Here is a 230,686-nt window from a genome sequence, read left to right as displayed (position 1 = left end):
ACTATTGAATACGAAAGGCCTACTATCGAGCTTGTGCAAGCAGTATTAATATAACGTATGAATTTCATTAGGTTTGCTTTGTCCCTACTATTATTTCCGATTCATGGCAACTGATATCGCGCGCTACAACGGGATTTACGGCGACAGCAAGGCGCAGATTTCGCACGATTACCTCCAAAGCCAGCTCATTGTACCCCGGCAGCGCCTCACCGACTGGGGCCTGAAGCCCCACCTGCACGAAAACCTGTTTCAGCTGTTTTTTCTTGAAGCGGGCCGCGCTTCCTTCAAAGCCCCGGAAGTGGTGGAGCTGACCACGCCCTGCCTCGTCATCATCCCGGCCAATACGGTGCACGGTTTCACCTTCAGCCCGCAGGTGAAGGGCCGCACGCTCACGCTCTCCGAAGCCCTGCTCGATACCATCCTGCAGGCCGCGCCCGGCGTGCTGGTGGAGCTAAACACCGTGCACATCCTGTCCGATTTCAGCTCCGAAGTAAGCTTTGCCGATTTGCTGGCGCTGGAGCAGCAGATTCACGAGGAAATCTACTCGGAGCTGCCCGGCAAGCAGCTGGCGCTGAACGGCTACTTCAAGCTGCTGTTTGTGAAGATATTCCGGCTGCTGCACCACAACCGCCGCAAGGAGGAAAGCCCCAACCGCGCCCTGCACTACTTCCGCGAATTTCAAAAAGCCATTGAGCGCACCGCACCCTTCGACAAGAAGATTTCAGAATTTGCCCGGGAGCTCAAGATTACGCAGGTGCACCTCAACCGCATCTGCCAGGCCGTGAAGGGCAAAACGGCCCAGCAGATTGTGCAGGCCCACACCATTCGCAAGGCCCACAATTACTTGCTCTACACCTCGCTCTCGGTGGCCGAAATCGCCTACGAGCTGCAGTTTGTGGACCCCGGCTACTTCACCCGGTTTTTCCGCAAGCAAACCGGCCTGTCGCCCGGGGCTTACCGCGCCAAGGCCTACCGTAGCGAGAGCCCCGCCAAAGCGGCTACCCTGAAGCCCCCCGAATCAGCCGAGCCGCCCACGGGCTTCATAATGCCGAAACTTTCCTAGATTTACCGTGCCCGTATTGCATTGCTTGCGCATGGGGGCTGGTTTTTTTCGCTTCCCACCTCATTTCTCACCCTAGTTTTCCTCATGCAAACCATTCCTGCTCAAACCGAGCAACCGCTGTCAGCGGAATCCACGAGCCACCCGCGCGGGCTGTACCTGCTGTTCGCGACCGAAATGTGGGAGCGGTTCAGCTACTACGGCATGCGGGCCGTGCTCGTGCTGTTCCTCACCAAGGCCATGATGATGGACAAGGCCTTCGCGTCCAAATTCTACGGCGGCTACACCAGCCTGGTGTACCTCACCCCGCTCATCGGTGGCTTTATATCTGACCGCTACTGGGGCAACCGGCGCTCCATTCTCACGGGTGGTTTGCTCATGGCGCTGGGGCAGTTCACGCTGTTCTTCTCGGCTTCGAACTATGGTCCCGAGAGCACCCACGCCCTCAGCCACTGGCTGCTGTACCTGGGCTTGGGCGTGATGATTGTGGGCAACGGCTTTTTTAAGCCTAATATTTCGAGCATGGTGGGCTCCCTCTATTCCCCCGCCGACAAGCGCAAGGATGCGGCCTACACCATTTTCTACATGGGCATCAACCTGGGCTCGTTCATTGGCAACACCATCACCAGCCTCATCGGCGACACCGGCAATCCGGCCGACTTCCGATGGGCCTTCTTAGCCTGCGGCATTGCCATGCTGCTGGGTACCGTGGTATTCAATTGGGGCAAAGACAAGTATCTGCGCACGCCCGAGGGGGTGCAGGTGGGCGAAACGCCGGCCATCTCGGGCGGCATCATGGGCGTGTATGCCTTGCTGCCGGTGCTATTGGCCATTATTCTGGGCATCCTGTGGCTTGATTCAGCCAAATTCCCCACCATTGCCCCGCTGCTGGGCGTAGCAGTGTTGGGCATCACTTACATGATTTTCAGTGATAAATCGTTGAGTGGGGCCGATGTCAAGGGCATTATGGTCATTTTCATCGTGTCCTTCTTCGTGGTATTCTTCTGGGCGGCTTTCGAGCAGGCCCCGGCCTCGCTCACGTTCTTTGCCGATGAGCAGATGAACCGTACCATCTTCGGCTTTACCCTGCCGGCCAGTATTTTCCAAAACCTCAACGCCATCTTCGTGGTGGTGGGCGCGCCGCTCATGGCCATGGTCTGGACGGCCCTGGGCCGCCGCGGTGCCGAGCCGCCATCCCCCCTCAAAATGGCCATGGGCCTGGCCTTCCTGGCCGCCGGCTACCTGGTGATGTGCTTTGGCGTGCACAACCTGCAGCCCGGCGTGAAAGTGAGCATGTTTTTCCTGGTAGCGCTCTACTTCCTGCACTCTGTTGGCGAACTGTGCCTGTCGCCCATCGGCCTGTCCCTCGTAAACAAGCTGGCCCCGGTGAAATTTGCTTCCCTGCTGATGGCCGTATGGTTCTTGGCCAACGCCGCTGCCAACTACCTGGCCGGCTACATGAGCAGCCTGTACCCCGACCCCAAATCGACTGCTCCGGCGCCGGTGTTGCTCGGCTTCCACATCACCAACCTCTACGATTTCTTCATGGTCTTCGTAGTATCGGCCGCGGTGGCTGCTGGCATTCTGTTCCTTATCAGCGGCAAGCTGGCCAAGATGATGGATGCCCGCAACTACCCTGCACCTGTCCCGCAAGTGTAAGGTTAGCTCGGTATTCTTTGCAAAAAAGCCCCCGGCGCTGTAGTGCTGGGGGCTTTTTTGTGGCTTTTGGTTCTTCGTTTTAACTCGCATGGCTTACACAAATCGTTGCTGAGGCGAATGGCTACAATTCTTTCCCAATGCACTGTCATGCTGAGGCACGAAGCATCTTCTCACGTTAGAACCTGTCGTGCAGTCGTGAGAAGATGCTTCGTGCCTCAGCATGACAAACGAATGAATTTAGCCCAATAAAAAGCCCCGCTGGCAACGCCAGCGGGGCTTTTCTATACTCACAGCGAAGGGCTGCAAACGGCTTGACTTACATCATGCCGCCCATGCCACCCATACCGCCCATGCCACCGTCACCGCCGTGGGCATGGCCGTTGTCCTTGGGCTCGGGCTCGTCCGAAATCACGGCTTCGGTCGTCAGCAGCAGGCCGGCAATAGAAGCAGCATTTTCCAGCGCGAGGCGGGTTACTTTGGTCGGGTCGATGATACCAGCGGCCACGAGGTTTTCGTAGCGGTCTTCGCGGGCGTTGTAGCCGTAGTCGCCGCTGCCTTCGCGCACCTTCTGCACCACTACCGAGCCTTCGCCACCCGAGTTCTGCACGATGCAGCGCAGGGGCGCCTCCAGGGCCGTGCGGATGATGTTCACACCCGTGCGCTCATCAGAGTTGCGGGTTTCCACAGCGGCCAGCGCCTCGATGGCACGCACCAGGGCCACGCCGCCACCGGGTACCACGCCTTCCTCAACGGCGGCGCGGGTAGCGTGCAGGGCATCGTCAACCCGGTCTTTCTTCTCTTTCATTTCCACTTCCGTCGAAGCACCGATGTAGAGAATGGCCACACCGCCGCTCAACTTAGCAAGGCGCTCCTGCAGTTTCTCCTTGTCGTAGTCCGAGGTAGTGGTTTCCATCTGCGCCTTAATCTGGCTGATACGGCCGGTGATGGCCTCTTTCGAGCCCTTGCCGTTCACGATGGTAGTGTTGTCTTTGTCGATGATGATTTTCTCAGCCGTGCCGAGGTACTCCAACGTCGCGTTTTCGAGCTTGTAGCCCTGCTCTTCGCTGATAACGGTACCGCCCGTGAGGGTGGCAATGTCTTCCAGCATGGCCTTGCGGCGGTCGCCGAAGCCAGGAGCCTTTACGGCCGCGATTTTCAGCGAGCCACGTAGTTTGTTTACCACCAGCGTAGCCAGGGCTTCGCCGTCAACATCTTCGGAGATGATAACCAGGGGCTTGCCGGTCTGGAGCACTTGCTCGAGCACGGGCAGCAGCTCCTTCATGGTGCTCACCTTCTTGTCGTAGATAAGCACGTAAGGCGAGTCGAACTCAACCTCCATTTTCTCCGGATTGGTTACGAAGTAAGGGGAGAGGTATCCACGGTCAAACTGCATGCCTTCCACCGTTTTAACTTCGGTTTCGGTGCCACGCGCTTCCTCAACGGTGATAACACCTTCCTTGCCCACTTTGTCCATAGCATCAGCAATCATCTGGCCGATTTCCATGTCGTTGTTGGCCGAAATGGCACCCACCTGGGCAATTTCAGCCGAGTTCTCAATCTTTTTCGACTGAGCCTTCAGGTTGGCTACCACGGCGTGTACCGCCTTGTCGATGCCGCGCTTGAGGTCCATCGGGTTAGCCCCGGCGGCTACGTTTTTGGAGCCGGCGGTGTAGATGGCCTGGGCCAGTACGGTAGCCGTGGTGGTGCCGTCGCCGGCCTGGTCGGCCGTTTTCGAGGCCACTTCTTTCACGAGCTGGGCGCCCATGTTCTCGATGGGGTCGCGCAGCTCAATTTCCTTGGCTACGGTCACGCCGTCTTTGGTAATGGAAGGCGCGCCAAATTTCTTGTCGATGATGACGTTGCGGCCTTTCGGACCGAGGGTCACTTTTACGGCGTTGGCCAGTTTGTTCACACCGGCTTGCAAGCGGGCGCGGCCTTCGGTATCGAATTGGATGTTCTTAGCCATTTCTGGGGTTGGAGTATTTGGGAGGGTGAAATGATGGGTTTTTCGGTCTGTCTAAGCGCGTAGCTTAGAGCACCGCGAAAATGTCCGACTCGCGCATGATGAGCAGGTCTTCGCCGTCGACGGTGATTTCGGTGCCGGCGTACTTGCCGTACAGCACCTGGTCGCCCACCTTCACCTGGGGCTTGATGAGGGAGCCGCTGTCAGCGGTTTTGCCTTCGCCCACGGCTACAACTTCACCGCGCTGGGGCTTCTCCTTGGCCGTGTCAGGGATGATGATACCGGATTTGGTTTTCTCCTCGGCGGCGGCGGCGCGTACGATGACGCGGTCGGCCAGCGGTTTCATGCTAAGTGCCATTCTGTGTGTGTTTGGATTGAGTTGGATGAAAAATCAGCGTTTACGGCCTTCTGTCACTTCCCGTGCCAGGGCCATAAACCTGACAAAATGGGCAGAATTGGAGACTGCTATATGGCAGACCTGACGTGTAACCATGGCCGGCAAGCCGCCAATAGCAGCCACTGCCGAGCCGCAATTAGCTCCGGCCGGAATGGTTAAGCACGAAAAAGCCGGTGGCTCCTCTGCAGGAACCACCGGCTTTAGCAGTGTAATAGCGGCGAATGCGCTGGAATTACTTCTTGTCAGCAGGTGCTGGCGTAGTGGCTGGGGCCGTAGTAGGCGCCGTAGTTGTGGCAGCAGGAGCGGTAGCATTCCCGGCGGGAGTAGTAGCAGCACCGGGAGCGTTGGTAGCAGGAGCCGGTGCGCTGGGAGCGGGAGCAGGCAGACGCGTCTCCAAAGCGCGCTGTTGGTTTACGCTGCGTACGGGGCCAGCCGACGTGGAAGTGAGCATGTGGGTGCCCAACGACAACACTACCAGGCCAATTGCAAAGCCCCAGGTCAGTTTCTCAAGCAAATCACCGGTGCGCTTCACGCCCATCATGCTGGCGGCGCCACCGGCGCTGAACTGGCTGGAAATTCCGCCGCCTTTGGGGTTTTGGGCCAGAACCACGAGGGCCAGCAGAAAGCACACAAGAAGAATTAAAATGATGAGGGCAGTGTACATGAGGAGCAAAGAAGCTGAAAAGGCGAATTACGCCGGGGGTTGCAATTGTTGTATTTGGGAGGCAAAGTACGCCATTTTTTCCGGCTGTTTCACCATTAGCTTCTCATAAATCTCAATGGCTCGGGCAGTTTTGCCCTGGCGCACCAGGATACGGGCGAGGCTTTCGGACGCCAGGTCGGATTCGGCGCGGGTGCTGCGGATGCTCAGGTCGGCCTGCGTGCTGGCGGCCGGTGGCAGCATGGCAGGGCGTGTCAGGCGCGGCTGGCGGCGCAGGAAGTTGTTGATGAGGTCGAGCGACGAAGGCACGACCGGCGCGGGCGGGCTGTGGGTAGCCCAATAATCCAGCAACAGGGGGTCCGGCTCAAAGAACGCGCCCACGGGCGGGAGCGGAGATGCTGGGGCCTGGGCAGCTGCCAGGGCGGCAGCGGCTGCGTCGGCTTCTGCCTTGTCGGTCAACAGGTTCAGCAGTTGCATGGAGTAGCCCAAGCGGCTGCTTTCACCGAAGGCATACCCCACGGCTTCATCGCCGGTGAAAGCGGCCGGGGTAAAGGCTACCGCAGCAGCGGCAGGAGCTGCGCCGGTAGCAGGTGGAATCTCAAGCAGCGACTCCAGGCTGCCCAAGCTGCGCGTTACTGCCGAAGCCGCCCATTCGTCTACCAAGCCCGGCAACTCATAAGTCGGCACCGCCGGTGGGGGCGGGTCTGCCAGGCCAAACTCAAAGCGCGCTTCCCCAACCTCTACCGGAGGGCGAATGGCGGGGGCCTGAGCTGGCAGGTCTTCCTCAATCTCAGGTTCGGGCTGAAGCTCAGCTTCGGGAATGAATTCGGGGGCAGGCTCCCCAACGGGAATGTTTACGCCTTCAACGTCGAGCAGCAAAGCCGAATCGGCCTCCGGAAGCACGGGGACTGCTACTTCTGCTTGTAGTTCCTCAGCGGGTGGAGCGGGATTTACTGGCGCATCCTCTGGGGCTACTACACTTTCAATTACTGGCTCAACAACTTGCTCAGGTTCCGCAATTGCTGCAACGGCTTCCTCAATCGGCGCGCTTACCGTTGGCTCAACGAATGGTTCGGCCTCAGCAACAACTATTGGCGGAACTGCCGCTACTGGTGCCGCAGGTGGCTCAACTACAGTTTCTGCTGGTGCAATAACCGCAATAGGCTCAGGTATTGCCGGTGCCTCGACAATTGGGTCAACTACTGTGGGCAGCTCAACTTCGGAGGGTTTGGCTGGCTCCACTTCCTCAATGAGGCGGCGCAGCAGGGTGCGGTCGGCGGCGTAGGTGGCAGCGCGGCGCAGGCGCTGGCCGGCCAGCATGGTGCCCTGGTCGTGGGCCGCTTTGGCCAGCAGGAGGTGGGCCGTCTGGCAGTAGGGAAAAGCCTGGGCCAGCTGCTCCAATTCGCGCACTTCTACCGGGCCAAGGGCAGAGGTGTTGTCCAGTACATGCAGAAGCGTGGCGCGAGTCACGGGAAATGGGTGGCTTTAACGACGAGCAGATTCAGGAGTCAATTCCTAAAACCTGAACCCCGAACGGAGTAATGGGGGCGCAACATTACGCTATTTTACGCAAATACCCACGCAGTTACTGCGGAGCTAATCCGTAATTCCCCAAATTATTAGCAGTAAACTCGCCCTGGCCCGGCTCAACTTATTCGAATCTTACCAGTTAGCCACCGACTTGTTGAAAATGTCGGTGATGATTTTGTTGGTCGTGGTGCGAACGGCGTTGGGGTCGCTGTTGATGGTGGCAATATTCCGGCTGGCCGCGTAGTCGTCGAAGCCCTGGAAGGTTTGCTCAAAGCTCTGCTTGTCGTCCTTGGTGTTGGTAAACCGGATTTTCACCTGGATGGTCAGGCGGTTGGAGCCGGCCTGGTCGATGCCGTCGATTTTCTGAATCGAAGCTGGGGCAAAATCATAAGCCACGATGTTGCCGTCGAACTGCAGGTCGCCGTCGCGCGGTACCAGCTTCAGGTTGGTATTGCGCTGGAAATAGTCTTTCAGGTCCTCGGTGAAGCGCTGGGTAAGGAAGGCCGGGCCCTGGGGCGCGTTGTTTTGAATGGTAGCAATGGAAATGGTCCGCACCGTCGGGTCAATGTTGGTGCCATTGAATGAGTACACCCCGCAGCCGCTCAGGCTCATTACTAAGCAGATAGCCAGTAGCGGAAAGCCGAAGGCTAGTTTACACTTGCTCCAAATCATACTGCTTGAGTTTACGGTACAAGGTGCGTTCAGAAATGCCTAGGTCGTGGGCGGCGTACTTGCGCTTGTTGTTGTGCTTTTTTAACGCCTTGAGTATCATTTCCCGCTCCTTGATATCCAGCGAGAGGGTTTCCTCTTCGGTTTCGTGCGGAATGTCTTCTACGGGCGCCTCATCGTCGTAGCCGCTGGCGGGCTCGTTGTTGTAGGGGCTCGACGCTGGCGGCAGGTAGTACTCAGAAGCGGCGCCGGTTTCAAACGCGGCGGGCTGGGCCGTATTGTTGAAGAGGTGGCTGTTTTGCCGCAGCAGCTCCTGGGCTTCGTGGGGGCGCTGGCCGGTGGCTAGCTCCAGCACCATTTTCTTCAGGTCCGTCATGTCGCGGCGCATGTCGAACAGGATTTTGTAGAGCAAGTCGCGCTCCGAGTAGCCGGCCGTGGCGCTGTCGGGCGTGCCCGGGCCCAGCAGCATGGGCAGGCGGCTGGCCTGGTCCTGCGGCAGGTAGGGAGCCAGCCGCCGGGCGTCGACTTCGCGCTCGGTTTCGAGTACCGACATCTGCTCGGCGATGTTCTTGAGCTGGCGTATGTTGCCGGGAAAGCGGAACCGTGTGAGCGCCTGCACCGCGTCGGGCAGCAGGGTGATGGGCCGGGTGCGGTAGCGCTCCGCCGCGTCGGAGGCAAACTTGCGGAACAGCAGGTAAATGTCTTCGCCGCGCTCGCGCAGCGGCGGCACCGTGATGGGCACCGTGTTGAGCCGGTAGTACAGGTCTTCGCGGAACGTGCCGGCCTGCACGCGGTCGAGCAGGTTCACGTTGGTGGCGGCCACCACGCGCACGTCGGTTTTCTGCACTTTCGACGAGCCCACGCGGATGAACTCGCCGTTTTCGAGCACGCGCAGCAGGCGGGCCTGGGTGCCCAGCGGCATTTCGCCGATTTCGTCCAGGAAGATGGTACCGCCGTTGGTTACTTCAAAATAGCCTTTGCGGGCGTCGTTGGCACCCGTGAACGAGCCTTTTTCGTGGCCAAACAGCTCAGAATCGATGGTGCCCTCCGGAATGGCGCCACAGTTGATGGCAATAAACTGCCCGTGCTTGCGCGGCGACAAGGCGTGGATAATTTTAGAAAACGACTCCTTGCCCGACCCGCTTTCGCCGGTGATGAGCACCGTCATGTCGGTGGGCGCGACCTGCGCGGCCACCTGGATGGCGTAGTTCAGCGCCGGCGCATTGCCGATGATGCCGAACCGGAGCTTGATGGATTGAATTTCTTGCGTAGTCATTAGCACGACTGAATCAGGGAAATCCAGTCATTTAAAAATCATTTTTTGGGGAAATTCATCCGCCACAACAGGCGAATAACCAGGAAAGCAATAAACCCGCCTACTAAAAGCTGCGCGGCCTGCCAAATCATCAACGTGCTTCCTGGTTTCATGGGGCGAGATTAAACAAGTAAAACAGGGTTGTGATTAATGCCGGACCCACGGTAGAGGACAGCGAAAGGTAGATTTCACTGGGGCGGGCTTACACTGCCTCGCCCAGCATGGTGCTCGCACTGGCGCTGTGCACCAATACATTCACGTAGTCGCCTTTCTTGAAGTTTTGCTTTGGGAAGATGACGACTTGGTTCTGGCTGTTGCGGCCGCTCAAATGCTCCTTCGAGCGCTTGGAGAAGTTCTCGACCAATACCTGGTGAACCCGGCCCACACCGCGCTGGTTGCGCTCGCCGCTGTGAAGCTGCTGCAAGTCGATGATTTCCTGCAGGCGGCGCTTCTTCACTTCCAGCGGAATGTCGTCGGTGAGCTTGCGGGCGGCCAGCGTGCCGGGGCGCTCAGAGTAGAAGAACATGTAGGCCATGTCGTAGCGCACAAACTCCATCAGACTCAGGGTGTCCTGGTGCTCTTCCTCGGTTTCGGTGCAGAAGCCCGAAATCATGTCCGAGCTGATGGCGCAGTCCTCGCCCAGAATGCGGCGGATGGCGCGCACCCGGTCCTCGTACCAGGGCCGGTCGTAGGTGCGGTTCATGAGGGCCAGCACGCGGGAGTTGCCGCTCTGGGCCGGCAGGTGGATGAACTTGCAGATGTTGTCGTAGCGCGCCATGGTGTGGAGCACTTCGTCGGTGATGTCCTTAGGGTGCGAGGTGGAGAAGCGCACCCGCAGCTCGGGGCTAACCAGAGCTACTTTTTCCAGGAGTTGGGCGAAGTTGACGTGCTCGGTACCATCGGCCGAGGCCCACTTGTAGGAGTCCACGTTCTGGCCCAGCAGCGTCACTTCCTTGTAGCCAGCGGCCACGAGGTCGGCGGCTTCGCGCAGAATGCTGTGGGCGTCGCGGCTGCGCTCGCGGCCACGGGTGAAGGGCACCACGCAGAACGAGCACATGTTGTCGCAGCCCCGCATGATGCTGATGAAGGCCGACACGCCGTTGGAATTCAGGCGCACCGGCGTGATGTCGGCGTAGGTTTCCTCGCGGCTCAGCAGCACGTTCACGCCCTTCTGGCCGCCGTCTACCTGGCTGATGAGCTGGGGCAGGTCGCGGTAAGCGTCGGGGCCCACCACCAAGTCCACGATTTTCTCTTCTTCGAGAAACTTGCTTTTCAGGCGCTCGGCCATGCAGCCCAGCACGCCCACCAGCAGGCCGGGGTTGCGCTTCTTGTGCGAGTTGATTTGGGAAAGGCGCATGCGCACCGTCTGCTCGGCCTTCTCGCGGATGGAGCAGGTATTGAGCAGCACCAGGTCGGCGCTGGCCAGGTCGTCGGTGGTATCAAACCCCTCGTTGAACAGGATGCTCGACACTATTTCGGAGTCCGAAAAATTCATCTGGCACCCGTAGCTCTCAATGTAAAGCTTGCGCTGCCGGCCCGTGCGGGTAGCGGCGCTCACGCGCACCTCTCCGCTGGGCGTAGCCTCGGGGGTTGGAGCGGCTTTATCTAAAAAATCAAGGGTTAACAGGGCTTGGGACATAATAAAAGCGCGTTTCGGCGGGCTACAAAGATACGGCAGCGCGGGGCAAAATGACAGAATGGCAGATTGTATTCTGCGTCAATGACTGGGTAACAGCCAGAAGCAAACGAGGATTTGTTTACAGAAAATAGAGCTGGATTGCCAACCGAGCTCAACACATGAACCCCCCGACCTCAGCAGCTCAATCCTCGCGGATGGTGGTGCCCAGTACTTCCAGCAGCGCTTTGGCCTTGAGCAGGCACTCCTCGTATTCCCGCTCCGGGTCAGAGTCGTAGGTGATGGCCGAGCCAACCTGGAAGCTGAGGTAGCCGGTATCCTGGCGGTACTGGAGCGAGCGGATGACGACGTTAAATTCGAACTCGCCATTGGGCCACACATACCCAAAGCTGCCGCTGTAGAGGCCGCGCCGGCTGTTTTCGTAGTGCTCGATGAGCTGCATGGCCCGGATTTTTGGGGCACCGGTCATCGAGCCCATCGGAAAGGTAGCGCGCAGTACCTCCACCAGGTCGGCATCTGGCCGCAGCTCGGCCGATACGGTCGAAATCATTTGCCAGAGGTGGCGGAAGGGGTAGAGGCCAAACAGCTCGGGCACCCGCACGGTGCCGGTTTGGGCTATGCGGGCCAAGTCGTTGCGCACCAAATCCACAATCATTAGGTTTTCGGCGCGTTCTTTTTCGTCGTGCAGTAAGGTTTGGCGCTGGAGCTCGTCGGCTTCGGGCGTGGCCCCGCGCCGGATGGTGCCTTTGATAGGCTGGGAAACGATTTGCGTGCTCCGGTGCGACAAAAACCGCTCGGGTGAGGCACACAGCAGAAAATGGTCGTGCCACCGCACGAAGCCCGCAAAGGGCGCCGGCGATGCTTCCATTAGCCGCCAGAACACGTCTGCCGGGTTTAGCCCAATATTTTCTGCATAGAACTCCTGGCACAAATTGAGCTCGTACACCTCTCCATTGAGAATGTCTTCCCTAATGGAATCCACGGCGCGCAAGTACTCAGCTTTGGGCAATCGTGGGCGCATGGCTGGCAGCTTTGGCGCTGCAAAAGCCAGAATGTGTTGAGCTAAAATCTGTTCCAAGACGCCCTCTGCCTGCCCGTGGATTTCTAACGAATCTTCGCGCCAGCAAAGCCAGGTCTTAGGCGTGAAAAAATGGAGCTGGGGCCAGCTGAACCCGTCGAAGTTGTGGCTTGAAAGTGCCTCAATATCGTTTTTGGTGTCGTAGCTGATGAAGCCGCAATGCGGGCCTGGGGCCAGCTGATTGGCTACGCTTCCCAGTTCCGTAAGTGAGCTGACTGCTACGGCTTCAGCAGATGCTACTGCAAGAATGCGGTCAAACGGACCATTAGGGTATTCCAGTCCGTTGGGCTCGAAATAAGTGCAGTGCGGAAATCTGGCCGCCCAATGCAGGGCACGCACGCGGAAATCGGCAGGCAAGTCGGCCAGTGGAATGGTGAACTGGGCAGACGTATTAGGAGAAGCGGACACAGGAAAATATCAAAGAGCAGACCAACTAGCGCCCGCCCAAAAGGGTAACAAACAACTCCAATAAAGTGGCTATCTCAGCTCGCGCAGGGCCAGGTTGGCTTTAGCATCGGTGCTGTTTTTATACTCGTGCCACGGGTAGTGCAGGGCCTTCTCAAAGTAGGTGCGCGCCAGGGCCTTGTTGCCGGCTTCCTGGGCCATGTAGCCCAACTGTAGGGCGGCTTGCGGGGCAAAATAAAACGGCGCCGTTTCGCCCGCCACGGCCAGCGTGCGCTCATACGCCAGCTTGGCCGAGTCAAGCTGGCTCAGGCCCTGGTAGGCGCGGGCGCGGCGGTAGGGCTCTTCGATGCGGTCGCGCAGGAGCGTGGCCGGGGTAGCATGGAAGCCGCGCAGGGTAGCCAGCGCCAGGCGGTTGTAGCCGCCATCGATTTGCAGGCGGGCCCGGGTCAGGGTGGGGTTGAGGGCCTGGGCCTCGTGGTAGTAGTGCTGGGCGTAGTTGTCTTCCTCGACATCGGTGGGCCCTGGCTGGTTGATTTGCTCCCGGTAACGCAACGCCACAGCCGCCGGCTGCCCACTCAGCCACACGGCGAGATAAAGCTTAAAAGCAGTGTCCTTGCGGTAATGCTGGCCTTTGTACTCGCGCAGAAATGCCAGATTTTCGCGCTCCGAGCCCGCATAATTTCCCTGGTAAAGCAGCAAGTCGGCAGCCATGTGGCGCAGGTAAGCCACCGACAGGTAGCCCGGGCCAACCGGGCGCGCGCGGTAGGCAGCCAACGCCGCCTCGCCGTGGTGCTGGCGCTTGTACACGCTGATGAGCAGGTAGGAAAAGAGCAGGTTGTCGGGCTGTTGGGCGTGGAGGCGCTCTACCAGGCGCACGGCTTCCTCGGGCTTTTTGTAGTAGCCTTCGCGAATGAGCGTGAGATATAGCTGGCTTTCGGTTTGGAAGTCGTTTGGCTGGGCGGCCGAAAATGCCAGGTTCTTCAGTCCGGTATCAACATTCGCCGTGAGGCCCAGTAAGCTCAGCAGCCAATGGTAGCCTTCCGGCAGCGAGCCCACCGCAAACTGGCAAATTCCCAGCGTTTTGCGTGCCGGAGCAAAAGACGGGTACCGCTTGGCCACCGCCTGCATTTGCTGAAAGCCACGCCGCAGGTGAAACCCACCCATTACCAGGTGCCGGAACACCAGCTGGCTCAAGCCTAGGTGCAGCGTGATTTCGGCGCGGGCGTAGTCGCGCAGGGCACTGGCCGGCGCCCGGTCCAAGGCAGCGAGGTGCGCTTCCTGGGCGCCCACCAGGGCGTCGTAGCGGCTGGCATCCTGGGTGATGATGAGCTCGGCAAAGTCAGCACAATTGGCCACCAGCAGGGGCGCCGGCGCGGTGGGAGCGGTGGCCAGCTCGGGGCGGAGCAAGTCGCGGGCCGCGCCCAGGCGCAATTTCAGCACTTCGGCGTAGGCGCGGCGGCTGTTGGTCGTGAGTTGGTCAACGCCGGCCGCCTCGGCGATAGTGGGCTGGGCGGCTGGGCTGGCCAGCCGGGGCGGCGGGGCGAAAGCAGACAGCAGCAGGCAGCCGGCTAGCAGGAGCCCGGCCCGGTGCCGGCCATTGCGTGGTGCCGGAGCCACCGGGTAGCCACCAGAAAAAAAATCAGCCCAGGACGCCATTAGCGATGCAACAAAAAAGGAACGGCACGGGGCCGTTCCTTTTACGATTTCAATCAGCAAATCAGATTTTTGGATGGACCAAATGCTCCGCTTATACTGCGCGGGCTTCCACGTCGGCCAGGATACGGCCGCAGTGCTCGCACACGATGATTTTCTTGTGGGAGATGATGTCGGCCTGGCGCTGCGGGGGCACCGTGTTGAAGCAGCCGCCGCAGGCATCGCGCCGCACCAGCACCACGGCCAGGCCGTTGCGCACGTTGCCGCGAATGCGGGTGTAGGCCGTCAGCAGGCGGTCTTCTACCGGCTTGGTGGCTTCCTCGCGCTGGGCCATGATGGCGCGCTCTTCTTCCTCGTTCTCGGAAACGATGGTTTCCAGCTCGCCTTTCTTGTTGTCGAGGTCTTTGCGACGCTCTTCCAGCTTCGACTTGGTACCGCTGATTTCGGCGTTTTTCACGTCAATCTGGTACTGCGACTCTTTGATTTTCTTGTCGGCAATCTGGATTTCCAGGCGCTGCAGCTCAATTTCCTTGGCAATGGCTTCGAACTCGCGGTTGTTGCGGACGTTCTGCTGCTGCTCGTCGTACTTTTTAATGAGCGACTCGGCGTCTTTGCTGGCCTGCTTGCGGCTCTTGATGAAGTCGTTCAGACCCTGAATTTCTTCGTCAAATTTCTTGACGCGCACTTCGTAGCCAGCAATTTCGTCTTCCAAATCCCGGACTTCCTCGGGCAAATCGCCGCGCACGCGCCGGATTTCATCGAGCTGCGAGTCGAGGTGCTGCAGGGTGAGCAGGGCTTCGAGCTTGGCGGCTACGGGAACGTCGGCGGGGGCCACGGCGGCACTTTTAGCAGTCATACTGAACGGGGTTCGTAGGGGTTTCGGCGATTAAGACCGCAAAAGTACGTCCAAATCCGGCCGTTAGCAAATCCCTGAACACCTCCCCGGTGAACTGTTCGCTCTCAAAATGACCCACGTCGCAGAGCATGAGCTGCCCTTCGGCCCCAAAAAACTCGTGGTATTTCACGTCGCCGGTCACGTAGGCATCTGCTTCGGCCCCCCGGGCCGCGCCAATGAGAAAGGCGCCCGCCCCGCCGCAAATGGCCACGGTCTTGATTTCTTTTTGAAAAGGAGTGAACCGCACCACCGGCACCAGCAGCTGCTGCTTGAGCATAGCGCGAAAAGCCGCAGGAGCCATGGCCGTAGGTAGTTCTCCCACTAGCCCGGCGCCTACTTCCTGGTGCGTGTTTTCGAGCTTAATCAGCTCGTAGGCCACTTCTTCGTAGGGATGCGCGGCGCGGAGAGCCCGCAGCACCCCAGCCTGCCGGTGCAAGGGGAGCAGCACTTCCAGCCGCAGCTCGGGCACGGTTTCGGGCTGGTGTGGGGCGCCAATGGCCGGCTGCGTGCCCGCGCCGGGCGTAAAGGTGCCGGTGCCTAATGCCTGAAAGCTGCATTCCGAATACTGGCCTACCTGGCCGGCGCCGGCAGCATACAGCGCCGTTAATACCCGGCCGGCTACGTCGTGCTGCTGGTCTTCTGGGCGGTGCGGCACATAGGTGATGAGGCGCGCCAGAGTGCCGCTTTGAGGGGCCAAAACCCGGGTTTTTGTCAGGCCTAATTTTTCAGCTAGCTTGTCGTTGACTCCGCCGCGCACGTTGTCGAGGTTGGTGTGAGCGGCGTAAATGGCCACGTCGTTTTTGAGCGCCGCGATAAGGGTTTGCTCAACTTCGTTGGCTCCGGTGAGCCGTTTGAGGGGCCGGAAGATGACCGGGTGGTGGCACACCACTACGTTGCAGCCCCGCCGCAGGGCCTCGGCAATGACGGCCGGCGTGCAATCGAGCGAAATCAGCACGCCTTTAACCTCGGCTTGCGGGTCGCCGCACTGCAGCCCGGCGTTGTCGTAGCTTTCCTGGTAGGCGAGGGGGGCGGCCGCTTCCAGCAGGCGGGCAAGGTCTTGAACGGTAGGGATTTTCATTTATCAATTAACATTTAGCAATTATCATTTAACAATCCGTTGGCTTGGGCGGGGCGAATGCAGCCAGTGCCGTGTTGAGATGGATTTCGGCTCAAAGTAGGCTGTTAAATGATGAATGGTAATTGATAATGGAAATATCAAAGCAAGCTGCCTAACGTTTTCACGTAGTGGTCCACATTTGCGGCCAGGTCGCGGCGGCGGTACTGCATGAGGTAGCGCGGGTGGTCGAGCACGATGATTTTCTCAAACAGGCCCAGCTCGTCGTTGAGGCGCTGGAGGAACGTGCCATTTCGCTTGCCCAGGCTCACAGCCACGTCGGTTCGCAGGCCCAGTTCCTGCACCTGCTGGCGTATGGATAGCCGCATATCGGGCCACAGGGCTTTAATGACCGCCGGCGAATCGTAATAATTATAGTTGAGCCCCTCGCGGACCAAGACCAGCGGGTACACCGAACCCAGATAGAAATGTTGGTAGAACGCGGCCGGCCCACCCATCTCGTTCACCACCTGGTAGATGAACTGGGTTGATAATTCCGGCCGCGCCCGGGGCAAGTCGTGCGCAATGCCGCAGTATTCGGTAAGGGCGCCGGGGTCGGTGAAGGCGACGCCGGTCCGGCCCATGCCCAGCCGGCCGGGGTTGATGCCCAACACCGCCACCCGCGGCTGCGCATCGGCATAATATGTTGTGGCAAACTGGCGGAGCAGCTCGTACACGGCCGGCTCGCGAAAAGGGCTCAGGGATTCGACGCCGTCCGGCAAGGACGCGGGCAGGGGAAAGGTGCTCAGGAAGTGCAGCAGGCGCTTGGCGAAGTGGGGCATATTTAGGATAAGATAACCGGCGGTTTCCTGGGGCTTACGAGCTCAACCAGGACTTTGGGTAGCTGGCCGCAGCGGGGCAGTACTTTTACGGGCCGTTGCTTCGGCCTTTACTCGCGTATGCATTCCGTGTTGGCTTATTTGCTGCTGCCTTATTCCTGGCTCTACGCTGGGGTGCTGGCCGTGCGCAACTGGCTGTATGACGTGGGTTGGAAGGAGTCCGAAGCCTTTGCGGTGCCCCTCATCAACGTGGGCAATTTGCGCGTGGGCGGCACCGGCAAAACGCCCCACGTGGCTTGGCTGGTCGAAGAAGTATTGCGCCAGGGCCACCGGCCGGCCGTGTTGAGCCGGGGCTACGGCCGCAGCACCCGCGGCCCGCGCCTGGCCGGCCCGACCGATTCGGCAGCAACCGTGGGCGATGAGCCGTGGCAGTATTTCCTGCAGTTTGTTTTGCGCCAAGTCCCCGTTGCGGTGGCCGAAGCGCGCCGCCTCGGGGTCCGGCTGTTACTACAGGCTCACCCGGAAATTACGGTTATCGTGCTGGATGATGCCTACCAGCACCGCGCCGTGCGGCCCACCCTGAACGTGCTGCTCACGGAGCTGGCGCGGCCATTTTACGCGGACCAGGTGCTGCCCGCCGGCCGCCTGCGCGAAAGCCGTAGCGGGGCCCGCCGGGCCGATGTCGTTATCGTAACCAAATGCCCGCCAGAATTATCGGCCGTTGCCCAAGCGGAAGTTGAGCAGCACATTCGGCGCTATAGCCAGCCCAATATTCCAGTTCTTTTTTCGGCTTACGAATACGCCGAACCCCAACCATTATCCGCCGAAATTGAGCTGGCCGTTGAACCGTTATCAACCCCAACCGTTAGCTCAATTGCGAGCCCCGCACTGCTGCTCACCGGAATTGCGCAGCCCGGCCCATTGCGGGAGCACCTCGAAAGCCGCGGGTATACCATTCAGCATCATGCGGTTTTCGCCGACCACCACGCCTTTCAGCCCGCCGATTTAGCGGCCCTGCGCACGCATTGGCAGTTGGGCTGGCCTATTTTTACGACTGAGAAGGACGCTACCCGCCTGCTGGCCCCCGCACTGCGGGCCGGCCGGAGCGGATTACCGTTCTATACCATTCCGGTGCGGGTGGCGTTTCTGGGAGATGGTGGCGCGGCCCTGCGCAGCCTATTGCCACCGTTACCCGCTTCGAACACCTGATTTTTATTTTGACACAGCTGGCTGCTCCCTGAGCTCCGGCGTTTTGTTTTACTTGTTTGAAGGCTCAGCAACGAGGATTCTTAATGGCGTGGCCGCGGCTGCAGCCCTTGGCCGGGCTGGTGGCGTTGCTGGTGCTGCTGGCCGCCCCCGCCGCCCGGGCCCAGGTGGTCGACGACTCTACCAAGGTGCTCTACGGCCCCAAAACCACCCGCGTCATCTACGAGGCCGAGGTGCTGCGCGACTCCACTTCCGGCACCCCGCTCGATACCACGCTCACGCGCTGGCCGCAGGCGCGGTTTTGGTTTCACGACACCACCTTTCAGCAGGATTTGGGCGCCGTGGGCACGGCGTCGCGGCCCTTGCTGTACCAGCCAAATTTGCAGCTGGGGTCTCGTTTTGGCCGCAACGTGTTCGACAAGTACGCCCGCGATGCCACCAAGGTGCCGTACTACGATTCCCGGTCGCCGTATTCGTTTTTCCGGGTGGTGCAGTCGGGGGCCGGCGAGCAGGAATTTGAGATTAGCTACAGCCGCAGCCTGAAGAAAAACTTCAGCGTGGGCATTGCCTACGAACGCATTGCCTCCAACAAAATACTGGCCTCCCGGTCGACCCGCGATGGCCTGGTAGAGCATTCCAACCTGCTGCTCTTTGGCCGGTACCAGAGCGAGGACGAGCGCTACCACCTGCTTTTCAACCTGAGCAATGTGCGCCACCGGGCCATTGAGCAGGGCGGCATCTGGCCCATCACCTCCACGGTGCGTTCCACCACCGGCCAGGACAGCCTCATTGGCCAAACGCGGCCTCAGGACCTGTTCAATTATGCCCGGCAGCGGGTGTACCTGACCCAGGCCGCCAACAAAGAAGACCGCGACGAGGTGTATTTCACCCAAGCCTACCGCCTGCTCGGCCGCGGCCTCACCGCCTACCACACCTTCGATGCCAAGCGCCAGTACAACAGCTATTCCGACTTGGCGCTGAAACGCCAGGACAATGGCAGCTTGCTGTTCTACCCCGGCGAGCCGCTCCGCAACTCCTTCGCCACCATCGACCGGGCCGAGTACCGGCAGGTGGAGAATACGGTGGGCGTGCTGGGGCGCACCAAAGTAGTGGAATACCGGCTCTATGCCCGCGACCGGGTAGCCTCCCTCAGCGCCCAGCGGCTCGATTCGTCGGCTTCGGCCACAACCTTGCCGTTGATGCAGGCCGCGCCCACCCGCAACTTCAACGAGCTGTTTTTGGGTGGGACCGCCGCCTTTAATTACCGCACCATCTACGCCATCGAAACGGCGGGCGAGTTGCATGCCCTGTCCTTGGGCAGCCCCTATTCCAACTACCCGGAGTACTGGCTGCGGGCGTCCATTCGCACCGGCCCGCTTTCGGCAGAGGCCCTGCGCAGCTCGTATTCGCCCACCCTTACCCAGCAGGAGTTCGTGGGTAACCACTACGAGTGGCACCACCTACCCGGCACCAACAGCGAGTTTCTAAACACCAACACCACCCAGCTCACCGGCCGCCTGCAGCTGAAGCTGCCCAACCTGGGCCGCGTTACCCAGCACCGCTTCGAAGCCAGCGCCAGCGCCGTGAACATTGCCAACCTGGTGTATTACAACACAGCCGGCGTGGCCGCGCAGATTGAAACGGCCCGCAACTTATTCATTGCCTCGGCGCGGCACCAGGTGCGGGTAGGCCGGGTAGGCTTTGATAACCAAGGCACCTACACCAAGGGCGGCGACGTGGAGGGAATTCGTATTCCCGCGCTCGTGGCCAATTCCCGGATTTTTTACGAAAGCTATATTTTCCGCAAAGCCATGTTTACCCAGGTGGGTGCGGAAGTGTATTATCAGTGGAATTACCAGGCATTTAATTACAGCCCCAGCACGCAGCAATTTTACCAGCAAGACCATTTTGCCATTCGTGATTATCCGGTGGTAGACGTGTTCTTTACGGCTGATATTAAAACGGTTACGGTTTTCCTGAAGGCAGCTTATGTCAATCAGGGCGTGTTTGATAATGGCTATTTCACCACGCCTTACTACACGGGTTATCCGCGTCGGTTTCAATTAGGTGTGAAATGGGATTTCTTTAATTAATTAACTGCAGATGAAAGAAAAAACCATTTTAAAACTGAAACTGAATACCGACCCGCGCTGGGTAGATATTGCCGGTAAAAACATCGAGGATATCCTAGTTGACCACGCCTGGTGCGAGCAGAAAGCAGCCAGCACCGGCATCAGCATGATTATCCATTACCCGGAGAAAACTCGTCTGGTAGATGAATTGACCGACCTGGTTGCCGAGGAGTGGAGCCATTTCGAGCGCGTGCTGTTGGAACTGCGCAAGCGCGGCTTTCAGTTGGGCCGCCCGCGTAAAGATGAATACGTAGTGCAGCTGCTGGCCCACGTGCGCAAAGGCGGTGCCCGCGAGCGCCAATTAATGGACCAACTATTAGTATCGGCGCTAATTGAAGCGCGCAGCTGCGAACGATTTAAATTGCTCTGGCAAAATATTGCCGACCAGGAATTAAGTAAATTCTACTACGAATTAATGGTGTCTGAAGCCGCTCATTTTGTGAGCTATGTGGACTTAGCCAAAGAATATTGCGACCCCATAATGGTAGAGGAAAGGCTGCAGGAATTACTGAAAATAGAAGGCGAAATTGTGACCAATCTACCGGTGCGAGACGACCGAATCCACTAAGCGCAAGGTTCCGCGAAGTTTAAAAAGGGAAGTCCCGCAAAGTTTGGCAGAACGTCAAACTTTGCGGGACTTCCCTTTTTAAACTTCGCGGACCTTTGCGCGTAAACTTTGCGCGCTAGTCGGCGGGCAGGATGGTGCCGCGCACTTCGCCAAAGCCGATGCGCACGCCTTCCTTTTCGGCATAGCCGCGCATGGTCACGGTGTCGCCGTCGAGCAGGAACTTGCGCTCCTCGCCATTGGCCAGATGAATGGGTCGGGTGCCGCGCCAGGCCAGCTCCAGCATCGAGCCCAGGGAGTCGGGCGTGGGGCCGCTGATGGTGCCGGACGCGTATAAGTCGCCCGCTTCGAGGTTGCAGCCATTGGAAGCGTGGTGGGTGAGCTGCTGGGCCATGCTCCAGTACATCAGGCCGAAATTGGCGCGGCTGATGATGGTTTCGGGGCCGTTGGCGGGCGTGAGGGCCACTTCGAGGTTGATGTCAAAGTTGTGCTCGCCGGCCTGGTCCAGGTAGGGCAGGGGTGCGGGTTGCTGCGCAGGGCCGGCGATGCGAAAGGGCTCCAGGGCATCGAGCGTGACGACCCACGGCGAGATGCTGCTGCCAAAATTCTTGCCCAAGAATGGCCCCAGCGGTACGTATTCCCAACTTTGGATGTCGCGGGCGCTCCAGTCGTTGAACAGGCACAGCCCGAAGATGTGCTCTTCGGCTTCGGCAATGGGCACCGTCGTGCCAAGCTCAGTGCCGGTGCCTACCACAAAGGCCATTTCCAGCTCAAAATCGAGCTGGCGGCTGGGTCCGAAGGTGGGCGCAGCTTCGTCGGGGGCCTTGCGCTGGCCATTGGGGCGCTTGATGGGGGTGCCCGATACCACGATGCTGCTGGTGCGGCCGTGGTAGCCGATGGGCAGGTGGCGCCAGTTGGGCAGCAGGGCATTGGCCGGGTCGCGGAACATGGTGCCCACGTTGGTGGCGTGCTCGATGCTGCTGTAGAAGTCGGTGTAGTTGTGGGGCTTCACGGGGCGCAGCATGCGCACCTCGCTCTGGCGCCGGAGGCATTCGCGCACGGCTTCCTCGTTGTCGCGTAGCTGGGAGGCATCGTGGCGCAGCAGCTCGCTCACGCGCTGGCGCACCGCCCGCCACGCCGGGCGGCCCAGGCGCAAAAACGCATTGAGCGAGCCGCGCCGGAACACCTTGGGCTGAGCCGCCCCCAGCTCCGTCAAATCTTCGAAAAAACCATACTGGCTGGCCGCATACAGGTCGAGGACGTAAAGGCCGATGGCCACGCCCAGGCGCGGGCCGTGCTGCTCGGTTTCGAACACCCCGAAGGGCAGGTTCTGGATGGGAAAGTCGTTGCCGGGCGGAATGTCAATCCAGGAATGCAGGGCAGGCGAATTGGGCGAGGTGGCCATGTGGGGAGGGTGGGGTACGGGCGCAAAAGTAGGGCGGTGGGTGCCCACCGCGCTGTTCAGCTTTTTTTGGTGGTCTTTTTTTTCAACATTGCTACCCCTTTCCACCATTTGCAGCATGATTCACCCCGATACCGAATTGCGGTTTATCAGTCCCGAAATCGGCTTTGGCGTCGTTGCGACCAAGCTTATTCCCAAAGGCACCATCACTTGGGTGTTTGATTCGCTCGACCAGATTATCTCGCCCGAAAAGCTGGAGCGGATGGACTCCATGCAGAAAGTGTTTTTGGAGAAATACTGCTACCGCGACCACACCGGCAATTACGTGCTTTGCGGCGACCACGCCCGGTTTGTGAACCACAGCTTTCGCTCCTCGTGCATGAGCACGGCCTACGACTGCGAGGTGGCCGTGCGCGACATCCTGCCCGGCGAAGAACTGACCGACGACTACGGCTACCTCAATCCCTCTGAACCCTTCGACTGCGTGCCGGAGGAGGGCTGCACCCGCACCCGGGTCCTGCCCGATGACTTATTGAATTTTCATCCCGAATGGGATGCCCAACTGCGCGAAGCGTTTGAAAACTTCAGCTCAGTTGAGCAGCCGCTGCTGCACATGCTGGCCTCAAAGTACCGGGCCAAGGTGCTGGCCGTAGCCGCCGGCCAGGCCTCTATGGACTCCATTCTGAACTGCTACTACGACGCCAGCAAAGTGCGCAAAGAATGACACCGCCGCATGCCCAGCCCGCCAAAAACCCCAACCGTGGGGCGTCATACAGCACGCTGTTGCGGGTGGCGGGGCCGGTGCTGCTCGGTAGCCTCACCCAGAGCATTATCTATCTCACAGAGTCCCTGTTTGTGGGCCGGCTGGGCGAAGTGTCCCTGGCGGCCATTGGCATGGGCGGGCTGCTATTTTACCTGCTCACTACTGTGGGGGCCGGGCTTGGGCTGGCGCTGCAAGTGGTGGTAGCCCGCCGCATGGCACAAGGCCGCCCGGGGGCGGCCCGGCGGCAGTTTGCGGCAGCCGGGCACCTGGCCTTGCTGCTGAGTGGGGGGCTGGCGGTACTGCTGTGGCTGCTGGCCCCGCCGCTGAGCGCGGCCTTGCTGCCCACGCCGGCCGCTGCCGCGCAGGTGGCGCGCTACCTGCGCGTGGTATCCCTGGCGGTGCCGGCCAGCTTTGGCTGGCTGTGGCTAGTGGGCTTGTATACTGGGTTGGGCCAAACGCGCCTGATTCCCTGGAGTGCGCTGGGCATCACCGTGGCAAATATTCTGGGCTCTTATGCGTGGATAGGCGGCGGGTTTGGCGCGCCCCGGCTGGGCATTGCGGGGGCGGCGTGGGCCACGGTGCTTTCCGAAGGCGTAGGTTTTGTGGTGCTGCTGGTGGGGCTGCTTTGGCCCGCGCAGGCCGGGCTGGGCGGCTGGCTACGCAAGTGGCGGTGGCATCGGCGGGCCACGCGCCGGCTGTTGCGCTTTGCCGGCCCGGTGGTGCTGCAGCAGGTAGTGGAAGTGAGCAGCTGGCTGGCTTTTTTTGTGCTGGTGGGCCAGCTGGGCATTCGGGCGCTGGCCTTGTCCAACATTGCCCGCAGCCTGTACACGTTCGCCAGCTTACCGGCCCTGGCGCTCGCCGCTGCCCTCCAAACGCTGGTGAGCCGCTACGTGGGCCAGGGCCGGCAGGCTGCCGTGCTACCCACCGTGCGCCGGGCCACCGTGCTGGCGGCCCTGCTGGGACTCGGGCCGGCCCTGGCGCTGCTGGCGGTGCCAGCCCAACTAGCCGGCTGGTTCAGCGACGAGCCGGCACTGGCCGCCGCCAGCGTACCGTTATTACGGCTGCTGGCGGGGCTGCTGCTGGCCTTCTCGGCCGGTACCATGCTGAGCAACGCCGTAGTGGGCGTGGGCGGCTCCGACCGCGCGCTGGGCATGGAAGTCGGCGCTACCGCCACCTACCTGCTGGCCGCGTGGGGCACCGTGCACCTGGGCCTGCCGCTGGCAGCCGTATGGGCCACCGAGTTTGCGTACTGGAACCTGCTGGGCGTGTTGGGCTGGCGCTACCTGCGGCGCGGGCGCTGGCAGCCGCTGCACTAGCTGGTAGTTAAGTTTTACCGGGCTTCCACGGCCGTGATTTCGGGCACGGCTTTCTTCACGGTGTCTTCCAGGCCGGCGCGCGTCATCGGCGACATGGGGCAGGCCCCGCAGGCGCCTTCCCATTCGAGCTGCAGCACGCCTTCGGGGGTGATGTTGGCCACGCGCACGTTGCCGCCGTCGGTGGCCAGGTAGGGGCGCAGGCTATCCAGGGCGGCCTCAATGCGGGGCATCAGCGGATGGTTGAATACAGGGGCAGAGGTTGGCGTTTCCACGGGCTTAGGGATTCATCTGCACGACGGCCGTTTTGGGGGCCACGTTGTTTCGAATACTAACTTGCCGGGCTACGGCTTCGGCCAGGTCGGCAAACATCTTGCCTACGGCCGATTCGGGGTCGAGGACGGCGGGCTGGCCCTGGTCCCCGTTTTCGCGGATGCTTTGCACCAGCGGCAGCTGGCCCAGGAGCGGCACGTCGTGCTGCGCGGCCAGGCGCTGGCCGCCGCTTTCACCAAAAATAAAATACTTGTTGTTAGGCAGCTCGGCCGGGGTAAACCAGGCCATGTTTTCCACCACGCCCAGCACGGGCACGTTGATTTGGGGCTGCCGGAACATCTGCAAGCCTTTCTGGGCATCGGCCAGCGCCACCTTCTGGGGCGTGGTGACGATGACAGCCCCGGTCACGGGCACGGTTTGCACCAGCGTGAGGTGAATGTCGGAGGTGCCGGGCGGCAGGTCGAGCAGCAGGTAGTCGAGCTCGCCCCAGTCCACTTCGGTGATAAACTGCTTCAGGGCCGACGACGCCATGGGGCCGCGCCACACAATGGCGCTTTCGGCCGGCGCCAGGAAGCCAATGCTCATCAGCTTCACGCCGTATTTCTCAATCGGCTGAATCAGGTTCTTGCCGTTGGGGCCCTGAAATACGTGGGGTGCTTCGTTTTCCACGCCGAACATGGTGGGCATGCTGGGGCCCGAAATGTCGGCATCGACCAGGCCTACTTTGGCGCCGGTAGCGGCCAGGGCCACGGCCAGGTTGGCGGTGACAGTGCTCTTGCCCACGCCGCCCTTGCCCGAAGCAATGGCAATAATATTTTTTACGCCGGGCAGCAGGTCGCCGCGGTTGTTGCGCAGGGTGGTCACGCGCGAGGTCATGGTAATCACCACGTTGGCGTCTTTGTCCACCATGGTGTGGATGGCGCGCTCGCAGGCATCGTGGATGAGCTGTTTGAGCGGGCAGGCGGGCGTGGTGAGCACCACCGTGAAGGCGACGGTGAGGCCGTCAATCTCAATGTTCTCAATCATATTGAGCGTCACGAGGTCCTGGCCCAGGTCGGGCTCTTCCACGTAGCTCAAGGCTTTAAGAACGGCTTCTTTCGTTATAGTCATATTGCGGGCAATGCGCCGGGAAATGGCGTGCTGCAAAGATAACCCCGGAAGCGGCGGGCAGGTTCGAGCCGAGTTAAATTGCTATTTTATAATGTAAGACGCTCATTAGCAATTATTCCGATTTACCTCCCATATTTACCGTCGCTTAAATTTTCTCCTTATTCTACTGATTTTATCCGCCACCATTCGTGTATGGAAAACCTTGACAAAACACCAAGCAACAGCACGTTAGCAATGTGTTGCTTTCCCGACGCTGACGACGACTCCGAGCCCCTGGTCATTTTTGAACTCCTGGTGCCGGTGGCAGCCAAGGTTCCCGCCCCTCGCCAGCACGTGGAATTTGAAAAACTTATGGTGCAACAAGGTTCTGTTACCAGCACCGTGCCCGGCACGGTTATCACCCAACTGAGTGCGAACAATACCGCGTCGGGCTCGGCGTGGTGCGTCACGGCCACGCTGGTGGCGCCGCGCACGCGGCGCCACTCGTTGATATACTAATGTGGCCGCCGCGGTAGCGGCTACTGCAGGTACTCCATTTGGCGCGATGCCAGCAACCCTTCGGGCACACTGAGGGCCCCGGTGTGCGGGTCAATGAGTCCGTTGCGCTCGTCTTCGATGTTTGTGGCCTGGGTATACACGTCGCCGGCAATGGGCCGGCGGCGTAGCTCCTGCTTAAAGGCGCGAATGGTATTGGTGCGGGCCTCGGCATCTTCGGGCCCACCGTAGCCGGAAAAGCCAAAGCCGCCCCACTCGCTCACCACCAGCGGCACCTGGTGCCGGTAGAAAAACGGGTCGCCCACCACCAGCGGGAAGGCGGCGGTGCCTTCCATCTCGCCGCCCACCAGGCGGTCGAGCAGCTCGCGCCAGCGAGCCAGGTCCGGGGTGTAGAGGTGGGCCGTGAGTAGATCCGACTTTAGGCGGCCGGTGTAGGAAATGTGGTGCCAGCCGTCGTTGTCCACCACCAGAAACTGCGGGTAGGCAATTTGCATGAAGTGGTAAGTGTCGATGATGTACTTGCGGGTTTCGGCGTTGGTGGCAATGTCCTGGGCGCCCCAGTCCTCATTATAAAGGCTCCAGATGATGATTGACGGGTGCGTTTCGCTGAGCGTAACGAGGCGGAGCAGCTCGGCGCGGTGGTTTTCGCGGCTGCGCGGCGTCGAGCTGTGCGGGCTGGGCACTTCCACCCACAGCAGCAGGCCCAGCTCATCGGCCAGGTTGTAGATGCGCGGGTCGATGCCGGCAATGTGCACCCGCACCAGGTTGCAGCCCAGGGCCTTCATGGCGTGCATGTGGCGCTGCATTTCCTCGTAGGTGGCCTGACCAGGCTGGTACAGGATGCCGTCGAGGTAGATGGGTTGGTTGTTGAGGTACACGTAGCGGCCCCGCGCCTCAATCTTGCGCAGGCCGAACAGCGTCTCGATTTGGGCCGGGTAGCCTTCGCTATCAATAAGTTGGGCTACGAGCCGGTAGCGGTGCGGGGCTTCCGGTGACCACAGCTCGGCGCTGGGCACTTCCAGCACCACGCGCTGCTGCCACTGCCCGGCCTCGAGGTGCAGCGGAAAATCGGAAGCCGCTAGGGGCTCTTTCCGGTTCGGGGTCACGGGGTCAAAAACCTGCAGGCGAATGGTGTAGTCGCCCGGGTCGTGGATGCGCAGCGTCAGGTTGAAGCGCACGAGGTGGTCTTCCACCACGCTTACCACGCCCACGCGGGAGCGCAGCCGGTTGCGCTCCACCACTTCCAGCCACACGCTGCGCACGGCGCCGGTGTAGGTCTGGTACCAGATGCCGCCGCGCTTGTACACGTAGGACTCCTGCTTGCCCCGAGGCGTTTCGGCGTCCATGTTGTCGGCAATGCGCACCGTGAGACGGTTCACCAAGTGCAGGTTGCTCTCGTCCAGCTCGTACGTAAACGAGGTGTATTCCCCGTAGTGCACTTCTTCGCCCTCGATGGTCTTCAGGGGCTGGCCGTTGAGCCACACGCGGGTTTCGTAGCCGCAGGCCCCAAAGGTGAGCTGGAGCATCGACCGGGTCTGGGGCTCGGCTACTTCGGGGAGGTTGAATTCCCGCTCGTACCACACCACTATCTGGTCTTTCCAGGCCGCGGCGCCCTGGTGGCCGCGGGCCATGGCCAGGTGCTCTTCCACCGAGCCCGGCCATTGGGCGGTTTCGCGGTACGTGTGGCCCGAGGCCCAGCCCTCGCGCAGGCCCTCGTCGTCATCGTCGAGGGCGAAGCGCCACTGGCCGTCGAGCAGCATGTGGTTGTTCATGCGCAACACGGCCCGGGGCAGCGGGTTGGCAACTTCGTCGATGGGGCCCTCTTCGGGGCGGCTGGTTGAAAAGGAGAAGTTTGAAGGATTCAGGTCTTCCATGCGGGGCGGTGGAAAGAAGGGCGGCCGTGCACTAAAAGCTGAGCCTAAAGTACTGCTAACGGGCCTGACCACGGGAATGATGCAATATGGCGCTATCAACCGCAAATACCAATTCACCCAACGATTTCGAAGGCCCAAAAATTCAGCTGATAATCAGTCCAATTGCAGGGACATTACCTATGCCTAAATAGCCTCAGGGCTGAATGGCCAGGGCCAGCCCGGCCCCGCCGCCCACGTAGGTGGGCACGAGCAGCAGCTTGTGGGCCAGGCGCGGGGGAAGGAGCCGGGTGAGGGCCGGATAAACGTGCCAAACGGTTTCAGCCGAGAGAAAGCCCACGGCCGCGCCCGCCAGCACGTCGGTGGCCCAATGCTTGTTGCCGAGCACGCGCATGGTGCCGGTGGCGGCCGCCACGGCGTAGCCGCTCACGCTCAGCCACGGGTATTGGCGCCCGTACTGCTCGTGCAGCAGCGTGGCCGTGAGAAAGGCCTGCGAGGTGTGCGACGAGGGGAAGGAACTGAAATCTTGCGCATTGTTGGGCCGGGCTTCGGCGCTCATGCGTTTCAGGTTGCTCACGACGCCATTGTCAAGCTCGTGGGCCAGCAAGTAGATGAGCGTGAAGCCGACTGCCGTGCGCTCGCCGGGGTGCCCGGAAGCCATCATGGCGTAGGCGGCGGCCAGGGGCACGTGGCGGGTGTAGTCGTCGAGGCCGTGGGCATCAAACGCCGGGAATTCCTCAAGGGTCTCTTCCTGTATCTCTTGCTTGGCCTGACACAGCAGGGCACTATACCGGGGGCTGTGGGCCATTACGCCAACCCCCAGCAGCGCCGAGGGAATGGCAATGCGCAGGGCCGCCGCCCGCAACGGTTTCTTAGGCAGCGTTGGTGCAGTAGTGACAGAATCAGGCGCGGGAAGTGGGGCCAGTACCTGAGCTTGCCCCTGACACTGGAAACTATTCCAGCAGGCGAACAAGAATAAAAAACGTCGCCAGGACATAAAACCGGTGCAGGGAATAATTAGGGGCCCTGAAAGTTATGCATTTACCCGCGCAACCCAACCATTTTCCCCTGCCCGTTGGCACCAAAAAATCAGCTCAATTTCCAAAAAAGGCCCGCTTGACTGCAAGCGGGCCTTTTTTGGAAATTGAGCTGAATTATTCGGGTTGAGCTAAGCAGCGGCAAGAGGCCAGTGAAGCGCGGTGCCGCTGGGGCTTAGGTTTTCTGCTTCTTTTTCTTGGCCGCCGGAAATAGGATGTTGTTCAATATCAGCCGGTAGCCGGGGGAGTTGGGGTGCAGCGACAAATCGGTGGGTTCTTCGCCCACGAGGTGCTGGTAGTCTTCCGGGTCGTGGCCGCCATAAAAGGTCCAGGTGCCCTTGCCAAGGGTGCCGTGGAGGTAGCGCGCCTCGCCGGTTTGCTTGGTTTCGCCCATTATCACCACATCCGACTTGATGAGGCTTTTGCGGAAGGCCGTGGTTTGGCCCATAAAGCCGTGGATGGTCTTTTCGTGGTTCTGGCAGAGCATGGTGGGCACCGGGTCGTACTTGGCCGAGAAGGTGAAGAGCGAGAAGTAGTCATTCTGCTCGCCCAGGCCCCGCTCGCCGGGCTGCATGTCGATGTTGGAGTATTCGTACTCGAAAGGGTTGCGTACCAGCTGGAAGTTCTGGAAGGCCAGGCAGCGGTTGAAATTAAGCTTGGATTGCGCGTTGGGGTCGGCAGGGTCGCCGTCGTACATGCTTTCCACCATGTCAATGCCCAGGCCCGCCAGGGCAATGTCGTAGCTGTCGGTGGCCGAGCACATGGCAAACAAAAAGCCGCCACCCGCAATGAACTCCTGCATCTTGGTGGCCACCGTGCCCTTCATCACGCTCACTTTGGCAAAGCCGTTGCGCTTGGCGGTGGCTTCGGCGTCGCGCTGCTGCTGCTGGTACCAGGGGTAGTTGCGGTAGGAGGCGTAGAACTTACCGTATTCGCCGGTGAAGTCCTCGTGGTGCAAGTGGAGCCAGTCGTACTTAGGCAGCTGGCCGGCCAGCACTTCGTCGTCGTAAATCTGGGTGTAGGGGATTTCGGCGTAGGTGAGCACCATGGTCACGGCGTCGTCCCAGGGCTGCTTGCCCTTGGGAGTATAAACCGCGATTTTGGGCACCTTCTCCAGCTTCATCACGTCCATGTTGGCGTTGGGGTCGGCGATTTCCTGCAGGATGCCGGTGTACTGGGCTTCGCTGATAACCTGGAACGTAACGCCACGCACGGCCAGCTCGTTTTCGGCGGCACTGGAGGTTTCGAAGGCGAACGAGCCGCCGCGGTAGTTGAGCAGCCAATCGACGGGTACCTCGCGCTGGAGCAGCCAGAAGGCCACGCCGTACGCTTTGAGGCACTCCTTTTGTGTGTTGTCCATCGGAATGAACACGTGGTTGGCACGCGCCGCCAAGGGGGCAGCCACGCCGGCCACGGCCAAGAGCAGAAAGAGCAGAAGACGCTTGAACAGCATAGTTTTTAGGAGAAAGAGACGCATCGAATCAACGAGGTTGCGGCGCCGGTGGTTCAAGTTAAGCGCCGGTCGCCGAACTTTGGGCAGCAGCTCCCGCTGTGAGTTGAAACCCCGGCTGCGCCGTCAGAATTAACAGCTTTGGTTGGGCTGAGTTTCAACCCAAACTGCCTCCACATTAAAGTTAGCTTTGCTGTCCTTCGATCAGCAATCCAGCCCATGAATCCTTTTGAAAACGTTCGCGAAGCCTTCCGCTCCATTCGTGCCAATTTGCTACGCACGATACTCACCGCGCTTATTCTGAGCATTGGGCTGTTTGCGCTGGTGGGCATTCTCACCGGCATCGACGCGATGAAAAACTCATTGTCGGAAACCTTCGCCAGCTTGGGGGCTAACTCCTTTGAAATCCACGCCAAGGGCTACAGCAACCGGGGCCGGCGCGGCGGCGTGCAAGCCAAGCAGTACCAGCCCGTGAGCTTTCTGGAAGCCAAGCAATACAAGTCGGCCATGGGCGACGATGCCCAGGTGGGCGTTTCGGCCTTCATTGCCGGGGCCGTGGAGATGAAGGCCAACGGCACCAAGACCAACCCCAACATGCAGGTGGTGGCCGGCGACGAAAACTACCTGAAAATTCAGGGCTACAATTTGGCCGAGGGCCGCATCTTCTCGCAATCGGAGCTGAACAGCGGGGCCAACGTGCTGATTGTGGGCCAGGAAATCCGGTCCAAGCTATTTCCCAAGCAAACCCCGGTGGGCAAGTACGTGTCGGCACTGGGCCGCCGCTTTCTCATTGTGGGGCTGCTTGAGAAAAGCGGCAGCAGCATGGGCGGTGGCGGAGCCGACCGCCTGGCTCTGGTGCCCCTCGAAACCGGTAACCAGCTGCCCCGCCAGCGCGCCCTGACCTACGACATTAAAACCGCAACCGACCAGCAGGGCACGCTCAACTTTCTCATCGGCCAGGCCACCGGCGTGATGCGTGCCGTGCGCCACGATAAGTTGGGCCAGGAAGACAGCTTCGTGGTTGAAAGCAGCGAGTCATTGGCGTCGGACCTCGAAGCTATTTCGGGCAAGGTGCGGGCCGGGGGCAGCATCATGGCGTTTATCACGCTGCTCGGGGCCAGCATTGCCCTCATGAACATCATGCTGGTTTCGGTGACGGAGCGCACCCGCGAAATTGGCATTCGCAAGGCCCTGGGCGCTACGGCGGTTCAGATTCGCCAGCAGTTTCTGATTGAGGCCATTGTAATCTGCCTGCTCGGCGGCTCGTTTGGCATCCTCCTCGGCGTGCTCGGCGGCAACGGCGTTGCCAAGTTCGTGGGCTCGGGCTCGTTTTTGATTCCCTGGATGTGGATGATGATTGGGCTGGTGATTTGCGTAGGAGTGGGGCTGGCGTCGGGTTACTATCCCGCCAGTAAAGCCGCCGCGCTGGACCCCATCGATTCGCTGCGCTACGAGTAGCGCGGGAGAAGCTGGGCATCCGCTTTGTACTTATTCGAAAAGGCCGCTTGACTTGGAGTCGAGTGGCTTTTTCTTTTTTACGCTAGGCACGGCACGGTAAATAAGTCTGCTGCTATACATTTGTGCAACTACTCATTTGTGCAAATACTATGGTTGCTCCCATTGCCGTCCCCATTGATCAGCGTTTTGCTCAACTCATTCAGCAGTTTGGGCTGACAAAAAACTCCTTTGCCATATCGTTGGGCAAGACGGCAAGCGTGGTGCAGCACCTCATCGATGGTCGTAATAAACCTGGTTATGACCTGCTGTGCAAAGTTTTTGAAGTATACCCAAATGTATCAAGAGACTGGTTGCTGCTCGGCCGCGGGCCCATGTTGGTAAGCAGCGGGCCTGGCCTGAAGACAACCACGGTCCCAGCAGCTCCCGCGCCTGAACTGCCGCTTGAGCCGTTGGATTTGTCCGAAATCGAGGTGCCGCCGCATCGCCGGCCAAGCCCCAGCATTGCAGGCTCGCGCCTCCAGCCCGCCGAAATTGCTGCCACTTTGGCCCTGGCTGCAGCAGCCACCCAGCCCGTTCGCACCACAGCTCCAACGCCTGCCGAGATACCAGTGGAACCCACCACTGCTACTCCCGAAACTCCAGTTGCGCCCGTCGCTATACAACCGCCGGTGGTGCCCGTACTAGCTGCCGCCCCCGTGCCTCAGGGTGCTCCAGTTCCTCAACCGCAAATTGCCACGGCTGCCCCCGTTACGGTTGCGCCCATCGTGGAACAACCCACTGTTGCTGTTGCGCCGGCGCCAGTTAGCGCGGCCCCCGAGCAGTATATAACCGCGGCTTTGCACGCCCAGCACCTGCAGCACCAGCTGGCCATGGCCGAAATGCGGAACCAGCACCTGCTGGAGCAGCAGCAAATGCTGCGCGAAATGCTGGCCATGGCCCGGCAGGCCATGGTTTAAGCTAGGATACCGACTTCTTCTGCTTCCATGAGGCCCAGCACATTCACACCAGAAAGGCGCAAGGTCTTCATTTCTCCCACCAACAGCGGGTCATACTTCACCGCCACCCGGATATAGTTGGGTGTGAAGCCTTCCATGCGGCCATCGGTTACGTCATCCTCAAACAGCACGGCGGTTTCCAGCCCCAGGTGCTGCTCGTAGAAGTAGCGCTTTTTCTTTTCAGATAAGCTGCGGAGCTGGGTGGTGCGCTCGTGGCGCACCCTGTCCTGCACCCGGCCGGGCAAGGTGGGGGCCAGCGTATCGGGCCGCTCCGAATAAGGGAAAACGTGCAGATAGCTGATGGGCAGCTCGTTCAGGAAATTGTAGGTGTCGAGAAAATCCGCGTCGGTTTCGCCCGGAAAGCCCACAATTACGTCGACGCCGATGCAAGCATGAGGCATCAGCTCCTTGATGCGCGCCACCCGGCTGGCGTAAAGCGCGCGCCGATAGCGGCGGCGCATCAGGCCCAATATCTTATCCGAACCGCTTTGCAGCGGAATGTGAAAGTGCGGCATGAAGCGCTCGGAAGCCGCGACGGTGTCGAGAATTTCGTCGGTCAGCAAGTTGGGTTCGCAGCTGCTGATGCGGAAACGGCGAATGCCGCTCACCTCATCCAGCGCCTTCACCAGCCGCGTAAAATCTTCGCGGCGCTCACGCTCCGGGCCCTGCAGGCCAAAGTCGCCGAGGTTAACGCCCGTGAGCACAATTTCCTTCACCCCGGTTTCGGCCAGCTTTTCTACCCGCTCCACCACGCTGGTTACACTGCCCGAGCGGCTGCCGCCACGCGCCAGCGGAATGGTGCAGAAGGAGCAGGAATAATCGCAGCCGTCCTGCACTTTCAGGAAGGTGCGGGTGCGGTCGCCAAACGAGTGCGCCGCGTGAAATTCCGTGGCTTCGGAAATGGGCGAGGCATGAACTTGGCCGGGCTGTCCTACTTCAGGCTTCTTAAAATCAGCTAGTATATCCACCAGCTGGAATTTTTCGGCCGCCCCAAGCACGGCGCTCACGCCGGGAATTTGCGAAATTTCCTGAGGCTTGAGCTGAGCGTAGCACCCCACAATAGCCACAAAGGCGTCAGGATTATGCTTCAGGGCCTGCTGCACCACTTTGCGGCACTTCCGGTCCGCATGGTCCGTGACAGAGCAGGTATTGATAACGTAGAGGTCGGCGCCGGCTTCAAAGGGGAGTTTCTGAAAGCCTTTTTCCTCAAACTGCCGGCCAATGGCCGACGTTTCGGAAAAGTTCAGCTTGCAGCCGAGGGTATAAAAAGCAACGGATTGGGGGGTAGGCATAGCGCCGCAAAGGTACGGCCGGGCCTAGCAACCTGCCAGCCCTGGTGGCCACTGCCCGTTGAGCTACCAAAAGCCTCGCTTTCAGCTCAACCAGCACCCGGACCAGGAGCCTGACTATTTACGGGCGAAATCCTCGAGGGAAACCTGTTGCATGGCCTTGCCCAACTTAACCTGGTCTTCGGGTACGTGCACGTCGCGGTCCCATACTTTTCGGCTCACGTTATCAAACGTGACGGCCCCGGCCGGAGACACGGCCCCAAACCCATTATTGAAGCAGTAGTACGCAAATGGGATGGGGTTGGGGGCCAGCAGGTCGCGGCTCCATACATAAGCGGTAGCTGGCAGGTTGAGCTGTCGCAGCAACGTGGCCGCCACATCGGTCTGCGAGCCAATGGTGCTAATCACCTTCCCGCGGGCATCGGGCCGCAACGCGCCACCCGCCAATACCAGCGGGATGTGAAACTTTTCGGGGCTTTGGTTGGAGGAGTGGCCGGGGAGCTGATGGCCGTGGTCCGCTACCAGCACCAGTAGCGTGTGCGCGTACCAAGGCTGCTTTTGGGCTTTCTTCAGAAATTTGCCCAGCTCGGAGTCGGTGTAATAAACGGAGTTGCGGAACAGGTCCTCCTCGGTCGTGCCGCGAAACTTGGGGCTGATGGGCACCTCGAAAGGCTCGTGACTACTCAGAGTGAACGCCGTGACGAAAAAAGGCTGTGACTGCTGCTGTAAGTCGCCCAGCAGGCGGTGGAAAAGCACGCCGTCGTGGGCGCCCCACTTCGAGTTTTGCTCGGCCATGCTAAAATCTCCCCGCTCGGTGAGGTGCTCATAGCCGGCCGTCTGCAGGTAGCTTTTCATGTTGGCAAACGCCAACTCGCCGCCGTAGTAATAGTGCGAGTGGTAGCCCACCTGCGCCAGCGAACGGGCCAGGTGCGGCAGGTGCTCGGTTTTGCGCGGAAACTTGATAATGCTGGTCGTGGGCTGGTTGGGGTAGCCCGACAGCAGCGACACCAGGCCTTTTTGGCTGCGGTCGCCAGCTGCGTAGATATTCGTAAACACGATGCCCGTGCGGGCCAGGCTGTCCAACGTCGGCGTGACGCCGGCCTCCCCGCCCACGCTGCCCACCAGCTTGGCCGTAAAGCTCTCCAGGATGATAAACAATACGTTTGGGCGCGGCTCGGCCAGGTAAGGCGCCGTGGCCTCAGGCAATACCGGGGCACCCACGGCCCGCGGGTAGAGGCCGGCTACTAGGCGGCGGGCCGTGCTATCGGGCATAAATGCCCTGGGCTTATCCTCCTCAGCCCGCAAAATGAGCGCACTCATCAAGTTCCACGGCGAATTGATGGCGGCGTGGTTGGCAAAGGCGATGCGGGAAAAATAGACGTCGCTCTGGTTTACCGGAATCTGCTGGGTGCCGCCGCGCAGGGGTACCACCAGCAGCGCTGCGTAGAGCAGCCCTGCCAATGCCGCCCGCCCGCGCCCAAACCAAGCCGGCAGGGGCGAGGGCCGGCCCACCACTACCTTATAGAGGCCCCAGCCGCTCAGCAGCAGCAGGGCCAGCAGCCCCACCAGGAGCAACAGCGGCGCACTGCCCGCCGATGCCGCCATTTCGGTAGGGGAGTTCAGGTACTGCAGCGGCGTATCGTCGAGCCGAAAGCCCCAGGTGCGGTAGAGTTCTAAGTCGGCCGTTATTAAAACCGTCAACAGGGAGCCAATGGCAACCGAATAACCCGCTACCAGCCCCCGGAACGGCAGCCGCGGCAGCAGGCTGCTAACCACAAAGAGCAGAAACGGCAGCAGGCATACGTAGGCCGCTGCCGAGGCATCGAGCCGCAGGCCGTAGCCAAAAGTGCCTAACAGGGTGCTAAAAGGCAGTTTTGCGGCGCCGCTGTGGTGATAGGCCAAAAAAACGGCCCGGGCCAGGCCAAAGAATAGAAGCCAGAATAGAAAGTAGCGTGGCTGAAACGCAAAGCGGTTTTTCACGCCGTAAAGATACAGGTCTTCCCAGCGGGCTGAAAAAATGCCGGCCTAACTCGTCTATATGCTGTTTTAAAAGCAGTTTAAAAATTGGGCTATAATTACAAGGGGGTAAGCGGAGAAAAGAAAGAGTTTTCTGAAAAAGCCTATTATTTTTGAGGTAGTGGTGAGGATAAATTGATTCGTGATTTATCTTTGCCTCCATAATTACAAGTGCACAAGTCCCATCTCGTTTAAATCGGTTTCTTCTACACATGGCCATCCTACGTTTTAAAGCTTTAGAACTCGTTAACCAGCGCCGTCCTATTACGGTAGTTCCCGCCGCCGCGCGCCGCTCCGACAGCTTTGGGCAAAACGTGTTTAACCTGGAAGCCATGCGGGCTACCATGCCCGGCGATTATTTCAAGAAGCTGCAAGGCGCCATCAAGCAAGGCGCTACCGTGGAACGCAACGTGGCCGATGCCGTGGCTTCGGCCATGAAAACCTGGGCCATGGCCAAGGGCGCCACGCACTACACCCACTGGTTTCAGCCGCTGACCGGCTCCACCGCCGAAAAGCACGACTCGTTCTTCGACCTCAACTCCGACGGTCGGCCAATCGAAAACTTCAAAGGCTCGGCGCTGGTGCAGCAGGAGCCTGATGCCTCGTCGTTCCCCAACGGCGGCATCCGCAACACGTTTGAGGCCCGCGGCTACACTGCCTGGGACCCCACGTCGCCCGCTTTCATCATCGAGACGGTAGGCGCCAAGACGCTCTGCATCCCCACGATTTTTGTTGCCTACACCGGCGAAGCGCTCGACTACAAAGCCCCGCTGCTGAAGTCGCTGGCCGTGCTGGAAAAGGCTGCTCTGGAAGTGTGCCACTACTTTGACAAGGACGTGAGCCGCGTGAACACCACGCTGGGCATCGAGCAGGAGTACTTCCTGGTGGACAAGGCGCTGTACGACGCCCGCCCCGACCTCGTGATGACCGGCCGCACCTTGTTTGGCCACGCGCCGGCCAAGGGCCAGCAGCTCGACGACCACTACTTCGGCTCCATTCCGGCCCGGGTGCACGGCTTCATGCTCGAGTTCGAGGAAGAAGCCAACCTGCTCGGTATTCCGCTGCGCACGCGCCACAACGAGGTGGCCCCCAACCAGTTTGAGTGCGCCCCCACGTTTGAGGACGCCAACCTGGCCATCGACCACAACCAGCTGTTGATGGACGTGATGGACCGCGTGGCCGAGCGCCACAACTTCAAAGTATTGCTGCACGAGAAGCCGTACGCTGGCGTAAACGGCAGCGGCAAGCACAACAACTGGGCAATGAGCACCGACACCGGGGTGAACCTGCTTGCCCCGGGCCGCCGCCCCAAGGAGAACCTGCAGTTCTTGGCCTTCCTCATCACCACCATTCAGGCCGTGCACCGCCACGCCGACCTGCTGCGCGCCAGCATTGCCTCGGCCAGCAACGACCACCGCCTGGGCGCCAACGAGGCTCCTCCGGCCATCATGTCGGTGTTCCTCGGCTCGATGCTGGATTCGGTGCTTGATGAGCTGGAGCGCACGGCCAAGCTGCCGCTCGACAAAGGCGATAACATTTACCTGAAGCTCGGCATCGATAAGATTCCGGCCATCCTGCTCGACAACACCGACCGCAACCGCACGTCGCCGTTTGCCTTCACCGGCAACAAGTTTGAGCTGCGCGCCGTGGGCTCGTCGGCCAACTGTTCCTCGGCCATGACGGTGCTCAATACCATCGTAGCCGACCAGCTCATCGACTTCAAAGAGTCGGTTGACGCGCTGATTGACCAAGGCAAAAAGAAGGAAGTGGCCATTGTGGAAGTGCTGCGCGAGTACGTTATCAGCTCCAAGGCCATCCGCTTTGAGGGCAACGGCTACTCCGACGAGTGGAAGGAAGAAGCGGCCCGCCGTGGCCTGAACAACATCGCCACCACGCCCCAGGCGCTTGATGCGCTGGTGCGCGAAGACGCGGAGGAACTTTTTGCCCGCCACGGCATCTTCTCGCAAGTTGAGCTGCATGCCCGCCACGAAATCTTGCTGGAGGAGTACCAGAAAAAAATTCAGATTGAAAGCCGTGTTCTGGGCGACCTGGCAATCAACCACATAATCCCGACGGCGCTGGCTTACCAGACCAAGCTCGTGAATAATGTGTGCGGCCTGCGCGACCTGGGCCTCGATGATACCCACAGCCAAGTAACTTTGGAAATGATTAAGTCGATTTCCAACTACGTAACGACTATTAAAACCAATGCCGACGCCATGACGGAGGCACGTAAGCAAGCAAACAAAATCGGAGACGCCCGGGCTTTGGCCGTGGCCTACTGCGACGATGTAAAACCGAAATTCGACCCCATCCGCCGCGCCGTTGACAAACTGGAGCAGATGGTGGCCGACGAGGACTGGCCCCTGGTGAAGTATCGCGAACTGTTGTTCAGCCGGTAATCAGGGGGCGGAATCGGGTCCGGTGTTGGGTGGGAATTCTCGCCGCGCCCCGGTTGGGAAAGAGGTGCCTCAGTGAGGTGCCTTTTTTTGGCAAGCGCCTGCAAACGTTTGCGGAATTGCCGAAATCACTTGCTTTTGGCCGTTTTTGGGGCAACTGGGGCCTTGGGGTGTTTAGGCTTGGCTGCGGGCGCTGCCAGCAATAGCGGAAGCCGCGGCGTCGGGAGGTCTTCGTCCTCATCCACTACTTCGGCGCTGGTGCCAGGGTCGGGTACCAGTATTTTCCAGGTGGCCCGGCGCAGCTCGTCCAGCTTGGCGAGCGATTCGCTCACGGTGGCATTGGCTTTGAGCTTGTCGAACAAGCCGCTTTTGTTGCCCGCTACAATCAAGCGTTCGATAACGAAGGGCAACACCCAACCCACCACGTTAGAGGCCAGCGCGCCGCGCAGGCCCAAGCGCATGAGCAGGCGCACCGTCATTTGCTCCACGAGCAGGGCCCGGGTGGCGGGCAGCGCTTTATCAGCCAGAAAGTCGGCCACCAGCTTGAGGTTGCCTTTCTCCACTTCGGCGCGCAGCACATCCTGCACGCTATCGAGGGCGCGGGCGGCGAGCTGCCGGAACAGGCGGCCGGTTTGCCAGGCAGCCAGGCCCGTGACGCGGGCGGCCCCAAGCAGGGCCGGGAAAAAGCGGGTTTTCTTCATGCAATGGAAGCCAATAATTTGCTTCAATAAGTAAGTTGGAGTAGAAACGAGCCAGTCGGCATAAGGGTTAAGCGCTACAGTTAGCCCAAGGCCTGCATCTGGCGCTCAGCGGGTGCAGATTGGCCTGTTGCCTTTTTCATTGTATGTCTGATTTGCTAATTGATATAAATTTACAACAGCTGCCCGACGATTATTTCAGTGGTGCATGGCAAGTAGCCAACCGCGTGCTGAACCGCAACGACCCGGGCAGCTGGAGGCGCAAGCCACGCGCCTGGTGCTCACGCCCGGCCAGCTGGAGGCGCAGTCGCCGGCTCCCGGCCCCAGCCACACCGGCAACTGGACCGTGATGCGCGACGAAATTCTAAACCGGCCCTACCTCAGCTTTGAGCTGCCCAATGAGGCCACCCGCGCCTTGGTGACGCGCCTGCGGCGCTCGGACGACGGCCTGCGCAGCCAGCTCAACCTGTATTTTGCGTCAAGGATGGAAATGCAGCTCGACCTCGATTAACCTTTTGTTTCGGACTTTTTATCCTGCCTTAATTTGTGAGTAATTCTTCTTCTGATAACCCATTGCCCGCTTTTGCAATCTCCGCGGCCGCCAAAAACGGTTTGGTAGGGCACGAGCAGTTTGCGTTTTTGGCCGATGTAATTCCGCCGCTGGTTTGGATTACCGACGCCAACGGCTTCCACATCTACTTCAATCATCGCTGGATTGATTTCACCGGCTATGACCTCGCCGGTAGCGTGGGACCGGACGTGTGGAACAACCTGCTGCACCCCGATGACCAGGCCCGTGCCCGGCAGGTGTGGGGCCACTCGCTGGCCACCGGCGAAGACTACAACATTGAATACCGCTTTAAAGCGAAAGACGGGTCCTACCGCTGGTTTCTCGGACAGGCCCTTCCCCGGCGCGGCGCCGATGGGCAGATTATAGCCTGGTTTGGCACCTGTACCGACATCCAGGAGCAGCGCCAGATGCGCGAACAGCTGGAAGCCGCGTATTCGGACTTAGAAGCAAAAATTACTTTCCGAACGCTGGATTAAGAGCGCGAAATGCAGGCACTGAAGCAGCAGCTTAGCCAGCGCTAAATAGTTAGCTCAATTTATGGTTTACAGTATAGCGGCTCTTCGGAGCCGTTTTTCGTTAGTATCCATTTCAAGTCCACGCGTCAGTGCTATTCGCTGGTGCGTACGTGTTTTATTCATTCGCATGAATGTCATCATTATTCAGCAGCCCGGCGGCCCCGAGGTATTGCAGCTCCACCAGCAGCCCAAGCCCCAGCCCGCCGCACATGAAGTTCTTATTAAAGTGCAGGCCGCCGGGGTAAACCGCCCCGATGTGCTCATGCGCCAGGGCAAGTACGCAGGCAGCGGCGATGTAACCGGCCTCGTGCCCGGCCTGGAAATAGCGGGCATCGTGGAGCAATGCGGAGCAAGTGCCGAACGGTGGCAGCCCGGCGACGCGGTGTGCGCGCTGTTGCCGGCAGGAGGCTACGCCGAATACGGGGTAGTCGATGCCCGCCATTGCCTGCCCGTGCCCGCCGGATTGAGCATGATTGAAGCCGCTGCGCTGCCCGAAACCGTGTTCACGGTATGGCACAACGTGTTTCAGCGGGGCGAGCTCCTGCCCAACGAAACGCTGCTGGTGCACGGCGGCAGCAGCGGTATTGGCACCATTGCCATCCAATTAGCCAAGGCATTGGGCAGCCGGGTGGCCATTACGGCGGGCGATGCCGCCAAGTGCGACGCCTGCCGCCAGCTGGGTGCCGATTGGGCTATCAATTACAAAACGGAGGACTTTGGGCAAGTGCTGCAAGCCCAGGGCGTCGACGTGGTGCTTGACATGATTGGCGGCGACTACATCGCCAAAAACCTGCGGCTGCTGAAAGACGACGGCCGTCTGGTTTTCATCAATGCCATGAAAGGTGCCACCGGCGAATTCAATGCCCTGGAAGTGATGCGCCGCCGGCTGCACATCACGGGCAGCACGTTGCGCCCCCGCTCCGCTGATTTTAAAGCCGCGCTGGCGGCTCAAGTGGAGCAGCAAGTCTGGCCTTTAGTGGTAGCTGGGAAAGTGCGGCCGGTTATTTATAAAACCTTTCCGCTAGCCGAGGCTGCTGCCGCACACCAATTGATGGAGAGCAGCGCACATATCGGCAAAATCGTGCTGGAAGTGGGAGCGGGCGTTACTAAGTAATTATAGTTGCTCGTGGGTGGGGAACCTCACCCCCGGCCCCTCTCCCGCGGAGAGGGGAGCCTGTTGTCAGGGATTGTGGTAAAAGCATGTGCCGTGGCTCCCCTCTCCGCGGGAGAGGGGCCGGGGGTGAGGTTCCCCACGGCAATAAAACCCTAAGCTCGCTACCATTTAATGGTGCACCCAACGGCTTTGGTTGAGCTGGGAGAAGCGGGCTTGCCGGCAATGATATCGGCCATGGCGTTCTCCACGTATTTAGTTTTCACCTGCTTGGTGTCTTCGGAATTGTCATCGATGGCCCCGATGTAGGAAACCACAAAGTCGGCGCCTTTGCGCGTGAGTACGAAGAGGTGTGGGGTGCGCGTGGCCCCGTAGAGCTTGGCTACCTGCTGCGATTCGTCCTGCAAGTAGGGGAAGGAATATTTCTTGGCTTACATGGCGGCGTAGGAGTCGCCGGGCGCCACGGCGGGGTCGTTGGGGTTGATGGCCACCACGGGGTACCCTTGGGGCGCGTATTTCTCGTTCAGAGAGACTGTACGGCTTTCGTAGGCCTGCGCAAATGGGCAGATGTTGCAGGTGAACACCACGATAAATCCTTTGGCGGTCTTGTTATCACCCAACGACACCATCTTGCCATCCACATTCTTGAGCTTGAAATCAGCGGCTTTATCGCCCACTTTGTACCCCTCGGAAGCAGGCCGAAAAACGAAGCTGCTCAGCAGCAAGGCGAAGCAAAGGGTGAGGAAAGGAATTGCTTTTTTCATGGTGCGGATTAAATAAAGGGTGACAAAATGAAATCTGCTACAGAAAAGGCTGTATAGCCGCTTTCAGCTTAACGGCCGAAAGCTCTTTCTCGAATGTAACCCGTTTTTTGGTCTTGTTGTTGACAATCAGGGTGAAGGGCAGGGCGCCCGACCATTTGGGGTCAACTTTGTCGAGCCAGGAATTGGGGTCGGGTTCGTTGAGAATCACCACTTCCGATTTCAAGCTGCGCTGCTTAACGAAGGGTTTGACTTTTTTATCCAGCTGCGAGGCGTAGTCCAGGCTCACGAGCAGCACTTTTACCTTTTTGTTGGCATAAGTGGTGCGGAGCTGCTCAAAGTTGGGCAGCTCCTTCACGCAGGGTGCGCACCACGTTGCCCAGAAGTTAATAACGTAGGTGGTATCAGTGGGCCGCGTAAGCCACTTTTGCAGCTCAGGAAATTTGATAACGGCTACCTGCTGGGCAAAGCTCGGCGCTGCTAACAGCAGGGCGAGAACTAGTGAAAAGGCTTTCGTGGGGACCATATAAGTCGATATGAAGAATAAGTTGTTAGGAGACTTTAAGCAGTCAGCAATACGTTTGTTTTTACCCTCGCTAGGTAAGGCTGCTGCTTTGCTACGACCGGTGAGAATCAAATAAGATGCTTCGTTGAGCTGATTATGCGGTGCGAGCATTGCAAAAGACGCATATTCCCAAATACAGGCAGCGAACAATGGCTTGAAGTTGCTGGCCGGCAGGGGTAGCGTCCACGCCGTACGGCTTTACCTTTGTGCTACGGCGCAACTTTCGCCTTCCGACCATAGTTTTTGGTTTATGAACAAAACGTATTGCCCCAGCCTGACCGAATACAAGCGCCGCGTAGCCCGCGTAGTTAACATTGGCGACTTGCCCTTGGGCGGCAATTACCCCATTCGGGTGCAGAGCATGACCACCGTGGACACCATGGACACGTTGGGTTCCGTGGAGCAGACGTTGCGCATGGTGGAGGCGGGCTGTGAGTACGTGCGCATCACAGCGCCCAGCATGAAGGAGGCCCAGAACCTGCTCGAAATCAAAAAGGAACTGCGCAAGCGCGGCTGCACCGTGCCGCTCATCGCCGATATTCACTTCACACCCAATGCCGCCGAGCTGGCTGCCCGCATCGTGGAGAAAGTGCGCGTGAACCCCGGCAACTACGCCGACAAGAAGAAGTTTGAGGAAATCGAGTACACCGATACCACCTACGCGGCCGAGGTAGACCGCATCCGGGAACGGTTTCGGCCGCTGGTGAAAATCTGCAAGCAGTATGGCACGGCCATGCGTATCGGCACCAACCACGGCTCGCTGTCGGACCGCATTCTGAGCCGGTACGGCGACACGCCGCTGGGTATGGTGGAGTCGGCACTAGAATTCCTGCGCCTCTGCGAAGAAGAAAATTACTACGACGTGGTGCTAAGCATGAAAGCCAGCAACACCCAGGTGATGGTGCAGGCTTACCGCCTGCTGGTACAAAAGCTTGACGAAGAAGGCCTGCAGCCCTACCCGCTGCACCTGGGCGTGACCGAAGCCGGAGAGGCCGAAGATGGGCGCATTAAGTCGGCCGTGGGTATCGGCACGCTGCTGGAAGACGGCCTCGGCGATACTGTGCGCGTGAGCCTGACCGAAGCGCCCGAAGCCGAAGCGCCAGTAGCGAAAATGCTGATTGACCGCTACACGCACCGCGCGGCAGCAGCCCAACCCTTTGCCCCGCTGGTAGGCGAGGAGCCGATAAACCCGTTCCAGTATTTCCGCCGCGTCACGCACGAAGTGGCCAACCTGGGCGGACAGAACGTGCCCCGTGTCATCACCGACCTTTCGCGCTTGCCCAACCTGGAGTATGCCGATTTGCGCGCCGCCGGGCAATTGTACTCGCCGTTCCTCGACAAGTTTCAGATGTCGGACTTAGGCGCTGACTACATCTACACCGGCCAGCGCCCGGCACCATTCATGCTGCCCAATGGCCTGAAGGAAATTGTGGACTATGCCGCCTGGCGCGACGCCGGGCACCGCGCCGACCATTTCCCGGTGTTCACCCAAGCCGAATACGCGGTGACCGCCGTGCGCCACCCCGAGCTCAACTTTGTGTTCCAGAACCTGGCTTCGCTCACTGCGCCCGCGCTCGACCAGCTGCGGGCCGACGGCACGGCCGTGGTCATTCTTTACACCGATAATGCTCACGCCATGCCGGAGATTCGGCGTGCCTTCTTCGAGCTGATGAACGCCGGCGTGACCTGCCCGGTCGTTATCAACCGCCAGTACCCGGCCCTTTCGCCGGAAGAAACCCAGCTCTACGCCGCCACCGATGGCGGTGGGCTGCTGCTCGATGGCCTGGGCGATGGCATAGTACTCAGCACCGAGTTGCTGCCGGAGCGCCCGAAGCAGGAATGGCTCAATACCCTCGATGGCCTCAACCAGCTGTCGTTTGGCATCTTGCAGGCGGCCCGCACGCGCATGAGCAAAACCGAGTATATCAGCTGCCCCAGCTGCGGCCGTACCCTTTTCGACCTGCAGGAAACCACGGCCATGATTCGCAAGCGCACCGACCACCTCAAGGGCGTGAAAATCGGCATCATGGGCTGCATCGTGAACGGCCCCGGCGAAATGGCCGACGCCGACTACGGCTACGTGGGCGTGGGCAAGGGCAAAATCTCGCTCTACCGCGGCCAGGAAGTCATCAAGAAATCCGTGCCCGAAGAAGCGGCCGTGGATGAGCTAATTGAGCTGATGCGCGAGGATGGCCGATGGATTGAGAAGGAAGTGGTGGAAGAGCCGGTAGGAGCGTAGCTTTAGAAAAAGTTAAGTATAAGAAAATATGAGCTTCAATGCGACGGTGTTTAATGTTATGATTGCATCTCCCGGCGATGTTCCCGAGGAAAGGCAAGCCGTCCGCGAATTGATATATGAATGGAACGCACTACATGCGGATGAACGGAAACAAGTCCTTTTGCCAGTAGGTTGGGAAACACACTCTGCACCGGACATGAAAGGTCCTGCACAATCAATTATTAATGAGCAAGTGCTGGCTCATTGTGATTTATTAGTTGGGATTTTCTGGACTCGAATTGGAACTGCGACCGCCGAATATCAAAGTGGGGCTGTCGAAGAAATTGAGATACATATAGCGGCTGGTAAACCAACAATGCTTTATTTCTCAGAGGCTCCAGTTAAACCAGATGCAACTAATAATAAGCAGTATCGCCAATTAAAAAAGTTTAAAGAATACTGTAAGCCGAAGGGGCTTTATGAGGGGTTTGATAGCATTGCTGATTTTAAAAATAAATTCAGACGACAACTTCAAATAACAATAAAGAATTATTTTGCGCCGAGTCAGAATGATGTCCTTGACAGTAGTATTTTCCTTGAATCAGCTGTGAATGAGCGAATAACACTTTCCGCTGATGAACAAGAGTTGCTTAAAGCGGCAAGTATTGATTCAAGAGGTTTAATACATCGTAGTAAGATAAGTGCAGGAACTTATGTTGAAACGAATAAAAAACAATTCATCAATATTCAATCTGCTAGGGAAATCGCAAAATGGAATGCTGTTTTAGAGTCCCTTTTGAATAAGGGATTAATAAAAGCTGTAGGTTATAAAGGCGAGGTATTTGAGATTACAGCTGAAGGTTTTGATGTAGCAGATGGTATCTTAGAATCAGCGTAAGGCTCTTACTACTTACACTTCTCCTTGCGCCGGGTGTCAATAATGTGCGCAATTTTCCAGCCATCGGCCAGCTTCACTAGCTGAAAAGAGTCGTAGCCGCAGTGGCTGAATTTGCTGCCTAGGTAGAACTCATAAGGCGCCCAGACGCTGGCCAGGTTGGCGTCGATAAGAACTCGCTCGAATTGCACCCGCTCGTCCCAGATTTCGGGGTGGGGCGTGCTTACGGCCTTTAGGAAACCGTTGATGCTTTCTGTTTCCAAAGTGGACGGCTGGCCGGGCTTGCCGCCGATGCCGTGGAAGACCGCGCCCGGCGCCAGGGTGCGGCGAACCATAGTGCTGTCGCCGCGCCGCATGCCGTCGAAAAACGACGTTACGGTTTGCCTGACGGCAGCAGTTTCGGACGAAACTTTCTGGGCAAAAGCGGAGCTGGTGGCAGCAGCGGATAGCAGCAAAGCGAAAAAGTGATTCAAGGGAAGCGGTAATTAGTTTCGTGAACGACGCCGTGAGGCTGACGGAGTTGCAAACGTAGTACGGCGCAACTAATCCGGCTGCTCTAAATCATTCTGCCGCGCTTGGTGTTACCTTTCTGAACCAAAACACCACGTGCCATGAACGGTAAGAACCTATTTAATTTTGGTCCGGTCCTCGGTTATTACTTCCGCCGTAACGACCCCAATCGCAAGAGCAACTTCAACTTGAAGACCATGCACTTTATCAATAAGCTTAGCTTAGCGATGTTTCTGGTGTGCCTGGTGGTGATGCTGTTTCGCTACGTTCTGTAACAGCTTTGCGATGAATATTGAGGACTTTCGCGACTACTGCCTTGCCAAGCCCGGCGTGACGGACGGAACCCCGTTTGGCCCCGAAACCCTCGTGTTCAAAGTCGGCGGCAAAATGTTCGCCCTGACAGACATTGACACTTTCGGCAGCATCAACCTCAAATGCGACCCCGAGCGGGCCGTTGAGCTGCGCGAAGCCCACGATTACGTGCTGCCCGGCTACCATATGAGTAAGACTCATTGGAACACGGTGCTGATTGGCACCGGCATTCCAGAGCGCCAGCTACGCGAGCTGATTGACCATTCGTATGACTTGGTGCTCGCGTCTTTGCCCAAAGCTACCCGGGCGATGCTGGCCCAATAACCGACTAGCAAGTTCTGAGTTAGTAATCAGAATAAGCCCGTCATGCAGAGCGCAGCGAAGCATCTTATAACTGTTGAACGACTGGTTCGAACGTGATAAGATGCTTCGCTGCGCTCTGCATGACAAACGATTATTAACAGCCGATTGAATTACTTACGCAGCCAAGATGCTTCGCTGCGCTCTGCATGACAGCCTAATATCTCTAACAAAAAAGCCCCGCCGGGAAACTGGCGGGGCTTTTCGTTTTTATTGAGCTGGCTTATTGGCCTACCAGGAAAACGGCATTGCCAAAGAGCAATTTGCCGCCTTGCCAGAAGGCCCGGAACAAGGGGTTGTCGCCGAGGTACACCACTTCGCCGCGGCCCAGGTCCTGGGTGCCGACTACGAACGTGTCGGTCAGCTCCTTGCGGGCTTTCGTGCCGATGAAACCCGACGAGTAGCTGTCTTTCTTAATGACACCCACGTTCCAGCCGCCTTTGCCCAGGAAGCGGTAGTTCAGCGGGTTGCGAATCAGGGCGAAGTAGGTGTCGCCGTAGCCGAAGGCCAGGGGGTGGGTGTTGTCGAGCTGCACGCGGTACACGCTGCCCTGCACCACTTCCTCGGCTTCTTCGCGCTCGGAGTTTCCGTAGCGGCGTAGCAGCTTGTAGGGGTTGGCTTTTTCGTCTTTCCTGATGGCCACCGAATCGACGGCCTTGGCCTTGAGCAGGAAATCCTTCTTGTTGGAAAGCATCTTGGCCGCGCCCTCCATGGCGATGAGCTTGCCGCCGTCGCGCACCCAGGACTTCAGGCTTTCGAGGGTGCGGTCGTTGTAAACATCAGTGTAGGTGCCGTTGGGCATAATCAGCACGTCGTATTTCTGCAGCGACACCCGGCTCAGATAATCGGTGCCGAGCACGGTGATGGGATAGCCCAACTGCTGCTCGAAGAAGTGCCACACCTCGCCGAAAGCCGTGCCATCGACGCCCGGGCCGGCCACTACCGCCACGTTGGGCTGCTTCACGAAGTGCACGGTGCCGGAGCCCAGGTCGCGGCCAGTGGTGGAGAAACCGGATTTCACGGCCGTAACGATGGTGCCGGCCGAGTCGGCCTGCGCGCGCACCACCTGGTCGAAACGGGGCCCCATGGCCTCGTTGCCGGTGCGGGTGATAACCAAGGTGCCGGGCGCGTATTTCTGGCCTTCCGACTCAAACGCTTTCTCGGCGTAGCGCACCTTCACTTTTTGCTGCAGCAGGCGGCTCAGGAAACGCACGTCCTGCAGGTTGTTCCAGCGGGCGAGGTAGGCGTAGGGGCGGTCGGTGCTGGCGGCGGCGCTGCCGCGTACCGTGGCCTGGCTGGGGCTGGGGCCGGAAGCATCGAGCCGGCCGGGCAGCGCGTAGGCTTTCACGCCGAAGGCATAGGGCAGGGCCCAGGAAGTGATGTCGTAAGTGAGCGAGTCTTCGAGCTGAGCGCGGGGCTCAAACAGCACCTTCACCAGCGTGGATTTGGGCTGGAACATGCTCACCACCACGTCGCGTGGCTCAATCTGCACCGATTCGGTTTTGCCGGTGGTGTAGTTGTAGCCCTTGGTCTTGGAGCGCTTCGAGGCAAAGCCGTAGCTAATTTGGTTGCGCTCGAGGTATTGGGTGAGCGAGCGGAGCTGGCCCGGGTCGTTGCCGGCCGACAGCACGTAGCTTTTGTATTGCCCCTGCGGCTTGCTTTTGGCGGTGGCGAAGTACGATTCGAACTCGCGCAGCAGGTCGTCGTGGCGTTCGGCCGTGGCCTGAATGGTGGCGCGGCTGGCGGCGTGGTGGTGGGCAATGCGCTGGCCCAGGGTGAGGGTGTCGCCGTCGAGCCGCGAATAGGCCACGCCGGCCGGCCCACCGCCGCCTTGCTCATACGTCATGCCGATGGCGCCGTTGAAGCTGGGCCAGGTATCGCCGTAGGTGGGCGCAAACAGGTCGTAGGTTTCGCGGGTGAAATATAGCCAGTTGTTCTTGTCGAAAACCACCTTGTTGTAGTCGCCCAGCACGTCCTGAAACTTGCGCTGCCAGGGCGTAATGTCGGCGTGGTAGGGCTTGGCAGCCGGCGAAAAGTAGTAGGAGTTGTTGGGCCCCATCTCGTGGAAGTCGGCGTGCACGGCCGGGAGCCACTGGTTGTAGAGCACAATGCGCTGCTTGGTTTCCTGCTGCGTCTGCCAGGCCCAATCGCGGTTCAGGTCGAAGTAGTAGTGGTTGAAGCGGCCGCCGGGCCAGGGCTCGTGGTGCTCCCAGGAATCGGGGTTGGCATTCGGCGACTGGTTGCGCACGCGGTTGTACCAGTTGCCGTACCGGTCGCGGCCGTCGGGGTTCACGCAGGGGTCGACGATGACGACCGTGTTCTTGAGCCAGTCCTGCATCTGCTTGTCCTGGGGATTGGCCAGGTCGTAGAGCACCTGCATCACCGCTTCCGACGACACGGCTTCGTTGCCGTGCACGTTGTAGCTCAACCAGCACACGGCGGGCTGTTGGCGCTGGCCGCTGCCTTTTTCCAGCCCCGCGAGCTTGAGGTTGTTGTGGCGCACGTCTTCGAGGCGGCCGAAATTATCCGCGCTGGCAATTTCTACCACTTCCAGCGGGCGATGCTCGTAGGTGCTGCCGTAGCGCACCAGCTTCATGCGGCTGGGCGTGTGGGCCACCACGTGGTCTACGTAGCGCAAAATCTGGGCGTGGGGCGTGAATTGCGTGCCCAGCTTATAGCCCAGGAATTGGTCGGGCGTGAGCAGGGGGCCGGTATCGGTAGCGGTTTGGGCCGGGCTGGGTAGCGACAGCAGCGTGAGCAACGCTACGCTCCAGTTGCGTATTGCACGGCCCACCAAGGGCCGCGGAGTGAGTAAATGATTGGGAGACATTGAAAAATTATCTGAATATACCAGAGCAATAACCCGAGAATTGCCCGTCACAAAGATGCATTAGCGACGGGTTTAGAATGGCTTTTTCGGGCGCTGTAATTATCCATTTGTCATGCTGACGAAGGAAGCATCTTCTCACGGCTGTACGAATTGAGCTAACCTGATAAGATGCTTCGTGTCTCAGCATGACAGGCGAAACAGATACAACCCAAAGTTTAAAAAGCAAAAAAGCCCGCTGCGCAATGCCGCGGGCTTTTTCAGCTCAATCAAACGCAGGGAATTACACCACCACGTTGACCATTCGGCCGGGCACCACAATCACCTTTTTGGCCGATTTGCCTTCACCGAAACGAGCCAGGAAATCCGTGGACAGCACGCCGGTTTCAATCTCAGCCGCCGTGGCCGTGGCGGGAAACTGCAGTTGCTCGCGAACCTTGCCGTTGATGGCAATCGGATACGTCACCGTATCCTCCACCAGGTACTCCTGGCGGAACTCGGGGTAGCGGGCGCTGCTGATGCTGCCGGCCTCGTGGCCCAATTCCTGCCACAGCTCCTCGGCCAAGTGCGGCGCATACGGGGAAAGCAGGACCACCAGCGGCTCCAGAATGGCGCGCTTGTGCGAGTTGAGGGCCGTCAGCTCGTTCACGGTAATCATGAACATGCTCACCGAGGTATTGAAGCTGAACTTCTCGATGTCTTCCTGTATTTTCTGAATGGCCCGGTGCAGGGCCTTCAGCTCGGCGGGCGTGGCCGGCTCGTCGGTGACCGCCAGCGCACCGTCTTCGGGGTGGAAGAGGCGCCAGAGCTTCTTAAGGAACGTGGCCACTCCGCTGATGCCGTTAGTATTCCACGGCTTGTACTGCTCCAGCGGACCGAGGAACATTTCGTAGAGGCGCAGGGCGTCGGCGCCGTATTTGCCAATTAGAACATCGGGGCTCACCACGTTGTACTTTGACTTTGACATCTTCTCAATTTCAACCCCGCACACATAGGTGCCGTTGTCCTCGAGGATGAATTCGGCGTTTTCGTATTCGTCGCGCCACTTCTTGAACGCTTCAATGTCGAGTACATCGTTTTCCACGATGTTCACGTCGGCATGCAGCGCCGTGGTTTCGTACTGGTCTTTTTTGCCTAGTGTCACGAACTTATTGGTGCCGTTGATGCGGTACACAAAGTTTGAGCGGCCCAGAATCATCCCCTGGTTAATCAGCTTCTGGAAAGGCTCGTTGCCGCTCACGAGGCCCAGGTCTTTCAGGAACAGGTACCAGAAGCGGGCGTAGAGCAAGTGGCCGGTGGCGTGCTCGGCCCCGCCCATGTAGAGGTCCACGGTGCCCCAGTACTGCTCGGCTTCTTCGCCAACGAAGCGGGCTTCGTTGGTGGGGTCCATGTAGCGGAGGTAGTACCACGACGAGCCAGCCCAGCCGGGCATGGTGCTCAACTCATAAGGATACTGGCCGCGGTAGAGCCAGTTTTGAGCGCGGCCCAGCGGTGGCTCACCGGTTTCGGTGGGCTTGTACTCGCTGATTTCGGGCAACACCAGGGGAAGGTCGCTTTCAGCGATGCCGTAGGCGGTGCCGTCCTTGTAGTAAATCGGGATGGGCTCGCCCCAGTAGCGCTGGCGGCCGAAAATCGAATCACGCAGGCGGAAATTGACTTTGCCACGGCCCAGGCCCTTTTCTTCGAGGTAGGCAATGAGCTTCTGGGTGGCCTCCTTGTAGGTGAGGCCGTTGATGATGCCCGAGTTGATGTAGCGGCCTTCCTTGGTGGGGTCGGCTTGCTCATCGAGACCCTGCTGGGCATCGGAGATGGCCGGAATTGGCAGGCCGAAGTGCTTAGCGAATACGTAGTCGCGCTGGTCGCCGCTGGGCACGGCCATTACGGCGCCGGTGCCGTAGCCGGCCAGCACGTAGTCGGCCAGCCAGATTTGCACAGGCTCCTGGTTCACGGGGTTCAGGCCGTAAGCGCCAGTGAAGACGCCAGATACGGTTTTGGTATCGGCCATCCGGTCCCGCTCCGAGCGGCGCTTGGTGGCGGCGATGTACTCGTCCACAGCGGCGCGTTGGGCTGGCGTGGTGAGTTCATCAACGAGCTCATGCTCGGGGGCCAGCACCAGGAAGGTGGCGCCGTAAATGGTGTCCACCCGCGTGGTGTAGACCTTGATTTGGGCGTTTTCGTGGCCTTGTACCGGGAAGGTGACTTCGGCGCCGATGCTCTTGCCAATCCAGTTGCGCTGCATCTCCTTCACCGCATCGGGCCAGTCGATGGTGTCGAGGCCTTGCAGGAGGCGGTCGGCGTAAGCGGTGATGCGTAGGTTCCACTGGGGCATGAGGCGGCGCTCGACGGGGAAGCCGCCGCGCTCAGAAAGGCCGTCCTTTACTTCGTCGTTGCTCAGCACCGTGCCCAGGCCGGGGCACCAGTTCACGTAGGTGTCCTGCTGGTAAGCGAGGCGGTAGGGGTGCACGGCCGCCAGCTTTTGCTGCTCAGTAAAGAGCTGCCACTGCCCAGCGCTGAACACCTGGCGCTCGTCGGCATCGCCGGCGGCGTTGATGCCTTCGCTGCCGCGCTCGGCAAAGCGGGCGGTGAGCTCCGTCAGCGGCTCGGCCTTGTTGGTGTCGAGGTTGTACCAGGAGTTGAACAGCTTGAGGAAAATCCACTGCGTCCACTTGTAGTAGCCCGGGTCGGAGGTGCGCACTTCGCGGCTCCAGTCGTAGCTGAATCCCAGGCTGCTGAGCTGCTTAATGTAGGTTTCGATGTTTTGCTCCGTGGTGAGCGCCGGGTGCTGGCCGGTCTGGATGGCGTACTGCTCGGCGGGCAGGCCAAAGGAGTCGAAACCCATGGGGTGCAGCACGTTGAAGCCCTGCAGGCGCTTGTAGCGCGTCACGATGTCGGAGGCGATGTAGCCCAACGGATGGCCCACGTGCAAACCCGCCCCGGATGGGTAGGGAAACATGTCGAGCACGTAGTATTTGGGCTTTTCGGAGTGGTTGGCGGCCTTGAAAGTGCTGTGGGCTTTCCAATGGGCCTGCCACTTCTTTTCAATTTCTTCGGGACGGTATGCGGGCATCTTGCGCGGAGTTTATTCGAGGCAAAGGTAGGACGTAGAGAAAGTAGGGCGAACTTTGTTGGAGGTCGGCAGAACGTCGTCGGCCAACTAAAACAAGTAGGACGTCATGCTGAGCGCAGCCGAAGCATCTCGCTCGCATCGTTGAGCTAGTTGGATTACTGCCACACGCGAGATGCTTCGGCTGCGCTCAGCATGACGTTCTAAGTAGAAAAAAGCCGCTATCTCGCCGCCCATGGCCCGTATCCCCAAAGAACTAGTTGACCACATTATTCAAACCGCCGACATCGTAGAAGTAGTCGGCGACTTCGTGCAGCTCAAGCGCAAGGGGCAGAATCTGTGGGCGCCGTGCCCGTTTCACAACGAAAAATCCCCGTCCTTCTCAGTAAACCCGGCCAAGTCCTTGTACAAGTGCTTTGGCTGCGGCAAGGCCGGCGGCGTGGTGCAGTTTGTGATGGACGTGGAGGGCACCAGCTACGTGGAGGCCCTGAAATACCTGGCCAAGAAGTACGCCATCGAGGTTGAGGAAGAGGAAAAAACGCCCCAGCAGCAGCTGGAGCAGAACGAGCGGGACTCCCAGTTCATCGTTTCCGACTTCGCCAAAAACCACTACCACCGCCTGCTGCTGAACTCCGAGGAGGGCATGAGCATCGGCTACGGCTACCTGAAGGAGCGCGGCCTGAATCTGAGCACCATTCAAACCTTTGAGTTGGGCTACTCGCTTGACAGCTGGGACGATTTGATGAAGGCCGCCGAGAAAGCCGGATACGACAAAAAGTACCTGGAGAAATCCGGCCTCATCGTCACCAAAACCGACGACCAGGGCCACGACACCGGCCGGCGCTACGACCGGTTCCGGGGCCGCGTGATGTTCCCGATTCACAACATCAGCGGCCGGGTGGTGGGCTTTGGGGCGCGCACCCTGAAGCGCGACGACAAGATGGCGAAGTACCTCAACTCGCCGGAGTCGGACATTTACCACAAGTCGGACGTGCTTTATGGCCTGTTTCAGGCCCGCCAGGCCATCCGGACCGAGGAAGTCTGCTACCTCGTGGAAGGCTACCTCGACGTGCTCAGCCTCTACCAGGGCGGCATCAAAAACGTGGTGGCCTCGTCGGGCACCTCGCTCACCGAAGGCCAAATCCGCCTCATCAAGCGGTATTCGGATAACGTGACGGTGCTCTACGACGGCGATGCGGCCGGCATCAAGGCCTCGCTGCGCGGTACCGACCTGCTGCTCGAAGGCGGCCTGAACGTGCGCGTGGTGCTCTTTCCCGACGGCGATGACCCCGACAGCTACATCCGCAAAGTGGGCGACCAGCGCTTTGCTGACTACATCGAGAAAAGCAGCCAGGACTTCATTAGCTTCAAAACCACGCTGGTGGCCCGCGAGGCCAGCAACGACCCGGTGAAGAAGGCCGAAGCCATCCGCGACGTGCTCCACAGCATTGCTAAAGTGCCCGACGCCATCAAGCGGCAGGTGTTTTTGCAGCAGACTTCGGCCACCTTCGGCATTGATGAGCAGGTGCTCATCACCGAATACAACAAGCTGGTGAAGGCGCCGGCGGCCAAGCCCAGCGGCAGCTACGCCAGCGGCAACGCCGGAAACTACGGCAACGGCGCCGGCAGTGCCAACACCGGCTACCCGCCCAGCAGCTCAGGCCAGCCCCGGCCCGCGCCCGCCGCCCGGCCCATGAGCGACGAGGAAGAGGCCGAGATGCTGATGTACGGCGGCCATGAAGCCACCGTAGAGGTACTCGGGGCCGGCGCTACGTTCCAGCCGGCCAAGGCCGCCGAGCAAGACGAGGACCTGCCCGACATGCTGAAAGTCTGCGAGCGGGAGGTGTTGCGCCTGCTCGTGCTGTATGCGGGCCGCGAGGTCGAGGAGGAAATAAGCGTGGCCGCTTACCTGTTGGGCCAACTCGGCGAGACGCCCCTGACTCACCCGCTCTTTGCCGAAATGTGGGAGATGTGCCGGCAGGAGCTCCTGGCCAACCGTTTCCCCGACGCGCGCCTGCTGGCCCAGAACGAGCGCGCCGACATTCGCCACCTCATCACCGACCTGGCCACCGAGCGCTACGAAATCAGCCCCAACTGGCGCACCAAGGAAATCTACGTTTTCAACGAGGTGGACTTGCCCAAGCTGGCCTGCGACAACGCCGTGCTGCGCCTCAACAAGGTGCACGTGCAGCGCGAGCTCGACATCTGCCTCGACCGCCTGCGCCACCCCCTGGAAGATGCCGAAATGTTCGAAATTCTTGGCGATATCAAACGGCTCAAGGAGCTCGATAATGAGCTAGGGGCGTTGCTGGGCACCGTGGTGGCACGCGGCGCGTAACTTCATGTCGTTTAACAACTGTCTTCATCCATCCGCAAGCCCCTGTGCGTGGGCGGTAGGACTAAATTGGACGTTAAATATTAATTGTTATATGGGTATATGTTAAAGCAAGCCAACATCAACCGCATCATTCTGGCTATCGTGCTCACGGTTTCCAGTCTGGTTATCGGCCTCGTTGGCTTCACGGTCATCGAGCACTTTAGCTTGGTCGACGCTTTTTACATGACCGTTACCACCATTGCCACGGTGGGCTACGGCGAAGTGCATCCCTTCTCCGTTGCTGGGCGCATTTTTGTGTCTTTCTACATCCTCTACAACCTCATTGTAGTGGCCTACCTCGTGTCGGTACTCTCCACCTTTATCTTTGACGGCGAGCTGCGTAAACTTTTCAAAATGTACCGAACCGACCAGGAAATCAAGCGTTTTAGCGGCCACATCATCGTGTGCGGCTTCGGCCGCAACGGGCGCAAGGCGTTTCAGGAGCTTCGGCTCAACGGAGCCCGCGTGGTGGTGGTAGAGCAGGACGAGCAGCTGATGAAAAGCCTCGCCGAAGGCCGATCCGGCGAGGATTACGACGGTGACGGCGTGGCCGGCGGCAAGATTTTTACCGTGGTGGGCGACGCCACCAACGACAGCGTGCTGCAGCAGGCAGGGGTGGAGCGCGCTTCGGCGCTCATCACGGCCCTGCCCAAAGATGCCGACAACGTTTTTGTGGCGCTTTCGGCCCGGGCCCTCAACCCACACCTGAAAATCATTGCGCGCGCCTCCTATAAGTCATCGGAAAGCAAGCTGCTCTCGGCCGGCGCCGACTCGGTAGTAATGCCCGACGAAATCGGCGGCTCCCACATGGCCAACTTGGTGGTGCGCCCCGAAGTCATCCGTTTCCTGGACCTGATTTCGGGCCTCAGCGCCGATAAGCTGCGGCTCGAAGAAATGAATTTCAGCCAGATGCGGGAGGATTTGCACGGCCGCAGCATTCGGGAGCTGGATGTGCGTTCCATCACCGGGGCCACTATCATCGGCCTGCGCCAGGCTGATGGCACGCTGCTGGTGAGCCCGCCCGTCGGCTACATTCCGGGTCCCGGCGACGTGCTGCTGCTGCTGGGTAATGAAGAGCAAATAGAAACGTTTGAAGTCCGGTTCCGGCAATTGTAAATAACGCGGAACCCCAAAAATCCCCTCCTTAGCAAGGAGGGAACGCTGGCGCGAAGCGCCAGCTGGGGTGGTTGCGGTCGTTGAACGACTCGCGTCGGACTCGTTACGGCATCGTTCTTACATCGTTCAACGAATTCAACCACCCCCGTTCTCGCCCTTGGCTCAAACATCCCCTTCTTGCTAAGGAGGGGAGTTTGCCGTTCTTCTACTTGCTGCGCGCCTACCTTTGCAGGGCCTATGCACATTCTGCAACTCTGCCCCCGTGTTCCGTATCCGCTGCATACCGGGGGCGCCATTGCCATGTACGACGTGCCGGCCGGGCTGGTCCGGGCCGGCCACCGGGTGACGATGCTGGCCATCAACACTCCCAAGCACCATCAGCCGGCCGATGCGCTAGACCACCTTGGCCCCAATTTCCGGCTGGTATCGGTGGACGTGAACACGGACATCTCTGCTTCAAAGGCCTTAAAAAACCTGCTGCTGAGCCGCCAGCCGTACAATGTTGAGCGGTTTATCAGCGCGGAGTTTGGCGAAAAGCTCCTCGGGATTCTGCGCACCGAGGAAGTAGACGTGGTGCAAATGGAAGGCACATTTGTGGCCTGGTACGCCGAATTTTTGAACCGGCAGCACCGCGCCGATTTCCGCGTGCCGCCCCTCGTTTTGCGGGCTCACAACGTGGAATACACCATCTGGCAGATGCTGGCCAAGCGCGAATCGAACCCGCTTAAGCGGTTTTTCCTCGGTACGATGGCGGCCCGTCTCGAGAACTTTGAACGCCGGCATTTAACCCAGTTCGACGCCGTGGCTGCCATCACCGATGACGATGCCCAGCGGCTGCGCTCACTGGGCTGCCCGGAGCCTGTGCTGTTCATCCCGGCCGGAGTTGAGCTGAGCCGGTTTGTGCCCGACCCCGCCATTGCGGTAAAGCCACGCACCTTGTTTATGATTGGCTCGCTGAACTGGATGCCCAACCTCGAGGGACTGGAATGGCTGCTGCGCGAAGTATGGCCCGTTTTCCACGCAGAAGTCCCCGATGTGGAGCTGCACGTAGCAGGGAGCGGCACGCCTTCCAGCCTGCTAGCGGCCCGCACCGACAACGTCATCGTGCACGGCTTCGTGGAGTCGGCTTCGGCCTTCATGCAGCAGTACGAGCTGATGCTGGTGCCGCTGCTAAGTGGGGGCGGCATGCGCATTAAAATCATCGAGGGCATGGCCCTGGGCAAACCGGTGCTGAGCACCCCACTCGGGGCCGAAGGAATTGCGGTGCGCGACGGCCACGACCTGCTGCTGCGCGACTCGGCCACCGCCTGGCTGGAGGCGTTACGTGCCTGGGCCGGCGGCGAACTGCCCACCGCAGCAATCGGTGCTGCCGCGGCCCACACCGCCGCCGACCTGTACGATAACCGCCGCGTGACCCAGCGATTTGTGGACCTCTACGAGCGGCTGCAGCCGGTAGAAGCCTGATGGTGCCGGCCCTGCTCTTGCTTGTGTTTTGGGGCAGCCTACTGCTGGTGGCGCACACGTACGTGCTGTTTCCGGTGCTGCTGGAGAGACTTGCGCGGGGCCGGCAACAAAACCAGAACGTGTACCGTCCCGCCGCGGCCAACCTGCCCGCGGTTGACATCCTGCTGGCCGCGCACAACGAGGAGGCCGTGATTGAAGAGAAAATTCGCTCCACCTTTGCCACCACGTACCCGCTCGACCGGCTGCGGCTGCTCGTGGGGTCGGATAATTCCTCGGACCGCACCAATGCCCTGCTCACGTCCCTGAGCCGCGAGTTTCCACAGCTCCACTTCGAGGCCTACAGCGACCGAACGGGCAAGCCCGGCGTCATTGAAAGCCTGGCTCAACAAGCCACGGCGCCGATTTTGGTGCTGACGGATGCCAACGTGTTTTTTGCGCCCGACACGCTTTACCACCTCGTGAAGCATTTTCATTGCCAGGAAATTGGGCTGGTGGGCGGGCACATTATCAACCCCGAGCACCGGGCCGAAGGAATTTCAGGGCAGGAGAAGGCCTATTTGGAGCGCGAAAACCAGATTAAGTACCAGGAAGGCGTGGTGTGGGGCAGCATGATGGGCGCCTTTGGGGGCTGCTTTGCGGTGCGGCGCGCCTGCTACCACCCCGCACCGGCCGATTTTCTGGTCGATGATTTCTACATCACCCTGGCCGTGCTGCGCGATGGCTACCAGGCCATCAACGAGCTGGAGGCCGTGTGCTACGAAGACGTGTCGGACCGCCTGCCCGAAGAGTTTCGGCGAAAAGCCCGCATTTCGGCCGGTAACTTCCAGAATTTGAAAGAGTTTCGGGCGCTGCTTTTGCCGCCGTGGCGGGGGGTAGCGTTTGCGCTCTGGTCGCATAAAGTGCTGCGCTGGTACACGCCGCTGTTGCTGCTCACGCTGCTAGCCGCTACGGTGGGCCTGGTAGCGAGCGGGGGCGGGTGGTTTTATCAGCTGGCGCTGGCCGGGCAGCTGGGGTTACCGCTGGGGCTGCTGCTAGATGCCGCCCTGCGCCGCGCGGGGCGGCATTCGCGCGTGCTGCGGTTTATCACTCATTTCTACAGCATGAACGCCGCCCTGCTGTTGGGCTACTGGCGTTACCTGCGCGGCATCAAAACCACCGTATGGCAGCCCACGCAACGTTTTCAGCAAGCAAAGTAAATCTGACCAACTTCTGCGGTCCCGTTGGGGTTAAGCACGTAGAGTTGGCCTCATCCCACCACCCACTGACACCACAAAATGCTTGATACCATCGAATCCGCCATTGCCGACATCCGGGCTGGCAAGGTTGTAATCGTTGTCGACGACGAAGACCGCGAAAATGAAGGCGACTTTATCTGCGCCGCCCGCTGCGCCACGCCCGAAATTGTGAACTTTATGGCCACCCACGGCCGCGGCCTGGTATGCGCTTCCCTGCCCGAAGGCCGCTGCGAAGAGCTGGGCCTCGACCTGATGGTGGGCCACAACACCGCCTTGCACGCCACGCCTTTCACCGTATCGGTCGATTTGCTCAAGAACGGCGTGACCACGGGCATCTCGGCCTCCGACCGCAGCAAGACCATCCTGGCCCTCATTGACCCCAATACCAAGCCCGAGGAGCTCGGCAAGCCCGGCCACATATTCCCCCTCAAAGCCCGCAAGGAAGGCGTACTACGCCGCGCCGGCCACACCGAAGCCGCCGTCGACCTGGCCCGGCTGGCTGGCTTTGAGCCGGCGGGGGTATTGGTTGAGATTCTGAAGGAAGACGGCGAAATGGCCCGGCTGCCCGATTTGGAAATCGTCGCCAAAAAATGGGACCTGAAGCTGATTTCAGTGCAGGACCTTATCAAGTACCGCCTGGCCAAGGAAAGCCTCATTCACCGCGACATCTCGGTGAAAATGCCCACCGAATGGGGCGACTTTGACCTGTACGCGTACACCCAGCGCAGCAACGGCGTGCAGCACCTGGCCTTGGTAAAGGGCGACATTAGCGGCCCCGAACCGGTGCTGGTGCGGGTGCACAGCTCCTGCGTTACCGGCGACATCTTCGGCTCTTGCCGCTGCGATTGCGGCCCCCAGCTGCACCAGGCCATGCGCCAGATTGAGCGCGAGGGCCGCGGCGTGGTTGTGTACATGAACCAGGAGGGCCGCGGCATTGGCCTCATCAACAAGCTCAAGGCCTACAAGCTGCAGGAGCAGGGCCGCGACACCGTGCAGGCCAACGAAGACCTGGGCTTCAAGGGCGACGAGCGCGACTACGGCGTAGGCGCTCAAATTCTGCGCGACCTCGGCATCACGGAAATGCGCCTGCTCACCAACAACCCCCGCAAGCGCACCGGCCTGGTTGGGTACGGCCTCGAAATTGTAGACACACTGCCCATTGAAATAAACTCGAACCCTCACAACGAGGCCTACCTCGCTACCAAACGTGATAAAATGGGTCACGACATCATGCGCACAGTAACGAGTGACGAGCCCGAGGCCGCGTAGGTCACTGTCATTGCGAGGCCGCAGGCCGTAGCAATCCGTCCTGGTATCAGCGACTAGCCCAATAAAGCGACAAGCCCCGGTACTGTGCAGTACCGGGGCTTGTCGCTTTACAAAAGGTCTGGTGCTGGCAGGACGGATTGCCACAGCCTACGGCCTCGCAATGACAGACAGCTTAGCCTCTAATTCCCGCCAGCTGCTGCCGCAACATGGTGAGCAACGATTGGGCGGCGTATTCCACGTTTAGCGCCCGGCCGCGGTCAAGAATGTATTCCCTGCTGATGGTTTGGGTGGCGTCGGCGTAGGCCAGGCAGACGGTGCCGACCTTCTTGGTGTCGGTTGCGCCGCCGGGGCCGGCGATGCCGCTGGTGGCCACGGCTACGTCCACGCCCAGGCGCTGGCGGGCGCCCTCGGCCATTTCCCGCACGGTGGCTTCGCTCACAGCACCGAATTGGGCCAGGGTTTCGGATTTTACGCCAAGCTCCTGCTGCTTGATGTCGTTGTGGTAGGCCACGATGCTGCCCCGGAAGTATTCTGAGCTGCCCGGCACGCTGGTGAGGCGGTGGGCCACAAGGCCGCCCGTGCAGCTTTCGGCGGTACCGATGGTGAGATTGCGAGCCAGCAATAACTTGCCGATGGCCGCTTCCAGCGTGGTTTCTTCTTCGGCAAAAATGTATTCGCCGATGCGCTCCCGCAGGGCCGGGAGCAGGGCTAGCATGCGGCCGCGCAGGTTGGGTTGGCCGTCGTCGGTGCCGGTGAGGCGTAGGCGCACGGCCCCGAAGCTGGGCAGGTAGGCCAGCTTGATGTTGGGCGGCAGAGCGTCTTCCCAATCGGCAATTTTCTGAGCCAGAAACGACTCGCCCAGGCCGGCGGTCATCACCACCACGTGCTCGATGGGAGCGAGGTGAAACTGGGCCTGGAGGCGCGGCAGGACGTGGTCCGTCATTAGCCGCTTCATCTCAAACGGCACCCCGGGCATGCTCACGAAGACCGTGCCCTGGTCATTAAACCACATGCCCGGGGCCGTGCCCACGGCGTTGTGCAGCACTTCGCAGTTGGCCGGTACCAGCGCCTGCTGGCGGTTCACGTCGAGCATGGGCCGCTGGAAGCGCTTGAAGATTTCTTCCACGTGGCGCAAGGTGGGTTCGTGCATCACCAGCTCGGTGTGGAAGTAGCGGGCCAGCACGTGCTTGGTGAGGTCGTCTTTGGTGGGACCCAGGCCGCCCGTGATGAGTACCACCTGTGCGCGCTGCCGGGCCTGGTCCAGGGCTGCCACGATTTCATCGGCCCGGTCCGATACCGATGATATTTGCCGCACACGCAAGCCTATTTTAGCTAGCTCCTGGCCCATGAAGGCCGAATTGGTATCCACCACCTGCCCGTACAGCAGCTCATCGCCAATAGTCATGATTTCGACATCGGGCGGCGCGGCCTGCAGCGGATGGGATGATGCAGGAGCTGGAATTGGGGCGGGGGTGGGCATAGGGAGGAGGTTAAAAATAGGTTTGGCCGCAAAATTGTCTTCAATTTGCATACGCGGCGGTCCAAGGACAGTCATAGGGGCCATCCGGTTTTCCCGCCGCAGCTGTTTATTACATGTTTACACGCATCGCCAGCGCCCTGTTGGTAGCCGGCCTACTGGCCACTTCGGCCCCAGCTGCCCACGCGCAAACTACCGCCGCTAAAAAAGCTGCTGCCGCCAAAACCGCGGCCGCCAAAAAAGCGGCTGCCTCGAAAGCCGCTGCCAGCAAAGCCGCCGCGGCCAAAGCTACTGCCGCCAAAGCCGCCACATCCAAAGCCGCTGCCGCGGATGCCACCGCCAAAGCGGCCGCCGCAGCCACCCCGCCGCCCGCACCCCTCACCGAAGCCCAGGCCAGCGCCGGTATCAAGGATGCCCTCAATAAGGGCATCATCAAAGCCGTGCAGTTTGCTTCCGAGCCGGATGGCTTCAACCTCAACGACGACATCCATATTCCGTTTCCTGAGGATGCCATTTTGATGAAAACGACTCTGAGCCGGATTCCGGGCATGAATACGCTGATTAACACCTTCGAAACGCAGCTCAACCGGGCCGCCGAGGCGGCCGCGCCGAAGGCCAAGGACATTTTCCTCAACGCCCTGGCCAACATCAGTATTACGGATGCGCTGTCGCTCGTGACCAGCAGCTCCACCGATGCGGCCACGCAGTTCTTACGCAAGTCCACCGAGGCCCAGCTGATTGCCGCTTTTAAGCCCGACATCAGCGCGGCCATCGACCAGGTGGGTGCTGAAAAGGCGTATGCCAAGATGACCAGCCAGTACAACCGCATTCCGCTGATGACGCCCGTGCAAACTGACCTCTCGGCTTATACCACCCAAAAAGCCGTGGATGGCTTGTTCATCCTACTGGCCCAGGAGGAAGGCAAAATCCGTAAAAACCCCGCTGCCCGCACTACCGACATCCTGAAGCAGGTTTTTGGCCGCAAATAAGCCCGCCAAGCGCAACCTAGTTATACAAAAAGCCCCGGCTCAATATTGAGCCGGGGCTTTTTGTATGGGGGCTTTACAAAGGGCACCTTTTAATAATCGTCGCTGTCGAAGCTGCTGCCGCGGCGGCTTCCGCGGCCGCTGCTGTAGCCTTCGTCGGCCTCGTCGTCATCGTCATCCGCGAAGTCATCCTCCTCGTCGTCGAGGCTGGTGAAAGCGCCGCGGTCGGCGTTTTCGGCGCGCTCGGCTTCTACAAACTCTTCCTCCGTCATGTTGGCCAGGTCCAGGGCTTCGTCGTGCGAGGAGCCTGTGTCGGTCCACATCAGGTAGTCGGCGTATTTGGCCGAGAGTCGGTCTTCCGAAGTGCCGATGGCGGCAGCGCCGCCTTTGGCAGCATAGGTATCCAGGTCGTCGTCGTCGAGCAAGTCGTCGTCCAGGTCTTCGTGGTCAATCATGGCCGGGGCGGGATTAAGTTGAGTTGAAGGTATGTGCCTTAGGTGGCCGCGAAGATACGGAGCCAGCGAATTTCCAGCTGAGTATTTACGGGGTTCCAGACTTGAAAAACGGTAGCTCAATGGCTGCTTCTAGCTTTTTAGCGCATCCGGTCAGCCCTTGCTCAAGTCAAATTACCAGGCAATTGCAGCCTTGGCAAAGCAGGATTATACCACCCGAATATTTTGGAAATCCGTCACCAACAATTGCTCGTCGCAGAAGGCATATTCTGCCGGCACGTTGGAGCTAAGCAGCAGAGTACGGCCAGCGCGGGTGGCTTGCACGTGCTCCTGGTACCAGGCCACGCCGGTGGCATCTAGGTTGGTGGTGGGCTCGTCGAGCAGGAGCAGGGGCGCATTGGCATAGAGCGCCATGGCCAGCTTGAGCCGCTGCTTCATGCCCGACGAAAACTCGCGCACCAGCTGGTGGCGGGATTTTTCGAGGTACATCAGCCCAATTAATTTGTCGGTGGTCATGCCCGGGCGCAGGGCCTTGAAGCGGGTGTGGAAGTGCAGCATCTCCAGCAGCGTCAGCTCCTCAAGTAGCTCAAGATAGGGAGCCGCGTACGCCAGGTGCTGCGGCAGCTCCTCCACGGCTACCGTACGCCCCGCCAGCGAGTACGCCAAGGTGCCCTCAGTAGGCAGCAATTGGCCCGAAATGGTGTTGAGCAGCGTGCTTTTGCCGGCTCCGTTGGGTCCGAGCACGGCGGTAGCACTTCCGGGCCGGAAGGTGCGCGTGAGGCCGCGATAAATCCAGTCGCGCTGGAAGCGCTTGCCCAGGCTGGTGGCTACAATCTGCATGGCAGCGTGGCTTATTCCGCTTCGCTGCCGTCGGTGCGGCCCCGCTTGGGCCCTTTGATGATGCCGCGCGTAGCTGCCCGCACAAAGCTCACGGCGATTTCGCGTTCGGGCGAGGCCGGCAGCTCCCGCTCAATCTGCGCCAGGGCGTCCTGGGTATTAAAGCCGCCCAAAAACAGCGTGCGGTACAACTGCTGCACCAGGTTGATGGCGTCTTCGGTGAAGCCGCGGCGGCGCAGGCCCACCGAGTTGGCCCCGGCATAGGACAGCGGTTCGCGGCCGGCCTTCACAAACGGCGGCACGTCCTTGCGCACCAATGAGCCGCCCGAAACCATGGCGTGCGTCCCAATCTTAACAAACTGATGCACGGCCGAGGAGCCGCCGATGATGGCATAATCGCCAATCTCAACGTGCCCGGCTACCTGCACGGTGTTGGCCAGAATGCAGTGATTGCCGATAACGCAGTCGTGGGCCACGTGCACGTAGGCCATGAGCAGGCAGTGGCTGCCCACGCGGGTTTCGCCACGGTCAACGGTGCCGCGGTTCACGGTCACGCATTCCCGAATGACGGTGTGGTCGCCAATCACGGCGGTGGTTTGCTCGCCGGCAAATTTCAAATCCTGGGGCACGGCACCCAGCACGGCGCCCGGAAACACCTGGCAGTGCTGCCCAATGCGCGCGCCATTCATGATGGTCACGTTCGGCCCAATCCAGCTACCCTCGCCAATCTCGACATCCGCCGCTATCGTCGTAAACGGCTCCACGGTTACGCCAGGCGCGATACGGGCTGAAGGGTGAATGTAGGCGAGGGGAGAAATCATAAGGTCATTTAACATTTATCATTTAACAATTAACATTTTACAATCAACACTTGAAGGTTCGATGAAGCAGATGCAGCCCCGGTCCTGATAAATGTTAAATGATAAATGCTAAATGATTTTAAGCGTCTTTGCGAACAATAGCGGCGCTCATTTCGGCGTCCATTACCACTTTGCCATTCACGAAAGCCTGGCCGCGCATTTTGGCGATGCCACGCTTGATGGGAGCTAACAACTGACAGTGGAATAAGATGGTGTCGCCGGGCAATACTTTTTTGCGGAAGCGGCAGTTTTCGATGCCCAGAAAGTACTGCCAGTAGTTTTCGGGGTCGGGCACGGTGTTCATCACCAGGATGCCGCCGGTCTGGGCCATGGCCTCTACCTGCAGCACGCCGGGCATGATGGGGTTGCCGGGAAAGTGGCCCTGAAAGAACGGCTCGTTCATGGTCACGTTCTTCACCGACGTCACCATCTGGTCGTCGAGGTGAATGATTTTATCAATCAGCAGGAACGGGTAGCGGTGGGGCAGCACCTGCATGATGCGGTTGATGTCCATCACCGGCTCGCGGTTCATGTCGTACACCGGCACGGGGTTGCTGCGGGCTTCGAGCATTTTTTTCTTGATGCGCTTGGCGAAGGCCACGTTGGCCGCGTGGCCGGGACGGGCGGCCAGAATCTGGCCTTTCAGGGGGCGGCCCACCAGGGCGAGGTCGCCCACGAGGTCGAGCAACTTGTGACGGGCGGGCTCGTTTTTGTGGCGAAGGTCCACGTTGTTCAGGATGCCTTCCTTCTTCACCGACACGCGGGGCTTGCCCAGCATTTTGGCCAGCTCGTTGAGCTCGTCGTCGGTCACCACGCGGTCTACTACCACAATGGCGTTGCTCAGGTCGCCGCCGCGAATGAGGTTGTTTTTGTAGAGCATTTCCAGCTCGTGCAAAAAGCAGAAGGTGCGCGACGAAGCAATTTCATCGCCGAACTGGGCAATGTCGGCCAGCGTGGCGTGCTGCGAGCCCAGCACCGGCGAGTTGTAGTCCACCATCACCGTGAGGCGGTAGTCGGACAGGGGCAGGGCCGCAATTTCCACACCACGAGCATTGTCCACGTAGCGAATGCTTTCGGGGATTTCGTAGTAGTTGCGCAGGGCGTTCTGCTCTTCCAGGCCCACGGTTTCGATGGCCTTGATAAACTCGGCCGAGGAGCCATCCATGATGGGCGGCTCGGGGCCAGAAAGCTGTATCAGTACGTTGTCGAGCTGCAAGCCCACCAGGGCGGCCAGGGTGTGCTCCACCGTGTTGATGCGGGCGCCGTTCTGCTCGATGGTGGTGCCGCGGCTCAGGTCCACTACGTTGTCCACGTCGGCGTCCACAATGGGCTGGCCGGGCATGTCCACGCGCTGAAACTTGTAGCCGTGGCCCACGGGCGCGGGGCAAAACGTCATGGTGGCTTCTACGCCCGTGTGCAGTCCGATGCCGCGCACCGTGACGGGCGCCTTGATGGTGTGTTGCTTGTCGTTCATTTCATTAGTTGTCAGTTGTTGGTTGTCAGTTGTTAGCTGTGAAAAACCCGTAGGCCCGACAACTGACAACTAGCAACGAACAACTAAGAAGCTGCAAAGCTAGGGCTTTTCCGTCGTGCTTTTCGCCTTCTCCAAGCGCTCGACGCGCTGCTCCAGTTCGGGCAGCCGGCGGAAAACGATTTGGGCGCGCTGGTTCTGCTTGAAATCAAAGGCCGTGGAGCCTTGTAGAATCAAGCCTTCCTGCTTCACGTTTTTGCCCACACCCGACTGGGCCGTGACGGTGGTTTTGTTGGCTAGCGTGACGTGCCCGGCCATGCCCACCTGCCCGGCCAGCACGCAATGGTCGCCGATTTTGGCCGAGCCGGCGATGCCGGTTTGGGAAGCAATGACCGTATGCTGGCCGATTTCGACGTTGTGGGCCAGCTGCACCAAGTTGTCGATTTTGCTGCCCCGGCCCACGCGGGTTGAGCCAAGGGTGGCGCAGTCGATGGTGGCGTTGGCCCCGATGCTCACGTAGTCTTCCAGCACCACATTGCCAATCTGCGGGATGGCCTTATAGGAGCCATCGGGCTGTGGGGCAAAGCCGAAGCCGTCGGTGCCCACCACGGCGCCGGCCTTCACGACGCAAAACTGTCCAATTACTGTATCGGAATAAATCTTGGCGCCGGCGTGGATGATGCTGCCGTTGCCAATCGTGACCCGGTCGCCGATGTAGGCGTGCGGGAAAATCAGCACGTTTTCGCCCAGCTTGCAATTATCGCCGATGTAGGAAAAAGCGCCCCGGTAGTGGCCTGAGCCAATTTCCGAGGTCTCGCCGATGAAGGAAGGCTGCTCCACGCCGCGCTTGCCGGTGCGGGTGGCCTGGGCATAGAATTCGAGGAGCTGGCTAAAAGCAGAGTAGGGGTCTTCTACCCGAATCAGAGCGGGCTTGATGGCATTTCGCAGCTCAAGGCTGCGGCCTACGATGATGGCGGAGGCGCCCGTTTCGTAGAGAAAAGACTTGTATTTGGTATTGGAGAGAAACGTGAGCGAGCCGGCCTGGGCTTCTTCGATCTTGGCCAGGCTGGAAATGGGCTGGGTGGCGTCGCCTTCCACAGTGCCGCCGAGAACTTCGGCGATTTGCTGAACAGTAAATTCCATAGTCCGCAAATTTAGTGGTTGGCAGGCTGAAAAGACCGTCATGCTGAGCGCAGCCGAAGCATCTCCACCGCTTCGTTGAGTCCGTTGGCTTATTGTTGCAGTAGAGATGCTTCGGCTGCGCTCAGCATGACGGTCTATAGTTTTTGCGTCAACGCTACACAATCTCCTTGGGGTAGCAGATGTAGAACTTCTCCACGCGCTGGCTCAGGGCGCGGATATTGGGCAGGTCGGAGGCTTCCATCACGTTTACTACGTCGCCTCTTTTCGTAAGAATCTCAATGGGCTCCAGGCTCTCGGCGTTGTAGGCGCTGTTGCTCAGGCGGCCCGGTATCATGAGCAGGGCGGCTTCGGCGGGGGGCAGGTTAAATTTCTCTTCAATCAGCTCCTGAATGCCCAGGCGGAATTCTTCGTCGAACGGCTCGGGCGAGAGCACAATCTTGAGCAGGTTGCGGTTCAAAATGCTTTTGGCGAGGTAGCTGAGCACTTTATCGGGGTGCCCAGCCCAGTTTTTTATGGCCGACCAGAAGTCGTGGTCGTCGAGTTCCACGAAGTGGCTCAATATTTTGTCGTCGCGCTCGAAGTCGGCCAAAGTCACGGCGCGGCCTAGGAAATAGCCCAGGCAGCTATTGGCGGGCACGTCTACGCCCTGGCGGGCCAGGTCGCGGGCCCGCTGCACCACCCGGATTACCATTTGCTCGGCGCTGGTCACGGTCTTGTGCAAGTACACCTGCCAGTACATCAGGCGGCGGCTCACCAGGAAATTTTCGACTGAATACACGGCTTTCTCTTCCAGCACCAGCCGCTCGTCGTGCACGCGCAGCATCTTGATGAGGCGGTCGGCGCCGGGGCGGCCTTCCTCCACGCCGGTATAGAAGGAGTCGCGGTTGAGGTAGTCGAGGCGGTCCATGTCGAGCTGGCTGCTCACTAGCTGATGGAAAAACGGCCGCTTGTACGTGCCCTTGAACATCTCGATGGCCAGGGTCAGCTTGCCTTCAAACTCCTCATTCAGCCGCTCCATCAGAAACAGGGAGAGCTGCTCGTGCGGCACATCCTGGAAAATGGCGGTTTCCAGGGCGTGGGAGAGGGGGCCGTGGCCCACGTCGTGGAGCAGGATGGCTGCCAGGGCGGCCTCGCCTTCGGCCGCCGAAATCTTTACGCCCTTGTCCTTGAGCGTGCGCAAGGCCAACGACATGAGGTGCATGGCACCCAGCGCGTGGTGAAAACGCGTGTGCAGCGCCCCCGGGTACACAAACCCCGTGAGGCCCAGCTGCTGAATGCGCCGCAGCCGCTGAAAGTAGCGGTGCTCGATGAGGTCAAATAACAGCTCGGTGGGAATGGTAACGAAACCGTAGACCGGGTCGTTGAAAATTTTCTTTTTGTTCATAAAGGGCGTTGGCGGTGGGCCAACGGGACGTAGAGCGGGGCAATCGTGGTACAAAAGAACGACGGCCGCGCGGGGTTTAGCCCAACAGCGGCCGCTGGCGGCCCCGTGTGTGCAACCGAACCGGAGAGAAATGAGACCTTTGGGCTGGCCGCCGCCCCACGGTTGAGCTAGTGCCAATGCAATAACCAAACTGCCTGGTTTACGGTAAAGCTTTCGGGCTGGGCCGGTGGCCGGGGGCACTAGGGCTGCCGTTATACCGTTTAACCCATGCGTTGGGATTGTGTCCCGGCGAATTTCACCCACGGACGCCCCGGGCGTCCTGTTTTACTAACTCGCCACCGGTTCGTGGCGCTATCCTATGCAACAAACTTCCATTCTCTGGGCCGACGACGAAATTGACCTGCTCAAGCCCCACTTATTATTTCTGAAGGAAAAAGGCTATGACGTGACGCCGGTGAACAGCGGCGCCGATGCCATCGAGCAGATTCAGGAGCAGAGCTACGACCTGGTGTTTCTTGATGAGAACATGCCCGGCCTCACCGGCCTCGAAACCCTCAGCGAAATCAAAGCCATTCGGCCCACCGTGCCCGTGGTGATGATTACCAAGAGCGAGGAAGAGCATATTATGGAGTCGGCCATCGGCGCCAAAATTGCCGATTACCTCATCAAGCCGGTGAACCCGAGCCAGATACTTCTCTCTGTTAAAAAGGTGCTCGACAACAAGCGCCTGGTGAGCGAGGCCACCAACAGCGGCTACCAGCGCGACTTCCGCCAACTGGGCATGCAGCTTTCTGACCGCCTCACGCCCGCCGAGTGGGCCGAGGTGTATAAGAAGCTGGTGTACTGGGAGCTGGAAATCAATGAAACCGAGGGCAAGAGCATGGCCGAGGTTTTCAACATGCAGAAGGACGAGGCCAACACCTACTTCGGCCGCTTCATCACGGAGAACTACGAGGATTGGGTGAATGGCCGCGACGACGACGCGCCGCTCATGTCGCACCAGCTCTTTAAAGAGCGGGTCTTTCCCACGCTGAAGGCCACCGGCGACACGCCCGTGTACTTTGTGCTGATTGACAACCTGCGCTACGACCAGTGGAAAGTGCTCGAACCCATCATCACCGAGCTATTCACCGTGGACAGCGAGGAGATGTACTACGCCATCTTGCCCACTACCACGGCCTACGCGCGCAATGCCATTTTCTCAGGCATGATGCCCGGCGAGATTCAGAAAAAGTACCCCAACCTTTGGGTGACCGACGACGACGACGAAGGCAAAAACCTGCACGAATCCGAGTTCATGGAAATCAACTTCCAGAAGAACAACCAGAAGGTCAAGCACAGCTACAACAAGGTGACCAACCTGCAGGCGGGCAAGGACTTGCTGGGCAAGATGAGCAACCTGCACAACAACTACAAGTGCAACGTCATCGTGTACAACTTCGTGGACATGCTCTCGCACGCCCGCACCGACATGGCCATGATTCGGGAGCTGGCCGCCGACGAATCGGCCTACCGCAGCATCACCCGCTCGTGGTTCCTGCACTCGCCGCTGTATGAAATGATGCAGCAGATTGCCGAGAAAAAGGGCAAGCTCATCATCACCACCGACCACGGCACCATCCGCTGCAAGCGCCCCTACAAGATTGTGGGCGACCGCAACACCAACACCAACCTGCGCTACAAGCACGGCAAAAACCTGGGCTTCGAAGATTCGCGCGACGTGTACGTGGTGCGCAAGCCGGAAAACATTTTCCTGCCGCGCGAAAACGTGAGCACCGCGTACGTCTTCACGATTGGCGACTACTTCTTCGCCTATCCCAACAATTACAACTACTACGTGAACTACTACAAGGACACGTTCCAGCACGGCGGCATCTCGCTGGAGGAATGCATCATACCGTATGTGACGCTCACCGCGAAAGGCTAAGCGCAAAGTCTCGCGACGTTTAAAAGGGAAGTCCCGCAAAGTTTGACGTTCTGCCAAACTTTGCGGGACTTCCCTTTTAAACGTCGCGAGACTTTGCGCGCTATTTCAGCTTATCCAACGCAGCCCTCAACCGTGGCAGCGAGGCCTGAATAGATTCTACCGTTTCGGCGCCTACCGATGCGCGGAACCACGGCTCCGTGGCCGGCGAGCCGAAGGCACTGAAGGGCACCAGCGCCAGCTTGGCCTCGGCGATGAGGTAGGAGGTGAGCTCGGCGGTAGTGGCGAGCACGGTGCCGTCGGGCGTGATGCGGCCCAGTACATCGATTTTAACGGTGAGGTAGATAGCGCCGGCCGGCACCACGGCATCGACGGGGTAGCCCTGCGCCTGCAGGCTTTTCAGGCCATCGTACAGGCCTTGCAGGGAGCTTTGCAGCTTGCTTTTGGTTTGCGCCAGGAAGGCATCCACGGCCTCGGTTTCGGGCAGAAAGTGAGACGTGGCTTCCTGCTCGGCCTTGGGAGCCCAGGCGCCCACGTGGCCCAGGATGGACTTCATTTTCTCGATGATGGCCGTGGGGCCGAAGGCGTAGCCCACGCGCACGCCGGTAGCCGCAAAGCACTTGGAAATGCCGTCGATGTACACCACATAGTCGCGCAGCGCGGGGCGCAGGCTCACGGGGTCGTAGTGCTGCGTGTCGCCGAAGGTCAGCAGCCAGTAAATCTGGTCGTAGAGGATGTATAGGGGCTTTTCGTGGATGCTGCGGCGCTTGTTTTCGGCCAGCACTAGGTCGCAGATTTCTTCCAGCCCTTCTTTGGTGAACACCGTGCCGGTGGGGTTCAGGGGCGAGCACAGGGCCAGCAGCGTAGCATCCTCCAGGTAGGGAGCCAGCTCGGCGGCGGTGGGCATGAAGTTATTTTCCGGCAGGGTAGGCACGGCCACCGGCATGGCGCTGGTGAGGTGGCAGTAGTGGTTATTGTTCCAGCTGGGCAGCGGAAATACCACCCGGTCGCCGGGATCCACGAGGGCGCGGTAGGTGGCGTAGATGAGGGGCCGCGAGCCACCGGCAATCAGGATGTCGTGGGGACCGTAGTTCAGGCCCTGGCGGGTTTCGAGAAAAGCCGAAACCGCGTGGCGCAGCTCGTTGGTGCCGGCCGCGGGCGGGTAGTTGGTGTGGCCCTGCTGGTAAGCTTGGCGGATGCCGGCATTCAGGTCGTCCGGGATGGGGAAAATCTTCGGGTCAAAGTCGCCGATGGTCAGGTTGCAGATACTGGCGCCCTGGCGCACCTGCTCGCTTACCTGGTTTCCAATTCGGATAATTTCGGAGCCGCTCAGGCCGGCCGCCATCTGAGATATTTGCATAAAGAGAAACGTTGAAAGAAAGCCGCACTGGCACACGAAGGTATTTCAGCGCGGCCGTATCGGCGTGCGGCTAGCCCGCGCGGCGCTTCTCGTCCTCGGCTCCGGTGGTGCGGCGGCGGGTGGGGGCTACTTTCTGGTTGCCAAAGCGGTAGGTGAAGGCCAGCGTGACCACGCGGGTGTCGAAACGCTGGTAAAGCCGCTCCTGGTAATTGTTGTAGCTCGACGTGGCGCGGGTTTTCTGGGTGTAGAAAATGTCGGCGACGTTCAGCTTCAGGCTGCCTTTTTTCTCCCACAGGCTCTTGGAAACCCCCGCCACGAGCTGGCCCCGGGCCCGGATATCGAAAAAGGCCTGCTGCTGCCGCGACTGGTAGGTGCCCGTGAGGTCGGCGCCCCAGCCGTGGCCCAAGGTGAAGCTGTTGTTAGTGGTGAGGTTGAGGGTGGGGCGGCCTTTGTTGAGGTCGGTGCCGTTGAGCCGCCCGATGTAGCGGGCGTAGTAGCCCACCAGGTTGTTATTAGAGCTCCACCATTTAAATGGCTCCACGGGGGCGCTCAGGGTGAAGGAATAGGTGTCGAGCCGGTCGAGGTTGATGTTCTGAACCACCACATAGTTGCTGCCGGCCACCGGCTGCACCGAGCCGACAATGGGCAGGCTGGTTGCAGACCAGGCCAGCTCGGTAGAGAATTTCTGCTTAAAGGTGTGGCTCAGCTCCAGGTTGTAACTGGTTTGGGGGCGCAGGCCGGGGTTGCCGGTGCTGTAGGTGGTGGCGTCGACGTAGATGCGGAAGGGGTTGAGGTCGCCATACGTGGGCCGGTCGATGCGGCGGCTGAGCGACAGTGCCACCTCGTGCTGCTTGGAGAGGACGCGCCGGAAGGCAGCGCTGGGAAACAGCTGGAAGTAGTGGCGCTCAAAGCCTTGGTTGCCCACTTCCTGGTGGCCCGAGGTGTTGGTTTGCTCGGCGCGCAGGCCAGCCGTGAGGGTGGTTTTGGGCGTGGTGTGCGTGAGGGTGAAGTACCCGGCGTTCACGTTCTCGTCGTAGAGGAAATGGTTCGATTGATTCCGGTCAACCGTGGTCTGGTCCTTTTCGGTGAGCGTGAACAGAACGTCGTTATCGGAGCTTACCCGGCTGGTCTTAAAACCTGTTTCGAGTTTGGCTTTTTTGCTGAGCGGGTGCGTGTAGTCGGCTTTGAAAGACTCGATAACCACCGTGCCACGCTGGTCGCCGTTGAGCGTGGTGGGCGCGAGCACGGGCAGGTCGTAGCTAGTGGCCAGGGTTTGCAGGCGGGTGTTGCGGAACTGGGCGTAGTCGGCGTCCAGGCTCACTTCGCGCAGCCCCAGCGAATCCACGAAGGTGTGCTTGAAGTTGAGGTTGGCGGCGGCGTTGGGGCTGCGCACGGTGCGCAGATTGGTGGCGCGATACTGGCCCGTTATTCGGTCGGTGGCGTCGCTCAGCGAGGCGGCGTTGGTGCCATCCTGCGGGGAGGTGGCCGCCTGGCCGTTCATGGCCAGTCCCACGGTGGTACGCGGCGAGAGGCTGTAGTCGACGCCCGCTTTCCAGGTATGCACCAGCTGGCGCGCTTTAATATAGTTTTCCTGGTCGCTGTGTCCCAGCAGCGTGCTGCCGCTATAGAAGTCGCGGTGAAACGTCAGCGCGTTGAAGTTCTCCCGGTCGGCATAGCCGTAGTTGCCAAACACGTTGGTTTTGCCGTGGCGGTTGTTCAAGCTTAGGTTGGTACTGAGCTTGTTGTAGCGGCCGCGGCCCAGGCTGGCACTCAGGTTGCCGTTGGTGCCTTGGCGCTGGTCTTTCTTGAGGTTGATGGCGATGATGCCCGCGCCCCCTTGCGCGTCGTACTTGGCCGGCGGGTTGGTAATCAGCTCAATATTTTTGAGCTGCTCGGCGGGTAGGTTGCGCAGGAAGTCCGACAGCTCCGTACCGGACATGGCCACGCGCTTGCCATCGATGAGTACCATCACTCCCGGGCGACCTTTCAGGCTCAGCGCATCGCCCGAGCCGACGGACACGCCCGGCGCGCGGGCCAGGATGTCGAGCGTAGTGGAGCCGGCCGAAAGCGGGCTGTCTTCCACGTTCACAATGGTCCGGTCGGCCTGCCGCTCAAACAGGGGCTTGCGGGCCGTCACGGTCACTTCCTTCAGGGCCGTGGCCGCACTAGCCCGTAGCAAAATGGCCGGCAACGCCATGCCCGCCGCCGGCAGCTCAAAAGGGGCACTCCAATACCGCTCAAATCCCACCTGGGCCGCCGATACGCGGTAGCTGTCGCCACTAGGGGCTTCCACCTGAAAGCGGCCTTGCCCGTCGCTGAATTCCGTTTTTACCACGGTGGAGTCGGCCGCCCGGTGCAGGGTGATGGTGGCGAATTCCACCGGTGCGCCCGCTGCCGAGGCTACCGCCCCCGTGAGCGCCGCCCGGGCCTGCGCGGCCGCTGAGCTAGCCGAACCAGCATTTAGAATGAAAGCGCCGAAAAGGCAGGCACACAAGTAACGGTACTGCGGAAAGGTGCAATGCATAAGCCAGCAGGATAAAAGTGGCTCCAATGACTATTGGCCCTCCTGTGGGTTGCACACCGTGCTGTTTATTGCCCGGCGCGGCGCAGTTCGTCGTCGGCGCCCACGGTGCGTTTGCGCGCCGCGGCCACTTTGCTGTTGCCGAAGCGGTAGGTGAGGGATGCCGTGACTACACGGGTATCCTGCGCTACCCGGAAGCTCTCGGAGAAGTTGTAGTAAGTGGAAGTGGCTCGGCCCGGCATGGTGTAGAAAATGTCGGCCATGTTGAGCCGCAGCGTGCCCTGCTTCTCCCAGAGGCTCTTTTGCACGCCGGCCGCCACCTGGCCCCGGGCCCGCGACACTTCGAAGCCCCATATCTCGCCCGACTGGAAGTTGCCGTTCAGCTCAGCGGTCCAGCCGTTGGACAGGCCGAAGCTGTTGTTGGCGGCCAGCGTAAACGCGGGCTGGCCGCGGTCGAGCGGGGTGCCCGCCAGCGTGCCCTGGAACCGAGAGTAGTAGACCACCCCATTGGCATTGAGCGTCCACCACTTGGCCAGCTCAAAAGGAGCGTCGAGGGCAAGGGAATAGGTGTGCTGCGTCTTAAGATTCGCGTCGCGGTTCACCACCAGGCGGCCGCCGTCTTCGGAGAGCTGCACGGCGCTTACGATGGGCTGGTCGGTCTGCGCGTAGGTGAGCGTGGTGCTGAATTTCTGGCGGTACATATGCGTCAGCTCGATGTTATAGCTGGTTTGCAACTGCAGGTCAGGGTTGCCGGCGCGGTAGGAGCTGGCATCCGAATAGGCCCGCAACGGGTTGAGCTGGCCGTAGCTGGGCCGGTCGATGCGCCGGGCTACTGAGAGAGCCAGGCCGTGCCGTTCGTTGAGGGTGCGCTGCAGCAGGGCGCTCGGAAAGAGCTGGAAGTAGTGCCGCTCTCGGGAGGTACTGCCCACGGTGGCGGCCAGGGTGTTGGTTTGCTCGGCGCGCAGGCCGGCCTGCAGGGTGCTTTTGGAAGTGGCGCGGCGCACGCTCACGTAGGCAGCGTTCACGTTTTCCTCGTAGCGGAACTGGTTGGAGATGGCCGGGTCCAGCGCGCTCATGCCGTTGGCGGTGCGCACGAAGGCTACGTTGTTATCGGAGATTATCCGGGTCACTTTCGCGCCGGCCTCCAGGCGCGCCCGGTAGGGGAGCGGGGCGCTGAAATCCGTTTTCACGGACTTAATGGTGAGTGTGGTTCCCTGGTCACCGGAGAGCAAGCGGGGGGAGTAAGCTGGCTGTTCGTAGTAGGTGTTGAGCGCCAGCAGCCGGGTGGTGCGGTATTGGGCTATGTCGGCATCCGCGCTCAGGGTGCGGGCTGTGGCCGAGTCGGCGAAGGCGTGGCGGAAGTATAAGTTGGCGGCTACGCTGGGCCGGTTAAGGTCCTGGTCGGCCAGGGAGGTGAAACGAGAAGTGGTTTCGCCTTGGGCTCCAAACAGCTGGGTGTTGTTGGCCGTGCGGCTGTTGGTTTCGCTGGCCAGCCCGGAGGCCGAAATCCCCAGCGTTGTCCGCTTCGAGAGGTTGACGTCGAGGCCCACTTTGCCGGTGTGCGAGCGCAGGTGCGTAAGCTGCTCGTTGGCCAGCACACTGCTAGCCGCCGGCAGCAGCGCCGACTCGGCATACTGCCGATTGAAATTATGCCGGAAGAAACCCCGCCGGTCGGCGTAGGCGTAGTTGCCGTAAACGTTGAGGTTTTTGCGGCGGTGGTTCAGCGCCAGCCCCGTCGTGAACTTGCCGTATTCGCCGCGGCCGTAGCCGGCGTTCACGCTGCCGTTGGTGCCCAGGCGCTGGTCCTTTTTCAGGTTGATGGCGATGACACCGGCCCCGCCTTGCGCGTCGTACTGCGCCGGCGGGTTGGTAATCAGCTCAATACTTTGCAGCTGCTCGGCGGGCAATGACCGGAGATAATCGGCCAGCTCCGTGCCCGTGAGGGGCGTGCGCTTGCCATCGATAACAACCAGCAGGCCCGTGCGGCCGCGCAGGCCCAGCACATCACCGGTGCTTACCGTCACGCCGGGCGCGCGGCTCAGCACGTCGAGCGTAGTGGAACCGGCCGAAAGGGGGCTGTCGGCCACGTTGACCACCGTGCGGTCAGCCAAGTGCTCAAACAGGGGCTTGCGCGCCGTTACTTTCACTTCCTTGAGGGCCGTGACGCGGCTGGCAGTTAGTTTGATGCCGGGTAAAGTCAAGCCCTCCGCCGTCAGCTCAAACGCGGGGCTCCAATACCGGCCATAGCCCACCTGCACCGCCGAAACCAGGTAGCTGCCGCCCGCGGCTTCCAGCCGGAAAGCACCTTGCCCGTTGCTGAATTCGGTTTTTACGACGGTCGAGTCGGCCGCGCGGTGCAGCGTTACGGTGGCGTATTCGATGGGGGCGCCGGTGCTGCTGCCCACGGTGCCGCTCACCGCGGTGCGCTGTTGGGCCAGGGCCGTGAGCGGGGCCGTTAGCAAGACGCTAAACCACAGTAATTGCAGCGTAGGAAGAGGCTTGAAGCCCAGCCGAGCCGGGTAAAAATGGGCCATGTAGGAGGGTTTGGTAGAAAGCAGTAGGCATGTTGGCACCAACCGGGGCGGGCAGCCGGGCACCGGCAGCAGGAGAGCGAGGAGTAGCTGTAGCCTCTTTATATTAACATGTTACCCTGGCCGGTAAAGTGTAAAGGTGTGGTAAATGCAGCGATAATCCAAAAAAGCGTAGCTGCTTGTGCCGTACTGCGGTAATTTTGCACTATGCTTCCTCTCCTCATTGCAGTACCAACCCTCGCCGACCTGCCCGCAGCGGCCCGGCAAGTGCAGGCCGCCATTGCCGCATCTGGGTGCTCGGTGGTGGCCTTTGAGGGCGAAATGGGCGCGGGCAAAACCACCCTGATTCGGGCCCTGGCTGGCACCCTGGGCGTGGCCGACGACGTGAGCAGCCCCACCTTCGCCCTGGTCAACGAATACCGCGACGGGCGCAACCAGCCTGTGTATCACTTTGACTTCTACCGCATTGATTCCGTGGACGAGGCCGAGCGCATTGGCGCCTCTGAGTACCTTGATTCCGGGTATCTTTGTTTGGTGGAATGGCCCGCCCGCGTGGCGGAGTTATTGCCTGAACCGCGGCTTGAAGTACGTTTGGACGTGCTGAGCGCCGAGGCCCGGACCATTCATCTTGCTCTTATTAGCTAACTTACATCTGAACAGGCGCTAACCTGCCAGCCGCCAGCGCACTTTCCCGCCGGAAGCGCCCTTCGCCTTTTGGGCGCTGGCCCTGTCATTTGCTGCCCCACTTGGTTTATGGCCGAACAGCTACCATCCGGTTTTGAGTCCCTGGCCACGAGCCGCGCCTATTTCACGCAGGAATCGATGCTGGCCGTGGAAACGCGCAAGCGCAAGCTCTTTATCGGCCTGCCCCGCGAAACCTCGCTTCAGGAAAACCGCCTGGGCCTCACGCCCGAAGCCGTGCAGCACCTCGTGAACGAAGGCCACGAGGTAATCATGGAAGCCGGCGCCGGCGAGCCCAGCAAGTACGCCGACCACGCTTATTCGGAGGCCGGCGCCCAGATTGCGTACTCGGCCGAAGAGGTGTTCAAGGCCGATGTGCTGCTGAAGGTGGCCCCGCCGACACTCGACGAAATTGAGCTGCTGCATTCCGGCCAAACCCTAATTTCGGCCCTGCAAATGGGCTCCATGACCCAGGAGTACATTGCGGCGCTGTCGCGCAAAAAGATTAATGCCATCGGCTTCGAGCTGATGAAAGACCCCAGCGGCGCCCGCCCGGTGGTGCGCGCCATGAGCGAGATTGCCGGCTCCACCGTCATGCTGATTGCCGCCGAATACCTGGCCCGCTCCAACGAGGGCAAAGGCATCATCCTGGGCGGTATTACGGGCGTGCCGCCGTCGCAGGTAGTGATTTTGGGGGCCGGTACAGTGGCCGAGTACGCCGCCCGGGCTGCCACCGGCCTCGGCGCCGAAGTGAAAGTATTCGACAACCACCTCTACAAGCTGCGCCGCCTCAAGCACAACCTGGGCATGCAGCTCTACACCAGCACGCTCGATACGTTTGCCCTGAGCCAGCAAATCCGCCGGGCCGACGTGGTGATTGGCGCCCTGGCCGTGGAAGACGGCCGCATTCCCTTCATGGTGCCCGAGGAAATGGTGTCGAGCATGGCCCCCGGCTCCGTCATCATCGACGTGAGCATCGACCAGGGCGGCAGCTTCGAAACCAGCGAGATGACCAGCCACAGCAAGCCCGTCTTCCGCAAGTACGACGTGGTGCACTACTGCGTACCCAACATTGCCTCGCGCGTGCCCCGCACCGCCACCAACGCCCTGAGCAACATATTCACCCCGATTCTGCAGGAAATCAGCCAGTACGGCGGTATCAACGAGGTGCTGTTCACCAACGAGCATTTCCGCAGCGGCGTGTACATCTACCGCGGCTCGTTGACCAATGCAATGATTGCGAAGAAATTTAATTTGCGCTATAAGGAATTGGGACTGCTGATTGCGGTGCGGAATTAGATTGAAATTAATAAAACGGGTAATTGGGCATGTCATAGTGCCCATTTTTCATTCTGTAAACTATATCTTCTGGAGTCATTACAAGACCAATATCTGCTTGTTGGTGGAGTCCTTGCAGCGTTCCTACTGTACGCATTGGTTCACCCATTTCCCAGACTACCCAATTATTCGATACTAAAATTGGCTCCTGCCAAGGTGCTATTCCATAGTCATAGGTATCCCGAAACACTGGTTTGGGAGTTGCTGAAATGGGAGCTTTACCTGCTTTCTCCCAGAATCCTCTGGTTATGCCTGCTCTTAAATCACAGTGAGCGTGAAAATCGACATGCGCTTTTCTTATGCTATCAAAATCAGGAGTCTTGTCTGATAGATATTCCTGCTGGAATACGCTGATAACTCTGCTATTAAGTTGAGTATTATCATCGCCGATGTATTGGAAGAATTTGGTGATGCCTTCATGAACTTCCACCCGAAAAATGTCACCAAGCTTAATAATTACTCGTGGCATATTATTGCATATTAATTAGTAATTACTTTATAGCGCAGCCAGATAATTCCATGCATCAACTGTTCCGTGCTAATTAATTTCAATTGCGCCGCCGGCCCCGGGTTTTCGCCCTTCTCAAAAATAGTTGCCGAGGTAGCCGCACCATCCACCACGGGGAAGTGGAGCAGGCTGAGCTCGTCAATAAGGCCGGCTTTGAGCAGGGAGCCGTTAAGATGGCCGCCGCCTTCGAGGAGCAGGGTTTTGATGGGGAAGAGGCGGCCGAGCTTCTCGAGCACCAGCGCGAAATCGAGCTCCTTTTTACCACCGAAGAGGTAGGAAACGCCCTGCTTGCGCAGGTAAGCCAGGTATTCGTCGCTCACCTGCTCGGTGAGGATGCTGATGAGGTGGTCGTCGTCGATTTGGCCGGATTTCCAGCCCAGCTTGCCATGGGCATCAACGGCAATGGCGAAGGAATCTGCGGTGTAATCGGCCACGAAATCCTGACGGTCGAGCGGGTGGCTGACGGGTTGCAGGTCGGGAGTTAGGCCTTTGGTGAAGTCCTTCTCCATGGTCACGCGGCCGCACATCCAGGCATCGGCCCCGAAGGTGGCGGCGGTGGCTTCGTATTCCTTGGTATCGGGCGACTTGCCCCAGCGGCTGAGAATGGTGCGCCCGTCGAGCGAGCTCATCATGTGGCAGATAACGCGGGGTTTCGAGGAATTGGGCATAGCAGGCGGGCTAGTTTTACGTTTGGGGTAATGCCCCGCTTAACGAAAATCGCCGGTTCGCGGCCATTCATTCCAGCTGCATCAGCACCTTCCAGGCCTCCACCAACCGGCCCTCGGCCAAAAATTGCCGCCCCAAGTGTAGCAGCTGCTTCTCCAGCTCAGCGGCGTCGCTGCGGTACTTGTTGAGAGTATAAGCCACCAAGGGCTCGTCTTTAAATGCTTCAGCCTGCTCTGGCGTGGGCATGGCATCCAGCTCAATATTGGCCAGCCGGCCCAGCTCGTTGCCGGTTAGCACGTCGCTGTTGCGGATATACTCCGGCAATTGGTCGATGCCGATGCCGACGTGGCGGTTGGGCTTGGGTACCTCGAAGAGGCTGGCGCCATTGGCCCGGCAGTACCAGTCGCCGCCGAGGCGAGCCACGGCATCGAGCTTGAATGGGTCGATGCCGGTGGCGTTGGGCAGGAGGATGTCGGTGCGGAAATGCGCGCGCACCACGCGGCAAATGACGAGGTTGCCGGCGCCGTTGTTGTGGCCCAGCTCAATAACCTGCTCCACCACGCACTCAAATGCTGCCGGAGCCTCGGCCACCCGCGGCGGCTGCACCAGCTCGGAGGGCAGCTCGGTGAGGCCGGCTTTGGTGAATTCGTTCACGCCTTTCGCGTACTCGGTGCTGGCCAGCGACATCTGCTCCACCATCGCGAAGTCGCAGATGTTGATGACCACCTCGGGCACCTCGCGCACGTTTTGCAGCGTGTGCTTCTGGGTGTTGTCGCGCACCCGGTTGGCGGGCGAAAACACCAGAATGGGCGGGTTCGAGCTGAAGGCGTTGAAGAAGCTGTAGGGGCTCAGGTTCACGCGTCCCTCGGCATCGACGGTGCTGACGAAGGCCACCGGGCGCGGCGCCACCGCCCCTACCAGAAACGGATGCCACTCGCTGGGCTTGAGGTCGGCAGGAGTGAGGGAGTGGAAGGTGGCCATGGGCAGGTGCAGCGCAGAATTTAAGGCAATAAATAGGGCACGGGGCCACTTTTGCCAAAGCTAGGTAGCTTTCGCCGTATGAAACCCGAACGAATGCCGATTGGGCCGCTGGTGCTGCTCGGGAGTTTGCTACTGGCGGCAGCTGCGCAGGCCCAAGGCAAAAGCGCGCTGCGCAATTTCCTGGCCGCCGATACCAGCCGGCTCCGTTAGCATCTGCGTTATTTCACCACCACGCCGCTGCCCTGCAATTCGGCCCACCCCGTCAATCACACAACAATCGACACGGTAGCTCAACTCGACATACCCTGCCTGGCGCTGGCCGTGGATGCGCTGCTTACAACCCTGCTCACGCTTCGATCTTAATGCCAATTAGTTACGGATTCCCGCATATTTGCTAAAAAGGTATATATTTGCTCAATGCCTATAGCTTTCGCCGTTTCATCCTAATCCGTCTGTGCCGTGAATGCTCCCGCCTGCCCCAAATGCGAGTCGACGAAGGCCACGAAAAGTGGCGTGGTAAACGAGCGGCAACGGTTTAAGTGCACCGAATGCGGCTACCACTACACGGTGGCCAAAGTGGGCCGCGAGGTGAACCCGTACTATGTGGTGAAGGCCCTGCAGCTCTACATTGAAGGCGTGAGCTACCGCGAAATTGAGCGGCTGCTGGGCGTGAGCCACGTGAGCGTGATGAACTGGGTGAAGAAGTACGGCGTGCGGGCGCCGCGCCAAACCGACTACCACCCCACCTACAAAATCCTGAACCAGGCCGAACTGGCGGCTTTTTTCCAGGTGCCCGGCAATGTGAAAGGCGCCGGCATGATGATAACCGAACTCGGCGACAAGTTCATGGTCATTCGCTGGGAGCGGTTCCGGGCCGGGTAGGGCGGGGCGCAGCTATAGCGGTTAGCAAAACGACCCCGCGGGTGTAGTTAATGGGGAGGGGTGGGTGCTACTTAGCCGGGCTGAATGCTGCCTGGCGGCACTCCGCACACGCATTCCTCCCACCATTTTTCACCTTACTATGCGACTAAATCGCTACGCATTAGCCCTGAGTAGCTTGCTGCTGGCAAGTGCCGGTACGGCCTTCGGGCAAGTAATTCCGCCCACCCCCGGCACGCCCCCGCCGCCTGCCGAGCCGGCCCCGGCCCCGCCCGTGTCTTCGCCCGCGTCGCCGGTCCAGGCACCGGCCGCCCCGGCAAAGCCAGCGGCCTACGGGCCCGGCATGAAGGTGAACATATCGCCCGATGGCTCCAAGTACCTGCGCTTCATGATTTGGACGCAGGTGTACGCGCGCTACAACGAGAACAATACCGGCACCCTGCGCGCCCCCAATACCCCCAAGGCCAGTCAGGTGGATTTTGGCATTCGCCGCTCCCGCATGGTCATTCTGGCTCAGCTCAACCCCCGGTTTTTGATTTATACTCACTTCGGCATCAACAACCAGAACGGGGTGAGCGGGGGCGTGAACGCCACCACCGATGGCAAAAAGCCCCAGCTGTTCATCCACGAAGCCGTGACCGAGTACCGGGTGAACAAGTACCTCAACCTGGGCGCGGGCATACACTACTACAACGGCATCTCGCGCCTGAGCAGCGCCAGCACCACGAGCATCATGGCGATGGATTTGCCGCTCACCAACTTCCCCACCATCGACGCCCTCGACCAGTTTGCCCGCTGGATAGGGGTGTACGCCAAGGGCCGCGTGGGCAAAGTGGACTACCGCTTTTCCATGAGCGACCCGTTTCTGACCAACCTGCCCACCAACCCTACCTACGTGGTGGGGGGCGTGCAAACCGGCAACCCCCTGGGCCTGGGCACGACAACTGGCGGCATCAACACCGGCACCAACACAGCCCAGTACAACCCGCAGAATACCCACCACGTGTACCAGGGCTACGTCAGCTACAACTTTCTGGAGCCCGAAGCCAACCTGCTGCCGTACACCCAGGGCACCTACCTGGGCACCAAGCGCGTGCTGAGTGTGGGCGGCGGCTTTATGTATAACAAAGACGGGATGTACTCGCGGCCCACCAGCAGCTCGGTGGCTTTGAGCTCGCTCACGCCCGGCAGCGACCTGTACGCGGCCGTGCCCACCACCAAGCACGACATCAAGCTCTTCGGGGCCGATGTTTTCTACGACGTGCCCCTGGACACCACCTCCCGCACCGCCATTACCTTGTACGGGGTGTATTATAACTTCAATTTCGGCCCGAACTACACGCGCTTCGTGGGGCCCGAAAACCCGGGGTATGGCGCGAGTGCCACCCGTGGCAATGCCATTCCGCAGTCCGGCACCGGCAGTGCCGAATACCTTGAGGCCGGCTACCTGCTGCCCAAAAACACCCTGGGCCCCAAGGCGCGCCTGCAGCCCTACGTGGCCTACCTGCACAGCAACTACGAAGGCCTGCGCGAAAGCAATGGCGACACCAAAGGCGTGAATGTGTACGATGCCGGCGTGAACCTGCTGCTCGATGGGCACAACGCCAAAGTAACGCTCAACTACCGCGCCCGGCCCGATTTCACCAACGTGAACGACGTGAAATACCGCCCTGAAATCACGCTGCAGACGCAGGTCTTCTTGTAGGCCGCCCGCCAGCTTCTCATACCTTCTTATCTTTTTGCAAAAACCAACCAACATGGAACAGAGCCTGACCCAACCCCTTGGCGCGGCCGCCTCCGGCCCCGCCATTGCGCACGACAACAACGCCACCCCCACCAGCAAAATCTGGCAGGTAATCAAGGCCTCGTCGGTGGGCACGGTCATCGAGTGGTACGACTTCTATATTTTCGGCTCGCTGGCCACCATCATCGCCACCCAGTTTTTCCCGAAGACCAACCCGCTGGCGGCGCTGTTGAGCACGCTGGCCGCCTTTGCGGTGGGCTTTGTGGTGCGGCCGTTTGGGGCCGTGGTGTTTGGCCGCATCGGCGACATGGTGGGCCGGAAGTACACCTTCCTGCTCACTCTGCTGCTCATGGGCGGCTCCACGTTTGCCATTGGCCTGGTGCCCAACTACGCCACCATCGGCGTGGCAGCCCCCATTATCATCTTCCTGCTGCGCGTGGTGCAGGGCTTGGCGCTGGGCGGCGAGTACGGCGGTGCCACCACCTACGTAGCCGAGCACGCCCCCGACAACCGGCGCGGCTACTACACCAGCTTCATTCAGACCACGGCCACGGTGGGCCTGTTCATCAGCGTGGCCGTAATCGTGGGCACCAAGCTGATTGTGGGCGCACCGGCGTTTGCCGAATGGGGCTGGCGCATTCCGTTCCTGCTGTCGTCGGTGCTGCTGGTGGCTTCCTACATCATTCGCCGCAAGCTGAACGAGTCTCCGCTTTTTCAGAAAGCCAAGGACGAGGGCACCGTGAGCACCTCGCCACTGCGCGACTCCTTTGTGGAGCCCGTAAACCGCCGCCTTGTGCTGCTGGCCTTGTTTGGCGCCACCATGGGCCAGGGGGTAATCTGGTACACCGGCCAGTTCTACGCCTACTTCTACCTGCAAACGGTGCTGAAGCTGGAGCAGATTCCGGCCAGCATTATCCTGTGCGTGGCCCTGCTGGCCGCCACGCCCTTCTTCGTGTACTTCGGTAGCCTTTCGGACCGCATCGGGCGCAAGCGCATCATTATGACGGGCATGCTGTGCGGCGTGCTGTTCACCATTCCCATCTTCTACGGCCTCACGCAGTTTGCCGGCCCAGCCGTGGAAAAAACGCCCGCCACGGTAGACGCCGCTGGCGCCGTAGTGCCCGCCGTGATGGTGGCCAACAACTACCAGATGTTCCCCATGATTGTGCTGGTGTTCTGCCTGGTGCTGTTCGTGACCATGGTGTACGGCCCCATTGCCGCTTACCTAGTGGAGCTGTTCCCCACCAAGGTGCGCTACACCTCACTGTCGGTGCCCTACCACATTGGCAACGGCATCTTTGGGGGTCTCGTGCCCTTAATTTCGACCTCGATGGTGGCCTATGCCGCTGCCCAGCCCTCGGGTTTCCTGAAGGAGCACAGCATCTATTTCGGCCTGGTGTACCCGGTGGTCATTGCCGCCATCTGCTTCCTGTATGGAACGGCCAAAATGAAGGACGTGCGCAACGTAAAACTCATGGCCGACCAGCCCACTCCGGTGGCATAAAGCACGATTTTTCGGCTTTGGCCAACCTTAAAAAAGCCGCTGGTCCATTGGGCTGGCGGCTTTTCCGTTAAATTGAAGGGCTGCCGTATCCATACGCAGCGCCCGCCCATGCTCACCAAGCCCGAATTACCCACGCCGCCCCGCACGCGCCCCGAGCAAGCCGAACCGCGCCGGGGCCAGCGCCTGCTATTCCTCAGCGTTTTGTTTGGGGTAATGCTTAGTTTTCCGCTGCTAGGCGTTTTCGACCAGGACAAGCGGGTAGGAGGGGTGCCGGTCCTGTACTTGTACGTCTTACTGATGTGGTTTTTATTGGTGGGCCTGACCGCCTATCTGGTGCGCAAGCGCCGCGAGGAGTAAGCGGGAGCCTGCAGTGCCCGAGCGTTGGGGCCGCCTTGTGTTGGGTCTTATTTAACTGTTTATCGGCTACATGTCCAAGCTGCTCGTCATTGCCTTCTCCTTCGGCTACTTGGCCCTGCTTTTCGGCGTGGCCTACGCGGCCGAACGACGCTCGGCGGCGCGCAAAAGCCTGGTGAGCAACCCCTACGTGTACGCCCTGAGCATGGCCGTGTACTGCACCGCCTGGACGTACTATGGCAGCGTAGGCCGGGCCGCCACCCACGGTATCGAGTTCGTGAGCATTTACCTCGGGCCTACCTTGCTGGCCCCGGCGTGGTGGCTCGTGCTGCGCAAAATCATTCGGGTTTGCCGGCAGCAGCGGCTCACGTCTATTGCCGATTTTATCTCGGCACGTTACGGCAAAAGCGCCTCCCTGGGCGCCCTCGTCACGGCGGTGTGCGTCTTGGGCATCGTGCCCTACATCGCCCTGCAAATCAAAGCCATTGCGGCCTCATTCGTGACCATGACCGGCAGCCCGGCCGGCGCGGCTGGGCCGGCCGCGGCCACCGCCCTGTACACCACAGGGGCCCTGGCCGTGTTCACCATCCTGTTTGGGGTGCGGTCAGTCGAGGCCACCGAGCGCCACGAAGGCATTGTGCTGGCCGTAGCGGTGGAAAGCCTGCTCAAGCTGGTGGCGTTTCTGGCGCTGGGCCTATTTGTCACGTTTGGGCTGTTCGGCGGGTTCGCCGATGTGTTTGACCAGGCCGCCGCGGTGCCAGCTCTGCGGCAGCTGTTCACGCTGCAGGGCAGCGGCACCAGCGGTGCGGCGTGGTTTACGCTGCTGGTGCTCAGCATGTCGGCGGTGCTGCTGCTGCCCCGGCAGTTTCAGGTGGCCGTGGTGGAAAACGTGGACGAAAACCACCTGCGCAAGGCCATGTGGCTGTTTCCGCTCTACCTCATCGTCATCAACCTTTTTGTGCTGCCCGTGGCGTTTGGCGGCATGCTGCGCCTGGGGGCCAGCGGGCTCGATGCTGATACGTTTGTGCTCGCCTTGCCGCTTTCGGCGGGGCATTCCTGGCTGGCGCTGCTCACGTACCTGGGCGGGCTCTCGGCGGCCAGCAGCATGATTATCGTCGAAACCATTGCCCTGAGCGTGATGATGAGCAACCACCTGCTCATGCCGCTGCTGGTGCGCGTGCCGGCGGCCCGCCCCGCCCTTCAAACGCGATGGTTTGCCTACCTGGGCCGGGTGGCGCTCCAAAGCCGCCGCCTGGCCGTGGTGGCCGTGTTGCTGCTGGCCTACGGCTACTACGCCGAGGTGGGCAAGCAGCTGCCGCTGGTGAATACCGGGCTCGTGTCGTTTGCGGCAGTAGCTCAATTTGTGCCGGCCGTGCTGGGCGGGCTGTATTGGAAGGGCGGCACCCGGCGGGGCGCTACCGTGGGCCTGCTGGCGGGGTTTGGGGTGTGGTTTTTTACGCTGGTGCTACCCACCATGGTGGGGCCGGGCAAGCTGCCCGAATCCATTCTGACCGAAGGCGTTGGCGGCATTGCCAGGCTGCGGCCCTTTGCGTTGTTTGGACTGGAGGGGCTCGACTATCTGTCGCACGGGCTGTTCTGGAGCTGGCTGGTCAACATTGGCTTGTACGTTGGGCTGTCGTTGGCCCAGCCGCCCACGGCACTGGAGCTGCGGCAAGCCGACGTGTTTGTGGATGTGTTCATTCGTCGCAGCCTGGCCGAGGAAGTGGCCGGCTGGCAGGGCCGCACCGCATTTCCCGACGTGCGGGCCCTGCTGCTGGGCTTCCTCGGGAAAAAGCGCACCAACCAGGCCCTGCGGGCCTTTTCCGCCCGCTTCCCCAATGCCATTCCGGCCAAAATTCAGCCCAACGGCACTGCGCCGCAGGACCTCGCCTCGGCCGACCCGCGCCTACTCACCTACGCCGAGAAGCTGCTGGCTGGCAGCCTGGGGCCGGCCTCGGCGCGTATGCTGGTGGCCTCGGTGGCGGGGGCCGAGCAAATCAGCTACGACAGTGTGGTGGGTATTCTGCGCGAAAGCCAGCAGCTGCTCGAAGCCAACCGGCAGCTCCAGAAGCAGTCGCGCCAGCTCCAGCGCCTCACCGAGGAGCTGCGCGCCGCCTACGTCCAGCTCCAGGCCCTGGACCAGCGCAAGGACGAATTCCTGTACACCGTGACGCACGAGCTGCGCACGCCGCTCACCAGCATCCGGGCGCTGGCCGAAATCCTGGCCGACAACCCCGACCTGGAAGAGCCCGAGCGGCGGCGCTTTCAACTAACCATTGGCCGCGAGGCCGAGCGCCTCACCCGCCTTATTTCGCTGGTTCTGGATTTGGAGAAGTTCGAGTCGGGCCAGGCCACGCTGGAGCGCAATCCGGTGCCGGTGCCCGAGCTGCTGGAAGAAGCCGTGGACACCGTAGGCCAGCTGCTGCGCGAAAAGCACATCGCCCTCGACCTGGCCATCCCGCCCGACCTGCCCGAGCTGCCCGCCGACCGCGACCGGCTCATGCAGGTGCTTGTGAACCTGCTCTCCAACGCCATCAAGGCCTGCCGGCCCGACGGCTCGGGCCGCATCCGCCTCACCGTGGCGTGCTCGGAATATCCTTTAGAAGCTCACCCCGGCATTCACGCCCAGGTGCTCACCCTCACCATTGCCGATAACGGCAAGGGCATTGCGACTGCCGAGCAGGAGCACATCTTCGAGAAGTTCTTCCAGGCCCGCCACCAAACCACCCGGAAGCCCGAAGGCACCGGCCTGGGCCTGGCCATCACCAAAAAGATAGTTGAACTGCACCACGGCCGCCTTTGGGTGGAAAGCCAGCCCAACCAGGGCGCCACCTTCTATGTGCAGCTGCCCCTGGAAAATACCCCCGAACTCGTCAGCTAACCCTTCTACCCGCACCCTTCCTATGAGCCATGAAAGTCCCCCACATTCTGATTGTTGATGACGAGCCCAACATCGTCATGTCCCTGGAATTCTTGATGCGCAAAAACGGCTACCAGGTCGGCATTGCCCGCAACGGCACCGAGGCCCTGGCCGCCATCGCCCACACGCCCTACGACCTCGTGCTGCTCGATGTGATGATGCCCGATGTGGACGGCTACCAGGTGTGCCAGCAGCTCCGCGCCCGGCCCGATGCCGTGGGCACGAAAGTAATTTTCCTGTCGGCCAAAAGCCGCGATGCCGACGTGAAGAAGGGCTATGATGTGGGAGCCGATTTGTATATTCCCAAACCGTTCAGTACCCGCCAGTTAATGGAAAAAGTGCGCGAGCTCCTCGCTATTGCTGTGTAATCATTTGCTTCTTTAAATACCATTTAAGATTGATGAAAACTTTTCCTGTTTAGCAGTCACCTAACCTTTTGTATTCGGCTGTCATGCTGACGAAGGAAGCATCTTATCAGGTCAGGACGACGCATTCAACAGTGATAAGATGCTTCGTGCCTCAGCATGACAGCCGATTGGGTTACTAACCCAGCCGCCCCAACTGCCCCGCTCCTCCATTCCCACCCGCCATGAAACCTGCTTGTTCTTACGCCGCGACGCATGCCGCCAGCCTGGCCGATCCCGCCGCGTTTTGGCTCAGGCAGGCCGCCCACCTGCACTGGGATACGCCGCCCACGCGGCCGCTATCCCAGGATGCCCAGGGCTTTTACCGCTGGTTTGAGGGTGGAGAGCTGAATACCTCGTTTCTCTGTCTCGACTACCATGTGCAGCACGGCCGCGGCGCCCAGCCGGCCCTTATTTACGACTCGCCCGTGACCAATACCCTGCGCACCTACACCTACGCCGAGCTGCTAGACATGACCGAGCGGTTTGCTGGGGGGCTGCGCGCCATTGGGGTGGGGCTGGGCGACCGGGTTATCATTTACATGCCCAACATGCCGGAGGCCGTGGTGGCCATGCTGGCCTGTGCGCGCATCGGGGCCGTGCACTCAGTGGTGTTTGGGGGCTTTGCCCCGCACGAGCTAGCCGTGCGCATCGACGATGCCAAGCCGCATGCCATCATCTGCGCGTCGGGCGGCATGGAGTTCGACCGCATCATCCCCTACAAGCCGCTCGTGGACGAAGCCGTGGCCAAAGCGACTCATAAACCAGCCCACGTGGTGGTGTGCCAGCGCGACTTTGTAACGGCCACCCTGCAGCCCGGCCGCGACCTTGACTATCGAAAATTGCTGCAGGCCCCGCCCATTGCGGCGCTGCCCGTGCCGGCCACGCACCCGCTCTACATCCTGTATACCAGCGGTACCACGGGCCGGCCCAAGGGCGTGCTGCGCGACCATGGCGGGCACGCCGTGGCCCTGCGCTTCAGCATGGAGGCGATTTATGACCTGGCGCCCGGCGAGGTCATGTTCACCGCCTCGGATATAGGCTGGGCGGTGGGGCATTCCTACATTGTATATGGGCCGCTGCTCCGGGGCTGCACCACGGTGCTGTATGAGGGCAAACCCGTGCGCACGCCCGATGCCGGCGCGTTCTGGCGCATCGTGGCGCAGCACCGCGCTCGGGTCATGTTCACGGCGCCCACCGCCATCCGGGCCATCAAAAAAGAAGACCCCGAGGGCCGGCTGGCCCATAAATACGAACTGAGCTGCCTGCGCCACCTGTTTCTGGCCGGCGAGCGCTGCGACCCCGCCACCTTCGCCTGGGCCCAGCAGGTGCTGGGCGTGCCCGTGGTCGACCATTGGTGGCAAACCGAATCGGGCTGGCCCATGCTGGCCACGCTGGTGGGCCTGGAGGGCATGCCACCGCCCCGGCCCGGCAGCGCCGGCCACCCCGTGCCGGGCTACGATGTGCAGATTTTGGACGAGGCCGGCGAGCCCGTAACCGCCGGAACCACTGGCCTGGTAGCCGTGAAGCTGCCGCTGCCTCCCGGCTGCTTCCCCACGCTGTGGAACGACGATGCCCGCTTCCACGAAGCCTACCTGGCCACCTTCCCGGGCTACTACCTAAGCGGCGACGGCGGCTACCGCGACAGCGAGGGCTACTGCTACATCATGGGCCGCGTCGACGACGTTATCAACGTGGCCGGCCACCGGCTGAGCACCGGCGAAATGGAGGAGATACTGGCCGCGCACCCCGCCGTGGCCGAGTGCGCCGTGCTCGGCATTGCCGACAGCCTGCGCGGGCAGGTGCCCGTGGGGCTGGTGGTGCTGAAAGATGGCCAGACGATAGGAGAGGAGGCCTTGGAAAAAGAGCTGGTGGCCACCGTGCGGGCCCGTATCGGGCCGCTGGCCTGCTTCCGAACGGTGCTGGTGGTGAAACGCCTGCCCAAAACCCGGTCCGGCAAAATCCTGCGCAAAACCCTGCGCCAGCTGGCCGATGGCGAAGCTTTCGCCGTGCCCTCCACCATCGACGACCCGCTTATTCTGGATGAAATTCGGGCGGGTCTGCAGCGGCGCGCAGTTGGGCTGGCGTACGAAGCCAGCCATCCATCCCAATGACTCAACCCAAGTCTACCCGGGCCTTGTGGAGGTGTCTGATATATTTCATTCCTTGCATGGCTAAGTTAAGCCGGCCCGCCAAGGCCCGCGGATTCACTGCCGCCAATAGGTAGCAGATATCCGCTTCTAAAGTCACTGTTTCACTCCAATCTTCACCATTATGCACTCCCGCATTCGCACCCTCGAGCAATACCACGTCGCCTACAAGCAGTCCATTGACGACCCCGATACCTTTTGGGGCGACATTGCCGAACCCTTTACCTGGCGGCGCAAGTGGGATAAGGTGCGCGGCGGCGAGTTTTCGCCCGAAGGCCGGAGTACCTGGTTTGAAGGCGCCCGGCTCAACCTCACCGAAAACTGCCTCGACCGCCACCTGGCCCAGCGCGGCAACAAGCTGGCCATCATCTTCGAGCCCAACGACCCCAAAACGCGCCACCTGCGCCTGACCTACCGCGAGCTGCACGAGCAAACCTGCCAGTTCGCGAACGTGCTTTTGAAAAATGGCGTCAAAAAAGGCGACCGGGTCATCATCTACATGCCCATGATTCCGCAGCTGGCGATAGCTGTGCTGGCCTGCGCCCGCATCGGGGCCGTGCATTCGGTGGTATTCGCAGGCTTTTCGGCCACCGCCATCGCCGATAGGGTCAACGACGCCGAGGCCCAGGTGGTCCTCACTGCCGACGGCCTGAACCGCGGCGCCAAGCAGATTCCGGTAAAGGCAGTGGTAGACGAAGCCTTGCAAAACTGCCCTTCGGTGCGCCGCGTGATAGTGGTGGAGCACACCGGCTGGCCGGTTCAGTGGCAGGCAGGCCGCGACGCTTGGTACCACGACGAGGTGAAGGACGTGGAAAAGGAGTGCCCGGCGGCCGAAATGGACGCCGAAGACCCGCTCTTTATCCTGTATACCAGCGGCAGCACCGGCAAGCCTAAGGGCGTGGTGCACACCCAGGCCGGCTACATGGTCTGGGCCGATTTTACCTTTCGCAACGTGTTTCAGGTGGAGGAAAACGACGTGTACTGGTGCACCGCCGACATTGGCTGGGTCACGGGCCACACCTACGGCCTCTACGGGCCGCTGCTGGCGGGCAGCACCAGCCTCATGTTTGAGGGCGTGCCCACCTATCCCTCGCCGGGCCGCTTCTGGGAGGTGATTGACAAGCACCACGTCACCATTTTCTACACCGCGCCCACCGCCATTCGCTCGCTCATGGCCGCGCCCATCGACCACGTGCTGGCGTATTCGCTCAGCAGCCTGCGCGTGCTGGGCTCAGTGGGCGAGCCCATCAACGAAGAAGCCTGGCACTGGTACCACCAGCACGTGGGCAAAGGCCGCTGCCCCATCGTGGACACGTGGTGGCAAACCGAAACCGGCGGCATCATGATTTCGGCCCTGGCGGGCATCACGCCGTCGGTGCCGGCCCGGGCGGGCCTGCCGCTGCCCGGCGTGCACCCCGTGCTGCTCAACCAGGACGGCACCGAAATTGAAGGCAACGACCAGGAAGGCTACCTCGCCATCAAGGACAGCTGGCCCGGCATCATCCGCACCACCTGGGGCGACCACGAGCGCGCCCGCCAAACGTATTTCACGCCCTATCCCGGCTACTACTTCACCGGCGACGGCGCCCGGCGCGACGAAAGTGGCCTCTACCGCATCATCGGCCGCGTCGACGACGTCATCAACGTCAGCGGCCACCGCTTCGGCACCGCCGAAATTGAAAACGCCATCAACCAGAGCGAATACGTGGTGGAAAGCGCCGTGGTGGGCTACCCGCACGACGTAAAAGGCCAGGGCATTTACGCCTATGTCATCTGCCAGAACGGGGTGCCCACCACCGACATCGACCTGCAGGTAACCGAAGCCAGCATCATTGAAGCCGTGGTCGCCGAAATCGGCCGCATCGCCAAGCCCGATAAGATTCAAATTGTCTCGGGCCTACCCAAAACCCGCTCGGGCAAAATCATGCGCCGCATCCTGCGCAAAGTAGCCGAAGGCGAAACCAGCAACCTTGGCGACGTATCCACCCTGCTCGACCCACTGGTAGTGGATGAGATTGTGGCGGGGAAGCGGTAATACTTCAGCAGCCTAAACAACAAGCGGCCCACCGAAATATGCTCGGTGGGCCGCTTGTTGTTTACAGCGTAGGAAACTCAACGGAACCTACCCAAACACCTTCACCCGCTCGCCTTTGTGCTTGGTGCGCAGATGCTGCCGGATAATCTGCTGGGTGTCTTTGTTGTCCGTGAAAGGCTGGATGACGTCCCTGAAATCAGCCAACTTGCGGGCCGAGAACGTCTCGTCGACGTAGGCGAAGCCGCGGTAGCGGCCGTTCTCGACCAGCACAATGCTCTTTTCCAGCTCGGTGCGGCCCGCCCCGATGACCACGAAGGTTTCGTGCTCGTAGCTGATGCTTTCGATGGCCTCATCCACGCGCAGGTTGTAACTCTCGGGTGGCTCCAGGCCCAGGCAGGCGCCCTGGCAATGGTGCACCTGGTAGTCGAAGCATGCACCCTGCGTTTTGTAGAGGCCGCACAGCTTCTGGCACAGGTTGTACTTGGCCACTTTGTGGTACAGAAAGCCTTGGGCCTTGTACTGGTTGCCCAGCGCGATGATGGGTATTTCGGCGTTGCGTGCATCGGCCCGGCCGTAGGCCAGGCGCTTGTAGCCCTGCTCGTCGACGCGCAGGTAAATGCCGGCTGGGAACACCGAGCGGCGCTGGGCGCGGTTGTAGGCCGGCTTGAGCTGTTTGATGAGGTGCGATTCATACAGCAGCGCCACCAGCTCCGAGCCGGTGAGCTCCCAGGTGATGTCGGCAATGGAGTTCTTAAACTCCAGGCTCTTGCGCGACTTCACATCGACGGCGAAGTGCTGCTGGATGCGCTTGTAGATGTTGATGCTCTTGCCCACGTAAATTACCTCGCCGGCCTCGTTGTGGAAGTAGTACACGCCCGTGGCCTGCGGCAAATTCGCGACCACCGAGGCCGACAACAGCGGCGGCATCAGGGCTTCCCGAATGGCGGTTTGCACGGCGGCCACGCGTTTGGGCGAGGGCGCTTTGGTGGCGGCTGGGGGGCGGTTGCCGGCGGGCGCCAGGGCATCCACGCGGGCCAGGGTGTGGCTGGTGTCGGTGCCGTGGGGCACGCTTTCGCTTTCCTGGGTAATCTTGAGCAGCCGGCCAAACAGGATGGCCGTGGCGTGGGCGTCGCCGGCGGCGCGGTGGCGGTTTTCCAACTCAATGCCGATGTTCTGGCACAGCTTGCCGAGGCTGTAGCTGGGCTGGCCGGGAATGAGCGAGCGGCTCAGGCGCACGGTGCACAGCGTTTTGCGGGAATAGTTGTAGCCCAGGTCGGCAAATTCCTTTTTGAGAAACGAGTAGTCGAACCGAACGTTGTGGGCCACAAACACGCAGCCTTCGGTCATTTCCACCACTTTGCGGGCCACTTCGTGGAACCGGGGCGCGTCGCTCACCATGTCGTTGGTGATGCCGGTGAGCTGGGTAATGAACGGCGGAATGGCCCGGCCGGGGTTGAGCAGCGTGGCGTACTCGTCCACGATTTTCTCGCCGTCGTGAATGTATATCGCTATTTCGGTGATGCGGTCCTGGGTGGGCTGCCCGCCGGTGGTTTCAAGGTCAATGATGGCGTACAAATCGCAGGGCCGGGAAGGTGGTGGGAAAGAAGACTAACAAATTTAGCCCGGCATAAGGTTGCACAACTAAAAAAGGCAGCCCTTACGGACTGCCTTTTTTGCGCTCTGAGTGGCCAATTGGCAGCGTACCGTCTGGTAGCTACTAACGGCTATCGCCGCACTATCTGTTGCTCTTGGCTTGGTTTTTCAGCTGGGACAGGGTGTTTTTAGCAGACACAATCTGGTTCCGCTGCTGTTCGATGACTTGCTTAACTGGCTGGGGCAGGTCGGGCTCCTTCAGAGCCATATCGTAGGCCTTGAGGGCCGTGGTATCGACGGTTTCGCATTCGTTCAGAATGGCTGCTTCGTTGTGGCCGGACACGGCAGTCTTTACGTTCATCCAGTTGCGCTGCACCGTGGAGGCCACGTTGGTGAAGGAGCTTTCCACGGTCATTTTAGTATCGGTTTTCACGCCAAAGCGGCTGGCCTGTTGCGCTAGCTCCGAAGCGAATTGTGCTCTTTGGTCTGCAAGGTGCTTTAGCTCCGTCTTGATTTGAGGAGTAGATACCCCCGAAGCCGCTTCCTGATATCCTTTATTGGCTGACTTGTTAATTTCGACGAGGTCGATATAAGCGCGGGCTAATTTTTCATTGGGCGTTGTCATAGTTATAAAATAATTGGTGAGTCATGAAGTTACGGATTTTTTTATAATAAAAACAATGGCCGATATAATAAAAACATGGTTGAGCTGTCATTGCATCAGCTTTACCACGTGCCAGGCTTTGCCCAAAAAGCCGGGCTTGTCGTCCGACTTGTCCCGTTTGGTATCGTCGCCGTCGGTCACGTCGCCGAGCAAAAAGCCCCAGGGCTCGGTGGTCTTGTTGGAGTCGAACACCACCTTGAGCACGGCCACCAGCGGGATGCTCAGAATCATGCCGGGCGTGCCCCAGAGCTCGCCGCCCAGGATAAGGGCCACGATGGCGGCCATGGGGTTGATGCTCACCTTCGAGCCCGTAATCATGGGCGTGATGAAGTTGCCTTCCAGGAACTGCACGAACACGAACACGCCCACCACCCCGGCCGTCTTGCCAGGCAAGCCGGTGTCAGTAATGACGTAGTTTGGTGACTGCACAAAAAAAGCCCCATCGGCTGCAAAGCTTGCAGCCGATGGGGCTCGTTCTTTCTCCGCTAATTGGGCTAAATACCCGGTAATTATTTACCGTTTCAAGGTGCCTTTCTGCTGCGTAACCCAGTTCTTGGCTTGCAGTACCTGGCTGTGCTGCTGCTCGATTACCCGCTTGGCTTCGGTGGGCAAGTCCGCCGACTCCAACGCCGTTTCGTAGGCTTGCAGGGCCGTCGCATCGCCGGTTTCGCACTCGCCCAAAATGGCCGCGTCGTCATGGCCGGTGATGGCCGATTTGATATTAATCCAGCCCCGGTGCATCGCGGCGGCAGCGTCGGTGAGGGCGCCCTCCACCGTGCCGTGGGTGGTCGTGTTCAGGCCGTACTGGCTGGCGCGCTGGGTGAGCTCCGAGGCAAATTGGGCCCGCTGCTGCGAAAGGCGGCTCAACTCCGATTTGAGTTGGGGGTTGGTCACGCCTTCGGCGGCTTCCTGGTAGCCTTTGGCCGCGGTTTTGTTGATTTCAACCAGGTCATTGTAAGCGCGGGCGGTGGTTTCGGTGGTCGTAGCCATGGATATAATTGAGTTTAGTGGAAAGGAAAACTTCCTGTACTATACTGCGAAGGCTACTAAGGGGTTGCGGTCGAGCAGACTTGCCCGCCAAGCTTTACATACGCTTAATCATGTGCCAAGCTTTGCCGAGAAAGCCGGGCTTGTCGTCCGACTTGTCCCGTTTGGTATCGTCGCCGTCGGTCACGTCGCCGAGCAAAAAGCCCCAGGGCTCGGTGGTCTTGTTGGAGTCGAACACCACCTTGAGCACGGCCACCAACGGGATGCTCAGAATCATGCCGGGCGTGCCCCAGAGCTCGCCGCCCAGGATAAGGGCCACGATAGCGGCCATGGGGTTGATGCTCACCTTCGAGCCCGTAATCATGGGCGTGATGAAGTTGCCTTCCAGAAACTGCACGAACACGAACACGCCCACCACGCCGGCCGCCTTCGCCGGCGAGCCGGTTTCGACCAGCGTAATCAGGGCCGGAATGGTGGCGCCAATCATGATGCCGATGTAGGGGATGACCGCCAGAATGGAAGCGAAAATGGCAAAGAACACCGCAAACTTCACCCCCAAAATCAGCAAGCCAATGGCGTTCAGCACCGAGACTATGACGATAACCGTGAGCAGACCCGAAATGTAGGCCTGCACCACGGTCTGGATGCTGTCCATGGTGTGCAGCACCGTGGTGCGCTTATCGGGCGCCACAAACCGGAACATGAACTGGCGCATGTGGTCACGGTAGTACAGAAAGCAGAAAATGTAAATCGGAATCAGGGTCACCACGCTCAGCACGCCGGCCGTGGTGCTGATGGTGCTGCCCAGAAAGCCGCCAGCCGATTTTTTGGCCGAGCTCAACGAGGAGTCGATAAACTCGTCCTTGCTCATCACGCGCATGCCCAGGCGGTCGTGCAGCCATTGCTGGCCCTGGTCAAAAAATATCGCCAGCTTCTGCTGAATTAGGGGCAGCTCGGCCCGCAGGTCCAGGATTTGGGAGCCAAACAAAATGATAAGGCCCGCCAGGCCACTTATCAACAAAAAGATGGCCGCGATGATGGCCAACACCCGTGACCAGCCCCAACCTTCCAGCTTGGTGACCAAGGGCAGGAGCAGGGTGGAAAGCAGCGCCGAAAAGAAAAGCGGCAGCAGAATCCCGTCGAGCTTGTGGAGCACATACACCAGCAGCGACAGCCCAATGAGCAGGAAGGTGTAGTGCACCATCGGCGCCAGCTTGGCTTCGGGAATGGCGCCGCTTTGCTGGGCTACGTTGGAGTGGGGCGAGCCCCGATTGATTACCCGGTTGATTAGAGGAGGAAACATGCGGTATGAAGAGGGGGAAATCAATTGGCGCGGCGGGCCAAAACCCGTGAACCCAGGCCAGCTAAGTGGTGTTGGAGACTAAATAAATTAGCGAGGTGATACTAATAGAGCTGGCAATATTTCTTGCCCTCCTGCTAATTTCTGCGTTATTTTACCCAAAAACTGGAGAACAGTTGCCCAATGAACGACGAACTACTGACCGAAGCCTCCGAAGTGAAGGCCAAAGTCCCCGACCACGGCTATAACGAAGACAGCATCCGCTCGCTGGATTGGCGCGAGCACATCCGCCTGCGACCGGGCATGTACATCGGCAAACTCGGCGACGGTTCTGCTTACGACGACGGTATTTACGTATTGGTGAAGGAAGTGGTCGATAACTGCATCGACGAACACGTAATGGGCCACGGCCGCACCATCGATATCAAGATTTCGGACTCCCGCGTGCAGGTGCGCGACTACGGCCGCGGCATCCCGCTGGGCAAGGTGGTGGACGTGGTGAGCAAAATCAACACCGGCGGCAAGTACGACTCTAAGGTGTTTCAGAAATCGGTGGGCCTGAACGGCGTGGGCACCAAGGCCGTGAACGCGCTGAGTGGCTATTTCCTGGTGCAAAGTGTACGCGAAGGCATTATGAAGTCGGCCGAGTTTGCCCAGGGCAACCTCGTGAGCGACCCCAAGCCCCAGAAAACCAGCCAGCGCAACGGCACGCTGGTGACCTTCCAGCCCGACGACACGATTTTCAAAAACTACCGCTTCATTCCGGAGTACCTCGAAAATCAAATCTGGAACTACGTTTACCTGAACGCTGGCCTGACCATCAATTTCAATGGCCAGAAGTATTACTCTGAAAACGGCCTGCTCGACCTCTTGGCCCGCAAGGCCGATGTGGAGCACCTGCGCTACCCCATTATCCACCTGAAAGCGCCGGATATTGAGATGGCCATGACCCATGGCAACGACTACGGCGAGGAGTACTATTCCTTCGTGAACGGCCAGTACACCACGCAGGGCGGTACTCACTTGGCGGCCTTCCGCGAGGCCGTGGTGAAGGCCGTGCGTGAGTTTTACAAGAAGGATTTTGACGCGGCTGACGTGCGCGGCTCCATCATCGGGGCTATTTCGGTGCGGGTGCAAGAGCCTGTGTTCGAGAGCCAGACCAAGACCAAGCTCGGTTCCATCAACATGGGCGAGGACGGCCCCACGGTGCGCGGCTTCATCCTGGACTTCGTGAAGGAGCACCTCGACAACTACCTGCACAAGAACCCCGCTACGGCCGACGCCCTGCTCAAGCGCATCCTGCAGAGCGAGCGGGAGCGCAAGGACATGGCCGGCGTGAAAAAACTCGCCAACCAGCGCGCCAAAAAAGCCAACCTGCACAACCGCAAGCTGCGCGACTGCCGCTTCCACCTGGGCGAAAACGCCAAGGACGGCGCCGAAAAGGAGCTGCTCACCACCCTCTTCATCACGGAGGGCGACTCGGCTTCGGGCAGCATCACCAAGAGCCGCAACGTGGAGCTGGAAGCCGTGTTTAGCCTGCGCGGCAAGCCGCTGAACTGCTTCGGGCTGAAGAAGAAAATCGTGTACGAAAACGAGGAGCTCAACCTGCTCCAGCACGCGCTCAACATCGAAGAAGGCATCGAGCACCTGCGCTATAACCGCGTGGTGGTGGCCACCGACGCCGACGTCGACGGCATGCACATCCGGCTGCTGCTGCTCACGTTCTTCCTGCAGTTCTTCCCCGACCTGGTGCGCAACGGCCACGTTTTCATTCTCGAAACGCCGCTGTTCCGCGTCCGCAACAAGAAGGAAACCATCTACTGCTACAACGAGCAGGAGAAGCAGAACGCCATGCGCAAGCTGGGCAAAAACCCCGAAATCACCCGCTTCAAAGGCCTGGGAGAGATTTCGCCCGAAGAGTTCGGCAAGTTCATCGGCGAAAACATCAAGCTCGAGCCCGTGATTCTGCAGTCGGACCGCAGCATCCAGCAGGTCCTGACGTATTACATGGGCAAAAACACACCCGACCGCCAGAACTTCATCATCGAAAACCTGCGCCTGGAGAAGGACCTGGTGACCAGTGATGTGCTGCCCGTAGCCGAGGTGGCCGAAGCCGACCTGGCTTAATTGAGCTGAAATGCTACTGTGTTAGGAGCCCCGTTTGGCATTAGCCAGACGGGGCTTTTTTGATGCAGCCGGTATGCTTTCAGCGAAATAAACGTTAATATATGAATAGTAGAGCCATTCAGCAATAGGCCGGAGCAGCATAAAAACTGCCGTGGATTAAAGTTGACGCATATAGTGCCGCTTGCTTAAATTAGTCAATTCATAGCTCAGCAGTAGTACATTTATGGGCTGATTATCTAGATCTAATGCGGAGAATGATAGCGGGCCTGGGGCCGACTGCGATATTCGCCTTGGTGTTTTGCTGGGGCCTGAAGCAGGCGGGGGCACAAGCCCCGTCGTCGGCATCCAGCCCGGGACAGCCAATTGCATGGGCCGTGGCCGCAGCCCGAGCCACACATGGCCAGGCCCAGCAGCACCGCATCGACAGCGTGCGTGGGCTGGTACGGGCCCATCCCCAACTGGATTCTGTTCGGATAGTCCTGCTCACGCACCTGGCCAGCGAGCTGAAGCTGCAGAATGTGCAGTCGGCCCGCCCGGTGCTGGAAGCAGCCGTGCAGTTGTCTCGCCAATTGGCCATCGGGGATTTATTAGCGGAATGCTTGCTGGACCTGGCCGACTACCATATCACCCTGGCCGAATACGGCCCGGCCGTGCGGCGGCTGCGGGAGTCTCGGCAGGAGTTTGCCCGCATGCACGACCAGGGAGGCGAGGTGCGGTGCCTGGGCCGCCTGGCCCTGGTGGCCGACCAGCGGGGCCAGTACGCCTCCAGCCTGGCCTACTGCCTGCAAGGCCTGGCGCTATCCGACAGCGGCGATGTGCGCCGCTTTAATACTACCCTCAAGATTCAAGCCGGCGGCACCTTCAACAAGCTGGGCGATTACGCCCATGCCCGTTCTTACCTGCTGGATGCGTTGCAGGTGGCCCGAAAGTACGATTACCCCGACCGCATCAACCTAGCTTTGGCCGGGCTCGGCGATGTGTGCCGCAGCCAAAAGCAATGGGAGGCCGCGCGGCTCTACTACACGCAAAGCCGGGCCGTGAGCCAGCGCCTGGGCAATGCGCCGGAAGTGCTGGCTATGCAAGTCAATCTGGCGGAAGTGAGCGAGCGGCAGGGCAAGCTGCAGGAGGCGTTTGCGCTGGGGTACCCGGCGCTGCGCCAGTCGGTGGCGGCGGGCCAGCGGCTGGCCATTCCGCGGGCGCTGGGGGTGCTGGCCCGGGCTTTCCTGCGGGTGGGCCAGCCCGATAGCGCCATTCGGTACGGGCAGCGCAGCCTGCGCGCCAGCCAGCAGGCGCGCTTCAACGAAGGCGGGCGGGCGGCCAACGATGTACTGGCGCTGGCATATGCGGCGCGCCAGGATTTCGCGCGGGCTTATGAGGCCTCCATTGGCCGCAAGCTGTACAACGACAGCCTGCTGAGCGAGGCCACCACCCGCAGCACGGCCGCGCTGCAGCTCAATTTTGAGCTGGGGCAGACGCAAGCCAAAATCAAGCTCCTCACGCAGCAGGCCCGCCTGCAAAATCAGCAGCGCGAATTGGATAAGCTGCGCCAGGAAAACCAGCTTATTGGCATGGCGGGGCTGACCGTGGTGGCCATGGGATTTGCCGTCTACCTGTTTTGGCGGTTTCGGCGGCGGCAGAGTGCCCGCGAAACCGCCCTGCGGGAAAGCCTGGCCGCCGATTTGCGCAACGACGTGGGGGCCTTGCTGCGTCAAATCAGCCTGCAAAGCAACCTGCTGCAGGAGGGCCTGGCCGATGCGGCCGGCCAGCGCCTGCAAATCAGCCGGCTGTCCGATGCCAGCCGAACCGCCGTGCGCCAGCTCAACGACGTGGTGTGGAGCCTCGACGCCAAGAACGATTACCTGGCCGACTTGCTCACCCGGATGCGGGACTACGCGCACGAAGTGCTCGACCCCAAAGGCATCGAATTTGCCTACGAGGTGCCCGAAGTGATACCCATTTACCGCCTGCCGGCCCGCTTACGCCGCAACCTGTACCTGATTTATAAAGAGAGCCTTCAGAACATTGCCCAGCACGCGCAGCACGTATCGCGCGCCACGGTGCGCGTGCGGCTGGAAGGGCCCCAGCTCATTGTAGATATTATGGACAACGGGCAGCCAGCGCCGGCCTTCAGCCCACTTGGCCCGGCCGGCCGCGGGGGGAACGGCCGGGCCAGTATCGAGCTGCGGGCGACGGCCATGGGCGGGGCCGCCAGCACCGGCCCGGTGCTGGCGGCAAATGGTACTGTAGCCGGTTTTGGAGTACGGGTAGCCGTGCCGCTGCCCTCCGCCTGATTCAGCAAAAATCAAATGGGTTTTAGCGTTCAATGCAAAAGGCGAATGCCGGCCCTTCGCAGAGATTAATTTTAATATTAATATAGTTGCGTTTACTCCTTCGGTCAGCCCAAAATTCCCGCGGTTTCATCGGCTGATTTTATTGATTACGGTACCGCCGCTAATCAATAGCAAGTTGACTTAAGTGAAAGCTCGGCCGTAACAATCCGAAATACTTGTAAAAACCTACGTAAAAAGTGCGGCTTGTGGGCAACCTACGTATTGTGTTGTACGGTTTTTTTCGTAGGTTTGAATCGCCGCCTAGGGGTAGACTAGTCGGCACATTCCACGGAAAAGCCCGGACCCTTGGTTCGGGCTTTTTTCGTTTGGTCAAAACGAGCATATTGTCGGGCTTTAATGCAACGGCAGATGTTGATAGTTGGCTAGTATTTTTAGCTTGCTTTTTGGCCAAAAATTGCCGTATTTTGAAGCCTTTGTTCGCTTTTTATGGCTTTTGGAATTTGCTGGTTGATTGCAAATTCGCTAAGAAATTTGGGAACTTTCCGGCCTGGGCTGGAATTGTAATATGTTGCGCTCCGCGCTGATTCCGGTATTTTTGATGGCATTCGCCGACCTCTTTCGTTTCCCACGTGGCTACTCTCGATACTCCTGATTCCGAATTCCCCGACCAAAATATTTTGCAACCCGGTGATTCGGTCGACTTTGACTTAACGGCGTTTTCGCCTGCCGCGGCGGCGGATGCCCAGGAACCCGCCAGTTTTGCCGACCAAGCAGCTGAGCAGGCGGCTGCCGAGAGCAGCCAGGAAGCCGTGGACGCGGCCGATTTATTCGGCGACTTGCCGGCCGTGCACCTGGCGGCCGAGACCGTGCCCGAACCCGAAACCGAGGAGGAGCCCAAGTTTGCGCCCGGCGAGACCATTCACGACGTGGCCACGGTGAAGGGCATGTACCAGAACTGGTTTCTGGACTATGCCTCGTATGTGATTCTGGAGCGGGCCGTGCCAGCCATTGAAGACGGCCTGAAGCCCGTGCAGCGGCGCATTCTGCACGCCATGAAGGAGATGGACGACGGCCGCTTCAACAAGGTGGCCAACGTCATCGGCCAGACCATGCAGTACCACCCGCACGGCGACGCCAGCATCGGCGATGCCATGGTGAACCTGGGCCAGAAAGACCTGCTCATCGAAACCCAGGGCAACTGGGGCGACGTGCGCACCGGCGACGGCGCCGCCGCGCCCCGCTACATCGAAGCCCGCCTGAGCAAGTTTGCGCTGGATGTCGTGTTCAATCCAGACACCACCGAGTGGCAGCTCAGCTACGACGGCCGCAAGCGCGAGCCCACCACGCTGCCCGTAAAATTCCCGTTACTGCTCGCGCAGGGCGTGGAAGGCATTGCCGTGGGCTTGAGCACCAAGATTATGCCCCACAACTTCCGCGAGCTGTGCAAAGCCAGCATCGACGTGCTGCGGGGCAAAGAAGTGCAGCTGTTTCCGGACTTCTCGACCGGCGGCTTGTGTGACGTGAGCAACTACAATTCCGGCATGCGCGGGGCCCGCATCCGCCTACGCGCCACCATCGAGAAAGTCGACAAAACCCTGCTCATCATCCGCGACATTCCCTACGGTTCCACCACCACGGCGCTGATGGAGAGCATCGTTAAGGCCTCGGAAGCCAACAAAATCAAGATTAAGAAGGTGGTCGACAACACGGCCGCCGACGTGGAAATTCAGGTACAGCTGCCCACCGGCGTCTCGCCTGACCTGACCATCGACGCGCTGTATGCCTTCACCGACTGCGAAATCAGCATCTCGCCCAACACCTGCGTCATCATCGACGAAAAGCCCCGGTTTGTGGGCGTGGAGGACGTGCTGCGCCAAAGCACCAAGGCCACGGTGCGCCTGCTGGAGCGCGAGCTGGAAATCCGCCAGGACGAGCTGTGGGAGAAATGGCACAATGCGTCGCTGGAGAAGATTTTCATCGAGAACCGCATTTACCGCAAGATAGAGGAATGCGAGACCTGGGCAGAAATCCTGGAGACCATTGATAAGGGTCTGAAGAAATTTGTGCGCATCGAGGGGGAGAAGGCCAAGGCCGACGACACCCGCATTGTGCTGCGCCGCCCCATCGAAGAAGAGGACCTGACCCGCCTGACCGAAATTCGCATCAAGCGCATTTCGAAGTTCGACGGGTTCAAGGCCGACGAGTACATCCAGCGCCTGGAAGCCGAACTGGCCGAAGTAGCCGACCACCTCGCCAACCTGACCCGCTACGCCATCCAGTACTTCGAAAACCTGCTCAAGAAGTACGGCGCGGGCCGCGAGCGTAAAACCCAGCTCCGCACCTTCGACGTGGTGACGGCCCAGAAAGTGGCCATTGCCAACCAGAAGCTTTACGTGAACCGCGTCGACGGTTTTGTGGGCTACGGCCTCAAGAAAGACGAATTCGTGTGCGACTGCTCGGACCTGGACGATATCATCGCCATCAAGCGCGACGGCACGTTTACGGTGACCAAAATCGCGGAAAAGACCTTCGTGGGCCGCGATATCCTGCACGTGGGCGTGTACAACAAGAACGACGACCGGCTGGTGTACAACATGGTGTACCTCGACGGCGCCTCCGGCATCAGCTTCGCCAAGCGCTTCCTGGTGTCGGGCATCACCCGCGACAAAACCTACGACCTGACTAAAGGCACCAAAGGCACCAAAGTGCTGTACCTGACTGCGAATCCCAACTCGGAATCCGAGATTGTGAACATTCAGCTCTCGGACAAGGCGCCGGCGCGGGTGAAGCAGTTTGACTTTGATTTTGCCGAGCTCGGCATCAAGGGCAAAGGCTCGATGGGCAACATTGTGACCAAGCAGCCCATTAAGAAAATCACGCAGAAAACCCTGGGCGACTCCACCCTGGGCGGGCGCGAGATATTCTTCGACAGCGTAGTGGGCCGGCTCAACACCGCGGGCCACGGCCGCTACCTGGGCCAGTTTGATACTGAACATCACGTCTTGGTGGTTTTCAAGGACGGCAGCTACGAGCTAACCACGCCCGACCCCGCCAACCACTACGACGTGCCCAATATTGTGCTGCTGCGCAAGTATGAGCCCGACCTGGTGCTTAGCGCGGTGTACGTGGACGGCGAAACCAAAATCCATTACGTCAAGCGTTTCAAAATCGAAACCAGCACGTTGGGCAAGCGCTTCACCTTCATCTCCGAAACCAAGGGCTCGAAGCTGCTGGCCGTCACCGCCAACCCCGAGCCGCTGGTGGAAGTGAAGTTTCAGAAGGACAAGAAATCCGATAAGGAAACCGAGAAAATCAACCTGCACGACTTCATCGACGTGAAGGGCTGGAAGGCGATGGGCAACAAGCTCAACTACTTTAAAGTGCACGCCTTAACACTGCTCACCGACGAAGGCCCCGAGCCCCAGCGCCGCGAGGTAGCCAAGAAGCGCGTGGCCGCGGCGTTGCCCAAGCCAGGGGAGAACGGGGGAGGAGCGGCCGAGGCCGAACGCCCCGAGCCCACTGGGGCGGTGGACGTGACGGCCGAAGAAGTAGCCCAGGCACGGGAGTTGCTCAAGCGCCCAAAGGCGCAATTGGGCCTGTTCTAATGCGCAGAGCCATTGGTATCGGGTAACCGGGAGAACTTTTCTTCTGACCGGCTGCCTGATACCAGTTGTTAGCTACTTCCTTTTGGTGCCTCGTTTCTTTGCCTTTATGCTTGTTGTGCCCTGGTTGCTGTCGTGTCCTGCCTTTCCATTCAGGCAGTGGCGAAGCTGGCTGCTGGGAGTACTCATGCTGGGCTGGCTCGCCACGCCAGCTGCTGGGCAGTTCCGGACCCAGCCGCGCAAGCCAGCCACAGCCGCCCCCAGCCAGCGGCCACTCAACGCGCTGCCGCCGGACCCGCCGGCGGTGCAGGCCCAGCTCTTTCAAGCCGCCACGCTCGCCAAGGGCTTCAAAGATTCGGAGGCGCTGGCCGTTTACCAGGAGATTCTTAAAGGCACTCCCAACCATTATTTGTCGCTGTGCCAGGCCGCGGTGCTTAGCGTAAAAATTGGCAGCCGGTATTCCGACGAAACCCGCAAGTCGGCGTATTTCGACGCCGGCCGCCAGTACGCCGACCGCGCCCTGCTCATTCGGCCCGAAGGTGGCGAAAGCAATTACGCCGTTGCCTTCGCCTTATTCAACCAAGCCACGCTTTACAAGGCCGGGGCCCGGTTGAAAGCCTTCCGGGATTTGCGTTCGCACGTGTACCTCGTCACGGAGCGGCGGCCTGATATCGCGGAGGGCTGGCAGTTGCTGGGCCGCTGGCAGTACCGCGTGGCCCACTACAACTTGCTCGAGCGACTGTACAGCAAATTTGTGCTGGGTGGTGTGCCCGAAGGGGGCGACAGCCACGAGGCCATGGAAGACCTGGAAAAAGCCCGGAAGCTGGCGCCCAACAACATCGAATTCTGCTACGACTTGGCCCGTATGTGCCGCTATCAGGGCCGCCGGCGGCGGGCCATTGAGGTGCTGCGCGAAGCGGAAAGAATTTCGCCCATCACCAGCGAAGACCTTGTCATAAGCAGGCTGTGCCGGCAGATGCTGCCTCCCTTACTGCGCGCCGATGCCCGCCGGAGCCAACGCTCCGCCCGGCTCGAACAGAAAGAAGCAGCACCGGCCACGCTGCCGCCTAGCCCAAGCCCGGCCGCTGCCGATTCCGTTAGTCGCAAGCAGTAGCTTGGCTAGTAAGTCGATTTGAAGCACCGCCACTTGAGCTGATTGCAACTAGGCAGGCCTGTATTTGGCGCTTTTGGCTGGGTTAAAAGGCACTTCCAGGCCACGCATTAAGTTATTGATACTGTCTAAAAAGGTGCTCAAGAAGTCAGCGCAAGCTTATCCTCAACCGCTGCAGCTACCTTTGAACCACGCTTTCCTGCCGCTTGGCCTGTTCATGACCCGCCGTTTGCCTTTCTTTCTGGTTCTGCTCGCCGCCTGCCAGGCCGAGCCCAATGAACGGCCCGATACGCTGGTTAATTTGGCTACCGTCCAAAGCGGCCCCCGCGTGCAGGCCGATGAGCTGAACGGAGCCATTGTTCGGGAGCCTAAAAACACGGCGCTATTGGCGCGTCGGGCCACTTTGCGCCTGGCCGCCGGGCAGCCCCGCGCCGCCCTCCAGGATGTCGCGACTGCCCTGGAAATCGATGACACCGACGGCCGGCTGTACTTTTTGCAAGCGCGGGCATATCGGGCGTTGGGCCAATTGCCGGAGGCCCTAGCCGCCGCTCGCCAAGCGGCCGAGCACGGTTATTCCGGGCCAGAGCTGCCCTTGCTGGTGGGCGAAACTCATCTGGCCGGGCGCAACTATTCGGCTGCCCTCGACAACCTCGACCGCACCCTGCGCCTCGACCCCGACCAGCCCTCGGCCCTTTTCTACAAAGGCCTGGCCTATGCTGCCACTGCCGATACCTCCACCGCCGTCCAGTACCTGCAGGACGCCCTGGCCCGGGACCCCCGCGAGCCCGAGATTCTTCATCAGCTGGCGTTTCTGCTTAATGCCTGGCGGGTGCCCGGCGATGCCGCCCGCTACGCGGCCTTGGGTATGAAGCTGGACACCACCTCCGGGCTGCTCCGGTACGACTACGGCCGCCAGCTCGAGCTGCAGGGCCGCCCCGATAGCGCCCTGTGGTACTACCGGCGCGCGTTGGCGCTGGACACCACCGTGTACCGGGCCGACTACCGCCTGGGCCTGGCCGCGGCCAAAGCGCGCAGCCCCCTTGCCGTAATAGAGCATCTCAGGCGGGCCCTGCGCCGCAATCCCCACCTGCCGCAGGCCCGCGCGCTGCTCGCCGAAGCACTGGAAACCCAAAACCGCCTGCCCGAAGCATTGGCTCAATACCGCCAGCTTGTGGCCGAAAACCCGGGCAACGCGCACTGGACCTTTAAAGTCTGGAAACTCAACGGCCGGGTGCAGGGCCAGCTGCCGGATAGCTTGCGGCCCGCGCCACGGTATTATTACCGCCGGCCCCCGCGCCCCGCGCCGATTAGCCCGCTGCCATCGCTCCGGCCCAGCACCGGGTGAAAGCCCCCGGGCCAGCACACAGAAGTGCTTGCGTGAGTTAAAAATTATAACCCCCGCTTCCTCAATAATCTTAAGTTCATTATTGAGCAACGTGTAACTTGCGCCCCGCTTAGCCCCACGGGGGCTTTTATTCCAATCCTATGCTCAATATTACCCTCCCCGACGGCTCGGTGCGCCAAGTCGAGTCTGGCTCTACGGGCCATGCCCTGGCCGCCAGTATCAGCGAAGGCCTGGCCCGCAATGCCTTGGCTGTGCGCGTCAACGGCGAAGTCCGCGACCTCTACCGTCCCTTCACGGAAGACGCCACCGTTGAAATCCTGACCTGGAACGACGAGGCCGGCAAGGCTACCTATTGGCATTCCTCGGCGCACCTCATGGCCGAAGCGCTCGAAACGCTCTATCCCGGCGTGAAGCTGGCCATCGGCCCCGCCGTGGAGAACGGCTTCTATTACGACGTCGATTTGGGCGAAGGCCGCAGCATTTCCAGCGAAGACTTCCCCGAAATCGAGAAAAAGATGCTGGAGCTGGCCAAGAACAAAAGCCGCTACATCCGCCAGGAAATCTCGAAGGCCGATGCCATCGCCTATTTCCAGGAAAAGCAGGACCCCTACAAATTGGAGCTGCTCGAAAACCTGGAAGACGGCCAGATTACCTTCTATACCCAAGGTGGTTTCACCGACCTCTGCCGCGGCCCGCACATCCCCGATACCAGCACCATTAAAGCAGCCAAGCTCATGAACGTGGCCGGTGCATACTGGCGCGGCGATGAGAAGAACAAGCAGCTCACGCGCCTCTACGGCATCACCTTTCCCAAAGCCAAGGACCTCACCGAGTACCTGGAGCGGCTGGAGGAAGCCAAGCGCCGCGACCACCGCAAGTTGGGCAAGGAGCTAAAGCTGTTTGCTTTCTCAGAGAAAGTAGGAGCGGGGCTGCCCTTGTGGCTGCCCAAAGGCACCGCCCTGCGCGAGCGCCTGGAACAGTTTATGCGCAAAGCTCAGGTGAAAGCCGGCTACCAGCCCGTCGTGACGCCCCACATCGGTGCCAAGGAGCTGTACGTGACCAGCGGCCACTACGAGAAATACGGCGCCGACTCGTTCCAGCCCATCAAAACGCCCAACCCCGGCGAGGAATTCTTCCTCAAGCCGATGAACTGCCCCCACCACTGCGAAATCTATAAAACCGAGCCACGCAGCTACCGCGACCTGCCCGTGCGCTACGCCGAGTTCGGCACCGTGTACCGCTACGAGCAGTCGGGCGAGCTGCACGGCCTGACCCGCGTGCGCGGCTTTACGCAGGACGATGCCCACATCTTCTGCCGGCCCGACCAGGTAAAAGACGAGTTCAAGAAGGTGATTGACCTGGTGCTGTACGTGTTCAAGAACCTAGGTTTTGAAGACTACACGGCCCAAATCAGCCTGCGCGACCCCGAGAACAAAACCAAGTACATCGGCTCCGATGAAAACTGGTTTCTCGCCGAAAACGCCATCAAGGAAGCCGCTGAGGAGAAGGGCTTGCCCACCGTGACCGAACTCGGCGAAGCCGCCTTTTACGGCCCCAAGCTCGATTTCATGGTGCGCGATGCCTTGGGCCGCCGCTGGCAGCTTGGCACCATTCAGGTAGATTACAACCTGCCGGAGCGGTTCGACCTCGAGTATGTCGCTTCCGACAACTCGCGTCAGCGCCCCGTGATGCTGCACCGCGCGCCCTTTGGCTCGCTGGAGCGGTTCGTGGCCGTGCTTATCGAGCACTGCGCCGGTAATTTCCCCCTGTGGCTGACGCCCGAGCAGTTCATCGTCCTCCCGATTTCGGACAAGTACATCGACTACGCCAACGAGGTGAAAGCCCAGCTGGAGCAGCGCGAGCTGCGCGGCACTGTAGATGCCCGCGATGAGCGCATCGGCCGCAAGATTCGCGACGCCGAGATGGGCAAAATTCCTTACCTGCTGGTTGTGGGCGAGAAAGAGGCTCAGGACAACATCATTTCGGTACGCAAGCACGGCGAAGGCGACCTAGGCTCGATGCCGCTGGATGCTTTTGTGAAGAGCGTGCAAAGCCAGATTATTGAAGCTTATTAATTAAGGCACAGCACCGTCAGGTTGAGCCAGCAACAGCAGCTCAATTTGACGGTGTTTGATTTAACTGGCCTAAGGCTCGGCTTAGTGCATTTCGCCGTTGATTTCATAAGTAATTTGCCTTTACCAAGATAAATACCGATATTTGCCCCCTGATTGCCAGGCCTTACCAGGCCTAAACCGCCCCGAATCTCATTTCCCGCCACTTTTTTAGGAGGAGGACCAAACCATAGCAGCCCCGAATCGTCGGTACGTGCCCCGCCAGCAGGTGGAAGAGCCGTTCAAAATCAACCAAAAAATCCTGGCTCGCGAAGTGCGCCTGGTCGGCGACAACGTCGAGCAAGGCGTTTATCCGACCGACCAGGCCCGGAAAATGGCCCAGGACCAGAATCTCGACCTCGTTGAGATTTCACCCACGGCCACGCCACCCGTATGCCGCGTCATCGACTACTCGAAATTCAAGTACGAGCAGAAGAAGAAGACCCGCGAGCTGAAGGCCAAGCAGACCAAGGTCGTCCTGAAAGAAATTCGTTTCGGCCCCAATACCGACGAGCACGACTTCGCCTTTAAGGTGAAGCACGCCCAGGAGTTTTTGCGCGAAGGCGCGAAAATCAAGAGCTATGTGCACTTTGTAGGTCGTAGCATCGTGTTTAAAGAGCGGGGCGAAATCCTGCTGCTCAAGTTTGCCCAGGCCCTCGAGGACCTGGCCAAAGTAGAGCAGCTGCCCAAGCTCGAAGGCAAGCGCATGTTCCTGTACCTCGCCCCCAAAGCGGCGGCCGTCGTGAAGCCCGCTGCGAAGACCGCCGCTGCACCCGATGCCAAGGCTGAGAAAAAAGCGCCCAAGCCTTCTGCTGAGCCGGCTGGCAAAGCAGCTGAATCGGCACCGGCGACCACGGACGCTGAATAGATTTTACCGGTTGAAGATGGCTTCCCGACCCCCGGTCGGTCAGCAATCAACAATCAACAACCAACCCTCCAACAACCACTACAATGCCGAAAGTAAAGACGAAATCCGGTGCTAAGAAGCGCTTTGCGCTCACCGGAACGGGCAAGGTGAAGCGGAAGCACGCCTTCAAATCACACATCCTCACGAAGAAGACGACCAAGCAAAAGCGTGGTTTGACCCACACGGGCCTCGTGAGCAGCGCCGACATGAACCGCGTGCGCCAGATGTTGAATATCTGATTTGTTGTCAGTTGCTCATGGTCAGTTGTTGGAGTTTACTGCATCTGATTTGATACCAATAACTGACAGCCAACAACTAATAACTAAACCATCACCAGGCTTCCGGCTCTAAGACAACCCTCTGTCGCCGGCTGCCAAAAACTCTCTAGGTTATGCCAAGAAGTGTCAACCACGTGGCCTCGCGCCACCGTCGTAAGAAAATCATGCGTTTGGCGAAAGGCTATTATGGCCGTCGCAAAAACGTATGGACCGTAGCCAAGAACGCCGTTGAAAAAGGCCTCTTGTACGCTTACCGCGACCGTAAAGTAAAGAAGCGCGAATTCCGTGCCCTCTGGATTCAGCGTATCAACGCCGGCGCTCGTGAACACGGCCTGTCGTACTCGCAGCTGATGGGCGGCCTGAAAAAGGCTGGCATCGAACTCAACCGCAAAGTGCTGGCTGATTTGGCGCTGAACCACCCAGAGGCCTTCAAAGGCATCGTGGAAAAAGTGAAGTAATTGCCCCTGTGCGTCAAGAACCAAGAAAACGCTGGCCCTTGGGTTCAGCGTTTTCTTGTTTTTGGCCCAGAAAAATAGCTCAGATTAAATATTGAGCTAAAATGAAGTCAGTATTACTCTGGAAGTAGTGCCGCCTTCGAAAGTCCCTAAAGCAAAAAAACCGCCTCAGCGTAGCTGAAACGGTTTCTGAAGTAGCGGGGACGAGAGTTGAACTCGTGACCTCAGGGTTATGAATCCTGTGCTCTAACCAACTGAGCTACCCCGCCGGGTTTTTTGTGGGTGCAAAGGTAACGCTACAATTGGCCCCGACGCAAGGTCCTGGGGCAAAAAACACTGTATTTCTCCCTCGCGGCCGGTTTCAGACCCTTGTTTGACGAGGCCCCTTCGTATTGTAAATTATGGCTCTGCCTGATACCCAAACCAAAACACGCTTCGTGGTGGAATTTCCCATCAACGCTTCGCCTAAAATTCTTTTTCCTTATTTGGCTACCGCTTCCGGTCTTTCGCAGTGGTTTTGCGACGATGTGCGCTACGTGGAAGGTCAGCGGCTCAATTTTATTTGGGACCAGGAAAACCATTACGCCGAGATTTCGGGCCAGCGGCTGAACCGGGCCATCAGGTTCGTGTTCTTGAACGACCTGCGCCAGCAAGTGGCCGACGCGAATTATCTGGAGTTTACGCTTGATTCGTCGCAGGTAACCGACGAAGTGTATTTGCGGGTGATTGACTACTCGTCGGCACACGATGCCGGGGAGCAGCAAGAAATGTGGGAGGGCCTGGTGGCCAAGCTCCGCGAGCAAGTAGGAGGGTAGAAACCGCGCGAATCCTCCGATTGGGGTGGGGGCGGTTCCGGTACTTTTTTCCTTGGACTTTCGTTTCAGCGCCGACGTACAGTTCAGTGTTAGCGCCGTTTTCTATGCTTAAGAAGCTCGACAAGCTTATTCTAAAGGCCTTTGCTGGCCCCTTCCTGCTCACGTTCGCGGTGGTGCAGTTTATTCTGCTTACGCATACACTGCTCAAGTACCTCGACGATATCATCGGCAAGGATTTGGGCACGGGGGTGCTGCTGCAGCTGCTGTTTTACTTCAGTGTGCTCATCGTGCCCATTTCGCTGCCGTTGGCCGTGCTGCTGTCGTCGCTCATGACTTATGGCAACTTGGGCGAGCACCACGAGCTCACGGCCATCAAGGCCTCCGGCATTGCCTTAACGCGGATTTTGCGGCCGGTGCTGCTGCTCACGGTGGGTCTGGCCGTGGGAGCCTTTTGGTTCAACGAAACCATCGTGCCCAAGGCCAACCTGAAAGCCTACAGCCTGCTTTGGGATGTACGCCAGCAAAAACTAGCCTTGGACATTCGGGAAGGCGTTTTTTATAACGGCATTCCCGGCTATACCATTAAGGTCGACAAGAAAACGGGCGAAAATGGCGACCGCCTGCACGGGGTGATGATTTACGACCACACCCAGAAGTCGGGCAATGCCACCGTGATGCTGGCCGACTCCGGGCGCATGTTCACCCGTTTTAATGGCGGTTACCTTAGCCTCGAGCTGTTCCATGGCCACAACTACGTGGAGCAGCCCGATGCGCAGGACCGGGCCGGTGCCAGCTTTGTGCGCCAAGGTTTCGACCACAACCTGGTCACGTTTTCGTTGGCATCGTTCGACCTGGGCCGTACCAAAGAAGACTTGTTCAAGGAAAACCGGATGATGCTCAATATTCCGCAGCTGCACAATGCCACGGATTCGATTCAGAAGAAGCTAACCCACGAGCAGCACCAGGTGCCCCGGCAAGTCAACGCCTACTTCACCTTCCTGCGCTTCGATACCACCGGCCGGGCGGCCAACCGCCGCGTGGCCCACTTGCAGGTGCCGGCTTCGCGCCTGGCCGCGCCGACCGCGCCCATCATTCAGCAGGCCACTAACCGGGCCAACAACCTCCGGGCCTTTGCCAACTCCACCTCGGAACGGCTCAACGATTACGCCCGGAATTCGGCCCTGTTCCGCATTGAGGTCTACCGCAAGTATTCGCAGTCGGTGGCGGTGTTGCTCATGTTCCTGATTGGGGCGCCGCTGGGCTCAATTATCAAGAAGGGCGGCCTGGGGGTTCCCATCCTCGTTTCCATCCTCTTCTTTATCATTTATTACGTGCTTAGCATCATGGGCGAGAAGTACGGCCGCGAGTTTGTGTGGCCGGTTGGCATCGGCATGTGGATGTCGAACCTGGTGCTGCTGCCGGCTGGTTTGTTTTTCCTGTACCAGGCTTATAATGACTCGGGCCTGCTTGAGCTGGACTTCTGGCGCCGTCTGCCCCAGCGCCTGGGCATTCCGGGCCTGCGGAAGATTACTGAGCCGGTAGAAGAATAAGCGGCGGTTTTAGCTCAATAAGGCAGAACGTTAAGCAATGGAAAATTTCCCATATCGCGCTTTTATCCTGTTTTAAAATTGCGTACCTTTGCGGCACCCCAATGTGTGGGGTAGCAAATCAACATTTTTTTCATCCCAAAATCTAAGACGGGGTAACACCTATCAACCGATGATTTTAACTACAGAAGCAAAACAGGCCATTTTCGAAAAGAACAGCCTGCAGAAATTGAAAACCGATACCGGTTCGGCCGAGGCGCAGATTGGCCTCTTCACCCACCGCATCAACCACCTCACCGAGCACCTCAAGGCCAACAAGAAGGACCACAGCACGCGCTTGGGCCTGCTGAAGCTGGTAGGTAAGCGCCGCCGCATGTTGGACTACCTGCAGCACCGCGAAATCAACCGCTACCGCGCCATCATCAAGGAGCTGGGCATCCGTAAATAAGTCCAGAGTCTGAGAGTAGGGAGCCTTCCAACGAAGGTTCCCTACTCTTTTTTTGTTCGGGTCGGTTTTGCGCCGAGGCTGGCCCGTGGCACTGTTTTGTATCGGCGCGCTGTTGCTGTGTTTTCTGAGTAACGAATGCTGCTGGCGGTATTCGTTTTTGGCTGCTCGCCCGCTGTCGCTTTTCTAAGCAAATCCCGCTGATGTCCCAACCCCACGCCATTACCAAAACCTTGGCGCTGCCTGACGGCCGCGTTATCTCCATCGAAACCGGCAAGCTGGCCAAATTCGCCGACGGCGCCGTTGTGGTTCGCCTCGGCGACACCATGCTGCTCGCCACGGTGGTTTCGGCCCCGAGCCAGCGCGAAGGCGTTGACTTCCTGCCGCTGTCGGTAGATTACCAGGAGAAATTCGGCTCGGCCGGCAAAATCCCCGGCTCGTTCCAGCGCCGCGAAGGCCGCCTGTCGGACTATGAAATCCTGGTCTGCCGCCTCGTTGACCGCATCCTGCGGCCCATGTTCCCCAAGGACTACCACTACGAAGTGCAGGTGATGATTACGCTCATCTCTGCCGACAAAGAAGTGCAGCCCGACGCCCTAGCCGCTTTGGCCGCTTCGGCTGCTTTGTCGATTTCGGACATTCCGTTTGCTGGGCCCATTTCCGAAGTGCGCGTGGCGCGCATCGACGGCCAGTTCCAGATTAACCCCAAGACTTCCGACCTGGCCCGGGCCGACATGGACCTCATGGTAGGCGCTACGGCCGACTCCGTGGCCATGGTGGAAGGTGCCATGAAGGAAGTGAGCGAAGAAGAAATGGTGGCAGCCATTGCCTTCGGCCACGAAGCCATCAAGGCTCAGTGCCAGCTGCAAAAGGACCTGGCGGAAGCCGTGGGACGTGAAGCCAACTCACCTACCCGCGAGTACCCTCAGTACGAGGAGAACGAGGACTTGAAGAAGCACATCCACGCCAACATTTACCAGCACGCTTACGCCGTGGCCCGCTCCGGCAACACCAGCAAAGGTGGCCGCAAGGAAGGCTTCTCGGAAGTAAAAAAGGCGTTTTTGGAAAAGCTCTTGGCTGAGCAGCCTGAGCTGGACATGAAGATGTTCGGCCGCTACTACAGCGCGGCTGAGAAGAAAGCCATCCGCGACATGATGGTGAAAGAGCGGGTGCGCCTCGACGGCCGCCAGCTCACCGAAATCCGCCCTATCTGGTCGGAAATCAACTATTTGCCCGGTGCCCACGGCTCGGCAATCTTCACCCGCGGCGAAACCCAAAGCCTGACCACGGCCACGCTCGGCACCAAGCTCGACGAGCAGATTGTGGACCAGCCCCTCACCAAGGGCTACTCGAAGTTTATGCTGCACTACAACTTCCCCGGTTTCTCGACCGGTGAGGTGAAGCCCAACCGGGGCGCTGGCCGCCGCGAAATCGGCCACGGCAATTTGGCCCTGCGCTCGCTGCGCCAGGTGCTGCCGCCCGATGACGAGAACCCCTACACCATCCGCATCGTGTCGGACATCCTGGAGTCGAACGGCTCTAGCTCGATGGCCACAGTATGCGCTGGCTCGCTAGCGCTGATGGACGCCGGCGTGAAGATTTCGGCTGCTGTAGCCGGTATCGCCATGGGTTTGGTACAGGACAAGGAAACCGGTGAGTACGCCGTACTGAGCGACATTCTCGGCGACGAGGACCACCTTGGCGACATGGACTTCAAAGTAACCGGCACCGAGAAAGGCATTTGCGCCTGCCAGATGGACATCAAAATCCAGGGCTTGAGCAATGAGATTCTGACCGCCGCGCTGCACCAGGCCCGCGAAGGCCGCCTGCACATCCTGCGCGAAATGGCGAAGACCATCGCGGCGCCGGCTGCTGAGCTGAAACCTCACACCCCGCGCTCGCACAAAATGTTGATTGACAAAGAATTCATTGGCGCGGTAATCGGGCCAGGTGGCAAAGTCATTCAGCAAATCCAGAAGGATACCAACGCTACGGTTATCATCGAGGAGAAGGACGAGAAGGGCCACGTGAGCATCTACGCCTCCAACCAAGAGGACATGCAGGGCGCCATCGACCGCATCCGGGCCATCGCGGCCCAGCCGGAAGTGGGCGAGGTGTACAAAGGCAAGGTGCGCAGCATCCAGCCCTACGGTGCCTTCGTGGAAATCATGCCGGGCAAAGACGGCTTGCTGCACATCTCCGAGGTGACGCACGAGCGCATTCAGACCTTGGAAGGCTTGTTGGAAGTGGGGCAGGATATTGACGTGAAACTGGTGGAAATCGATAAGAAAACCGGCAAGTACCGGCTCTCGCGCAAAGTGCTGTTGCCCAAGCCCGAAGCGGCTGCTGCCAGCAACGGCGAAGCTAAAGCATAGCTTGAGCCAATTGTCCCGAACTAATGTCAGGGGGAGCCTGTTGGCTTCCTCTGACTGAGGGACTAGCCGGGCGGCTTTTTCTTACGTATAACCCCATCAGATATCGTTCTTACCTAGTCCCATGAGACAGCTAAAAATTAGTAAGCAGATTACCAACCGCGAAAGCCAGTCGCTGGATAAATACCTCCAGGAGATTGGCAAGGTTGATTTGCTCACGCCCGACGAGGAGGTAACGCTCGCGCAGCGTATCCGCGACGGGGACCAGCAAGCGCTGGAAAAATTAACCAAAGCCAACTTACGTTTCGTCGTATCGGTAGCCAAGCAGTACCAGAACCAAGGTCTTTCGCTCGGTGACCTCATCAACGAGGGCAACTTGGGCCTTATTAAAGCCGCCAAACGCTTTGATGAAACCCGCGGCTTTAAATTCATTTCCTACGCCGTGTGGTGGATTCGCCAGTCCATCCTGCAGGCCCTGGCCGAGCAGAGCCGCATCGTGCGTCTGCCCCTGAACCGCGTGGGCTCGCTGAACAAAATCAGCAAGTCTTTCTCGGAACTCGAGCAGAAGTTTGAGCGCGAGCCTTCGCCAGAAGAAATTGCCGAAGTGCTGGAGCTGACCACTTCGGAAGTGGTGGATACCCTGAAAATCTCGGGCCGCCACGTATCCGTGGATGCTCCTTTTGTGCAGGGTGAAGAAAACCGCTTGCTCGACGTGCTCGAAAACGAGGATGAGGAGTCGCCGGACATGGCCCTGATGAATGACTCGCTCCGCAAGGAAGTGCAGCGTGCCCTGAGCACGCTCACCAAGCGCGAAGCCGACGTTATCACCTTGTACTTCGGGTTGAACGGCGAAGCTGCTCTCACCCTGGAGGAGATTGGTGAGAAGTTTAACCTGACCCGCGAGCGGGTGCGTCAGATTAAGGAGAAGGCCATTCGTCGGTTGCGGCACACGTCGCGCTCGAAAGCGCTGAAGCCTTATCTCGGCTAATCAATTAGTTTTGCAGAATGAAAAACCCCGACCGTTAGGTTGGGGTTTTTTGTACGGTTTAGCGCTTGTTGTCGTCTACCGGCTGGCAGCCCAAGTTGGGATTGCCGGTCAGGCGTAGGCTGACTTTTTAGGTAGCTGGCTGTTTTATTTTCATCGCCCAACGATACGCGAGGCTACACGCTTCGCGCCGCATTCCCAATGTCTGAACACATTAAATGCCTGATTATAGGCTCCGGCCCAGCCGGATACACTGCTGCCATTTACGCTGCCCGGGCCAACATGGCCCCCGTAATGTACATGGGTTTGCAACCCGGTGGCCAGCTCACCATTACTAACGACGTAGAAAACTTCCCGGGCTATGCCGATGGCGTGATGGGCCCGCAGATGATGGAAGACCTGAAGAAACAGGCCTCCCGCTTCGGCACAGACATCCGCTACGGCATTGCCACAGCGGTAGACTTCTCGGTGCACCCGCGCAAGGTTACCATCGATGAAACGCTGGAATTGACGGCGGATACCGTCATTATTGCCACCGGCGCTTCGGCCAAGTGGCTGGGCATTCCGTCGGAAGCCCGGCTGAATGGCTCGGGCGTGTCGGCCTGCGCCGTGTGCGACGGCTTCTTTTACCGGGGCCAGGAAGTGGCCATTGTGGGCGCCGGCGACACCGCGGCTGAGGAAGCAACCTACCTCGCCAACCTGTGTAGCAAGGTGACCATGATAGTGCGCAAGGGCGAAATGAAGGCCTCGAAAATCATGCAGCAGCGCGTGCTGGACAACCCCAAGATTGAGGTGCTGTTTAATACCGTGACCGATGAGATTCTGGGCGAGCACAGCGTGGAAGGCGTTCGCGTGAAAAACCTGCTGACCCACGAAACCCGGGAAATTAAACTGACCGGCTTTTTTGTGGCCATTGGGCACGAGCCCAACTCCAAGATTTTTCAGCCCTACCTGCACCACGACGAGCAGGGCTACCTGAAGACGATACCGGGCACGAGCAAGACCAACATCGACGGCGTTTTTGCCTGTGGCGACGTGCAGGACTACACTTATCGGCAGGCCGTGACGGCCGCTGGCACCGGCTGCATGGCCGCTCTCGACGCCGAACGATATTTAGCTGCGCTGGGCGTACACTAAAATCATTGCATTGACGTGTTAGTAGGGACGAGCTTTGTGATTCGTCTTTACTAACCGCTTTGTTTAGCATGAACGGTATGACCGCGGGGGCGTTCTCTTCGCGGCCGGCCCTTTTTCTGTTTGCTTTTGTCTTTCCTGAAAACAATCCATTGGCGCCCGGCGCTGCTGTGCCTGACGCTTTTGCTGCTCCTGGTTGGGCTGGGCCCGGCCCAGGCGCAACACCGCAAGGCCCCGCGCACCAAGGCCCGGGCCGGCAGCACCTCCGGGGGCTCCGACTTCTTTCGCATCAGAACGCCACGAATGCGCTACGTGCGGCCGGATACCACCACGGTAATCGAGACCGAAGAATTGCCCGACGATAACTCTGACGCAGCTAAATCCATCTACTTCAACCCAGCCAAGAAGCTCAGTATTGTAAGCGAAGACACCTCGACGCTAAACAACGGCGGCCAGGAAATCGTGGAGATGTCGGAAGAAGTGCTCATTGACTCGTCGTGGGTGAAGGTGGCCGGTTACTACTCCATCTGGGACACGCATAGCGTGAATCCCTATCGGGTGGATGGCCGCAGCTACCGCGACTCGCTCAAGCTGAAGCTAACCGACCTGCCACGGCAGCGCTACGCCAAGATGCCCTTGGTTACCACGCCCATCACCTCTGGGTTTGCCTTCCGGGGCTACCGCTGGCACTACGGCATGGACTTGGACCTGGAAACCGGCGACTCGGTGAAGTCGGCGTTTGATGGGGTGGTGCGCATCAATGCCTGGGACGGCGGTGGCTACGGCAACTATATTCTGGTGCGGCACTACAACGGCCTGGAAACCATTTACGGCCACTTGAGCAAGTCGCTGGTGAAGGTGGGCACCTTTGTTAAAGCCGGCCAACTTATTGGCTACGGTGGCAGCACGGGGCGCAGCACGGGTTCGCACTTGCATTACGAGGTGCGCTATCAGGGCAACCCCATCAACCCGGCCCTGATGTACAACTTCCCGGAGTACAAGCTCCGCAAGGACAGTTTCACCATCACCTCGCAGCTGTTTAACTATTACAGCCGCGCGCTGCAGCATCGCGGAAGCAGCAGCCACGGCCAGCCTTCGCGGGCGCGGCAGGTGGTTACGCACAAGGTTCGCTCGGGCGATACCCTCTCGGAAGTAGCCGAGCGGTACGGGGTGCGCGTAAGCACTCTGAAAAAGCTGAATCCTGGCGTGAAAACGCTTCAGCCAGGGCGCAAGCTGCGGGTGAAGTAGATTTCAAGTCAATTATCGCCAGATGCTAATGCTGTTGAAAGAACGGCGTTAGCATCTGGCTTTTGGTACGGCCCATTTCTGTAATTGAGCTAAAAACGACACAACATGAAACTCGATATTCTGGCGCTGGGCGCGCACCCCGACGACGTGGAAATGACGTGTTCCGGCACCTTGCTCGCCGCCGTGGCGGCCGGCAAAAAAGTAGGCATTGTAGACCTAACGCGGGGTGAACTGGGCACGCGCGGTACGCCCGCCATCCGGGCCGCCGAAGCTGCGGCTGCGGCGAAGATTCTGGGCGTGAGCGTCCGCGAAAACCTGGGATTGCAAGATGGCTTCTTCCGCAACGACCGGGAGCACCAGCTGCCGCTTATTGCCGCCATCCGCCGCTATCAGCCGGAGATTGTGCTGGCCAACGCCATCCACGACCGGCACCCCGACCACGGACGCGCCGCCCAACTGGCCACTGAAGCATGCTTTCTGGCCGGCCTGCGCATGATTGAAACCCAGGACCAAGACGGCACGCCTCAGGCCCCCTGGCGGCCCAAACACGTGTACCACTACATTCAGGACCGTGCCATTGTGCCGGCTTTTGTGGTGGATGTTACCCCGTATTGGGCCAAGCGGTGGGAGAGTGTGCTGGCCTATAGCAGCCAGTTTTTTAACCCCGCTAGCGACGAGCCGGCCACCTACCTGTCTAGCCAGGAATTTTCAAAATTCATGGAAGCCCGCGCCCGTGACTTCGGGCATATCATCGGCGTGGAATTTGGCGAAGGCTTCACGGTGCACCGGCCAGTAGGCGTGCGCGAATTGAGCGACTTGATTTAGCGGGTTCCGGCCAGCAAGCAGCAAGCGGAACGTCGGGTTGAGCTGGAACAAAGCGGAATATTTTCCCGTTACTACGGAAAATATTCCCATCTTTGGGAATGCATTCCTCGCCTGTGCTCATGGCTACCGCCGCTCATCCTTCCGCCGTTTATTCGCCTGCCTTGCTGGGGCTGCAAGCCACCGTGGCCGATTCCTTCGCCTTGGTGATGGAGGCGCGCACGGGCGTGCTGGCCAAAACGGCGTTCGACGTGGCTGCCCTCCTGCAGTTGAGCGCCGACGAATTGGCCGACCTGCTCCACACCACCACCAAAACGCTACGGACCTACCGCCAAGGCAAGAAACGCCTGGGCCCGGCCCCCAGCGAGCAGGTGCTGAAATTGCTGGCGCTGGCCCGCCTGGGCGAAGAAGTATTTGGCTCGGTGCCGGCCTTCCGCCGCTGGCTCGACAAGCCCGCCTACGGCCTCGATAACCAGCCCCCGCTGTCCCTGCTCGAAACCAGCGGCGGCATCGACCTGGTAGCCGATGAAGTGGACCGCATCGCCCACGGCGATTTCGCCTAATCCCCCGCGTGGAAGTATACCGCATCTGCCTGGCGAAGTATGCCGGCGAACTAGTCGCATCCGGCAATCCCGGCCGCTGGAATATGCGCGGCCAGCTGGTTATTTACGCTGCCGGTAGTCGCGCGCTGGCCTGCCTCGAAAACGTGGTGCACCGCAGCGGCGAAGGCCTCAATAGCCTCTTCAAAGTCATCCGCATCGAGATTCCCGATGCCCTGCTCATCGAGGAGTTAACCCTGGACCAAATGCCCGCCGAATGGCAATTGCCGCGCCACTACGCCAAGTGTCAGCCGTTGGGCGCAGCTTGGTACCAGCGCCAAAAAGCGGCCTTGCTGCGGGTGCCGTCCTCCATCATCGCCCACGAACATAACTACGTGCTCAATACCCGGCATCCGGATTTTGGAAAGATTCGAATTGTGGGGTGGGAGGACTTTGCGTTTGACCCACGGATTAAGCATTAGTGGTAAGGGGGAGCGAACGCAGTGTTGAGAAAGCGAAAAACCCGGGGCTGTGCACTTGCACGACCCCGGGTTTAATGCGTTAATTGATTTTGCTTAATCCTTAAATTGGACGCGAGTGAACTGATTGCCTTGGCCAGTAACAAGGTGAACCATGTAAAGCTGATTCGACAGCGAACCCTTGTTGAACTGGTAGGTGAAGCGCTGGCCAGCATCGCCGGAGCCTTCGCCTAGCACAGCCACCACAGCGCCCAGCATGTTCAGTACTTCCACGCGGTAGGTTCCGGCTTCGCGCAGGGCGAAGGAAACCGCCGTGGAAGCGACCGCAGGGTTGGGTGCGCTGGTCAATTTGTATTCTGCTCCAGCGTCGTTGCTGGCAAACGAGTCGCCGTTGGGAATGACATCGCAGGTGCCCAGCATGTCGCCGTGCTTGAGGTGGTTCTGCACGTCGTCGGACTTCATACATTGTGTGTTGTTTCCGTTGTGGCACACCAATACCTTGTCGTTTGAGGGGCCGCAACGCACATCCACTACATTAATCGTAACCGATTCGGAAGCGCTGCAGTTGTCACCGTTCACCGACGTAACGGTGAGCTTGTAGGCGCCAGGGGTTGAGGGCGTGAACACAGGATTAGCAATGGCGGTGTTGCTGAGGCCGGCGGCGGGGCTCCAGGTGTAGCGCACCAGGCCGGTGCTGGTGCTGTTGGCCTGCAGCTGCACGCTCTGGGCGCCGTAGCCGAGGTAGATGGTCGTGGCCGGGCCATTGGTCTGCACGCTCGAGGTAGGCGCTACGGTAATGGTGGGGGCGGCGCAGGAATAGATGGGCGGCATATCGAAGGCTTCCACCTGGTCGAAACGGCTGGTGTTCAGGCCCTGGTTGGCGCTGAAGCCCAGGCCGCGCTTGGCAAAGGCTTTCCAAATCAGCTGCTGGTTGGCCCCGCCGTAGTTGGCCCGGTCGGCGGCCAGAATGGCGTTGCGGGCATCCACAAAGCCGGGCTTGCAGACCTGCATTTTCAGGCCATCGATGACCAGCTGCATGGCCATGTTGTTGCCGCCTTTGCCGTTGTAGAGGTCGGCATCGAAGCCATACTTGTCAATGAACCCCCAGGTCATGTCCCAGAGCATGGTGGCCCATACAAAACCCACACCGTGAGGCTGCGTGAGCACGGGGTTGTTGGTCGCGCCGTAGGTGTAGTTGTTTACCGCAAAGTCGGTGCTGTAGGGAGAAGGACGAATGCCGCGGCCCGAGGTAGGCTGGTTCTGCACGTAGGTGCCAATGCCGCGGGGCTTCACGCTGGTATCGCCAGCCTTCATGGTCAGCATCAGCCCGAACCAGTCGCTCCAGCCCTCACCGCCCTGTTCGGCGTTGTTGAGGCAGCTGGAGTTGCCGGGGCCGCCGGTGAGGCGGGTCGAAATGCCGTGGCCGTACTCGTGGGCAATCACGCCGTTGTCGAAGTCGCCGTCGAGCTCGGGCAGGCCGCCGCTGTTCTTCAGCACCACGTCGACCTGGTTGGCCGCGTCCAGCTGCTGGCGAATGAGCTGGCCCGCTTCCATGCTAATCATGACGGCCGGAATGGTAATGGCCGGCGTGGGATTGGTGGGCGTGCCCCCCATGGCGATGGGGTCGCCGGGGGCGTTGTTAATCACAACCACGGCCGTGGCGCCCGCAATCTGGGCATTCTGTACCTTGTCGGCAAAGGGGCAGTTGCCGCGGTACACCACGGCAATGTTGCCGCTTATAGCGGTGCCGTTGGTGAAAGAGCCACATCCTTCTTCGCTTTTGCCGGGCGAGGCGGGCGGCGTGGACTGGGCCAACACCAGCTTGCCCGTGAAGGCGGTAGCGGTAAGTGGCTTGCTAAAAGAGCCTTCGCGGGCGGTATACGTGCCGGCAATGCTGGCCGGAGCCGTCACCCGGAACAGGTTGGGGTCGGGCAGGCCGCTCCACAGGTACATCTGCATGCGCGGCGCTTGGCCGTCGGTGGGAGTAGCGAAATTGGCGTTGTTGCGGGTGGCAATAACGTTGCGGCTGTCCTGCGACTCGGCCATTACCTGGTCGGCGCCCAGGCCTTCCAGCGCGTTGGGGTTCGTGGTCTGGAAGTTGCCGCTGACTTCGTCGAAGCCATACTGATACCAAATGTCGTGCATGATGTTATTCATGTAAAACAGGTTGGTGGTAGCGGCTGCTTTGTAAGCTACGGGCTGCTTGGTAAAATCCACCGGAAAGTCGAACAGCATCGACGGACCGGCGTCGGGGCTGGAGCCGGGTGCCGGAGCGTTCAGGTTGTCGGGGTCTTCATAGGCATACACGTTGTTGCCCCGGGTAATGGAAAACGAGGTGCCGGGCAGGATGCTGTTCCAGCCCATGGGCGAGGCCTTGCCATCGGCTACCGAGGTGCTCACGAACGTGCGCGCCCCGTGCGAGGGGGTCTCGGTGGGAATGGCGTATACGTTGAAGGCATTGGTAGTGGGACCAGCCGCAACGGCCGAGAACGAGAACGGAACTACCACCGGCTGCTCGGCGTGCATGGGGGTGCCAGCTGGGCCATCGTTTTCGAAGTTGCATTCCACCACCAGGTTGTCCTTGTCCAGAACGGCGCCGGTGGCGGCGTCCACCCGAACGTTCCACCAGTTGCGGGCGTCCAGCTCATAGATGGAGACTTCCCAGGTCAGCACCAAATCATCGTTGGCAGTGGGCAGATATACCAGCCGAACGGGAATCGGGCGCAAAGAAATGCCGCCCGTGGTGAACGTGGCGGCGCGGTTGGTGCCACGGCTCAGGGCCGTGTAAGTAAGGGGGGCTTTCAGCGAAAGGCCGAGGGACTTGGCAGCGGCTGCAACGGCCGCTTGCGCGTCTAGTTTGGGTTGCTTGGCCTTAACTTTTTTGTCGAGGTCTTTACGGAAGCGGTTGCCCAGGTTGACGAGTTGGCCGTCTTTGGCGACGTGGACGTTGGAGATGGCGCCGTAAATATCAATGCCCTGGTAGCGCTGTTGGATGTAGTAGTGCCTCAGGCCGTTGTTTTTACTAAGACTCTCGCTGCTCAGCACCACATCCGCAATGTCGTCGTTGGACAGCTGCATAGTTTTTTGCTGTTTCTTGAGGTGGTCCAAGGCCACTTTGGGGACTTGTTCCTTCTCAGAACCGCCACTGCTCTGGCCAAAGGCGGCCAAATTTACGGCTAGCAACCCCGTGACCAGTACGGCCCGCGTTGCCTTAAGTAGTGTTTTTCTCATTTACCTTGTTGTGAAAATGGGGTGAATAAACAACTAAATGAAGTTCAAATGAATTTCACTAACGAGGGTACGTAGGTCGATATGTGTTTAGTTTTTCACTATGCTAATTATTTATTTAAAACGCGGTAAATTCAAATAAAAGACTAGAAAATTCTTCGTATTTTTAACTAAAATGTTAAAATTCAATCCTTTTTGGTAAAATCTACTCATGAGCGAAGCGGATTCGATTGCCTGAGAAAGCGTGCCTTAAAAAATGGTGAATGGAATCACTAAGGTCATAAGAGCTGGCTAAATCAAATCAGTGCTTGTATGATGTTTTTGCATTAAAATGAGAGCTGATTTAATTGTGGGTTTCTCCTCAAAAGTTAGTTCACGTGATTTGTCAAGATAGCCCGGCTTTGGCTTTTTTCAGACGCGGGGCGTAGCCACAGCCGGTGGGTTCGCTACGAGAGCAGAGACAGCATCCCCTGTACCCATGAGTACACCGAAACAGGCACAGCCCTGGTTGAGGGCTTAATCTACTTTGGGGCTCGCACTTCGAGGAAGGGATAGCCGGAACATAAAAAAATCCCGGCTGGCCTAACCGGGATTTTCTCTGTGCATTAATAACGGCCTACCGCACCCCGGACCGATTCCGACGCCACCCTGACGCCTCCGCGCCCGCCGTTTCGCCAGCTGCTACGGCTGCTTTGGGTTTCTTGTCGTTGAGCAGCATGGCGCCGAGCGTGGCCGCTACTCGCGCCGTGGCATCATCCGGCGTGGTGGGGGCCAGGGTGGTGGGGGTGAAATGGTCGCGGATGAAGTTCGTATCGAAGTTGCCGCTGACGAAGGCGGGGTGCTGCAGCACGTAGGACCCAAAGGGCAGCGTGGTTTCGATGCCGGTGATTTTATACTCTTCGATGGCGCGCAGCATCCGGGCAATGGCCTCGGCGCGGTCGGCCCCAAAGGTGACCAACTTGGCAATCATCGGGTCGTAGTAAATCGGGATGTCCATGCCCTGCTCGAAGCCGTCGTCGACGCGCACGCCGGGGCCCTGGGGGCGCACGTAGGTGGTCAGGGTGCCGATGTCGGGGAGGAAGTTGTTTTGCGGGTCCTCGGCGTATACGCGCAGCTCAAGGGCGTGCCCGGTGATGGTGAGGTCTTCCTGCCGGAAGGCCAGGGGCTCGCCTTGGGCTACTTTGATTTGCTCCTTCACCAAATCGAGCCCCGTGATTTGCTCCGTAACAGGGTGCTCCACCTGGAGGCGGGTGTTCATCTCCAGGAAGTAGAAGTTGTGCTGGTCGTCGAGCAGAAATTCCACCGTGCCGGCGCCGGTGTAGTCGCAGGCGCGGGCCACTTCCACGGCGCATTGGCCCATTTGGGCGCGCAGCTTCGGCGTGAGCACCGACGAGGGCGCTTCCTCAATCACCTTCTGGTGGCGGCGCTGGATGCTGCACTCGCGCTCGAACAAGTGCACAATATTGCCGTGCTCGTCGCCGAGCACCTGAATTTCGATGTGGCGCGGGCCGGTCACAAACTTCTCGATGAACACCGAGCCGTCGCCGAAAGCGGAAGTGGCCTCGTTGATGGCCAGCTGCATCTGCTCCTCAAATTCATGTGCGCCGTTTACGATGCGCATGCCCTTGCCGCCACCGCCGGCCGAGGCCTTGATGAGGATGGGAAAGCCCACTTCCTGGGCAATCTGCTTGGCGGCGCCTACGTCGGAAATGGCCTCATCAGTTCCCGGCACCAGCGGGATGTTGTAGGCTTTCACGGCTTGCTTGGCCGAGAGCTTGTCGCCCATGATTTCCATGGCCTCCGGGCTGGGGCCGACGAAAATCAGGCCCGCCTCTTTTACGGCGCGGGCAAACCCGGCATTCTCCGACAGAAAGCCGTAGCCGGGGTGAATGGCATCGACGCCCAACTGCTGGCAGACTTCGAGAATCTTGTCGCCGCGCAAGTAGCTCTGGGCCGAGGAGGGCGGGCCCACGCACATGGCTTCGTCGGCGTAGCGCACGTGCAGCGCGTTGCGGTCGGCTTCGGAGTAGATGGCCACAGTGGCAATGCCCATTTCCTTGGCCGAGCGCAGCACGCGCAGGGCAATTTCGCCCCGGTTGGCGACGAGCAGCTTGTTGATTTTCTTCATCGAATTCGCTAACAGTTCAGGTTCGAGCCACAAAGAAAGTTGGAAAGCGCATGCCTGCGTCAAACATCGTTCGCATATTAGCGTTATCAAGCCCAAATTGTGTACATCTCGGGCTCAGGGTTACCTTTGTCATTGGGCTAACTGCGAGCAAATTTCTTTTCGCCACAGTCGGCTCTTCCCCGCCTAACTCTTCACATTAACACCCCCGTTTTTTCAGTGGATATTTTCGACCGGATTTCGGCCAACCGTGGCCCCCTTGGCTCGCAGTCGCACTACGCTCACGGCTACTTTGCCTTTCCCAAGCTGGAGGGCCAAATTCAGCCCCGCATGCAGTTTCGTGGCAAAGAGGTGCTTACCTGGAGCCTGAATAACTACCTGGGCCTGGCCAACCACCCCGAAGTCCGGCAAGCTGACATCGACGGTGCCACCGAATTCGGCATGGCGTACCCCATGGGCGCCCGCATCATGAGCGGCAACTCCACCCTGCACGAGCAGCTGGAAAACGAGCTGGCCGATTTCGTGAACAAGCCGGGCGCGCTGCTGCTCAACTTCGGCTACCAGGGCGTGGTGAGCATCATCGATGCGCTGGTGAACCGCCACGACGTGATTGTGTACGACGCCGAGTCGCACGCCTGCATCATCGACGGGGTGCGCCTGCACCAGGGAAAGCGCTTTGTGTTTCCGCACAACAACATGGCCAGCCTCGAGAAGCAGCTGGAGCGCGCCAAGCGCCTTACCGACGAAACTGGCGGCGGCATCCTGGTGATTACGGAGGGCATGTTTGGCATGTCGGGCAACCTCGGCAAGCTGCCCGAAATCGTGGCATTGAAGAAGAAATTCGACTTCCGCATCTTCGTCGACGATGCTCATGGTTTTGGCACGCTGGGCGCCACGGGTGCCGGCACAGCCGAACATTTGGGCTGCGTAGAGGGCGTAGACCTAATTTTTTACACGTTCGCCAAGAGCATGGCCAGCATCGGCGCGTTTGTGGCCGGACAAGAAAGCGTGATTGAATATTTGCGATACAACATGCGTAGCCAGATTTTCGCCAAATCGCTGCCCATGCCATTAGTAATCGGGGCGCTGAAGCGCCTGGAACTGATTCGCAACCATCCCGAATACCGCGAAAAGCTCTGGACAATCGTGCGGGCCCTGCAAGGCGGCCTGCGCGAGAAAGGCTTCAACATCGGCACCACCGAGTCGCCGGTAACGCCGGTGTTCCTGAACGGTGAATTGTCCGACGCAACGGCCCTAACCTTCGATTTGCGTGAGAATCACGGCATTTTCTGCTCTATCGTGGTGTATCCGGTGGTGCCAAAGGGCGTGATTATGCTCCGCCTCATCCCGACTGCCATGCATACGCTCGCCGATGTACAGGAAACGATTGTGGCGTTTGAGGCCATGGCGGCTAAGCTCGACAAAGGGCTGTATAGCAAAGCACCGGTAACCGTTCAAACGGCCTAGAAAAGCCATTTACCGCACTTCACGCCGGTCATCCGCAAGGGTGGCCGGCGCGTTTGTTTTTGTACTATACTAAGCCAATGGGAGTAGCTCAACTTTGCGCAAATGGCCTTTTTTTTGGCAAAATCGGCCCCCAAAAGCAGGGGAGGGGGTTTTAGAAAAAAAATGGAAAACTTGCTTGCATTTGAAATCCCTGTATATTAGGGCCGGCTTAACACCACAACAAATTCATTTTTCACCCCAAACCCCCAAATCCCGATGAACAATTTCGGCAAACTGAAGGACCTCGTGATGTCGCTCGAAGACGACTTTTCGAAATTTTACGACAAGCAGAATGCTGCTGCCGGCACCCGCGTACGTAAAGGCATGCAGGAGCTGAAGACGATGGCCCAGGCGTTCCGCACGGAAGTGCAGAACACCAAGAACGCCGGTGCTGGCGCCGCTTCGGCTGCCGGCGGTGCTGCTAAGAAAGCTGCTCCTGCTAAGAAAGCCGCTCCCGCTGCCGCCAAGAAGGCTGCTCCGGCTGCTAAGAAGAAGTAAGGTAACGCGGCTACCGGCCGCTTTTACTTTGCAAAAAAGGGAGCCCGCAGTGCGGGCTCCCTTTTCTTTTGTTCGCTATTCTTAGCTGAGTAAGGCTGAGGCGTACGGTGTGCTTTGATTCCAATCACCCTAGCCTGTGCCCATTGTCATGCTGAGCGCTGCGAAGCATCTTCTCACGGCTATACGATTCGTTCTAACCTGATAAGATGCTTCGCTACGCTCTGCATGACAAACGAATTCGTCTACATCAGCTCAACCAGGAAGTAGTTCTTCTTGCCTTTCTGTACCACCAGGTACTTGCCCGCGAGCAAGGGCATGGCGGCTGCCAGAGTTTCGGGAGAGGCTACCTTCTCGCGGTTGATGCTCACGCCACCGGCCTGAATCATTTTCTTGGCCTCGCCTTTGGAAGGGAAGATTTTATGCAGCGTGGCATCGCTGAGCAGGCTTACGGCATTGAGGTTGGCAAGGTCGCTGCGGAGCACGTGCACGTGCGGCACGCCCGCAAATACGTCGAGCAGCGTGGCTTCGTCGAGGGCTTGCAGGGCCGCCAGGTCGCCTTTGCCGAATAACACCTCCGAGGCGGCAATGGCGGCTTCGGTGGCTTCGGCGGAGTGCACGCGCGTGGTGACGTCGCGGGCCAGGGCCTTTTGCAGCACGCGCAGGTGGGGCGCCTGGGCGTGCTCGGCTTCCAGGGCCAGGATTTCGGGCTCGCTGAGCAGCGTAAACACCCGGATGAGGCGGGGCGCGTCGACGTCGGCGGCGTTGTAGAAGAACTGGTAGAACTGGTAGGGCGACGTGAGCGTGGGGTCGAGCCACACGGTGCCGGTTTCGCTCTTGCCGTATTTGGTGCCGTCAGCTTTGGTGATAAGCTGGCCGGTAAGGGCGTAGGCTTTGGCTTCGCGGCCTTCGGCACTGCTCAGGCGGCGAATGAGCTCGGTGCCGGTGGTGATGTTGCCCCACTGGTCGCTGGCGCCCATTTGCAGGGTGCAGCCCAACGTCTTGTTGAGGTGTACGAAGTCGTAGCCTTGCAGCAGCTGATAGCTAAATTCGGTGTAGCTGATGCCTTCCGCGCGTTGCTCGGGCGCATCGGAGGCGTCGGCATCGGCAGTGCCAATGCGGCGCTTCACCGAGTCCTTGGCCATCATGTAGTTTACGGTGAGGTGCTTGCCAACTTCGCGCAGAAACTGCAGGAAGCCGAAGTCCTTGAACCAGTCGTAGTTGTTCACGACCAAAGCACCGGTGGGGCCTTCGGAAAAATCCAGAAACTTCTCCAGCTGGGCCCGAATGCCTTCTTGGTTGCGGCGCAGGGTGGCTTCGTCGAGCAGGTTGCGCTCGGCCGACTTGCCGCTGGGGTCGCCTATCATGCCGGTGGCGCCGCCCACCAGGGCCACGGGGCGGTGGCCGGCCCGCTGCAGGTGTACCAGCAGCATGATAGTGGCAAGGTTGCCGATATGTAGGGAGGCCGCGGTGGGGTCAAACCCGATGTAGCCGGTGATGGGGGCGTTGGTAGCCAGGTGTTCGGCGGTGCCGGGCATGGCGTCGTGGTACATGCCGCGCCAGGTGAGTTCGGGTATTAAATCCAAGGAGGAAAGAAGAATGAGGAATGAAGAATGATTGTGCCGCCCAAGCGGCTTCAAGGTAACAAAGGTAGCTAGCGCGTAATTTTGACTTCGTTCAGCCTTTCACCAGGCTATTCTTTCTTCCCCATTTTCCTTTCTCCTTGATACTAGAAGCCGACGCCCTTCTCAAACAGCTGCAGCAACGGCAGTTTCAGCCCGTGTATTTCCTGCAGGGGGAGGAGCCGTACTATATAGACGCGGTGGCCGAGCTGATTGAAAAATCAGTCCTGGCCGAGCACGAGCGCAGCTTCAATCAGGTGGTGCTATATGGCAAGGACGTGGACGTAGCCGGCATTCTGGGCCAAGCCAAGCGGTTTCCGATGATGGCAGAGCGGTCGGTCGTTATCGTGAAAGAAGCCCAAACGGTGGCCGACTTGGAGCTGGAGCGGAGCTGGCCTTTTTTGGAGGCCTACCTCAAGAACCCGCTTTCCAGTTCGGTACTCGTCTTTTGCTACAAGCACAAGACCCTGGATAGCCGCAAGAAGTTGGGCAAGATGCTGAGCGGCAAGGAGTCGCCGGTGGTGCTGATGACCAGCAAGAAGCTCTACGACAACCAGGTGCCGCAGTGGCTCACGGCCAACGTACGCGCCCGCGGCCAGCAGATAACGGGGCAGGCCACCGCTATGTTGGCCGAATACATCGGCGCCGACCTGGGCCGGCTGGCCAACGAAGTAGACAAGCTGGTGCTCAACCTGAAGCCCGGCCAGCCCATCGACGAGGAACTGGTGCAGCGGCTGGTGGGCATCAGCAAGGACTACAACATCTTTGAGCTGCAGAAAGCCCTCGTGCAGCGCGATGTGCTCAAGGCCAACCGCATTCTGGGCTACTTCGCGGCCAACCCCAAGGCTAACCCGCTCATCCCGAACCTGACCTTGCTGTTTGGCTTTTTTACCAAGCTGCTGGTGCTGCACCAGGCCGGGCCCAACCCCGCGGATGGCGAGTTTAAGAAGCTGGGCATTATGAACAGCTTTGCCCAAAAAGAATACCAGCAGGCCATGCGCGTGTACCCTGTGGAGCGGGTGGTGGGCATCATCCACCTCATCCGGCGGGCCGATGCGCAGAGCAAGGGCATCGAAAGTGGATCGATGGACGACGCGGAGATTCTGCGGGAACTGGTGTGGCTGATTCTGCACGCCGTGCCGGCCGGGGTGTTGGAATAGCTCGGGCAGAACGTGGGCACCGGTCTGGCCGTAACAGGAAGGTGTTTCACCTTAAGCCTTTTCACTCATGAACCAAGATGCATTTGACAAGCCAAGCGGTACGCTGGGCGGTATGTTGTCGAGCCTGTTCCGGGGCGGCTCTCGTTCTGGTCAGTACAATACAGGGCGTCCCAGCGGGGGCGGTTTTTCGCGCAAGCTGCTGAGCGGGGCCTTACTGGCCGCCGGCGCCGCCTACCTCTACAACCGTTCGAACCGTTCGAAATCCGGCAACATCACGCAGGTTCCGAAGTAATGGAGCAGAGGGCGCATAGCCGCCCGTTTTACCTATAAGCCCGGTTATTGGTGCCCCGTTCACGGGGGCGGCCAGTAACCGGGCTTTTCGGTTTGAGTACCGCTGTCGGTTTCGCCTAGCAAGCTGATGTGCATGAGGTAGCCATACTTTGGAGCTGGTGCGGCCGATTCTGCTCTGACTGCCCAAATGCAAGTTGAGCTAATGGCAAGGAAGAGCTGCTTCTTACTGCTGTGGTAGCTAAGTGAAAACATTAGTAGCGTCGTTTCTGCGTTATATGGGCAACCTACTGGCATTTTTCGCTACTTTTGGCTACTTCCCGGGCCCTGTGCGGCCCCCCACGCAAGGTATTTTCATGAAGCTTTTTCCCCGGTTGGCATTGGCCGCCGCCCTGAGCGCTGCGGCACCCATGGCAGCCCAAGCCCAGCAAACCCAAGTTTTTGCCGCCGATGAGCGGTACTTTCAAGAGGGATTGGAACTGTTTGACCGCGGCCAGTACGGGGCCGCCCAGGAGGCGTTCCGCCAGTACTTGGCCGTTGAGCCCGTTCACACCAGCCAGGCCGGGCCCACCGCCCACGACCGCATTGCTGACGCCGAATACTACTACGCGGTGAGTGGCCTGTACCTGCTGCACCCCGATGCCGAGGGCCTCATCCTCGCTTTTGCCGAGCAGCACCCGGCCCACCCGCGCTCCGCGTCGGCATTTTTCGAGCTGGGCAAGTTTTACTTCGACCAGAAAGACTACGCTTCGGCCATTCGCTACTTCGAGAAAGTGGCGCCCGATAACCTCGGAAACGACCAGCGCGGCGAATCGGACTTCAAGCTGGCGTACAGCTATTTTGAGCAGAAGGAATACGACAAAGCCCGCCTGCTGTTCGACCGCAGCAAGCAGGCCCAAACCGAGTACAAGTACGCCAGCTCGTACTACGCGGGCTACCTGGCCTACCGCGCCGGCGAATACGCCGCCGCCCGCGCCGACCTGAGCGTGGCCGAGCAAAACGACGCCTACAAACCGGTGGTGCCGGCCATTATTTCACAGATTTACTATAAGGAAGGCAACTACGACGAGTTGATACGCTACGCGTCCAATTCCTTAAAAAACACCCCGCCGCCCCAGAATTCCGACGAAATTCAGCTGCTGCTCGGCGATGCGTACTATCAGAAGGGCCAATACAAGGAAGCAGCGGAGAACTTCGATAAGTACGCGGCCATCCACAAGGGCAAAATTGAGCCGGCGCTACAATACAAAATTGGCTTTGCCAATTACAAGATGGGCGACTTCAAGGGCGCCATCGCCAGCCTGAAAAACGTAGCCGTGCGCCGTGATTCCCTGGGCCAGAATGCCGCCTACCACTTGGGGTTGAGCTACCTGCAAACCAACCAGAAGCCCCAGGCCGTGACGGCATTTGAAGCGGCCCGGCAAGCCACTTTTGATAAGGGCATCGCCGAAAATGCTACGCTGAAGTTAGCCCAAGTGCAGTACGAGCTGGGCAATCTGCCCGAAGTGACGGCGGTGCTCCGGGACTTTAGAAAGCACTTTCCCCGCTCGCAAAACCAGAATACCGTCGATGATTTGCTCAGCACCAGCTTCTTGTCGTCCACGGACTATGCGCAGGCGCTGGCTTACCTAGAAGGGCTCGACGAGCGCAGCGATAAGCTGAACGCCACGTATCAGCGGGTGGCCTATTCGCAGGCGGCCACGCTCTATAACAACGGCAATTACGGCGCCGCGCTGCCCTTGCTGGACAAGTCCCTGAAATACCCGGCCGACGACGCGCTACGTGCCGCGGCTCAGGTGTTACGGGGCGAGATATACAGCGTGGGCCAGCAATACCCCGATGCCATCAACGCCTATGTCGCGGCGGCCAGGTCGGCCCGGCAAGGCGGCGTTAGCGCCGAGGAGGTGGAGTTTGAGCAGAAGGCCCGCTACGGGTTGGGCTATGCCTACTATAATACCAAGCAGTACGAGCGCGCCCGACCGCAATTCCAGGCGTATCTGAACGATAAATCGGCCAAGCCATCGGACGCGAACTACAACGACGCCACCTTGCGGCTGGCCGACACCTATTATGTAGCCAAGAGCTATCCCCAGGCGCTGGAGCTATACGACAAGGTGATTAGCGCCAACGCCGCCGATAAAGACTACGCCTACTTCCAAAAAGGCCGTACGCTGGGCCTGATGGGCCGTCGCGACGAAGCGAACAACACACTGGCCTCGTTGCTCAAAACCAACCCCAACTCGCGGTATGCAGAGGAGGCAGTGTTTCAGCAGGCGCAGCTCTCGTTTGAAGCTGGCGAATACCAGCCGGCCGTCACGGGATTTTCGCGGCTGATTGACAACCGGCCCAACAGCCCGCTGGTGCCGCAAGCCCTGCAGAAGCGCGGCGTGGCCTACGCCAACCTCCAGCAGCAGGACAAGGCCGTGGCCGATTTCCAGCGGGTCCTCTCGGATTTCCCCCGCAGTGAAGCCGCTTCGCAGGCCATCTACAGCTTGCAGGAAAGCCTCACGGCGCTGGGCCGCACCGAAGAATTTGATGCGGCGCTGGCCTCATTTAAGGTGCAAAACCCCGACAGCAAGGCCACCGAAAGCGTCGAGTTTGAAGCGGCCAAGTCGTTGTATCTGGCTGAGAAATACCAGCCTGCTATCCTTCGCCTCGAGTCGTACTTGAAGCAATATCCACAAACCACGCTGGGACCGGATGCCCGTTTCTTCTTGGCCGATTCTTACCTGAAAACCGGCGACAAACAGCAAGGCCTCACCCGCCTGCGCGACGTGGTGACCGAAGGCAAGAGCGAGTTTGTGAACCGCGCCGTGGGCCGCCTGGCTGACCTGGAGTTTGAAAACAAGAACTACGCCGAGGCCGCCAAATACTACGAGCGCCTGCGCGGCGCCAGCAACAACCGCCGCGAAGTGGCCAATGCCACGCTGGGCCAGATGCGCAGCCTGTACGAGAGCGGCGACTACCCCGGCACCCGACGCGTAGCCGAAGAGCTCCGCACCCAGGCCGGTGCCACGGCCAACGCCACCAACGCGGCCCTGCTCTATTTGGGCAAAGCCAGCTACCGCGCCGGCAACCTCGACCAGGCCGCTACGGAACTGGCCGCCGCCGCAACCGCGGCACCCAACGATGTGAACGGCGCCGAAGCCCAGTACTACCTGGCCGAAACCCTGTTTAAGCAAAAGAAGAACGAGGAAGCCATTGCGGCCGCCCTCAAGGTCAATTCGAACTACAGCAGCTACACGCTGTGGCAAGGGCGTGCCTTCCTGCTGGTGTCGGATGTGTACGCGGCCGAGGGCGACAACTTCCAGGCCCGGGGCACGCTCAACTCCATCATCGACAACAACTTCCCGGTGGCAGAAATTGTGGAAGCCGCCAAGCAGCGCCTGAAAACGCTGGGAGCCGACCAGCCCGACGAGACTCCGGCGCCTGCGGCGCCTAAAACCACGCCTGCCAAAGCCCCAGCCAACACCCCGGCAAAAGCCCCGGCCAGCACTAAGCCGGCCGCTACGCCCGCCCCAGCCAAGGGCAAGGCGACCACCGTGCCCCGCGCCAACCTGCACGGCACCACCGCTGCCCCGGCCGATACGGCGACCCAACGCTAAGCTCAGCGTATCCTTTCATTGAATAACAATTTGCTGATGAAGCGTTTGTCGATAAAAAATTCTAAGCCGGCGGTTCGCCAAGGTTCAGGCGTAGTGGCCGGGCTGGTACTGGCCGCCGTGCTGGTGGGCGGTGGGGCATCCACCGCCACCGCCCAGACCACAAAGCCGAAACCTAAAACCGGTCAGATTGAAGAAGCGGAAATAGAAATTGTGAAAGAGCGGGTCAATCAGCTGCCCGAAGCCACGCGTAACTTCAATAAAATCAAGCTGCCGGCCCCACCCAAAACCGAGCGCAAGGTGACCTACACCTACCCGGATTTCCGCCTGCCGGCCGACCGGCTCACGCCTTCGGTGAAGGTGCTCACCATTCGGGCGGAGGAGCCCACGCCCCTCACCGGCAACTTTGTGAAGGCGGGCCTCGGCAACTACGGCACATTTTACGGACGGGGCTATTTCCATAGCACCCGCAATACCGACCATGCGTATGGCCTGGACATCAAGCACATCAACTCGCTTACCGGGCCCGTAGATGGCAAGAACTCCGCTACGGCCGAAACCAGCGCCCACCTCATGGGCGAGTTGTACCGGGGCACCGCCGCTTTCGGTGCCACCCTGGACTTGGGCCGCGAGGGGTACAATTTCTATGGCTACCAAAAAGCCGCTAATACCCCCGAAGGCTCGCCCGTTCCGGAATCCAAGGGCATTCAACAGGTGTTCAAGCGCTTCGGGGTGAAGGCCTATGCCCACAACCGCGACCCCGAGCAAGTGCTGACCTACGACGCTGGCATTGGCTACCGCTATTGGAATGACATCTTCGGAGCGACAGAAAACAACGTGTTGGTGAATGCAAAAGTGGGCTACGCGCTGGGCGACGCCAGCCGGGTGACGGTTGCGGCCGATGCTTCCTTTATTTCAGAAAAGGACATTGTTTCCTTTAATAAACTGAAGCCCGGTGCTCCCACTATAGATGTAACGCGCACCCGCACCTTCGTGCAGGCTACGCCGGCTTATGAATTCATTAACAACAGCATAGCCTTCTCGGTGGGCGCCACATTGGGCTATTCGTCCGATACGGCTACCAACGTGAGCAAAACCGTGGTGTACCCCGCCGTGCGCCTCGGCTATACAATAGAGCCCGAGAAGTTTATGGTGTACGCCGGCCTGGGAGGTGCCCTACAGCGGGTAACCCGGTACGACCTGAGCACCGAAAACCCCTGGCTCAACCGCGGCCTGAATGTGGCGGATACCCACCGGGGACCTACCGTCTACGTCGGCTTCACGTCGACGCCGGCCCGTGGCCTTGAGCTGAATGCCCGCGCCACCTACGCCCGCGACCGCAACCTGTATTTCTACCTGAACAACGCCATTGACCCCACCAAGTTCGACCTGGTGTATGACCAGAATGCCACGGGCGTGCTGAACATACACGGCGAACTGCTGTACAACGCAGCCGAGAAGTTCCGCTTGGGCACTCGGATGGACTACAACAAATACGCGCTGAAAAACCTGCCTCAGCCTTTTCATCGCCCGGAGTTTCAAGGCTCAGTGTTTGGCACCTATACTGCCTTCGAGAAGCTCAACCTGGGCGTGGAGGGTTATTTCTATGCGGCCAGCTATGGCATCAGCTACCGGCCGGCGGCCAGCCCGGGCGCAGTGCGGGTTCCCGACTTTTATCGGGCCACCGACCCAATTGTTGACCTAAATCTTCGGGCCGATTACCGCATTACGCCAAAAATATCCATCTTTGTAATGGGTAATAACCTCGCCAATCGACAGTACCAGCGCTTCTACGGATATCCTGTGAAGGGCATCAACGTGCTGGGAGGGGCGACCTATACGTTTTAGCTTTCTGGTTACTAGGAGCTTGCTGCAGGCTAGGGGCAATTATTGCCTTCAGTCTGAGGCAGGAATTGACCAACCAGTAACCGGAAACCAGCAAACAACAGCCGCATAATGCACTTAGCCGACCACATCCGCCCCCTGCTCCGTAACCACGACTGCGTGATAATTCCGGACTTTGGGGGCCTTGTGGCCGATGTGTCGCCGGCACGGGCCCAGCCCGGGCGCCAGGCGCTGAGTCCACCTACCAAACTGGTGGCCTTCAACCAGGCCCTTACCCGCAACGACGGGCTGCTGGTAGATGCTTTGAGCCAGCACCTTGGGCTGTCCATTGCGCAAGCCCGCGAGGCCGTGCGCACCGCCGTAGCCGGCCTACAGCAGGAACTAGAAGAAACCAACCGCACGGAGCTGCCGGGCATCGGCATTTTCCGCCGCGCCGTGGGCCGTGGGCTGGCGTTTGAATACACGGGTACTGATAACCTGCTGGCTTCTGCTTTTGGTTTGCCGGAGCTGGCAGCACGCCCTGTACGCGCTAACGATGCCCGCATCAAGCGCCCGCAGCCAGCGTTGCGCGGCGCTGCGACGCGCCGCTCGCGGCTAGTACGGTTGCTGCCCGGTGGCGCGCTGGCCGTAGCCGCAAGTTTGCTGCTGCTGTTCAGCAACGCCAGCTATGTGCCCACTCGATGGCAAACCCAGCTGCCGCAGTTGGAATGGGCTCAGCGGCGCACGATGCCGGCTACTCCCATCACCGAGCCACAGCAGGCCACCTTGGGGCAGCACGACTTTAGCAGCAGCTCGCTGGATTCTGAGGGGATGACCCCACTGGAGAATGCGGCTTCGGCGCCCGTGCCGCAGGTAGAAACCCAACCCAAAGCCCCTGCCAGCACCGAAACGGCAACGACTACGGAAGTGGCAACTGTGGCAAAAACGGAAGCGTTACCAGGCACCCCCGCCAAAATTGAGCCCACTGCCGCTGCTCCTACAAAAACAACTGCACCGGTGGCGCCGATAGCCAAGCCAACTCCCATAGCTGTGGTCAAGCCAGCAGTTGTGAAGGCTCCGGTAGGCCCGGCTGTCGCGGCAAGTGCAACTACAATTAAATACCGTACTGGCCGTTATTACGTCATTGCGGGGGCTTACAGCAGCCTGAAAGGTGCTGAGCGGGGCCGCCAGGTGCTGGCCCGGACCGGCCACGCCACGCATATCATTCTGCCGCCTTTTGGTAGCCGCCTGTTCCGCCTCACGGCTGCGGATTACCCCGACCTGGCTTCGGCCCAGCGCGAAGCCCAGCGCCTGCGCGTGAGCACGCATTGTGATTACAATACTTTGAAATTTTAACCCCACGCATGTCCGTATTCCTTTTGCAAGTTGCTGCCACTGCGGCCGATAGTGTAAATACCGCCGTTACGGCCGCTCCGGTAGTGCAAGCCGATGTTCCCGTTATCGACCTCATTATGCGCGGGGGGTGGATAATGGTCCCCCTGGTAGCCCTTTCCATACTCTCGGTTTATATTATTATCGAGCGTTACTTCACCATCCGCCGGGCCGCCGGCAACCCAGATTCGTTCATGAATGGCATCCGCTCCCTGATGGTGAAGGGTGACCTGGCCGGGGCCAAGCTGCTGTGTGCCCAAACGGCATCACCGCTGGCCCGCATGGTTGAGAAAGGCCTGCGCCGCATTGGCCTGCCACTGAAAGAAATCGAAACCAGCGTAGAAAACGTGGGCAAGATTGAAATTGCCCGCCTCGAAAAGAACATCAGCATTTTGGGCATCATCGCCGGCATCGCGCCCATGATTGGCTTCGTGGGTACCATCATCGGTGTTATTAAGATTTTCTATTCCATTGCTGCTACCAAGGAGTTCGGTATTCCGCAGGTGGCCGATGGCTTGTATGTAAAGCTGGTGACCTCGGCTACGGGCCTTATTGTCGGCATCATTGCCCACGTGGGCTACCATTGGTTGAGCATTCTCGTCGAACGCATGGTGTTCCGCATGGAAAACTCGGCCATCGAATTCATGGACATTCTCCAGGATAATTAATTTCAATGAGGAATGAAGAAGGAGGAATGCAGAATTGGCGTTTGTAGCCGTTCTAAATTCCTCCTTCTTCATTCCTCATTCTTCATTAAAAAAGAATGAATCTATCCCGCCGTCATCGCCTCACGTCCCACGTAGAGACCGGGGCCATGAACGACATCATGTTCTTCCTGATGTTGTTCTTCCTGATTGCTTCCACGCTGGTCAACCCCAACGTCATCAAACTGCTGCTGCCCAACGCGAAATCGAGCAAGCAGGTGATGAAGCAGCCCATCACCATTTCGGTAGATGCAGCCGGCACCTATTTTGTGAATAAAAAGCCGGTAAACCCCACTGCTGTTGAGCCAGAGCTGGTGGCCCTTATCGGCAACGTACCCACCACCGAGCAGCCCACCGTGGTGCTGCGGGTTGATAATTCGTTGAACGTTCAGAAGCTGGTTGACATTCTAGAAGTTGGCAACCGGCTTAAGCTCAAGATGGTGATGGCCACCCAGGCCCAGCAAGCAGCCGGCAAATAGGACCATTTGTTAGGCTTAGCGTATCATTCCCATGGCTATTGATTATCAGGAACCGCACCGCCGCGAAGGGCTGATTGGCACGCTGGTAGTGCACGGGCTGCTGCTGCTGCTGTTTATGTTCATGGTGTTCAAAGGGCCCAATCCACCTTTGTCGGCAATTGGCGGCGACGGCGTGGAGCTGAACTACGGCCTCGACGAAGCCGGCTCGGGTGATGTGCAAACCATGGCCACGGCCAACAAATCGCTGAACCGCGTCGACAGCCGCCCGCCCATTGCCAGCCCAGACCCTACGCCCCGGCCGCCCGTAGCGGCTGCCACGCCCAACCCAACGCCGCCTTCGCAGGAAAAAGTCATCACCAGCGAAGCCGAAGAAAGCCCCGTTTCTGAAGCGCCCGTTGAAACGCCCGCTCCGCCCAAGGAGGAAGTGAAAGCGACGCCGAAGCCCGCGCGGAAAGTGGCCGTCGCTTTTTCACCCAAGGGCAGCGCCACTGGCGGCGGCAACGGTGAAAACGGCAGCAGCAACACGCCCACCGGAAACAACAACGGTGACCGCCCCGGCTCCGTGGGCGACCAGGGCGACCCGAACGGCTCACTCGATGCCAAAGCGCTGTACGGCGCCCCCGGCAGCGGGGGCAGCGGCAGCAGCCCTGGCAGCGGCGGCCTCGAAATGAGTGGCTGGCGCTTTGAAAGCACGCCCGTGGTTGAGGCCGTAGACGATAACTCCGGCGTGATTCGCTTCAAGATTAAAATCTCGGCCGACGGCGAAGTGCAATCCGTGACCAAGGTGTCGGGTAACGTTTCGGCCGCTCAGGAGAAGCTTTGCCGCGACAAGCTGCTCGGGGCTAACTTCATCAAGACCAACGGTGCTCCCGGGGGTGCTACCGGCTTTTACACCTTTAAGATTGTAGTCAGGTAGCTCAACTTTAAAATCCGTATGGCCCCGCCGTCTGCTGAGCAGGCGGCGGGGCTTTTTGCTGCTATACAACCGGTAGGGCGTTAATTTGTGGCTCCCGAACGTTTTTTAACCCCCGAGTCCGTGACTTATTCCGAAACCCTGGCTTACCTCTACGACCAACTGCCCATGTTCCAGCGGGTGGGCACGGCCGGATTCAGAAAAGGATTGGGCAACACGCTGGTGCTGGCGGAAGCGCTGGGGCACCCAGAGCAGCGGTTTCGCAGCGTGCACGTGGCGGGCACCAACGGCAAGGGCAGCAGTTCACATTTGTTGGCGGCGGTGCTGCAGGCCGCGGGCTATAAAGTGGGTCTGTATACTTCACCACACCTGCGGGAGTTCACGGAGCGCATTCGGGTGAATGGCCAGGAACTGGCTCCTGAGTACTTGGTGCAGTGGGTCGAAAAGTGGCGGCCCCTTTTTGAGCAGGTGCAGCCCTCGTTTTTTGAAATGTGCGTGGCGCTGGCCTTCGACTACTTCGCCGAACAGCGTGTGGACATCGCCGTGGTTGAAGTTGGGCTGGGCGGCCGGTTCGATTCCACCAACATCATTACCCCTCTCGTTTCGCTTATCACCAACATTAGCTTTGACCACCAGGCCCTGCTGGGCAACACCCTCGTTGAGATAGCCGGCGAAAAAGCCGGCATCATCAAGCCGGGGGTGCCGGTGGTGGTGAGCCAGACCCAGCCCGAAGTGGCCGAGGTGTTTAAACGGGAAGCCGCGGCCAAACTGGCCCATTTGGTGTTTGCGGACCAGATTTATCAGGCTTCGTTCACAGCCGAGCCTTCGGCCGAGACCGGGTTGCGCCCGGTGGCGGTAACCCAGCACGGGCGGCCGTATTTACCCAATACCGAGCTAGGGCTGCCCGGCGATTATCAGCAATTCAACCTGCCCGGGGTGTTGGCCACGCTGGACGAGCTGCGCGCCCAAGGCTTCCACATCACAGAATCGGCGATTCGTACCGGCCTGCGGCAGGTGACGCGCCTGACGGGCATGCGTGGGCGCTGGAGCATTATCGGCCGCCAGCCGCTGGTGGTTTGCGACACTGGCCACAACGCGGCGGGCCTGCAACTGGTGGTAGCTCAGCTGCGGCGGCTTTCGTATCGGCAGCTGCACCTGGTTATCGGCACGGTCAACGATAAGGACGTGGCTAGCATGCTGGCGCTGCTGCCGGCCGATGGCATCTATTATTTTTGTGCGGCCAAGATTCCCCGCGCTATGCCTGCAGTTGAGCTGGCTCAGCAAGCGCAGGCTTTGGGGCTAGTGGGCCGGGCTTATGATTCTGTGACGGACGCCGTAGCCGCGGCGCGGGCGGCAGCTGGGCCCGACGATGTCGTGTTTATCGGCGGCAGCACCTTTGTGGTGGCCGAAGTCGAAGAACTGTTTGCGGTGGCCTAACCAAGTCAATTTCCTTTTTCCTTCATTTTTACAGAATACCGATTTGCCTCGCGTCAAACTGCACCGTTTCAACGACAACGCCACCCGTCCGGATATTATTGAGCAGGGAAAGCCCGAATACGAGCAGCTTGGCGGCCGTTGGCGCACCGACTTTTTCCAGGCGCCCCACCCGCTGACCCTGGAAGTGGGCTGCGGCAAGGGCGAGTACACCGTGGGTTTGGCCCAGCGCCACCCAGGCCGCAATTTTCTGGGTCTTGACATCAAGGGCGAGCGAATCTGGCGGGGCAGCACCCGCGCCGCCGAAATGGGCCTGACCAACGTGGGCTTCGTGCGCATGCGCGCCGAAGCCTTGGCAGCTCAATTTGGGGCCGGCGAGCTGGATGAAATCTGGATTACGTTTCCCGACCCGCGGCCCCGGGACCGCGATATTAAGCGCCGCCTCACCTCGCCGCGCTTCCTGGCGCTCTACGAACAATTGTTAACTCCCGGCGGCTTACTGCACCTCAAGACTGATAATGAGGGTCTTTTCGAGTTTACACTTGAAACGCTGGCAGCGCGGTCCGGTGCCCGGGTAGAACGGTTCACGCGCGACCTCTACGCCGAAACCGGCCCGGAATTCACCGAAGCGCAGGCCATCCAAACCAACTTTGAAGGCAAGTACCGGGCCGTGGGAGTGCCCATTAAGTACGTGCAGTTCCGGCTGACTTAGTCGTTTTCGAGGGCTTCGAAGACGGCTTCGAGCTGGTCAAAATCCCGCAGCCCCGGCTTCACCTCATCACCCGAAGGGAAAGAAAGGCCGGCTAACCGCAGGTGCGTGGCCAGGTAGTGTGCCCGTTCGGGGTCGAGCCCAGGGCCTAACCAAAGCGGACTCCGGTCGCAGGCCTGGCGCAACGTATCCAAGCCTTCCACGGGAATTACCTCGGGCAGTTCGAGCACAAAGCCTACAGGAGCCGCCGAAAAATCTTCAGGCTGAGCAGCCGTCTCAAAGGTCAGCTCAACGTACACCGGCGGCGCAATTTCGGCCAGCTCCGTAGCGGTGCGGGGGCGGCGCAGGAGCACGGCATCCAGCGCACATTCGGCGGATATGGCGTTGATTTCTGGCGCACTGAGTTGGTCAAATTCACCTATGAGTTCAACCCCGGCAATCCAGCCGGCGAGCTCCTTCACGGTTTTGGTATCGAGGTGGCCGGGCAGGGCCGGGTCGAGGATAAAAGTGAGTTTGTCGGCGCCCATGCCGGCGCAGTAGCGGGCATCGGACAGGTTATTAATGCCGCGAATGAGGAGGGGAACGAGGTGGGGCACGGGAAACGAACGGTGAGGCGAAGGGGAATTCTGGCGCGATGAAACGAAATGAACCGGGCGCGCTTAGTACCTGCAAAAGTAGAGCCTTGGGGTTGACTGGGGCGCACCGGGCTAGCGCCCGGCCGCTGTATCTTCGCCCCCATGAACTTAACTCGCCGTGCCCCGCTGTTGGCCCCGTCGTTTCTGGCCGCTGATTTAGCCAACCTCCAAGCCGAAACCGAGCGGCTAGCTACCAGCGCAGCCGACTGGCTGCATTTTGATGTGATGGACGGCCGCTTCGTGCCCAACATCTCCTTTGGCTTGCCGGTGCTGCAGGCCGTGGCCCGCTACGCCAAGCAACCCCTGGACGTGCATTTGATGATAGAAGAGCCCCAGCATTACCTGGCGGCCTTCCGCGATGCCGGTGCTACCAACATCACGGTGCACTACGAAGCCTGCACCCACCTGCACCGCGTGGTGCAGCAGATTAAGCAGTTGGGCTGCAAGGCTGGCGTGGCCCTGAACCCGCACACGCCGGTGGCGCTGCTCGAAGACATTGCCACCGAGCTCGATGTGGTGCTCATCATGTCGGTAAATCCGGGATTTGGGGGCCAAGCGTTTATTCCGAATACCCTCAAGAAGGTAGCCATGCTCAAGGAGCTGCTCATTGATACGGGCTCGGATGCGCTGATTGAGATTGACGGCGGCGTGAGCCTGGCCAATGCCGGCCCGCTTGTGGAGGCCGGGGCCGACGTGCTGGTGGCCGGGAATTTCGTATTTAGTGCCCCCGAAGGCCCGGTGGCTACGCTGGCCCGCATGCGCGACCATCTGGCCGGCCTGGGGCAGGACTCGGCCGACGAAGTGGTCAGCCAGAGGCAATAGCTGCCACCGCCGCACGTTAATTGAGCATCGTGAAACAACCCATTACGCCAGGACAACCGCTATTACGGGAGAATGCCAACTGCCGCCTGGCGCAGGCGGTAGCGTGTGGCTTGGTGCTCACGCTGCTAGCGCCGGCGGGCCTCTTGGCTCAGAACCCGCAGCCTAGCCCGGCTCAGGCCCCGGCCGCGGGCTACGTCACGATAACCGGCACCTTGCGCGATGCCAACGGGCAGCCTTTGGAGCTGGCCGCGGTGGGAGTAGAGGGCCAGCCCGGCGGGACCAATACCACGGCGGAAGGGGACTTTTCGCTGCAGGTACGCGTGCCGGCACCTGGCCAAACCGCCATCTTGCTGGTGCGCCGCTTGGGCTATCTGCCGCTACGGGTGCCATTGAAGCTACCAGCCGATGCAAGTGAACAGCTGCGCCTGACCATGCGCCTCGACGTACGCGCGCTGAGCGGCGTAAAAGTGACGGGCCGCTCCGACCAAGCCGATACCCGCGAGCAGGTGAGCATCACCCACATCGACCCGCGCACTGCGAAGGAAATCCCATCGGCCTTCGGCGATTTCAACGCCATTCTCAAGACCCTGCCCGGCGTTATTTCCAACAACGAGCTGAGCAGCACCTACAACGTGCGTGGCGGCAACTACGACGAAAACCTGGTGTACGTCAACGGGTTCGAGATATACCGGCCATTTCTGGTTACCTCGGCGCAGCAGGAGGGCCTGAGCTTCATCAACCCCGATATGGTGAAGCAGGTGGAGTTCAGCAGCGGGGGCTGGCAGCCCAAGTATGGCGACAAGCTTGCCTCGGTGCTGAGCATTGATTACAAAACGCCGGAGAAGTTTGCGGCTTCCCTTACGGCCAGCCTGGTGGGCGGCGCAGCCCACGCCGAAGCTCGTTCGGCCAACGGTCGAGTAAGCTATCTGGCCGGGGTGCGTTACAAAAATGCACAGTATGTGCTGCGCTCACTCAAGCAGGCGCAGGGCGGGTACAACCCCACGTTTTACGATGCGCAGGCGTTTGTAAATATTGGGCTGGGCAAGAAGGACGACATGCAGCGCACTACGCTTGGTCTGCTAGGTGTCGTAGCGTACAACGATTACCGCTTCTCGCCCGAAACCGGCCAGGCTACTTTCTCTACGGGTACGAACCAGTTTACGCGGGTGTTCATTGCCTACGACGGGCGCGAGCGGATGCAGTTTGATACTTACCAAAGCGGGTTCAACCTCAAGCATGACTTTTCGGCCAACTTGCAAATGGAGCTGCTGGGCTCGGCTCTGATTTCGCGCGAATTTGAATACCGGGACGTGGAAGCGGCCTATAGGTTTGCCGACATCAACCGCGACCCGACCTCGCCCGATTTCAATCAGACCGTACGGGAGCGCAACATCGGCTCGCAGTTCAAGCACTCCCGCAACCACCTCACGGCTCAGATATACACAGCCGAAACCCGCGGCCGCTGGACGCCCAACGGCGCGCACACCGTGCGCTGGGGCGCCAAAATCGGGCGGGAAAAAATCGAGGACACGCTCGACGAATACAGCTTTGCCGACTCGGCCGATTTTGTGCCCGATACCCGCCGCCTGCGCCTGCGCTCCGATTTGAGCCTGCTCAGCACCCGCAGCCAGGGCTTTGTGCAGGACACCTGGTCGCTGGATTCGCTGCGCACGCTCACCTACGGCGCCCGCGCCCACTACTGGACTACGAACGGCCAGCTCGTCATCAGCCCGCGGGTGCAGTACTCCCAAATCAGCCGCAGCCACCCCAATCGCTCGTTTAAGGCGGCGGTGGGCGTGTATTACCAACCGCCCTTCTACCGCGAATTGCGCGACCAGCAGACCATTCATCTCGGCGTACAGCAGGCCTATCTCAACCCCGAGCTGCGGGCCCAGAAGTCCTACCACTTTATCGTGGGCAAGGAAATCAGCTTCCAGCAATTCGGCCGCCCCTTCAAGTTTTCGGCCGAAGCCTACTACAAGTACCTGACCGACGTGGTGCCCTACGACGTGGACAACGTGCGGCTGCGTTACTTCGCCAAAAACAATGCGAAGGCCTACGCCGCCGGCTTCGACACCCGGCTCAGCGGCGAATTTGTGAAAGGGGCCGAGTCCTGGTTTAGCCTGGGCGTGCTCACCACCCGCGAGGATGTAAACGGCGATTCCATCAGCTCCTTCGATGCCAACGGCAAAGAAATCAGCCGCCGGCCCAAAGGATTTATCCGGCGCCCGCAGGACCAGCGCCTGAATGTGGGCGTGTTTTTCCAGGACCACTTGCCCAACAACCCCTCGGTGCGCGGTTACGTGAACCTGGTGTTTGGCACGGGCTTGCCGTTCAGCCCCCCCAATCAGCCCGATTTGCGGGGTACCAATGCCTTAGAGCGCAGCTACAAGCGGGTCGATTTGGGCTTTTCCAAAGTCATTGGGCTGAAAAACACCGACGCCCCCAAAGCGCATTTCTACAGCTTCGAAAGCCTGTGGCTGGGCCTGGAGATTCTCAACGTACTGGCCGCTAATAATGTGGCTGGCTACAGCTACCTGCAGGATGTAAACGGGGTCACGTACTCAGTGCCCAGCTACCTCTCGCAGCGCCTAGTCAACTTGCGGCTCATCGCGCGGTTCTAGGCACCTTGCTTGGCTTATTAGTGGCGGGCTGGAATAAGGCAATTAGGTAGGAAATTCTACTGTCAGGCGGTGACGTAGATGTACATTGCGGGAAATATTTCAGGCCGCCGGCAAACCTTTCACCCCGCCAGCGGGTATGGATTGGCGAAACGAAACCCGCGCCGCCGGTATTGGCCGTTGAGCTTTCCGTTTTACCTTTGCGCCCAATGACCCAATTGGCTTTCCAGTTTAGCTTCGATGCAGTGGCCGCGCCGGCTTTGTGCCTGGCTGCCGGCTTTGTTGTAGCTGTAGGTGCCCACCATCGCCACCACCATCTGTGGGAGGCCGGGTTGTGCGCCGGGTGCTAAGCTAGCACCGGCCGCCCGCGCCTCCACCGCCGCGTCCCGGGGTGAGTTTGCGCCGGGCTTACTACTTCAGTTTTCGGGAAATCCTGCTGCCGGCCACAGATGTCGGCGTGCAGTGGACTTGTGCTCAGCATTTGGCCGTCCCGCCTTTTTTACCTTACATGCTACGATTAGCCATCCAAAAGTCCGGTCGCCTAAGCGAGGATTCTCTTGCCCTCATTCGCGAATGCGGCATCAACTTCATCAGCAGCTCTTATAAGCTCAAGACCGAAGCGACCAACTTCCCGCTCGAAATTCTGTTTTTGCGCGACGACGACATTCCCGGCTACGTGCAGGATGGTGTGGCCGATTTGGGCATTGTGGGCCAGAACGTGTTGGTAGAAGCCGGCTATCCAGAGCTGGAGGTGGAGGCGCTGGGCTTTAGCAAGTGCCGCCTGAGCCTGGCCGTACCGCGCGCCGACGCTTACGCTTCGGTAGCAGCCCTGCAGGGTAAGAACATTGCCACCTCTTACCCCAACATTCTCGGCCGCTACCTGGCCGAGAACGGGGTGCAGTCGCACCTGCACACCATTAGCGGCTCCGTGGAAATTGCGCCCAGCATTGGTTTGGCCGAGGCCATTTGCGACATTGTTAGCAGCGGCTCCACCTTGCTCGGCAACGGCCTGCGCGAAGTCGAAACCGTATTCCGGTCCGAAGCCGTACTCATTGCCCAGCCCAACCTATCGGTGGAACAAACGGAGCTGCTCGAACAGTTGCGGTTCCGCATGCAAGCCGTGCGGCGGGCCAAGCGCAGCAAGTACATCGTGCTTAACGCTCCGCTAGCGTCCCTCGACGAAGTGCGGCGGTTGCTGCCCGGCATTAAGTCGCCCACCATTACGCCGCTGGCCGAAGCCGGTTGGGTCTCGGTTCAGTCGGTGGTGCAGGAAGACGAATTCTGGCACATCACCAGCCAACTCAAGGCCGTTGGAGCCGAGGGTATTTTGGTGTTGCCTATCGAAAAGATGATTGCCTAGCCCCACGCCATGCAAGTCTACTCTTATCCCGATTCCAGCCGCTGGGCCGCATTGCAACAGCGCCCCGCCGCAGCTGAAGCCCCCCAGGTGGCGGCCCGCGTGCGCGAAATCTTTGGCCAAGTGCGCGAGCGCGGCGATGCTGCCCTGATAGCTCTGGCAGCCGAACTTGATAAGGCCACGCTTCAGCACCTGCTGGTATCCGAAGCTGAATTTACGGCAGCTGTAGCCCAGGTGCCAGCAGCCTTGCAGGCCGCCATCCGCCAAGCCAAAACCAATATCGAAACCTTCCACATCGCCCAGCGCGAACCCGAGCTTCGGGTGGAAACCATGCCGGGTGTGGCCTGCTCGCGCCGTGCCGTGCCCGTGCAGCGCGTGGGACTGTACGTACCGGGTGGATCGGCGCCGCTTTTTAGCACGCTGCTCATGCTGGGCGTGCCGGCCCGCCTGGCCGGCTGTCCGGAAGTGGTGGTGTGCACGCCGCCGCAGGCCGATGGCTCGGTGAGCCCGGTTATCCTTTTCGTGGCTCAATTGCTGGGAATTGATAAGGTGGTAAAAGTGGGCGGTGCCCAGGCCATTGCCGCCCTCGCGCTGGGTACTGCCAGTGTGCCGGCCGTGGATAAAATCTTTGGCCCCGGCAACCGCTACGTTACCGCAGCCAAGCAGCTGGCTGCCGCCGAATTCGGCGTGGCCATCGACATGCCTGCTGGCCCTTCCGAGGTACTCGTTATTGCTGATACCAGTGCCAACCCTGCGTTTGTAGCGGCTGATTTGTTGTCGCAAGCCGAGCACGGGCCCGATTCCCAAGTGGTGCTGCTAAGTGATTCGGAAGCTGTAATTGCGCAGGTGCAAGCTGAACTGGAACAGCAGCTGGCCACGCTGCCACGCCGCGATGTCGCGGCCCAAGCGCTGGTCAACAGCCGAGCCGTGTTACTGCAAGATTCCGCCACCATGCTGGCCTTCTCCAACCAGTACGCCCCCGAACACCTCATTCTGGCTACCGACAACGCCGATGCTTTGGCCACGCAGGTAACCAATGCAGGCTCCGTTTTTCTGGGCCACTTGACGCCCGAAGCAGTGGGCGACTACGCCTCGGGCACTAATCACACCTTGCCCACCGGCGGCTACGCCCGGCAGTACAGCGGAGTGTCGCTCGATTCGTTTGTTAAGAAAATCACCTTCCAGCGGCTTTCGCCGGTTGGGCTCCAGTCTCTGGGCCGGGTGGTCGAAACCATGGCCGAAGCCGAAGGGCTAGCTGCCCACGCCCGGGCCGTAACGCTGCGCTTGGCGGCAATGGCTAGTTCCTTGCCGGTTGCCGCAGGCCCACAAACCGATGTTGCCCATCCCTACGCCGGGCTTATCCGGCCCAGCGTCGAGCGGATGCAACCGTATTCGTCGGCCCGTGATGAGTTTGAGGGTATGGCCCCGGTGATGCTGGATGCCAATGAAAACAGCCTGGGCTCCGTGGGCCCCGATGATTTCAGCCGGTACCCCGACCCGCACCAACGCGCCATTAAGGCCGATTTGGCCCAACTGAAAGGCGTTACGCCCGAAAATATTTTCTTGGGCAACGGTTCCGACGAAGCCATCGATTTGCTGGTGCGCCTCACCTGCACCCCCGGGCAGGATAGCATCGTGGTGTGCCCGCCCACCTACGGCATGTACGAAGTGGCCGCCAACCTGAATGATGTGCGGGTAGAGCAGCTGCCGCTCACGCCCGATTTTCAGCTTGCCGCCAATGCAGCCCAGCTACTTGCCGCCTCCAGCGCCAAGCTGGTCTTTCTGTGTTCGCCTAATAACCCCACCGGCAATTTGTTGGCCCAAGATGCCATTGAAGCCATTTTGCGCTCATTCAAAGGGTTCGTTGTGGTCGATGAAGCATATGCCGACTTCGCCATGTCGCCCAGTTGGACAACACGACTACCCGAATTCCCACGCCTAGTGGTGCTGCAAACCTTTTCAAAAGCGTGGGGCCTGGCCGGCTTGCGCCTGGGTGTGGCCTACGGCTCACCGGAGCTGATTGCCTACCTCAACAAAATCAAGCCGCCCTACAACATTTCCGCCGCTACCCAGCAGCACGCCCTGGCCGCATTGGCCGCAGCTCCCCAGCTGCCCGAAATGCAAGCCGAGCTGCTGAACAGCCGCCGCTGGCTAGCCGAGCAGTTGCCGCTGCTTCCCATTGTGGAGCACGTATTCCCATCGGATGCCAACTTCCTGCTAGTGCGCTTCAACGTTGATGCCACCGCAGTATACGACCAACTCCGGGCGCGCGGCATCGTGGTGCGCAACCGAACCACCCAGCCCGGCTGTGCCGGCAGCCTACGCCTCACCGTTGGCACCACTGATGAAAATGCGCAGCTGCTACAGGCACTCACCGAAATAGGAGCGGAGCTTCCTACTGAAGTAGCTACCAGCCGTTGAGCCAACTGCCAAGTGCGGCAGCTAAAGAGTATTGATAACTGTTTACGAATAAAAGAATTGAAAAAGGCCCTTTTTATTGACCGCGACGGCACCATCCTCGTTGAGCCCCAGCCGAGCCAGCAGGTCGACAGCCTGGAAAAGTTTGCTTTCCTTCCGGGGTGCATCAGTGCACTGGCCCGCATCGCCCGCGACTTGCCCGAGTATGAGCTGGTGCTCGTCACGAATCAGGATGGCTTGGGCACGGACAGTTTTCCGGAAGACACCTTTTGGCCCGCCCACCGGCTCATGCAGGAAATACTGGCCGGAGAAGGCATTCATTTCGCTGCCGAACTCATTGACCGGAGCTTCCCGCACGAAGGCCTGCCTACCCGCAAGCCCGGAACCGGACTGATGGGCCGCTACCTGGACCCGGCCAACGAATACGACCTGGCCAACTCCTATGTCATTGGCGACCGTCTTACCGACGTGGAGCTTGCCGCTAATCTCGGCAGCCAAGCCATACTAATAGGAGAGGAGCCCGACGAGCGCGCCGCCCTCACCACCACTAGCTGGGATGCTATCTACCATTTTCTGCGGTATCCGGCCCGCATCGCAGTCATTGACCGCAACACCAACGAAACCCAAATCTCCGTTCGGCTGAACTTGGACGGGACCGGGCAAACAAGCATACACACCGGCTTGGGCTTTTTCGACCACATGCTGGAACAGTTGGGCCGGCACAGCGGAGTTGACTTGTCCATAAATGTAAAGGGTGACTTGCACATCGATGAGCACCACACCGTGGAAGACACGGCACTGGCATTAGGCACGGCCTTCTCCCAGGCCCTTGGCGACAAGCGAGGCCTGGCCCGCTACGGCTTTCTGCTGCCCATGGATGAGGCGCTAGCTCAAGCAGCCATTGACTTCTCGGGCCGGCCCTGGCTTGTCTGGAATGCTGAATTCCGCCGCGAGCGGGTGGGCGATCTGCCCACGGAGCTGTTCTTCCACTTCTTCAAGTCCTTTACCGACAATTCCCGGGCTACGCTGAACATCTCCTGCACTGGCGACAACGAGCATCACAAGATTGAAGCCATTTTCAAAGCCGTTGCCAAGGCGATAAAAATGGCTTTACAGCGGGACGAGTCGGCCGCAATTCCCAGCACCAAGGGCATACTGTAGATTACAATATGCTTTGTACATATGTGTAATAATGACTTTCTCTACTTATTGCACAAATGGATTAAAAAACAGATTCATGGAAATTGCAGTTGTAGATTACAAGGGAGGAAACGTGCAGTCCGTGCTGTTTGCATTGGAGCGTCTGGGAGCCCAGCCCACGCTCACTTCCGACCCTGAGGTTTTGCGAAAGGCCGATAAAGTGCTTTTCCCGGGCGAAGGCGAGGCCTCTTCCGCGATGGAAGCCCTGCGGGCCGCTGGGCTCGATAAAGTGCTGCCTACTCTCACACAGCCCTTTTTAGGTATTTGCTTAGGCATGCAGCTACTGGGCCAGCACAGCGAAGAAAACGACACGCCCATGCTGGGTCTGTTGCCCTTCACGGTGCAACGCTTCGTGTCGGATGCCACGCATAAAGTGCCCCACATGGGCTGGAATAATCTCCAGGCTTTGCAGGGGCCGCTTTTTGCGGGCCTCACCGATGCCGACCACGTTTACTTTGTGCACAGTTATTACGCCCCGGTTGGGGCGTATACCACGGCTCAATCGGCGCATCCCGCACCTTTTAGCGCGGCGGTACAACACGGCAACTTTCACGGAGTGCAGTTTCACACCGAAAAGAGCGGCGCCGTCGGTACCCGCATCCTGGCCAACTTCCTGGACCTATAGTTTCATCCCTTCAGCTCAATTCACAATAGTATCCCGTGGAAATTATTCCCGCCATCGACCTGCTAAACGGTCAGTGCGTCCGCCTCAGCGCCGGAGACTTTGCCCGCCAAACCACCTACGATTCCGACCCTGTGGCCGTGGCCCAGCGTTTCGCTGATGCTGGTGTGCGCCGGCTGCATCTGGTAGACCTGGACGGCGCCCGTGCTGGTCATCCCGTAAACCTTGCCGTGCTGGAGGCCATTGCCCGGCATACGTCTTTGGATATAGACGCTGGCGGCGGAATTCAGACCCACGCATCCCTTACTCAGGTTTTTGATGCTGGAGCTTCTCATATCACTGCCGGCAGCTTGGCTGTGCGCGAGCAGGCCGCAGTAGAAGGTTGGCTGGAACTTTATGGAGCGGATAAAATCTTTCTGGGCGCTGATTTTAAGGGCGAGCATATTATGATAAACGCCTGGGCTGATCAAAGCCCCTGGACCTTGGCAGCCTTCATTGAGTCGTACCTGGCGGCGGGGGGCAGCACGTTCATTTGCACCGATGTCAGCAAAGACGGCCTGCTGCAAGGGCCATCGTTGGCTACTTATAAGACATTGGTGCAGCAGTATCCGGATGCGCGCTTCATTGCCAGTGGCGGTGTAACCACCGTTCCCGATTTAGAAGCCCTTAGTGAGGCCGGCATGCACGGAGCCATTATCGGCAAGGCCTTGTACGAAGGGACCATTTCCTTACCGGATTTGCAGCCGTTCTTATAGCATCACCCGTAACGGCCGTCAGCTCAATTTTTCGGCCACGCAATTCATTCTCATTAAACCTTAAATCCGTGGTCAAGAAAAGACTTATCCCTTGCCTCGATGTCCGTGATGGCCGCACCGTAAAGGGCATCCAGTTTGAGGGACTGCGCGATGCCGGCGACCCGGTGGCATTGGCTGCCCGGTACGCCCGTGAGGGGGCCGATGAGCTGGTGTTCCTTGATATCACGGCCACGAACCAACGCCGTAAGCCGCTTACGGAGCTGGTTCGCGACGTGGCACGGGTGCTCGATATCCCATTCACCGTAGGAGGTGGAATAGGCAGCGTCGGCGATGTAGAAGCCTTGCTGCTGAGCGGTGCCGATAAGGTTTCCATCAATTCGGCGGCCTTGGCCCGGCCGGAATTTATTGCGGACCTGGCCCGTCGGTTTGGCTCCCAGTGTGTGGTAGTGGCGGTGGATGCCCGGTTGGTGAACGGAGAGTGGCAGGTAATGACACGCGCCGGTACGGTGGCCACTGGCCGCGAAGCCGTGGCGTGGTGCCGCGAAGCCGCAGATTTGGGTGCCGGCGAACTGTTGCTCACTTCCATGAGCCACGATGGTACGAAATCCGGGTATGCACTCGACCTGACCCGGGCGGTTAGTAATGCCGTGCCCGTCCCGGTTATTGCCTCCGGTGGAGCTGGTCAGCCATCCGATTTCACCGATGTTTTCAATGCGGGCGGTGCCGACGCGGCTCTGGCCGCTAGCATTTTCCATTTTAACGAAACCGCCTTGCCTGCGCTGAAGCATTATCTCCACAGCGCAGGCATTCTGGTTCGGCTTTAGTCTTCACATTTGTGCATTAGTGGTGGTTTCCGTTGAGCTAAATTCCGCCTTCTCGCCTCTTTTTACTTTACCTCATGAGTGCTGCATTTTCTCACCCCGCAACCTTGCGATTTGACCCCGCTACTGGTTTGTTGCCCGCCATTGTGCAGGATGCTGATACCGGCCAGGTGCTTATGCTCGGTTATATGAACGAGGAAGCTTGGGCTAGAACGCAGCAGGACGGGCGGGTAACTTTTTTCTCCCGTTCAAAAAACCGTTTGTGGGTTAAAGGGGAAAGCAGTGGCAACTTCCTTACCGTTGTCAGCCTGCACGTCGACTGCGACGCTGATACGGTGCTTATTCGGGCTATCCCCGCCGGCCCGACCTGCCACAGAGGCACGGTGAGCTGCTTTGAGCAGCCTGAGCAAACGCTGGCGCCAGCAGCTCCCATTGGCTTTCTAGCAGGCCTGGAACGGCTAATTGTGGAACGCCGTGAGTTTCCTGAGCGTGCACCCACTTCTTATACGGTGTCACTTTTTAACAAGGGAATTGCTAAAATCGCGCAAAAAGTAGGAGAGGAGGCTGTAGAAACGGTTATTGATGCTGTAGGCGGCAGCCGTGAAACTCTTCCTGGCGAAGTGGCAGATTTACTGTATCACTTATTGGTGTTGCTAGTTGCTTCGGGTGTGCCGATGGCGGAAGTCATTAGTGTGTTACAGGAAAGGCATCGTTTGCCAAACACCCGCCACCTTACCGAAGGTTAAGCAATCAAGACGAAAACAAAACGGCGGATACATACTCTGTTTATAGAGTTTGTATCCGCCGTTTTGTTAAACCTCTGTACTGACGTTATCAAGTCTTCAATTGTCTTCTGATTTTCTCCAGAAGTGCGATGGCAATGGTAATATCTTCTTCCTCACTGATTGATAGCGTCGTGTTGACGCCAGGGCCGCTGACCTGAATTTGGTAACCACTACTGGCTCCTTGAGCACTTTGCACAGGGATTGGCGCCACTCGATTCGGTGCTAGTTGAACTGGCGGCTGCATTATGGGCATGCTCATGTCCTCAGACGCTGCTCGGGTGGTTGCCGCTGGTAACGACTCCGTGGGGCGTGCCGGGTGAGAAGTACCAGCAAAACCAAATAAATTGGCAATAGCATCTGGGCCTCCAGGTTTTTGGGCGGCAGTAACTGCTGGTCGGACCGTTGGTGTTATATCTGCTAAGGGCTTTACAGACTCGAATTCGTCATCAAAAAAAGGCTCACCCTGGGCATAATAATTTTCTCCCGTTTCAGGTTGCGGGGAAGCAAAGCTTTCGTTTTGGGGATGGTGCTCGCCCCTGAAGGTATTGGCGATTGGTTGAGGGCTGGCTAGCTCACGTCGTGGAGCCTGTTGGGCTGCAAGTGCGTCTATATCAGCAATCATATTCCGCTCATCCAGTAGGCCCACCATTCTACAGCCTTCAACGAAGGCCTTTGCAACTCCTTGAGCATTGATTTCTTCGACGCCAAACTCGCGGATGAGCATTACGTCAAGCATTTGAATAGGAAGCTCCCTGGAGCGAAATTTCCTGCACAATTGAGTGAACAGTGGCGGTGTTAGGAATGCCTCCCGGTGAAAAAGGAGTTCTTCCTGTTTATCGTAAGCATGCTTAATTCGCTTAAATAGCGTTGTTGTAGTAAGCAAGTCCCGTTTGCTTGTCAACAGCCCAAACTTCACTGCTGAGCCGATTATTGCTTTGAATGAGCCACTTACTTTACGGTTTAGCTTACGTGCTGCAGTTTCGATAGCACATTTTCCGCCAGTATCGTCCGTTACCTCCGCTAGTTCCCAGGCCCCAGCATATGTAGTTCTTGGGTAGTCTATAAGTTTTGGCATCAGTATTCGTCTTGGGTCTTGTTAGGGTTTGCAAGTATAACGTTAAGGTTGAGATTAGGATAGGGTTAAATTTCAAAAGTATAAAAAAGTTTTAAATGTGGGGCTATTTTATACTTTATTATACTCTATGTGTGGTATTTATGTATGTGGCTCTGTCAGCAATTGGAGGGAATTATAAGGCACTAGGTAAATACTTGGTTTTGTACTGATATGTTTAAGTTTCATTTCTAAACTTAAGCAACTATAGTTTTTAAGTTTCTTTAGTAATAAAGCTTGAGTTTTCAAAATGCATTGCTCAATGTCCAATAATAGGGTAGGAGCATAAAACGCTAAAACCATTACTTTCCATAACAGTATACAAAAGTATAAAAAATTCTAACGATTTGTACTTTTTTGTATCATCTGAAAAGAAATCTTGCAAGACATACAAGGTTTTAGCATAGCCCAAGATTATTGCCCAGTGATGTAATCATATAATAGCAATTAATAATTAATAGCAACTAATAATGAAGCGTATTTTTGAGATGGACACCAATAACTAGACATCAAACATCTTTATAAGAAGCAGCTTTTATTCACCAAACATTTATTCACCAAACATATAATATTGGACTTAACAACTCAAACGTTAAAAACTCCGCCATAAAAAAAGGGTAGCAAACATATAGCTTACAAAAACTCGTTTGCATGACAATACCAAAACTCGCCTTGCTAAAATACTTACTCAACAATTTCTTAAAGCTGGTTCACAGTTTACTTAATCTACAGTATGGTTAACATCGAATAGACGCCTTAAATCATCTGAGTCGTAAGCTTTCCACTAGATAAAGTACCTTGATAAATAACACCACTATTTGTCTTATAATTTATATTATGTTAAGTATGTTTTCTCAAATCATGGTACCCAAACAAAAAAAGGCCCATCCACAATGTGGACGGGCCCTCCTCTTGCAACACTAGAAGCTTATTTTCCCAGCGACTTCAGTTTCGCATTGAGTCGCTCAGAGTCAGCAGTACGACCTAAGCGGAAGTACACTTTCTGCAACGATGAGAGCGTGTTACGGTCATTGGGCTGCAACTGCAAAGCCTTTTCAAAGTACGGCACCGAAGCTTCGAAATACTTCTTGCCCTCAGCCTCATATTTCTTACCCGACGTCTGATAGGTTTTTAGGTCCATTTTGCTTGCCTTCGTGTAAGCGTCGGCAGCTCGGTTATAATTGTAGACGCCAAGATTGAACTGGGCATCGAAATTATTTGGGTCCAATTCAACAGCCTTTTTGTAATCAGCCAAGGCCAGGTCCGTTTTCTTCTGCTGGTCGTACATCGAACCACGAACCGCATAAAGGTTCGAATTAGTTGGGTCAGCGGCAATTGCTTTGTTGATTTTGCCTAACGCATCTTCACCTTTTCCACTGGCCAACGACATGTTCAAGTCTTCCAGCATGAAGGCCTTGTTGGTGGGATAAGCCGCCAAGGCCTGCTGAAGAATCTTAGCAGCTTCGGCATTGTCACCTTGCTGTTTAGCCAATTGCAGCAAACGAGCGTACACGTTCACCGATTTGTAATTCATGCCCAGCAGCTGGTTGTAGCTGGCTTTGGCACCGGCCAAATCCTGCTTGGCTTCCGACGCATAGGCCGAATAGAGCACTGCAGTCGTGTCTTGAGGCTTAATTTGGGAAGCCAGCTTGTAGTTGGCAATGGCCTTGTCGTACTCCTTGGCATTGTAACTCGCCACGGCGTCGTTGAAAGCACGACCGTACAGATTGTCCATTCTAGTCACTGCCTGCTTGCCAAATTCACCGGTTTTGGTGTCCAGCTCGATGGTTTTGGCATACGACTCATAAGCCTTCTGCAGGCCCTCACCAGGTTGAAGCTGCTTGCTGTAGATGGGGCTTTCCATCATAGCCTGGTAAATTTCACCGCGCGTAAACCAGGTTTTGGCTTTGGTGCTGGTCTTTTCATTCACAATGGCCTTATCGATATCAGCGCGGGCTTTGTCGAGCAGGCCGGTGCGCTGGTTCAGGATGGCATTGGTCACTGCCGAATTTTGGGCCGACGCAAGCGTAGGCAAACCAGCTGCCAGCACGGTGGCCGCGGCAAACGTCAAAAAAGTCTTCTTCATAAAATCGGGAATGTGCCGTGGGTGTGTTAATTAAGCAGGGTGAATCCGGCTATAACCAACACATTTTTAGCGGAAAGGATAAAAAACAGATGAGCAAAAAGGTGTTTACTGATGCAATTATAACGGTAGTATTGCATTCAGTAGGCCAAAAATAAACGGGGCGAACCAATGGACCGCCCCGCTCCTCTTCAGCAATTATGCCAAATCTTCGGCATCGGGTTCTTCATCGGCGGTATTGTCATCAACTTCGATGTCAAGCACGCCAACAGTAATAGCTCCGCCGCTGGATTCGGCCAGTTCTTCCGAGCTGTCCACTACTACCAATGTAGCTTCCGTCTCGGATTCATCTTTCTCTTCAGCAGCTACTTTAGCCACTGATGAAATCTCGTCGTTGCCGCCAATCTTAATAAGCCGCACGCCCTGAGTGGCCCGACCAATGGTCCGCAGGTCACTCATCCGCAGACGGATGGTGATGCCCGACTTGTTTATAATCATCAAGTCGTCGGTATCGTTTACGTCTTTGATGGCCACCAGATTGCCGGTCTTTTCCGTGAGTTTCATGGCGCGCACGCCTTTACCTCCCCGGTTGGTTACACGGTATTCGTCCAGCGGGCTGCGCTTGCCATAGCCATTCTCACTCACCACGAGCAGTTCCTGCGTGGGATCGGCGAGGCAGACCATGCCCACCACCCGGTCGCCGGGAGCATCGGACAAGGTGATTCCGCGCACACCCGCCGCCGAACGGCCCATGGAGCGCACTTTAGATTCGTTGAAGCGAACAGCCCGGCCGAAACGCGAAGCCAACACTACTTCCGAGTTCGGCGCCAGCAGCTGCACGTCTAGAATACGGTCGCCATCGTTGATGGTAATGGCGTTGATGCCCGCAGTACGGGGACGCGAATAAGCCTCCAGCGGAGTCTTCTTCACAGTGCCCTGCTCGGTGCAGAACATCAGGTAGGTATTCTCCAGGTAGTCCGGGTCCTTCAGGCCGCGCACGTTGAGCACAGAGCGCACCTTGTCTTCGCGGGGAATTTCGATGAGGTTCTGGATGGGCAGGCCTTTGGTAGCCTTCCCTCCTTCCGGCACTTCGTACACCTTGAGCCAGAATACGCGGCCCAGCTCCGTGAAGAACAGCAGGTATTCGTGCGTCGTCGCTACGAACAGGTGCTCGGTGAAGTCGTCCTTCTTGGAAACAGCCCCACGCGAACCCGCACCGCCGCGGCCCTGGGCCCGATACTCGTCGAGGTTGGTGCGCTTGATATACCCCTCGCGGCTGATGGTAATTACCATGGCCTCGTCCGCAATCATGTCTTCGGTCGAGAAATCGCCACCTACGTAGTTGATTTCCGTGCGGCGGGCATCGCCGTACCGCTCGCGGATATCTTCCAGCTCGGTTTTGATGATGCCGCGCTGCAACACATCCGACGCCAGTACGGCGTTCAGGTGGTCAATCAGGCGCATCAGGTCCTCGTATTCGGCCACGATTTTATCGCGCTCCAGGCCGGTGAGGCGCTGCAGACGCATGTCCAGAATGGCACGGGCCTGCACTTCACTCAGCGCAAAGCGCGAAATGAGCTGCCCCCGGGCCACTTCCGGGTCGCGCGAGCCGCGAATCAGGGCAATGACTTCATCGAGGTGGTCGAGCGCAATCAGCAAGCCCTCCAGGATGTGGGCACGCTTCTGGGCTTCGGCCAGCTCGTACTTCGTGCGGCGAATGATAACCTCGGCGCGGTGCTCTACGAAGTAATGAATGAGCTGCTGCAGGTTCAGCGTCATCGGGCGGCCTTTTACCAGGCACACGTTGTTGACGCCGAAGGAGCTTTGCAGCTGGGTGTACTTATAAAGGTTGTTGAGCACCACGCTGGGCATGGCGTCGCGCTTCAGGTCGTACACAATGCGCATGCCGTCGCGGTCCGACTCGTCGCGCATGTCCGAAATGCCCTCAATCTTCTTGTCGTTGATGAGCGCGGCGGTCTTCTCAATCATCGACGCCTTATTCACCATGTAGGGAATTTCGGTGACGATGATTTGCTCCTTGCCGGTTTTGGTGGTTTCGAACGTGGCCTTGGCTCGCATCACCACGCGGCCGCGGCCGGTGTGGAAAGCTTGCTTCACGCCCTCGTAGCCATAAATGATGCCGCCCGTGGGGAAGTCGGGCGCCGTCACGTACTGCATCAGCTCATCCACCGTGATGTCGGGGTTGTCGAGATAGGCAATGATGCCGTTCACGACTTCCGTCATGTTGTGTGGGGCCATGTTGGTGGCCATGCCCACGGCAATCCCCGATGTGCCGTTCACCAGCAGATTGGGGAATTTGGCCGGCATCACGCTGGGCTCTTCCAGCGAGTCGTCGAAGTTGGGCTGAAAGTCAACGGTGTCCTTGTCCAGGTCGTTGAGCATTTCGTCGGCCAGGCGTTTGAGGCGGGCCTCCGTGTAACGCATGGCCGCCGGCGAGTCACCGTCGACCGAGCCGAAGTTACCCTGGCCGTCTACCAGCGGGTAGCGCAGGCTCCAGTCCTGGGCCATGCGCACCATGGTATCGTATACCGACGTATCGCCGTGCGGGTGGTATTTACCCAGCACCTCACCCACGATACGGGCAGATTTTTTGTAGGATTTATTGTAGCCCACACCCAGTTCACTCATGCCGTAAAGCACGCGCCGGTGCACGGGCTTCAGGCCGTCACGAACATCGGGCAGGGCCCGGGAGATGATGACCGACATCGAATAATCGATGTACGCGCCCCGCATCTCGTCTTCGATGTTTATCGAAATGATTTTTTCGCCTTCCGCCATTTAGGGGGTTGATGTGCGGCTCAAGAAACCCCGAATAAGAGTGATTTAAGCCGCAGAGTGAATGGTTCTTTATACGCGTGCGAAGTTACAACAAAAAGGCCGTAACGACAAGCGCCACGGCCTTTTTAGGGCATCTTTTGCTGAGGTTCAAACCAGTGTGCAAACCGGGTTTACAGCCGCGCGAAGGATTCTGATAATGCTATACTATGGCCCCTATTTGAGTGACTTACTCTTGTCGTTGCCGTGCGTACCGGGCTTGGGGTTATAAGTCTTGATTTTTTCACCAATCGCGGGGTTCTGTTTTTTGAACCAGGGCTGGCCGTGGTACTTCGTGCCGCTGTGCAAATGCACCTTGCGCACGTGGCAGGATTCTATGGGGCAGGTACGGCAGCTGGACACTATCATCAGCAGCAGGCAAGGCACCAAACGGAGGAGCAATTTCATAGGACAAATGTAGCGGTTACGGGTACCGACGAGCATCATATAAACGTCGGGCCCTCCCCTTTTAGTCGATACCGTCCCACTCGGCCAAGAATCGGGCCACGTAGGTTTCCATGAATGCGTGCCGTTCCTGGGCCACCTGGCGGGCGGCATCGGTGTTGAGCCGGTCTTTGAGGTGCAGCAGCTTTTCGTAAAAGTGGTTGAGCGTAGGCGCCGAGTTCTTTTGGTAGCTGGCAAAGCTGTCGTGCGCCACCGGAGCCACGGCCGAGTCATGGAGGGGGCGGCCCTTGTGCCCACCGTAGGCAAAGGCCCGGGCTATGCCAATGGCCCCGATGGCATCGAGCCGGTCGGCATCCTGCACCAACGCGGCTTCAATGGAAGAAACCGGCGTGGCCACGCCCAACCCCTTGAAAGACACCTCCCGAATAACCGTTTCCACCCGCACAATCAAGGCTTCCGGGGCTTGCTGGCTGCGCAGCCACTCGCGGGCGGCGCGCGGCCCGGCTTCGTAGTCGCCATCGTGGAATTTCCAGTCGGCTATGTCGTGCAGCAGCGCGGCCAGTTCCGTTACCTCGTGGTCGGCTTCGGGAGCGGCTGTTGCCAGGCGGCGAGCCATGAGCCACACCCGGCGGATGTGGGCCCAATCATGCCCACTGCCCTCATCGGCAAACTTTTGTTCGATAAATTGGGCGGTAGCAGCTATGATGTCCAAAAGAAAAGAGTTGAGCTAAAGGGAAAACCTACGCCTCGCGGACTACTCCGCGGGCGAAACAAAAGTAACAGCCTGTACTCGGGTTAGAGTTAGCCCAACCGCGACGGCTTCCTAGCTATTGATGCATTCGAAAAAACCCATGCCCCCGGTGGGGTCGGACAAAAGTGTTTGCCGTCCGCTTATTCACAAAAGCGGCAACTCGGCCCAGGGTCTGGCCGGACTCATTTACCACCAGCCACCGGGCCAGGTCTCCGTGAGTGAAGTATTTGTTCTTGTTCCGGTCAAATACCCCTTCGATATCCTGGTTTAGCGGCCGCACATAATAGGCGTCGCCGGCGTATAGCCGTACCTGGAAACGTAGAAATTCTTAGGCCTGAGCCAGTGACACCACTTCCAACAAACGCATACTAAGACAGAAAAATAAAGGAATTCAGAACGGAGCAGCAAGTTAACTGGCTCCGCCACGCTACCGCTTATATGCCCATTGGGAAGTCTCGTGTCAGACTTCGCACTCAAGGCAGTTTCTTCGCACTCCGTATTCAGGTCCGCCCCGATGTCTCGTTATCTTCTACCGCTCGTCTTCGCATTAGCTTTGAGCGAAGCCCCTCAGCTTGCTGTTGCTCAAGTGCCCCAGCAGGTCCCCACTCCTGCCGATACGATTCATAAGTACCAGAACCCATCCAAGGCAGAAGGCACCCACCGTCCGTTTCTCAAAAGCAAAGGGTTTCGGGCTGTAATTGTACCGGCCGTACTCATTGGCTATGGGGCCAGTACTATCAACGGACATGGATTTTACAGTTCCTACGATGCGCAAAAGGACATTCGCCACACATTCGGCAGCTACCGCAACCACATCGACAATTACCTGCAGTTTGCGCCTTACTTCGAAATTGGGGCCGTCTTGCTGGCGGGGGTAGACTCCCGCGACGACCGCCTGAACCTGGCCCTAGTGCTGGTTAAAAGCGAGGCCATTATGCTCACGACGGTGTACGCCATCAAGACCTTGACCGCCATAGAGCGCCCCGATGGCTCCAACCACTTGTCGTTCCCCTCGGGCCACACGGCCCAGGCCTTCCTGGCGGCCAGCATCGTGCACACCGAGTTCCGCGACAAAAGTCAGTGGTACGGCGTGGGCGCTTACACCATCGCTACCAGCGTAGCCGCTCTGCGCATGATTAACGACAAGCACTGGGAAAGCGACGTGTTGGCGGGCGCCGGCGTGGGCATCCTCTCGGCCCATCTGGCTTACCTCTCGCACCGCAACCGCTGGGGCCGCAAGCCCATTGGGCGCGATGTCGGCGTGCTGCCCACGTGGAGCCCAGCCGGCGGAACCGGCCTCAGCATAACCTGGCAGCCCAAATAGCCGCCCTTTTTCAGACTTCTACCGGCGCTGCTACTTTTTTTGCCGACACCGTAGCGCCAACACTAGCCACTACCACCAGCACGATGGCCAACCACTGCGTTGGAATCAGGTGCTCATGCAGAAACACCAACCCGCACAAGGCCGCTGCCGCCGGCTCCAGACTCATCAGGATGCTGAATGAGCGGGCCGGCAGCATGCTCAGGGCATTCATCTCAAGGCTAAATGGCAGCGCGCTTGAAAGCAGGGCCAGCGCCACGCCGGCTCCAAAAAGGGACGGGGTGAGCAACGCCAGACTCCCACTGGCCACCGTGAAGGGCAGGATGGTGAGGGAAGCGAACAGCATTCCCGTGGCGACCGCCGCACCGCCTGGCAAAACCTGCGACACCCGGCCGCCGAGCACAATGTAGGCCACCCAGCAGCCGCCCGCCAGCAGTGCAAACAGCGCCCCCAGCAGGTCGACCCCGTGCCCGGCCCAGGGAGCGATAAGCGCTATGCCCACGCCCGCCAGCACCACCCAAACTACATCCACCGCCCGGCGCGACCCGGCCACAGCCAGCAGCAAGGGCCCCACAAACTCCAGCGTTACGCACAGCCCCAGCGGAATGCGAGCCAGAGCCAGGTAAAACAAGAAATTCATGGTGCCCAGCGCCACGCCGTAGGGTATCACCGCCCGCCATTGCACTGCCGTCAATTGCCGGAGCGGCGGCCTGAAGGCAACCAACAGCATCAGGGCGGATAGCCCAATTCGCATTCCCGCCGCCCCGGCTGCTCCCACCACCGGAAACAAGCCTTTGGCAATGGCCGCGCCCGCCTGCACGCTCAATATGGCCATGAGCACGGATGGCACCGGCGGCAGTGAACCTAAACGGGGTATTTTCATCACAATTCGTTTTCAGACAGCGTCATGCTCATACGGCGGGTAGCAGCATCAGCTTAACATCCGAGGCAAGCCCAATTCCTTGGCATTCGACCACAAAAAACCCGCTGCAAATGCTTGATTTACAGCGGGCGTTAAGCAACGTGAGCCTCCTGCCGGGATCGAACCAGCGACCTACTGATTACAAGTCAGTTGCTCTACCAGCTGAGCTAAGGAGGCGTTGAGGTGCCACAAAAGTACATAAGCGACGTGCTTCTGCCAGCTTTGATGGCCTAAATTATATTAAAAAGGGCCCCGATAGCAACGCTACCGGGGCCCTTTCAACTGTAAAACAGTGCCTTTACCCAAGCGTTAGCTGCGAATAATTTTCAACTGCTTCTTGAGCGTCTCAATGCGCTTCTGTCCCTCGGCGATGCGGCCTTGGTATTCCTCGCGCAATTGGTTGGCATTTTTGGAACGAGCGAAGAAGTCCAGGTTGGTTTGCAACGTGGCGTGGTCGTTCTCCAGCTCGTTGATTTCCTTGCGCAGGGCCATTTCCTTCCGGGAAAGTTGCTGCTGGGCCTGGGGGCGGGCTTTCAAACGGCCCACCTCTACCTGGAACAACAAGTCATTCTTGTCGGCGTAGCTCAGGCCAGGCACGTGGTCGAGGTACTTGCCGAGCAACGTCAGCAACTGCTCCTCGCTGCGGTCGGAAGTGCCCCGGCCGGGCTGGTCGTCGGTGGGGTCAAACTCGGCCACCCAGCCCGCGAGTATTTCGCGGAAGCCTTCCAGCGTGCCGGGGTTGTCGGCCGTGAGGGCGTTCACCCGGTCGGCAATCTTGTCGAGGTGCGCGGTTTGCTCTACCGAGGACTGCTGCACCTTTTCCTCGCGGAACCGGGCCTCGTGCTTGGGCCGCTCAAATACGGCGTCGCAGGCGGCTCGGAAACGGTGCCAGAGCTTGTCGGCCAATTTATCGGGCACGCGGCCCACGTCCTTCCACTCCTTCTGCACCCGAATGATAACCTGACGGGCAGCATCCGAATCCGGGTTATTGGCGGCTTCTTCGGCCTGCTCAATGAGGGCCACCTTCGCTTTCACGTTGGCCGACTTCTCGTTATCGAGCGACTTAAAGAATTCGTTTTTGCGGTTGAAGAAGGCTTTGTAGGCCGCCCAATATTGCTTGTTCAGGGCATCGGCCTGGGCGCGGGGCACCAGCCCAGCGGCTTCCCACTCGGCTTTGATTTCCTGTAGCTCGTCGGTTTTGGAGCGCCACAGGTTCACCCGGTCGGTGTCGAAGGTAGCGAAAGGCAACACCCGTTCCAGCAGGGCCTGTTTAACGACCAGATTGGCTTTTTCCTGGGTCGAACGAATGTCTACAAACTCCTTGCGGCGCTGGTGCAGCACGTCGGAGGCCGCGATGAAGCGCTGCCACAGCGGCTCGCGCTGGTCGTTGGGCACCGGGCCGATGTGTTTCCAGTCTTCATGCAGCTTGGTCAGCTCGTCTAGGGCCTTGTTGATGCCGGGCACATCGGCCAGGGCCTCTGCCCGCTTGATGAGGGCTTCTTTAGCCTCCAGGTTGCGGCGGCGGTCCAGGTCCTTCATTTCCAGGAAGCGCCCCTGCTTGCTGTAGTAAATATCGAGCAAGCCGTGGTAGGTATCCCATATGGCCTGGCTGTCGGTTTGGGGCACGGCGCCGGTGGCCTTCCACTCGGCCTGCAGGGCCTTGAGCTTGGCCGAGCTGTCCTTAGTTTCGGCGGCTTCTACCAGCAAGCGCAACTGGTCGAGCAGCTGCTTTTTCTTGGCGAGGTTATCGGTGCGGCTGGCATCTTCGGCTTTGGCATCCTTGGCGCGGCTTTCGCGGAATTCCTGCAGGGCTTTGTTAAGCTCCTGCTGGCCCTCGGGCTGCTGGAAAGCAAACGCTTCGGCGCCTTCGCCGCCTTCCGAGAACTTCTGGCGGGCGGCGCTGCGCGCCAGGCCCACGTTGGTCTCGTACTGACGCGTGAGGTCCTGAATCTGCTTGCGGTTGCGGGCGGCTTCGGGCTGGCGCAGCAACTGCACCAGGTAGGCGGCCTGAGCCGGCAAGTCCAGAGCCGTGAAATCCGGGGCTGTGGTTTCGGGCACATATGCATCCTCGCCCTGCGCGTCACCTTCCTGCTCGGCAGTAGCCGGCGCTGCATTCAAAGGCGTATCTTCCGAAGTGGGCAGCGTAGCTACCGCTTCGGGCGCCGCATCCAGCTCGGCGGCATTGTGCAGGTTCACCGTGGGCAGCTCAGGGGCTTGGTCTTCTACGGTGGCTTCGGCGGCGGGAGCACTCAGCGTTTCGGGGTCGGCAATGGGGGCGGGCGTAGCGCTGGCAATGTGCTCATCGGCGGGCAGAGCCTCCGGATTGGGCGCCGGAAAATGAGCTTCCTCCGGATGGGCCATTTCGCTGCCGTAATGGGTGACGGCCCGGGCAAGGGGAGCCGACACATCGTGGCCGTTTACGGTCACAGAATCGGGCACGTGATGGGCCGTTTCGGCCGCGGCGGACGCTTCGGGCGTGCCGGCCTCGGGAGCCAGGGCAGCTTCCGAGGCGGTCGCGGGGATTTCGGCAAGCGGTTCGGCCGTACCCGCCCCCAAGGGCTGGTCGGCCGGGAGCTCCGGCGTGCCCTGCGGCGGCATCTCAACTTGAGTGGCCCCTTCAGCCGAAGCCGTTGCGGCGGGCTCGGCGTTTCCTTGAATCTCAGCTAAGCGACGTTGCAAAATGGTCATTCGGTCGTCGGCGGCCGGGTCGGTGCCACCGGCAAGCGGGGCAGTAGGTATTTCTTCAGTAGCCATAATTCTACGTAAAAGCCAGCTTCGCTACGGAAGCCAGAAGAGAGAGCAAAAAGAGATTGGATTAAAACAAAAATATGTCCCTGCCGCCGCATTAATTCAAACGAGGGTCTACGGGATAGTTCGACAGCACCTTGAATCGCCCGCCTTTCTCCCGCAAAATATCCCGCCAGAAGGCATCAGATGCCAAAGTAAACACTTTCCCGGCGCTTGCGGGGTGCCGTATCCAACTCTGCCCCTGCATTTCAGTGGCCAATTGGCCCACCGACCACCCCGAATACCCGGCAAAGAGGCGCACCTGGTCAGGCCCTACTGCACCGCTACCGATGAGGCCCAGCAGCAGCTCAAAATCGCCGCCCCAAAAAACATCCTGCCCCAAATCGGTGGCGCCGGGCAGGTCGGCCCGCCGGTGCAGGTAGTGCAGGGTGTCGGGCTCGACGGGCCCGCCCACATAAATGGGCAAGTGAGCCGCGGCACTGACCAAATTCGGTGGCAATTCGAGCACGTCGCCAAGGGTGAGCGTGGTAAGTCGGTTGAGCACCAGGCCAAAAGTACCGTCAGTGGGCTCGTCGCGGCATACCAGCACCACGCTGCGTTCGAAGTTAGGGTCGCCGAGAAACGGCTGGGAGATAAGCAAAGTACCGGGACGCATGGTGTTAAATTAACAGTTATCGGCGAACAATCATCACAAAATATACGGTGCATGTGACGGGAAGGGCTGGGAACTGGCCGTTGAGAGAAAGGCCTTACAGATGTTAGTACCTTGCGCGCCAAACGCCCTTTTGCTAACGATAACTCGGGAGCGAGCCACCGGTTTATGGGATATTGATTATTTGATGAGGTTGATCCTCTTCGACTTTGCACTTGCCACAGTACCTGGGCTAAGCCAGCTATAGACGATTGAGAGGTGAAAGCTACTCATTTCAATCCAAATATTTCAAATAAAATAAACATTTTTGGTTAAATCGCGCCCAAAACAAGCAATGAACGACCCCCACCTCGCCGAACTGCGCAAAACCTATTCCCAGCGCACCCTATCCGAAACGGACGTGCTACCCGATGCCGTCCAGCAGTTTCGGGTGTGGCTCGAAGAAGCGCTTGCAGCCCAACTAGAAGAGCCCACCGCTCTCACCCTCAGCACCGTGGCCGCCAATGGGCAGCCATCGTCCCGGGTGGTGCTGCTCAAGGGGCTGCCCGATGACGCGGGCTTCTTGTTTTATACGAATTACGAATCCCGCAAAGGGCAGGAACTGGCCGCGCAACCGTTGGCCGCCATCAACTTCTTTTGGCCGGGGCTGGAGCGGCAGGTGCGGGTAGAAGGCCGGGTAGAAAAAGCCCCCGAAACCATGTCGACCGAGTATTTCCAGAGCCGGCCGCGCAGCAGCCAACTGGGTGCCTGGGCCTCGCCGCAAAGCCAGGTTATCGGCAGCCGGGAGGAGTTGGAAGCCCGGGAAGTGGCCATGGCCGACGAGTTCGGGAGCCAGGACCCGCTGCCGCGCCCGCCGCACTGGGGCGGCTACATCTTGCGGCCCCAGCGGATGGAATTCTGGCAAGGCCGCCCCAGCCGCTTGCACGACCGGATAGTGTACGAGCTCGAAGGCAACAGCTGGCGCCGCAGCCGCCTGGCTCCCTGAGGTCATTTTTCATTTAACAATTAACAGTTATCAATTAACATCTCATTTGGCACTTCATAGTATAACCCAGTCTGTTAGGGGGTGTTTACAATTAGAGCCACGTTAGCGCGGCAATCAAGCAGCAGGTAGCGAAATAATTGGCGGCCCGTTTATCAAAGCGGGTGGCTACGGCTCGAAAGCGTTTCATGCCGTTGATGGCGCGTTCAATTTGGTTTCGATCTTTATAAATTTCAGCCTCGTGCTCAAGGCGTATCGTTCGGTTTTTCTTGCCTGGAATCACGGCCCGGGCTCCGGCTTGCCCAATCTGGACGCGCACGTAGTCCGCGTCGTAGGCCCGGTCGGCCAACACGGCCTGGCCCGCCCGCAGATGGCGCCGCAGCAGCCCGGGGGCTTGTGGGCAATCGCCGGCCTGGCCGCCGGTCAGGGCCAAGGCGCAAATCCGGCCGTAAGCGTCGCAGCTCAGGTGGAGCTTGGTCGCGAAACCGCCCCGGCTGCGGCCGAGCGCCTGCCCGACGGGGCTGTCTTTTTTTTCGCACCCGCTGCGACCTGGTGCGCCCGCACGGCCGTCGAGTCGACCATGAGCCGGTGCAAGCCCGCCGCGTTTTGCACCTGGGCCAGCACCTGCGGCCACACGCCGGCCTGGCGCCAGCGCCGAAACCGGGCGTATACGGTGTGCCAGGGCCCAAACCGCTCGGCCGGCAAGTCGCGCCACGACACCCCGCACCGGGCCCGCCAGAGCACGGCCTCCACGAACAGGCGCGTGTCCTTGGCCGTCGTGCCCGGCGACTGCGCTTGCCCAGGCAAGAGCGGCGAAAGCCGTTCCCACTGCGCGTCGCTCAACATGCTGCGGTCTTTATTCATCCTCAAAGGTCGACCCTAACTGTAAACACTCCCTAGGAAATTTCTTTTGATTATTGAAGTGTTAAATGATAATTGTTAATTGTAAATAGAACGTGGCTGAAATTCAACCTTTGCGCGGCTGGCGCTACAATTCCACCCTTAGCGCCGACATCGACGCGTATGTTTCCCCGCTTTTTGATGTGGTATCCGCGAAGCAGCGCGAAGCGCTATACCGCAATCCGCTCAATTCCATTCACCTCTCGGTGCCCCGGGCCGACGACCCGGCCGCCGCGGCCCTGGCCCGGCTGCGCGAGTGGCAGGCCAGCGGCGTGCTGCTGCAGGATGAGTTGCCCGGTATTTACGCGTATTACCAGTATTTCCGGCTCCCGGGCAGCCCCCGCGAGTACTGCCGCAAGGGCTTCATGTGCCACATCAAGGCCTATGAATGGGACGAGAAAGTGGTATTGCGCCACGAGAACACCCTCCCGGCCTCGGTGAACGACCGAGCCGCGCTCCTGGCCCGCACCCAGTTCCAGACCAGCGCCACGCACGGCCTGTACCGCGACGAAGACTTTGAGCTGGAAACCTACCTGGACGAGGCCATACAATCGCCGCTGTACGAAACGGAGGAAGACTATCAGGGCGCCCGCGACGTGCTGGCCGTGATTCAGGACGTGGCCATCATCCGGCGGTTTCAGGAAGTGCTCAACGCCCGGCAAGTGATTCTCGCCGATGGCCACCATCGCTACGAAGGTTCGCTCTCCTACCGCCATGCCCGCCAGGCCGCCAGCCCCTACGCAACCGGGTACGAACCCTGGAACTACCACCTCATGTACCTCACCAACGCGGCGGCCGACGACCTGCGCATCCTGCCCACTCACCGCCTGTTGCTGGAGCTGCCCGGCAACCCGAGCGACGCACAGCTATTGGAACGTCTCCAGCCCTACTTCACCATCACCCCCAAGGACGACGCCAACGACCTGCCCGAAATCATCGCCGGCAAACCCTGGGCCTTTGGGCTGTACCTCGGCGGGCAAGCCTTCAAAATCCGCCTGCTGCCCGAAGCCCACGCCCTGTTGGATTGGGACACGACCGACGAAATAAAAGCCCTGGACTTGACGGTGCTCCACTATTTCGTGCTGGAAAAAGCCCTGGGGCTGGTGGGGCCGGATGTGCAGCGCACGTGGCCGGGCGTGGCTTACGTGCGCAACTTTGCCGAATGCATGCAGCGCGTAGACAGCGGCGAGGCCCGCGCCGCCATTATCGTGAACGAGGTGAGCATGGCCGAGGTGGAAGCCGTGTGCCACTCGGGCGCCGTGATGCCGCCCAAGTCCACGTTCTTCTACCCCAAAACCATCGGCGGCTTCCTGTTCAGCAGTATTGCCGACGAAGACGCGGACAACCACTTCGCCGGCCATTTCCAAAACTTCCAAATCAAATAGCTGCCACAGCTTTTTGCATATGCGATTTTTACTGCTATTGCTGCTGTTAGGCTCACTCCTGGTAGGGACTCATTTAGTGATTCTATACAGTTCATTACCTTATTCTACTCTAGGTCCGGCATTGGAATCGGCCAACCACGCTGCACGGCTAGCCAACATTCCATGGCCCCCGCGCCACCTGGCCCACACGGCGACAAGCTACCTGTGGCTACGCGGGGTAGCCTATGCCTTATTGAGCATAGGAGCTCTGGGCCTTGCATTTTGCCACAGCAAAGCACATCGTGCGTTTCACCTCTTTGTACGCGACACAGTTAGCGCAACACGGGCCATCGCTCATACACTGCTATACTGCTCACCGGCTGGTCAGATAGGAGCCCAAGTTGGGCTGCTAGTGATTATGGCGGTCCGCACGTATTATCTACTCCACAACCCATTTAACAACGACGAGCTAATCACCACGGATTACTTCGTCGCGCCGGGTCCAGCCGTGGCCGCGTCCTTTTACCTGTTGCCCAACAACCACGTATTGAACAGCTTGTTGGGGTGGCCACTTTTCCAATTTTACGCAGCCGGCGCGCCAGACATTATAATGCGCCTGCCGGTATTCCTACTTAGCTTGGTAGGATTAATGGTCGGCTTCATGGTTTTAACTCACCTCACGTCGCTCCGAGTAGCTCTTTTTGCCACGCTATTCTTCCAACTCTCTCCCATGGCGGTAGAGTACGCTACCACTATGCGTGGGTACGGCCTCCAAACATTGTGCATACAAGCAGTTATGCTTGCCACTGTGGTGCTGCTGCGGGGTCCCTCCTACCACCGCTTAGCATGGGTAGTGTGGGTGGGCTCCAGTGTGACTGGCTTTTATTTAATCCCCACTTTTTTATACCCTTTTGCAGGAGCAGGCGTTACTATGCTGCTTGCTGCTCCTCGGCGAACTGCCATTCCATTGCGGTGGCAGTTGCTTGTGGCTGGAGGCGGAGTTGGTGGCTTAGTATTACTGCTCTACCTACCAGTGGCCTTGCTATCTGGATGGAATTTGTTGCTGGCGAATCCTTACGTTGCGCAAATGGACGCCGTAAATTTCTGGCGGAATCTGCCGTCTTATTACATCCCCACCTTGCTTACAAACCTATACGGGCGCACCGCTCTAGGCTGGCCGGTACTTGGATTACTCATGTTAGCTCCAGTGTTGCTAATACGGCGGGATATCTCTAAGCTTAAATTAGCTGGGTGGGTGGTTTGGTTTGGCGTACTCACTCCTCTGCCACTGTTGCTGCTGCAACGAGTAATGCCACCCGCCCGAACCCTACACTACACATTGTGGATGGCCCTCGTATTGACAGGCATCGCAGTAGAAGTTGCCGCCATCACGATGCGCAAAAGAGCCTTTGCTGTGTGGATAGCTGCCTTTTTGGTAGGCGGCAGCTATACCCTTGTTCGCATAGCTCAATTGTCCAGAACTCTGCAAACAGCGCAGGAATACAACGTCGAATGTCAGGCGGTTGAAAAATGGCTTAGTGGCAACCACCCGCGGAGCATCCTGACTACCGTTCCGGCATACGACTTGTACCTCATTCACAAAGCAGTTTCGGCGGGCCGCTCCCGGCCAGCTGTACAAAATTACGCTTTACGGTTCTTTAATGACACTCCTTTGCTTTGGAACTATGATTACTTGGTGCTCGCTCATGACGAACTGCCGCCAGCCCACTTAGGCCTACGCCATTATAGAGCGGCATTATGTACTAAGCATTTATGGGTTTATCAATATCAAACGATTCCGTCACTTAGCTTACCAGCGAGACCTTCTAGTTTCTTCTGGTTTTAATTCAATTTGATAAAATGCATTTAATTCTAGCCTCCAACTCTCCCCGCCGGCGCCAGTTGCTCACCGACATGGGGCTGGATTATGAAATCCGGCTGCTTGAAGTTGATGAAGATTTCCCCGCCCACTTGCGGCGGGCAGAAGTAGCCGAATACCTGGCTGCCCGCAAAGCAGCCGCATACACCGAGGGCCTCGCGGCCGATGAGGTGGTCCTAACCGCCGATACCATCGTGTGCCTAGGAGACGACGTGCTCAACAAACCAGCCGACGTGGCGGAAGCCACCGCCATGCTCACCCGCCTGCAGGGCCGGGCCCACGATGTGTTTACCGGCGTGTGCCTGCGCTGCGGCGACGGCCGTGAGGTAGTGTTTTCGGACCAGACCACCGTACACTTCCGCCCACTGAGCCCGGCCGAAATCAGCCACTACATTGCCTCCGCCAAGCCATTCGATAAAGCCGGGGCCTACGGTGCGCAGGACTGGCTGGGCATGGTCGGCATCGCCCGGCTCGAAGGGTCGTACTTCACGGTAATGGGCCTGCCCACCCACCGCGTGTGGGAAGAATTGGAAAAGCTGGGGGCATTGCCCACGCGTGGGTAAATGGGTAGAATTTCGTTACGACTGTTTGGGCTGCTGGGCGCCGGCCTTTTGGCGCTGTGCGCAGCTTATGCGACTTTGGTGCTCAGCTCCGCAACCTGGGCCGAAGCGCGCTCCCTAGACCAAGTGTTTCCCTTTTATACCTGGCACATTCAGGATTTCACGGCGCAGGAATTTGCAAATATCCGCAATGCCTTAGCGGTATCGGCGGTGTTACTGGCTGGAATTTCGGCCACACTTGCAGCTAGTAGAATCTGCCGGCAGGAGATTTCAGCCCTGGCCGCTGAAGTAGCTCAATCTGCAAAGGGCTTGCTCAAGGGGCTCAAGGAGCTTACAACAGCAGAGTGCCGGGTAGCCTTCTGGTCCTTCGTGGGGCTTACGGCCATCAGGCTGTACTTCAGCATTTATAATCCCGAGTACGATGATGCCGTGTCGTATGAAGTGTTTGTTAGCAAGGGGCTATTGGCGACCGCCGCTTATTATCCGATACCCAACAACCACGTCTTTTCGAACACCATCAGCCTGCTGTTTTACCAGCTTAGCCCCGGGTTCTGGTGGAGCATGCGCCTGCCCGTACTGCTGATTAGCACCGCTGCCACGGGATTCCTGTTTGCGGCGCTGCTGCGGCGGGCTAGCTTTGTGGTGGCCCTGGTGGCGACCAGCCTGTTTTGCTGGCTGCAGCTCAGCTTGTACCACGCGGGGGTTGGCCGGGGATATTGGCTGTTGATTTGGCTGGCGGGCATCGTCTTTTTTAGCATGGTTGAGCTGTTGGCCGAGCGCGGGCGCCACCGCGCCGCCTGGGCCAGCATCCTGGTGGCCGGGGTGGTGGGCTGCTATACCATTCCCACCTTCGTGTATGTGCTGGCATCAACCTTTTCGTGGTTGAGCCTGGCCTTTTTGCGGCGGGAGCGGCGGGGGCAGTTGGTCCCGCTGATAATGGTGGGCGCACTCATTGGCGTGGCCACGGCAGTCCTGTATGCTCCCCTCCTGCTCGTGTCCGGGCTGCGCATCTTTGCCCGCAATGGCTACGTCGAAACCTTAGCGCCGGGCGTATTCTGGCCGCTTTTGCCCGGTTACCTCTGGCACAACGAAGGTTTTCTGGCCGGCCAGCGCACGCTGGGGCCACTAATCACGCTACCGGTGCTCGCTCTCATAGGTTGGATGTTCTACCAGGCCCGGGCCGGTAAACTGCCAGCCAACATGGCGATGCGGCTGCGGCAAGTGGGGCTGCCAGCCCTTTGGTTTATCAGCTTGCCTTATGCAGCTATCCTGGTACAGCGGGTATTTCCACCCGAGCGGGTATTACTCTACAAGGCGTTTTACTTCTTTATCCTCGCCGGGCTGGTGGTGGAATGGGTGCTGTGGCAATGGCCCGTGCCAGCCCACCGCTGGCCGCGCCGCGCCATGCTTACGCTGGCCGGGCTGTTTGCTTTGTACGAAACCTTCTCGGTGGTGCGGGTGAACCCAACGGCCCGGGGCAGCAACGCTAACTACCACGCGGGCCTGGTATGGCTGGCGGCCAATCCCCCGGGCCGCGTGCTCATCCCCGAGCCCACGCACAATCTGTTCTTTCGATTTTATGCCCACACCGAGCAGCGCAACCGCAACTGGCAAATCGACTATCAGCAGCTTGGCAATTCCCGGTACGACTACGTGGTGGCTTTCCCCAACAAGCGCGGATACTTCCAGCCCAAGTTCAACTTCCCGCCTGTATTCCAAAATCCGGACGTAGAAATCTACCGCGTACCCCAGAACTATAACCTCCAAACCAGGGCCTGGATGCGATGAACCCAGGTTAGTGACCCCGCGCCAACAGCGCGATGCCCACCACAATCAGCAGCATGCCCCCGGCTTGGGTCGGCGTGAGTGCTTCGCGCAACACCACCAGCCCAAGCAGCGCGGTGAGCAGCACCGAGCCGCCCACAATCACGGGCGTGCCCACCGAAGAATTGACCCCGCGCTGAAACACCACAAAAGTCAAAATCTCAGCCAACCCAACGCTCACCCCCGCCAGCGCCGCCAGGGCCAGGCCTTTGCTGTTCATCGGCAGCGGCTGGCCCTGCAGCTTTAGTTTCAGGAGCCACGCGGCGCCGAGCGCAGCGGCCACCAGCTGCAGCACCACGGCCCCCATAGCCGCTGGCAAATGATTGGAGGCCAGCTTGATGAAGAAATTGTAAAGCGCCAGGCACAAGGCCGTGAGCAAGGCAAGGGGCAGCCAATTCATGTTATTTGAGCGGTTTCGGGCGGGCCAAGTGGATTGGCTCATTGGAAAAGGGATAAGCTCAGGCCCATTCGGGGTAGTTGGGCTGGCGCTTGAGCCGGCATTACGGCGCCACTCGGCCACTTTACAGCAGCTTGTAGTTGCGGTATTCGCCCAGACGGTAGCCGGTTAGGTTTTCAAAAACCTGCTTGAGCCGGTCTTTGAAGCGGTAGCGGTTGCGGGACATGTTGTGGGCATACTGCCAGTTTTGCCGGTGAATGCGCTCGAGCATGGCGGCCGGATGGCGGCCCTCAAACGGCTTAAGCGAATCTATCTGGCTGTAATCAAACTTGGCGGCGGGCACCACATTGGCAGCCACCCATTCGTCGGAATGCCACAGCCGGTTGAAGGTTTCCTGCTTGCGCTGCATGGCGGCCGGCGGCTTCACCCAGCCGTAATGGTGCACGGTAGCATCGAGCAGCTTCACTTGCAGCTTCTCATTATTGCCCTTGCGAAAGCCCTGGGCGTCGCGGTACGAGTACACGCTCCGGTTGGGCCGCACGATACGGATTTCGCGGCGGTACCAGCGCCGCGAGTCGCCCACGTAATCATAGGAACCGTAGAAATGTCGGTAGTTGAACAGCAGGCCATCTACCTGCGGGTCGGCCGCCCACCGGGCCATGCCGGCACGAATGGCCGGATAGTCGTTCTCGTGCAGCACTTCGTCAGCCTGCAGGTAAATGGCCCAATCGGCATCGGCTGGCACGGCGGCCAAGGCTTTATCGGTTTCCACGGCCAGCACCCGACCGCCTTCGCGTAGGGTGTCGTTCCACACGGTTTCAATGATGCGGATTTTTCGCGAGTTAATGCTATTGATTAAGCGCAACGTATCATCGTCGGAGTTGCCCACGGCCACCACTACTTCGTCGCACAGCGGCAGCAGCGATTGGATGCTTTCCACTACCGGGTAGTCGTATGTGACGGCATTGCGCACGAAGGTGAAACCGATAACTTTCATGGACTTTTAACGCAACTGCTCCTTCAAAATCTCCATTTCCACGGTCGGGGCCACCTTTTCGTACAGCACCCGGTACGCCGCCGAGGTAATGGGCATGTGCACCTTCAGCTTCTTGTTGAGCTCAAAAATGCTTTTCACGGCGTAGTAGCCTTCGGCCACCATGTTCATTTCCAGTTGGGCTGATTTCACGGAGTAGCCGCGCCCCACCATGCCGCCAAACGTGCGGTTGCGCGAGAACTGCGAGTAGGCCGTCACGAGCAAGTCGCCGAGGTAGGCCGAGGCCGAAAGGTCGCGCGGCTGCGGATTGATGGCCTGCAGAAAACGGCGGATTTCCTGCACCGCGTTGCTCACCAACACAGCCAGGAAGTTGTCGCCGTAGCCCACGCCGTGGGCAATGCCCCCGGTGAGGGCGATGATGTTCTTCATCACCGCGCAGTACTCGATGCCGTCGAGGTCGGTGGCGGGGTGGGCGCGCACGTAGCGGTTGCGCAGCAGCTCACAAAACTCCAGGGCCAGGTCCGCATCGGGCGAGCCGATGGTGAGGTAGCTCTGCTTTTCCAAGGCCACTTCCTCGGCGTGGCACGGGCCGGCAATCACGCCCAGTTGGTTGCGATTGAGCCGAAACCGCTCGGCCACGTAGTCGGTCACGAGCTGGTTTTTGGCCGGAATCATGCCTTTGATGGCCGAAATCACGCGCTTGTGCTTCAGGGCGTCGCGGTCCAGCTTGTCGAGCACCGACTGCACAAAGGCGGCGGGCACGGCCAGCACCACCCAATCGGCTTCTTCGATGGCATCCTCCAAATCGGTGGTTGGGTACACGCGGTTCAGGTCGAACTGCACGGCCGAGAGGTAGCGCGGGTTGTGGCGGGTGCGCAGCAGGTGCTGCACGTCGTCTTTCGACCGCAGCCACCAGTCTACCCGGGCCCCGTTTTCACTCAGGATTTTGGTAAGGGCGGTGGCCCAGGAGCCGCCGCCAAGCATGGCAATTTTTTCCAAGAGAACAATGGCTTAAAAAGCAACAAACTCCCCTGCTGGCTGCAGCAAGGGAGTTTATGCTCTGTTTGAAATTATTTATTTGCGTCCGGCTCGTCCTTCAGCGCTTCTTTATTTAGGCTTTTGGCGTCCTTGATGTCCACAACGGCGCCGTCTTTCAAGGTTTTGGCCACGGCGCGAAACGGCCCGCTCACAACCTGGGCCCCGGCGGGCACGCCGCTGAGAATCTCAATATTCTGGAAATCGCTGATGCCGGTCTTCACGGGGGTAAGTACGGCTTTGCCGTCTTTCACAACGAACACCACCTCCTGAATCTCGGCTTTTGGGGCGGCGCCCGGCGTTACGGCGGTAGCCGTGCCCCGGCCGCGGCTTGGGCTCATACCCGGGCCACCCTTGTCGTCTCCCTTGGCCGCAGCAGAGTCGGAGCGGGTGGTAACGGCCGCCAGCGGCACGCTCAGCACCCCGGATTTGCGGTCGGTGATGATATCGACCGAGGCCGTCATGCCGGGCCGGAAAGGCACGATTGTTTTTTTGCCCACGGTGCGCAGCAAGTGCTTGTAGCTCTCGGGCAGCAGGCGGATGCGCACTTCAAACTCGGTCACGGCCTCGGAGGTGAGGGCGTCTTTGGCCGTGTTGGCGATGTTGGTGACAAGGCCCTTAAATTTCTCATTGCGGTTGCTGTAGGCGTCCACGTCCACGTCCACCGAGTCGCCGATGCTCACGTTGTTCACGTCGTTCTCGTTCACGTTCACGCGCACCTCCATGTTGTTGAGGTTGGCAATGCGCATGATTTCGGTGCCCGCCATTTGGGTGGTGCCCACTACCCGCTCGCCCTTTTTCACGTTGAGCTTGCTTACGGTGCCGCTCACAGGCGCATAGATGGTAGTTTTGTTGAGGTTTTTGCGGGCTTCCTCCAGCGAGGCCGACGCCGCACTCACGGTGCTTTGCGACGCGCGGATTTGCTGGCGGGCGCTGTTTATTTCTTCCTGCGAGGCGTTGTACGCGGCCTGGCTGGCTTCGTAGTCGGCCTGCGAAATCACCTTCTGCTTGTACAGCGAGGCATTGCGGCGGTAGGTGAGCTCGGTTTGCTTGGCGCTGGCCAGCAGCTGCTGCAGGCGGGCCTGGGCCTGGCCCACGTTGGCGCGCTGGGTGCCCACCTGGGCACTTTGCATGGCCACCTGGGCCTGATAATTGTCGGGGCGGATGCGCAGCAGCAGCTGGCCTTTGCGCACCGAATCCCCTTCCTGTACATACAGCTCAATAATTTCGCCCGATACGTCGGGGGAGATTTTTACTTCGGTTTCGGGCTGCACCTTCCCCGACGCACTTACTTTCTCCACAATGTTGGCCGGGCCGGCTTTGGCCACCAGCACCTCCACCCCGGCCGGCTTGCCAATCCAGCCGCGTTTTTTTGCCACGGTGTAGCCCACTAGGGCCACGAGTACGACGGTGGCCAGGATATAGAGTAAACGGTTGTTTTTCATTTAAATGAAGCGGTGAATTAGCAAAACGGGGAGCGGGAAAATGTTGAGGCAGCGGGTAACCTCGGTTACCCATTCGCTCAGCCCCCCTTACAGGGACAGCGGCTTGCCCTGGTAGAAGTCCAGCACCTTGCGGCGGAAGAAAAACTCGTACTTGGCCTGAATCATGTCCGATTCAGCGGCCGTGAGGTTGTTGCGGGCAATGTTGAAATCGGTGCCATTCAGCAAGCCGTTGTTGAAGCGGATTTCCGCGTTGCGGAAGGCCAGCGTGAGGGCCTCCACTTGGCGGGAGCTGGCGGCAAAGCGCCGCTGGGCGGCCAGGGCATCGGCGTAGGCCTGCTGAATGGACTGGCGCAGCTGCAGCCGGGTTTGCTCGGCCCGCAACTCTACTTGCTGCACGTTCACCTGGGCACGTTGCACGCCCACGCGGTTTTGCAAGCCGTTAATAATGGGGATGCCAAGGCTGAACTGCAAAAACTCGCCCCGGTTATCGGCCAGCTGGTCGAAGAAGTTGTAGGGCAGCTGCTGAAAGGTTGTTTGCGGCGTGAGCAGCACGTACGGCGAGGGCGAATAGCCGCCCGGCGCGGCGGGGTTCACCTGCAGCACCGGCACGGCAATGGGTTCGCCGGTAACGCGCAGCTGCTGGGTACGCACCGACGAATAACCGGTTTGCACGCCACCCGCCATAGTCAGGCGGGGATAGAAAGCCCCGCGGGCAATGTCGATGCCGCGCCGGGCGCTTTGCACGCGCAGCTCGGCGGCCTTGATTTCGGGCAGGTTCTGGCGGGCCAGCTCAAAGGTGGCGTTGGGGTCCAGGTCCTGGCCCGTGGCGGCCGCAAAGGCCGTGGGGTCGGGCAGCACGGGCGCCAGCACCTGAAAGCGGGCGGCGCCGGCGGGGTCCAGGTTGAGCTGCTGCACCAGGGCCAGCAGGGCTAGGTCGCGCTGATTTTGGGCCGTGACGAGGGTGCGCTCCTCTCCGGCAAGCTGGGCGCGGCTATCGAGCACATTGCCCTCGGCGACGGCGCCAGCCCGCAGCAGCTTCTCGCTGCGCGACACCTGCTCGCGCACCGTGCTCAGGCGCGCTTCGGAGGCCCGAATCAATTCCTGCGCCAGCAGCAGCTGCAAAAACGACGAAGCCACGTTCAGCGACAAATCGTTTCGCGCCTTCACGATGTCTACCCGCGCCGCTTCGGCGTCGAGCACGCCCTGCTTCACCGTGTTTCGCAGCTGAAAGCCCGAAAACAGGGTCACCTGCGCGCTGGCCGTGAAGTTGTTGCCGCGGACGTTCACGGCCTGAAACTGGTTGGTGAACGGGTCTTTGTTGGTGCCGAAGCTAAAGGTCTGGTTGCCATTGAGGCCGGCCGTGGGCAGCAGCGCAGCGCGTTGCAGGCGCTGGGTGGCCTGCTGCTGCTGGGCCGTGAGCTCGCTTTGCCGCACGCTTAGGTTGTGGGCCAGGGCGTAGTCTACGGTTGCTTGCAGGGTCCAGGGGCCGGCGGGCGTGGGCTGGCCCGCCAGCGCCGAAGCGGGCGGCAAAGCCGGGGTTTGGGCCCGGCCCGGCGCTGCCAACAGGCAGCCCAGCACGAAAGAGGCCGCGAAAGGAAACCCGGTTGTATTCATAAAGGGGGTAAAACCGCGTAGGAATAAACAGTTTGCTGCAAAGTAAGGCAGGCCTAATCCAAAGTGGGAATGTAGGTGATGCGCTGCACCCAGCTGAGCTGCCGCAGGTAGGCCAGCGTTATTTCCTTGATGGGGCTGTCCATCTCGATAAACTGCCGCGCGGCGTCGTTGCGGCCCTTGCGGCTGACAAACATGGTGGCGATGTTGCACTCGTCGTGAGCAATGACCGATGCAATGAAAGCAATGGAGCCGGGCACGTCGTTGGCATCGATGATGAGCGTGTGCAGCGCGCCCGAAAAATCCGAAGGAAACCCATCGACTTCTACGATGCGGATGACGCCGCCGCCCCGACTTTGGCCCACCACTTCCACGCGGTGGCCGGTGCGCCCATCGAGCAGGTTTAACTTGATGGTGTTGGGGTGCATGGTGGAGGCGTTGCCCACGCTCTGAAACGTGTAGTGCAGGCCGGCCTCCTCGGCGTGGTCGAACGCCGTGCGAATGCGAATGTCATCGGGCGCGTAGCCCAGCAGCCCGGCCACGATGGCCCGGTCCGAGCCGTGGCCCTCGTAGGTGCGCGCAAACGAGTTGTAGAACGTGATGACGGCCTCGGTGGGCACGGCGCCCAGAATGCGGATAGCGGCGCGCGCGATGCGCACGACCCCGGCCGTGTGCGACGAGCTGGGCCCAATCATCACGGGCCCAATCATATCAAAAATACTGGATTTTTCAGCCATGGACTTGCCCCTTCCTTGCGGTTGTGGGGCTAAAAGTAGCGGGTTTTGCGCTCTATCGGGTGTGGCGGCATTTTTAGCATTGTCCAAAGCATAAGTACACTTTCCAAGGCTAAAAAAACCGGCACCCGGTTATTTGAGGACAAAGATGCGGCGCAACCGGGCTAGTTGCGTTTTGGTTGGAAAAGGGCCGGAATCCGCCCCTCCAAACCTGGGTTATTTGCCGATATTTGCCCTTGCCCCACCCAGGCGTTCCCCTCCCACCTCACCCCTGTTTTCCATGTCCCCTCATTCCACCCAGGAGGAGTTTTCTCCGGCCGTGCTCACCCAATTGCGTCGGCTGCAGGAGAAATACGCCCCCGACGGCCAAGACCTGGCCGCCTACCTCGAAGGCCTGTACCACGCCAAGTATATCAACTATTGGGACTACATCGAGCTCGATACGCTCCTTTCGCTGCAGCGCCCGCTGACAAACCTGCCCGACGAGCGGATTTTTATCATGTACCACCAGATTTCGGAGCTGTACTTTAAGCTCTGCCTCTGCGAATACGAGCAAATCGGCGACCTCGCCGAGCCCACCCTGGGCGAGGTAGTCTTGCGCCTCGGGCGCATCAACCGCTACTTCGACAACCTCATCGACTCGTTTGATGTGATGGTGGACGGCATGGACAAGCAGCAGTTTCTCGATTTCCGCATGGCCCTGATGCCCGCGTCCGGGTTTCAGTCGGTGCAGTACCGGATGATAGAAATTGCCAGCACCAGCCTCGAAAACCTCACCGACAAGGCCAAGCGCCAGGCCCTGGGCGAGGCCTCAGCCCACGACTACGACCAGCTGCTAGGCTGCATTTACTGGAAAGCCGGCGCCACCATCGAAGCCAGCGGCGCCAAAGCCCTTACCCTAATCGAGTTCGAGCGCAAGTACACGGCCGACCTCGTGCGCCACGCCGAAGCCTACCACGACCGCAACGTGTGGGCCGTGGTGCAGCGCCTGCCTGAAGAAGACCGCCACCACCCCCGCCTGCTGCGCGCCATGCGCCAGCTCGACGTGAGCGTGAACGTGAACTGGCCGCTGATGCACTTCAAATCGGCGGTGCGCTACCTGCAGCGCAACCCCACCGACGTGCCCGCCACCGGCGGCACCAACTGGCGCAGCTACCTGCCGCCCAAGTTTCAGCGCCGCATTTTCTACCCCCAGCTCTGGACCGAGCAGGAACTCGCTGACTGGGGCAAAAGCTGGGTGGAGCAGGTATTGGACGAAGGCGTCCGGGCTTAGCCCAACTTGCACCATCGAGCTTTGGCAATCGTCAGAAAAGCCGCTGCACCGTGGTGTGGGGCGGCTTGCCCGGTGATGGCCTCACTGAAAATACAGCCATTCTGTATCTAGCTGCTACCCGCCAGCCGTACACACCCGGTGGGAGCCGCTGGCACCACCCCTTCTTCAACTGCCCTTCTTATGACCCAATCCGACCAAAAGAGCATCGACGATGCGCTCGAACACCTGCGCAACCTGCACCACAATGCCTCCAGCATGTGGGACAGCGACACGCTTGCAACGTTTTACTACAGTGTTATCGGGGGCACTATTGCCCGCAATGGCCCGGAAGTAGCCAAGGCGCTGATGGCAACCCTGACCGAAGTGTATACCAGCACCGCCAAATCCCACGTAGAGTTGGGCCAGCTCACTAAAGGCTTTGCGTCTAACACAACCCCGGAGCCCGACCAGCCCCAGGCCTAGCCCCGCCCAACGCTGAGCGGGTAGCCCAGCGCGCCTGGGGCCGTGCTTTTTAGGCTGGCGTTAGGAATGCGTGGGGGTATGGCCGCTCCTTCTAAAAATCAGGTAAGCCGCTATCATGATGACAAAACCCGCCGGAATATACCAGAGGCCACCCTGGCCGGTTTGGGTCCAACTCCACCAAGCTACCATTCCTGCAATCACCATTACGGTCATCAAAAACATAACCCATCCCCAGGACAAGGGCCGCGAATTTTCAAGCAATTTCATGGCTAAGGCGAAAAAAGTGTGGTTAAAAAGCCTGAGTTGAGCCAACCCGGGACCTCAACCCAACGGCTAGGAATTACGCCGATTTCCTAGCACCCCATGAAGCGGGATAATCCATTGATATAAACACCCCTTTGGCTCTCCCCAAGTTACTGTGCAGCCACCTCAAAAGCAATGGAGGTGCTTATGTTTCTTTGGGCTCCCGGGCATGGGGCAGTCCCTTACAGGTGCCTAAGTTTTCGGGCGGCAGAAGAAAGCCAGCCCCACATTGCCTCGAGTGGCAGTGGGGCTGGCTTTCTTCTGGCTATCCGCGGGCAATTAGTCATCCATCATCCCGGCATCCCGCGTGTCGCCCATGCGCCAGTACACCAGCAGCGACAGAAACGCGCAGCCGGTCACGTACCAGTAGAACCACTCCTCTACCCCCTGATTCTTCGCCAGCAGGGCCACGTATTCGGCCGTACCGCCAAAAATGGCGACCGTGAGCGCAAACGGCAGCCCCACCCCTAAGGCCCGGATGGACGTCGGAAACAGCTCTGCCTTCACCACGGCGCTGATGGAGGTGTAGCCGCTCACCACAAAAAGCGCCGCAATGAGCAGGCCGGCGGCGGCCCAGGCATCGTGGGTGTGGGCCAGCAGGCGTAGCAGCGGCACCGTACCCAGCGTGGCCCCCAGGCCAAACATTATCAGAACTGGCCGCCGGCCCACCTTATCCGAGATGGCGCCCATCAGGGGCTGGAACAACAACGCGACGGCCATTACCCCGAAAGAAATGAGGGTGGCCTGCTCCTTGCTGAACCCCGCGGTGTTCACCAGGAATTTCTGAGCATAGGTGGTGAACGTATAAAAGGCCAGCGTGCCGCCCATGGTGAGGCCCACCACCGTGAGCACCGCCCGGGGATGCTGCCGGAGCAAGTGCATCTGGCCCCGTGAGGGAGCCGGGCCCTCTCCTTCCGCATCGGCAGACAACACGCCCAGCTGGTGCTGCTCGAAAGCAGCCGTCTCGCCCATGTGCGTGCGGAGGTACAGCGCGCCCATGGCTGCCACCGCCCCAATCACGAAAGGCACACGCCAGCCCCAGTCGCCGAGCTCGGCGGGCGTGAGCAGGCGCTGCAAGCCCAGCTGCACCACCAGGGCCAGCAGCTGCCCGCCCATTAGGGTCAGGTACTGAAAGCTGGACCAAAACCCGCGGTGCCTGGCGCCAGCCATCTCGCTGAGATAGGTAGCCGAGGTGCCGTACTCGCCGCCCACACTGATGCCCTGTACCAGCCGGGCCAGCAGCAACAGCGCCGGAGCCGCCACCCCAATGCGCGCATAGCCCGGCGTGGCCGCAATCAGCAGGGAGCCACCGGCCATCAGCCGGACCGACAACAGCAGCGCCGCTCTACGCCCATGCCGGTCGGCATAGGCGCCGAGCAGCCACGCCCCGAGCGGCCGCATCAGAAAGCCCACCGCAAAAATGGCTGCGGTATTGAGCAGTTGGGCCGTGGGGCTGCCCTTCGGGAAAAACACCGGCGCGAAATACAGCGCAAAGGCTGAGTAGGCATACCAGTCATACCATTCCACCAAGTTGCCAATGGAGCCACTGACGATGGAGCGCAGACGCGAGATGGGGCGGGAAGTAGCGGGAGCGGAAGCTGTCATGCGGCAAATAAACAGAACGGATTCGCGTCGGCGCGGTCCCATCATTGGGTGCGTTGTGCGTCTAAGGTCAGCAAATCCCCCGCAGCGTCACCGCTTAACTTTGTGTCTTCACAGCTCAAGTTGAGTTGAACTCCTAAAGGATAGCCACCTTTCATATTACACAAATGTTAAAACAAGAATTAGAAGTCTTACTTGCCCCGGAAGTAGCTTTCGATGAGCTTGCGCGCTATGAAGCCATATTACAGCAAGCCGGGCTCCAACCCGGTGAAGCCGATTTTGTGCATTTAAAGCGGCGCTCTATTGATGCCCGTGGCCGCCAAGCCATGGTGCGGCTACGCGCCGACGTGTACCAATCCGCGCCTCCTGCCGACCTATTTGGGCCCTGGTTTGTTTATCCAAATGTTAAAACAGCTACTCGCTCTACTATCATAGTTGGGGCTGGCCCGGCTGGCCTGTTTGCGGCCTTGCGCTGCATTGAGCTGGGTATAAAACCCATCGTGCTGGAGCGCGGGCTCGACGTCCGGGCGCGGCGCCGCGACCTGGCCGCCATCAACAAGGACCAGGTTGTTAACCCGGATTCTAATTACTGTTTTGGCGAAGGTGGCGCGGGCACCTACTCCGATGGCAAGCTCTACACCCGCGCCACCAAGCGCGGCGATGTGGGCCGGGTGCTGCGCCGCCTGGTGCAGCACGGCGCCACCCCGGATATTCTCGTGGATGCCCACCCCCACATTGGCACCAACAAATTGCCAGCCGTGGTGCAGGACTTGCGCGACGCCATTATTGCAGCCGGCGGCGAAGTTCGTTTCGATACCCGCGTAACCGACCTCATTCTGGAAAAGGACCGCCTGCGCGGCGTGGTCACGGCCACCGGCGAGGCGCTGGAAGCCGATGCCACCATTCTGGCTACCGGCCATTCCGCCCGCGACATCTACGATTTGCTGCACCGCCGGGGAGTGCTCATCGAAGCCAAACCCTTTGCCCTGGGCGTGCGGGTGGAGCATCCGCAGGCGCTCATCGACCAGGCCCAGTATCGCCGGGCCGAGCGGGGCCTGCTGCCTGCAGCTTCCTACTCGCTGGTGCACCAAACCGAAGTGCGCGGCGAGCAGCGGGGCGTGTTTTCGTTTTGCATGTGCCCCGGTGGCTTTATTGTGCCGGCCGCCACGGCCCCGGGCGAAGTGGTGGTAAACGGCATGTCGCCCAGCCGCCGCGACTCCCGCTTTGCCAACTCCGGCATTGTGGCCGCCGTGGAGCTGTCTGATTTGGACGTGAAGCAGTATGGCCCCATGGCCGGCCTGCACTTTCAGCAGGAAATTGAGCAGCGCGCCTGCCACATCGCGGGCGGCACCCAGCACGCGCCGGCCCAGCTCCTTGGCGATTTCCTGAAGGACAAGCAGTCGAATACACTACTGGAAACGTCTTACCAGCCCGGCCTGGTGTCGGTGCGCATGGACGACGTGCTGGGGCCCGTGCTGGCCGAGCGCCTGCGCCAGGGCTTCCGGGACTTCGGTCGCAAAATTCCCGGGTATGCCACCAACGCCGCCCAGATTGTGGGCGTGGAAAGCCGGACCTCGGCGCCGGTGCGCATTCCGCGCGACAAGGACACCCTGCAGCACCCCGTGGTGGCGGGGCTATTTCCGTGCGGCGAGGGCGCGGGCTATGCCGGCGGCATCGTGTCGGCCGCCATGGATGGCGAGCGGTGCGCCGAAGCGGTGGCCGCGCTGGTGGGCCGGTAGCGCAGGCAGCTTGCTTTAGCTAGTTTAGGTTGTGTGCCCCCGGTTGGGCACCCAGGCGGGCTAGTACGTGGTGAACCATATTGTCGCAGCGGGGTCCGAGATAGGCGAAGGCTTGCTGGGGAGCGAAGTGCGCCAGCTGGTTTCGGAGCCGTTCGCGGGCCCGCAGCAGCCGCACTTTTACGTTGGCTTCGGTGAGATGAAGGGCATCTGCGGTTTCGTGTACGCTCAGTCCTTCCACTTCGCGCAGCACAAAAACGCTCCGATACATTTCGGGCAGGGACTCTACGGCGGCTTCCAGAGCTTCGCGCAGCTCTTCGTTCAGCAAGTTCTGCAAGGGCGTGCCGGCAGCGGGGCGCTGGTCTGGTGCGTCTTCGGCAGTGTCGTCGTCCAGGTCCACGAGGCGCTGCTGCCGGCGGCGGTCCATGAGGCATTCGTTGAGCATGATGCGCGTGAGCCAGGTTGGGAAGCTGGCGCGCTCTTCAAACTGGGCCAGTTGCTCGTAGGCCTTTACCCAGGCGTTCTGCATGGCTTCTTCGGCGGCCGCGGGATGGCCAAGCAAGGCAATGCCGGTGCGGTACAGGCGCTGGTTGTAGCGGCGCATGAGCAGCTCGAAGAGCTTCTTCTCACCCGCCAGCACCCGGTGGATGACCTCAGAATCGGTAAGCGGAACGAACGGCATAACGGCTAAGGGCGGAATCATGGGGCGAATATTGAGCTACGCGCGGCATCGCGCGGCGGCCATGGTTAGATGAAAAATCATGGAAAAGGTTACAAGTCCCATGCCCCACTGCTGCTGTAACCCCTGGCCCGGGCTGTGCATCTAATGGCAACAAACCCATTAAACCCTAGCGCCATGCAACCTTCTGCAAATTTTCCCTACAGCCAGCAACGCACCCAGCCCACTTCCAGCGCCGCGCACTCCGTTGTCCGGGCCCTGACCTTGACCTACAGTGTCGTGCCCATTGTAGCCGGGCTCGATAAGTTCACAAACCTGCTCACGAAGTGGGAAGCCTACCTCGCCCCGGGCATTGTGAAAGTGCTGCCCGTGCCGGCCCATACGTTTATGATGATTGTGGGCGTCATTGAGGTTATAGCCGGCATTCTGGTGTTTGCCCGGCCCCGCATTGGGGCGTGGGTCGTTATGGCCTGGCTGCTGTGCATTGCCGCCACCTTAATAATAGGCGGGCATTATTATGACGTGGCCGTGCGCGACGTGGCCATGGCCATGGGCGCGTGGTCGCTGGCCCGCCTGAGCTCCGCTCCGGAGAGTCACTCGTGACTCCTCGGCCCCTGAGGCGGTTGTTGCGTACAGATAAGCCCGTCCGCATTTTATTTATCCCACGCTTCGCCCGCCCATGGAATCCAATAAGAAAACCCTCGTCCTCGGAGCTTCCGACAATCCCGCGCGCTACTCGTTCCGCGCCGTGCACATGCTCAAAAACCACGGCCACGACGTGGTGCCCGTGGGCATTCGCAAAGGCCAGGTAGCCGGGCTCGATATCCACACCGACCGGCCCGCCGATGGCGACATCGATACCGTGACGCTCTACGTGGGCCCGCAGAATCAGCCCGCCTGGTACGACTACATTCTGGACCTCCAGCCCAAGCGAATTCTATTCAATCCGGGCACGGAGAACCCCGAGTTGCAGCGCTTGGCCCGGGACCGTGGCATCCAGACCGAAGAAGCCTGCACCCTGGTTTTGCTCTCGATTGGGCAGTATTAGCCAGCCTCGGCTCAGAAAGCAAAAGGCCCTAGCAAGATTTGCTGGGGCCTTTTTATTTAATTGGGTAATGCTATATTCCAGCCAGCACCGGGCATTACGGAGACCTGAGCCATATCTCCAGGAGAAAACGCAGCTGTATCGGTTCTGACATTGATGGTGGTTTCTGAGAGGGCAACCTCAACCTCATAATACCCCCCGAAAAACCGAACGGCGGCTACGGTACCATTCAGCCCAACTCCGGTGCCTGGCCCTAGGCGGAGCTGCTCCGGTCGCACCATGAGCTGGGTCGTCGAGGCTTTCCGCTTGGAAACGGGCGCCAGGGCCTGGCGGTCGGTGCCGCGCAGCAGGTTGTAGTCGCCAAAGAGGGCGGCCGTGTACTCGTTTACCGGTTGCTGGTAGATTTCCTGCGGCGGGCCTTGCTGAATGATGCCGCCCCGGTGCATTACCAGGATTTCATCGGCCCACGACAGCGTATCGGCCGCGTCGTGCGAAACCAGCAGGCAGGTGATGCCCAGGCGCGAGCCCAGTTCTTCGATGATGCCCTGCAGCACGCGCTTATGCATGCGGTCCAGGTTGGAAAACGGCTCATCGAGCAGCAGCAGCTGGGGCGAGCCCAATAGCAGCCGCGCCAGAGCCACGCGTTGCTGCTCGCCGCCGGAGAGCTGGTCAGTACGGCGTTGTGCCAGGTGGTCGATGCGGCACAATTCGTACAGGGCCTGGGCTTCTGCAGCGGGACGCTTGTTGGCGTAGCGCAGCACCTGCTCTACCCGCAGCGAGTGCGGCAGCGCAGAATTTTGCGCGAGGTACGCCACGCCGGGGTGGCCGGGTACCAGCGTTTCGGCCGGGCCGCGCACCCGGCTGCCATTCACGCGCACTTCGCCGGAGTTGGGCTGAATCAGGCCGGCTATTATTTGCAGCAAGGTGCTTTTGCCGGTGCCGGATTCGCCCGCCAGCGCAATTTTCTGGTGTGGCTGCTGCGTGAAGCTAATCTGCTCCAGCACGCGGCGGCCGTGCTCTTCCAGGCCGATGCCGGATAAGGCTAGCAACGCCATGCGGGCCAAATTGAAGAATGGGGCGGAAAGGGCTGCAAACAGTTCGGATTTCGAGCACGCGGTGTGAAGTGGCGCAAGCTACGCAAGCCCCGCCATTGCCAGGGAGCCAATGGTCGCTGGTTTGTTAGCTTGAAGCCTTACTAGATTAGCTCAATTACCCAGAAAACCGCTTATGAAAGCACCATTTAGCGCCATCCACAAAAAAGCAAAGTGGGCAGGCAACCCTTGTCCCTACTTTCGCATCTGCCGCGTCGACTCACTAGCTCTTCTGCCTTTTGCCCACTCTTACCGTGACGACCGAAGCCGACCTCATCGCTGCCTGTGTGCGGGGCGAGCACCGGGCCCAACGCCAGCTCTACGACCAATTGGCCGGGCTCATGCTTACCGTGTGCCGCCGCTATCTCAAGCGCCGCGAAGACGCCGAAGAAGCTTTAATCCTGGGTTTTGCCAAGATGTTCCGGGCCCTGCCCAACTACCGGTTCGAGGGGAGCTTTGAAGGCTGGGTGCGCCGCATCATGGTCAACGAAGCCCTGATGCAGCTCCGCCAGCGCGAGATGATGACGGTTTCGTTTGAAGATTTTCAGCAGCCCGAAAACCTGGCCACCACCGCGGCTACGGCCGACACCCAGCTGCAGGCCGAAGACCTAATGGGCCTGCTGGCCACCCTGCCCGCCGGCTACCGCACCGTATTCAACCTCTACGCTCTGGAAGGCTACGGCCACCAGGAAATTGCCGAGCTGCTGGGCATCTCGGAAGGCACCAGCAAATCGCAGCTGAGCAAGGCCCGCGCCATGCTGCAGCGCCGCATTCAGTTTTCTGCCATCGCTAGCAATTAGTATTATGCCTCCTGAAGATATCGACGACTTATTCCGCGACCGACTGGACGGCCACACCACCCCGCCCGGCGATGCGCTGTGGGCCCGGCTCCAAGCCCAATCCCAATCGCCCTCCGAACCCACTGCCGACGCCAACGCCGACCGGCTGGACCTCCTGTTTCAAAAAAGCCTCAACACGCACGCCACCCTGCCCGGCCGCGAATTATGGGAGCGCCTTGAAGACGAACATCTGCGCCCCAAAAAGCGCCGCGCTGCCGCTTGGTGGCCCATGGCCGTAGCCGCGGCCCTGGCGCTGCTGCTGGTAGCCGGCGGCGCCGGCCTCTGGCTGGGCTTCCCGCTACGCCCCGCCCAAACGGGTTCGGTGGCTTCTCAACAGCAGGCAATACCCGACCAGCCGGCCCTAAACCTGCCCAATAACACTGAGGCTACTAAAGCAACTCCTGGCGTTGCTTCTCCTGAGCAAGAAGTGGTAGCAGCGGCCGAGCCAAGCCGCACCCCCGAAACCACGCTGCTTACGCCAGCAGAAAAAAATATAACCAGCCAGGCAACCCGTCCCGAAGCCCTTGCATCTACCGCATCAAAGGCCAGGATGTCAGCCCCCGGGCAGTCGCCCCGCCACCTGATGGAAACCAGTCGGCAGCCGGACGCGGCCGCCGCTCGCCTTCCCCTCGTGGCTCGCGCCGCCACCCATCCTACCCCGCCCCGGCCCACCGCTGCTGACGAGCAGCGGCCCACCCCCGAGCCGGAACGGGTGCTGGCCCTGAACCCCAAGCCTGCCCCCGCTGCGGAAATCGCCCCGGCCAGCTCGATTCCCAGTCAGGCCGTTGCCGCGGCGCCCGAGCTCATCACGGTAGAAGTGCGAAACGGCAGCGAGCCCGCGGCAACACCCGGCAAGCTCGCCGCCGTGGCCGTGGCTACCGAAGCTCCGGCAGAGCGCCGCCGTCTGGGCGGCCGGCTGCTGCAACAGGCCCGCAACCTGGCGCGGGGCGAGCGGGTCAGCCTGGCCGAAGTCACCGGCCTCCCCGAGAACGTGACCGTGCGCGCCACCGTGGCCGGCCACAGCCTCACCAAATCCATTCAACTCTAACCTCTCATTTTCCAGAAACCATGCAACGCTCTTTCCTCTCCTTTTCTCTGCTGCTGCTCATGCTGCTGGGCGGGCTGAATGCTGCCCGCGCCAGCAGCCTGGGCCCCAACACCCTGATGAAGGATACCATTGTGGTGCGCCTGCCCAATCAGGCCACTCTTACGCTGGTGGTGCGCGACGCCGCCCAGCTGCGCCAGATGAAAAACTATCACCTCGACTCGCTGACGTGGCGCCTGGCCGGCTACATTGCGCAGGCCGAGCTGGCGGCTAAAAACGCCAGCACCGACCAGGTGACCATGCAGTTTTACCCCGACAAAGACCAGCCCGGCAAAAACCTGCCCGAGCAAATCCGCATCACAACCCGCAAAAAAACGCCCAGCAACAACCGGGTCGACGTGCTGCTCAACAAGACCTTCGGCGTGGTGGTGACGACCGATAAGGACGGCTCGAAGTCCTACAATACCGCGTCGGATGGCAAGTCGAAAGAGGAACGCCAGGCCCACCGCGACTCTACCCGTCTCAAAAACATCGAGCGCAAGCACACCTCGAGCAACCTCATCTTCGACCTGGGCCTAAACGCCTTCGTCAACCAGAAGCAGTACCTCAGCCCTACGGGCCAGCCCGAAGCCGTGGACCTGCGCACCGAAGGCTCCCGCTACGTGAACCTCGGCTGGGACTGGGACACCCGCCTCGGCGGCAAGCACAGCCCCGTGAGCATCACCGTGGGCCCCCAGTTCGCTTTCAACAACTTCATGCTCAGCGGCAACAACAAGTGGGTGAGCGCCAACGGCCGCACCGACGTGGTGCACGAAGCCGACAGCCGCCAGCTCCAGAAAACCAAGCTGGCGACGTCCTCCATCAACCTGCCGCTGATGCTGCGCCTCCAGCTCCGCGACTCGCATTACAAGGAAACCTTCACCATCGGCGCGGGCGGCTTCATGGGCTACCGCATCAAGTCTTGGACCAAGCTGAAGTACACCAACGAAGGCACCGTGTACAAAGATAAGGAAGACGGCAGCTACAACATGGAAAACTTCTTGTATGGTCTGCAAGGCACCATTGGCTACGGCGACATAGAGTTCTTCGCCAAGTACAACATGAACCAGCTGTTCAAAACCAACGCCGGCCCCGACACCCAGGTACTGAGCTTTGGCATCCGCCTGTTTGGCAACTAAGCGCTAGCTAATTCTAAAGCAAAAGCCCCGGCTCAACGCGAGCCGGGGCTTTTGCTTTTATTGGGAGGCTTGCTGAAATCGGGTTTAACCAAGTAAGCCATCCGGTTTACTAATTGAGCTAAAAAATCCAGCTCAATTTTTCATTCCCGGCTTAGCTATTGATTACGAAAGAAATTATCCAGCAGAATGGCGGCTGAGATGGCAACGTTTAGGCTTTCGGCGCCGCCCTTCGCACCGCGCGGTATGTGCAGCCGGCGCGTGAGGCAGGCTTCGACCGAGGGCGTGAGGCCGTGCGATTCGCTGCCCATCACTAGCACCCCGGCGGGGCGCAGCTTGAGGTGGTGCACGTTGTCGCCTTCCAAATCGGCGCCGAAGATGCCCATACCAACCGGCAGCGTGGGCAGCCACTCGGCCAGGTCGCGCTCCCAAACCTGCACCCGCGCAAATGCGCCCATGGTGGCGGCCACGGTTTTGGGCGAATACGGGTCGGCGCAGCCGGGGCTGAGCACCACGCCGGGCAGCCCGTACCAGTCGGCCAGGCGCAGCAGGGTGCCCAGGTTGCCGGGGTCGCGCACTTCGTCGAGGGCCAACAACAAACCCGCTTCGGGTAGCGTTGGAGGCAAAGGTTTTTCGGCGGGCAGCCGGGCCACGGCCAGCGCAGTGGTATTGGTGGCCAGGGTGCCAAGCTGCGTCAGTTCGTACTCGGTGGCAATGGCCAACGGCAGCCCATCGGGAAGGTGCTTGTGGTGGGTCGAGGCAAACTCGGCCGTGACGAGCACGTGTTCGGTTTCCAGGTCGGAACTTAGCAGCTCCAACACGCTCTTGCCGCCTTCTACCAGGAAGGCGCCGTGGCGTTGCCGGTATTTTTTTTGGTGCAGCGATTGCACGTATTTGCCAAGTGCTTTTGAAACCATTGTTATCTAATAATTCGTCGAAGCTACGGCCATGGCGCTGGCTGAGTTGGAGCATGGCGCCCGTGCTGGGGCTATGGATGTTGGCGTCGTGCTCGCCGTTCAATTTGCTGCGGCCGGGCCAGCGCCTGCTCAGCCGCGTGGAGCTCAAGGGAGTGGAACAGGCCGACAAAGAACGGCTGGCGGCCCTGGTCCAGCAAAATCCCAACACCCGCTTCCCACTCCCCAAGCTGGGGATTTATCAGTTGGGCCACCGGTTCTACGACTCGGCGCGCATCAAAAGCAAGATGCTCGAAATCCAGAAAAGCTACGATGCCCAGCTGCAAGCCGCCGGCACCGATTCGGCCAAGCTGGGGAAGCTGCTGGCCCAGCGCGAGCGCAAGATTAAGCGCAAGCAGCTGGCCCTCGACAAGGGCAACGCCATCATGCGCCTGGGCGAGTCCCCGGCAGTGTACGACTCCGCGCTCACGCGCAAGTCGGTAGAGCAAATGACGACCTACCTGCGCACCCAGGGCTTTTTCCGGGCGCGCGTGACGGCCACCGACACCGCCCGCTACCACCGCGGCCTCGTGATGCAAGCCCTGAAGGCCGTGGGTTCCATCTTTCCGGGCAAACCCGACACCCTGGATGCTGCCAAGCGCTACCGTCGCGTCACGGTCACCTACAACATCACCGAGAACCAGCCTTTCCGCTACCGCCTTCAGCCGCCCAGCATTCCCGACTCGGGCGTGGCCCAGGTGGTGCGCAACGGTCAGGCCAAGTCCCTGCTCCACGACAACGAGCGATACAACGAGGAGCAGATTAGCGCCGAGCGCCTGCGCCTCGAAACTCTGCTCAAAAACGCGGGCTACTACGATTTCCGCCAGCAGTACATCACCCTCGAGGCCGATACCAGCTACGAGCCCCTTACGGTGCGGCTGCGCACGCTCATTGCCAACCCGGCCCCGGGCCAGGGTCACCGCGTGTATTCGGTGCGGCAGGTGCGGTTTGTGACCGATGCCGGCGTGGGCCGCACCCTGCGCGCCGCCACCGGCGATACCCTGCGCCGCTCTGGCACGCTGGCCGGCCAGAGTCGCCGCCCCAACCTCGGCGTGCGCACCGATACCGTCGTGACGGATTCGGTGCACTTCGCCGCCTACGAGCAGAAGTACAGCACCCGGCTGCTGGCCCGCAAGGTGATGGTGCGCCCCGGCCAGCGGTTCAGCCTCGACCGCACCCTGCAAACGCAGCGCCTCCTGGCCGACCTGGACATGTTCCGCTTCAATACCGTGAACTACCGCAAAGTGGCCGACCCACCCTCGGCCGACAGCGCCGGTGTGCACCCGCCGACCGGCGAGTTGGTAGCAGTTATCAATGCGTCGCCCGCGCCCAAATTCGCCGAAACCAGCGAAGTAGGCGGCACTTTTATCGCTGCCTTAGCAGGCCCATTTGTGAACCTGCGCCTCAAAACCCGAAACCCTTTCGGTGGGGCGGAGGTGCTGGAGCTGGGCGTGCGCGCCGGCCTCGAAGGCCAGCTCACCCGCGTGGCCGACTCCGATGGCAAAGATTCTCCGCAGTCGGTATATACCCGGCAGTTGGGCGCCACCGCCGCGCTCGTGTTGCCCCAGTTTTTAGTCCCTTTTAATACAAACAAATTTTTTACCCGTTACAACCCCAAAACGCGGCTTTCGCTTTCCGAAACGTTTGTGCAACGCCCCGAATACACGCGTTCTAACTTCGAGTTTGCCTTCGACTACATCTGGCAACGCTCTCTGTTTCACCAGTATGTGTTCTCGCCCATCGTCATCACCCTGGTCAACACGATAAGACAAGACGATTTATTCAAAGCCCGGCTACTTCAGCTACGCGACTCCACCGGCTCTTCCCTGTACCGCTCTTTCAGCAAGCAAATAGAGCCCAGCATGAGCTTCACCTCGCTTTATAATTCCAACGACTTTAACGAAACACGCGACGCCAAGTATCTGCGCCTCTTTGTGGAAGTTGGGGGACTCACCCGGGGGCTGTATAAGGAGAAGCTATTGAGCAACACGGGGCTTAACGTGTATGACTTTGCCCGCTTCAGTGCCGACTACCGCCGCTACCATCACCTCACTCCCAACACGTTCTTCGTGTGGCGCCTCAACGGCGGCGTGGTGCACGCCCTCACCCGCACCGACGACCCCGATGTACCCGGCAATGACCCGCAATACATCATTCCCTACGACAAATCCTACTTTGCGGGCGGCTCCACCAGCCTGCGGGCCTGGCAGCCCCGGAAATTGGGCCCCGGTGGCTACAGCCCCACCCGCATCACCAAAGACGGCAGCGTGGTGCGCGACTTCCTGACCGAACAACCCGGCGAATTGCTGCTCGAAGGCAGCGCCGAATACCGGTTCCCAATCTATGGCTTTATCAAAGGGGCTTTTTTTACCGACTTTGGCAACGTGTGGGGCCTGCAGGAGCGCAAAGGCAAGCAAGGCGAATACCTCCGCCCGGGTGCCCAATTTCAGCTCAATACCTTTTACAAGCAGATTGCCGTGGGCTCCGGCATGGGTATTCGTTTTGACTTTACCTTCCTCATCCTGCGGCTGGATATTGCCACCAAGATTTACGACCCCACCGCCCCCGGCGCCGATAGGTGGGCCCTGCGCAATTTCGATTCCAGTGCCAACCCCATTGCCTTTAACCTAGGCATTGGCTACCCATTCTAACGCAAAAAGGTCTGAATAAAAGCGAGAAAGGGTACATGACGCGTTTCGCATCATGTACCCTTTCTCGCTTTTCCAGCTTTATGGCTCAGCTCAATATGCCAGCAGCTCGCCCAGCGTCGCGGCTACTTTCGCTGCGCTCGGTAGCATTTGCCGCTCCAGCTCCACATTTAGCGCAATGGCCGGCAGGTTGGCGGCTCCCAGGATGAATACAGGGGCGTCCAGCTCCTGGAAGCACTGGCGCTGAATGCGGCCAGCCAGGCTTTCGGCAAAGCTGTTCAGCAGGGGCTCTTCGGTGAGCACCAGCACCTTTCCATGCCGGCGGGTGGCCTCATTCACGGCTTCAAAATCGATGGGGTTTAGGGTGCGCAAATCCAGAATTTCGACCTGCCCGGGGAAGTCGCGGCTAGCGGCTTTGGCCCAATGCACGCCCATGCCATAGGTAACTACCAAGGCGGTGTCGCCTTGGCGCAGCTTGTCCGGGTCGGCGGCCTGGGACACGGCTGCTTTCCCCAGCGGGATGACATAACCGGTCGCCGGCTCCATGGTTTTGGCGTCTTCCGTGCCGGGCACTTTGCTCCAGTACAGACCCTTGTGTTCGAGCATCACCACCGGGTTGGGGTCGAGAAAGGCGGCCCGCATCAGGCCTTTCATATCGGCCGCATTGCTGGGGTACACCACCTTAATGCCCCGAATGGTGAGCAAGGTGCTTTCGATGGAGCCCGAGTGGTAGGGCCCGCCGCCGCCATAGGCCCCAATCGGCACCCGAATCAGGGCCGAAACCGGGAACTTGCCCATGGTCAGGTAGCAGGATTTGGACAGTTCCTCCACCAGTTGATTCAGCGCAGGCCAGATGTAATCGGCAAACTGAATTTCGACAATGGGCCGAGCACCCACGGCCGCCATGCCGGCCGTGCTGCCCACAATGTAGGCCTCCTGAATGGGCGTGTTGAACACCCGGGCATCGCCGTATTTTTTGGCCAGCAGGGCCGCTTCGCGGAATACCCCGCCCAGCTCACCGCCCACGTCCTGGCCATAAAACAGCGCCTCGGGAAACTCCCGCAGAATGTCGTCGACGGCGTGCAGGGCGGCATCCACCATCAGGGCTTTTTCGGCGCCGGCGGGGCTGCGCTCACCGGCTTCGGCGGTGACGGCCGCGGGCGCAAACTCATGGTCGGCAAACGTGGCCGGGTCCGGGTTGGGAGCCGCTACCGCCGCCTGCCAGTCGGCGCGCACAGTGGCCTGGGCATCGGTGGCCAAAGCCGTTAGGTCGGCTTCGAAAAAGCCAGCCTGGAGCAGGCGTGCGTGCAAGCGCGGCAAGGGGTCCTGCTCCTGGTGCGCGGCCAGGTCGTTGCGGTACCATTCGCGGCGTACCCCGCTGGTGTGATGGCCCAACAGCGGGCATTTGGCATGCACCAACACCGGCCCCCGGCGGCTCCGCACGTGGGCAAAAGCCTCAGCCAGCCCTTGGTAGGAAGACCCAAAATCGGCCCCATCTACCTGCAGGCGGTGCAAGCCCGGGAAGCCCGCCGCAAATTCAAAGGCATTCATGGCGCGCATTTCGCGGCCCGTGGCCGAGATGCCCCAGTCGTTGTCCTGCACCAGGTACACGATGGGCAGCTGGTGCAGCACCGCCATCTGCAGCGCTTCCGAAACTTCGCCTTCCGTCATGGCCCCATCGCCAATGGAGCAAAGCACCAACGGGCTGGCCTCCACGCCTGGGTTGTTCAGCCCCTGCGGAACCTCAATGCGGATGCCCTGCTTCTCGAAGTAATGAATGGCGTGCGCCATGCCCGTGGCCGGAATGGCCTGCATGCCCGTGGCCGAGCTTTGGTGCGGAATAACCGGAATGCCCGCCCGCCGCAGCGAGGGATGGGAATAATAAGTGCGCCCGCCGCTGAAGGGGTCGTCGGCTTTGGCCAGCAGCTGCAGCATCAGCTCGTAGGGCCGCAGGCCCAGGCCCAGCAGCATCGCATCGTCCCGGTAGTAGGGAGCGGCGTAGTCCGTTTCCAGGAGCAGAAACGCGGCGGCCAGCTGCACGGCTTCGTGGCCGCGGGCGGTGGCGTGCACGTAGCGCGAGGCCACTGCCTTTTCCTCTTCATACAGCGTGGCCATGGCGGCGGCCGTGTGCATCAGGCGGTAAGCGCGCTTGAGGAGTTCATTATCCAGGACCGGAGCGGGCGCGCCGCTGGCAGGCGCGGCAAAAGCGGCGGCGGCCGCAGCAGCAGCGGCCGTTACGCGGGTAGAGGCCGGGGTGGCAGTATCAGAAACGGCGTATTCAGACATTAGCGGCGTGGGAATTTGGAGCACAAAAGTACGCCCCTCCCGCGCCCGTATCTTTGCCGGGCCAACGCCCACCCGCAGCTTCGGCCCTTGCGGGGGCATTGTTTCCGCAAAATCTTTAGCGCCCCCGGCGGTTAGTATATAGTGCCTGCAATATCCTCCCCTACCATCCGCCCCGAAATAGAAGTCTGGCTCGCTGATTTTCAGCTTCGTCTGTGCCAGCAGCTCGAAGCCGCCGATGGCGGCCCCGCCCATTTTCTCACCGATGCCTGGCAGCGCGAAGGCGGGGGCGGGGGCCGCTCCAAAGTGCTGGAAAATGGCCGCATCCTTGAAAAGGGTGGCGTGGGGTTCTCGGCCGTGTGGGGCCAGATGAGCGAAGCCGCTGCCCGGCAGCTGCACATGCCCGACCCCTCTTTCTATGCCACCGGCGTAAGTGTGGTGCTGCACCCGCGCAGCCCCCGCGTGCCCATCATCCACATGAACGTGCGCTATTTTGAGGCCGGCAATGGCGAGGCCTGGTTTGGGGGCGGCATCGACCTGACGCCGATTTACGTGGACGAAGCCCAGGCCCGCCGCTTCCACCAGCGGCTGTGCGCGGTATGCGACCGCCACAACCCGGCCTACTACCCGAAGTTCACCCGCTGGGCCGACGACTATTTCTTTCTGCCCCATCGCCAGGAAACCCGCGGCGTCGGCGGCATCTTTTTCGACCGCCTGACCGTGGGCCAGGACGGCTCGGCCGAGGAGCTGTTCAGTTTTGTGCAGGACGTGGCCGAACTATTCGGCCCCTTCTACACGGAGCTCATGGCCCAAAACCACGCCCTCCCCTTCACCGAGCGCGAAGAAAACTGGCAGACGCTGCGCCGCGCCCGCTACGCCGAGTTCAACCTGGCCTTCGACCGGGGCACCCGCTTCGGCCTTGAAACCGGCGGCCGCACCGAATCCATTCTGATGAGCTTGCCGCCGCGCACGGGTTGGGCTTACAATCCCCCCTTGCCCGCCCCCGGCTCGCCGGAAGCCACTACGCTGGCCTGGCTGCGCAAGGGCGTAGACTGGCTGGCCCATGCTTGAGTACCTGCGCTCGCTCGACGTTGAGCTGCTCCTGGCCATCAACCGGGCCCACACCCCGGCGCTGGACGCGCTGATGGTAACGGCCTCGGACCGGTACACCTGGTTTCCGGTTTATGGCCTGCTCATAATTGGGCTGATTTACCTGTTCCGGCGCCCGGCCATTCTGCTTCTGCCGCTGCTGATTCTGGCCGTTACCCTAGCCGATAGCATCACCAGCCGCTTGTTTAAGCCGTTTTTTGCGCGCCCCCGCCCCTGCCACGACGCTAACCTGGCGCCCCTGCTGCACCTGCCCGACGGTTGCGGAGGCCAGTTTGGGTTTCTATCCTCGCACGCGGCCAACTCCATGGCCCTGGCCGTTTTTCTGGCCATTGTGCTGCCGGCCGGCCGTTTCCGGGGCGCCAAGCTGGCGGTGTTTTTGTGGGCGGGCCTGCTCTCCTACAGCCGCATGTACCTCGGCGCTCACTACCCTACCGATGTGCTGGGGGGCGCCGCCGTAGGTGGCCTGTTGGGCTGGGCGGCAGCCACCGCGTACCAAAAATGGTCGCACACGTTGAAATCTTCAACTTGAGCTAAGCCGCCCTTATCATTTCCAAAACCAATAGAAAAAGGCCTCACGGATAAATTCCGTGAGGCCTTTTTTACAGCTTGTTGAGCTGATTTTACTTCGGAGCTTTCCGGTTTCCCGTGTGGCCGTCGCCTTTATCGCCCTGGCCGGGTTTGCTGGTCTTTTTGGAGTTGTGCTTATCGTCTTGCGACAACGAACGGTTTAGGTCGACGGAATGGTCAATCTGGCCGTCTTCATCGCGCCGAATGTACCGCTTATCGCCTTCGTTGGGCTCAATTAATTCACGCTTGGACATGCTGAAATCTGGTTACGTGGAAGGATATACTTTCTACGCAGGGATGCGGCTCAGGTTTTCGGGCTATTTACCCAACAGCTTTGCCACGTATTTGCCCACAATGTCGAATTCCAGGTTCACGGTTTCACCCGGCTGCAGCTGCTGAAAGCTAGTGTGCTCGTAGGTATAGGGAATGATGGCGACGGTGAAGCCATCATCGGTGCTTTCGAAGCAGGTCAGGCTGGTGCCATTTACGCAGATGGAGCCTTTCTCGACGGTGAGGCGGCCCGGGCCGGGCGCGTGCCTGAAGCGAAACAGCCACGACCCCTGCTGGTCGGTCACGCTCAGGCAGGTAGCGGTGGCATCGACGTGGCCCTGCACAATGTGGCCGTCGAAGCGGCCATTGGCGGCCAGGCAGCGCTCCAGGTTTACGTGGCGCCCGGGCTGCCACTGGCTCAGGTTGGTTACGCGCATGGTTTCGTCGATGGCCGTGACCACATGGGTGCCGGCCGCTGCATCCACCGCCACCACGGTGAGGCACACGCCGTCGTGGGCCACGCTCTGGTCGATTTTCAGTTCGGCGGCAAAGGGCGAGGCCACGGTAAAATGGCGGTTACTGCCCTGGGTATCAACGGCGACAATGGTGCCCAGGGCTTCAATAATTCCAGTAAACATGTATTGCAGTTTTAGACGTGGGTGGCAGCTGCCACGGTTTCTTACACAAAGAACGGCACCCCGAAGCCAGGGTGCCGTTCGTGTTGAGTAACCAGAAAGCTCGGCGATTGATTAGCGGTCGGCCTTTTCCAGGGCTTTCCAGTCGAGCTCACCGCCTTCGCGGCGGCGCAAAAACACCGTCTGGTCGTCCTTCTGGGTTTTGCCAAAGGTTAAGTCGGCGCGGCAGTCCATGCACCGCACCGAGGTGTACTTGAATTTGTCCATCGCCACGCGGCTGGTCAGGTCCAGATTATCGGAGCCGCAGAGGCCACAGTTGGGCACATCGGGGAAGCTAAGCCGGTCGTATTCAGCTACGGTTTCGTGGAAATTATTGCCTTGAACGGTGAAGTGAAACTGGCGGCGCCCAATGCGCTTGGAAATCATCATTTGCAACATATCCTGCAAGAAAATGGGGTTAATTTACGGTTTAAAATTACGAAATACCGGCCTCTAAAACAAGCTGATATATGACAGTAGGCGCATAAAAAAAGGCACTTTTCAGCGCCTTTTTTTATGCGCCTATATGCCCTTATAGCTGCACAAATTTCACCGAGCGCCGGGTAGTGCCCGCGCTTACTTCGCAGATGTAAACGCCCTTGGCCAAACGGCCCAACTGGAGCTGCGTGCGGCGGCCCGACACCGCCGCCAGTTGCTGCTCAGCCACCAGGGCGCCGCGCGCGTCTACCACCCGCACCAGCAGGGGCTGGCCGCGCAGCGGCGCGGGCAGGAACAGCATCAGAGGGCCGTCGCCGGTGGGGTTTGGAAACAGCGTCAGCGCGTCGCCATCGCCGGGCAACTGGCCGTTGGCGTCGAGCGGGGCGCTGGTATGCTGGGCGTTGTAGGCCTTCACGAAATTGGGAATGCCGTAGCCCAGCACATTATCCGGCGCGGCGGCCTGCGAGGCGGTGCTGCGCAATACCGTGATTACCTGTTGGGCCGTGAGCGTGGGGTTGGCTTGCCAGAAGCCCGCCACCATGCCGGCCAGAATGGGGCAGGCATAGGAAGTGCCGTTGCCCCGGAAAGCCGCGCCATTGGGAGCCAGCACGGCCGACGCCCGTCCCATGGCCGAGAGCGTGGGCTTGATGCGGCCATCGGCCGTGGGGCCATAAGAGCTGAAGTTGGCGTGGTTGCCCAACGAATCGACGGCTCCTACCGACACAATGGAGTCTGCATCGGCGGGCGCCGACACGTAGTGCCACGGGTCGTCGCCTTCGTTGCCAGCCGCATTCACCACCAGGATGCCCACCCGGGCCGCCATAGTAGCGGCCCGCGAGCTAATGGCGGTGCGGCCGTTCATGTCGGCATAGGTGTACGATTTCGAGGGCGCGTCGAAAGTAGTGTAGCCCAGGGAAGAGCTGATGATGTCGACGCCCGCCGAATCGGCGTATTCGGCGGCGGCCAGCCAATTGGCTTCTTCGATGGGGTGCTCCGAGTTGACGTCCTCCGTGATGCAGAGGTGGAAGGTGGCTTTGGGGGCGCTGCCAATGTAAAACCCGGCTTGGTTGCCTGCGATGGTTGATAAGCAGCTGGTGCCGTGGCTGCTGCGCTGGTATACGCTGGTGCCGCCATCCACGAAGTTGCGGGTGCTGGCCAGGCGCTTTTCCTTATACAGCGGCTGCAATGCCGCAATCTGGTCCACGCCCGGGAAGCCGGCATCGAACACGGCAATCTGCATGCCCTCGCCACGATACCCGGCTTCGTGCATGGCCAAGGCCCCAATCTGCTCATTTTGGCGATACGCCAGGCCGTATTGGGCACGTTTGGTCGGCGGGTTGTTGGCAGCATTCGCAGCTATCTGCCCGGGGGGCGGCGTAGGAGCCACGGGCTGGAAGCTGCGGTTGAGCGTGGCGGCACTGCGCACGGCGGGCAAGGCCTTGATGCGGCCCAGCGTGACGGAATCGCAGGAAACCACGGCGGCATTGAACCAGCGCGAGGTGTACAGCACTTGCGGGCTGCCGGCCACGCCCCGCACTTGGCTCACGTACGTTGGGCTAACGGGCAGGTCGCGGGGCAGGATGGCAATACCCTGCCGGCTGCGCCGCGCGAGCGAGCGGGCCGAAAGAAACTGCTCGGGCTTGCCAACGGTGAACGGAGTGCCCGCCTTATCCCGGAAGTAAATCAAATGGCGCCGTACGGTACCTTGCGCCGCGACTGGCGCTGTCGCCAGTACCTGCAGCGCGCCGGCTACCAGAGTCAAAGCCAGCCATTTACCAATAGTTGTGGGCACCATTATAGACCGTATTACCAAAAGAAAAAAAAGCAGCCCGCCTAGCGCGGGCCGTAATCGATAAGCGTCTCGGTGCGCGAGAAGCCCACGGAATATGACCCGGCAGGGTACACCTGGTTGCCCCCCGAACCCACGTAGGTATAGGGCAGAAACGAAAACCGATGCCGAAACACTGGCCCCACTCCTTTGGCAAAAACCTGCTGGTAGCCGGTGCGCTTCACCAGGCTGTTCTCGGCGGCTGTGCCGGTGTTGGTAGTTGTGAGCGTTGCGGCGTAGGTTTTGGCTGGGGTGCCGGCGGTAGCGGCCGTGGTAAACGGCTTGCCCACCAGGCTGTACCGCCGCGTTTCGGCCGTAATGGTGTCGTTGCTATTGTTATTGTAGCCGTTCAAATTCCACAGCCTTCCTTCCCGTACCGGGAAAATTAGCTCCAGCGTGCGGGCGTTGTTACGGTTCAGAACAACGGACTGGGGCGTGGCGCTCAGCACAAATACGCTGTCGTCCTGAAACGTGGTGCCCACCGGCCCCAGCTTGGAACGCACCAGGCGGTAGGCCGTTTTGCCGGCCGCATCGGTGAAGGTTTCGGTGACTTTCTCCCGGAACTGGTACACGGTGCGCGTGGGCACGCTGGCTACCAGCTGCGAGCCCTGCCCAGAGGCGGTGCTCCAAGTTGTATCCACTACTGAGTAAATCCAGAAGTTGCCCACGGCTACGGGGTAATAATCGACGCCGGTTTCGGGGGCGGGCTCGGTGGTGGTGCTACAGCTGGCGCAGCCCATGGCAACGGCCACGGCCACACCAGCCAGCCCAACGCGGCAAGCCGCTGCATTCCAATTCAGAGTCGATAAAATCCGAGGCATATATCCGGGTTAAGAAGCAATGGAGAGACTTAAACACTAGCCTCTACAGCAGCAAAAGGTAGGGGGAATTCGCCGATTACGTGGCGCTCAATCCAGCCGCCGCCCAGCACGTCGTTGCCGTCGTAGAATACGGCGGCCTGGCCGGGGGTGATGGCGTGCACCGGCTCTTCGAAATACACCCGGATTTTGCCGTCTACTTCTTCCAGAAACGCCGGGGCGCCGTCGTGGTTGTAGCGCACTTTTACCACAGCCGGCACTAGGCCGCGGCCCTCGAGCGAGGCCAGCTTGCCCATGTTGAGCTTGCCTACCACGGTGGCCGTGCTGGCCAGCTCCTCGTAGTTGCCCAGCACCACTTCGTTGGTATCGGGGCGGATTTCGAGCACGAACGCGGGGTAGCCCAACGCCACGCCCAGGCCCTTGCGCTGCCCAATGGTGTAGAATGGGTAGCCTTCGTGCTTGCCAATGACGCGGCCGTTTTTGGTCACGAAGTTGCCGCCGGCCACGCGGGCTTCCAGGCCCGGCACGCGCCGGCGCAGGAAGCCCCGGTAGTCGTTGTCCGGGATAAAGCAGATTTCGTAGCTCTCGGGCTTGTTCACCAGCTCGTTGAAGCCGCGCCTGCGGGCTTCGTCATAGATTTCGGTTTTGCGCATGCCACCCAGCGGGAACAGCGTGCGGCTCAGGCTCTCCTGGCTCACGCCCCAGAGCGCATAGCTTTGGTCCTTGTTTTCGTCCAGTCCTTTGCTCACCACAAAACGGCCGGTATCGGCGTCCTTGCGGATGTTGGCGTAGTGGCCGGTGGCAATGAATTGGCAGCCCAATTGGTCGGCGCGGCGCAACAGCGCATCCCACTTGATGTGGGTATTGCAAAGCACACAGGGGTTGGGCGTGCGGCCAGCGAGGTATTCGTCGGTGAAATTATCGATGACGAAGTCGCCGAACTCATCCCGAATGTCGATGATGTAGTGCGGAAAGCCGAGCTGCACGGCAATGTCGCGGGCATCGTTGATGCTGTCGAGCGAGCAGCAACCGGTTTCTTTTTTGGACCCGCCGGCGCTGGCGTAATCCCAGGTTTTCATGGTCATGCCGACCACTTCGTAGCCTTGCTCGTGCAGCAGCACAGCGGCCACACTGGAGTCAATTCCGCCGCTCATCGCGACTAGTACCCGTCCTTTTATTTCGGTATTCATAGGTGGTGCAATTCACCCGGGACTTGAATGGTTCCGGCTGGCAACCGCAAAGGTACTTCTTGAAATTATGAGTGTTGAGTTATGAATTGTGAGTTGGCAGTGTGTTAACTCACAATTTATAACTCAACACTCATAATTATCTATTTTCCCCGGCCTTCCAGGATGATTTTCAGGGTGTAGAGCACTACCCGGAAATCCATCGCCAAACTCATGTTTTCGATATAGAGAATGTCGAATTTGAGGCGTTCTACCATTTGCTCCACGGTTTCGGCGTAGCCGTATTTCACCTGCCCCAGCGAAGTTAGGCCCGGGCGCACGCGGTGCAGGTGGCGGTAATGCGGGGCGATTTTGACTATCTGGTCGATGAAGAACTGGCGCTCGGGGCGCGGCCCCACGATGCTCATGTCGCCCTTGAGCACGTTCCAGAACTGCGGCAGCTCGTCGAGGCGCACCTTGCGCATAAAGCGGCCCCATTTGGTGATGCGGGGGTCGTTGTCGGAGCTCAACGACGGGCCCAGCTTCTCGGCATCCACAAACATGGAGCGAAACTTAATGATGCGGAACGGGTGGCCGTTTATCCCAATCCGGTCTTGGCGGTAAAACACCGGGCCCGGCGACGAGAGCTTCACCATGAGGGCCGTGAACGCATACACCCAGCAGGCCAGCAGCATAAACAGCGCCGAGCCCAGGATATCGATGGTCCGCTTCAGCACTTGCTGCCACACCGGCAGCAGGTCCTGCTTGATTTCAATCAGCGGGGTGCCAAACAAGTGGTGCACTTTCACCGAGCCCAGCAGCATCTGGTAGAGGTCAGGCAGGATGCTGACCCGGGCCGGGGTGCCTTCGAGCAGGGCCAGAATGTCCTCAATCTGGCGGTGTTCGCTGGGCTCGATGGCGATGACGACCTGCTCAATTTTGAGGGCCCGGACCAATGCGCGCAGGCGCCGGTAGGAGCCGCGCGTGGGCAGCTCGGCCGCCAGGCGCGGGTCGATTGTATCGCCCACGGGCGCGAATCCCACGATGCGCAAGCCCAGGTGCCGGCTGGTGCGGGCCAGCTCGTGGAACGTGTGCAGCGCCAGCACATTAGACCCCACCAGCAGCGTAGGGAAGAAGATGCGACCGTTGCGTATCTGGCGCTGCACGCTGGTCACGGCCCAGGTGCGCAGGAAGCCCGTGATAAAAAAGTGTAGCAGGTAGTAGGCCGTGAAGGTTTTGTAGTAGGCCCGGTAGTTCACCACGCCCTGGTCGTCGAGCAGCAGGGTGAAGAAAATAACCACCGCCCCCAGCGCCGATACCTGCGCCAACCGCAAGATTTCGGCCAGGCGCGACTTGCGGTAGATATCCCGGTACTCGCCCACGAGGCTGTAGAGCACGGTCCAGAACACGGCGATGAACATCGCCGAGCCGGTGAGGTCGAAGAGCACGCCTTCGGTGAATCGGTAGCCGGTGAGCTCGTTGAGCAAATATTTGCGCACGAGGTAAAAACACATCCATGCCACCAGAGCCGCCCCAAAGTCGGCGGCGATGAGCTTGATGTATTGGAAGCGGCGGATTAGCTGCAAAACGGCGTGCTAGGTAGTATTTTCGCGGCCTGTCGAAGGGTCAGGCCCGGGCCAAAGGTAGGGCTTGCCGGAAGTTGTTGGGCTGAGCTTGCATTGGCCCTCCAGTAAAATTCGGTGGCATAGGCCTATCTTCTTATTCTAAAATAAATATCCGCTATTTCACCGCTTAAGGACACATACCGCCACCAAGGACTGCGGCGCGGGCTGGTGCGCGAGCTGCGCCAGCGCGGCATTCACGACGAGCGGGTGCTGGCGGCGCTGGCCGCGGTGCCGCGCCATTTGTTTTTCGAGCCCGCTTTCGAAGCGCACGCCTACCAGGACAAAGCGTTTCCCATCGGCGAGGGCCAAACCATTTCGCAGCCCTACACCGTGGCCTATCAAACCCAGCTGCTGGGCGTGCAGCCCACCGACCGCGTGCTGGAAGTGGGCACCGGCTCGGGCTACCAGTGCGCCGTGCTGCTCCGCCTCACGCCCCACCTCGACAGCATCGAGTTCAACGAAATCCTGTTTGCCCGCACCCGCCAGCGGCTGGCCTTGCTGGGGGCCAATGGGGCGGGGCTGCACTGCGGCGATGGCTCGGTGGGGCTGCCGGAGCGGGCGCCGTTCGATGCCATCTTAGTCACGGCCGGGGCGCCGGGGCTCCCTCCGGCCCTGCTGCGGCAGCTGCGCGTGGGCGGCCGGCTCGTGATTCCGGTGGGCGGCAACCACACCCAGCGCATGGTGCGCGTGACCCGCGAAGGCCCCGAAACCTTCGTGCGCGAGGACTTCGAAGAGTTCCGTTTTGTGCCGCTGCGCGGCGCCAGCGGGTGGCAAATCAAGTAAACCGGGCCTGCAAAGCAACCGGATTGAACTGCGAAAGCCAGCCGTGCGTTGGACGTGCAAGAAAAGATTTGTTGGGCTGAACCTTACCACTTTAAGGGTTGAATCCCGGCACTTTTCATAGTAAATTTGACGTCCTTGTTTCAAATTTTCCGGTATTGGCCCAGGTTAGCCTGGCTTCTCTCTGCTTCCTCACTTTATTATTCCATGCTGAAAAGAATTTTACCCTCGCTGCTCACGGCGGCCATGGCCCTGGCGAGCCTAGGTGCCACTGCCCAAAGCATGGCCGATGAGCGTGGCCGCAACTGGTGCGGCGCCGTGGCAGAACAGGAGCGCTACTTTTCCCAGCACCCGGATGCCGCCGAGGCCCAAAAGGCCCTCTATCGAAAGCTTGAGGCCAGGGAGCAGATAGTTCAGCGCAGCACCGCCGGCACTAGCTCGGCCGACGTGACCATCCCGGTGGTGGTGCACGTTATTCACTCCGGTGGCGCCGACAACATCAGCGACCGGCAGATTTACAGCGCCATCGAGCAGCTCAACCTCGACTACCAGAAGCAGAACTCCGACACGGCCAATACCCTGGCCCAGTTCCGGCCGATAGCTGCTTCGCTGGGCTTCCAGTTTCGGCTGGCCAAGAAAGACCCCAACGGCAATTGCACCACCGGCATCACCCGGCACTACGCCCCCAACCTCACCAACGACGACTATAGCGGTGCGGTGCAGGCCGTATCGGTCTGGGACCGCAACCGCTACCTCAACATTTGGGTGGTAGGCAGCATCGGCACGCCCACCGCCGGGGGTGGCATTATCCTGGGCTATTCCAACCTGCCCCAGAACTCGACGGCCACGCGCGACGGCTTTGTGGTGCGCGGCGACTGGTTTGGCAACCAAGGCACCAGCAACCCCACGCGCGCCCTGAGCCGCACGGCAACTCACGAAATTGGCCACTACTTCGGCCTGCTGCACCCCTGGGGCGGCAACAACAACCCCGAAGTGCCCGGCTATTGCAGCGACACCGACTTTGTGGCTGACACCCCGCCCACCAACGGCACTTTCTCCTGCAACCTCAACTATGCGCCCTGCGGCGATGTGGCCAACGTGCAGAATTTCATGGACTATGCCACCTGCCCCACCATGTTTACCCAGGGGCAGAAAGCCCGGATGCGGGACGTGCTTAACACCATTCGCACCGGCCTGACTACCCCGGCCAACCTCGTGGCTACCGGCACCAACGATGGCTACGCTGCCCCCGACTGCGCTCCCATCGCGGCGTTTGCCGCGGTACCCGGGGCCAGCACCAACGTGTGTGTAAACACCCCCGTGAGCCTGCGCGACTACTCCTCCAATTTCAGCTCAACCGGCGGCACGCTCACCTATACCTGGTCGTTTCCCGGCGGCAACCCTTCCACCGCTACCGGCCAGAACGTGACGGTAAGCTACCCCACCGCTGGCTATTACCCCGTGACCGAAACGGTGAGCAACAGCATCGGCACCAGCAGCAGCACCGTGACGGACTACATCCGGGTGGAAGGCCCCTCGGGTGGCGAAACGGCTCCCTTTGCGGAGTCGTTCGAAAACTCCAACTTCCCCAACCTGTTCAATGCCCCAACGCTGCGCAACTACACCGTGACGGGCGCCACCAGTTCGGGTACCGCTGCCAATTTCCGCTGGGCGTGGCAGGCCGCTTTGCCCGCCGCCGACGGCTCGGCCTACCTCGTGGTAAACAACCGCAGCTACCCTGCCGGGGCAGTTACTACGCTCATCACGCCCAATATCAACTTGTCGGCAGTGTCCAACACGGCGGTATTGAGCTTCTCCCGCGCATTTGCCCTCCGTTCGGCTGGCGCCAACGACCAACTGCGCATCTCGTTCAGCAACGACTGCGGCGTGAACTGGTCGAGCCCCACCGTGCTTGACGTGACGCAGCTCACCACCCAGGGCCTCACTCCTATTGATGGCTACGTGCCCGCCTCCAGCAGCGAATGGCAGCAATTGGTGGTGCCCATTCCAGCTCAATTCCAGGGCAGCGGCTTGTTTAAAGTGCGCCTGCAAATGGTGAACAGCACCACCCAGGGCAACAGCTTCTACCTGGACAATCTGCGCGTGTCGGCCCCGCTGGCTACCAAAGCCGACGCCCTGGCCAACCACGGCATTAGCGTGTACCCCAACCCGCTCACCAACGAAACCGCCGTTCATCTCAACCTGACCGGCACCACTCAAGTGGGGCTCAGCCTAACCGACGTGTTGGGCCGCAACGTGCTGAATCTGCCCACCAAAATGTACGGCGCGGGCCAGCAATCCCTGCCGCTGCAAACGGCCGGGCGCGCGCTCCGGGCCGGCGTGTACGTGGTGCGCATTTCGCTCAACGGCGAAACCTACACCAGCAAGCTGACGGTGAACTAGCCGAGCAATTGGCTCCATTTCCCTGCAAAACCAAGAAAGCTCCGGCCACCAGCCGGGGCTTTTTGTTGCCGGGGGATTTCGCTCAGGGCCGGGCCGTACCTTTGCGTCCCTGCACTCGGGAGCTTATTCCGGAGCAGCATTCTAGTTTTTGACCCTTCCCATTCGCTGATGCGCAAGCAAAAACCCGTCGCCGACTCGTTCGTCATCATGACCGAGTTGGTGCTCCCCAACGACACCAACACCCTGAACAACCTGATGGGAGGCCGCATGATGCACCTCATGGACATTGCGGCCGCCATCTCCGCCCAGAAGCATTCCAACCGCATTGTGGTCACGGCGTCGGTCGACAACGTGTCGTTTCGCGACAGCATCCGGCTCGGCAACGTGGTCACGCTGCAAGCCCAGGTCACGCGCGCTTTCAATTCCAGCATGGAAGTCCACATCGATGTCTGGGCCGAAGACATTCCCAGCGGCACCAAGCTCAAGACCAATGAAGCCTTTTTCACCTTCGTGGCCGTGGACCAGGCCGGCCGGCCCATCGACGTGCCCGAAGCCGTGCCCACCACCCAGGAGGAAATCCACCTCTACGACGGTGCCCTGCGGCGGCGCCAGCTCCGCCTCGTGCTCGCCGGCCGCATGAAGCCCGCTGAAGCCGAAGAACTTAAGGCCCTATTTGCACTGGAATAGCTCAATTTCACGCTTTTTTGATACCTTCATCGCTCACTTATTTTCGCTGCCATGTCTGCTGAAAAGCTGGCCTTTCTGCAAAACTTCTACACAGACGTAACGCTCTACATACCCGTAGAGGCCGCCCCCGCAGCGGAGGCGCCGCCGGTGGCTGAAGCAAAGCCGGTGCAGCAGCCTGCGCCCGCGCCTGCAAAGCCGGTACGTGAAGTGGTGCTGCCATCCAAGTCTTACAGTCAGCCCTCCGCCGGCCTGGAGCGCTTAGCGGCGGGGATTACGCCACCCATTCTGGCGCCCGAACCCGCAGTTGAGCCAGCGCAACGGGCACCTGCTCCCGTAGCGGCGCGCAACCCAGTGTCACCTATAGCTCAGGCTCCCGTGCCAGCGGTTGCCCCCGCCGTGCCGCCCGTAATACTTACCCGCTTCACCACCCTGGGCGACAATGCGCAGGGCGTGGTGTTGCTGTTTCGGCTGCCGCAGGAGCAGTTTGTGAAGCTGCATCGCAACGTTTTCTTGAACAAGATGCTGCAGGCCCTCGGCTTCGTGATGGCCGATGTGGTTCTGGTAAATGTGGAGTCCGACCTGCCGGTGGCGCTGGTAAACCTGCGCCGCGAGCTGGCGGCTACGCACATCATCGCCTTCGGCAAAAACCTCCTTGACAGCACCATTCGCAACACCCAGATTTACGAGCCCGTGCTGTTCCCCAGCCTCAACCTCTCCTATATGGCCTCCGCTACTGTCGACCTAGTGGAATACGATGTGAGCTTGAAAAAACGACTCTGGCCCGGCCTGCAGCGCATGTTTGGCAACGCAGGCTAATTCGCGTAAGCTCGCACCGCCGCGGCATAAACTCCTTAAAACGTAAAGGCCCCGTCTGAATCCAGACGGAGCCTTTACGTTTTAAAGAAAGACCGATTATTTCACAATTGGCTTGTTGAGCACCTCGGCCAGTTTGGCGGCGAGGGCTTCCCCACGCAGGTTCTTAGCGATAATCTTGCCTTGGGGGTCAATCAGGAAAGACTGCGGAATGGACTTCACGCCGTAGGCCGCGCCGCCCACGCTGTTCCAGCCCGCCAGGTCCGACACATGGTTCCAAGTCAGGCCATCGGACTCGATGGCTTTCTGCCACTTGCCTTTGTCCTGGTCCAACGACACGGAATAGATGGTAAAGCCTTTGTCCTTGAACTGATTATAAGCTTTCACCACATTGGGATTTTCCTGGCGGCAGGGGCCGCACCAGCTCGCCCAGAAATCGAGCAACACGTATTTGCCGCGCAGGCTGCTCAGGGCCAGCGTGCCGCCATCGGGCTTGGGCAGGTTGATTTCCGGCGCCAGGGCGCCCGAGGCCGTAGCCCGCATGGGTTCGAGACGAGCCGTCAGGTCCTTGGTGAAGGGCGAATTGGGGTTGACTTTGCGCTGAATGGTGGCAATGGAGTCGGCAAACTGGAACTCCTCGTCGGGATTGAGGAATGCGCCCACCGCAAAGCCGCCCACCACGGCCGTGGCGTTGTGCCGAATCACGCTTTTAATCTTAGCGTTGTTGCTTCCCTGAATCACGTAGTACTGCTTCTCGATGGCCTTCATCTCATCGGCTTTGCCAGCCTGGCCGGCCGCGTTGTAGCGCTGGCCAAGGCCTTCGAGTTCCGACTTGGTGCCCTGCATTACCTGGATGAGCTGCTGCAGCACTTCGCTGTCTTTGCTGCCCTTCACGGTATAGGTAGCAGCCAGGCTTTTGGCATCGCCGTTGAGCTGCACATGCGACTTGTTATCGAGCATGAGCAGCACCTGGTTGGCGTCGTCTACCTTGAGCTGGAACACGCTGGGCGTGGCGCTGGTACCCTTGAAAGTGTATTTACCCGAGGCATCCGTTTTGGCCTGGCCTTTCTCCACAAACTGGTTGGCTACCAGCTCGGATAGATGGATGACCGTACCAGCCGGCGCATTCTTGAGCTGGCCGCTTACCTCATAGCCATCGGAGGCCACCGCGTTTTGACAGCCATTGGCCAAGCCGAGCACGGTGGCGGCCACGAAAACAGATTTCATCATAGTGGTAGGGTGTAGCATCCGCGTGAGTATGTGCGTAAAAATAGCCAACGCAAGGCGTTAATAGGTTTGTTCCGAGGCATTTTCACCCCCAAAGCTGAACTCTCCGGCGTGTAGTAAACACACGGTAAAGCCCTAACGAATATTAGAAAAATAAATTATCCATCGAGCGCCGTGCGCAGCAGCTGGTTGGCCAGTTTGGGGTCGGCCTTGCCACCGGTCAGCTTCATCAGCTCGCCCATAAACATGCCAGTGAGCGACTTTTTGCCCGCCCGGTACTCGTCCACTTTGGCCGGGTTGGCGGCCAGCACTTGCTGCACCAGCGTGGCCAGCTCGCCGTTGTCGGCCTGCGTGAGCAAGCCCAGGCTTTCGGCCGCACCGGTCGCGTTGGCCGTTGGGTGTTCGAGCAAATGCGGGAAGAGCTGCTTGGATGCGACTGAGTAGTTGAGCTTGCCGGCGTCAATCAGCTCAATAATGCCCGCGAGTTGAGCAGGGTCGAGCGGGAAGTCGGCCATGGTGAGGGCGCGCTCGTTGAGGTAGGATTTCACCGGGCCCATCACCCAGTTGGCCGCGGCCTTGGCGTTGGGCGTGAGGCGCGAAAGCTCATCAAAAAACAAGGCCACTTCCTTCTGGTCGACCAGCACCGAGGCGTCGTAGTCGTTCAGGCCCAGCTCGCCCGTAAAGCGCGTGTAGAGCTGCTGCGGCAGGGCCGGCAGCTCGGCGGCCACGCGGTGCAGCCACTCATCGGAAATCACCAGCGGTGGCAAGTCCGGCTCGGGAAAGTAGCGGTAGTCGTTGAGGGTTTCTTTGCTGCGCTGGCCGCTGGTGGTGCCGCTGGCGGCGTCGAAGCCGCGAGTTTCGCTGTCGATTTCTTCGCCGGCTTCAATCAGGGCAATCTGCCGCTCCACTTCGTAGGCAATGGCGCGCTGCACGTTGCGGAAGGAGTTCATGTTCTTCACCTCCACCTTGGTACCGAACTTGTCGGCCCCCACGCGCATCACCGAAATGTTGGCGTCGCAGCGCAGCGAGCCTTCTTCCATGTTGCCGTCGCAGATGCCCAGGTACTCCACCAGCTTCTTGATTTCGAGCAGGTAGTTGTAGGCTTCCTCGCCGGTGCGGATGTCCGGCTCGCTCACAATCTCAATCAGGGGCACGCCGGCGCGGTTCAGGTCCACGAGGGTTTCGGTTTCGCCGGCCAGGTGCATGCTTTTGCCCGCGTCTTCTTCCATATGAATGCGGGTGACGCCGATTTTCTTCACCGTGCCGTCGGCCAGGCGCACGTCCACGTGGCCGTCATGGCAGATGGGCGTCTTGTCCTGCGTAATCTGGTAGCCCTTGGGCAGGTCGGGGTAAAAGTAGTTTTTGCGCGCAAACAGGTTGTCGCGGCGAATCTGGCAGTTGGTGGCCAGGCCCATTTTCATGGCAAACTCCACGGCCGTGCGGTTCACCTTGGGCAAGGTGCCGGGGTGGCCGAGGGTAATCACCGAGAGGTTGGTGTTGGGCGCCACGCCGTACTCGTTTTCGTCAGACGAGTACATTTTGCTGTGCGTGAGGAGCTGAGCGTGTACTTCGAGGCCGATGACCGGCTGGTATTTGGCAAGAATGGCTTCGTCCATATCAAAAAACGCGGGGTACTAAGTGCTATTTGCCCCTAAAGGTAACGGGTAGCGGTGTGCGCGCCGAATTAGATGGCGTGGCTCCCGGCCCAACCCCCGCTCCTCAAGCATTTTAGCGTCGGTAGTACGTAAGGTTCGGAGGCGGCGAATACGTGTGGGCTGGTACGGCATTGCCATGGTGTAGGACACCGGCACCAAGTAGCGGCACACCACTACCTCGCCGTCGAGCCGGGCCGGCATAAATTGCCGCTTTAGCTTTTCCACCGACCGGAGCGCGGCATTATTCAGAAAATGCGCGCTGGAACGCACCACTTTGGCACTGGCAACCCGGCCGTCCTCCCCCAACAATAGCTCGACCAGGACCTCGCGCTTTAAATTCAATGGCACCCGCTGCACCTGCATCCGCTGCATCATCCGCGCGCGCTCTTTGCGCATGGCGGCTAATTATGGTGAGTTGAGCCGGATGCATTGAACATCCTTTGCATATGCTTTTAAAAGCAAATAATAAGCACGAGACCAACGCAATAGCAGCCGAAAGCCTGGTGCAACAGTAGCTCAAAGGCGTTTTGGATAGTGCCCTTCTCCTTTCTTACGCATTTAGCATTCGGAGGAAATTGGCTTAAAGTTAAAACGCTCGTTCGCGCACTAGTGACAGTGCACAAACGAGCGTTTTCTTGCTTGCTGGCCGGCGAAACTGGAAATCGCGGGCTAGCTCACAAGCTGCTCAACCAATCCTTCAGCCTTGGCAATGGCTGCAGCCAGCCCAGCCACGTTTTTGCCGCCGGCCGTGGCGAAAAACGGCTGCCCGCCGCCGCCGCCCTGAATTTCCTTGGCTAGCTCGCGCACCAGCGCGGTGGCGTTGAGCTTGCCGCTTTTCGCCGTTTCATCGTCCAGCATCACAGCCAGCTGGGGCTTGCCGTCTACGGCCGCGCCCAGCACCAGCACCAGGGGCGCGGGGGCTGCTTGGCGCACCTCGAAGGCCAACGTTTTGATGGAGTCGGCGGAGGCAGCATGCACCTGAGCGGCAATAAAATGCAAGCCGTTGGGCAGCTGGCGCACCTGGGTGAGCAACGTTCGGCGCTGAGCGGCGAGTTGTTGCAAGGTAAACTGCTCGATTTGCTTACGCAGCCCAGCCATTTCCTCGCTTTGCTTTTCGAGCGTAGTGAGCAGGTGCTGAGGGTTGCCCAGCGCCTCGCGCACTTGAGCCAGCAGGTCGAGCTGGTGGTCTACGTAGGCCTCGGCCCCAAGGCCGGTTACGGCTTCGATGCGGCGCACGCCGGCGCCCACGGCGCTTTCCGCCGTGATTTTGAAGTAGCCGATGCTGCCGGTATTGGGCACGTGCAGGCCGCCGCACAGCTCCACCGAGTAGTCCTTATCGAAGGTGATGACGCGCACAAACTCGCCGTACTTCTCGCCAAACAGGGCCATGGCGCCCAAGTTTTTGGCCTCGGCGATGGGCACGTTGCGGCGCTCGTCGAGCGGGATTTGCTGGCGAATCCGCTCGTTGACCATGTGCTCGATTTCGCGCATTTGGTCGTCGGTCACCTTGGTGAAGTGCGAGAAGTCGAAACGCAGCAGTTTCTCGTTCACCAGCGAGCCTTTCTGCTGCACGTGGCTGCCCAGCACTTCACGCAGGGCGGCTTGCAGCAAGTGCGTGGCCGAGTGGTTTTGGCGAATCTGGTTGCGCCGGGCCACGTCGGGCATGGCCAGGAAGTCGGCAGTCAGGTCCTCGGGCAGCTCCAGCAGGGTGTGCACGATGAGGTCGTTTTCGCGCTTGGTGTCAATCACCCGCACTTTCGACAGGGGCGAATCCAGGTAGCCGGTGTCGCCTACCTGGCCGCCGCTTTCAGCATAGAAAGCGGTTTGGTCGAGCACTACTTGGTATTCGGTTTTGCCCTTGGCGGTGGTTTTGCGGTAGCGCAGAATGCGCGCCGGGGCCTCGTCGAGGTCGTAGCCCACGAAAGCGGGCTGCTCGTCGGAATCGGAGACGATGGTCCAGTCCGACTGCTCGGTTTCCTGGGCGTTGCGGCTGCGGTTCTTCTGTTGGGCCAGCTCCTTCTGGAAGCCTTCTTCATCCACAGTCAGGCCTTTTTCGCGGGCAATGAGGGCCGTGAGGTCCAGCGGAAAGCCGAAGGTATCGGACAGCTCAAAAGCGGTTTTGCCGTCGATGAGGTTGCCGTTGGCGCGGGCGGTTTCTTCGAGGGCGTCGAGACGGCGCAGGCCAGTTTCCAGCGTTTTGAGGAAGGCAATTTCCTCTTCCTCAATCACGCGCTGCACAAAAGCTGTCTGGGCTTTCAGCTCGGGGAAGATGTTGCGCATCTGGTCGGCCAGCACGGGCACCAGCTTGAAGAGGAAGGGCTGCTTCTGGTTGAGCGACGAAAACGCGTACCGCACGGCCCGGCGCAAAATGCGGCGGATAACGTAGCCGGCCTTCACGTTGCTGGGCAGCTGGCCGTCGGCAATGGTGAAGGCGATGGTCCGGATGTGGTCGGCAATGACCCGGATGGCGATGTCGGTTTTCTCGTTTTCGGTGGTCGGCTGGTCGGTCACCTTGGCAGGCGCGGTGCCGTGGTATTCCAGCCCAACTTCTTTGGCGATGAACTGAATGAGGGGCTGAAACACGTCGGTGTCGTAGTTCGACTTCACGCCCGACACGGCCATCATCAGGCGCTCGAAGCCCATGCCGGTGTCCACGTGTTGGGCCGGCAGCTTCACCAGGCTTTTGTCGGCCAGGCGCTGAAACTCCATAAATACGTTGTTCCAGACTTCCACCACCTGGGGGTGGTCGGCATTCACCAGCTCGCGGCCGGATTTGGCGGCCCGCTCCTCGTCGGAGCGCAGGTCGATGTGGATTTCGGTGCAGGGGCCGCAGGGGCCGGTGTCGCCCATTTCCCAGAAGTTGTCCTTCTTATTGCCTGGCAGAATGCGGTCGTCGGTGGTGTACTGGCGCCAGAGGCCCTGGGTCTCGGTGTCGGCCGCCAGCTTGTCGCCCTGGTCGCCCTCGAAATAGGTGACGTAGAGGCGGTCCTTGTCGAGCTTATACACTTCGGTGAGCAACTCCCAGGCCCAGGCAATGGCGTCCTTCTTAAAATAATCGCCAAACGACCAGTTGCCGAGCATCTCGAACATGGTGTGGTGGTAGGTGTCGTAGCCTACTTCTTCCAAGTCGTTGTGCTTGCCGCTCACGCGCAGGCACTTTTGGGTATCGGCAATGCGCTTGTAGGGCGCCGGCTTGTTGCCCAGGAAATAGTCTTTGAATGGAGCCATGCCGCTGTTGATGAACAGCAGCGTGGGGTCGTCCTTCACCACAATCGGCGCCGAGGGCACGATGTGGTGGCCTTTGGAAGCGAAGAAATCGAGGAATTGCTGGCGGACGTGCGAAGCGGTTGGGAGCGACATAATAAGCAGGGGAAAAGCAAGCCTACACCGGCAGAATTTGATGAACTTTCACGGGGCTAGCTCAGCAAAGGTAACAATTGCCTCTCCTGCCCTGGTATCGCCAATGCGCCTAACTTGCGGCATCTTGCACAGAAGCAACCATTGTCGCTTCCTAAACAAGCATATTTGCTATAATTAGCTATTCTTAGTGTCATTACAATTTCCCCTATTCCGCTGCTCACCTTGGCTCAACCTGCTCGTACTGCTGAGCCTGAGCAGCGCGGCAGCTCCCGCACCACCGCGCAAGGCCCCGTTGGGCAAAGTCCTCGGCGCTGATATTTCCTTTTTGCCGCAGCTCGAAGCCCGAGGTATGAAGTTCTCGGACAAAGGCGTGCAAAAGGACGCCATCCAAATTCTGAAAGACCACCATTTCAACTACATCCGACTCCGGATTTTCAACAACCCGGCGGCCGACAGCGGCTATGCTCCCGGCAAGGGCTTTTGCGATTTGGCCCACACCTTGGCCATGGCCAAGCGCGTGAAGCAAGCCAGGATGAAGCTGCTGCTCGACTTCCACTACAGCGACACCTGGGCCGACCCGCAAAAGCAGTTCAAGCCCGAAGCCTGGAAAAACCTGAGCGGCGCGGCCTTGGAGAAAGCGGTGCACGACTATACCGCCGACGTGTTGAAGGCCCTGGCGGCTCAAGGCACCCCGCCCGACATGGTGCAGATAGGCAACGAAATCAGCCACGGCATGCTGTGGCCCGATGGCAACGTGCAGCTGGCCGACAGCCTCACCCGCTTCGACACCCTTGCCAAACTAGCCGAAGCCGGCGCCAGCGCCGTGCGCGAAACCACGCCCAAAGCCCTCGTAATGATGCACATCGCGCTGGGCGGCCAAAACCGGCACTCCACGCTGTGGCTCGACCGCATGCAGGCCAGCAAGGTGCAGTTCGACGTCATTGGCCAATCTTATTACCCAAAGTGGCACGGCACCATTGCCGACCTGAAAGCCAACCTCACCGACTTGGCTCAGCGTTACCCGCAGGATATTGTGCTGGTGGAATACTCCGAGCGCAAGCGCGATGTCAACGACATTGCTTTCAACCTGCCGGGCGGGAAGGGCAAAGGCAGTTTTATCTGGGAGCCGCTCAACACCTGGGAATCTATTTTCGACAAACAGGGCCAGGCCAACGACCTGTTGTTAATTTACGACGAAATCAGCCGCAAATACCGGGTTAAGTAACCCCGCGCCGCATCCCCACAGCCATGCCCTACAAAGAGCGCAGCATCGAAAAACAATATTTCACCATCGGCGAAGTGGCCGCCCAGTTCAAGGTGGCCGAGTCGCTGGTGCGCTTCTGGGAAACCGAATTCGACGAGCTGCGTCCCCGCCGCAGCAAGAAAGGAAACCGCCTCTACACGCCGCAAGATATCGAGGTCTTCCGCACCATTTACCACCTGGTGAAGGAGCGCGGCTACACCATTCCCGGGGCGCGCGACATGCTCAAGCAAAAGGGCCCGCAGCTCAAGGAAAAGATTGACGTGGTGCAGTCGCTGGAAAAAGTCCGCTCCTTTCTGCTGTTGCTACGCAAAGAAGTGGAAGCGGCAGGCAAGGCGGAGCCCGAGGCGTAACCTCACTCCCCGGCCAGATATAGCTACCGGTGCAACCTCACCCTCGCCCCTCTCCAAAAGAGAGGGGAGCCTGAATTTATAAAGGCTAGCTTTTTTACACTTTGAAATCACCTCCTCCCGTCGTCTGGCTCCCCCTCTTTTTTGGAGAGGGGGCCGGGGGGTGAGGTTCTACCGATGAACGACGAATCCCTTTTCCACGAACTCGCCCTCACCCTGCTGCCCGGCATCGGCCCGCAGCTTACGCGCCAGCTCATGAGCTACGGCGGGGCGGCTAAAACCGTGCTCACGATGCCGCCCGGCAAACTGCGCCGCATTCCCGGCGTGGGCGATGCTATTATTAAAATCATCACCGGCCCCGAGCGCGAATCCGCCCTGCGCAAAGCCGAGGCCGGTATTAAGAAAGCGGAAAAGGAAAGCGTCGAAATCCTCTTCTACACCAGCAAGCGCTTTCCTAGCCGGCTCAAGCTGATACCCGACGCGCCGGCCATCCTGTATTACCAAGGCACGGCCGACCTCAACGCACCTAAGACCGTGGCGCTGGTGGGCACCCGCAAAGCCACCGAATACGGCCGCGAGCAAACCGAGCGCATCGTCCAGGGCCTGCTGCCGCATCGGCCGCTCGTGGTGAGTGGCCTGGCCTACGGCATCGACATCATGGCCCACCGCGCGGCCCTGCAGGAAGGCCTGGAGACCGTGGGCGTGATGGCTACGGGCCTCGACATCATCTACCCGGCCACGCACCGCAAAACCGCCGAGAAAATGCGCGAGCAAGGCGGCCTCCTCACCGAATTCGCGTTTGGCACCCAGCCCGACCGCTACAACTTCCCGGCCCGCAATCGCATTATCGCCGGCCTTTCCGATGGCACGGTAGTCGTGGAAGCCGCCATTAAAGGCGGGGCGCTGATAACCGCTGAGCTGGCCCTGAGCTACGACCGCGACGTGCTGGCCGTGCCCGGCAACTTGGGCTCGGTGGCGTCGGAAGGCTGCAACGCGCTTATCAAAAACAATAAAGCGGCTCTCTATTCTGAGCCGCTAGACCTGGAGCAGCTACTCAACTGGGACGCGGCCCTACACCAGTCCGGCAAGTTTAAGCCGGCGCCCTCCTATTCGGCCGATGATTTTTCGGCTGAGGAATTCGCCCTGATAACGGTGCTGGCCGCCGCCACCGGCCGCGAGGAACAAATGGACGAGCTGGCCTGGAAGGCCCAACTGCCCATCCACAGCGTGGCCTCGCTCCTGCTGGGGCTTGAGTTTCGGGGCGTGGTGCGGGCGCTGCCAGGCAAGAAGTTCCTGCTCCAATAATCACTGATTTTTCGGATTTAAGCGGATTTCACGGATTTTGTGGACGGTGCGATGAGTAAGGTTTTATACAACGGCGCATTGCAGGATTCCGAAGCCTTCGGCCTCAAGCTGCCCAACCGCGGACTGGCTTTTGGTGATGGTTTTTTCGAAACGCTGATTTTCACCGAAAACCGCCTGCGCCTCGCTGCCGACCATTGCCAACGCATGCAGCAGGCCGCCGCCGCTCTCTATCTCAAGCTACCCGAGCCCCTGGCGACACCCGAAGCGCTGGAAAGCACCTTGGCCGAATTAGCAGCGGCAAATAACTTGCCCGCCGCCCGCCTGCGCCTACAGCTCTGGCGCGCAAGCGGCGGCCGCTATACTCCCCTTACCGAATCCGCCGAATGGCTAGCCACGGCCGAATCTTTTGTAGCCGATGATTCTCCAATATCGAAGGTTGACTTTGCCCTGAAAACCCATTCCATTTATTCGCCGCTGAGCTTTTGCAAAGGGCCGCAGGCCTGGCTTTATGTGCGCACAGCTCATGAGCGGCAACAGCGCGGGCTGGATGAAATTATCCTGTGCGATGCTGCCGGATACGTGGCGGAGGCAGGAGCTGCTGCGATTTTCTGGATGAAGGAGGAGGTTCTGTTTACGCCTTCTTTAGCAAGCGGCTGCGTGGCTGGCGTGCGCCGAGCGCAGGTACTTCGAGCAGCCCAGGCGCAGGGCATAGCGTGCCGGGAAGGGCTGTATTCAGCTCAAGATTTATTGGCTGCCGACGCGGCTTTTACTGCGAATGTGGCGGCCGTGCGAGAAGTGCAGCAAATTGGCAATGTGGTTTACAAGCGCCTCTCAAACTGCTTAAGCGACTTAAGAGCCTGCTAGTTTTACCAGAGAGTAAACCATTGCGCACACTCCCACAGAAACCAGCCCAATTAGCAGGGTTGCCATCAAGTACTCTAAATCTAGCGCAGCTTCTTGCCAGCCAAAACGATGCAGACCTGCGTGGCCATGCGTTTGCCAAAGCACGCGGAAACTACTTTGGCCGCGCTCCCGCAGCCAGAGCCGAAACCAACCTGTGAAGAGCATGAGCGGATAAAGCGCCACCAAAATCACCGTGCGCCCAACCCAACAAACGGCTGCTGAAACGGCATCGAAAATTGGGGCAAGAATGAATTCTGCCAGCAGCTCGCCGATAAATTCCAGCATAAAGGGCAGTTGAGCTAGACGGCTACCGGTGCTTTAATAGCCGGCCACGGGTCGTAATTCTCCAGCTTGAAGTCCTCGTACTGAAAGCTAAAAATATCTTTGACTTCGGGGTTTATCAGCATCTGGGGCAGCGGGCGGGGCTCGCGTTCCAGTTGCAGGCGGGCTTGCTCCAGGTGGTTGCTGTAGAGGTGGGTGTCGCCGCCGGTCCAGATAAACTCGCCGGGCTGCAGGCCGGTTACCTGGGCTACCATAAGGGTGAGCAGCGCGTAGCTAGCAATGTTGAAGGGCACGCCCAGGAATACGTCGGCCGAGCGCTGGTAAAGCTGGCAGGACAGCTTGTCATCGGCCACGTAGAACTGGAATAGCGCGTGGCAGGGCTGCAGCTTCATCTCGGGCAGTTCGGCCACGTTCCAGGCTGAGACGATGATGCGGCGCGAGTCGGGCTGGGTCTTGAGCTGCTGGATTACCTGGCTGATTTGGTCGATGTGGCCGCCGTGGCCGTCGGGCCAGGAGCGCCACTGGTGGCCGTACACGGGGCCCAGCTCGCCGTTGGCATCGGCCCACTCGTCCCAGATTTTTACGCCGTGCTCTTTGAGGTAGGCAATGTTGGTTTCGCCCTTCAGAAACCACAGCAATTCATGGATAATGCTCTTCAAGTGCACCTTTTTGGTGGTGACCAGCGGGAAGCCATCCGCCAAATTGAACCGCATTTGCGGCCCAAAGATGGAAACCGTACCCGTGCCCGTGCGGTCGGTTTTGACGGTGCCGGTTTCAAGGATTTGGCGGAGAAGGGCTTGGTACTGGCGCATAAACGGAAGCTAAATCGGAAAGCTCAAAAATAGAGAAAGCCGCCCAGTTGGGCGGCTTTCTCAAAATTGGGCACCTTACATTTTACTCAGCAGCTGTGGCGACTTGCTTGGTTTCGTGCTTTTGCACCGCCGAACGAATCCGCGATGCCATGCCATACAAGTCGTCAAGTGTTCCAATATCCACTCGTTCGCCGCCTTCTACATCAAACAATGTAACGTACTTCTTGCTGCCATTAAAATGGAGCCGGCAGATTGGCTTGCGGTTGTTATCATCCAACAGGATGCCGCAGTAGGATTGCACATCTCGCATGACAACCCGATTGACCGGCACCGTTTTACGCAAAATGGCCCGCACTATCATGAAGCCCTCGGTCTCCTCCACGGTGGTTTGAATGTCTTTAGCTTCTGGTTCAGCTTGAGCTGCGGGCTCGGGCATGGGAGCCGCCGGAACTTCATTTACTAAAGGACCTTGACCGCTGGTGTCAATCATAGCCGAGCGCAAGCGCATGGTTATTTTATCGTTCAGGAACTGGTGAAATGAGCGGTGCACCAGCAGGCTGAACTGTTCCTTTAGTTTAGGCGTGAGCACGCCTTCATATACTTGCTTCGATACGAAGTTAATAAATTCAGTCGACGGCTGGGTAAACTGTTCGTCGAAGTATTTCTTGAAAGCCCGCATGTACTTGAGGTTATATGCTGCGAACAGCATGTCCTCGATGTTGAAAGCGGCTTTGCTGAGCTTTTTAATTTCAGAGACGTCGTTTTCACTAAAATTGGAAAGGTCGAACTCCAGGAATGGCCGTTCATCCATCTTATTGGCTTGCTCCAGGTCGGTAAACAAGCGGTAGACAAGTCCATTGGTGAGAATAGCAATCCGTGCTTCCGTGACATGGAAATACCTAAACAATTGGCTGGCGTGATTGATATTCAAATCACCGCCAACATGCTTGCATTCAATAAGAATAATCGGTTTGCCGTCTCGCATGATGGCATAATCAATCTTCTCGCCCTTCTTCGTACCAATGTCGCAGATAAACTCGGGGACTACTTCGGTTGGGTCAAACACATTGTAGCCTAAAGCATTGATGAACGGCATCACCAAAGCCGTTTTAGTAGCTTCCTCAGTTTGAATATGGACAAGTTGTTTCTGCGCTCGCGACGCCAGATTGGACAGTTGGTCAATTAGCTCCATAAGGTTTGGGGTTAGGTAGAATGCCCGTAAAACACGGAAAACGCATGTAATATAAAAGCCCGGCTCCATAATGGAACCGGGCTTTTATATTAAAATTACTATTTAACCTTTTAACAGATTTACAGCGGCTTAGAAGTTGACGCAACTGTAGTTTTCGTACTGGTCTTTACAGCAGCCGTTTTGCCGCTTTTCATGCAGCAGGAGCCGCCGGCCATGCCGCCCTTCATGTCTTTGGTGCAAGTGGCTTTCATTTCGGTGGTACAGGCGGCCTTCTTACCTTTTTTGCCGGCTTTGTCGTGGCCGTCGTGGGCGAAAGCGGTGGTACCGGCAAATGCAAACAGGGCGAGGGCGAGCAGGGTCTTTTTCATAAGAAATAAGGTTGAGTTGAGGGGAAACAAAAGAAGAAAAAGCGGGGTTTTCTGGCTCCAAGATACGCGCTGCCCACCCATCTTATTGTGCCGGGCCTGGCAAATCTTCTTCCTTCGTTTCTCACTTTTCGCCGCTAGTCCGGCGCCTGCTTCGGCCGGTGCTGCTTAGGGCGGCCACCCGATGTCCCTTCGCCGTTACGCTCACCTTACCCTGCTGCTCCTGGGCCTGCTCACGCTCCTGAGCGTGTATTCTGTAGCCCAGTTGCGGTTCAACTACAATTTCAACGACTTCTACCCCGCCGGCGACCCCGACCTGGACTACTACCAGGGCTACACCCAGCGCTTCGGCAACGACAACGACTACCTGCTGCTGGGCGTGGAAGCACCCGCCGGCAAAACCGTGTTTGACCCCGCGTTTCTCGCCCAGGTCGACTCGCTCACGCAGCTGGCGCGGCGGCAGCGCCACGTCCTGCAGGTCACCTCGCCCACCACGCTGGCCAATACCGTGGTCGAAGGGCTGGGCGCCTTCAGCCTGCCCTACCTGCACCCGCGCGAGCCCGCCCGGCGCGCCGACGACTCCACCCTGATTTACCGCACCCCCGGGCTCGTGGGCAATGTGTTCAGTCCCGATGCCCGGGCCGTGGCGCTGGTGCTCCAAATCACCCCGGACCTGACCAAGCCGCCCGGCGACTCGCTGTTTGCGGCCCTTCGCGGGGGCATCACCCGCCTGGGCCTGCCCGATGAGCGGGTGCATTTTGCGGGCAAGCTGGTGGCTCAATCCGTGTTTGTCGACCGCCTAAAGTGGGAGTTGGTGGTGTTTATGTCGCTGTCGGTGCTGCTCGTCACTGGGCTGCTCTGGCTCACATTCCGCACGTGGTGGGGCGTGGTGCTGCCGCTGATAGTGGTGCTGGGGGCCATTTTGTGGGGCCTGGGCGTCATGTCGGCTTTTGGCGTGAGCATCGATTTGATGACGGCCCTGCTGCCGCTCATGCTCTTTGTAGTGGGTATGTCGGACACCATCCACATTATCAGCCGCTACGTGAGCGAGTTGGGCTACGGCGCCAGCAAAAAAGACGCTCTGCGGGTCACCATCAAGGAATCGGGGTTTGGGTCGGGCTTGTCGGCGCTCACCACCAGCCTGGGCTTCTTCACACTGATGACCAGCACCATCCGGCCCATCCACAACTTCGGCTTGTTTACCGGCGTCGCCGTTATCCTGGCCTTCGTGCTCAGCTTCACGCTGCTGCCGGCCATGCTCGTGCTGCTGGGCAAGCCGCAGCTGCGGGAGCCGCGCCGCCAGGGCCACAGCTGGGACGGCGTGTTGGGCCGCATGTTCCGCACGGTGCTGTTGCGCCGGCGCCTAATTTTCACAGTGAGCGGGCTGGTGCTGGCTACGGCCATTGGGCTCTCTACGCGGGTGCGCATCAACTCCTCGCTGCTCGACGACCTTTCCAAAAACGACCCCGTGCGGCAGGACTTCGCCTTTTTTGAACGGCAGTTTGCCGGCGTACGGCCCTTCGAAATGGAGCTGAAACCCGCGCCTGGCCGCGACATCTACGACTTGGCCGTGCTGCAGGAAACCGAGCGCATCGAAGCCTACCTCCAGAACACCTACGGCCTGCGCTTTGCCGCCTCGCCGGTCACGCTGGTAAAGTCAGTGCGCAAGGCCCTGAACGGTGGCGGGCTGGCCGAATACCGCCTGCCCACCGACACGCTGGAGCTTCAGCGCCTGCGCAGCAAGCTCCGTCTGTTCCGCAAAAAGGCCGAATTCAGCGCTCTGGCCCTGCCCGATGGCTCGGCCGGCCGCCTCACCGGCCGCATGGCCGACGTGGGCAGCATCCGCGCCGATGCCCTGAACGACGCGCTGCGCCGCCACCTGCGCGCCACCGTCGACAGCACCGTGCTGCGCACGCGCCTCACCGGCTCCTCCAACCTCATCGACAAAAACAACGAAAACCTCACCCTGAACATGATTCAGGGCATGGCCATCGATGTGCTCATGGTCACGCTCATTGTGCTGGCATTGTTCAAGTCGCTGCGCATGACCATCGTGGTGCTCATTCCCAACCTGCTGCCCATCATCGTTGTGGCCGGCGTGATGGGGCTGGCCGGGGTAAACATGAAGGTGAGCACGAGCATCATTTTCACCATCGCCTTCGGAATTGCCGTCGACGACACCATTCACTTCATCTCCAAGTTGCGACTGACATTGGGCAAGGAGCCCGACATCTTCAAAGCGGTGCGGCGCACGTATTTGCTGGCGGGCAAAGCGGTTATCACTACTTCGCTCATTCTGGTGGGCGGCTTTTCTACGCTGCTGTTCTCAAAATTTGACGGGACGTTTTACGTGGGGCTATTGATTGGCCTCACGCTGCTGTTTGGCGTGGTCGCCGAGCTGACCTTGCTCCCCTTGCTGATACTGTACTTCTACAAGCGGCCGGCACTAAAAGCTGCTCCGGTCGTGCCCGACGCGCTTTCAGAATTGGACGGCAAGGCCGGACGCTAGCACAACTGCCCGGGGAGGCTCTAACTTGGGGCGTCATTCCAGCCAGGCAAGCCCGTAGCCTGAGCCGTTTCGCTACCTATTAGCCCACCATGTTCCGTAAGAAACTACTGCTGCTCGTGCTGCCAGCACTGGCGGCCTGCACCCGCCCGGCCACGCCGTTCAAACGCGTTTTAGGGCCCTCCGTTTATTTCCCGGCACCCGGCGACAACTGGCTTCGCCGCCGGCCCACCACCGAAGGCTTCGATTCGGCGCGCCTGGCCGAGGCCGTGGCCTTTGCCCAAACCCAGGAAACCACCCAGATGACGCCCAACTTCTCCACCCAGGAGGAGATTTTTGGCAAGCTGCTCGGCCCCATGCCCACCAGCCGCGCCGCCACCAACGGCCTTATTCTGCACCACGGCTACATCGTGGCCGAGTGGGGCGACACCCAGCGCCCCGACCCCACCTATAGCGCCGCCAAGAGCTTTCTGTCCACCATCCTGGGCATTTCCATTGACCGCGGGCTCATCAAGAACATTCACGACCCGGTGGCCAACTACATCAAGGACGGGGGCTACGACTCCGAGCACAACCGCCAGATAACCTGGGAGCACCACGCCCGCCAAACCAGCGAATGGGAAGGCGAGTTGTGGGGCAAAAACGCCGACTTCGTGGGTCACGAAGCCTTTGGCAAAGGCGAGCGCAAGCCCCGCGCCCTGCAGGCCCCCGGCACCTACTACGAGTACAACGACGTGCGCATCAACCGCCTGGCGTTGTCGCTGCTGCGTGTCTGGAAAAAGCCGCTGCCGGAGGTGCTCAAAAAGGAAGTGATGGACCCCATCGGGGCTACTAATACCTGGAAGTGGGTGCCCTACCCCAACGCCGTGGCCACCGTCAACGGCAAGCAGATGCCTTCCGTGAGCGGCGGCACGCGCTGGGGCGGCGGCCTCATCATCAACGCCCGCGACGAAGCCCGCTTTGGCTACCTCATGCTGCGGCAGGGCCGCTGGGGCCGGCGCCAGATAGTGTCGCCCGGCTGGGTGAAGCAGGCCACCACCCGCGGCCCCGTCGGCCCCGACTACGGCTACCTCTGGTGGCTCAACACCGAGCAGAAAGCCTGGCCCGATGCCCCGGCCACCAGCTTTGCGGCCTTGGGTGCAGGCCAAAACACTATCTGGGTCGACCCCGAACACGACCTGGTCATCGTGTGGCGCTGGCACAATGGCAGCCCCAATGAGCTCATCAAACGCGTGCTGGTGGCATTGAAACCGCAGCCCTGACCGACCTGAAACCAGCTCACTATTGCCTGAAACATAGCCTGTTGCGCACCACGATAAAACTGTCTACTGGTCGTTGTTACAGTTAACCACCTGCGTGCCTCAGTAGTAAAGTCAGCCGCTTTAACGACTCGACGTTCCTACTGGCCCCTGCGATTTGGGTGCTTTGGCCTAGTTTTACAAAAAAACCACAAATGAGAAAATCTATTTCCGCAACGGCGCTTCGGCTTCTGTTCCTGGCACTGCCAGCCACCGCGGGCTTCATGACCACGGCCTGCAAAAAAGACCCCGAGATTGTCACGCCGGATTATGCTGCCACCGACGAGAGCATCATCAAGCAATACATCGCCGACAACAAAATCACCAACGCCCAGCGGCAGGCGTCGGGCCTGTACTTCGTGCCCCTAACCACCGAGCCCACGGCCGTACAAGCGGTAAAAGGGAAAACCGTATCGGTACTGTACACCGGCCAGTTCATGAACGGCACCGTTTTCGATGCCTCCTCCAGGAACGGCAATACGCCCATCACTTTCAAGCTGGGTAACAGTGAGGTGATAGCAGGCTGGGACGAGGGCATTGCCCTCATGCGAATGGGAGAAAAAGCACAGCTGCTGATTCCTTCGGCCCTGGCCTACGGCCCAAGCGGCAAGGGGTCCATTCCGCCCAACGCAGTGCTGCGCTTCCAGGTGGAGCTGGTGGATGTGAAGTAAACCATCCGGGTTCCAATCAAAAATTCCGGCATCGGGCCAGCTGCATGGTGCAGTTGGCCCGATGCCGGAATTTTTTTTGTTTAAAGCCGTAATTGGGCTTAACTCAACCGTGCCGCTTCAGCGCACCCGGGCCAGCAGGGCCGCGTGGTGCGGCGCCCGGCTCAATATCTCTTCATTGCCGAGCAGTACCAACTGCTGGCGCGCCCGCGTGAGGGCCACGTTCAGCTTGCGGTCTACCTGGCCGGTTTCATCGGGCGATACCATCAGCTCCAGCTGGTGTTCGTGGTGGCAGCAGAAGCTCACAATGATGACCTCGCGCTGGCTGCCCTGGTAGCGCTCCACGGTATCGACGCTGACCTGGGCCAGCGCCGGCAAGCTTAGCTCAACTGCCAG

At 59.6% G+C, this 230,686-nt stretch carries 187 protein-coding genes, 2 tRNA genes and 3 pseudogenes (1 of these 192 cut by a window edge); 104 read left to right on the top strand and 88 right to left on the bottom strand.

Annotated elements, in window-relative coordinates:
- The first annotated feature begins 103 nt into the window (after positions 1-103).
- The gene (locus tag AUC43_RS15100) at positions 104-1,063 is read left to right on the top strand and encodes an AraC family transcriptional regulator (RefSeq protein WP_068195410.1); all 960 of its coding nucleotides are present in this window, start codon (positions 104-106) and stop codon (positions 1,061-1,063) included.
- An 84-nt stretch (positions 1,064-1,147) separates the two neighbouring features.
- On the top strand, positions 1,148-2,719 hold the full coding sequence (locus AUC43_RS15095) for a peptide MFS transporter (protein WP_068195408.1): 1,572 nt from the start codon (positions 1,148-1,150) through the stop codon (positions 2,717-2,719).
- Between the two features lie 316 nt (positions 2,720-3,035).
- On the opposite strand, the gene groL is transcribed toward AUC43_RS15095, so the two are convergent.
- The 12 genes from groL to AUC43_RS15030 all read right to left on the bottom strand — a co-directional run bounded on the left by groL (position 3,036) and on the right by AUC43_RS15030 (position 16,817).
- Entirely contained in the window at positions 3,036-4,685 is a 1,650-nt protein-coding gene (gene groL, locus AUC43_RS15090) for a chaperonin GroEL (protein ID WP_068195403.1), read from the bottom strand.
- Positions 4,686-4,749: 64 nt separating this feature from the next.
- Positions 4,750-5,040, bottom strand: coding sequence for a co-chaperone GroES (gene groES / locus AUC43_RS15085; RefSeq protein ID WP_068195400.1), 291 nt, complete (start codon positions 5,038-5,040; stop codon positions 4,750-4,752).
- Between the two features lie 271 nt (positions 5,041-5,311).
- Positions 5,312-5,743, bottom strand: coding sequence for a preprotein translocase subunit SecG (gene secG, locus AUC43_RS15080; RefSeq protein ID WP_068195397.1), 432 nt, complete (start codon positions 5,741-5,743; stop codon positions 5,312-5,314).
- A 27-nt stretch (positions 5,744-5,770) separates the two neighbouring features.
- Positions 5,771-7,210: a hypothetical protein gene (locus tag AUC43_RS21030; protein ID WP_157781104.1), complete on the bottom strand. Its 1,440-nt coding sequence runs from the start codon at positions 7,208-7,210 to the stop codon at positions 5,771-5,773.
- 192 nt (positions 7,211-7,402) lie between these two features.
- Positions 7,403-7,882: an LptE family protein gene (locus AUC43_RS15065; protein ID WP_071885934.1), complete on the bottom strand. Its 480-nt coding sequence runs from the start codon at positions 7,880-7,882 to the stop codon at positions 7,403-7,405.
- Positions 7,883-7,922: 40 nt separating this feature from the next.
- Positions 7,923-9,215: a sigma-54 interaction domain-containing protein gene (locus tag AUC43_RS15060; protein WP_068195389.1), complete on the bottom strand. Its 1,293-nt coding sequence runs from the start codon at positions 9,213-9,215 to the stop codon at positions 7,923-7,925.
- A gap of 241 nt (positions 9,216-9,456) precedes the next feature.
- Positions 9,457-10,893: a tRNA (N6-isopentenyl adenosine(37)-C2)-methylthiotransferase MiaB gene (miaB, locus tag AUC43_RS15055; RefSeq protein WP_068195386.1), complete on the bottom strand. Its 1,437-nt coding sequence runs from the start codon at positions 10,891-10,893 to the stop codon at positions 9,457-9,459.
- 181 nt (positions 10,894-11,074) lie between these two features.
- Positions 11,075-12,376, bottom strand: a complete 1,302-nt coding sequence (gene pabB, locus AUC43_RS15050; RefSeq protein ID WP_233254021.1) for an aminodeoxychorismate synthase component I — start codon at positions 12,374-12,376, stop codon at positions 11,075-11,077.
- A 69-nt stretch (positions 12,377-12,445) separates the two neighbouring features.
- Positions 12,446-14,029: a tetratricopeptide repeat protein gene (locus AUC43_RS15045; RefSeq protein WP_068195384.1), complete on the bottom strand. Its 1,584-nt coding sequence runs from the start codon at positions 14,027-14,029 to the stop codon at positions 12,446-12,448.
- A 91-nt stretch (positions 14,030-14,120) separates the two neighbouring features.
- The gene (locus AUC43_RS15040; RefSeq protein WP_068195381.1) at positions 14,121-14,882 is read right to left on the bottom strand and encodes a zinc ribbon domain-containing protein; all 762 of its coding nucleotides are present in this window, start codon (positions 14,880-14,882) and stop codon (positions 14,121-14,123) included.
- On the bottom strand, positions 14,872-15,999 hold the full coding sequence (locus AUC43_RS15035; protein WP_068195379.1) for a Nif3-like dinuclear metal center hexameric protein: 1,128 nt from the start codon (positions 15,997-15,999) through the stop codon (positions 14,872-14,874). Before AUC43_RS15035 ends, AUC43_RS15040 begins: the two co-directional genes overlap by 11 nt.
- A gap of 137 nt (positions 16,000-16,136) precedes the next feature.
- A complete protein-coding gene (locus AUC43_RS15030) occupies positions 16,137-16,817 on the bottom strand; it encodes a uracil-DNA glycosylase family protein (protein WP_068195376.1) in 681 nt (226 codons plus the stop codon).
- Between the two features lie 117 nt (positions 16,818-16,934).
- Here AUC43_RS15030 and lpxK point away from each other — a divergent pair, with 117 nt between their 5' ends.
- The 3 genes from lpxK to AUC43_RS15015 all read left to right on the top strand — a co-directional run bounded on the left by lpxK (position 16,935) and on the right by AUC43_RS15015 (position 20,720).
- A complete protein-coding gene (lpxK, locus tag AUC43_RS15025) occupies positions 16,935-18,023 on the top strand; it encodes a tetraacyldisaccharide 4'-kinase (protein ID WP_068195373.1) in 1,089 nt (362 codons plus the stop codon).
- 83 nt (positions 18,024-18,106) lie between these two features.
- A complete protein-coding gene (locus AUC43_RS15020) occupies positions 18,107-20,113 on the top strand; it encodes a putative porin (RefSeq protein ID WP_068195371.1) in 2,007 nt (668 codons plus the stop codon).
- A 10-nt stretch (positions 20,114-20,123) separates the two neighbouring features.
- The gene (locus AUC43_RS15015; protein WP_068195368.1) at positions 20,124-20,720 is read left to right on the top strand and encodes a MiaE family protein; all 597 of its coding nucleotides are present in this window, start codon (positions 20,124-20,126) and stop codon (positions 20,718-20,720) included.
- Positions 20,721-20,835: 115 nt separating this feature from the next.
- Here the strand turns inward: AUC43_RS15015 and fahA are convergent, their stop codons facing one another.
- The gene (fahA, locus tag AUC43_RS15010; RefSeq protein ID WP_068198714.1) at positions 20,836-22,122 is read right to left on the bottom strand and encodes a fumarylacetoacetase; all 1,287 of its coding nucleotides are present in this window, start codon (positions 22,120-22,122) and stop codon (positions 20,836-20,838) included.
- A 115-nt stretch (positions 22,123-22,237) separates the two neighbouring features.
- On the opposite strand from fahA, the gene AUC43_RS15005 reads away from it, so the two are divergent.
- A complete protein-coding gene (locus AUC43_RS15005) occupies positions 22,238-22,843 on the top strand; it encodes an SET domain-containing protein (protein WP_068195365.1) in 606 nt (201 codons plus the stop codon).
- Positions 22,840-24,198 carry an MATE family efflux transporter gene (locus tag AUC43_RS15000; RefSeq protein WP_068195363.1) on the top strand — a complete coding sequence of 453 codons (1,359 nt, stop codon included), beginning with the start codon at positions 22,840-22,842 and terminating at the stop codon, positions 24,196-24,198. Before AUC43_RS15005 ends, AUC43_RS15000 begins: the two co-directional genes overlap by 4 nt.
- Before the next feature lie 14 nt (positions 24,199-24,212).
- On the opposite strand, the gene AUC43_RS14995 is transcribed toward AUC43_RS15000, so the two are convergent.
- Both AUC43_RS14995 and AUC43_RS14990 read right to left on the bottom strand, forming a co-directional pair.
- Positions 24,213-24,428, bottom strand: coding sequence for a NifU family protein (locus tag AUC43_RS14995; RefSeq protein ID WP_068195361.1), 216 nt, complete (start codon positions 24,426-24,428; stop codon positions 24,213-24,215).
- A 46-nt stretch (positions 24,429-24,474) separates the two neighbouring features.
- Positions 24,475-25,578, bottom strand: coding sequence for an Mrp/NBP35 family ATP-binding protein (locus AUC43_RS14990; RefSeq protein ID WP_068198711.1), 1,104 nt, complete (start codon positions 25,576-25,578; stop codon positions 24,475-24,477).
- Between the two features lie 234 nt (positions 25,579-25,812).
- Between AUC43_RS14990 and AUC43_RS14985 the strand changes: the two genes are divergently transcribed.
- A complete protein-coding gene (locus tag AUC43_RS14985; RefSeq protein WP_157781103.1) occupies positions 25,813-26,076 on the top strand; it encodes a hypothetical protein in 264 nt (87 codons plus the stop codon).
- A 20-nt stretch (positions 26,077-26,096) separates the two neighbouring features.
- Here AUC43_RS14985 and AUC43_RS14980 read toward each other — a convergent pair whose 3' ends face one another.
- The 3 genes from AUC43_RS14980 to AUC43_RS14970 all read right to left on the bottom strand — a co-directional run bounded on the left by AUC43_RS14980 (position 26,097) and on the right by AUC43_RS14970 (position 30,458).
- Positions 26,097-27,947 (bottom strand): glycoside hydrolase family 2 protein, encoded by a 1,851-nt coding sequence (locus AUC43_RS14980; protein ID WP_068195355.1) that lies wholly within the window; start codon positions 27,945-27,947, stop codon positions 26,097-26,099.
- Between the two features lie 193 nt (positions 27,948-28,140).
- The gene (locus AUC43_RS14975) at positions 28,141-28,809 is read right to left on the bottom strand and encodes a phosphatase PAP2 family protein (RefSeq protein WP_068195352.1); all 669 of its coding nucleotides are present in this window, start codon (positions 28,807-28,809) and stop codon (positions 28,141-28,143) included.
- Positions 28,810-29,156: 347 nt separating this feature from the next.
- The gene (locus AUC43_RS14970; RefSeq protein WP_417999858.1) at positions 29,157-30,458 is read right to left on the bottom strand and encodes an asparagine synthetase B; all 1,302 of its coding nucleotides are present in this window, start codon (positions 30,456-30,458) and stop codon (positions 29,157-29,159) included.
- 192 nt (positions 30,459-30,650) lie between these two features.
- Here AUC43_RS14970 and AUC43_RS14965 point away from each other — a divergent pair, with 192 nt between their 5' ends.
- Both AUC43_RS14965 and AUC43_RS21780 read left to right on the top strand, forming a co-directional pair.
- Entirely contained in the window at positions 30,651-31,889 is a 1,239-nt protein-coding gene (locus AUC43_RS14965) for an ABC transporter permease (protein WP_068195346.1), read from the top strand.
- A gap of 449 nt (positions 31,890-32,338) precedes the next feature.
- Positions 32,339-32,845 carry a hypothetical protein gene (locus AUC43_RS21780; RefSeq protein WP_157781102.1) on the top strand — a complete coding sequence of 169 codons (507 nt, stop codon included), beginning with the start codon at positions 32,339-32,341 and terminating at the stop codon, positions 32,843-32,845.
- On the opposite strand, the gene mtaB is transcribed toward AUC43_RS21780, so the two are convergent.
- Both mtaB and AUC43_RS14955 read right to left on the bottom strand, forming a co-directional pair.
- Positions 32,842-34,176: a tRNA (N(6)-L-threonylcarbamoyladenosine(37)-C(2))-methylthiotransferase MtaB gene (gene mtaB, locus AUC43_RS14960; protein ID WP_068195343.1), complete on the bottom strand. Its 1,335-nt coding sequence runs from the start codon at positions 34,174-34,176 to the stop codon at positions 32,842-32,844. The two genes, AUC43_RS21780 and mtaB, sit on opposite strands and share 4 nt — an antisense overlap.
- Before the next feature lie 114 nt (positions 34,177-34,290).
- Positions 34,291-36,153, bottom strand: a complete 1,863-nt coding sequence (locus AUC43_RS14955) for an LTA synthase family protein (protein ID WP_068195340.1) — start codon at positions 36,151-36,153, stop codon at positions 34,291-34,293.
- 248 nt (positions 36,154-36,401) lie between these two features.
- Here AUC43_RS14955 and AUC43_RS14950 point away from each other — a divergent pair, with 248 nt between their 5' ends.
- The gene (locus AUC43_RS14950; protein WP_068195337.1) at positions 36,402-38,591 is read left to right on the top strand and encodes a glutamine synthetase III family protein; all 2,190 of its coding nucleotides are present in this window, start codon (positions 36,402-36,404) and stop codon (positions 38,589-38,591) included.
- 125 nt (positions 38,592-38,716) lie between these two features.
- Here AUC43_RS14950 and AUC43_RS14945 read toward each other — a convergent pair whose 3' ends face one another.
- Positions 38,717-39,289: a hypothetical protein gene (locus AUC43_RS14945; protein ID WP_157781101.1), complete on the bottom strand. Its 573-nt coding sequence runs from the start codon at positions 39,287-39,289 to the stop codon at positions 38,717-38,719.
- 205 nt (positions 39,290-39,494) lie between these two features.
- Here AUC43_RS14945 and AUC43_RS14940 point away from each other — a divergent pair, with 205 nt between their 5' ends.
- The 3 genes from AUC43_RS14940 to AUC43_RS14930 all read left to right on the top strand — a co-directional run bounded on the left by AUC43_RS14940 (position 39,495) and on the right by AUC43_RS14930 (position 41,486).
- Entirely contained in the window at positions 39,495-39,797 is a 303-nt protein-coding gene (locus tag AUC43_RS14940) for a hypothetical protein (protein ID WP_068195330.1), read from the top strand.
- A 62-nt stretch (positions 39,798-39,859) separates the two neighbouring features.
- The gene (locus tag AUC43_RS14935; RefSeq protein WP_068195308.1) at positions 39,860-40,333 is read left to right on the top strand and encodes a PAS domain-containing protein; all 474 of its coding nucleotides are present in this window, start codon (positions 39,860-39,862) and stop codon (positions 40,331-40,333) included.
- A gap of 166 nt (positions 40,334-40,499) precedes the next feature.
- Positions 40,500-41,486 carry an NAD(P)H-quinone oxidoreductase gene (locus AUC43_RS14930; protein ID WP_068195295.1) on the top strand — a complete coding sequence of 329 codons (987 nt, stop codon included), beginning with the start codon at positions 40,500-40,502 and terminating at the stop codon, positions 41,484-41,486.
- 161 nt (positions 41,487-41,647) lie between these two features.
- On the opposite strand, the gene AUC43_RS21875 is transcribed toward AUC43_RS14930, so the two are convergent.
- The 3 genes from AUC43_RS21875 to AUC43_RS14920 are packed head-to-tail and all read right to left on the bottom strand — an operon-like array spanning position 41,648 to position 42,770.
- The gene (locus AUC43_RS21875) at positions 41,648-41,890 is read right to left on the bottom strand and encodes a thioredoxin domain-containing protein (RefSeq protein ID WP_335340886.1); all 243 of its coding nucleotides are present in this window, start codon (positions 41,888-41,890) and stop codon (positions 41,648-41,650) included.
- Positions 41,891-41,914: 24 nt separating this feature from the next.
- A complete protein-coding gene (locus AUC43_RS21870) occupies positions 41,915-42,247 on the bottom strand; it encodes a redoxin domain-containing protein (protein ID WP_335340885.1) in 333 nt (110 codons plus the stop codon).
- 37 nt (positions 42,248-42,284) lie between these two features.
- Positions 42,285-42,770 carry a TlpA disulfide reductase family protein gene (locus tag AUC43_RS14920; RefSeq protein ID WP_071885933.1) on the bottom strand — a complete coding sequence of 162 codons (486 nt, stop codon included), beginning with the start codon at positions 42,768-42,770 and terminating at the stop codon, positions 42,285-42,287.
- A 289-nt stretch (positions 42,771-43,059) separates the two neighbouring features.
- Here AUC43_RS14920 and ispG point away from each other — a divergent pair, with 289 nt between their 5' ends.
- Both ispG and AUC43_RS20150 read left to right on the top strand, forming a co-directional pair.
- Positions 43,060-45,048: a (E)-4-hydroxy-3-methylbut-2-enyl-diphosphate synthase gene (ispG, locus tag AUC43_RS14915; protein ID WP_068195292.1), complete on the top strand. Its 1,989-nt coding sequence runs from the start codon at positions 43,060-43,062 to the stop codon at positions 45,046-45,048.
- Positions 45,049-45,106: 58 nt separating this feature from the next.
- Positions 45,107-45,925, top strand: coding sequence for a hypothetical protein (locus AUC43_RS20150; protein WP_199243457.1), 819 nt, complete (start codon positions 45,107-45,109; stop codon positions 45,923-45,925).
- Positions 45,926-45,933: 8 nt separating this feature from the next.
- Here the strand turns inward: AUC43_RS20150 and AUC43_RS14910 are convergent, their stop codons facing one another.
- Positions 45,934-46,395, bottom strand: a complete 462-nt coding sequence (locus tag AUC43_RS14910) for a nuclear transport factor 2 family protein (RefSeq protein ID WP_068195289.1) — start codon at positions 46,393-46,395, stop codon at positions 45,934-45,936.
- A 138-nt stretch (positions 46,396-46,533) separates the two neighbouring features.
- Between AUC43_RS14910 and AUC43_RS21295 the strand changes: the two genes are divergently transcribed.
- The gene (locus tag AUC43_RS21295; RefSeq protein ID WP_199243456.1) at positions 46,534-46,707 is read left to right on the top strand and encodes a DUF6728 family protein; all 174 of its coding nucleotides are present in this window, start codon (positions 46,534-46,536) and stop codon (positions 46,705-46,707) included.
- A 10-nt stretch (positions 46,708-46,717) separates the two neighbouring features.
- Positions 46,718-47,068, top strand: coding sequence for an MmcQ/YjbR family DNA-binding protein (locus AUC43_RS14905; RefSeq protein ID WP_068195286.1), 351 nt, complete (start codon positions 46,718-46,720; stop codon positions 47,066-47,068).
- Between the two features lie 259 nt (positions 47,069-47,327).
- On the opposite strand, the gene AUC43_RS14900 is transcribed toward AUC43_RS14905, so the two are convergent.
- Together AUC43_RS14900 and leuS are read right to left on the bottom strand one after the other, a co-directional pair.
- Positions 47,328-49,898, bottom strand: coding sequence for a M14 family metallopeptidase (locus tag AUC43_RS14900; protein ID WP_233254020.1), 2,571 nt, complete (start codon positions 49,896-49,898; stop codon positions 47,328-47,330).
- Positions 49,899-50,214: 316 nt separating this feature from the next.
- Entirely contained in the window at positions 50,215-52,998 is a 2,784-nt protein-coding gene (gene leuS, locus AUC43_RS14895; protein WP_068195281.1) for a leucine--tRNA ligase, read from the bottom strand.
- Between the two features lie 232 nt (positions 52,999-53,230).
- On the opposite strand from leuS, the gene dnaG reads away from it, so the two are divergent.
- From dnaG to AUC43_RS14870, 5 genes are all read left to right on the top strand, one after another.
- Positions 53,231-55,333 (top strand): DNA primase, encoded by a 2,103-nt coding sequence (dnaG, locus tag AUC43_RS14890; protein ID WP_068195279.1) that lies wholly within the window; start codon positions 53,231-53,233, stop codon positions 55,331-55,333.
- Positions 55,334-55,432: 99 nt separating this feature from the next.
- Positions 55,433-56,488, top strand: a complete 1,056-nt coding sequence (locus AUC43_RS14885) for a potassium channel family protein (protein WP_068195276.1) — start codon at positions 55,433-55,435, stop codon at positions 56,486-56,488.
- Positions 56,489-56,725: 237 nt separating this feature from the next.
- Positions 56,726-57,952, top strand: coding sequence for a glycosyltransferase family 4 protein (locus tag AUC43_RS14880; protein WP_068195272.1), 1,227 nt, complete (start codon positions 56,726-56,728; stop codon positions 57,950-57,952).
- Positions 57,953-57,975: 23 nt separating this feature from the next.
- A complete protein-coding gene (locus tag AUC43_RS14875) occupies positions 57,976-59,148 on the top strand; it encodes a glycosyltransferase (protein ID WP_157781100.1) in 1,173 nt (390 codons plus the stop codon).
- A gap of 78 nt (positions 59,149-59,226) precedes the next feature.
- On the top strand, positions 59,227-60,456 hold the full coding sequence (locus AUC43_RS14870) for a bifunctional 3,4-dihydroxy-2-butanone-4-phosphate synthase/GTP cyclohydrolase II (protein WP_068195265.1): 1,230 nt from the start codon (positions 59,227-59,229) through the stop codon (positions 60,454-60,456).
- 172 nt (positions 60,457-60,628) lie between these two features.
- On the opposite strand, the gene AUC43_RS14865 is transcribed toward AUC43_RS14870, so the two are convergent.
- Positions 60,629-61,936 carry a competence/damage-inducible protein A gene (locus AUC43_RS14865; protein ID WP_082685295.1) on the bottom strand — a complete coding sequence of 436 codons (1,308 nt, stop codon included), beginning with the start codon at positions 61,934-61,936 and terminating at the stop codon, positions 60,629-60,631.
- A gap of 113 nt (positions 61,937-62,049) precedes the next feature.
- Between AUC43_RS14865 and AUC43_RS14860 the strand changes: the two genes are divergently transcribed.
- A complete protein-coding gene (locus AUC43_RS14860) occupies positions 62,050-62,922 on the top strand; it encodes a DUF4197 domain-containing protein (protein WP_068195263.1) in 873 nt (290 codons plus the stop codon).
- A gap of 89 nt (positions 62,923-63,011) precedes the next feature.
- On the opposite strand, the gene AUC43_RS14855 is transcribed toward AUC43_RS14860, so the two are convergent.
- The 6 genes from AUC43_RS14855 to AUC43_RS14830 all read right to left on the bottom strand — a co-directional run bounded on the left by AUC43_RS14855 (position 63,012) and on the right by AUC43_RS14830 (position 69,066).
- Positions 63,012-63,374: a hypothetical protein gene (locus AUC43_RS14855; protein ID WP_068195260.1), complete on the bottom strand. Its 363-nt coding sequence runs from the start codon at positions 63,372-63,374 to the stop codon at positions 63,012-63,014.
- A 204-nt stretch (positions 63,375-63,578) separates the two neighbouring features.
- Complete coding sequence (locus tag AUC43_RS14850) at positions 63,579-64,211, bottom strand: ABC transporter ATP-binding protein (protein WP_068195258.1); 633 nt, start codon at positions 64,209-64,211, stop codon at positions 63,579-63,581.
- Between the two features lie 11 nt (positions 64,212-64,222).
- Positions 64,223-65,029, bottom strand: coding sequence for an acyl-ACP--UDP-N-acetylglucosamine O-acyltransferase (gene lpxA, locus AUC43_RS14845; protein WP_068195256.1), 807 nt, complete (start codon positions 65,027-65,029; stop codon positions 64,223-64,225).
- Between the two features lie 118 nt (positions 65,030-65,147).
- Positions 65,148-66,542 carry a bifunctional UDP-3-O-[3-hydroxymyristoyl] N-acetylglucosamine deacetylase/3-hydroxyacyl-ACP dehydratase gene (locus AUC43_RS14840; protein WP_068195253.1) on the bottom strand — a complete coding sequence of 465 codons (1,395 nt, stop codon included), beginning with the start codon at positions 66,540-66,542 and terminating at the stop codon, positions 65,148-65,150.
- A gap of 99 nt (positions 66,543-66,641) precedes the next feature.
- On the bottom strand, positions 66,642-67,682 hold the full coding sequence (lpxD, locus tag AUC43_RS14835; RefSeq protein ID WP_068195250.1) for a UDP-3-O-(3-hydroxymyristoyl)glucosamine N-acyltransferase: 1,041 nt from the start codon (positions 67,680-67,682) through the stop codon (positions 66,642-66,644).
- A gap of 154 nt (positions 67,683-67,836) precedes the next feature.
- Entirely contained in the window at positions 67,837-69,066 is a 1,230-nt protein-coding gene (locus tag AUC43_RS14830) for an HD domain-containing protein (RefSeq protein WP_068195247.1), read from the bottom strand.
- A 358-nt stretch (positions 69,067-69,424) separates the two neighbouring features.
- Between AUC43_RS14830 and porX the strand changes: the two genes are divergently transcribed.
- Positions 69,425-70,993 (top strand): T9SS response regulator signal transducer PorX, encoded by a 1,569-nt coding sequence (gene porX / locus AUC43_RS14825; RefSeq protein ID WP_068195245.1) that lies wholly within the window; start codon positions 69,425-69,427, stop codon positions 70,991-70,993.
- A 100-nt stretch (positions 70,994-71,093) separates the two neighbouring features.
- Here the strand turns inward: porX and AUC43_RS14820 are convergent, their stop codons facing one another.
- The 3 genes from AUC43_RS14820 to AUC43_RS14810 form a co-directional block, all read right to left on the bottom strand.
- Positions 71,094-72,350 carry a pyridoxal phosphate-dependent aminotransferase gene (locus tag AUC43_RS14820; protein WP_068195242.1) on the bottom strand — a complete coding sequence of 419 codons (1,257 nt, stop codon included), beginning with the start codon at positions 72,348-72,350 and terminating at the stop codon, positions 71,094-71,096.
- A gap of 70 nt (positions 72,351-72,420) precedes the next feature.
- On the bottom strand, positions 72,421-74,874 hold the full coding sequence (locus AUC43_RS14815; RefSeq protein WP_082685114.1) for a TonB-dependent receptor: 2,454 nt from the start codon (positions 74,872-74,874) through the stop codon (positions 72,421-72,423).
- A gap of 65 nt (positions 74,875-74,939) precedes the next feature.
- Complete coding sequence (locus AUC43_RS14810; protein WP_068195239.1) at positions 74,940-77,405, bottom strand: TonB-dependent receptor; 2,466 nt, start codon at positions 77,403-77,405, stop codon at positions 74,940-74,942.
- A 204-nt stretch (positions 77,406-77,609) separates the two neighbouring features.
- Between AUC43_RS14810 and tsaE the strand changes: the two genes are divergently transcribed.
- Both tsaE and AUC43_RS14800 read left to right on the top strand, forming a co-directional pair.
- Positions 77,610-78,047: a tRNA (adenosine(37)-N6)-threonylcarbamoyltransferase complex ATPase subunit type 1 TsaE gene (gene tsaE / locus AUC43_RS14805; protein WP_068195236.1), complete on the top strand. Its 438-nt coding sequence runs from the start codon at positions 77,610-77,612 to the stop codon at positions 78,045-78,047.
- Between the two features lie 108 nt (positions 78,048-78,155).
- Positions 78,156-79,382: an alanine dehydrogenase gene (locus tag AUC43_RS14800; protein ID WP_068195232.1), complete on the top strand. Its 1,227-nt coding sequence runs from the start codon at positions 78,156-78,158 to the stop codon at positions 79,380-79,382.
- Positions 79,383-79,389: 7 nt separating this feature from the next.
- On the opposite strand, the gene AUC43_RS21020 is transcribed toward AUC43_RS14800, so the two are convergent.
- The 3 genes from AUC43_RS21020 to AUC43_RS14790 all read right to left on the bottom strand — a co-directional run bounded on the left by AUC43_RS21020 (position 79,390) and on the right by AUC43_RS14790 (position 81,576).
- Positions 79,390-79,890 (bottom strand): hypothetical protein, encoded by a 501-nt coding sequence (locus AUC43_RS21020; protein WP_071885931.1) that lies wholly within the window; start codon positions 79,888-79,890, stop codon positions 79,390-79,392.
- Between the two features lie 11 nt (positions 79,891-79,901).
- Positions 79,902-80,597: a RibD family protein gene (locus tag AUC43_RS14795; protein WP_068195230.1), complete on the bottom strand. Its 696-nt coding sequence runs from the start codon at positions 80,595-80,597 to the stop codon at positions 79,902-79,904.
- Between the two features lie 67 nt (positions 80,598-80,664).
- Positions 80,665-81,576, bottom strand: coding sequence for a flavin reductase family protein (locus tag AUC43_RS14790; protein ID WP_068195227.1), 912 nt, complete (start codon positions 81,574-81,576; stop codon positions 80,665-80,667).
- 78 nt (positions 81,577-81,654) lie between these two features.
- Here AUC43_RS14790 and AUC43_RS21720 point away from each other — a divergent pair, with 78 nt between their 5' ends.
- From AUC43_RS21720 to acs, 9 genes are all read left to right on the top strand, one after another.
- Positions 81,655-81,786, top strand: a complete 132-nt coding sequence (locus AUC43_RS21720; protein WP_257721709.1) for a hypothetical protein — start codon at positions 81,655-81,657, stop codon at positions 81,784-81,786.
- A 249-nt stretch (positions 81,787-82,035) separates the two neighbouring features.
- The gene (locus AUC43_RS14785; protein WP_068195224.1) at positions 82,036-82,458 is read left to right on the top strand and encodes an IS1/IS1595 family N-terminal zinc-binding domain-containing protein; all 423 of its coding nucleotides are present in this window, start codon (positions 82,036-82,038) and stop codon (positions 82,456-82,458) included.
- A gap of 139 nt (positions 82,459-82,597) precedes the next feature.
- Positions 82,598-84,160: a hypothetical protein gene (locus AUC43_RS14780; RefSeq protein ID WP_068195221.1), complete on the top strand. Its 1,563-nt coding sequence runs from the start codon at positions 82,598-82,600 to the stop codon at positions 84,158-84,160.
- 52 nt (positions 84,161-84,212) lie between these two features.
- Complete coding sequence (locus tag AUC43_RS14775; protein ID WP_082685113.1) at positions 84,213-85,703, top strand: MFS transporter; 1,491 nt, start codon at positions 84,213-84,215, stop codon at positions 85,701-85,703.
- A 108-nt stretch (positions 85,704-85,811) separates the two neighbouring features.
- Positions 85,812-86,060 carry a hypothetical protein gene (locus AUC43_RS14770; RefSeq protein WP_068195218.1) on the top strand — a complete coding sequence of 83 codons (249 nt, stop codon included), beginning with the start codon at positions 85,812-85,814 and terminating at the stop codon, positions 86,058-86,060.
- Between the two features lie 70 nt (positions 86,061-86,130).
- Positions 86,131-88,938, top strand: a complete 2,808-nt coding sequence (locus AUC43_RS14765; RefSeq protein ID WP_068195215.1) for a sensor histidine kinase — start codon at positions 86,131-86,133, stop codon at positions 88,936-88,938.
- A gap of 29 nt (positions 88,939-88,967) precedes the next feature.
- Positions 88,968-89,345 carry a response regulator transcription factor gene (locus AUC43_RS14760; protein WP_068195212.1) on the top strand — a complete coding sequence of 126 codons (378 nt, stop codon included), beginning with the start codon at positions 88,968-88,970 and terminating at the stop codon, positions 89,343-89,345.
- Between the two features lie 221 nt (positions 89,346-89,566).
- On the top strand, positions 89,567-91,495 hold the full coding sequence (locus AUC43_RS14755) for a propionyl-CoA synthetase (RefSeq protein WP_068195209.1): 1,929 nt from the start codon (positions 89,567-89,569) through the stop codon (positions 91,493-91,495).
- A 160-nt stretch (positions 91,496-91,655) separates the two neighbouring features.
- On the top strand, positions 91,656-93,566 hold the full coding sequence (gene acs, locus AUC43_RS14750) for an acetate--CoA ligase (protein ID WP_199243455.1): 1,911 nt from the start codon (positions 91,656-91,658) through the stop codon (positions 93,564-93,566).
- Positions 93,567-93,653: 87 nt separating this feature from the next.
- On the opposite strand, the gene AUC43_RS14745 is transcribed toward acs, so the two are convergent.
- The 5 genes from AUC43_RS14745 to AUC43_RS14725 form a co-directional block, all read right to left on the bottom strand.
- On the bottom strand, positions 93,654-95,141 hold the full coding sequence (locus tag AUC43_RS14745; protein WP_068195203.1) for an exonuclease domain-containing protein: 1,488 nt from the start codon (positions 95,139-95,141) through the stop codon (positions 93,654-93,656).
- A 160-nt stretch (positions 95,142-95,301) separates the two neighbouring features.
- Positions 95,302-95,784: a ferritin-like domain-containing protein gene (locus tag AUC43_RS14740; RefSeq protein ID WP_068195200.1), complete on the bottom strand. Its 483-nt coding sequence runs from the start codon at positions 95,782-95,784 to the stop codon at positions 95,302-95,304.
- 87 nt (positions 95,785-95,871) lie between these two features.
- Positions 95,872-96,252: an AI-2E family transporter gene (locus AUC43_RS14735; protein WP_068195197.1), complete on the bottom strand. Its 381-nt coding sequence runs from the start codon at positions 96,250-96,252 to the stop codon at positions 95,872-95,874.
- Between the two features lie 84 nt (positions 96,253-96,336).
- Complete coding sequence (locus AUC43_RS14730; protein WP_068195195.1) at positions 96,337-96,813, bottom strand: ferritin-like domain-containing protein; 477 nt, start codon at positions 96,811-96,813, stop codon at positions 96,337-96,339.
- A 94-nt stretch (positions 96,814-96,907) separates the two neighbouring features.
- Complete coding sequence (locus AUC43_RS14725) at positions 96,908-98,113, bottom strand: AI-2E family transporter (protein WP_233254019.1); 1,206 nt, start codon at positions 98,111-98,113, stop codon at positions 96,908-96,910.
- A gap of 180 nt (positions 98,114-98,293) precedes the next feature.
- On the opposite strand from AUC43_RS14725, the gene AUC43_RS14720 reads away from it, so the two are divergent.
- From AUC43_RS14720 to rplT, 9 genes and pseudogenes are all read left to right on the top strand, one after another.
- Positions 98,294-100,237 carry a DNA topoisomerase IV subunit B gene (locus tag AUC43_RS14720; RefSeq protein WP_068195191.1) on the top strand — a complete coding sequence of 648 codons (1,944 nt, stop codon included), beginning with the start codon at positions 98,294-98,296 and terminating at the stop codon, positions 100,235-100,237.
- Positions 100,238-100,611: 374 nt separating this feature from the next.
- Positions 100,612-102,528 carry a tetratricopeptide repeat-containing sensor histidine kinase gene (locus AUC43_RS14715; protein ID WP_068195187.1) on the top strand — a complete coding sequence of 639 codons (1,917 nt, stop codon included), beginning with the start codon at positions 100,612-100,614 and terminating at the stop codon, positions 102,526-102,528.
- Positions 102,529-103,394: 866 nt separating this feature from the next.
- Complete coding sequence (locus AUC43_RS14710; protein ID WP_417999859.1) at positions 103,395-106,133, top strand: DNA gyrase/topoisomerase IV subunit A; 2,739 nt, start codon at positions 103,395-103,397, stop codon at positions 106,131-106,133.
- Positions 106,134-106,317: 184 nt separating this feature from the next.
- On the top strand, positions 106,318-107,244 hold the full coding sequence (locus AUC43_RS14705) for a tetratricopeptide repeat protein (RefSeq protein ID WP_068195181.1): 927 nt from the start codon (positions 106,318-106,320) through the stop codon (positions 107,242-107,244).
- Between the two features lie 181 nt (positions 107,245-107,425).
- The gene (locus AUC43_RS14700) at positions 107,426-108,586 is read left to right on the top strand and encodes a tetratricopeptide repeat protein (RefSeq protein ID WP_068195177.1); all 1,161 of its coding nucleotides are present in this window, start codon (positions 107,426-107,428) and stop codon (positions 108,584-108,586) included.
- Between the two features lie 140 nt (positions 108,587-108,726).
- Complete coding sequence (thrS, locus tag AUC43_RS14695) at positions 108,727-110,661, top strand: threonine--tRNA ligase (protein WP_068195174.1); 1,935 nt, start codon at positions 108,727-108,729, stop codon at positions 110,659-110,661.
- A 226-nt stretch (positions 110,662-110,887) separates the two neighbouring features.
- A pseudogene (gene infC / locus AUC43_RS14690) lies at positions 110,888-111,445 on the top strand (translation initiation factor IF-3); the annotation flags it as partial.
- 203 nt (positions 111,446-111,648) lie between these two features.
- On the top strand, positions 111,649-111,843 hold the full coding sequence (gene rpmI, locus AUC43_RS14685) for a 50S ribosomal protein L35 (protein WP_046242504.1): 195 nt from the start codon (positions 111,649-111,651) through the stop codon (positions 111,841-111,843).
- Positions 111,844-111,995: 152 nt separating this feature from the next.
- On the top strand, positions 111,996-112,340 hold the full coding sequence (rplT, locus tag AUC43_RS14680) for a 50S ribosomal protein L20 (protein ID WP_068195169.1): 345 nt from the start codon (positions 111,996-111,998) through the stop codon (positions 112,338-112,340).
- A 192-nt stretch (positions 112,341-112,532) separates the two neighbouring features.
- Here the strand turns inward: rplT and AUC43_RS14675 are convergent.
- Positions 112,533-112,606 (bottom strand) — tRNA-Met (locus AUC43_RS14675).
- Between the two features lie 132 nt (positions 112,607-112,738).
- On the opposite strand from AUC43_RS14675, the gene AUC43_RS14670 reads away from it, so the two are divergent.
- The 10 genes from AUC43_RS14670 to AUC43_RS14625 all read left to right on the top strand — a co-directional run bounded on the left by AUC43_RS14670 (position 112,739) and on the right by AUC43_RS14625 (position 122,726).
- Entirely contained in the window at positions 112,739-113,152 is a 414-nt protein-coding gene (locus AUC43_RS14670) for an START-like domain-containing protein (protein WP_068195167.1), read from the top strand.
- 104 nt (positions 113,153-113,256) lie between these two features.
- Positions 113,257-114,702 carry an LptF/LptG family permease gene (locus AUC43_RS14665; RefSeq protein ID WP_068195163.1) on the top strand — a complete coding sequence of 482 codons (1,446 nt, stop codon included), beginning with the start codon at positions 113,257-113,259 and terminating at the stop codon, positions 114,700-114,702.
- Positions 114,703-114,871: 169 nt separating this feature from the next.
- The gene (rpsO, locus tag AUC43_RS14660; protein WP_068195160.1) at positions 114,872-115,147 is read left to right on the top strand and encodes a 30S ribosomal protein S15; all 276 of its coding nucleotides are present in this window, start codon (positions 114,872-114,874) and stop codon (positions 115,145-115,147) included.
- 200 nt (positions 115,148-115,347) lie between these two features.
- A complete protein-coding gene (gene pnp / locus AUC43_RS14655; RefSeq protein WP_068195157.1) occupies positions 115,348-117,519 on the top strand; it encodes a polyribonucleotide nucleotidyltransferase in 2,172 nt (723 codons plus the stop codon).
- Between the two features lie 121 nt (positions 117,520-117,640).
- Positions 117,641-118,504 (top strand): sigma-70 family RNA polymerase sigma factor, encoded by an 864-nt coding sequence (locus AUC43_RS14650; protein WP_035566352.1) that lies wholly within the window; start codon positions 117,641-117,643, stop codon positions 118,502-118,504.
- 198 nt (positions 118,505-118,702) lie between these two features.
- Positions 118,703-119,638 carry a thioredoxin-disulfide reductase gene (trxB, locus tag AUC43_RS14645; protein ID WP_068195154.1) on the top strand — a complete coding sequence of 312 codons (936 nt, stop codon included), beginning with the start codon at positions 118,703-118,705 and terminating at the stop codon, positions 119,636-119,638.
- Between the two features lie 126 nt (positions 119,639-119,764).
- On the top strand, positions 119,765-120,883 hold the full coding sequence (locus tag AUC43_RS21810; RefSeq protein WP_269465194.1) for a M23 family metallopeptidase: 1,119 nt from the start codon (positions 119,765-119,767) through the stop codon (positions 120,881-120,883).
- Between the two features lie 105 nt (positions 120,884-120,988).
- A complete protein-coding gene (gene bshB1 / locus AUC43_RS14635; protein ID WP_068195151.1) occupies positions 120,989-121,708 on the top strand; it encodes a bacillithiol biosynthesis deacetylase BshB1 in 720 nt (239 codons plus the stop codon).
- A 119-nt stretch (positions 121,709-121,827) separates the two neighbouring features.
- The gene (gene parS / locus AUC43_RS14630; protein ID WP_082685111.1) at positions 121,828-122,268 is read left to right on the top strand and encodes a type II RES/Xre toxin-antitoxin system antitoxin; all 441 of its coding nucleotides are present in this window, start codon (positions 121,828-121,830) and stop codon (positions 122,266-122,268) included.
- 8 nt (positions 122,269-122,276) lie between these two features.
- Positions 122,277-122,726, top strand: a complete 450-nt coding sequence (locus AUC43_RS14625) for an RES family NAD+ phosphorylase (protein ID WP_068195147.1) — start codon at positions 122,277-122,279, stop codon at positions 122,724-122,726.
- A gap of 93 nt (positions 122,727-122,819) precedes the next feature.
- On the opposite strand, the gene AUC43_RS14620 is transcribed toward AUC43_RS14625, so the two are convergent.
- Positions 122,820-125,954 carry a T9SS-dependent M36 family metallopeptidase gene (locus AUC43_RS14620; RefSeq protein WP_071885930.1) on the bottom strand — a complete coding sequence of 1,045 codons (3,135 nt, stop codon included), beginning with the start codon at positions 125,952-125,954 and terminating at the stop codon, positions 122,820-122,822.
- A gap of 613 nt (positions 125,955-126,567) precedes the next feature.
- Positions 126,568-128,079, bottom strand: coding sequence for an acetyl-CoA carboxylase biotin carboxylase subunit (accC, locus tag AUC43_RS14615; protein WP_068195143.1), 1,512 nt, complete (start codon positions 128,077-128,079; stop codon positions 126,568-126,570).
- Between the two features lie 216 nt (positions 128,080-128,295).
- Between accC and AUC43_RS14610 the strand changes: the two genes are divergently transcribed.
- Positions 128,296-129,543: an aminotransferase class I/II-fold pyridoxal phosphate-dependent enzyme gene (locus tag AUC43_RS14610; protein WP_068195140.1), complete on the top strand. Its 1,248-nt coding sequence runs from the start codon at positions 128,296-128,298 to the stop codon at positions 129,541-129,543.
- A 255-nt stretch (positions 129,544-129,798) separates the two neighbouring features.
- Positions 129,799-129,969, top strand: a pseudogene (locus tag AUC43_RS21865) (histone H1); the annotation flags it as partial.
- 353 nt (positions 129,970-130,322) lie between these two features.
- Here the strand turns inward: AUC43_RS21865 and tyrS are convergent.
- The gene (gene tyrS / locus AUC43_RS14600) at positions 130,323-131,663 is read right to left on the bottom strand and encodes a tyrosine--tRNA ligase (protein ID WP_068195136.1); all 1,341 of its coding nucleotides are present in this window, start codon (positions 131,661-131,663) and stop codon (positions 130,323-130,325) included.
- A gap of 137 nt (positions 131,664-131,800) precedes the next feature.
- Between tyrS and holA the strand changes: the two genes are divergently transcribed.
- The 10 genes from holA to trmB all read left to right on the top strand — a co-directional run bounded on the left by holA (position 131,801) and on the right by trmB (position 144,207).
- Positions 131,801-132,859 (top strand): DNA polymerase III subunit delta, encoded by a 1,059-nt coding sequence (gene holA, locus AUC43_RS14595; RefSeq protein WP_071885928.1) that lies wholly within the window; start codon positions 131,801-131,803, stop codon positions 132,857-132,859.
- Positions 132,860-132,926: 67 nt separating this feature from the next.
- Positions 132,927-133,151, top strand: coding sequence for a hypothetical protein (locus tag AUC43_RS14590; protein WP_068195134.1), 225 nt, complete (start codon positions 132,927-132,929; stop codon positions 133,149-133,151).
- A gap of 352 nt (positions 133,152-133,503) precedes the next feature.
- A complete protein-coding gene (locus tag AUC43_RS14585; RefSeq protein ID WP_068198677.1) occupies positions 133,504-136,752 on the top strand; it encodes a tetratricopeptide repeat protein in 3,249 nt (1,082 codons plus the stop codon).
- Between the two features lie 45 nt (positions 136,753-136,797).
- Entirely contained in the window at positions 136,798-138,597 is a 1,800-nt protein-coding gene (locus tag AUC43_RS14580) for a TonB-dependent receptor (protein ID WP_199243454.1), read from the top strand.
- Between the two features lie 108 nt (positions 138,598-138,705).
- A complete protein-coding gene (locus AUC43_RS14575) occupies positions 138,706-139,929 on the top strand; it encodes an HU domain-containing protein (RefSeq protein ID WP_068195127.1) in 1,224 nt (407 codons plus the stop codon).
- 8 nt (positions 139,930-139,937) lie between these two features.
- Complete coding sequence (locus tag AUC43_RS14570) at positions 139,938-140,633, top strand: MotA/TolQ/ExbB proton channel family protein (RefSeq protein ID WP_068195124.1); 696 nt, start codon at positions 139,938-139,940, stop codon at positions 140,631-140,633.
- A 95-nt stretch (positions 140,634-140,728) separates the two neighbouring features.
- Entirely contained in the window at positions 140,729-141,148 is a 420-nt protein-coding gene (locus AUC43_RS14565; protein WP_068195120.1) for an ExbD/TolR family protein, read from the top strand.
- Between the two features lie 31 nt (positions 141,149-141,179).
- Positions 141,180-142,064 (top strand): hypothetical protein, encoded by an 885-nt coding sequence (locus AUC43_RS14560; protein WP_068195117.1) that lies wholly within the window; start codon positions 141,180-141,182, stop codon positions 142,062-142,064.
- A 120-nt stretch (positions 142,065-142,184) separates the two neighbouring features.
- Positions 142,185-143,498: a bifunctional folylpolyglutamate synthase/dihydrofolate synthase gene (locus tag AUC43_RS14555; protein WP_068195114.1), complete on the top strand. Its 1,314-nt coding sequence runs from the start codon at positions 142,185-142,187 to the stop codon at positions 143,496-143,498.
- Between the two features lie 43 nt (positions 143,499-143,541).
- Positions 143,542-144,207 carry a tRNA (guanosine(46)-N7)-methyltransferase TrmB gene (gene trmB / locus AUC43_RS14550; RefSeq protein WP_068195111.1) on the top strand — a complete coding sequence of 222 codons (666 nt, stop codon included), beginning with the start codon at positions 143,542-143,544 and terminating at the stop codon, positions 144,205-144,207.
- Here trmB and AUC43_RS14545 read toward each other — a convergent pair.
- On the bottom strand, positions 144,204-144,800 hold the full coding sequence (locus tag AUC43_RS14545; RefSeq protein ID WP_068195108.1) for a beta/alpha barrel domain-containing protein: 597 nt from the start codon (positions 144,798-144,800) through the stop codon (positions 144,204-144,206). The two genes, trmB and AUC43_RS14545, sit on opposite strands and share 4 nt — an antisense overlap.
- Positions 144,801-144,941: 141 nt before the next feature.
- On the opposite strand from AUC43_RS14545, the gene rpe reads away from it, so the two are divergent.
- From rpe to hisIE, 9 genes are all read left to right on the top strand, one after another.
- Positions 144,942-145,661, top strand: coding sequence for a ribulose-phosphate 3-epimerase (rpe, locus tag AUC43_RS14540; protein WP_068195104.1), 720 nt, complete (start codon positions 144,942-144,944; stop codon positions 145,659-145,661).
- 29 nt (positions 145,662-145,690) lie between these two features.
- Positions 145,691-148,285: a TonB-dependent receptor gene (locus AUC43_RS14535; RefSeq protein WP_233254018.1), complete on the top strand. Its 2,595-nt coding sequence runs from the start codon at positions 145,691-145,693 to the stop codon at positions 148,283-148,285.
- Positions 148,286-148,790: 505 nt separating this feature from the next.
- Entirely contained in the window at positions 148,791-149,642 is an 852-nt protein-coding gene (gene hisG / locus AUC43_RS14530; RefSeq protein ID WP_068195102.1) for an ATP phosphoribosyltransferase, read from the top strand.
- 9 nt (positions 149,643-149,651) lie between these two features.
- Positions 149,652-152,060, top strand: a complete 2,409-nt coding sequence (hisD, locus tag AUC43_RS21860) for a histidinol dehydrogenase (protein WP_335340884.1) — start codon at positions 149,652-149,654, stop codon at positions 152,058-152,060.
- Between the two features lie 57 nt (positions 152,061-152,117).
- Entirely contained in the window at positions 152,118-153,218 is a 1,101-nt protein-coding gene (gene hisB, locus AUC43_RS14515) for a bifunctional histidinol-phosphatase/imidazoleglycerol-phosphate dehydratase HisB (RefSeq protein WP_068195099.1), read from the top strand.
- Between the two features lie 76 nt (positions 153,219-153,294).
- Entirely contained in the window at positions 153,295-153,882 is a 588-nt protein-coding gene (gene hisH, locus AUC43_RS14510; RefSeq protein ID WP_068195096.1) for an imidazole glycerol phosphate synthase subunit HisH, read from the top strand.
- A gap of 35 nt (positions 153,883-153,917) precedes the next feature.
- The gene (locus tag AUC43_RS14505) at positions 153,918-154,634 is read left to right on the top strand and encodes a 1-(5-phosphoribosyl)-5-[(5-phosphoribosylamino)methylideneamino]imidazole-4-carboxamide isomerase (RefSeq protein ID WP_068195094.1); all 717 of its coding nucleotides are present in this window, start codon (positions 153,918-153,920) and stop codon (positions 154,632-154,634) included.
- A 68-nt stretch (positions 154,635-154,702) separates the two neighbouring features.
- Positions 154,703-155,458 carry an imidazole glycerol phosphate synthase subunit HisF gene (gene hisF, locus AUC43_RS14500; protein ID WP_068195091.1) on the top strand — a complete coding sequence of 252 codons (756 nt, stop codon included), beginning with the start codon at positions 154,703-154,705 and terminating at the stop codon, positions 155,456-155,458.
- Between the two features lie 74 nt (positions 155,459-155,532).
- Positions 155,533-156,201 carry a bifunctional phosphoribosyl-AMP cyclohydrolase/phosphoribosyl-ATP diphosphatase HisIE gene (hisIE, locus tag AUC43_RS14495; RefSeq protein ID WP_068195088.1) on the top strand — a complete coding sequence of 223 codons (669 nt, stop codon included), beginning with the start codon at positions 155,533-155,535 and terminating at the stop codon, positions 156,199-156,201.
- Between the two features lie 88 nt (positions 156,202-156,289).
- On the opposite strand, the gene AUC43_RS14490 is transcribed toward hisIE, so the two are convergent.
- The 5 genes from AUC43_RS14490 to AUC43_RS14470 all read right to left on the bottom strand — a co-directional run bounded on the left by AUC43_RS14490 (position 156,290) and on the right by AUC43_RS14470 (position 163,386).
- On the bottom strand, positions 156,290-157,315 hold the full coding sequence (locus AUC43_RS14490; RefSeq protein WP_157781099.1) for a hypothetical protein: 1,026 nt from the start codon (positions 157,313-157,315) through the stop codon (positions 156,290-156,292).
- A 964-nt stretch (positions 157,316-158,279) separates the two neighbouring features.
- Positions 158,280-159,437 (bottom strand): tetratricopeptide repeat protein, encoded by a 1,158-nt coding sequence (locus AUC43_RS14485; RefSeq protein ID WP_068195083.1) that lies wholly within the window; start codon positions 159,435-159,437, stop codon positions 158,280-158,282.
- Positions 159,438-159,632: 195 nt separating this feature from the next.
- Positions 159,633-162,233 carry a DNA gyrase subunit A gene (gyrA, locus tag AUC43_RS14480; protein ID WP_068195079.1) on the bottom strand — a complete coding sequence of 867 codons (2,601 nt, stop codon included), beginning with the start codon at positions 162,231-162,233 and terminating at the stop codon, positions 159,633-159,635.
- A 213-nt stretch (positions 162,234-162,446) separates the two neighbouring features.
- On the bottom strand, positions 162,447-162,677 hold the full coding sequence (locus tag AUC43_RS14475) for a hypothetical protein (protein ID WP_068195075.1): 231 nt from the start codon (positions 162,675-162,677) through the stop codon (positions 162,447-162,449).
- A gap of 61 nt (positions 162,678-162,738) precedes the next feature.
- Positions 162,739-163,386, bottom strand: coding sequence for an HD domain-containing protein (locus AUC43_RS14470; RefSeq protein ID WP_068195071.1), 648 nt, complete (start codon positions 163,384-163,386; stop codon positions 162,739-162,741).
- Positions 163,387-164,011: 625 nt separating this feature from the next.
- Between AUC43_RS14470 and AUC43_RS21595 the strand changes: the two genes are divergently transcribed.
- On the top strand, positions 164,012-164,749 hold the full coding sequence (locus AUC43_RS21595) for a phosphatase PAP2 family protein (RefSeq protein ID WP_068195068.1): 738 nt from the start codon (positions 164,012-164,014) through the stop codon (positions 164,747-164,749).
- 10 nt (positions 164,750-164,759) lie between these two features.
- Here AUC43_RS21595 and AUC43_RS14460 read toward each other — a convergent pair whose 3' ends face one another.
- The 4 genes from AUC43_RS14460 to AUC43_RS14445 form a co-directional block, all read right to left on the bottom strand.
- Positions 164,760-165,581 (bottom strand): EamA family transporter, encoded by an 822-nt coding sequence (locus tag AUC43_RS14460; RefSeq protein WP_199243453.1) that lies wholly within the window; start codon positions 165,579-165,581, stop codon positions 164,760-164,762.
- Between the two features lie 191 nt (positions 165,582-165,772).
- Positions 165,773-165,845, bottom strand: a tRNA-Thr gene (locus AUC43_RS14455).
- A 132-nt stretch (positions 165,846-165,977) separates the two neighbouring features.
- Positions 165,978-168,422 (bottom strand): DUF349 domain-containing protein, encoded by a 2,445-nt coding sequence (locus tag AUC43_RS14450; RefSeq protein WP_082685108.1) that lies wholly within the window; start codon positions 168,420-168,422, stop codon positions 165,978-165,980.
- A gap of 91 nt (positions 168,423-168,513) precedes the next feature.
- Complete coding sequence (locus AUC43_RS14445; RefSeq protein ID WP_068195059.1) at positions 168,514-169,071, bottom strand: YqgE/AlgH family protein; 558 nt, start codon at positions 169,069-169,071, stop codon at positions 168,514-168,516.
- A gap of 331 nt (positions 169,072-169,402) precedes the next feature.
- Here AUC43_RS14445 and pdxH point away from each other — a divergent pair, with 331 nt between their 5' ends.
- The gene (gene pdxH / locus AUC43_RS14440) at positions 169,403-170,053 is read left to right on the top strand and encodes a pyridoxamine 5'-phosphate oxidase (RefSeq protein ID WP_068195054.1); all 651 of its coding nucleotides are present in this window, start codon (positions 169,403-169,405) and stop codon (positions 170,051-170,053) included.
- A 91-nt stretch (positions 170,054-170,144) separates the two neighbouring features.
- Here pdxH and AUC43_RS20135 read toward each other — a convergent pair.
- A pseudogene (locus AUC43_RS20135) lies at positions 170,145-170,896 on the bottom strand (IS5 family transposase).
- A gap of 110 nt (positions 170,897-171,006) precedes the next feature.
- Here AUC43_RS20135 and AUC43_RS14425 point away from each other — a divergent pair.
- From AUC43_RS14425 to AUC43_RS14410, 4 genes are all read left to right on the top strand, one after another.
- Positions 171,007-172,335: a DUF1015 domain-containing protein gene (locus AUC43_RS14425; protein WP_068195043.1), complete on the top strand. Its 1,329-nt coding sequence runs from the start codon at positions 171,007-171,009 to the stop codon at positions 172,333-172,335.
- Between the two features lie 1,012 nt (positions 172,336-173,347).
- Positions 173,348-174,160, top strand: a complete 813-nt coding sequence (locus tag AUC43_RS21015) for a hypothetical protein (protein ID WP_157781098.1) — start codon at positions 173,348-173,350, stop codon at positions 174,158-174,160.
- Positions 174,161-174,174: 14 nt separating this feature from the next.
- Positions 174,175-174,756 carry a Maf family protein gene (locus tag AUC43_RS14415; RefSeq protein ID WP_068195036.1) on the top strand — a complete coding sequence of 194 codons (582 nt, stop codon included), beginning with the start codon at positions 174,175-174,177 and terminating at the stop codon, positions 174,754-174,756.
- A complete protein-coding gene (locus tag AUC43_RS14410; RefSeq protein WP_157781097.1) occupies positions 174,757-176,541 on the top strand; it encodes a hypothetical protein in 1,785 nt (594 codons plus the stop codon). It begins immediately after the preceding gene.
- Between the two features lie 7 nt (positions 176,542-176,548).
- On the opposite strand, the gene AUC43_RS14405 is transcribed toward AUC43_RS14410, so the two are convergent.
- The 6 genes from AUC43_RS14405 to sdaAB all read right to left on the bottom strand — a co-directional run bounded on the left by AUC43_RS14405 (position 176,549) and on the right by sdaAB (position 182,796).
- Entirely contained in the window at positions 176,549-176,977 is a 429-nt protein-coding gene (locus AUC43_RS14405; protein ID WP_068195029.1) for an EamA family transporter, read from the bottom strand.
- A 121-nt stretch (positions 176,978-177,098) separates the two neighbouring features.
- Positions 177,099-177,971 carry a glycosyltransferase family protein gene (locus AUC43_RS14400; protein ID WP_068195026.1) on the bottom strand — a complete coding sequence of 291 codons (873 nt, stop codon included), beginning with the start codon at positions 177,969-177,971 and terminating at the stop codon, positions 177,099-177,101.
- Between the two features lie 6 nt (positions 177,972-177,977).
- The gene (locus AUC43_RS14395; RefSeq protein WP_082685107.1) at positions 177,978-178,967 is read right to left on the bottom strand and encodes an NAD(P)H-dependent glycerol-3-phosphate dehydrogenase; all 990 of its coding nucleotides are present in this window, start codon (positions 178,965-178,967) and stop codon (positions 177,978-177,980) included.
- A gap of 71 nt (positions 178,968-179,038) precedes the next feature.
- Complete coding sequence (locus AUC43_RS14390) at positions 179,039-180,448, bottom strand: efflux RND transporter periplasmic adaptor subunit (protein ID WP_068195023.1); 1,410 nt, start codon at positions 180,446-180,448, stop codon at positions 179,039-179,041.
- A gap of 87 nt (positions 180,449-180,535) precedes the next feature.
- On the bottom strand, positions 180,536-182,062 hold the full coding sequence (locus AUC43_RS14385; RefSeq protein WP_068195020.1) for a TolC family protein: 1,527 nt from the start codon (positions 182,060-182,062) through the stop codon (positions 180,536-180,538).
- A gap of 53 nt (positions 182,063-182,115) precedes the next feature.
- Complete coding sequence (gene sdaAB, locus AUC43_RS14380; protein WP_068195017.1) at positions 182,116-182,796, bottom strand: L-serine ammonia-lyase, iron-sulfur-dependent subunit beta; 681 nt, start codon at positions 182,794-182,796, stop codon at positions 182,116-182,118.
- Positions 182,797-183,073: 277 nt separating this feature from the next.
- Here sdaAB and AUC43_RS14375 point away from each other — a divergent pair, with 277 nt between their 5' ends.
- Together AUC43_RS14375 and AUC43_RS14370 are read left to right on the top strand one after the other, a co-directional pair.
- Positions 183,074-184,066: a tryptophan 2,3-dioxygenase family protein gene (locus AUC43_RS14375; RefSeq protein ID WP_068195014.1), complete on the top strand. Its 993-nt coding sequence runs from the start codon at positions 183,074-183,076 to the stop codon at positions 184,064-184,066.
- 180 nt (positions 184,067-184,246) lie between these two features.
- Entirely contained in the window at positions 184,247-184,528 is a 282-nt protein-coding gene (locus AUC43_RS14370; protein WP_068195011.1) for a hypothetical protein, read from the top strand.
- 60 nt (positions 184,529-184,588) lie between these two features.
- Here the strand turns inward: AUC43_RS14370 and AUC43_RS21010 are convergent, their stop codons facing one another.
- Together AUC43_RS21010 and AUC43_RS14365 are read right to left on the bottom strand one after the other, a co-directional pair.
- Positions 184,589-184,795, bottom strand: a complete 207-nt coding sequence (locus AUC43_RS21010) for a hypothetical protein (protein WP_157781096.1) — start codon at positions 184,793-184,795, stop codon at positions 184,589-184,591.
- 315 nt (positions 184,796-185,110) lie between these two features.
- Positions 185,111-186,436, bottom strand: coding sequence for an MFS transporter (locus AUC43_RS14365; RefSeq protein WP_068195009.1), 1,326 nt, complete (start codon positions 186,434-186,436; stop codon positions 185,111-185,113).
- A gap of 164 nt (positions 186,437-186,600) precedes the next feature.
- Here AUC43_RS14365 and AUC43_RS14360 point away from each other — a divergent pair, with 164 nt between their 5' ends.
- Positions 186,601-188,172 (top strand): NAD(P)/FAD-dependent oxidoreductase, encoded by a 1,572-nt coding sequence (locus AUC43_RS14360; RefSeq protein WP_068195007.1) that lies wholly within the window; start codon positions 186,601-186,603, stop codon positions 188,170-188,172.
- A 19-nt stretch (positions 188,173-188,191) separates the two neighbouring features.
- Here AUC43_RS14360 and AUC43_RS14355 read toward each other — a convergent pair whose 3' ends face one another.
- The gene (locus AUC43_RS14355; protein WP_068195004.1) at positions 188,192-188,872 is read right to left on the bottom strand and encodes an RNA polymerase sigma factor; all 681 of its coding nucleotides are present in this window, start codon (positions 188,870-188,872) and stop codon (positions 188,192-188,194) included.
- Between the two features lie 153 nt (positions 188,873-189,025).
- On the opposite strand from AUC43_RS14355, the gene AUC43_RS14350 reads away from it, so the two are divergent.
- Entirely contained in the window at positions 189,026-189,451 is a 426-nt protein-coding gene (locus AUC43_RS14350) for a hypothetical protein (protein WP_199243452.1), read from the top strand.
- A gap of 76 nt (positions 189,452-189,527) precedes the next feature.
- Positions 189,528-189,896 (top strand): CoA-binding protein, encoded by a 369-nt coding sequence (locus AUC43_RS14345; protein ID WP_068195001.1) that lies wholly within the window; start codon positions 189,528-189,530, stop codon positions 189,894-189,896.
- A gap of 56 nt (positions 189,897-189,952) precedes the next feature.
- On the opposite strand, the gene AUC43_RS14340 is transcribed toward AUC43_RS14345, so the two are convergent.
- Complete coding sequence (locus AUC43_RS14340) at positions 189,953-190,948, bottom strand: ABC transporter ATP-binding protein (protein WP_071886110.1); 996 nt, start codon at positions 190,946-190,948, stop codon at positions 189,953-189,955.
- A gap of 275 nt (positions 190,949-191,223) precedes the next feature.
- Here AUC43_RS14340 and AUC43_RS14335 point away from each other — a divergent pair, with 275 nt between their 5' ends.
- The 3 genes from AUC43_RS14335 to AUC43_RS14325 are packed head-to-tail and all read left to right on the top strand — an operon-like array spanning position 191,224 to position 194,046.
- The gene (locus AUC43_RS14335) at positions 191,224-191,784 is read left to right on the top strand and encodes an RNA polymerase sigma factor (protein ID WP_082685106.1); all 561 of its coding nucleotides are present in this window, start codon (positions 191,224-191,226) and stop codon (positions 191,782-191,784) included.
- 4 nt (positions 191,785-191,788) lie between these two features.
- On the top strand, positions 191,789-192,871 hold the full coding sequence (locus AUC43_RS14330; RefSeq protein WP_068194996.1) for a hypothetical protein: 1,083 nt from the start codon (positions 191,789-191,791) through the stop codon (positions 192,869-192,871).
- Positions 192,872-192,891: 20 nt separating this feature from the next.
- Positions 192,892-194,046, top strand: a complete 1,155-nt coding sequence (locus tag AUC43_RS14325) for a porin family protein (protein WP_068194993.1) — start codon at positions 192,892-192,894, stop codon at positions 194,044-194,046.
- A gap of 155 nt (positions 194,047-194,201) precedes the next feature.
- On the opposite strand, the gene AUC43_RS14320 is transcribed toward AUC43_RS14325, so the two are convergent.
- A complete protein-coding gene (locus AUC43_RS14320) occupies positions 194,202-194,933 on the bottom strand; it encodes an RNA methyltransferase (RefSeq protein ID WP_335340883.1) in 732 nt (243 codons plus the stop codon).
- Positions 194,934-194,950: 17 nt separating this feature from the next.
- On the opposite strand from AUC43_RS14320, the gene tamL reads away from it, so the two are divergent.
- Entirely contained in the window at positions 194,951-197,647 is a 2,697-nt protein-coding gene (gene tamL / locus AUC43_RS14315; RefSeq protein ID WP_157781095.1) for a translocation and assembly module lipoprotein TamL, read from the top strand.
- A 90-nt stretch (positions 197,648-197,737) separates the two neighbouring features.
- On the opposite strand, the gene AUC43_RS14310 is transcribed toward tamL, so the two are convergent.
- A complete protein-coding gene (locus tag AUC43_RS14310; protein WP_082685104.1) occupies positions 197,738-199,930 on the bottom strand; it encodes an alpha-ketoacid dehydrogenase subunit alpha/beta in 2,193 nt (730 codons plus the stop codon).
- Between the two features lie 150 nt (positions 199,931-200,080).
- Between AUC43_RS14310 and hemF the strand changes: the two genes are divergently transcribed.
- Positions 200,081-200,998: an oxygen-dependent coproporphyrinogen oxidase gene (hemF, locus tag AUC43_RS14305; protein ID WP_068198652.1), complete on the top strand. Its 918-nt coding sequence runs from the start codon at positions 200,081-200,083 to the stop codon at positions 200,996-200,998.
- A complete protein-coding gene (locus tag AUC43_RS14300; RefSeq protein ID WP_068194984.1) occupies positions 200,991-201,566 on the top strand; it encodes a phosphatase PAP2 family protein in 576 nt (191 codons plus the stop codon). The genes hemF and AUC43_RS14300 overlap by 8 nt, the downstream gene beginning before the upstream one ends.
- Before the next feature lie 91 nt (positions 201,567-201,657).
- Here the strand turns inward: AUC43_RS14300 and AUC43_RS14295 are convergent, their stop codons facing one another.
- The 7 genes from AUC43_RS14295 to AUC43_RS14265 all read right to left on the bottom strand — a co-directional run bounded on the left by AUC43_RS14295 (position 201,658) and on the right by AUC43_RS14265 (position 208,384).
- On the bottom strand, positions 201,658-201,858 hold the full coding sequence (locus AUC43_RS14295) for a hypothetical protein (protein WP_068194981.1): 201 nt from the start codon (positions 201,856-201,858) through the stop codon (positions 201,658-201,660).
- 63 nt (positions 201,859-201,921) lie between these two features.
- Complete coding sequence (locus tag AUC43_RS14290) at positions 201,922-202,512, bottom strand: riboflavin synthase (protein ID WP_068194979.1); 591 nt, start codon at positions 202,510-202,512, stop codon at positions 201,922-201,924.
- 111 nt (positions 202,513-202,623) lie between these two features.
- Complete coding sequence (locus AUC43_RS14285) at positions 202,624-202,947, bottom strand: hypothetical protein (protein ID WP_068194976.1); 324 nt, start codon at positions 202,945-202,947, stop codon at positions 202,624-202,626.
- A gap of 133 nt (positions 202,948-203,080) precedes the next feature.
- Positions 203,081-204,748 (bottom strand): S8 family serine peptidase, encoded by a 1,668-nt coding sequence (locus AUC43_RS14280; RefSeq protein WP_199243451.1) that lies wholly within the window; start codon positions 204,746-204,748, stop codon positions 203,081-203,083.
- A gap of 71 nt (positions 204,749-204,819) precedes the next feature.
- Positions 204,820-205,635, bottom strand: coding sequence for a hypothetical protein (locus tag AUC43_RS14275; protein WP_157781093.1), 816 nt, complete (start codon positions 205,633-205,635; stop codon positions 204,820-204,822).
- A 29-nt stretch (positions 205,636-205,664) separates the two neighbouring features.
- Entirely contained in the window at positions 205,665-206,822 is a 1,158-nt protein-coding gene (mnmA, locus tag AUC43_RS14270; RefSeq protein ID WP_071885926.1) for a tRNA 2-thiouridine(34) synthase MnmA, read from the bottom strand.
- A 140-nt stretch (positions 206,823-206,962) separates the two neighbouring features.
- Positions 206,963-208,384: a sugar transferase gene (locus AUC43_RS14265; RefSeq protein WP_233254017.1), complete on the bottom strand. Its 1,422-nt coding sequence runs from the start codon at positions 208,382-208,384 to the stop codon at positions 206,963-206,965.
- Positions 208,385-208,591: 207 nt separating this feature from the next.
- Between AUC43_RS14265 and AUC43_RS14260 the strand changes: the two genes are divergently transcribed.
- The 4 genes from AUC43_RS14260 to AUC43_RS14245 all read left to right on the top strand — a co-directional run bounded on the left by AUC43_RS14260 (position 208,592) and on the right by AUC43_RS14245 (position 213,109).
- Complete coding sequence (locus AUC43_RS14260; protein WP_233254016.1) at positions 208,592-209,206, top strand: protein-L-isoaspartate(D-aspartate) O-methyltransferase; 615 nt, start codon at positions 208,592-208,594, stop codon at positions 209,204-209,206.
- Positions 209,207-209,410: 204 nt separating this feature from the next.
- On the top strand, positions 209,411-211,606 hold the full coding sequence (locus tag AUC43_RS14255) for a M43 family zinc metalloprotease (protein ID WP_068194959.1): 2,196 nt from the start codon (positions 209,411-209,413) through the stop codon (positions 211,604-211,606).
- Positions 211,607-211,774: 168 nt separating this feature from the next.
- Positions 211,775-212,293 carry an acyl-CoA thioesterase gene (locus AUC43_RS14250; RefSeq protein ID WP_068194954.1) on the top strand — a complete coding sequence of 173 codons (519 nt, stop codon included), beginning with the start codon at positions 211,775-211,777 and terminating at the stop codon, positions 212,291-212,293.
- Positions 212,294-212,344: 51 nt separating this feature from the next.
- Positions 212,345-213,109 carry a hypothetical protein gene (locus AUC43_RS14245; protein WP_068194951.1) on the top strand — a complete coding sequence of 255 codons (765 nt, stop codon included), beginning with the start codon at positions 212,345-212,347 and terminating at the stop codon, positions 213,107-213,109.
- 96 nt (positions 213,110-213,205) lie between these two features.
- Here AUC43_RS14245 and AUC43_RS14240 read toward each other — a convergent pair whose 3' ends face one another.
- The 4 genes from AUC43_RS14240 to alaS form a co-directional block, all read right to left on the bottom strand.
- Positions 213,206-214,336, bottom strand: coding sequence for a TlpA disulfide reductase family protein (locus AUC43_RS14240; RefSeq protein ID WP_071886108.1), 1,131 nt, complete (start codon positions 214,334-214,336; stop codon positions 213,206-213,208).
- 155 nt (positions 214,337-214,491) lie between these two features.
- Entirely contained in the window at positions 214,492-215,949 is a 1,458-nt protein-coding gene (gene gatB / locus AUC43_RS14235; protein ID WP_068194945.1) for an Asp-tRNA(Asn)/Glu-tRNA(Gln) amidotransferase subunit GatB, read from the bottom strand.
- An 18-nt stretch (positions 215,950-215,967) separates the two neighbouring features.
- Positions 215,968-216,384, bottom strand: coding sequence for an energy transducer TonB (locus AUC43_RS14230; protein ID WP_068194942.1), 417 nt, complete (start codon positions 216,382-216,384; stop codon positions 215,968-215,970).
- A gap of 273 nt (positions 216,385-216,657) precedes the next feature.
- Positions 216,658-219,348, bottom strand: coding sequence for an alanine--tRNA ligase (gene alaS / locus AUC43_RS14225; protein ID WP_068194938.1), 2,691 nt, complete (start codon positions 219,346-219,348; stop codon positions 216,658-216,660).
- A 187-nt stretch (positions 219,349-219,535) separates the two neighbouring features.
- On the opposite strand from alaS, the gene AUC43_RS14220 reads away from it, so the two are divergent.
- The 4 genes from AUC43_RS14220 (at position 219,536) to AUC43_RS14205 (ending at position 223,128) form a co-directional block, all read left to right on the top strand.
- Positions 219,536-220,573 (top strand): glycoside hydrolase family 53 protein, encoded by a 1,038-nt coding sequence (locus tag AUC43_RS14220; RefSeq protein ID WP_157781092.1) that lies wholly within the window; start codon positions 219,536-219,538, stop codon positions 220,571-220,573.
- A 23-nt stretch (positions 220,574-220,596) separates the two neighbouring features.
- Positions 220,597-220,962, top strand: a complete 366-nt coding sequence (locus AUC43_RS14215) for a MerR family transcriptional regulator (RefSeq protein WP_068194931.1) — start codon at positions 220,597-220,599, stop codon at positions 220,960-220,962.
- A 174-nt stretch (positions 220,963-221,136) separates the two neighbouring features.
- Positions 221,137-222,264: a DNA-processing protein DprA gene (gene dprA, locus AUC43_RS14210; RefSeq protein ID WP_068194925.1), complete on the top strand. Its 1,128-nt coding sequence runs from the start codon at positions 221,137-221,139 to the stop codon at positions 222,262-222,264.
- A gap of 51 nt (positions 222,265-222,315) precedes the next feature.
- A complete protein-coding gene (locus tag AUC43_RS14205) occupies positions 222,316-223,128 on the top strand; it encodes an aminotransferase class IV (RefSeq protein ID WP_082685102.1) in 813 nt (270 codons plus the stop codon).
- On the opposite strand, the gene AUC43_RS14200 is transcribed toward AUC43_RS14205, so the two are convergent.
- The 4 genes from AUC43_RS14200 to AUC43_RS14185 form a co-directional block, all read right to left on the bottom strand.
- Positions 223,114-223,452 (bottom strand): hypothetical protein, encoded by a 339-nt coding sequence (locus AUC43_RS14200; protein ID WP_068194920.1) that lies wholly within the window; start codon positions 223,450-223,452, stop codon positions 223,114-223,116. The genes AUC43_RS14205 and AUC43_RS14200 overlap by 15 nt on opposite strands.
- Before the next feature lie 14 nt (positions 223,453-223,466).
- Positions 223,467-224,261: a thymidylate synthase gene (locus AUC43_RS14195; protein WP_068194916.1), complete on the bottom strand. Its 795-nt coding sequence runs from the start codon at positions 224,259-224,261 to the stop codon at positions 223,467-223,469.
- 82 nt (positions 224,262-224,343) lie between these two features.
- Positions 224,344-225,453, bottom strand: coding sequence for a type I restriction endonuclease (locus AUC43_RS14190; RefSeq protein WP_068198646.1), 1,110 nt, complete (start codon positions 225,451-225,453; stop codon positions 224,344-224,346).
- A gap of 119 nt (positions 225,454-225,572) precedes the next feature.
- Positions 225,573-225,821, bottom strand: coding sequence for a hypothetical protein (locus AUC43_RS14185; RefSeq protein WP_068194914.1), 249 nt, complete (start codon positions 225,819-225,821; stop codon positions 225,573-225,575).
- A 181-nt stretch (positions 225,822-226,002) separates the two neighbouring features.
- Between AUC43_RS14185 and AUC43_RS14180 the strand changes: the two genes are divergently transcribed.
- The 3 genes from AUC43_RS14180 (at position 226,003) to AUC43_RS14170 (ending at position 230,293) form a co-directional block, all read left to right on the top strand.
- A complete protein-coding gene (locus AUC43_RS14180) occupies positions 226,003-228,327 on the top strand; it encodes an efflux RND transporter permease subunit (RefSeq protein ID WP_071885924.1) in 2,325 nt (774 codons plus the stop codon).
- 89 nt (positions 228,328-228,416) lie between these two features.
- Positions 228,417-229,586, top strand: coding sequence for a serine hydrolase domain-containing protein (locus AUC43_RS14175; protein WP_068194911.1), 1,170 nt, complete (start codon positions 228,417-228,419; stop codon positions 229,584-229,586).
- 260 nt (positions 229,587-229,846) lie between these two features.
- Complete coding sequence (locus AUC43_RS14170) at positions 229,847-230,293, top strand: FKBP-type peptidyl-prolyl cis-trans isomerase (RefSeq protein WP_068194909.1); 447 nt, start codon at positions 229,847-229,849, stop codon at positions 230,291-230,293.
- A gap of 117 nt (positions 230,294-230,410) precedes the next feature.
- Here the strand turns inward: AUC43_RS14170 and AUC43_RS14165 are convergent, their stop codons facing one another.
- A protein-coding gene (locus tag AUC43_RS14165; RefSeq protein ID WP_068194905.1) for an AAA domain-containing protein crosses the window boundary here: on the bottom strand, positions 230,411-230,686 show its end. It continues 3,378 nt past the right edge of the window; 276 of the gene's 3,654 nt are visible here — the last part of the coding sequence; its start codon lies off the right edge, out of view; the stop codon is at positions 230,411-230,413.

The organism is Hymenobacter sedentarius, assembly GCF_001507645.1.
Classification (GTDB): domain Bacteria; phylum Bacteroidota; class Bacteroidia; order Cytophagales; family Hymenobacteraceae; genus Hymenobacter; species Hymenobacter sedentarius.
Note: the sequence above shows the minus strand (reverse complement) of the source record. Positions and strands in the feature narration are given on the sequence as shown.

Excerpts from the sequence above, each read along its gene's own strand:
- AUC43_RS15035 (WP_068195379.1), bottom strand. The coding sequence starts at position 15,999 with ATGAAAATCCCTACCGTTCAAGACCTTGCCCGCCTGCTGGAAGCGGCC.
- AUC43_RS14370 (WP_068195011.1), top strand. The coding sequence starts at position 184,247 with ATGACCCAATCCGACCAAAAGAGCATCGACGATGCGCTCGAACACCTG.
- hisIE (WP_068195088.1), top strand. The coding sequence starts at position 155,533 with ATGAGTGCTGCATTTTCTCACCCCGCAACCTTGCGATTTGACCCCGCT.
- AUC43_RS14665 (WP_068195163.1), top strand. The coding sequence starts at position 113,257 with ATGCTTAAGAAGCTCGACAAGCTTATTCTAAAGGCCTTTGCTGGCCCC.
- AUC43_RS14475 (WP_068195075.1), bottom strand. The coding sequence starts at position 162,677 with ATGAAATTGCTCCTCCGTTTGGTGCCTTGCCTGCTGCTGATGATAGTG.
- AUC43_RS14460 (WP_199243453.1), bottom strand. The coding sequence starts at position 165,581 with ATGGCCATATTGAGCGTGCAGGCGGGCGCGGCCATTGCCAAAGGCTTG.
- AUC43_RS14340 (WP_071886110.1), bottom strand. The coding sequence starts at position 190,948 with ATGGCGTTGCTAGCCTTATCCGGCATCGGCCTGGAAGAGCACGGCCGC.
- AUC43_RS15060 (WP_068195389.1), bottom strand. The coding sequence starts at position 9,215 with ATGACTACGCAAGAAATTCAATCCATCAAGCTCCGGTTCGGCATCATC.
- AUC43_RS14560 (WP_068195117.1), top strand. The coding sequence starts at position 141,180 with ATGGCTATTGATTATCAGGAACCGCACCGCCGCGAAGGGCTGATTGGC.
- AUC43_RS14940 (WP_068195330.1), top strand. The coding sequence starts at position 39,495 with ATGGCAAGTAGCCAACCGCGTGCTGAACCGCAACGACCCGGGCAGCTG.
- accC (WP_068195143.1), bottom strand. The coding sequence starts at position 128,079 with ATGAAGAAAATCAACAAGCTGCTCGTCGCCAACCGGGGCGAAATTGCC.
- AUC43_RS15000 (WP_068195363.1), top strand. The coding sequence starts at position 22,840 with ATGACACCGCCGCATGCCCAGCCCGCCAAAAACCCCAACCGTGGGGCG.
- AUC43_RS15065 (WP_071885934.1), bottom strand. The coding sequence starts at position 7,882 with ATGAGCCTGAGCGGCTGCGGGGTGTACTCATTCAATGGCACCAACATT.
- rpe (WP_068195104.1), top strand. The coding sequence starts at position 144,942 with ATGAACTTAACTCGCCGTGCCCCGCTGTTGGCCCCGTCGTTTCTGGCC.
- AUC43_RS14830 (WP_068195247.1), bottom strand. The coding sequence starts at position 69,066 with ATGAACAAAAAGAAAATTTTCAACGACCCGGTCTACGGTTTCGTTACC.
- AUC43_RS14200 (WP_068194920.1), bottom strand. The coding sequence starts at position 223,452 with ATGCTGGAATTTATCGGCGAGCTGCTGGCAGAATTCATTCTTGCCCCA.
- AUC43_RS14360 (WP_068195007.1), top strand. The coding sequence starts at position 186,601 with ATGTTAAAACAAGAATTAGAAGTCTTACTTGCCCCGGAAGTAGCTTTC.
- ispG (WP_068195292.1), top strand. The coding sequence starts at position 43,060 with ATGAACAAAACGTATTGCCCCAGCCTGACCGAATACAAGCGCCGCGTA.
- AUC43_RS14730 (WP_068195195.1), bottom strand. The coding sequence starts at position 96,813 with ATGGCTACGACCACCGAAACCACCGCCCGCGCTTACAATGACCTGGTT.
- AUC43_RS14590 (WP_068195134.1), top strand. The coding sequence starts at position 132,927 with ATGAACCAAGATGCATTTGACAAGCCAAGCGGTACGCTGGGCGGTATG.
- AUC43_RS14820 (WP_068195242.1), bottom strand. The coding sequence starts at position 72,350 with ATGCAAATATCTCAGATGGCGGCCGGCCTGAGCGGCTCCGAAATTATC.
- mnmA (WP_071885926.1), bottom strand. The coding sequence starts at position 206,822 with ATGAATACCGAAATAAAAGGACGGGTACTAGTCGCGATGAGCGGCGGA.
- AUC43_RS14180 (WP_071885924.1), top strand. The coding sequence starts at position 226,003 with ATGTCCCTTCGCCGTTACGCTCACCTTACCCTGCTGCTCCTGGGCCTG.
- AUC43_RS14850 (WP_068195258.1), bottom strand. The coding sequence starts at position 64,211 with ATGCAGATTGTAGCCACCAGCCTGGGCAAGCGCTTCCAGCGCGACTGG.
- AUC43_RS14330 (WP_068194996.1), top strand. The coding sequence starts at position 191,789 with ATGCCTCCTGAAGATATCGACGACTTATTCCGCGACCGACTGGACGGC.
- AUC43_RS14990 (WP_068198711.1), bottom strand. The coding sequence starts at position 25,578 with ATGACTATAACGAAAGAAGCCGTTCTTAAAGCCTTGAGCTACGTGGAA.
- AUC43_RS14405 (WP_068195029.1), bottom strand. The coding sequence starts at position 176,977 with ATGAATTGGCTGCCCCTTGCCTTGCTCACGGCCTTGTGCCTGGCGCTT.
- AUC43_RS14870 (WP_068195265.1), top strand. The coding sequence starts at position 59,227 with ATGCTTGATACCATCGAATCCGCCATTGCCGACATCCGGGCTGGCAAG.
- AUC43_RS14490 (WP_157781099.1), bottom strand. The coding sequence starts at position 157,315 with ATGCCAAAACTTATAGACTACCCAAGAACTACATATGCTGGGGCCTGG.
- AUC43_RS14485 (WP_068195083.1), bottom strand. The coding sequence starts at position 159,437 with ATGAAGAAGACTTTTTTGACGTTTGCCGCGGCCACCGTGCTGGCAGCT.
- AUC43_RS14300 (WP_068194984.1), top strand. The coding sequence starts at position 200,991 with ATGCTTGAGTACCTGCGCTCGCTCGACGTTGAGCTGCTCCTGGCCATC.
- AUC43_RS14170 (WP_068194909.1), top strand. The coding sequence starts at position 229,847 with ATGACCACGGCCTGCAAAAAAGACCCCGAGATTGTCACGCCGGATTAT.
- AUC43_RS14795 (WP_068195230.1), bottom strand. The coding sequence starts at position 80,597 with ATGCCCAATTCCTCGAAACCCCGCGTTATCTGCCACATGATGAGCTCG.
- AUC43_RS14385 (WP_068195020.1), bottom strand. The coding sequence starts at position 182,062 with ATGAATACAACCGGGTTTCCTTTCGCGGCCTCTTTCGTGCTGGGCTGC.
- gyrA (WP_068195079.1), bottom strand. The coding sequence starts at position 162,233 with ATGGCGGAAGGCGAAAAAATCATTTCGATAAACATCGAAGACGAGATG.
- AUC43_RS14965 (WP_068195346.1), top strand. The coding sequence starts at position 30,651 with ATGAATCCTTTTGAAAACGTTCGCGAAGCCTTCCGCTCCATTCGTGCC.
- AUC43_RS14810 (WP_068195239.1), bottom strand. The coding sequence starts at position 77,405 with ATGGCCCATTTTTACCCGGCTCGGCTGGGCTTCAAGCCTCTTCCTACG.
- AUC43_RS15020 (WP_068195371.1), top strand. The coding sequence starts at position 18,107 with ATGGCGTGGCCGCGGCTGCAGCCCTTGGCCGGGCTGGTGGCGTTGCTG.
- AUC43_RS14205 (WP_082685102.1), top strand. The coding sequence starts at position 222,316 with ATGAGTAAGGTTTTATACAACGGCGCATTGCAGGATTCCGAAGCCTTC.
- AUC43_RS14985 (WP_157781103.1), top strand. The coding sequence starts at position 25,813 with ATGTGTTGCTTTCCCGACGCTGACGACGACTCCGAGCCCCTGGTCATT.
- AUC43_RS14310 (WP_082685104.1), bottom strand. The coding sequence starts at position 199,930 with ATGTCTGAATACGCCGTTTCTGATACTGCCACCCCGGCCTCTACCCGC.
- AUC43_RS14195 (WP_068194916.1), bottom strand. The coding sequence starts at position 224,261 with ATGCGCCAGTACCAAGCCCTTCTCCGCCAAATCCTTGAAACCGGCACC.
- AUC43_RS14650 (WP_035566352.1), top strand. The coding sequence starts at position 117,641 with ATGAGACAGCTAAAAATTAGTAAGCAGATTACCAACCGCGAAAGCCAG.
- AUC43_RS14295 (WP_068194981.1), bottom strand. The coding sequence starts at position 201,858 with ATGTCCAAGCGTGAATTAATTGAGCCCAACGAAGGCGATAAGCGGTAC.
- AUC43_RS14725 (WP_233254019.1), bottom strand. The coding sequence starts at position 98,113 with ATGTTTCCTCCTCTAATCAACCGGGTAATCAATCGGGGCTCGCCCCAC.
- AUC43_RS14980 (WP_068195355.1), bottom strand. The coding sequence starts at position 27,947 with ATGGAAGACCTGAATCCTTCAAACTTCTCCTTTTCAACCAGCCGCCCC.
- AUC43_RS14345 (WP_068195001.1), top strand. The coding sequence starts at position 189,528 with ATGGAATCCAATAAGAAAACCCTCGTCCTCGGAGCTTCCGACAATCCC.
- AUC43_RS14865 (WP_082685295.1), bottom strand. The coding sequence starts at position 61,936 with ATGCCCACCCCCGCCCCAATTCCAGCTCCTGCATCATCCCATCCGCTG.
- secG (WP_068195397.1), bottom strand. The coding sequence starts at position 5,743 with ATGTACACTGCCCTCATCATTTTAATTCTTCTTGTGTGCTTTCTGCTG.
- AUC43_RS14885 (WP_068195276.1), top strand. The coding sequence starts at position 55,433 with ATGTTAAAGCAAGCCAACATCAACCGCATCATTCTGGCTATCGTGCTC.
- AUC43_RS14400 (WP_068195026.1), bottom strand. The coding sequence starts at position 177,971 with ATGAAAGTTATCGGTTTCACCTTCGTGCGCAATGCCGTCACATACGAC.
- AUC43_RS15040 (WP_068195381.1), bottom strand. The coding sequence starts at position 14,882 with ATGACTGCTAAAAGTGCCGCCGTGGCCCCCGCCGACGTTCCCGTAGCC.
- acs (WP_199243455.1), top strand. The coding sequence starts at position 91,656 with ATGCACTCCCGCATTCGCACCCTCGAGCAATACCACGTCGCCTACAAG.
- AUC43_RS14970 (WP_417999858.1), bottom strand. The coding sequence starts at position 30,458 with ATGCGTCTCTTTCTCCTAAAAACTATGCTGTTCAAGCGTCTTCTGCTC.
- alaS (WP_068194938.1), bottom strand. The coding sequence starts at position 219,348 with ATGTCGCTCCCAACCGCTTCGCACGTCCGCCAGCAATTCCTCGATTTC.
- AUC43_RS14230 (WP_068194942.1), bottom strand. The coding sequence starts at position 216,384 with ATGCGCAAAGAGCGCGCGCGGATGATGCAGCGGATGCAGGTGCAGCGG.
- AUC43_RS14290 (WP_068194979.1), bottom strand. The coding sequence starts at position 202,512 with ATGTTTACTGGAATTATTGAAGCCCTGGGCACCATTGTCGCCGTTGAT.
- AUC43_RS14255 (WP_068194959.1), top strand. The coding sequence starts at position 209,411 with ATGCTGAAAAGAATTTTACCCTCGCTGCTCACGGCGGCCATGGCCCTG.
- AUC43_RS14350 (WP_199243452.1), top strand. The coding sequence starts at position 189,026 with ATGCAACCTTCTGCAAATTTTCCCTACAGCCAGCAACGCACCCAGCCC.
- miaB (WP_068195386.1), bottom strand. The coding sequence starts at position 10,893 with ATGTCCCAAGCCCTGTTAACCCTTGATTTTTTAGATAAAGCCGCTCCA.
- AUC43_RS14950 (WP_068195337.1), top strand. The coding sequence starts at position 36,402 with ATGGCCATCCTACGTTTTAAAGCTTTAGAACTCGTTAACCAGCGCCGT.
- AUC43_RS14775 (WP_082685113.1), top strand. The coding sequence starts at position 84,213 with ATGGAACAGAGCCTGACCCAACCCCTTGGCGCGGCCGCCTCCGGCCCC.
- AUC43_RS14410 (WP_157781097.1), top strand. The coding sequence starts at position 174,757 with ATGGGTAGAATTTCGTTACGACTGTTTGGGCTGCTGGGCGCCGGCCTT.
- AUC43_RS15095 (WP_068195408.1), top strand. The coding sequence starts at position 1,148 with ATGCAAACCATTCCTGCTCAAACCGAGCAACCGCTGTCAGCGGAATCC.
- AUC43_RS15005 (WP_068195365.1), top strand. The coding sequence starts at position 22,238 with ATGATTCACCCCGATACCGAATTGCGGTTTATCAGTCCCGAAATCGGC.
- lpxA (WP_068195256.1), bottom strand. The coding sequence starts at position 65,029 with ATGATTTCTCCCCTCGCCTACATTCACCCTTCAGCCCGTATCGCGCCT.
- AUC43_RS14770 (WP_068195218.1), top strand. The coding sequence starts at position 85,812 with ATGCTCACCAAGCCCGAATTACCCACGCCGCCCCGCACGCGCCCCGAG.
- AUC43_RS14175 (WP_068194911.1), top strand. The coding sequence starts at position 228,417 with ATGTTCCGTAAGAAACTACTGCTGCTCGTGCTGCCAGCACTGGCGGCC.
- AUC43_RS14325 (WP_068194993.1), top strand. The coding sequence starts at position 192,892 with ATGCAACGCTCTTTCCTCTCCTTTTCTCTGCTGCTGCTCATGCTGCTG.
- AUC43_RS14285 (WP_068194976.1), bottom strand. The coding sequence starts at position 202,947 with ATGTTGCAAATGATGATTTCCAAGCGCATTGGGCGCCGCCAGTTTCAC.
- AUC43_RS14355 (WP_068195004.1), bottom strand. The coding sequence starts at position 188,872 with ATGATTCCGCCCTTAGCCGTTATGCCGTTCGTTCCGCTTACCGATTCT.
- mtaB (WP_068195343.1), bottom strand. The coding sequence starts at position 34,176 with ATGCCTACCCCCCAATCCGTTGCTTTTTATACCCTCGGCTGCAAGCTG.
- AUC43_RS21870 (WP_335340885.1), bottom strand. The coding sequence starts at position 42,247 with ATGAAAAAAGCAATTCCTTTCCTCACCCTTTGCTTCGCCTTGCTGCTG.
- AUC43_RS14375 (WP_068195014.1), top strand. The coding sequence starts at position 183,074 with ATGTCCCCTCATTCCACCCAGGAGGAGTTTTCTCCGGCCGTGCTCACC.
- AUC43_RS14765 (WP_068195215.1), top strand. The coding sequence starts at position 86,131 with ATGTCCAAGCTGCTCGTCATTGCCTTCTCCTTCGGCTACTTGGCCCTG.
- AUC43_RS14930 (WP_068195295.1), top strand. The coding sequence starts at position 40,500 with ATGAATGTCATCATTATTCAGCAGCCCGGCGGCCCCGAGGTATTGCAG.
- AUC43_RS14620 (WP_071885930.1), bottom strand. The coding sequence starts at position 125,954 with ATGAGAAAAACACTACTTAAGGCAACGCGGGCCGTACTGGTCACGGGG.
- AUC43_RS14215 (WP_068194931.1), top strand. The coding sequence starts at position 220,597 with ATGCCCTACAAAGAGCGCAGCATCGAAAAACAATATTTCACCATCGGC.
- fahA (WP_068198714.1), bottom strand. The coding sequence starts at position 22,122 with ATGGCCACCTCGCCCAATTCGCCTGCCCTGCATTCCTGGATTGACATT.
- parS (WP_082685111.1), top strand. The coding sequence starts at position 121,828 with ATGGCTACCGCCGCTCATCCTTCCGCCGTTTATTCGCCTGCCTTGCTG.
- AUC43_RS14995 (WP_068195361.1), bottom strand. The coding sequence starts at position 24,428 with ATGCCCCGCATTGAGGCCGCCCTGGATAGCCTGCGCCCCTACCTGGCC.
- porX (WP_068195245.1), top strand. The coding sequence starts at position 69,425 with ATGCAACAAACTTCCATTCTCTGGGCCGACGACGAAATTGACCTGCTC.
- lpxK (WP_068195373.1), top strand. The coding sequence starts at position 16,935 with ATGCATTCCGTGTTGGCTTATTTGCTGCTGCCTTATTCCTGGCTCTAC.
- trxB (WP_068195154.1), top strand. The coding sequence starts at position 118,703 with ATGTCTGAACACATTAAATGCCTGATTATAGGCTCCGGCCCAGCCGGA.
- AUC43_RS14240 (WP_071886108.1), bottom strand. The coding sequence starts at position 214,336 with ATGATGAAATCTGTTTTCGTGGCCGCCACCGTGCTCGGCTTGGCCAAT.
- rpsO (WP_068195160.1), top strand. The coding sequence starts at position 114,872 with ATGATTTTAACTACAGAAGCAAAACAGGCCATTTTCGAAAAGAACAGC.
- AUC43_RS14920 (WP_071885933.1), bottom strand. The coding sequence starts at position 42,770 with ATGGTCCCCACGAAAGCCTTTTCACTAGTTCTCGCCCTGCTGTTAGCA.
- AUC43_RS15030 (WP_068195376.1), bottom strand. The coding sequence starts at position 16,817 with ATGCCCCACTTCGCCAAGCGCCTGCTGCACTTCCTGAGCACCTTTCCC.
- AUC43_RS14185 (WP_068194914.1), bottom strand. The coding sequence starts at position 225,821 with ATGAAAAAGACCCTGCTCGCCCTCGCCCTGTTTGCATTTGCCGGTACC.
- AUC43_RS14445 (WP_068195059.1), bottom strand. The coding sequence starts at position 169,071 with ATGCGTCCCGGTACTTTGCTTATCTCCCAGCCGTTTCTCGGCGACCCT.
- AUC43_RS21720 (WP_257721709.1), top strand. The coding sequence starts at position 81,655 with ATGAAACCCGAACGAATGCCGATTGGGCCGCTGGTGCTGCTCGGGAGT.
- AUC43_RS14720 (WP_068195191.1), top strand. The coding sequence starts at position 98,294 with ATGAACGACGAACTACTGACCGAAGCCTCCGAAGTGAAGGCCAAAGTC.
- rpmI (WP_046242504.1), top strand. The coding sequence starts at position 111,649 with ATGCCGAAAGTAAAGACGAAATCCGGTGCTAAGAAGCGCTTTGCGCTC.
- groL (WP_068195403.1), bottom strand. The coding sequence starts at position 4,685 with ATGGCTAAGAACATCCAATTCGATACCGAAGGCCGCGCCCGCTTGCAA.
- AUC43_RS14905 (WP_068195286.1), top strand. The coding sequence starts at position 46,718 with ATGAATATTGAGGACTTTCGCGACTACTGCCTTGCCAAGCCCGGCGTG.
- AUC43_RS14705 (WP_068195181.1), top strand. The coding sequence starts at position 106,318 with ATGCTGGGCTGGCTCGCCACGCCAGCTGCTGGGCAGTTCCGGACCCAG.
- AUC43_RS14190 (WP_068198646.1), bottom strand. The coding sequence starts at position 225,453 with ATGGAGCTAATTGACCAACTGTCCAATCTGGCGTCGCGAGCGCAGAAA.
- AUC43_RS21295 (WP_199243456.1), top strand. The coding sequence starts at position 46,534 with ATGAACGGTAAGAACCTATTTAATTTTGGTCCGGTCCTCGGTTATTAC.
- hisH (WP_068195096.1), top strand. The coding sequence starts at position 153,295 with ATGGAAATTGCAGTTGTAGATTACAAGGGAGGAAACGTGCAGTCCGTG.
- bshB1 (WP_068195151.1), top strand. The coding sequence starts at position 120,989 with ATGAAACTCGATATTCTGGCGCTGGGCGCGCACCCCGACGACGTGGAA.
- AUC43_RS21010 (WP_157781096.1), bottom strand. The coding sequence starts at position 184,795 with ATGAAATTGCTTGAAAATTCGCGGCCCTTGTCCTGGGGATGGGTTATG.
- lpxD (WP_068195250.1), bottom strand. The coding sequence starts at position 67,682 with ATGGAATTTACTGTTCAGCAAATCGCCGAAGTTCTCGGCGGCACTGTG.
- AUC43_RS14800 (WP_068195232.1), top strand. The coding sequence starts at position 78,156 with ATGGCCGAACAGCTACCATCCGGTTTTGAGTCCCTGGCCACGAGCCGC.
- AUC43_RS15015 (WP_068195368.1), top strand. The coding sequence starts at position 20,124 with ATGAAAGAAAAAACCATTTTAAAACTGAAACTGAATACCGACCCGCGC.
- AUC43_RS14565 (WP_068195120.1), top strand. The coding sequence starts at position 140,729 with ATGAATCTATCCCGCCGTCATCGCCTCACGTCCCACGTAGAGACCGGG.
- pnp (WP_068195157.1), top strand. The coding sequence starts at position 115,348 with ATGTCCCAACCCCACGCCATTACCAAAACCTTGGCGCTGCCTGACGGC.
- AUC43_RS21020 (WP_071885931.1), bottom strand. The coding sequence starts at position 79,890 with ATGCCACGAGTAATTATTAAGCTTGGTGACATTTTTCGGGTGGAAGTT.
- AUC43_RS14415 (WP_068195036.1), top strand. The coding sequence starts at position 174,175 with ATGCATTTAATTCTAGCCTCCAACTCTCCCCGCCGGCGCCAGTTGCTC.
- AUC43_RS14945 (WP_157781101.1), bottom strand. The coding sequence starts at position 39,289 with ATGAAGAAAACCCGCTTTTTCCCGGCCCTGCTTGGGGCCGCCCGCGTC.
- tsaE (WP_068195236.1), top strand. The coding sequence starts at position 77,610 with ATGCTTCCTCTCCTCATTGCAGTACCAACCCTCGCCGACCTGCCCGCA.
- rplT (WP_068195169.1), top strand. The coding sequence starts at position 111,996 with ATGCCAAGAAGTGTCAACCACGTGGCCTCGCGCCACCGTCGTAAGAAA.
- AUC43_RS14815 (WP_082685114.1), bottom strand. The coding sequence starts at position 74,874 with ATGCATTGCACCTTTCCGCAGTACCGTTACTTGTGTGCCTGCCTTTTC.
- gatB (WP_068194945.1), bottom strand. The coding sequence starts at position 215,949 with ATGGACGAAGCCATTCTTGCCAAATACCAGCCGGTCATCGGCCTCGAA.
- AUC43_RS14245 (WP_068194951.1), top strand. The coding sequence starts at position 212,345 with ATGTCTGCTGAAAAGCTGGCCTTTCTGCAAAACTTCTACACAGACGTA.
- AUC43_RS14670 (WP_068195167.1), top strand. The coding sequence starts at position 112,739 with ATGGCTCTGCCTGATACCCAAACCAAAACACGCTTCGTGGTGGAATTT.
- dnaG (WP_068195279.1), top strand. The coding sequence starts at position 53,231 with ATGGCCCGTATCCCCAAAGAACTAGTTGACCACATTATTCAAACCGCC.
- AUC43_RS14760 (WP_068195212.1), top strand. The coding sequence starts at position 88,968 with ATGAAAGTCCCCCACATTCTGATTGTTGATGACGAGCCCAACATCGTC.
- AUC43_RS14275 (WP_157781093.1), bottom strand. The coding sequence starts at position 205,635 with ATGCCTCGGATTTTATCGACTCTGAATTGGAATGCAGCGGCTTGCCGC.
- AUC43_RS14840 (WP_068195253.1), bottom strand. The coding sequence starts at position 66,542 with ATGAACGACAAGCAACACACCATCAAGGCGCCCGTCACGGTGCGCGGC.
- AUC43_RS14570 (WP_068195124.1), top strand. The coding sequence starts at position 139,938 with ATGTCCGTATTCCTTTTGCAAGTTGCTGCCACTGCGGCCGATAGTGTA.
- AUC43_RS14855 (WP_068195260.1), bottom strand. The coding sequence starts at position 63,374 with ATGATTGACCACGAAGACCTGGACGACGACTTGCTCGACGACGACGAC.
- AUC43_RS14740 (WP_068195200.1), bottom strand. The coding sequence starts at position 95,784 with ATGACAACGCCCAATGAAAAATTAGCCCGCGCTTATATCGACCTCGTC.
- AUC43_RS14860 (WP_068195263.1), top strand. The coding sequence starts at position 62,050 with ATGTTTACACGCATCGCCAGCGCCCTGTTGGTAGCCGGCCTACTGGCC.
- hisG (WP_068195102.1), top strand. The coding sequence starts at position 148,791 with ATGCTACGATTAGCCATCCAAAAGTCCGGTCGCCTAAGCGAGGATTCT.
- leuS (WP_068195281.1), bottom strand. The coding sequence starts at position 52,998 with ATGCCCGCATACCGTCCCGAAGAAATTGAAAAGAAGTGGCAGGCCCAT.
- AUC43_RS14755 (WP_068195209.1), top strand. The coding sequence starts at position 89,567 with ATGAAACCTGCTTGTTCTTACGCCGCGACGCATGCCGCCAGCCTGGCC.
- sdaAB (WP_068195017.1), bottom strand. The coding sequence starts at position 182,796 with ATGGCTGAAAAATCCAGTATTTTTGATATGATTGGGCCCGTGATGATT.
- groES (WP_068195400.1), bottom strand. The coding sequence starts at position 5,040 with ATGGCACTTAGCATGAAACCGCTGGCCGACCGCGTCATCGTACGCGCC.
- AUC43_RS14780 (WP_068195221.1), top strand. The coding sequence starts at position 82,598 with ATGCGACTAAATCGCTACGCATTAGCCCTGAGTAGCTTGCTGCTGGCA.
- AUC43_RS14250 (WP_068194954.1), top strand. The coding sequence starts at position 211,775 with ATGCGCAAGCAAAAACCCGTCGCCGACTCGTTCGTCATCATGACCGAG.
- pdxH (WP_068195054.1), top strand. The coding sequence starts at position 169,403 with ATGAACGACCCCCACCTCGCCGAACTGCGCAAAACCTATTCCCAGCGC.
- AUC43_RS14790 (WP_068195227.1), bottom strand. The coding sequence starts at position 81,576 with ATGGCCACCTTCCACTCCCTCACTCCTGCCGACCTCAAGCCCAGCGAG.
- thrS (WP_068195174.1), top strand. The coding sequence starts at position 108,727 with ATGCTCAATATTACCCTCCCCGACGGCTCGGTGCGCCAAGTCGAGTCT.
- AUC43_RS14585 (WP_068198677.1), top strand. The coding sequence starts at position 133,504 with ATGAAGCTTTTTCCCCGGTTGGCATTGGCCGCCGCCCTGAGCGCTGCG.
- AUC43_RS20150 (WP_199243457.1), top strand. The coding sequence starts at position 45,107 with ATGATTGCATCTCCCGGCGATGTTCCCGAGGAAAGGCAAGCCGTCCGC.
- AUC43_RS14575 (WP_068195127.1), top strand. The coding sequence starts at position 138,706 with ATGCACTTAGCCGACCACATCCGCCCCCTGCTCCGTAACCACGACTGC.
- AUC43_RS14450 (WP_082685108.1), bottom strand. The coding sequence starts at position 168,422 with ATGGCTACTGAAGAAATACCTACTGCCCCGCTTGCCGGTGGCACCGAC.
- AUC43_RS15100 (WP_068195410.1), top strand. The coding sequence starts at position 104 with ATGGCAACTGATATCGCGCGCTACAACGGGATTTACGGCGACAGCAAG.
- AUC43_RS15045 (WP_068195384.1), bottom strand. The coding sequence starts at position 14,029 with ATGGCGTCCTGGGCTGATTTTTTTTCTGGTGGCTACCCGGTGGCTCCG.
- AUC43_RS14880 (WP_068195272.1), top strand. The coding sequence starts at position 56,726 with ATGCACATTCTGCAACTCTGCCCCCGTGTTCCGTATCCGCTGCATACC.
- AUC43_RS14390 (WP_068195023.1), bottom strand. The coding sequence starts at position 180,448 with ATGAAAAACAACCGTTTACTCTATATCCTGGCCACCGTCGTACTCGTG.
- AUC43_RS14365 (WP_068195009.1), bottom strand. The coding sequence starts at position 186,436 with ATGACAGCTTCCGCTCCCGCTACTTCCCGCCCCATCTCGCGTCTGCGC.
- dprA (WP_068194925.1), top strand. The coding sequence starts at position 221,137 with ATGAACGACGAATCCCTTTTCCACGAACTCGCCCTCACCCTGCTGCCC.
- hisD (WP_335340884.1), top strand. The coding sequence starts at position 149,652 with ATGCAAGTCTACTCTTATCCCGATTCCAGCCGCTGGGCCGCATTGCAA.